Source organism: Streptomyces sp. NBC_01471 (genome assembly GCF_041438865.1).
GTDB lineage: Bacteria > Actinomycetota > Actinomycetes > Streptomycetales > Streptomycetaceae > Streptomyces.
The window spans coordinates 4,509,473-4,737,986 of record NZ_CP109450.1 but is presented as its reverse complement, the minus strand read 5'-3'; the positions used below and the strand labels follow the sequence as shown (position 1 = coordinate 4,737,986).

Genomic DNA, 228,514 nt, shown 5'->3' with positions numbered 1-228,514 from the left:
CGAGGACCGTCGCGACCGCGACGCGGCGGCGCTGGCCGTACGAGAGGTGGTGCGGGGGGCGGTCCGCGTAGGACTCCATGCCGACCTGGGTGAGCGCCGCGACGACCCGCGCCTCCAGCTCCGGGCCGCGCAGCCCGGACGCGGCCGGGCCGAACGCCACGTCCTCGCGGACCGTCGGCATGAAGAGCTGGTCGTCGGGGTCCTGGAAGACGATGCCGACGCGGCGGCGGATCTCCGCGAGGTTGGCCTTCGCGACCGGCAGCCCGGCCACCGAGACGGTGCCCGCGCCGCCGGTGAGGATGCCGTTGAGATGGAGGACGAGCGTGGTCTTGCCCGCGCCGTTGGGGCCGAGCAGGGCGACCCGCTCGCCGCGCTGGACGGCCAGGTCGACCCCGAAGAGCGCCTGATGGCCGTCGGGGTAGGCGTAGGCGAGGCCGGCGACCTCTAGGGAAGGAGGGGCGGTGGGGGTCGTAGTCACAGGGTCCATCCCAGCAGACAGACGCAGAGCGCGGCCACGGGGAGTGCCGCGGCGGACCGCCACTGCGCGCCCGACGCCGTCACTTCGTCGATGACCGGCATGGTCCCGGTGTATCCCCGGCTGACCATGGCCAGATGTACGCGTTCGCCCCGTTCGTAGGAGCGGATGAAGAGCGCCCCTGCCGACTTGCCGAGCACCCCCCACTGCCGTACGCCGCGCGCCTCGAAGCCGCGCGAGCGGCGGGCGATCGACATCCGGCGCATCTCGTCGGTGATCACGTCACCGTACCGGATCATGAAGGACGCGATCTGCACCAGCATCGGCGGGAGCTTCAGCCGCTGGAGCCCGAGGAGCAGCGAGCGCAGCTCGGTGGTGGACGCCAGGAGCACGGACGCGGCGACCCCGAGTGTGCCCTTGGCCAGCACGTTCCAGGCGCCCCAGAGTCCGGGCACGCTGAGCGAGAGGCCCAGGACGTGGACCTGGTCGCCGGGGACGACGAACGGCATGAGCACCGCGAAGGCCACGAACGGGATCTCGATGAGCAGCCGCTTGAGGAGGAACCCGGCCGGGATGCGGGCCACGGCGGTGACCCCGGCGAGCAGCACCGCGTACAGCGCGAACGCCCACATCGCCTCGCGCGGGGTGGAGACCACCACGATGACGAAGGTGAAGACGGCGGCGAGCTTGCAGTGCGGGGGCAGGTCGTGGACCGGCGAGTGGCCGTGCCGGTAGAGCTTGTGCGCGTGACCGGCGCCCATGTCAGACGGCTTCCGCGCGCGGACCGGCCGGGGCCTGCGTACGGCGGCGGCGGATCACCCAGAAGACACCGCTGCCCACGACGACCGTGGCGCCGACGCCGATCAGCCCGGCGAGACCGCCGGAGAGCCGGGCGTCGGAGATGTCCTTGACGCCGTACCCGGCGAGCGGGGAGTCCCCGGTGTGGTGCGGCTGCTCCTTGGCGTCGATGCCCTTGTCGTGGGCGACCTTCTCCAGGCCGTCGGGGCTGGCGGACGCGTAGAAGGAGACGAACCCGGCCAGTACGAGGGCGGTGATCAGCCCGATGCCCCAGATCTTGCGGGTGGAGCGGGCGGACCGGGCGGCGGCCGGGACCGGCTCGGCCGCGGGCGCGTCGACGAGTTCGCCGCCGACCCGGAGCTTGAGCGGGGCGGTCAGACCGCGGGCGCCGTAGACCAGGTCGGGGCGGACGGCGATCACGGCGCCGACGGTGAGTGCGGTGATCGCGGCCTCGCCGATGCCGATGAGGACGTGGACGCCGACCATCGCGGTGAGCACCTTGCCGACCGGGACATCGGTGGTGCCGCCCAGCGCGTACATCGCGGTGAAGGCGAGCGCGGCGCAGGGCACCGAGAGCAGCGCGGCGACGAAGGAGGCGGCGGTGACCGAGCTGCGGCGGCGGGGCAGCACCTTGACCAGGCCGCGGAAGACGGCGTACGCGACGACGGTCGTCACGATGGCCATGTCCGTGATGTTCACCCCGAGCGCGGTGAGCCCGCCGTCGGCGAAGAGGATGCCCTGCATCAGCAGGACGACGGAGACACAGAGCACCCCGGTGTACGGGCCGACCAGGATCGCGGCGAGCGCGCCGCCCAGCAGATGTCCGCTGGTGCCGGCGGCGACGGGGAAGTTCAGCATCTGCACGGAGAAGATGAAGGCGGCGACCAGACCGGCGAGCGGCGCGGTGCGCTCGTCCAGCTCACGGCGCGCGCCCCGGAGGCTGACGGCTATCGCGCCCGCGGCGATGACACCGGTCACCGCCGATACGGGGGCGTTGATGAATCCGTCGGGGACATGCATGTGGTGACTCTCTCCTCGCGATGGCGCACCGGCGGTGGTGAACCGTTCGATGATAGAGCCTTGTTGCGAACGGCTCGCAAGAGCGCCTGGCTCCCAGCTGCGGCGGCCGAGCGGTGGCCCAGCGGTGGCATCCCTGCCAAAATATGGGACATTGGAATACAAATAGCCTCAAAAGGCCTAATTGCGTATATCGCCAGATCAAGGGAGCGCACATGTCCCCCGCCGTCGAGGTGCCCGTACGAGGTCATGTCGTGACGGACGTCCCCGGCCAGTGGTCGGTGGTCTACGTCGCGCTCCAGTACGACCCCGAGGGTGACCCGGGCGCCGTGCGCTTCCTCTTCCCCGGCGGGCGGGAGTGGATCTTCGCCAGGGAGCTGCTCGAAGCCGGGCTGCGGACGCCCCGGCGCTCCGGCGACATCGGGATCTGGCCGTGCGGGCGGGCCCAGGTGGTGCTGGAGTTCTACTCGCCGGACGGGGTGGCGGTGGTGCAGTTCGACAACGCGCCGCTGATCCGGTTCCTGCGCAGCACCCATGCGAAGCCCCTCGACAAGACGCCCCGCGAGGAAGCCTCCCGCCACGAGGCGCCCCGGCAGGCAGAGGCCCCCCATGCCGTGGGGCATGGAGGGCCTCTGCGGAGCTAAGGCCTTTCGGAAGACCCGGGCCCGGTCAGGTCAGGCGTCGATCAGCTCCCGCTGCGTCTGGGCCTCGATGTGCTTGTTCAGGCCCTCGCCCTCGACGTCCACGTTCGGCAGCGCCCGGTCCAGCCAGCGCGGCAGCCACCACGCCCGCTTGCCGAGCAGCGCCAGGACGGCGGGCACGATGGCCATCCGTACGACGAAGGCGTCGAAGAAGACCGCGATGGCCAGGCCGAAGCCGATCATCTTGATCATCGAGTCGCTGGCTCCGATGAAGCCGGAGAAGACCGCGATCATGATGACGGCTGCGGCGGTGACCACGCGCGCACCGTGCTTGAAGCCGGTGACGACGGCCTGGCCCGGGGTCTCCCCGTGGACGTACGCCTCCCGCATCCGGGTGACCAGGAAGACCTCGTAGTCCATCGCGAGACCGAAGACCACACCCACCATGAAGATCGGCATCATCGACATGATCGGGCCGGTCTGCTGGACGCCGAACAGCGAGCCGAGCCAGCCCCACTGGAAGACCGCGACGACCGCGCCCAGAGCGGCGACCACCGAGAGCAGGAAGCCGAGCGCCGCCTTCAGCGGGACCAGCACCGAGCGGAAGACCAGCATCAGCAGCAGGAACGCGAGCCCGACGACGAGCGCCAGATACGGGACCAGCGCGTCGTTCATCTTCTGCGAGAAGTCGATGTTCATCGCCGTCGCGCCGGTGACCAGCACCGGGGCGCCGGTGTCGGACTTGACCTGCGCACCCGCGTCACGGATGGAGTGGACCAGGTCCTCGGTCTTGACCGAGGAGGGCCGGTCCTTCGGGATGACGCTGATCGTCGCGGTGTCGTGCGCCTTGTTGTAGAACGGCGGCGCCACCGAGACCACGCTGTCGAGCCTGGAGATCTTCTGGTGCACCTCGTCGACCGCGGCCTTGCCGTCGCTGACGCCCTTGACGTCGACGACCGTGGTCAGCGGTCCGTTGAACCCGGGGCCGAAGCCGTCCGAGAGCAGGTCGTATGCACGGCGCTGGGTGGTGTTGGTGGGCTGTGCCCCGTCGTCCGGCAGGCCCATCTCCAGGGATGCCGCCGGGATCGCGATGGCGCCCAGGCCGATCACACCGACGAGCAGCACCAGGACGGGGCGGCGCAGGACGACGCGCGCCCAGCGGGTGCCGTTGTTGGGCTTGACCTCGGCGCCCGGCACCGGCGGGTTCTTGCGGGCCTTGCGTCCCACCACGCGCTTTCCGGCGAAGCCGAGCAGCGCGGGGATGAGGGTGAGCGCGATGAGGACGGCGATCACGACCGTACCGGCCGCAGCGAAGCCCATCTTGGAGAGCATCGGGATGTTCACGACGGCCAGGCCGACCAGGGCGATGACCACGGTGAGCCCGGCGAAGACCACCGCCGAGCCGGCCGTGCCGACCGCCCGGCCCGCGGCCTCCTGCGGTTCCCTGCCCTCGGCGAGTTCCGCCCGGTAGCGGGAGACGATGAACAGCGCGTAGTCGATGCCGACCGCGAGACCGATCATCATCGCCAGCGTCGATGTGGTGTTGCCCAGGTCCAGCACGTTGGCCAGCGCCGTGATCGTGGAGACGCCGATGCCGACACCGATGAGCGCGGTCAGCAGCGGGAGCCCCGCGGCGATCAGTGAGCCGAACGTCACGATGAGCACGATCGCGGCGAGTACGACACCGATGATCTCGCCGGAGCCGGTCTCCGGCATGGCCTGGAGCGCGTCACCGCCGATCTCCACCGTGTATCCGTTGTGCTGCGCCTTGTCCGCGGTGTCCTGGAGCGCGTCCTTGGACTTGTCGGTCAGCTCCATCGAGCTGACCTTGTAGGAGACCTGGACGTAGACCGTGGTGCCGTCCTTGGAGACGGCCTTCGCCTGGTAGGGGTCCGTCACCGAGGCGATCTGGGAGGAGCCGGCGCTCAGCTCCTTCTCGACCGTCTTGATCTCGTCCTTGTTCGGCGCGGATGTCATCTTCTCGCCGGAGGGGGCCTTGAAGACGACCCGGGCGGTGGCGCCGTCGGCGCTCGCCCCCGGGAACCGCTGGCCCAGCAGGTCGAAGGCCTTCTGGGCCTCCGTGCCGGGTATCGAGAAGGAGCTTGCGGTCGCGGTGGCGGCGGAGGAGGCGCCGAAGCCGGCGAGCGCCAGCAGCGCCACCCACACCAGGGCGACATAACGGCGGCGCCGGAAGGCGAACCGTCCGAGCTTGTAGAGGTACGTGGCCACGAGGGCGTCTCCCGGTCAGGTCGGGTGGAAAGGGGCGTCATGAACCAGCCCGACGACGAGAGCGGCGTGTCAGGTGGAGAGATGTTCAGGTGTGTCAGGCGGTGGCTCAGGGGGTGGTCACGGTGGTGACCAGTCGTTGATCAGTGACCGATCACGGGTTGACCGGTGGCTGGGCGCCGAGAGCGGGGAGAACCACGGCGTCCAGATAACGGGAGAGGAAAGCCTGGTCGACAGGCTGCTCCTCCAGCAGCTGACGGGCGACGAAGGCGCCGACCATCATGTGCGGGACAAAGCTCAGCGCGGGATTGTCGGCACTGACCTCGCCGCGCCGCACCGCGCGTTGCAGCATGCGGTTGAGCCCGGTCACCTCGGGCTCGATCAGCAGCTCGCGCAGTGCCTGAAAGAGGTCCGGGTTCTCATGCACGGCGTGCATCAGCCCCCGCATCAGGGCGGAGTTCCGCTCCATCTCGCAGTCGTCCTCGCGCGCCACCATGGACTGGAAGTCCCCGTGCAGCGAGCCGGTGTCGACCTCGTCGATACGGACGGGCTTGTTGTACCGCAGGGCCCTGGCGACGAGCTCCGGCTTGCTCCCCCACTGGCGGTAGAGGGTGGCCTTGCTCGACCGCGTACGGGCGGCGACGGCATCCATGGTCAGGGCTTCGTAGCCGACTTCCCGCAGCAGATCGAGCGTGGCCGCGTACAGCTCACCCTCGCGCTCCGGCGTCAGTCTGCTAGCCATCCCCGGCCTTCCCGAGCGAAACGGATTCGTACACCACGACGGTACGCCGCGCCCGAGCGAAACGACAACGTTTCGCTTGTGGACTCGATCACGCTTGTCGGACCGGGATAAGAGCAGCGGGGCCGGCGCCACGAGTTGCCGGGCCCTCCCAGCGCGGAAAGCATTGGGGGGTGAGCCACGCCGATGCGGGAGACGCCGCGTACCTCCGCTTCCCGAACATCCGGGGCGACCTGCTGTGCTTCGTGACCGAGGACGACCTCTGGGTCGCTCCGCTGGACGACGGGGCCGGGCGGCCCGAGCGGGCCTGGCGGATCACCGCGGACCGGACCCGGGTGGGCCAGCCGCGGTTCTCCCCCGACGGCGGGCACCTCGCGTACACGTCCTGGCGCAGCCTCGACCCGGAGATCCATCTGGCCCCCGTGCAGGGCGGCCCGTCCCGGCGGCTGACGTACTGGGGCTCGCTCGACACCCGGGTCCGCGGCTGGACACCGGAGGGCGACATCCTGGCCGTGGCCTCGCACAGCCAGCCGTTCTCGCACTTCAGCTGGGCCTACACGGTGGCCACCGACGGGTCGCCGGGGGCCAAGCTGCCCTGGGGCCCGGTCCACGACATCGCCGTCGGCGACGTGGACGGCGAGCGCCGCACCCTGCTGCTCACCGGGAAGCCGCCGCACGAACCGGCCGCCTGGAAGCGCTACCGCGGCGGCGCGACCGGCCGCCTCTGGCTGCACGGCAAGCGGCTGCTCGCCGGGATCGACGGCCATCTGGCCTGTCCGATGCTGGTCGGCGGCCGGGTCGCCTTCCTCTCCGACCACGAGGGCATCGGCAACCTCTACTCCTGCCTCCCGGACGGCACCGATCTGCGCCGCCACACCGACCACGCCGAGTGGTACGCGCGGAACGCGTCCACCGACGGCCACCGGGTCGTCTACCAGTGCGCGGGCGACATCTGGCTGGCCGACGACCTGTCGCCCGGCGGGGTGCCGCGCAAACTGGACGTCCGCATCGGCAGCCCGCGCACCGGGCGGCGCGCCTACCAGGTCCCGGCGTCCACCAACGTCGACGGGCTGTCCGTGGACGAGACGGGCCGGGCCAGCGCGGTCGTCGTCCGCGGCAGTCTGTACTGGCTCACCCACCGCGACGGCCCGGCCCGCACCATCACGGACACCCCGGGGGTACGGGTCCGCCTCCCCGAGATGCTCGGCAGCGCCGGACGCATCGCGTACGTCACGGACGCGGAGGGCGAGGACGCGGTCGAGATCGCGTACATGCCGCGCGCCAGCGGTGACCTGCCGCCCCGGCGGTTCGCCGCGGGCGAGCTCGGCCGCGTCCAGGAGATGGTCTCGGACCCCGCGGGGGAGCGGCTGGCCATCGCCTCGCACGACGGGCGGCTCCTGCTGCTCACGGTGGACGACGACGTGACGGACGTACCGGACGAGGCCCCGGACACCGCGCCGGACGGCGCCCCGGGCACCCCACCGGGCGTCCGGGCGGCCGACGAGCCGGGCGCCGGTGAGGTCACCGAGCTGATCCGCTCCCTCAACGGGCCCGTGCGCGACCTGGCCTTCTCCCCCGACGGCACCTGGCTGACCTGGTCGCACCCGGGAATCGGCCGCTCCCTGCGCCAGATCAAGATGGCGAAGATCGCCGGACCGATGGCCCCCACCGTGGTCGACGTCACCAACGGCCGCTTCGAGGACGAGAACCCGGTCTTCACCAGCGACGGCCGCTATCTGGCGTTCCTGTCCTGGCGCGGTTTCGACCCGGTGTACGACGTCCACACCGGCGACCTGTCGTTCCCGCTGGGCTGTCGCCCCTACCTGGTGCCGCTCACCTCCACGACGCCCTCGCCCTTCGCGCTCTCCCCCGACGGCCGCCCGGCGGCGGGCGGCCTCGACCCCGCCGACGATCCGGGGGCCGACAGCGCGGACGGCAGCAAGGTGCTGGTCGAGATCGAGGGCCTGGAGAGCCGGGTCACGCCGTTCCCGGTCCCCGCGTCGAAGTACTCGTCGCTCTGCCCGGTCAGCGGCGGCGGCCTCGTCTGGCTGCGCTGGCCCATCTCGGGCGCGCTCGGCGAGACCTTCGTCAATCCGGCCGACCTCTCGGGCCGCCCCACCCTCGAACACTTCGCCATCGCCAGGGCCCGCAAGGCCGAACTGGTCGACCACCTGGACTGGTTCGCCATCAGCGGCGACGGCAGCAGGCTGGTGGTCATGGACCTGGGCGAGCTGCGCGCGGTCCCGGCCACCGAGCCCGGCGACAACGACACCACGGTCTATCTCGACCCGCGCCGCATCCTGCACGACGTCGATCCGCCGGCCGAGTGGCGCGGGGCGTACGACGAGGCGGGGCGCATCATCCGCGCCTACTTCTGGGAGCCGCGGATGTGCGGCATCGACTGGTCGGCGATCCTGGCGCAGTACCGCCCGCTGGTCGAACGGGTCGCGTCCCCGGACGAGTTCGCCGATCTGCTCCGCGAGGTCCTCGGCGAACTGGGCACCTCGCACGCGTACGTCACCGCCGCCCGCCGCAACGAGGGGCCGCCGCACTACCAGCGGGTGATGGGCCTGCTGGGCGCGAACCTGGTGTGCAGGGACGGCGCCTGGGTGGTCAAGCGCATCCTGCCCGGCGACTCGTCGGACTCCAAGGCACGCTCCCCGCTGGCCGGTACGGGCATCCGCGAGGGCGCCGTACTGACCCATGTCGACGGCCGCCCCGTGGACCCGCTCGCGGGGCCCTGCCCGCTGCTCGCGGCGGCGGGCGGCACCACGGTCGAGCTGACGTTCAGCCCGGCCGGCCGGGAGGGCGGCTCCCGCCGGGTCGCGGTGGTCCCGCTGATCGACGAACGCCCGCTGCGCTATCAGGACTGGGTGGCCAAACGGCGCGCTGTCGTAAGGGAGTTGAGCGACGGGCGGTGCGGCTATCTGCACATCCCCGACATGGGCGGCTCGGGCTGGGCCCAGTTCAACCGCGATCTGCGCCTGGAGGTGTCCCGCCCCGCGCTGATCGTGGACGTACGGGGCAACGCGGGCGGTCACATCAGCGAGCTGGTGGTCGAGAAGCTCACCCGCACGATCCTCGGCTGGGACCTCACCCGCGACGCCCAGCCGGTCTCGTACGCGTCGAACGCACCGCGCGGCCCGGTGGTCGCCCTCGCCGACGAGGCCACCTCGTCCGACGGCGACATGATCACGGCGGCGTTCCGGCTGCTCGGTCTTGGCCCCGTGGTCGGCCAGCGCACCTGGGGCGGGGTGGTCGGCATGACGGGCCGGCACCGCCTCGGCGACGGCACGGTGATCACGGTCCCGATGAACGCGGCCTGGTTCGACGAGTACGGCTGGTCGGTCGAGAACCACGGCGTGGCACCGGACATCGAGGCCCTGCGCACCCCGCTGAACTGGGCCGAGGGCCGCCACGGACAGCTCGACGACGCGGTCTGGACGGCACTCGACCTGCTGGCGGCGACGCCTGCGGCGGAGCCGCCCGACTACACGGATGTTCCGGACAAGAGGCGGCCGAAGCTGCCGCCGCGGTAAGGGCTGTCCCGTGATCCCTGGCGGGCGCACAGCGAGAGGGCGCGCCCCCCGAAGGGGACGCGCCCTCTCACGGCTCGCGTTCAGGAGTCGAACTGGTCCCGGACCCGGTCCGCCCGGTCCTGGCCCCGCTCCCGGTCCGCGACGTTCCCGCGCTCACTCACCTGGTCGTCGGGGCGCGCGAGTCGCTCCGAAGCCTCGTCCCTCGCACCGTCCGCCGGCTGCTTGCCCCGGTCGGCGAGCTGCTGCGCCTTGTCCTTGAACTGGTCCTTCATGCCCATGAGGTTCACTCCCAGTGACGTGTGAGGGATGGAGGGGCTCTGCCCTCCAGGCCTCGACCAGACTGACATGACGGAACATTCGCCGCATTTCGATCAGTAACGCTCCGTGCGCGCCTTCTCGTCCGCCGCCCCGCCCGCACCCACGAGCCCCCGGCCGACCCCGGCGAGCCGCGGCTCGAACCGCCGCATCTCGCGCTGGCCGACGGTGCCGATCAGCGTGGGCAGATAACCGCGTACGGACTGCATCCCGCGCAGCCACCACTGCGCGTACACGTGCGAGGAGCGGCGCTCGATCCCGGCCACGATCCGGTCGACGGCCGGGCCCAGCGGATAGGTGCGGTTCGCCGGCCACGGCAGCCGCTGCCGCAGCTCCCGCATCACCTCGTCCTCGTCCGCGCCGCGCACCATGTCCGTATCCGTCCAGGACAGATAGCCGACGCCCACCCGTACGCCCTTGTAACCGACCTCGGCCCGCAGACAGTGGGCGAACGCCTCGACGCCCGACTTGGACGCGCAGTACGCGGACATCATCGGCGCGGGCGTGATCGCGGCCAGCGACGCGATCTGGAGGAAGTACCCGCGGCTCTCCATCAGCACCGGCAGGAACGCCCGCGCCGTCACCGCCCCGCCCACCAGGTTGACTTCGATGACCCGCCGCCACGCCTCGGGGTCCGAGTCGGTGAAGGGCCCGCCGGACGCCACCCCGGCGTTGGCGACGACGATGTCGACCTTGCCGAAGTGCGCCTTGACCTCCTGCGCCACGGCCGCCATCGCCACGTGGTCGGTGACATCGGCGTGCCAGTGCGCGCTCTCGGTGTGCAGCCGCCCGGAGACCGCCTTCAGCTCGTCCGGCTCCAGGCCGACGAGTGCCACCTTCGCACCACGCGCCGAGAGCTTGCGGGCCAGCAGCTCGCCGACCCCGCGCGCCGCTCCCGTGACGACCGCGACCTGACCCTCCAGGCTGTTCCTGCTCATACGGCCTTCTCCTTGTCCACTCGCCGGCCTGCTGCCAGGTCCACCGGTACATGTGCGGCGGCCAGTTCACGCAGCAGCGCGCCGACCGCTTCTGGGGCCTCCACCGGGGTCATGTGCCCGACGCCCTCCAGTTCGGTGAGGCCGGTGCAGTGCGGCAGCGCGGCGGCCAGCGCCCGCGCGTGCACCACCGGGGTGAGCCGGTCGGCCGTCCCGGCGACCACCGCGGTGGGTACGGCCAACTCCCTTACTCCAGCGTCGAGATCGAGCCCGGCGAGCACCTCCGACCAGGCCACCCGTGCCGCCCGCGGGCAGGCGTGCACGATGCGCGCACACGCGACCACCCGGTCCGGGGCCGAACCGGGGCCCATCGTCGCGTACTTGAGGATCCGCTTCGACACGGGCGTGACCGGCCCGAGCGGGGCTCGCGCCCCGAGCACCGCGCCCGTCAGCCGGGTCCGCAGCCGTCCGGGCCGCAGCGGCAGCACGGTCGACTCGGCGATCAGCCGCGAGCTGCCCGTACTGCACAGCAGTACCGCCGCCGCGTGCTCCCGGAAGACCGGCCGCCCGGCGGCGGCCATCATGGTCATCCCGCCCATCGAGTGGCCGCCGAGCACGGCCCGCTCGCCCGGGGCGAGGGTGGCCGCGAGCACCGCCTCCAGGTCGTCGGCGAGGAGGTCCGTGGTGCAGCCGCGCAGACCGGCCGCGGGCGTACGCCCGTGCCCGCGCTGGTCGTACACCACCACCTTGTGGTCCGCAGCGAGTTCGCTGATCTGCGCGTCCCAGAAGCGGGTCGAGCAGGTCCAGCCGTGCGAGAGCACCACGGCGGGGGCACCCTCGGGCCCGTACACCTCGACATGGATCCGGGCGCCGTCCGCGGAGACGACCGCCGGCTCCCGTGTCCCGGCGCCGCTCACACCGACTCCCGGTCCGCGGGGCGGCCCTGGTCACCGGTGCGCCCGCGGTCCACGACGGGGTCGCGGTCGCCGGTGCGGTCGTGGTCGCCGGTGCGCTGGCGCACCAGGGGGAGGTCGGTCCCGGCCCGTACGACCTCGTACTCGCCGAGGTCCACCCCCCGCGTGGCCTTGCGGAACTCGGCTGTCGTGCCCGGCCAGATCGTGGTGTTGCGCCCGTTGGCGTCGAGGTACCAGCTGGTGCAGCCGCCGGTGTTCCACACGGTCCGCTTCATCCGCTCCTGGACGCGGACGTTCCAGGCGTCCACCGCCGCGGGCCGGGGGTCGAGGGCGACACGTCCGCCCAGTACGTTCAACTGCCGCATGTAGTCCGCGAGATAGCTCAGCTGGGACTCGATCATCAGGATCATCGAGGAGTTCCCGAGGCCGGTGTTCGGGCCGATGATCGTCATCCAGTTGGGGAACCCGGCGGCCGTCGCGCCGCGCAGCGACTGCATGCCGCCCTTCCAGGACTCGGCGAGCGTGGCACCGTCGGCGCCCACCACCCGCTCGGCGATCGGCATGTCCGTCACGTGGAACCCGGTACCGAAGATGATCACATCCGCCTCGGTCTCGGTTCCGTCGGAGGCGACCAGCGTATTTCCCCTGACCTCCTTGAGCCCGGACGCCACGACGTCCACATTGGGCTGCGCGAGCGCCGGGTAGTACGAGCTGGAGAGCAGGATGCGCTTGCACCCGATCCGGTACGAGGGCGTCAGCTTGGCGCGCAGCGCCGGGTCCTTGATCGACCGGCCGATGTTGGCCCTGCCTATCGACTCGATCAGGCCGAGTTCGTTGGGGTGCTTGGTGAAGGCGCTGACCTGGAGCTCTCGTATGCTCCACAGCAGCCGCCTGCGGGCGGCGGCGGTGAACGGCACCTTGCCGTGCAGCCACCGCTCGGCGCCGCTTATGGCACGGTCCATCCGGGGCATCACCCACGGCGGGGTGCGCTGGAAGAGGGTGAGCCGCCCGGCCTCGGGCTGGATCGCGGGCACGATCTGGATCGCGGACGCCCCGGTCCCGATCATCGCGACGCGCTTGCCGCGCAGGTCGGCCCCGTGGTCCCACTGCGCGGAGTGGAAGACCTGACCGGCGAACGAGTCGAGCCCCGGGATGTCCGGCAGCTTGGGGTCGGAGAGCGGCCCGGTCGCGGAGACGACCACGTCGGCGGTCAGCGTCCCCTGCGAGGTCTCGATCTCCCAGCGCAGTTCACCCGAGTCCCAGCGCATCATCCGCACCTCGTGGTCGAGGCGGATGTGCGGCCGCAGCCCGAAGGTGTCGGCGACGTTCTCCAGATAGGCCCGGATGTGCGGCTGGCCGGAGAACGTGCGGGGCCAGTCGGGGTTGGGGGCGAAGGAGAACGAGTAGAGGTGGGACGGCACGTCACAGGCGCACCCCGGATAGCTGTTGTCGCGCCAGGTCCCGCCGACCGAACCGGCCCGCTCCAGGACGACGAAGTCGGTTATCCCCTCGCGGCGCAGCCGGACGGCGGCCCCCAGGCCGCCGAATCCGGATCCGATCACCGCCACTCGTACATGCTCGTGCTGGGCCATGCTGCCGCCTCCCGCAGTACCCCGGACCCTGCCAGTAATCACTGGCACTGTTGGAGAGTAGAGCAGCTTCGTACTCATGGGTAGGGGGCGGACCGAGGAAAGTTCGCACCGGTACGACATAGGCTTCCGGCGTGGCAGAGGAAAGAACGGGGCGCGAGTACCGCATGGAGGAACTGGCCGAAGCGGCCGGGATCACCGTGCGCACCCTGCGCTTCTACCGCGAACGCAAACTGATCCCGCCACCGCGCCGCGAGGGCCGCATCGCCTGGTACGACGAACACCACCTGGCCCGGCTGCACACGATCTCGGCCCTCCTGGAGCGCGGCCACACGCTCAGCGGCATCGCGGATCTCGCCACGGCCTTCGAGAGCGGCCGGGACGTGGCACAGCTGCTCGGCCTGGCCACCACCGAGCCCCCCGCCTGGACCGAGGAGGAGCCGGTCCGGCTCACCCCGGAGCAGCTCGCGGACTACTTCGAGGGCGAGGTCACGGCGGAGAACCTCGCCGCCGCCCTGGACCTCGGCTATCTCGCCACCGACGGCGACGACATAGTCCACATCAGCCGCCGCCTGCTGGACGTGTCGGCGGCACTGGTCCGCCAGGGCGTGCCGCTGGCATCGGTCCTCGCGGCGGGCCACGAGGTCCGCAAGCACACCGAGGCACTCACGGAACTCTTCTCCGCCCTGGTCCACACCCATCTGCGGGACGACGACTTCACGAGCGCGATGGACCGGGTGCGGCCGCTGGCGAAGGACGTGGTGGAAGCGGAGCTCTCGATGTCGCTCGACCGCCGGATACGGGCGGAGAAGAGCGACCCGGAAGCGGAGTAGCACCCGCCGCCGCCCCACACCCCGTACCGGGCCTCACACCACACGCGCCCGGCGGACCGGGCCGATCCGTCGGGTCGGGTTGCGGCCGACCGGGCGGGTCGGGTTACGGGCGGGCCGGGCCGGGTCCTACAGGCCGTACACCGCCGTGACCGGCGCGTGGTCGCTCCACCGCTCGTCGTGCGTCGCGGCCCGCTCGACCCATGCCTTGACCGCCTTCGCGGCCAGCCCGGGCGTCGCCATCTGGTAGTCGATGCGCCAGCCCGCGTCGTTGTCGAAGGCCCGCCCCCGGTAGGACCACCACGAGTAGGGACCCTCCACATCCGGGTGCAGCCCGCGCACCACGTCGACGTAGTCGCCGCCGTCCCCGGCGAGGACGCGCGTCAGCCACTCCCGCTCCTCGGGCAGGAAGCCGGAGTTCTTCTTGTTGCCCTTCCAGTTCTTGAGGTCGGCCTCCTGGTGGGCGATGTTCCAGTCACCGCAGACCACGACCTCGCGGCCGTCGGCCGCCGCCCGCTCCCTGAGCCCCTTGAGGTACGGCAGGAACTCGGCCATGAACCGCAGCTTCTCGTCCTGCCGCTCCGTGCCGACCTCGCCCGACGGCAGATAGAGGCTCGCCACCGTCACACCGGGCAGGTCGATCTCGGCGTACCGCCCGCTGCCGTCGAACTCCGTACTGCCGAATCCGATCTGCACCCGCTCCGGCTCACGCCGGGCGTACAGCGAGACACCTGCGCGCCCCTTGGCGGCAGCCGGAGCGTGCACGGTGAACCAGTCCTCCGGCTCGCGGACCTCCTGGGTCAGCTGCTGGGGCTCGGCGCGCACCTCCTGGAGGCAGATCACATCGGCGTCGGTCTGCGCCAGCCACTCCACGAAGCCCTTCTTGGCGGCGGCGCGCAGCCCGTTCACGTTTACGGTTGTCACAGTGAGCATCAGGGCACCCTACCGACCACGGCCGGGAGCCCGCCCCCACCACGTGTCCCACCCCATCGTCGATTGCACAGATGCAACCATGCCCCGCATGAATATCCGGCCGGTCCGCTACGACCACCCCGACGCCGTCAAGCTCAACGACCAGGTCCAGCTCGAATACATCGAGCGCTACGGCGACGGCGGCGACATCACCCCGCTCGACGCGACGATGTTCGCCCCGCCCGCCGGGCTCTACCTCCTGGCGTACGACGAGAACGACAGCCCGGTGGCCACCGGCGGCTGGCGCAACCAGGACGAGGGCGGCGACCACGGGTACTCGACCGGCGACGCCGAGCTGAAGCGGATGTACGTGGTCCGCGAGGCGCGCGGCCTGGGCCTGGCCCGCCGGATCCTCGCCGCCCTGGAGGAGAGCGCCCGCGCGGCGGGCCGGACCCGCATGGTGCTGGAGACCGGCGACCAGCAGCCCGAGGCGATAGCGCTGTACACGTCGAGCGGTTACACCCCCTGCCCGAAGTTCGGCCACTACCGCGAGTACCAGAGCAGCCGCTGCTTCGCGAAGCCGCTCACCCCGCCCGCCGGATGACCGCCGGATGACCGCCGGCCCCGCACGGAGCCGGCCCGGCGGCGCTCAGCGCTTGCGGGCGACCCCCACGTAGAAGCCACTCCGCTCCTTCACCGGCGCGGGCCCGTCCTGGTACCACTCGGTCGCGGACACCAGGCCCGGCGGGACGAGATCGAGTCCGTCGAAGAACGGCTCGACCTCCGCCCGGGTGCGCATCCGCAGCGAGATGGCACCGTCGCGGTACGCCGTCCTGGTCTCGTCCTCCAGCTCCGGGTGCTGGTCCGCCGTACCGTGCGAGAGGACCAGACAGCTGCCGGACGGCAGGGCGTCGACCAGGGTGCGGGTGATGCCGTACGGGTCCTGGTCGTCGGGCAGGAAGTGCATCAGCGCGATGAGCGACAGGGCGACAGGCCGCTCGAAGTCCAGCAGTTCACGGGCGCGGCCGAGAATGAGCTCCGGCTCGCGCACATCGGCGTGGATGTAGTCGGTGGCGCCCTCCGGGTGGCTGATGAGCAGGGCCTCCGCGTGACGCAGCACGATCGGGTCGTTGTCCGCGTAGACGACACGAGCGGTGGGCGTGACGGCCTGGACCACCTGGTGCAGATTGGGCGCGGTCGGAATGCCCGTACCGACGTCGAGGAACTGGTCGACACCGTTCCGCGCCAGCCACCCGGCCGCACGGTGCATGAAGGCCCGGTTCCGCGCCGCGTTGGCACGCGCCTCCGGCGGCAGCTTCTCGCCGACCCGCTGATCGACCGGGTAGTTGTCCTTGCCGCCCAGGAGCCAGTCGTAGACGCGGGCCGGGTGGGGTCTGCTGGTGTCGATCAGAGGCTTGTCGCTGCGGGCCGTCACGGGATGCTCCTCGGGTGTTCGAATCGCGTGCGTACAAGGTAGTCCGCGCGACAAGGCCCTTCGCGCGCGGAGACCCCTGAGCGCGAGCGGAGCCCCCCTGAGCGTGTGCGGAGCCTCCCACCGGGAGCCTACGGAGAACCCCCCGGGGCCTCTTGACAAAGGGACCGGGGGCTACCGATCATTGAATTCAGGTCTGACAACGTTGTCAAGCGTGCATCGGGAGCGACGTGACCCAGTTGAATCGCAGGCGTTTCCTGTCCAGCGGGATCGCCGTCGCCGGTGGTGGTGTCCTCGGTGCGCTCGGGCCGTCAGGTGCCGCGAGGGCGGCGCCGGGCGGCGCCGGATCCCATCACCCCCTCCGCACCGGCGGCCACGAGATCACCAGCGGCTGGACCTTCACGGCGGCCGACTCCACGACGGTGCCCGGCGACGGGCTGGCCAGCGCGCGGCACATCGCCGGTATGAAGCCGGCCGTCGTGCCGGGGACACCGCTCACGAGCATGATCGCCAACGGCGAGTACCCCGATCCGCTGTACGGCCACATCGTGACCGACACGGTCCCGGACACCCTCAAGGACACCGGTTACTGGTACCGGGTCGCGTTCCCCGTACCGAGGCTGATCCCGGGCCAGCGGTTCTGGCTGCACTTCGAGGGCATCAACTACCTGGGGACCGTCTGGCTCGACGGCACCGAGGTGGGCACCGTCGAGGGCGCCTTCAAACGCGGGGTCTTCGACGTCACGGACATCGTCGCGAAGGCGGACGGCACAGCCCATCTCGCTGTGCTGGTAGGTAAGTTGGACTACGCCGACCCTCCGTCGCCGCCGAGCTACGCCAGCGGCGTGACCCGCGGCGGGAAGAACGGCGGCAAGACCGGGATCACCCTGAAGAACGGGCCGACGCTCTTCTGCACGGCGGGCTGGGACTGGCTGCCCACCATCCCCGACCGGGACCTCGGCATCTGGCAGCCGGTCACCTGGTACACCACCGGGCCGGTCCGCCTGGCCGACGTGCACGTCGATCCCACGCTCTCCGCCGATCTGCGCACGGCCGACGTCGCGATCGGCCTCAGCCTCGACAGCGCCTCCGGCAAGCCCAGAGCCGTACTGGTGAAGGGGTCCCTCGACGGTCACGAGTTCGAACACACCGTCACCGTGCCGGCCGGTTCGTCCTCGGTCACGCTGACGTCGAAAGACATCGGCTGCCTGCGGCTGCACCGGCCGAAGCTGTGGTGGCCCAACGGCTACGGCGACGCCCACCGCTATCGGCTGACGATCGGCGTCGAGTCCGGTGGCCAGGTCCACGACGAGCGGACGGTGGACTTCGGGGTCCGGCGGATCGAGTACACCAAGCCGGTCCAGTCACCGTCCGGCACTCCGGTCGACTGCCTGGCCATCACCGTCAACAACCAGCCGATCCTGGTGATGGGCGGCAACTGGGGCCTGGACGAGGCACTCAAGCGCATTCCGCGGGAACGGCTGCGTGAGCAGGTGCGGCTGCACCGCGACGCCAACCTCAACCTGATCCGGAACTGGAACGGCCAGAGCAGCACCGAGGACTTCTTCGAGGCGTGCGACGAGTACGGCATCCTCGTCTGGCAGGACTTCTTCTGCTCGACCGAAGGCCCCCCGCCGGCGAACGTCGCCCGCGACCTGGACAACATCCGCGACTGCATCGTGCGGTTCCGCAACCACCCGTCGGTCCTCCTCTGGTGCGGCGGCAACGAAGGCCCGCCGCCGCAGCCGCTCATCGACGGCCTGGACTCGCTGGTCGCCGAACTGGACCCCAAGCGCGCGGCGCTGACCAGCTCGGCCGGCGACACCGGCAAGGACCCGATCGGCGGGTACAGCTCCGGCGGGCCGTACCACTGGGTCACCCCGGCCACCCACTTCTCCCTCAACGACGGCACGCACTGGCCTCCGTTCCACAACGAGGTCGGCTCGTACTCGATCCCGACGCTCGAATTCATCAGGAAGATGCTCCCCGAGGCGTCGTGGGAGCACCCGGACGACTTCTGGGCCGACCGCGACGTCAACGGCAACGGGGGCAACGGCGGCGGCGCGGGCTATCTCAAGCTCACCGCGGAGCGCTACGGCGAACTGCAGAACCTCCCGGACTTCGCCCGCAAGTCCCAGCTGATGAACTACGAGTGCACCAGGGCGATCTACGAGGCGCACGCCGCGAACATGGAGAGCGCCGCGCAGGGCAAGCCGTATCCGCGCACCGGCGTCATCATGTGGATGACCAATCCCGCGCAGCCCAGTTTCGTCTGGCAGATGTACAGCCACGACCTTGAGGCGCACGCGTCGTTCTACGCGGTGCAGCACGCGTGCCGGCGGGTCAACGTGATCCTCAACAGCCAGACCCTCGACGTGGTGGTGGCCAACCACACCCGGGAGGCGGTGCGGGGCGCCGTCGCCGTCACGCTCCACGACCTGAACGGGGAGGCGTTCGCCAGTACTTCGCTGCGCGTCGGCGGAGCGGCGGCGTCCGACCACACCGTGATCGGCACCATCGCCCCCCAGCTGAAGGGCGCGCCCTCCGACGTCGCCTTCGTCCGGCTCGTGTTCAAGGACCCGCACGGCGCGGAAACGGTCCGCAACTTCTACTGGGTCGAGAATCCGGCCCGGGCCGCGGGGTTCGTGAGCCTGGACGACGCGCCCGCGGCCGCCGTCTCCGTCGTGGCCCGCGCGCAGCACCGGCGGGACGGCGTCGAACTGACGGTGGAGGCCGAGAACACCGGCACGGCCATGGCCCTGATGCTGCACCTTCAGGTGTACGACACCCGGACCGGCGAACGGGTCCTGCCGGCCACGTTCAGCGACAACTACCTGAACCTGGCAGGCGGCGAGTCCGGCACCGCCCGGGTACGGCTGGACAGTGAGCAGGCCCGGCGCCACCCGGAGATCGGCGTACGGATCGACGGCTGGAAGATCGACCAGCGCGCCTCCCGGCTGCGGGGGCACGGAGTGGCCGTGACCTTCAACCAGGCGGCCTTGTCGACCCACCCGCCGACGAAGACCTTCGGCGGGTGAGGGTGTGCGGCCCGCACCCCCGGGCCGCACACCCCCGGGCACCGGCACCCGCCGTCATCCTCCGGGCCGGTGCCCGAACCGCACCCCGTCCCACGGCGCTTCCGCCGGGAAGGACTCCGCCCGGCGCTGGCCGGCCGGGCGGGAAGGGGCCCGTTCGATGACGGGTTCCGTGTCCTCGATGCGCTCCAGCCACCCCAGCAGGGTGTCCCGGAGTCCGTCCGCGACCGCCCGGTGCGAGTCGCGGCCGACGAGGTTGTCCAGCTCGTACGGGTCGGCCGCCAGGTCGTACAGCTCGGTCTCCGTGTAGCGGTCGGCGTCCGGGTCGTTCCACGCGTCGGCCCCGGGTGCCTCCACCGCGTACTTCCAGCGCGAGGTACGCACCGCCCGGCCCACCCGGTCCTCGCTGATCTGCACGAACGCGGAGCCGGAGCGGCCGGGATCACGGCCGCCGCCGGTCAGCGGCAGCAGGGAGCGCCCCTGCACACCGTCCGGCACCGCGAGGCCCGCGGCGGCCAGCAGTGTGGGCATCAGGTCCACCGTGCCGACGGGTTCCCGGACGAGCCCGCCGCCGCTGAATCCGGGCCCGGTCAGCGCGAGCGGTACGCGGACCGACGCCTCGTGGGCCGAGCGCTTGTACTCGCTGTTGCGGGTGCGGAAGTGGGAGCCGTGGTCCGCGGTCCACGCCAGCACGGTGTTCTCCTCCGTCCCGAGACTGCGCAGGGCGTCGCGCAGCCGCCCCACCCCCTCGTCGACGCGCTTGATCTGGCCGAGATATCCGGCGAGGTGGCGGTGCGCGCCGCCCTGCGGGGCGCCGGGACCGAGCGCGGCCAGGTCGGGCGGCAGCCAGGCACTCTCGTAGCGCTCGCGGAAGCCGGTGGGGGCGGGGTAGTCGTCGGTGGGGTTCTGGTGGTGCGGTTCCAGCAGGGAGAGGAACAGCAGGTACGGGCGGTCGTGGTGGTCGGCCACGAACCGGATCGCCGCGTCGATCAGTGCGTCCGAGCGGTAGCCGGGCAGCCGGACCGGCTCGCCGTCCTCGTCGTACACCACCGTGCGGTAGGCGTCCGAGGTGAATTCGAGCCGGTCCGATGCGAGCCACCTCGCGTAGCCGCCGCGGCGCGCGGGCGGCACCGGGCCGTCCGGGCCGTCCTCGCCCGCCAGATGCCATTTGCCGATGTACCCGGTCGTGTACCCGGCCGCGGCGAACTCGCCGGCGAGTGTGGGCATGTCCTGCGGGAGCGGAAGCCCGTTGCGGAACACCCCTGTCGCGGTGGGGAAGCGGCCGGTCTGGAGGGCCGAACGGGCCGGTGCACACACGGGGTTGGGCGTGATCGCCTGCTCGAACAGGGTGCCTTCGCGGGCGAGGCGGTCGAATTCGGGGGTCACCCCGGCAGGGTTGCCGTGCACGCCCGTCGTGTCCCAGCGCTGCTGATCCGTGAGGACCACGATCACCTGCGGGGGCGCCCCGGCGGGCGGCGGGGATTCCCCGCCGCCCGCCGGACCGGTGACCTCACCGTACGAGGCGGAGCCGCTCATGCGCCGGTCTTCTCCGCTGCCCGGGTGCCCGGCGCGCCCGGGAGGTCCGATGTTCCGGAGGCTCCGGAGGCGATGCCGAAGGCGGGGTCGGGCACCTCCTCGGGGCTGAGGAGGGTGGACCGGCGGCCGTCGACACCGAACGGGATGTCGCCGTCGATGGTGACGCGCCGGAGCTTGCGCTCGTGGTCGTCGGAGTCGTCGACCCCGTAGTGCTGAGTGGCGCGGTTGTCCCAGATCGCGACGTCACCGGTCTGCCACTGCCAGCGCACGGTGTTCTCCGGGCGCTCGATGTGCGACTGGAACAGGTCGAGGAGGGCCCGGGAGTCCCGGCCGGTCAGTCCGCTGATGCGCTGCACGAAGTTGCCGAGGAGCAGGACGCGTTCGCCGGTCTCGGGGTGGACGCGCACCACCGGGTGCTCGGTGAGGAACTTCGTCGATGTGAACACCTTCTGGTACTGGGCGAGTGCCTCCGGGCGGGCGTTGGGGCGCAGGGCCACGTAGTCGTAGTCGTTGGAGTGGACGGCGCGCAGAGTGTCGGCGAGGGCCCGCAACGGCTCGGGAAGTCCGGCGTAGGCCGCCGCGGTGTTGGCCCACAGGGTGTTGCCGCCGTACGGCGGGATGACGACACCACGCAGGATCGAGAAGGCCGGGTAGGCGGGCACGAAGGTGACGTCGGTGTGCCACTGGTTGGCCCGGCCGCCGTGGTCCGAGTCGATGCCGAGCGAGTAACGGCCGTCGGCGGACGGGACGGTGGGGTGCGCGACCGGGGTACCGAGCAGCCGGCCGAACGCCTCGTGGCTGTCCTCGTCCAGGTGGTCCTGGCCGCGGAAGAAGACGACCTTGTTGGCGAGCAGCGTGTCCCTGACGGCGGTGACGGTGGCCGGGTCGAGGTCGCCGCCGAGGCGCACCCCGGAGATGACGGCACCGATACGGCCGCCGAGCTTCTGGACGGTGAGCGTGGTGGCAGGGGCGGTGGTTGCCGAGGACATGGCGGGATTCCCTTCGGAAGCCGGGATCATCGATTGATTAATCCCGGAGAGGAATTAATGAGACCGAGCGGTGGACCGGGACGGAACGGGGCGGTGAACCAGGAGATGCCGGCCGGAGGAGATGCCGACGCGAGGATGTGTCGGCCCGAGGAGGTGTCGGCCCGAGGAGGTGTCGGGCCCCGGAGGTGGAGTACGAAGAGGTAGCGGTACGGAGAGGTGGCGGCCTGAGGCGAGTCGCGGTCGCGGGGCTACGGGGCGACGCGGCCGGGGTGTCCGGTCAGGCGGCGGTACAGCGGCCCGGACACGCCACCCGCACAGCGGAGCGGGCGGCGTGGGCGGCGTGGGCGGGCCACGCGTCGGGGACGGCCGTCGCGAACATGCCCCGGAGGTTTCCAGCGCCCTCCCGTCCGCGTCAAGAGCCCGCCACCTGCCGGGTGGTGTGCGGAAGTGGTTGAATCGGCGTCTGCGCCGGGCCGGCGGCCACCGCGCCCGTCCACCGGGAAATCACCTCTGAGCAGCGGTTTTTCATCAGCTCGGGATCAGCTCGGGTGGGGTTCGCGCACCCTCTTCCGGACCCTGCCGGGGGCAGTGGCGCGATTTCATGCCGCCGTAATGTCGCGTCCGCCGCCCCGGCGGCGCCGGACCGAAGGAAGCCCCCATGACAGCCGCTCCCCGGACCTCCCCGGCGCCCGGTGACGGCCGCCGGGAGGCCAATGCCGCATCGGTGCTGCGCACCGTGCTGGACCACGGCCCGGTCGCCCGCCGGAAGATCACCGAACTCTCCGGACTCAGCCCGGCCGCCGTCTCACGTCAGTGCACCGACCTCGTCCGCCTCGGCCTGGTGCGGGAGTTGCCCGATCTCACGGAGAACAGCGGTGTCGGCCGACCGCAGGTCCCGGTCGACCTGCACACCGGCGAGCCCGGCGGCCCGGTGGCGGGCGGTGTCCACATCGGTGTGCCTTCGTCGACGTTCGGCCTGCTCGACCTGCGCGGACGGCTGCTGGCCCGCCGGGCGTTCCCGCACGACGCCATCGCCCCCGGGGAGCTGCCGTACCGGATCCGTCAGGGGCTGCGGGCGTTCCTCGACGACGCCGCCGACGGCCGCCGCCTGCTGGGGGTGGGCGCGGCCCTCGGCGGATGGGTGGACCCGGGCCCGGGGACGGCCGTCCGGCATGACGCGCTGGGCTGGCACCACCGGCCGCTCGCCGCTGAACTCGCCCGTGATCTGGGCGGACTTCAGGTGCGGATCGACAATCACGCCCGGGCCATCGCCCAGTCCGAGATCCTCTTCGGCCGGCCGGCGGCGCGCCGCAGCCTGGTCCATCTCTTCGTCGGCAATGTGGTCGACGCGGCTCTGGGCATCGCGGGAGTGGTCCACCAGGGCCCCGGGTCCGGTGCGGGCGACGTCGCGCATCTTCCCGTACCCGACTCCACCGTCGCCTGCCCCTGCGGGCGGTCCGGCTGCCTTGAGGCGACGGCCTCCAACACGGCCGTCGCGCTGACCGCCGTACGGCGCGGGATCGTTCCGGAGCCCGATGTGTTCCTGGTCGTGGACGCGGCCGCGGCCGGTGACCTGCGGGCCGACCGGCTGCTGCGGGAACGCGCCCGCGCGGTCGGCCGGGCGGCGGCCCTGCTGCTCGATGTGCTCAACCCCGATCTGGTCGTGGTCACCGAGAGTTCCAGCCTGGTCAACCCGGACTACCTGGAGGAGATCCGGGGCGCCGCGGTCGACCTGTCGCACGTCTGCGGTGACCCCGAACGGATCGTGGTTCCACATGCCGGTACGGCGGTGCTGCCCGTAGCGGCCGGCACGATTCTGCTGAACCCGCTGTTCAGAAGCCCTCTGACGGCCTTCGGCCAGGAGCCGCCCGGACGGAACGGGAGCAGGCCCGGGTATCAGGATCCGGACGCGGCATGTTGACCGCCCGGCGAAGCCACTGCCATATTGCTCCCGTGAACCCGGACATGCGCCTCATCTCCCGCAGGCACGTCGACCTCTGTCGACAGGCCAGCGCGGTCTGTGCCCCGCGCGGCTGACCCGGACGCCTTCCCGCGGGTCCGGCTGCCCGTGACCCACAGCTGACCCGGTCGTCCGGGCCCTGCGCCGCCGTGCTCCCGGCCGCCCCGAGCGGGGCCGTGGCTCCGTACCCGCTTTCCGCCGGTCCGCCGACCCAGTCACCTCGCGCCGGAGCGCACAACTCACGCCACCGCCCTGCCCGTTCGCGCTGACGCCGTACGGCTTCCGCGCTCTGCGGGCTCCATTCGTACCGCTGCGGAAGCAATGCCGCGGCACGCCCGCACCCGTACCCGCACCAGCGGCCCGTCCCGCTCAGCGCGCACCACCGTCCCCCGGTGCCCCTCGGCGCCCTCTCACCGTCCCTCACCGTCACAGGCAGGTTCCGATGACCGAGCTCCACCCCTCCACGCCCACCGGGCCGTCCCGCCGCACCGCCCTGCGTGCCGCAGGCGGCGGCACCCTGCTGATGGGGCTGGGGCTGGCGGGCTGCCGCTCCGCGGTCTCGGACGCCTCGTCCCCGGCACAGGGCGCCAGTTCCGCTCCCCGGCGCGGCGGCACCCTCGACGTCGCCGTCAACAGCGACTTCACCCCCGGCCTGCTCTTCTCGCAGAGCAACCAGTCGCTGCAGCACCGGCTGATCTACAACACCCTGACCCGGTACGACGACGACCTCACCCCCCAGCCGGAGCTGGCCACCTCCTGGACGTACGCCAAGGACGGGCGCAGCATCACGCTCCGGCTGCGTGAGGGCGTCACCTTCCACGACGGGCGGAAGTTCACCGCGGACGACGTCATCTTCGCGGTGAGGAACCTTCAGAACCCGGTGCGAGCGGCCCAGTTGCGCAGCACGGCGGCGACGATCACCGGTTTCGAGAAGCGCGGTGACCACGAACTCGTCCTCAAGCTCGCACACCGCGTGAACAACCTCTTCGACCTCTTCGAGTTCATGATCATCACCGATCCGGGGACGGTCGAGGACGCCGTCACCGGCAAGAGGCTGATCGGGACCGGCCCGTTCAAGCTGAGGAAGTGGAGCCCAGGTTCCGGTCTGAGCCTCACGCGTCACGACGGTTACTGGCTGCCGGACCGCCCCCACCTCGACGGGGTGCACATACGGGTGATACCCCAGGCCGACGCGCTGAGTTCGTCCCTGCGCTCCGGCCAGTCCCAGCTGTCCTTCGACGTCCCCGGCAAGAGCCTGAGCACCGTCAAGGCCGACCCGAAGCTCGGCATCACCAGCTACGCCACCGGCGCGGGCGCCGTCTACCTCGGCGTCAACACCACGGTCGAGCCGCTGCACGACCGGACCGTCCGGCAGGCCATCGCCTGGGCCGTCGACCGCGAACGGCTCCTCGCCCAGGCCCTCGGAGGGTACGGCCTCGCCTCCGCCGCGCCGTGGCCCAAGTCCTCCCCCGCCTTCACCGAGGCGCACCGCACCCACTACACCCACAACCCCGGCAGGGCCCGTGAACTGCTGAAGTCCGCCGGACACGGCAGGCTCGAACTGCCCCTGCTGCACCTGGCGCTGCCCAGCGACACGGCCATCGCCGAAGCCCTCCAGTACGACCTGAAACAGGTGGGCATCGACGTCACGCTCCAGCCCACCGACTCGGCGACCGCCCAGAAGAAGCTGATCTCCCAGGGCATGCCCGCCCTGTGGACGATGAGCCACGGCTTCGCCCAGGTCCAGCCCTCCACCCTCGCCGTGAGCGCCTATCCGTTCAACGAGGCCAAGAACACCTCCAAGTACCGCTCCGCCCACTACACACAGGTGGTGCGGGAGGCGTGGACGGAGCCCGAGTCGAGTGCGGCGCGGGCGAACACCCTGCACGACGAGATCTCCGGCATCCTGCTCGACGAGGCGTTCATCATCGACCTCGTCGTCCGCGGACAGGTCCAGGTCGCCGCCGGCCGCCTGCACGGCGTCGCCCTGAACAAGTTCTCGTACCTCGACCTCGACCACGCCTACCTGGTGTGACATGCGCAGCTACCTGCTCCGGCGGCTTCCGTCCGCTCTCCTCGTCCTGGTCGCCGCCTCGTTCCTGATCTTCACCATCCTGCGGCTCGTCCCCGGCGACCCCGCCACCACCCTCGCCGGGCCGGACGCGGACGCGGCGACCGTCGCCGCGATCCGGGAACACCTCGGCCTCGACGCGCCACTGCTCTCCCAGTACGCCCACTGGATCGGCTCCCTGCTCACGGGAGACCTCGGTCCCTCGTACGCGGTCGGCGGACGGACCGCCGACCTGATCGGCAACGGGCTCGGCGCCACCGCCGAACTCACTCTGGCCGCCCTGCTGTTCGTGATCGTGCTCGGTACGGCCTTCGGCATGCTCGGGGCCACATCGCGCAGCCGGTGGATCCGCAGCGCGGTGCGGGTGACGACGACCGCCGCCCTCGCGGTGCCGCCGTTCGTCAGCGGGGTGCTGCTCGTGTGGCTCTTCGCCGTGAGCCTCGGCGTGCTGCCCCCGGGCGGGCGGGTGGCCTTCCTCTCCGCCCCCGACCTCGCCGTGCAGTACCTGGTCCTGCCCGCGCTCTGCCTGGCACTGCCCAGCGCCGCCGTCCTCGGCCGCTACCTCAAGGACGGCATCGAGCGCGCGCTCGCCGAGGACTTCATCCGCACCGCCACCGCGGCCGGTGTCGCACCGCGCCGCCTGCTGTGGCGCCACGCCCTGCCGAACGCCCTGCCGCCCGTGGTCACCCTGCTCGGCATGCAGACCGGCCAACTGCTCGGCGGAGCCGTGCTCGTCGAGGCGATCTTCGCCTGGCCGGGCCTCGGCCAGCTCGCCGAACAGGGCCTCACCCTCCGCGACTACCCGGTCGTCCAGGACCTCCTGCTGCTCCTGGTCGCCGTCTTCGTCGTCGTCCAGCTGCTCACCGACCTCGTGTACGCCTGGGTCGACCCCCGGATCAGGTGGGAGTAACCGCCATGAGCTCAACCGCAGATCTCCACCCCACCGGCCCCGCCGGGGCGGAACCCGCCGCTTCCGATCCCACCGGCCCCGCCGGGGCAGATCAAGCCGCCCCCGCCCCCGCGGAGGCGGATCCCGCCACCACCGGCCTCACCGCGGTTCCCGGCCCGCAGCCTCCCACCGCGGCCGGCCGCCCGCGCCGCCCGGCCCGCAGCCGCCACCCCTACCGCAGCGCGCTGTCCACCGTCCGCGGCCGCGCCGGTCTCGTCCTCGTCGGCGCGGTGGTGCTCGCCGGGCTGCTCGCCCCGCTCATCGCAGGACACGGGCCCACCGACCAGAGCGGCCAGAGCCTCGCCGGCCTCGGCACCCCGGGTCACCCACTGGGCACCGACGACCTCGGCCGCGACCTGCTCAGCCGGGTCCTGTACGGCATCCGCGCCGACCTCGGCATCATCGCGCTCGCGGTCCCCGCAGGTGCCGTGCTCGGCTGCCTGTTCGCCCTCGTCGCCGCGGCGCACCCGGTCGCCGACACCGTCGTCCAGCGCGTCTTCGACCTCGTCCTCGCGTTCCCCGGCCTGATCCTGGCGCTCGCGATCACCGCGATCCTGGGCCCCGGGAGGCTCCCCGTGATCCTCGTCATCGCGCTCGCCGAGGTCCCGGCCTTCGGGCGGCTGCTGCGCGGCAGCATCCTCGTCCAGCGGGAGCAGGAGTACGTCACGGCCGCCCGGGTCGGCGGCAGTTCGGGCCGCCGGGTGCTGGTCCGGCACATCCTGCCCAACGCCGCCGACCCGCTCATCGTCCAGGTCGCCGTGTCGCTGAGCGTCGCCGTCTTCATCGAGGGGGCGATGAGCTTCCTCGGGGTGGGCGTGCGGCCGCCCGCACCCACGCTCGGAGCCGTACTGAGCCAGTCCATGCCCTATCTCGCCCAGGCCCCCGACTTCGCGGCCGGGCCCCTGATCACCGTGACCGCGCTCGTCCTCGGGCTCTCGCTGATCGCCGAGGCGCTCAACCGGGAGATACGCCGATGACATCGCAGGAACTGCTTCAGGTGCGTGACCTCGGCGTCGAGTTCACCTCACCGTACGGCCCGGCCCTGCGTGCCGTACGACGGGTCTCCTTCGACCTGCGCCGCGGCGAGACGCTCGCCGTCGTCGGTGAGTCCGGCTCGGGCAAGTCCACCACCGCACTCGCCCTGACCCGGATGCTGCCGGGCACCGGCCGCATCACCACCGGCTCGGTCCGCCTCGCCGGGCAGGACCTGGCCACCGCGACCCAGCAGGAGCTGCGCGCGGTGCGCGGCGCCCGGATCGGCATGATCTTCCAGGACCCGATGACGGCCCTGAACCCCGTCCTGACAGCGGGCCGCCACCTCGACGAGGTGCTCCGCGCCCACGGGAACCACGACCGGGCCGCCCGCCGGGCGCGTACCGTCGAACTCCTCGACCGGGTCGGCATCCCCGACCCGCACCGCCGCGCGGACGACCACCCGCACCAGTTCTCCGGCGGCCAGCGCCAGCGCATCCTGATCGCGATGGCCCTGGCGGGCGAGCCCGACATCCTGCTCGCCGACGAACCGACGACCGCGCTCGACGCCACCGTCCAGGACCAGATCCTGACCCTGCTGGACGACCTCAACCGGGAGACCGGCACCGCCCTGGTCCTCATCACGCACAACATGGGCGTCGTCGCCCGCGCCTGCGCACGCGTCCTCGTCATGTACGGCGGCACCGTCGTCGAGGACGGGCCCACCGCCGAAGTGCTCGCCCGCCCCCGCCACCCGTACACCGCCGGACTCCTCGCCGCGGTACCGCGTCTGTCCGCCCCCTCCGGCACCCGGCTCACCGGCATCCCCGGCAGCCCGCCCGACCTCACCCTGCTCGGCGACGGCTGCGCGTTCGCCGACCGCTGCGCCTTCGCCGAGGACCGCTGCCGTACGCAGACACCGGCGCTCACCCCGCTCGGGAACGGCGTACGGGCCGCCTGCCCGCCCGCCGCCCGCCGCGCCGAACCGCTGAGCGCACCCGCCGCGCCCGCCCGTATCGACCGCCCCGCACCGGGCGCGACCGTCCTGGCGGCCGAAGGGCTGCGCAAGACGTACAAGGGGCGCCGGGCCGGGGGACGCCGCTTCACCGCGCTCGACGGAGTGTCCCTGACGCTCGCCGCCGGGGAGACCCTCGGCATCGTCGGCGAGTCAGGCTCCGGGAAGTCCACCCTGGCCCGGGTCCTCGCCCACGCCCACCCCGCTGACGGCGGCACGCTGCGGCTGCGCGGTGCGGACGTCACCCGGCCCTCGCGCCGCGAGCTGCACGCGGTGCGCCGCCAGGTCCAGATGGTCTTCCAGGACCCGTACGCCTCGCTCAACCCCCGCATGACGGTGGGCCGGATCGTCGCCGAGCCGCTGCTCGCCTTCGGTATCGGTGACCGGGAAGAACGGGAGCGGCGGGTGGCCGAACTGCTGCGCAGGGCGGGCCTCGACCCGGCCGTGGCCGACCGCTACCCCCGCTCGTTCTCCGGCGGACAGCGCCAGCGCATCGGCATCGCCCGGGCGCTCGCCCCCGAACCGTCCGTCCTCATCTGCGACGAACCCGTCTCCGCGCTCGACGTCTCCGTCCAGGCCCAGATCGTCGGCCTCCTCACCGACCTCCAGCGCGACCTGGGCCTGGCCCTGGTCTTCATCGCGCACGACCTCGGGGTGGTGCGGCAGGTCAGCCACCGCATCGCGGTGATGCACCGGGGCCGGATCGTGGAGAGCGGCAGCGCCGACGAGATCTGCGAGCGCCCACGCGACCCGTACACCCGCGCCCTGCTCGCGGCAGCGCCCGAACCCGTACCCGCGGCGCCGCACCCGCAGCGCAAGGAGGTCCCCGCGTGAACGCGTGCTGCGCCCCCGGGCGGGGCGGCAGGGGCGAGGCGGGTACGGGCGGTACGGGTGCGGCCCTGCTTCCCGTACCGCCCGTACGCAGTGGGGTACCGGCGCCTCCCGGGCCCCGGCCCGCCGCACACCGGGCGATGGCCGAACTGCCCGGTGGTGTCTTCCGGATGGGCGACGCCTTCGGCGAGGGTTACCGCGCCGACCGGGAGGGGCCGGTGCGCGAGGTGACCGTGGCGCCCTTCGCCATCGCCACCACCGCCGTCAGCAACGCCGAGTGGGCGTACTTCGCCGACGCCACCGGCTACCGCACCGACGCCGAACGCCACGGCAGTTCCTACGTGTTCCACCTGCTGGTCCACCCGGCCGCCGAACGCCACATCCTCGGCCGGGTGCCCGGGGCCCCCTGGTGGCTGGGGGTCGCGGGGGCGACCTGGGCGGAACCGGAAGGGCCGGGCTCAGGACTGAGGGACCGGGCCGACCACCCCGTCGTGCACATCTCGCACCACGACGCCCGCGCCTACTGCGAGTGGGCCGGGGCCCGGCTGCCCACCGAGGCCGAATGGGAGTACGCGGCCCGCGGCGGCAAGGACGGCGCCCGCTACCCGTGGGGTGACGCCTTCGCCCCCGGCGGACGCGAGATGTGCAACACCTGGCACGGCCGCTTCCCGCACCGCTCCGACCGCCCCGGCGGCCGCACGGGCACGGTGCCCGTCACCGCCTACGAGCCCAACGGCCACGGCCTCCACAACACGTCCGGCAACGTCTGGGAGTGGTGCGCCGACGCCTTCGGGCCCGGCGAACGCGTCATCCGGGGCGGCTCCTACCTGTGCCACGCCTCGTACTGCAACCGCTACCGGGTCGCCGCCCGCTCCCACAACACCCCCGACTCCTCGACCGGCCACGGCGGCTTCCGCTGCGCCCGGGACCTGACGCCGCCCACGGCTCCGGAAGGACGTGCGCCCGGGGGCACCCCGGGCGGCGCGGACAACTGACCACCCGAGCCGACGCACCGGTACACCACCCGACCCACGGTTCGTCCGGCCCACGACGCTTCGCCGACCCACACCGCTCCCCCGACCCACGACGACGGAGTCCACACGCCCATGAGTACCCGCGCCCGCGCCCGACGCGACCCGTACGACGGCTTCCCCGGCCGGATCGGCCGTACCTTCGCCGCATCGGAGCCGGCCTGGCCCCCGCGCACCACCCCGCCGGAGAAGGCCCCGAACATCGTGATCGTCCTCGTCGACGACATGGGCTACAGCGACATCGGCCCGTTCGGCTCCGAGATCGCCACCCCCACCCTGGCGTCCCTGGCCGAGACGGGCGTACAGCTCACCAACTACCACACGATGCCGCTGTGTTCACCGGCCCGCGCCGCGCTGCTCACCGGCCTCAACCCGCACCGGGTCGGCTACGCCATGGTCGCCAACTCCGACCCCGGCTTCCCCGGCTACGGCATGGAGATCGCCGACGACATCCCCACCCTCGCCGAACTGCTCCACGACGCCGGCTACGCCACGTACGCCGTCGGCAAATGGCACCTGGTCCGCGACTCGGCGTCCAACGCGGCCGACGACCGCAACAACTGGCCGCTGCGCAAGGGATTCGACCAGTACTACGGCGTACTGGAGGGCCTCACCAGTCTCTTCCACCCGCACCAACTGGTGCGCGACAACAGCCCGCTGGACATCGACGAGTTCCCCGACGACTACTACTACACCGACGACATCACCGACCAGGCGATCTCCATGGTGAAGTCACTGCGCGCCCACGACCCCGACAAACCCTTTCTCCTCTACCTGGCGCACAACGCCGTCCACGGCCCCCTCCAGGCCAAGGAGGAGGACATCGCCCGCCACCGGGGACGCTACGACGAGGGCTGGGACGTGCTGCGCGAGCGGCGCTTCGCCGCCCAGCTCGCCGACGGCCTCTTCCCGCCCGGCACCGAACTGCCCGAGCGCAACAGCGAGGCCGGACTCGACGTCCCCGCCTGGGCCGACCTCACCGAGGAGCAACAGAGGCTGTACGCACGCTACATGGAGGTGTACGCCGCGCTCGTCGACAACATCGACCAGAACCTCGGCCGGCTCACCGAGACCCTCGAAGCCCTCGGGGAACTCGACAACACCATCATCGTCTTCACCTCCGACAACGGCGGCACCGGCGAGGGCGGCGCCGAGGGCACCCGCTCCTACTTCAGCCGCTTCGTCCACCACCCCGCACTGCCCGAGGACTGGACCCCGGACGTCGACCGCGACCCCGAACTGATCGGCGGCCCGCGCAGCCTGGTGCACTACCCGCGCGGCTGGGGCATGGCGTCCAACACCCCCTTCCGTCTCTACAAGGGACACACCTACGCGGGCGGGGTGCGCGTGCCGTTCGTGCTGTCGTGGCCGAGGGGCGCCCGCGAGGGACAGCTCGCCCCCGGGCTGCGCACCCAGCACCAGTACGTCACCGACATCGCCCCGACCCTGCTGCGGCTGGCCGGCATCGAGCGGCCGGTCGAGCGCCGCGGCGTCACGGTCCAGGAGGAGGACGGGGTCAGCTTCACGCCCGTACTCGCCGACAAGGAGCACCGGTCCACGCACCCCGAGCAGTACTGCGAGATGACCGGCAACCGCAGTTACTACCGCGACGGCCACAAACTCGTCACCCTCCACCGCCCCGGCACGCCCTATGACGACACCGAGTGGGCGCTGTACGACATCTGGACCGACCCGACCGAGATCCACGACCTGGCCGCCGACCGGCCCGCCCTCGTCAAGGAACTGTCGGCGGCCTGGGAGACGGCGGCCCAGCGCAACGGCGTCTTCCCGCTGCCCGACGGCAGCGGCGCACTGGCCCGCCGCAACCCGGCCGAACGCCGGCTGTCCCGCCCGCTGACCCTGCTGCCGGGCACCCCGGAACTGGAGCGCTACCGCTCCTCCCGCCTGATCACGCTGCGGTCCTTCGAGATCACCGTGGCGGTCGACGAGGGGGGCGACGGGGTACTGGTCTCCCACGGCGACCAGGGCGGCGGCTACAGCCTGTACGTGGAGGACGGCCGGCTCCGCTTCGCGTACAACGAGTACGGGGTGCTCCAGGAGACGGACGCCGGGCCGACGCCGCCGGGCGAGCAGGTGATCGTGCTGTCCGCGAGGGCGGAACGGGGCCTGCGCTGGGCGTTCACGGTAAGCGTCGACGGCGAACCACGGGCCGCCCCGCCCAGCGTCCACCAACTCATCGGGATGGCCCCGTTCCAGGGCATCAGCGTGGGGCTCGACCGCAAGTCCCCGGTCTCCTGGCCGCTGTACGAACGCCACGGCGCCTTCCGCCACCAGGGCCGCCTCCGCTCGGTGACCTACCACCCGGGAGAACCGGGCCCGGACTCCCCGGAAGCGGTGGCAGCGGCGCTGAAGAAGGCGGCGGCTGCGTTCGAGTAAATAGTGCCGCGGCGGCGCAGAAATCCCGGTCGGGACGGAAGACTTCCGACCGGGTTTCACTCTCCACTACCGCCACGACCTCGGCAGCACCGGGGCACCTATGAATGATCCAGGAGAGAGAGGATGGTTTCGATCACGTGATCCATTGATTGCACCTCCTCGTCCGCCACGCCGGAGTTGGTGAGTTCCACTCGATAACGCGTGCCAGGCAGAGGGGTGATCCAGATTTCTCCGGCGGACCTGTCGAGATGATCCATGGCGAGACGCAGCACACCATGACTGAAGAACGGGAAAAGTAGACACAGTCGATCGCTGGAACGAATCTCTCTCAACAGCGGGTGAGCGGAAGAGAAATCGCCATCCGAAAGAAGCCGATCCCATTGCGTTACAACGGGATCACCGCTTTCGTATGCGTGCGCCAGCTCACTGCAGCGCATGAACGGGAAACGCTTTCCCAGTTCATCCAGGCTTGCACCTCGGTGCCACGCACCCACCACCTCCACCGCAGCGCGGAGATCGCCGGTGCCACCGGCGGCCCACGGGTTGATCTCACCTTCAAGGCTGATGGAAAACCAACGCTCGTCCAGTCCGAGAAGAATCAGAATGACACCGTGAGCCGATTCCACCCGCGCAGTACTGAACTGCGCCCGCCCGGACACGGACTGTGGGCGAACCGGCGGCAGTTCTATCCCATTCTCCTCGGCGACATGGGACATGGCAGCCGCGAGGCCGCCCAGTTGAATCAAATCAGGATAGAGATCGATATTGAGGAATCTCGACAGTTCGCGAGTTGAATCCTTATTTTCAAATTCCATCACAGATGAATTTTCCGAGAGCCGGGGAGCGACCGCCGAGTTTCCGACGACCACGATCACGCCAGGCAGTCACATTACCGTCACAGCTCAATGGGCCGATAGGCCAGGGCCTGATCCACTACTTCTTCCGCGCTGAGCGGCGGATCAGAATAGAAAATCAGGTCGGTCACCCGGGGATGCCGCACGCTCTCCTTGAGCTCTTGCACCAGTGCATCCTCCTCGCTCTCCGGAAGAGTGGCACCGATGAGCTGCTGCACCATTGAGACCAATTCTGCACGAGACTTCGTGGGCATCTGAAATATCCTCCCGGATTGAGTGTTCAGCTTCCGAAATGGTAGCTGCCGTCGAGAATTTCCTTGTGGTAGCGCGGAGTTACCGTGACAAGGTTATCAAGATCATACACGCCGCCGCCACGCTGAATTGGTTGCACGTGATGCAGGACGTACCGGTACTGTCCAGGAACCGACTGCCCTTCAACAACGAATGGTGCTTTACCCCCCGTCATCGCTGTCTGTCCGGACGCACTAAACTGCTTGGCAATGGAAGGATGCTTGGAGACTTCTTCCCAGAACGCCGATCTGAAGTCATTGAAGCTACGAAACTCCCGCCCTTGCAGGCCTCGAGCCACTTGCCCCGGGATCCGTCCCGCGTTTCCCTGCGAACCCCTGAGCCACCTTCCATTGACATCGGGGAGCCTGTCACCTCCCGTAACCATGCCTGGCGAGTTCCGAAGTTCAGTCGCACTCTTCCTGGCCCCGATCGAGCAGGGACCGAGGCCTAGAGGATCGACTGTTGTGTGCGGATTCTCAACGTACGCGACAGGATTTGGTGCGGGCTCCAGACCGAGAGGGTCGGAGGTGAGGTACCGGGCAGTCTCGGGGTCGTAGTGGCGGAAGTAATTGTAATGCAGCCCCGTTTCGGGATCGAAATATTGACCGGGGAACCTAAGCGGCGTGTAAGCAGTGTTGTCCGATGCCCATGTCGTCGAGCCCCAGAGCGTGGCCCGCATACGCCAGGCGATGCCGCCGAATTCGTCCAAAAGCTCGACAGGAGCACCAGCGAGGTTCGTAACGATCGCGAAGAATCGGCAATCAATCTCCTCCTGCGGTGCATCGGCTGCGGCAACACGCTCCGTCTGGGTTATCGGACAGAGCCCTTGGTGGTCCCAGGTAAGCGTGACCGGGTCCGGCAACTCGGTTGCTGTCGTCGTCTCTTCGCAGAGGGTGGTGCCGTCCCAGACGAATTCGGTTTGCTCATCGACCGATTCGCCGTCCGTCATCAGCCGTTGCTTGACGGTGCGCCGACCGAGAGGGTCATAGCGATAGCGCCACCGGGTGCCGTTCGGGGTGATCACGGAGGTCAGACGGTCCTCCGGGTCCCACTCGTAGCGCCAAATATCCGGCCTGCGGGACAGCCTTGCCTTCCTTCGCAAGGTTATGCGGCCTCGTGCGTCATGTTCGTAGCGAACGTTTCCGGCATGAGTGATACGAGTACCGCTGTATATGCGTTGGCCGGTAGCTTCGTGGCCAGGGTGGGTAGGTGGCCAGTGCCCGTCGGTCTGGTTTCCTGCCGTGTCGTAGGCGTATCGCTCAGTCCACTGAAAACCCTGCACGACCGTCACACGGCCGGCTGCGTCCAGCTCGAATTGGCGCGCTCCATTCAGTTGGTCATCGAGACCCGTCAGGCTGCTATCGGCTCGGTACCTGTAGGACCGGCGCTGAATGCTACTGACGTTGTCGGTAACCGTCTGAGCAGTCAAGCGACCCATATTGTCGAACGAGTTCGCCATGGTGACAGAGCCACCGAAGAGTCGAGTCAACTCCCGGCCTGCCGGGTCATGGGTAAATGTGATCGCATGCCCGCTCGACGAGGTGAGGGCCGCGCAACGGCCTGCCGCGTCGTAACTCCACGTGCTGGTGACCCCGGTGGGAGTCGTGCGGCTGATGCGACGTCCGAGCGCGTCGTATGTATAGGTGGTGGTACGCCCATTAACCGTTTCCGACTTCAGGAGGCCGACTGCATCACGTTCCAGTGTCAGGCTCGCATCCGGGCCGGTCGCTCCGATCAGCTGTCCGGTGAGGTCATAGGCGTAGGTGGTGATGAGCCCGTCAGCATCCTTGAGGATGACCTGGCCGAGCGCATCACGTTCGTATCGGACGACCTGACGGAGAGCTTCGCTGGTGCGTGCCGCGAGGCGCCCCGCCGGGTCATAGCAGTAGGTGAGTGTCCGGTCATCGAAGTCTGTCTCTGATATCAGTGACCCGGCCTCGTCATACGCGTAATCCCATGTCAGCTGCTGGGGACCGGAAACACGCGTCATACGCTGTTCGGTGTCGTAATTGAAGGCATAACGGGCCCCGTCCGGCCCGGTACGGGCCGTGAGCAAGTCGAACTGGGAGTACTCGAAGCGGGACTTTGCACCCATGGGATCGGTATAAACCGTGCAGTTGCCTTCGCCGTCATACGCCCATGATTCAGCAGATTCGTCCGGGGCGATGCGACGAGCAAGCTTTCCCTCGACCGTCCATTCCAGATGGGTATCTGCGCCAAGAGGGTCTGTGGAAGCGACCGTACGGCCGAAGTTATCCCTACGATAGCGAGTAATGGCACCTAGCGGATCCGTGATGTGGATGGGGAGCCCGGCAGAATTGCAGCGCACCAGTGTCCTGTAACCCAGGCTGTCTGTAACCGATTCCAGGTAGCCCTTTGCGTCATAGGAGAAACGGGTGACGGCGCCCGCCGGATCGGTAATGACGGTGCGGTTGCCTCTTTTGTCGTACTGCTGGTACCAGACGGCTCCACCTGGGCCAGGCACTGTGGTGGGCAGTCCGAGTTCGTTGTACTCAGACCTTGCCTCGTGTCCATCCGGCCGCACGACCGCGACAACGCGACCGTGCACGTCGTATGCGAATCGGGTGGTGTGGCCGAGTGGGTCGGTGACTGAGACCAGGCGGTGGTCGGTGTCCCATTGTTGGTGGGTGGTGTGGCCGAGTGGGTTGGTTTCGCGGATGAGGCGGTAGGCGTCGTTGTGTTCGTAGTGGCTGGTGTGACCGAGGGAGTTGGTGACGCTGGTGGTGCGGGTGGTGTCGTTGTAGGCGAGGGTGCCGGAGAGGTATCCGCCGGTGCCGTGGGTGCGGACGACCCGGCCGTGCTGGTCGTAGGTGTAGGCGTAGGTGGTGTTGTTGCGGTCGGTCCAGGAGGTGATGCGGCTGTCGGTGTCGTAGGTGAAGCGCAGGGGGAGGCCGGAGGAGTTGGTGACGTCGGTGAGGTGGCCTTCGTCGTTGTAGCCGTAGGAGAGCAGTGTGGTGCCGGGCGAGTCCGTGGCGTGGGGGTCGATCAGGCGTAGGGCGGTGATGCGGGGTTGGGTGGGGTGGTGGTCGAGGGCGATGCGGTAGCCCCCGCTGTGGCTGACCTCGACTGGGGTGCCGTTGTCGGTGTAGTGGAGGGTGATGCGCTGGTTGTTGCGGTCGACGATGGCCTGCAGGGGCAGGTCGATGGCTTGGTTGTCGTCGGTGGGCTGGGGGGTGTGGAAGATGTGGGCGAGCCCGGTGTCGGGGTCGGTGATGCGCAGTCCGCCGTCGGTCTCGGTGTCCCAGGTCAGGGCGAGGCGTGACCCGGTTTCCGGGTGGACGGGTGTGTTGGTCTCGGGGTCGGGGCGGGGGTAGGTGAGGCGGGCGCCGTCGGGGGCGGTGTAGATGACGCCCTCGTCGTCGACCTGAATACGCTGGTCGAGGGTGGAGGCCCAGGAGGGCCCGAACCAGCCGCCCCACCGGTAGGACGAGATATGCGTCCGTTCCAGGATGAGAGGGAGCGTGCCGGGGAGGGTGACGTCGGTCTGGGGCAGGAGCATGTCGCCGGTGGCGACGTCGATCGGGTCGAGTTTGCATTCCTTGAACATCCCGCGGATCGAGGCGGGAAGCTTCTCCCACTCCGAGGGCCGCAGCTTCAGGCGGGACAACCCTGACCCGTTGAGGTTCAGCGCCTTCGCGAGGTCGGCCATCTCACCGGGCTTGAGAGCCTTCAGGCCCTTCCCGAGGGCTTTTCCGAGGAAGCCGAGACCGACCCCCGCGACAGCACCCTCGGTGAGGAGTTTCGCGAGTTTCCCGGGGTCCTTGAATGCGCCGGGGTCTTCGAGGGCGGTGGTGAACGCGGTGAACTTCATGCCCTCACCGGCGAGTTTCCCGACCTTCGCGACGGTCTTGATGTCCTTCAGCGCCTTCAGCGCCCGCTCGACGTTACGGACGGCCTCCATCACCGTGCGCACGGTGGCGCCCAGTGCGCTGCCTTCCTCCTCGATCCGCGTGACCAACGCGATGACCTTCAGCGCACGCTCACCCGCCACCAGGGTCGAGGCGACCTCGGACATCCCGGCGGTCAGCACGGACAGGGCCAGGCCGGCTATCTCGAACTCGGCGATCTCCGCGACCATCACCCCGATCTGGGTGATCAACTCATGCGCCTCATCGGCGAACTTGTCGAGGGCCGTGGCACCACCACGCAGGGAATGCGCCATGTCCGTGGCGTGCTTGCGCATCGTCCGCGCCCGCTTGGAGAACGCCTTCGCGGTCTCGCCCTCCCACGTCACACCCGACATCGCCACTTCAGCACCGTGAGCAGCGTCCTCCAACCCCTTCGCCAGAGACCGCCAGTGCTTCGCGATCTCCCGGACCCCATCAGGATCGACCGCCGGATCAGTGATCCCCAGGAACTCCAGACCACTGGCCATCGTGTCCCCGAAGGCATGGTTGGCCTTACTGATCCAGTGCAACGGATTCAGATCCACCACCGCGCTCAGCCCTTCTTACCGGAGGCAGCCGGCGCAACCGACATGGACAGGGCATGCGATGCGGCTTTGAAACCGTGCACCGGCTTCACCATGTGATGCGGCGCCCTCCACGGCCCCACAGGCCCCTCAGACGCAGCGTCCTTCGCCAGACCCGACACAACAACCCGCCCCCGATGCGACTGCACAGACGCCAACCGAACTAACTTACGTAAAAAGTTGGTGGGTTGACATGGAACCCAGCAGGACTGGCAGGAATCTGCGTCTCATGACAGGTGGAGGAGGCCGGGGGCGTGACCGGTCGACACCCTTCGCGAAGAATGTGAAGCGATCCGGGCCCCGAGCTTCGAGAGCCGAGCCGCGGCGGGGCAGAACCGCTTTCTTCCCTCCCGAGCGCCTCCGAGCGTTGCGCGTGACGCGAATGGCTGGCGGGCCGGCGGTACGGCAGTGCCCTCGGCGCCCTCGCAGCCCTCGCCACCCCTGCGCGCATGCAAAAAAGGCTCCTGCCGGGTAAACCCGGCAGGAGCCTTGAGCTGCATTGTGGACCTGTGGGGATTTGAACCCCAGACCCCCTCGATGCAAACTACGGGCAATGTGGTCGCTGGGGGTCACTGGGCTCGTCAGACAGCTCCCCAAGTGCACGGCCGATCGGCTGTGGTCGAACTGGTTGCTGTACTCCGCTGCGGTACAGCACAGGCCACTACTTTGTAAGCCCAGCAAGAGGCGGCTGAGCGCCATGGCAGGCCCCGGACGGCTGCCTCCCAGTGTTCTCCGAGGCTGCCTCCGTGCGCCAACGTTGGTGCCAGATCACCGGTTCGGCATCTGCTCGCCAGCCGCCCTGCGCGGTTGCGCCAAGACTTTCGCTGCACGCCAGTCAGCTGCATGCTTTTGCTCTATGGACGCCCGCAGCTCCCCAGGAGTCGACCATGGCGCGCGCCGGTGGATCATGCGGTGGCAGTTGGAACATATGAGGGCGAGATCTCCGAGCTTGGTCCGCCCCTCCCCCGCTACGTGGAGTGGAAGGACGTGATGGCACTCGATATACCCGGCGCCGCGGTCCCCATAGACCTCCTCGAAGTCGAAGCCGCACGCCTCGCAAGCGAGCCGTCCGTCGCGCTGAAGGACCGAAGCGATCTTCTTCTTACGCAGGCCCCTGTTACGTTCACGCGCCCTGTGTCGGCGCATCAGCAGTCGCCCTTCGGGCGCGCTGTAGTCGTCACCGAACTCCTCGTCCTCAGTCGGCGCGAGGGATTGCAGTTCGCCGGTCGCGATGCCCTGACGGATGAGCCGAGCGGCCTCGGCCATCTCCTCTGGGCGAGCAAGGAACTCGTGCAGCACCGCAACATCTAGCGTGCCGCCATTGGTGGGCTTCCCCTGGTACGCCGGGTGCCGGGTGGCGATGTCGAACGTCTTACGAGCGACGCCGTTGGGGTTCCGGAACTTTTCGTTGCGCTCGGCTTCCGCATGAATGGGAATCAGCTGGAGCAGGGCTGACAGCTCCACTACCCGGCTGTCCTGGGCATCCAACCCCTTCCAGTCGTTCTCCATCACCAGGCGGCAGGCGAGGATGATCTCATCGCGGGCCCAATCCGGGTTCTTGATGGCCTTGACCTGGAATCCCACCCGCTTGAGCCACGCTGCGGCTTGGTCCCTGCCCCCGCTGAACTCGGTCGGCATGAGGGCCTGTCCCTGTTCCCACTTGTGTGCCACCCCGGCGACCGCCTTGGAGTCGTACTCCCGGCCCTCGTGCACCAAGACATAGGACCGCGCTCCCTCGAAGCCGTACTTCGCCAGGAAGGCATCACGCCCCAAATCATCATGCTCAGCCAGGGCCTTGAGTACGGACTCTCGTGTGATCGCTCCTCTACGCATGGCGGAAGCGTACGGCCAAGTGCCGGCACCGCCGCACGAAAGTTGGACAGCAACCCCACCGAGGGAGCCCCTCGCTACTAAGGTTGCGCCATGACAGACAGCCAGAGCACAGCTGCAGCAGGCCCCGACTCCGACGAAGATCCACAAGAAAGTCTAGTCAAGGCCGATTCAGATGTACTGGATCTTGAATCCGACGAGATCGACAGCACACCAATCCGAGCCGATGACGCTCTGCGGTACTTCGGAGCGGACTTCGACGTTGACGGCCTAGTCAAGCGACTCAACAATGACACGTTCATAATCCCCACTTTTGAACCTCTCACCGGGGACGATATCGCAGGATTCGAAGGCTTCCAGAGGGGACTAGTCTGGAAGAAGAAACAAATGGACCGATTTATCGAGTCCCTCTTGCTCGGCTATCCGGTGCCAGGAATATTTCTTGTGGAGTTGGCCGACCGCCGTTACCTGGTCCTCGATGGCCAGCAGCGTCTCACAACTCTGCAGGCCTTCAAACGAGGCCAATATCGATCCGTCCGTGGTCCCAGCAGGTTCGCGCTGCGCTACGTCGGCGATGAATTCAAAGGACACACCTATGAAAACCTGGAGCCCACACAGCAACGCATCTTTGATAACACTTTCATTCAAGCCACGATCATTGTCCCGAAGGGTGCGGAGGGAAAGCGGGGAGTCTATTCGCTTTTTGAGCGAATCAATAGCGGAGGAACCAATCTAAAGCCGCAGCAAATCCGGGTCGCCTTGTACGCTGGCGAGACTGTAAATTTTGTACGAGATCTGAATCAAGACGCGAACTGGAGGGATCTATTCGGCCCACAGAACCGGGACCTTAAGGATCACGAACTGATCCTTCGGGCTATCTCGTTGATGCCAACAGCTCGTGGCATTCAGGTGTTCCGCCCCCCCATGGCCCGATTCCTGAACGACTACCTGGAAGTGAACCAGGACCAGCTTCCCGCAGACTCCGAAGGGATTCGCACTCGATTCACCAGGGCAGCTCGGCTCTTGAATGAAGCCCGAGGACGGGATGCGCTCAAGATTCGGGGCACGCAGGTGAATGCAGCTCACACAGACGCCGTGCTGGTGGGCTTGATGTCGGCATTCGAGCAGCGAAGTAATACTTCAGCGGAAGACGTTGAAACAGCACTTACTGCCCTTCTCGCAAATGAGAGGTACCAGTACGCTATCTCGGAGAGCACGTCGCACTCGGAGCAAGTAAGTGCCCGTATCAAGCTCGCAACGAAGGCATTCCGGGGAGAATCACTTGCCGACGAACAAGAGTAGCGCCCGGGTTGAGATACTGAAACTGAAATCCGACTTGGACTCCTCATACAAGAGGTACAGGGAGGGAATTCTTTCGATTGATATCCCACTACAGGAGGATATGCATAAATATATGTGCATACGCCTCTCGGGCTACATGGAGCAACTCATCTTCGAGGCGGTATGCGGGTATATCTCCAGCACTACTGCTGGCGCCGCGAAGAGTTTCGCACTGTCGACTTTCACTAAGGCTCCGAATCTCACCCCAGAGGCTTTAGAGAAACTAGTGGGCAGATTCGGAGATGCCTGGAAATCCGAGATCTCCGAATTTCTTAATGTGGACGAGCGCCGTAACTCCTTGGGGAATTTGCTAACAGTTCGCAATAAAACCGCCCATGGCCAGAACTACCGCGGTGGGCAATTGAACGTGGCTACATATAAGAAACTCGTCGACGATCTCCACTCATGGGTAATCGTGCGTATGTTGGCGTAGCGCTTCACCGCGGACTGCCCAGATCGCTCAACCCACCACTCACCCCGAGCTTCCATCCCGTCCGCCTTCGACCCGCATATCGTGGAGCGGGCGTGGTTCAGGGCGTCAAGGTGGAGCGCGCCACTGTACGGACGACCTTGACGCCCTGGGCCGCGGCTGTTCGGCTTTGCCTGGGTCGGAGGCGGACGGGATGGAAGCCCTCACCACGCTCACCACGACGTACCGGCAACCGCCAACGGTGCCCCCTCCCCGGAGGCATGTCCTTGCCCCACCTCTCCACCACCCTCTTCTTTGCCTCCCCTTCGCCTTACGGGTTCTGGGGTTGACCGTCGGAGCGGGCTTGGTGTCCGTGGTGCGTTGGGTTGCTGGCGTCTGTTGTGTCGGGGTGCGGTGGTTGGTGGGGTGTCCCCGCCAGGGCTCCTTGGGCGGGCCGGTGGTCGTCCTCGGTCCGGCGGAGCGGAGGGCGGGGCAAAGCGTGAAACGGAGCACCCTGCGGCAACTTCAGTGGCGCGGGGCCGTGGGCCGGGCGGAGCGGGCCGAAGGCAGGAGCGTCGCCCGAGCCCACGAGCCCGCGCCGACCTGCGTGGCAGGCCGGTGGGGTGTGATCCGTAGCGGCGGCTGGAAGCCGATTGCCCAACCGCGCCGGATGCCCGAAGGGCAATAACCGAGCCCGCCCAAGGGGGAAGCCTGTGGCTGTGGGAACCCTGCCGGGAACCGACTCCTCGCACGTGGGGACCGTCCTGCTTGGTATTTCCGCGCTGTCGTGGTCCTCAGCCTGAAATCCCCCGGGGAGGAGTCCTTCTTCATGCCCGACAGATTCCGGAAGCAGCGGCCCTTTCAGACGAGAGCTTCCCCTGGGCTCTCCTCCCCACCCGCAGGGTGGGGGCTGGGCTTGATGAGGTAGAGAAACCTGTAACAGCTCTCAGGCCTTCGGCGAGACGTAGCACACGGCGGGGATGCTCTCGCTAGGCCCGAAGTGGTGGATGGCTTCCCCGATCTTGCGCCAACCGAGCCGTTCGTAAAGCCGCATGGCCACGACGTCCTTCGCCACCACATCGAGCACGAGGCGTAGATTCTGGTCCTGACTGAAGCGAACTGACGTTCTTACCTGGGTGAACCGGCTGTTGGAGGAGTGCCAATGCTGCGCACAGGGGAAGGGCTCCCGGCGCGAAAGGCCTCGCTGCTGTGCCGCTGGGGACTGCTGCGGACAGGTCCCTTCCCGCCGTACGTTGCAGGACGCTCGCGCTGTGCTGCGGTCAGCGCTGACGAATGCCATGACCGAGGAAATGATCACGAAGAACGTCACCGGGCAGGTCAAGGTGTGGTCCGGACGGAAGGTCAAGCGCAATCCCTGGTCCGTGGAAGAGGCCCGGCAGTTCCTCGAAGCCGCACAGGCTGTCCACGATCCGCTCTACCCGGCGTACGTACTGATCCTCGTTTTTGGCTTCCGGTGTGGTGAGGTGCTGGGTCTCACGTGGGAGAACGTAGATCTGGATGCCGGGGAAGTCACGGTGCAACTTCAACTCCAGCGCATCCGCCGGCGCCTGGTCCACGACGAAACGAAGACCGAGGCATCATCGGCCACACTGCCGCTGCCGCAGATCTGTGTGACAGCGCTCCAGCTCCGCAGGAAAGAGCAGGAGACAGCCAAGGGGGCCGCCGGGCAGCTGTGGTCGAACTCAGACTTCGTCTTCACCACGCGGTACGGGACCCCGATCGAGCCGAGGAACTTCAACCGGTCGTTCACGGATCGGTCCGCGAAGGCCGGCGTCCGCAGGATTCGCCTGCATGACACCCGGCATACCTGCGGGTCGCTCCTCGCTGCCTTGGATGTGCACCCTCGGATCGCCAAGCAGATCCTTCGGCACAGCAAGATCGCCGTCACCATGGAGATCTATACGCACGTCCCGTCAGAGGCGCCCCGGAAGCCCTACGCAAGCTCGGCAAGCACCTGGGTCGGCAAGATCCGAAGTAGTTGCTGTACAACAGCTCAAAGCCCCTACCGGAATACCCGGTAGGGGCTTTGACGTGCGTGGACCTGTGGGGATTTGAACCCCAGACCCCCTCGATGCGAACGAGGTGCGCTACCAGACTGCGCCACAGGCCCTTGCAACGAGTGAAACTTTAGCACCCCTGCCGGGGTGCTCGGAAATCCGCTCCCCCGCTGGTCACGGATGCCCGTCCCAGCCGGTCATTCATTGGCCGCGCGCGGCCGGTCCTCGTCCTCGTACTGGTCGAAGAGCGGCGTGCGGCCGCGCTCGCGGGGACGGCGGGCCGACGGGTTCTGCCGGTCCTGGGCGGGGGCCGGATCCGGGGCCTCGTCCGATGCCGGTTCCGCCACGCTGGACGAGCGGGCCGAGCTCCAGGTGTCGGGGGCGCCGAGGTCGATACTGCCCGGCGCGCGGGGCGCGACCGGTGCGGTGACGTACGTCGGCAGCGGTACCGGGACGGGCTCCCAGCTGTCGCCCCGGTCCCGGCCGCGCTCGCGCTGCTGGTCGACCCACTCCGCGTGGTCCGTCTGCTCGACCAGCGCGCGTCGGCCGGCCTCCTGCGCGGAGACGGCCGGGGCGGGCTCAGGCTCGGGGTGGCGCGCCTCGGCGTCGGTGCGCTGCTCGGCCGCACCCGCACCGGGGCGGCGGGGGCGGGGACGGTTCTCGCGCAGCCGCTGCGCGGCGGCCTCGGCCCTGCGCCGGTCCATCGTGAAGGCGAAGCGGCGCCGCTCCTGGGTCCGCAGGTACACGATGTACGTACTCAGCAGCACCGCGGGCGCGGCAGGCGCCCAGAGGAGGCCGAGGCCGCCGACCGCGGCGACGATCGCGCCGAGGGTGAAGGCCACGAAGAGGAGCACGGTGGTGCGTCTGCGGCGCGCGAGCGCCTTCAGGCGCCGGGCACGCTCCGCCGCGGGGCCGGCAGCCGGGCCGGCCGGGCGCGCCTTCGGGGCAGTCCGCTTCCGGCGGGCCACCGGCTCGGCCGGGTCCGCGACGTCCGCCGGGGACACAGCGAAGGACCGGACGTCGACGGAACTCGGGGAGTCCATCGCACCGTCCGGCACCGCATCGTCGGGATCGCCCTCACCGGCTGCGCGCTCCTGGAGCTCCCTGGCGTACCGGCGCTCCATTCCCGCCCGTCCGGACAGCAGCCGGATGGCGGTGCTGAAGCGTTCCGTCGGACGGGCCTCGTTCAGCTCGTCCTGCCTGCGGAGCCACATCGGCACCAAGTAGGCGGCCCAGGCCCCGACGATGACTGCGTAGATGAGGCCACTGCTGCTCACCCTCACACCGTAGAGGGGTCCGCGTGGGGCCATCTGCCAATTGGCCCGGTGTGTCGCACGATCCGGCTGATATCTCGAACTTTTTTTGTGATTGTTCGGATGAACAGTCTCCGAATGTGGGCGTGTTCCCTGCGGATGGCATCCGATTGGCCGCCCATTTCGAACACTTATTTTATTTACGGGGTCTTCCGGCAGCCCCCGGGTCCTCCCGGCTCGCTCCCCGGTGTCCCGTCCCCGGGCGGGCCCGGCGCCACCTGTTGAGCAGCCCGTCAGGGACCTCTTCGGCGGTCAGAGCGAAGACCAGATGGTCACGCCAGCCCCCGTCGATGTGCAGATACCGCGGCCGCAGCCCCTCCTCGCGGAATCCGAGTTTCTCCACGACCCGCCGGCTCGGTTCGTTCTCCGGGCGAATGCAGACCTCGATGCGGTGCATACCGACGGTGCGGAAACAGTGGTCCACGGCGAGCGCCACCGCGGTCGGCATGACGCCCCGGCCGGCGACCTCCCGGTCGACCCAGTAACCGACATGGCCCGAGCACATCGAGCCCCAGGTGATTCCTGCGACGGTCAACTGCCCGACCAGCCGCCCCTGGTACTCGATCACGAAGGGCAGCATCCGCCCGGCGTGCGCCTCCGAGCGCAGGTGGCGGACCATCTGCCGGTACGTGGGGCGCTGCGCGACCGGGCCGCCCGGTGCGGGCGGCGGGACCGTCGCCTCCCAGGGGCGCAGCCAGTCACGGTTGCGCCGGTTCACCTCGCGCCAGACCTTCTGGTCCCGCAGTTTTATGGGGCGCAGGGCGATGGGGCCTTCTGCCAGTTCCACGGGCCACGGTGAGAGGTTCAGCTCATGCTCCCGGCGGGTCTGGGGTGGTCGCCGCCCCGGATCTGATCGACGGCGTGCACCAGCAGCCGTCCGAGTACGGCGAGTCCGTCGCGGACCCCGCCGGTGGAACCGGGGAGGTTGACGACGAGGGTCGTACCGGCCAGCCCGGCGACGCCCCGCGAGAGGGCTGCGGTCGGGACCTTGGCCAGGCCCTCGGCGCGGATCGCCTCGGGGATGCCCGGGATCTCGCGGTCGAGGACGCGCAGGGTCATGTCGGGGGTGCGGTCGGTGGGCGAGATGCCCGTACCGCCGGTGGTGACGATGACGTCGTACGCGGCGGCGACCCCGGCGCGCAGCGCCTGCTCGACCGGATCGCCGTCCGGGACGACCTGCGGCCCTTCGACGGTGAAGCCGAGTCCGGTGAGCGCCTCGGCGATGAGCGGGCCGCCCCGGTCCGCGTAGACCCCGGCCGACGCGCGGTTCGACGCCGTCACCACGAGCGCGGTGTACGCCTTCGGCGTGGGCGGGGTGGTCGGTGTCGTCATGCTCCGGTCCCCTCCGGGTCCGGTCGGCGGTACGTGCCGGACTTGCCGCCCGTCTTCTCCTCGACCCGGACGTCGGTGATGACCGCTCCCTTGTCGACCGCCTTCACCATGTCGATCACGGTGAGCGCGGCGACCGTGACGGCCGTCAGCGCCTCCATCTCGACGCCGGTGCGGTCCGTGGTCTTCACGGTGGCGAGGATCTCGACCGCGTCGTCCGTGACGGTCAGGTCGAGCTTCACCCCGGAGACCGCCAGGGGGTGGCAGAGCGGGATCAGATCGGGGGTGCGCTTGGCCCCCATGATGCCCGCGATCCGGGCGGTGGCGAGCGCGTCTCCCTTGGGGACGCCCTCGCCCCTGAGCAGTTCGATGACGCGCGGCGAGACGAGGACCCGTCCGCCGGCGCGTGCGGTGCGGGCGGTGACGTCCTTCTCCGAGACGTCGACCATGCGGGCCGCGCCCACCTCGTCGATGTGCGTGAGCCCTTGCTGCGTACTCATTGCTGTGGCGCTCCCGGTCGGGCCTGTGTGGTCAGACACGGTACCGCCACGGCGCGGGCCTCAGCCCAGGAGGACCACTTCGAGCTCCGTGCCGGATTCGGCCACCGTGGTCTCCTCGGGGATCACGATCAGGCAGTCGGCGTGGGCGAGGGCCGCGATGAGGTGCGAGCCGGAACCGCCGACGGTGGTGACGCTCCTCTTGTCGGCGTCGTATCTGCCGCGCAGGAACTGGCGCCGTCCGGCGGGCGAGCTGACCGGCCTGCCGGTCTCCAGGGTGGCGCGGACCACCGGACGGCGGACGTCCTTCATGCCCATCAGGGCACGGATCGCGGGGCGCACGAACAACTCGAACGAGACATAGCTGGAGACCGGGTTGCCGGGGAGCGCGAGCAGCGGGGTGTGGTCGGGCCCGATCGAGCCGAAGCCCTGCGGCTTGCCCGGCTGCATCGCCAGCTTGCGGAAGTCGATGCCGCTGCCGTGCTCGTCCTCGTCGCCGACGGACGACAGCGCCTCCTTGACCACGTCGTACGCCCCGACGCTGACGCCGCCCGTGGTGATCAGGAGGTCGGCCCTGATCAGCTGGTCCTCGATGGTGGCGCGCAGCGCGTCGGCGTCGTCGGTGACCGATCCGACGCGGTACGAGATGGCGCCCGCGTCCCGCGCGGCCGCGGCCAGGGCGAAGCTGTTGGAGTCGTAGATCTGGCCCTCGGCGAGCACCTCGCCTGGCTGGGTCAGCTCGCTGCCGGTGGACATGACGACGACGCGCGGGCGGGGGCGGACCCGCACCGAGCCACGGCCGATCGCGGCGAGCAGCCCGATCTGCGGCGGGCCGAGCACCGTGCCGGCTTCGAGCGCGAGGTCGCCGGAGCGGACGTCGCTGCCGCGCTCCCGGACGTGTGCGCCCGCCTCGGCCGACCGGTACACGCGGACTTCGCCGCTGGCGCCCTCGGGGGCGCCGCTCGCGGCCCGCATGGTGGTGGCCGCTCCCCCGCCGGTGCCGCCGTCGGTCCACTCGACCGGCACGACGGCCTGCGCGCCGGGCGGCAGCGGGGCGCCGGTCATGATGCGGGCGGCCTCGCCCGGCCCCACCGTGGGCAGCTCGGCCATCCCGGCCGCCACGTCCCCGATGACGGTGAGGACGGCGGGGAACTCCTCGCTCGCACCCTCGACATCGACCGTACGGACCGCGTACCCGTCCATCGAGCTGTTGTCGAAGGGCGGCAGCGAGACCTCGACCGTCACGTCCTCGACGAGGACGCAGCCCTGGGCGTCCGGCAGTTGCAGGTCGATCGGTTCGAGTGGGCGGACCGCCGCGAGGATGTCGTCCAGATGTTCGTCCACCGACCAGATCGGGGTGTTGCTCACGTGCTACATCTCCTCGGTGACATAACGGCGAAGCCAGGCCTTGAAGTCCGGCCCCAGGTCATCACGTTCGCACGCGAGTCTGACAATGGCACGCAGATAGTCGCCCCGGTCGCCGGTGTCATAGCGGCGGCCCTTGAAGACGACGCCGTGCACCGGGCCGCCGGCCTTCTCGTCGTCGGCGAGCTGCTGGAGGGCGTCGGTGAGCTGGATCTCGTTGCCGCGTCCCGGCTCGGTCTTGCGCAGTATGCCGAAGACCGCGGGGTCCAGGACGTAGCGGCCGATGATCGCGAGGTTGCTGGGGGCGTCGGCCACGGCGGGCTTCTCCACCAGGTCGGTGACCTTGACCACATCCGACTCGCCGGTGGGCTCCACGGCCGCGCAGCCGTACAGATGGATCTGGGCCGGCTCGACCTCCATGAGGGCGACCACGCTGCCGCCCTCGCGCTCCTGGATCTCCACCATGCGCGCCAGCAGCGGGTCACGCGGGTCGATCAGGTCGTCGCCGAGGAGGACCGCGAAGGGCTGGTCGCCGACGTGCGGAGCCGCGCACAGGACGGCGTGGCCCAGTCCCCTGGGGTCGCCCTGGCGGACGTAGTGCATGGTCGCGAGGTCGCTGGACTCCTGGACCCTGGCGAGCTTCTCGGCGTCGCCCTTGCGGGTGAGCGCCGATTCCAGCTCGTAGTTGCGGTCGAAGTGGTCCTCCAGCGGACGCTTGTTACGACCGGTGATCATGAGTACGTCGGAGAGACCGGCCGAGACGGCTTCCTCGACGACGTACTGGATGGCCGGCTTGTCGACCACAGGCAGCATCTCTTTGGGAGTGGCCTTGGTGGCCGGCAGGAACCGGGTGCCGAGGCCCGCTGCCGGAATGACAGCCTTGCTGATCCTGGGTGGCGACTGAGTCATACGTTGCACCATATCCGCTGGCTTCGGAGCGGAAGATGATGCTCCGGTTAATAGATCCTCATACCTGAGGTGACGAGAGGATTGCGAACTTCCCATGGCGCCCGCAAACTTCGACAAAACGTCCCTGCGGCGGCAACTCCTGGCCACGAGAGCCCTCCTGTCCGTCGAGGACGCGGAATCGGCCGCCGCGGTTCTCGCCGGGCACGCCGTCGCACTCCCGGAGCTCGCGCGGGCGCACACCGTCGCGGCGTATGTCTCGGTCGGCCGTGAACCGGGCACCCGCCCGCTCCTGGACGCGCTGCGCGCCCGCGGGGTACGGGTGCTGCTGCCGGTGCTGCTTCCCGACAACGACCTCGACTGGGGCGCGTACGAGGGCGCCGACTCGCTGGTGCCCGCCGGGCGCGGGCTCCGTGAGCCGGACGGCGCACGGCTCGGCGTGCACGCGGTGCTGGAGGCCGACGCCGTCCTGCTGCCCGGACTGGCCGTCGACGGGCGCGGGATGCGGCTGGGGCGCGGCGGCGGCAGTTACGACCGGGTGCTCGCCCGGCTCGTGCGAGCGGACGCGCACCCGGCCCTGGTGGTGCTGCTGTACGGCGACGAGGTGGTCGCACGGGTCCCGGAGGAACCGCACGACCACCCCGTACACACGGTGGTGACCCCGGAGGGGATCCGTCGCTTCAGCGCCTGAGTCCCCGGTCCGGACAGGGAGCGCCGGCAGCAGGACGGCGGGCGGCGCCGGGTACCGGCGGGCGGCTGCCCCGGCGCCGGGCGCCCCGCGTCACGGCTTCAGCACCAGGGTGTCGACCGTGCTCCTGTCCACGGCGCCCTTGCTGAACGACCAGCCGAGCAGTTCACCGTTGGCCCACTTGCTCTCCTGATCGGTGTAGTGCGCGCTGTACGCGTGCCCCGACTCCCCGGTCAGGTTGATCCACTGCGACTTGTCGAGGTCCTTGAGGTTCACGACCATCCGCATCGAGGGGACCCAGACCACGCCGTACCCGCCGGCCGCGTTCCAGCCGGTGGCGTCGACCGCCGCCTCGCCGCCGCCCAGGTTGAACGGGCCGCGGTTGAGCATCCACTGCAGGATCCCGGGGCCGTCGGTGCCCAGCGTCTGGTTCTTCAGCATCAGCTGGTGCAGCCGGCCCCAGTTCCAGGTGTCGACGTCCTTGCCCAGCTTGGCGGTCAGCTCCCAGCGGGCGTCCTTCATGGCCCGTGCGAGCAGCTGGTCGCGGTTGTGGGTGGCCTTGTCGAGACGGGTCTTCGGCGTCTTCCACCAGTCACTGTCCGGCTTGTCGAGCAGCTTGCGCACGACCTCGAACCAGCGGTCGCCGCCGTCCGGCTGCGCCGAGTCGGCCGAGCGCTCGCCGCACTCGCGCACCAGCTTGTCCTGCTGGTCGGCGGGGCCCGAAGCGCTGTCGGCGGGCGGCACGTTGAGGCACTGGCCCTCCACCCGCAGCTCCTTGGGCAGCTTGTCGCCGAAGGCCAGCTTGAGGATGTTGCGCCAGACGGCGTTGAAGTACGCGGCCGCCGACGAGTCGGACTCCTGGGTGTAGTCCCAGCCCTCCAGGAGCTGCTGCGCCTGGTGGACGTACGGGTCCTTGATGTTCAGCTTCAGCAGCAGCGGGGTCAGCAGCTTCGCGATCTCGCTGCTGTTGTCCAGCTGCATCTTCTGCATGTCCTCGGTCGAGATCTTCCCGCCGTCCTTGGTCTTCGACTCGATGAGGTCGGTGATCCGCCGGCTGCGGGTGCCGTAGCCCCAGTCCTCGGTCAGCAGGTACGGGTACTTCTTCGGGTCGATCACGGCCTGGTTGGCGGTGACGATGTAGCCGCGCTTCGGGTTGTACTCGTAGGGCAGCTGGTCGAAGGGGATCGTTCCCTTCCACTTGTACTTGGGGTCCCAGCCCGGAGCGGGCATCGTGCCGTCGTCGCCCTTGGAGCGGATCGGGATGGTGCCGGGTGCCTGGTAGCCGATGTTGCCCTTGGTGTCGGCGTAGATCAGGTTCTGCGAGGGGACGTCGAAGTTCTTGGCGGCGGCGCGGAAGCCGGTCCAGTCCTTGGCCTTGTCCAGGTCGAAGACCGCGTCCATGGAGTTGCCGGGCTGGAGCGCGGTCCACTTGAGGGCCACCGCGTAGCCGTCGGCGCGGTCCGGGGCGGCCGACGTCACGGGGGCCTTCTCGCCCACCTTCGCCAGTTCGGTGTCCCGGTCGGAGACCAGCGGGCCGTTGTTCGTCTCGCGGACGACGATCTGCCGTGACTTCCCGCCGGCGACCTTGATGGTCTCCCTGCGGGTCGTGAAGGGCTTCTCCTCGCCGTCGTACAGATAGCCGTTGCCGGTGACCTTCTCCAGGTAGAGGTCGGTGACATCGGCACCCAGATTGGTGAAGCCCCAGGAGATGTTCTGGTTGTGGCCGATGATCACTCCGGGCATGCCGGAGAAGGTGTAGCCCGCGACGTCGTAGTGGCAGCTGCTGGAGATGGTTCTGCAGTGCAGGCCCATCTGGTACCAGAGGGACGGCAGTTGCGGCGCGAGGTGCGGGTCGTTGGCCAGCAGCGGTTTCCCGGTGGTCGTCAGGTCGCCGGAGACCACCCAGGAGTTGGAGCCGATGCCGCTGCCGCTCGGGCCGAGCAGCGTCGGGATCTTGTCCAGGGTGTCGGAGAGCGAGGAGAGCTGCGTCTGCATACCCTGCACCGCGCCGCCCGCGGTGCTCGAACCGCCCACGGCTCCGCCCGGGTTCGCGGCCTGGTCGAACTTCCCGGTGACCGGGTCGATGCCGCCCTGCTGCACGATCGGCTTGTTCCGGCTGTACGGGTAGGACGGGTACAGGTCGCTGATCTGCTGGGCGTCGAGCCTCGATGTCATCAGCGACCGGTCGATCTCGTCCTGCATGTTGCCGCGCAGGTCCCAGGCCATCGCCTTGAGCCAGGCCACCGAGTCGACCGGCGTCCAGGCCTCGGGCTTGTAGTCGTTGGTGAGGTTCAGGGCCGCGTACTCGACGGAGATCTGCTTGCCGTCCTTGCCCTTCAGATACGCGTTGACCCCGGCCGAGTAGGCCTGGAGGTTCTTCTTCGTCTCCGGCGACAGCTTGGTGTCGTACTCCTGCTGCGCGACCCGGTGCCAGCCGAGCGTGCGCAGGAAGGAGTCGGTCTTGACCTGGCCCGATCCGAACATCTCGGAGAGCCGGCCGGACGTCATGTGGCGCCGGACGTCCATCTCGTAGAACCGGTCCTGGGCCTGGACGTAACCCTGTGCGCGGAAGAGGTCGGCGTCGGTGTCCGCGTAGATCTGCGGTACGCCGTAGCTGTCGCGCTTGACGTCGACGTTGCCCGAGAGGCCGGGGACCTTGATCTCACCGGTCGTCTGCGGAAGGGACGCCCGCACGGTGCTCACGCCCCAGTACGTCCCGTACCCGATACCCGCGACGAGCGCCAGCACCACGACGATCACGACCAGCCTGGCGCGACGCCCTTTCTTCTTGCGGGATTTCGGGCTGGATTTCGTGCCGGAAGGGGCGGCTGAGGTCGTGGCGGCGGGCATCGCTGTCCTTCGAGGGGCAGGGTGGTCTGTAGGTCCGACGGAGCGCTGGAGCAACCATAGGCGCAGCGCCTGTGCACTCCGGACGCGGTATCCCCGCCGGCATCGCACAAGTAAGCGAAGCGTCAAGGAAGCGTCAAGGATTAGGTAGGGTAACGAAGTACCTGCAGGCGTACGAGGGAAGGAACGGCCCCTGACTGTCCACCATCTCAACGAGCTCCTGCTGATCTGCTCGCTCGTCCTGCTGATCGCCGTGGCCGCCGTACGCATCTCCTCGCGCAGCGGCCTCCCCAGCCTGCTCCTCTATCTCGGCATCGGGATGGCGATAGGCCAGGACGGCATCTTCAACGTCAAGTTCGACAACGTCGAGATGACGCAGGTGATCGGCTACGCCGCACTGGTCGTGATCCTGACCGAGGGCGGCCTCGGCACCAAGTGGAAAGAGATCAAGCCGGTCCTGCCGATGGCCGTCGTGCTGTCGACGGCCGGCGTCGCGGTGAGCGTGGGGATCACCGCCGCCGGCGCGCACTACCTGGTCGGTCTCGAATGGCGCCAGGCCCTGATCATCGGCGCCGTGGTGTCGTCCACCGACGCCGCCGCGGTCTTCTCCGTGCTGCGCAAGGTGCCCCTGCCGTCCCGGATCACCGGGGTGCTGGAGGCCGAGTCCGGTTTCAACGACGCCCCGGTGGTGATCCTGGTCATCGCGTTCTCGACGGCCGGTCCGGTCGAGCACTGGTACGTGCTGATCGGCGAGATCGCCCTGGAGCTGGCGATCGGCGCCTCGATCGGCCTCGCCGTCGGCTGGCTCGGCTCGTGGGGTCTGCGCCATGTCGCGCTGCCCGCCTCCGGGCTCTACCCGATCGCCGTGATGGCCATCGCGATCACGGCGTACGCGGCCGGTGCCATCGCACACGGCAGTGGTTTCCTCGCCGTCTACCTCGCCGCGATGCTGCTGGGGAACGCCAAGCTGCCGCACTGGCCGGCCACCCGCGGGTTCGCCGAGGGGCTCGGCTGGATCGCCCAGATCGGCATGTTCGTGCTGCTCGGCCTGCTGGTGAGCCCGCATGAGCTGGGCAGTGACTTCTGGCCCGCGGTGATCGTGGGCCTGGTCCTGACGATGGTGGCGCGGCCGGTCTCCGTACTGCTGAGCCTGGCTCCGTTCCGGGTGCCCTGGCAGGAGCAGACCCTGATGTCGTGGGCCGGGCTGCGCGGAGCCGTACCCATCATCCTGGCGACGATCCCGATGGTGTCCGGCATCGACGGCAGTTCCCGGGTCTTCAACATCGTCTTCGTGCTCGTCGTCGTCTACACCCTGGTGCAGGGGCCGACGCTCCCCTGGCTGGCCAGGAAGCTCAGCCTCGGCGACGGCGCCGACGCCGCAGCGGACCTGGGCATCGAATCGGCGCCGCTGGAACGGCTGCGCGGGCATCTGCTGTCGGTGGCGATCCCGGAGAAATCCCGGATGCACGGCGTCGAGGTCGGCGAGCTGCGCCTGCCCAAGGGCGCCGCCGTGACCCTGGTCGTCCGGGACGGCACGAGCTTCGTACCGCTGCCTTCGACGGTGCTGCGGCGCGGGGACGAACTGCTGGTCGTGGCGACCGATCCAGTACGCGACGCGGCCGAGGCACGACTGCGCGCCATCGGCCAGGGCGGCAAACTGGCGGGATGGCTCGCCAATAGCGGTACCATGAACCGATCGGCTTGACCCGATCGACTTGATTGACCTGATCGACCAACTCTGCCTGATGCAGAGCTGGCGCGACCGTATGGCGGTCGAGGCACCCCCCGTCGCGGTGCGTGCGCGGTATCCGCGCAGGTGTTCCGCACGACGAAACGGCCCGACCTACCGCAGTTCCGCGCAAGAGGACAGCTCTCGGCAGCTCCCGTACGCATGCCTTCGCATGCCCGTACGTCAAGGGGAGTGCCACCAGGCGGCAGAAAGGCTAGGCCGTGGTGTCCACGGTCTCCGAGACCCGTCCGGGATACGGGAAGTTGTTGCGCACACCTGGCGCATGGACGTTCCTGCTGCCCGGTTTCGCCGCGCGGCAGCCCTTCGCGATGCTGACCATCGGCATCGTCCTGCTGGTGCAGCACACGACGGGTTCGTACGGCAGCGCCGGCGTCGTCGCCGCTGTGACAGGTGTCTCCATGGCGCTGTGCGCGCCGCAGAGCGGCAAGCTCGCCGACCGGCTCGGGCAGCGCGCGGTGCTGTTCCCCGGTGTTCTCGTGCACACCGCTTCGGTGGTCGCCCTGACGGTCCTGGCGCTGGCGGGCGCCCCGCTGTGGGCGCTGTTCATCGCCGCTGTGCCGACCGGTGCGTCGGTACCGCAGGTCGGCCCGATGGTCCGCGCGCGCTGGGCCGCGAAGCTGGAGGGCTCGCCCCTCATGTCGACGGCCGCCGCCTTCGAATCGGTGACGGACGAGTTCACCTTCGTCATCGGCCCGGTGCTGACGACCGCACTCTGCACCGGGATCCACCCGGCGGCCGGGCTGATCACCGAGGCCGCGCTGACCCTGCTCGGCGGTCTCGTCTTCGCCGCGCAGCGCGGCACCCAGCCCGCCGTGCGCGGGGGTGACAACGGCCACACTTCCGTGCGGCACGTCTCAGCGCTGTCGGTGCCGGGCGTACGGGTGCTCGCCGTGGCGTTCCTCGGGATCGGCGCGGTGTTCGGCGGCATGCAGGTCTCGCTGACCGCGTTCGCCGAGGAGATCGGGCAGCCCAGCGTGAACGGTCTGATGTACGGGGTCTTCGCCGCGGGCAACATGCTGGCCGGCATCATCTGCGGGGCCGTCGCCTGGAAGATCACGCCGAAGTCCCGGCTGCTCATCGCGTACACGGCGCTGGCCGTCACCGCTTCCGGACTCTGGACGCTGCACACGGCACCGCTCCTTGCGGGCCTCGGGCTGCTGGTCGGCCTCTGCATCGCACCCGCGCTGATCAGCGGATACACCCTGGTGGACACCCTGGTGCCGGCTTCGGCGCGCACCGAGGCCTTCACCTGGCTGACCGGTTCGGTGGCGCTGGGACAGGCCGCGGCCGTCTCGGTGGCCGGCGAACTGACCGATGCGTTCAGCTCCAGCGCCGGGTTCCTGGTGCCGATGGGCGGGACCGTACTGGCCCTGCTCACCCTGCTGTCCCTGCGGTCGCGGCTGACGCCGCGCGACGCGGGGCCCGTCTCGGACGCCGACTCGGACGCCGGCTCGGAACAGAGCACGCAGCTGAGCGCGGAACCGGACGCGGAATCGGGCACGGAAGCGGGCACGGAAGCGGCCGCCGGGACGGCGAACGCTGTCGGCCAGGACGGCCTGGAAGGCGCGGAATGCGACACTTCGCGGGACGCGGGTCGTGGCATACGGCGCGGCGGCAAGCGTGGCGCAGGGCGTGGGATGGATCACCGAGTGCCGGTCTCAGTGGACTGATCCAGCGGAATACGTCACTATAGAACGTCGTTAGCACTCACTGAGTGAGAGTGCCAGGAGGAGCAAGTGCCGACCTATCAGTACCAGTGCACCGAATGCGGCGAGGGCCTCGAGGCGGTGCAGAAGTTCACCGATGACGCCCTGACCGTATGCCCGAGCTGCGAAGGACGCCTGAAGAAGGTGTTCTCGGCGGTCGGCATTGTCTTCAAGGGCTCGGGTTTCTACCGGAACGACAGCCGCGGCTCCTCGTCGAGCAGCACGGCGGCGTCTTCCAAGGCCTCCGGTTCGTCGTCGTCCTCGTCGGACTCGTCGTCGGGCTCTTCAGGGTCGTCCGGCTCTTCGAGCTCGTCCGGTTCCTCCGGCTCGGACGCGAAGGCCGGTGCCTCGAAGCCGGCCGGCTCGGCGTCGTCCTCGTCGAGCAGCTCCTCCAGCGGATCGGCCGCCTGACACCGGTTTCCCGGAAACCCTGCCGTCGTCCGACGGTGGGGTTTCCGCTGTGTCCGGAGCACGTCCGGAAGCCCGGATAGTGTGACTGGCATGGTGAATGTGGCGAACTCGGCAGACCAGGCGACCTCAGCAGCCCCGGCGACCTCGGGAGACACCGCGGTCCCGACAGCGGACATCGGCGTCATCGGCGGCTCCGGCTTCTACTCCTTCCTGGAGGACGTGACCGAGGTCGCGGTGGACACCCCGTACGGGAAGCCGAGCGACTCCCTCTTCCTCGGTGAGATCGCCGGGCGCCGGGTGGCGTTCCTCCCCCGGCACGGGCGCGGTCATCACCTGCCCCCGCACCTCATCAACTACCGGGCGAATCTCTGGGCGTTGCGGTCCGTGGGCGTACGGCAGGTGCTCGGCCCGTGCGCGGTGGGCGGGCTGCGGCCGGAGTACGGGCCGGGGACGCTGCTCGTACCGGACCAGATGGTGGACCGTACGAAGGCACGCACGCAGACGTACTACGACGGTCAGCCGCTGCCGGACGGCACCGTCCCGAACGTGGTGCATGTGTCGCTCGCCGACCCCTACTGCCCGGCGGGCCGCAAGGCAGCCCTCGCCGCGGCGCGCGGGCAGGAGTGGGAACCGGTGGACGGCGGGACGCTGGTCGTCATCGAGGGGCCGCGTTTCTCGACCAGGGCCGAGTCGCGCTGGCATGCGGCCATGGGCTGGTCCGTGGTGGGCATGACCGGGCACCCCGAGGCGGTCCTCGCCCGCGAACTGGGGCTCTGCTACACGTCGATGACGCTGGTCACGGACCTGGACGCGGGGGCCGAGGCGGGAGAGGGCGTCTCCCACGACGAAGTACTGACGGTCTTCGCCGCCAATGTGGACCGACTGCGCACGGTGCTCTTCGACGCGGTGGCCGGGCTGCCGCCTGAGCAGTCGAAGGCGTGCCACTGTGCGCGGGCACTGGACGGAGTCGACCCGGGGATCAAGCTGCCCTGAGGTGCCGAGGGTGGGTGTGGTGTGCGTGGGGCTGGGGTTGTTGGGGCTAAGGGTGCTGGGGCTGAGGTGCTGAGGCTGACGTGTTGGGGCTGAGGTGCTGAGGCTGACGTGTTGGGGCTGACGTGTTGGGGCTGAGGCTGACGTGTTGGGGGCGGCGCGGGTGAGCGGGTTGTCCACAACTCGGGAGTAATCCACAGCTCTCAGCGGGATGCAGCGGGACGTTGGATCGTGGGAGGAGTTCGCCCCAGACTCCTCTCACCCGGCGGTGGTTGCCATGATCCCCATGCCCGTACCGGTCGTATCCGCGCCCGAGCCGCGCGGAGTGCCGCTGTTCGCCCCGCTCCGGGTGCGTCCGGGACGGTACCGCTTGCGGCGCGCTCTGGGCCGGTGGCGCCGGGCGGTGGTCGCGGGCCTGGTTCTCGCGGCTGCCGCACTGGCCGCCTGGGCACCACGCGATGCCGGGGGCGCAGAACCCCCGGGCGGAGTCAGAGCCGGCATGAGGACGGCGCCCCGGGCCGGTGCCACTTCGGACGGGGCGGCAGCCGCGCGGGCCCGCGCGCCGGGCACCCGTCCGGGCTCGGGCCCCGCCGCTCCGGTGTCCGCGCGGGTTTCCGCGCCGGTACGGATTGCTGACGCGGCCACCGTACGGCTGCTGGCCCCGGGGGACCACGTCGATGTCATCGCGGTCGGTGACGCCTCGGCGGATGCCGCATCAACCGATGGCTCTTCGACGTCGGCAGGGTCCGGTACGCCGACGGACGCCCGGGCGGCGCGGGTGGTTGCGGCGGGGGTCCGGGTGTCCGATGTGCCGGATCCGGGCGCCACGGGTGACGCCTCCCCCGACGCCGGAGCGCTCGTCGTCCTCGCCGTGACCCGCTCGACGGCGACCGCGTTGGCAGGCGCCGGGGCCACGTCGAAACTGGCGGTGACCCTGTGCTGAAACCGATGCCGAATACTGAGCCGGATCCTGAGCCGAAGACCGACCCGGAACCCGAACCGAATAGTACTGATGCGCAGTCATCTCCCCTGTGGGAGTGGGGGAATTGGACAGCTTCGTGGCGCAGCGCCTTAGGTGGCGGAGCGGAGTGTTCCGCCACCGGCGCCCACGGAGAAGGATCGCTTGATGAGCAAAGAGAACCCCACCCTGCTGGAAGGCTTCAAGGCCTTCCTGATGCGGGGGAACGTCATCGACCTCGCTGTCGCCGTCGTGATCGGCGCCGCGTTCACGGCCGTGGTGAATTCCGTCGTGAAGGGCGTGATCAGTCCACTGGTCGGCGCCTTCGGCACCTCGCAGCTGGACTCGTACAAGTCCTGCTTCAAGGCCCCCTGCGCCGTCAACGCCTCCGGCGACGTGACCAGCGGTATCTACATCCTGTGGGGATCGGTGCTCAACGCGGTCCTGACCTTCGTCATCACCGCGGCCGTCGTCTACTTCCTGATGGTGCTGCCGATGGCCAAGTACCTCGCCCGCAAGGCCGCCAAGGAGCAGACGATGGAGGAGGAGACCGTCGAGGCGGAGGTCGCCGAGGTGGCGCTGCTGCGGGAGATCAGGGACACCCTGGTCGCCCAGCGCGGATCCGGTCAGGGCTCCTGACGCCAGAGGCTGGCGCGGGGCCAGGGCCAGGGCCAGGGGCTGATCAGATGTGGTGCGGCGGCTTCTCGTCAAGGAAGCGGGCCAGGTCCGACGCGCTGCTCCCCGAGGAGGTCTGCTCACCCCAGCCGTGGTCCGTGTCGTCCGAGGACTGGTGGTCGAGCGGATCGTCGAAGACCAGCTTGGACACCGGCTTCGGCTTGGACACCGGCTTGGACGTGGGCTTCGGCCCGGACTCCGGCGGCGTCGCGCCGGAAGAGGTCGCGGGGTCGCGGTCCTCGTCGTCACGGGGGCCGGGGCCGGAAGCGGGCGCAGTGCTCATACGGCAAGGGTACGGCGCCCGGCCACCGTGCGGCTCCGTCCGCCCCCAGCCCCCGGCCAACGACACCCGGCCCCGTACAAGAGAGAGGGAGAGAGACAGGGACAGGGCACAAGAGGGCAAGGGCGCCGCATCGCGGGCAGCAGTGGTCCCATGGGGGGTATGACCGCAGCAGGCACCCCGTCAGAGCGCGATGTGGACGCGACCCACGCTCCCGGATCGCACAGCCCGGCCGCGCACGGCACACCCGCGCAGGCCCCCACCGACCCGGACTCGTCCACCGACCCGGCCTCGCCCACCGGCCGAACCCCCACCACCGGCATTGACCCGCCCACCGGCACCGCCTCACCCACGAACGTCGGCTCGCTCACGCACACGGACATGAACATGGACACGGACACGGACTCGCTCACCGACGTGGACGGGCTCCGGGTCGGACACGCACGGGTTCCCGGTGAGCGGGCGCTGAGTGGCACCACTGTCGTCCTGGCCCCGCCGGGCGGGGCGGTCGCCGCCGTGGATGTGCGCGGCGGTGGTCCCGGCACCCGGGAGACGGACGCCCTCGATCCGCGCAACCTGGTGCAGCGCGTGGACGCCGTCGTCCTGACCGGCGGCAGCGCGTACGGGCTGGACTCCGCATCCGGCGTGATGGCCTGGCTGGAGGAACAGGGCCGCGGCTTCCAGGTCGGGCCCGACCCCGCTCAGGTCGTCCCGGTCGTCCCCGCCGCCTGCATCTTCGATCTGGGCCGCGGCGGCGACTGGCGGGCCAGGCCGGACGCCTCGACCGGGGTCGCGGCCGTGGAAGCCGCGGCGGACTCGGCGCCGGGTACACCGGTCGAACAGGGCAGCGTCGGCGCCGGTACGGGCGCGGTGGCCGGCGGGCTCAAGGGCGGCGTCGGCTCGGCGAGCATCAGGCTCGCCTCCGGCGTCACCGTGGGCGCCCTCGCCGTGGTCAACGCGGTGGGCTCACCGGTCGATCCACTGACGGGCGTGCTCTACGGCGAGTACGGCCGGGGCAGGCCCGAGTACCCCGCCACCACCGTCCACGAGGAGGCACAGCGCCAGCTCGCTCTGGCGCGCGAGCGCAATGCGCGCCCCCCACTGAACACCACCATCGCCGTGGTGGCCACCGACGCCGAACTCACCCGCGCCCAGGCGCAGAAGCTGGCGGGCACGTCGCACGACGGCCTCGCGCGTGCCGTACGGCCCGTCCATCTCCTGCACGACGGCGACACCGTCTTCGCACTTGCCACCGGCACGGCACACCGCCCCGACCTGAGCGTCCTCAACGAGGTGCTGGCCGCGGGGGCCGATGCACTGAGCCGGGCCGTGGTGCGGGCCGTCCGGGCGGCGGAGTCGGTGGAGGGGCCCGGCGGTTGGTTCCCGGCCCACCGTGACCTGTACGGGACGGGGGCGGGAACCGATCCGGACTGACACAGCATCTACTGACTTGCCGGACAAGTGAGTTGGCGGGGCGCCCGGGAACTTTTCGCACGCCCCCATCGTTTTGCCGAACGAAGGCCACGTTGTCAGACCCAGGGACTACGTTGAGTTCCAACCTCATGACTTGCCGCGACGGCCTGGAGAGACCTTGAGCCATTCGCATGAGACGACCGAGGAGCACCTCGCGCGACTCCTCGGCCGCGCACTGAACGCTTTCGAGCTGTCCGACACCACCGTCGACCGACTCGGCTCCGCGCTGGCGCACAGCTCGGCGCTGCACTCCTCGCACCACAGCTCGGGCGCCGGGCTGCACCGCGAGACGTACCGGCACACGTTCCTCATCGCCGACGGCACCGACCTGACGCTGTGGGAGCTGGTGTACGAGACGGGTACGGGTACGGGCCCGCAGTACGAGCTGTATCCGGGCGAGGCGGAGGCCAGACTCGCCGTGACCCGGATCCGCGGGGCGGATGCCGCCGCGATGTTCCCGGACGACGACCCGGAGGACGATCTCGGGCTCCTCACCGCGCTTCAGTCGGCGCCCCCGCCCGCCGTGGCCAGGACGTATGCGGCCGACCGGTCGGCCGACCACGCCCGCCGGGTGCTGCGCCGCGCGGAGAACCCGGACTGCCCCGGTGAGGACGTCGCCCGGCTGCTGCGCTCCGCGTTCGCCCACCAGATCAGCCAGGCCCTCGGCAGCCAGTGCCGATTCGAGAGCGTCGGCCCCGCGGCCTTCACCCTCTACGAGCACGCCTTTCTGCTGCTCGACGGCCAGGAGATCAGCCTCTGGGAGGTCGAGCACACGGCGACGCCGGACGGGCGCCATATGTGCGAGGTGTACGCGTCACAGAGCGAGGCCCGCACAGCGATGGAGCTCCGCGCCCGCGTACGCTGAGCCGCGCCGCGCCGCGCCGCGCCGCAACAGCCCCTGCTCACCGCAGGGTTGGCGCCCCGCAGGGCTCAGCCCCCCCCAGCCATGCCACTGAAAAGGCCCGCCACGGAACAGGCCCCGCACAGCAAGGCCCATCACCACAGCACCGGCACCGCAACGGCCCCAGCCCTTCGGCCGTCCTCGGCAGCCCCAGGGCAGCCCCTCGGCGCCCCTCCCGCGCCTCCGCGCCTGCTTGCGCCCGGCAGCTCACTCCGCCCCGGCCCCCGGCCGGTTCCCCACTCCCGCCGCGCGGCCCAGTCGGGCCCCCAGCTCCGCCACGTACTCCACCAGCTCGGGCGGGTGGTGCACGGTGAACTCCGCGTCCACCACCGCGAGCCGCAGCCCCAGCCACTCCAGCGAGTCCGCCACCGGCGCCCGGAGTCGGCAGCGCCGCTCGCCCAGCACCTCGGGCGTGCCCATCCCGTTCGGCAGCCGGGCCGCCACGAACTCCGCCGGGGCCTCGAAGGTGACATCGAGATCCACCGAAGGCTGGCGCCGCGACAGGGACCGGCTGACGAACTCCGCCGCGTCACTCACAGGGAGTTCTCGCGGGACGAACCGCGCCCCGGTAGCGAAGGGTTCACTCACCCGGTCGACCCGGAACGTACGCCAGCCCTCGCGGTCGATGTCGTACGCCACGAGATACCAGCGGCGCCCGGTGGAGACCAGCCGGTACGGCTCGACCAGGCGCTTCGTCTCCGTACCGTTCCCGGCGCGGTAGCCGAAGCGCAGCCGCTCGGACCCGGTTGCGGCCCCCGCGATCACCGTCAGCGTGCCCGGGTCGACCGTCGCCCCGTCACCGCTGGTCAGCGGGATCGTCGCGGCCTGGAGCGTGGCGACCCGGTGGCGCAGCCTGGACGGCAGGACCTGTTCCAGCTTGGCCAGGGCCCGTACGGAGGCCTCCTCGATGCCCTCGACCGCGTGCCCGGCCCCGGCGCGCAGCCCGACCGCGATGGCCACCGCCTCTTCGTCGTCGAGGACCAGCGGGGGCATGGCCTTGCCCGCCACCAGCCGGTATCCGCCCTCGGCCCCCATCGTGGCCTGGACGGGATAGCCGAGGTCCCGCAGCCGGTCGATGTCGCGCCGGATCGTGCGCCTGCTGACGTCGAGGCGCTCGGCCAGCTCCCCACCGGGCCATTCGCGCGGAGTCTGGAGCAGCGAGAGAAGGTGCAGCAGCCGTACCGGAGTGTCCGTCATGGCAGTCAGGATGCCCGGGAAGTGGGACACAGGTTGTCCTATATGCCAGCTACCTTCCCCGCATGACCTCAACACCCCAGCCCACCGCGCGGGATGCGCAGAATGCGCCGGACGTGCGGGACGACCCGCAGACGGCACAGGCGGCTGCACAAGGAGCCGCGCAGGCCGCCGCGCAGGCCGCGCTCCGGGCGGACCGCCGCAGATGGTTCGCGCTGGCCATCGTGATGACCGCGGCCTTCATGGACCTTGTCGACGTCACGATCGTCAACATCGCGATCCCGTCCATCCAGAAGGACACCGGCGCCTCGTTCAGCCAGATCCAGTGGATCACCGCCGGTTACGCACTCGCCTTCGCCGCCGGGCTGATCACGGGTGGCCGGCTCGGCGACATCCACGGCCGCAAGAGGCTCTTCCTCATCGGGATAGGCGGCTTCACGCTGGCCTCCGCACTGTGCGGCTTCGCGGCCAGCCCCGAGATGCTGGTCGCCTCCCGCATCCTGCAGGGTGCGATGGCGGCGCTGATGGTGCCCCAGGTGCTCTCGATCGTGCACGCCACCTTCCCCGCCGAGGAGCGCGGCAAGGTCTTCGGGCTGTTCGGCGCGATCGTCGGCCTGGGCGCGGTCTCCGGCCCGCTGCTCGGCGCGCTGCTCACCGAGTGGAACATCGCCGGTCTGGAGTGGCGCCCGATCTTCCTGATCAACCTGCCGGTCGGGCTGATCGGGCTGTTGCTCGGCCACAGGTTCATCACCGAGTCCAAGGCTCCGAAGGCCCTACGGCTGGACATCGTCGGTGTGCTGCTCGTGGTGGCGGGTCTGCTGATGCTGCTCTACCCGCTGACGCGCGGCCGTGAGCTGGGCTGGCCGGTCTGGGGTTACGTCTCGATGGCGGGCAGCGTCGTCGTCTTCGGCGGGCTGGTCGCGTACGAGCGGCTGAAGGCGCGGAAGGACGGTTCGCCGCTGGTCGAGCTGGAGCTGTTCAAGGTGAAGAGCTTCGCGGCCGGCATCGCCGTGCAGGCCACGTTCGGTGTGGCGCTGGGCATCTTCTTCCTGGTCTGGACGCTGTACATGCAGATCGGCCTCGGCTGGAGCGCGCTGCGGGCCGGGACCACGGGGATCCCGTTCTCGGTCGCGGTCTCGGCGGCGGCCGGTATCTCCGTACAGAAACTGGTACCGCGCTTCGGCCGCAAGGTGCTCCAGACGGGAGCCCTGCTGATGACGGCCGGGCTGCTGCTCTACGTCTGGGAGGCGGACCGGTACGGGACGGCCATCGCGTCCTGGCAGATGGCGCTGCCGCTGGTGGTCATGGGGGTCGGTATGGGACTGATCGTCGCGCCGCTGACGGACGCGGTGCTCGCGGACGTTCCGAAGGAGCACGCCGGGTCGGCCTCCGGGCTGATCAACACCGTGCAGCAGATGGGCAATGCGCTGGGGCTCGGCCTGGTGTCCGTGGTGTTCTTCGGGTCGATCAGCGACCGGCCGGCACCGAGCGCGACCGGCCTCGCGTTCGTCCACGCGTTCATGGACTCGCTGTGGTGGGTCGCGGGGGTGCTCGGCGTGATCTTCCTGCTGATGTTCGCCCTGCCGAAGCGGGCACCCGGAGGCGGCGGGACGGATGCGTCCCCGACCGGCAGCGGGACGGACGCAGACGCGGACGGGTCACTCCGGGAACCGGCGCTCACCGTCTGAGCGGATATCACCGCCGACATCACCGGCGAGCCGACATCACGGATGCCCCGGCCCGACATCACCGCTGAGCAGGAGTGCCCAGCCGGGCAGAAGTCAGCGGAGCTGAGCCGCGATCGTCGGCTGAGCAGGAACCACCCCTCCGCTCAAGCAGTCGCCGGACGGCGCCGCGGTCGGCGCCGTCCGGCGGTCGGGGACGGAGGCGGCACGAGGGCCGCGAGGGGACGTCGGGCTTTCGCTCTGGCAGCTCACGCCGCCGCGTCGAAGCCCACGTCGTCGGCCATCTTCTTCAGTTCGAGCAGCGCGTGCTTCTCGATCTGGCGGATCCGCTCGCGCGTCAGACCGTGCTCCTTGCCGACCTCGGTCAGCGTCCGCTCCCGGCCGTCGTCGATACCGAAGCGCATCTTGATGATCGAGGCGGTGCGGTGATCGAGCCTGCCGATCAGCTCGTCGAGCTCCTCACTGCGCAGCAGCGTCATCACCGACTGCTCGGGCGACACCGCCGACGTGTCCTCCAGGAGGTCCCCGAACTGGGTCTCGCCCTGGTCGTCGACCGGCATGTTCAGGCTGACCGGGTCACGGGCCCAGTCCAGCACGTCGCTCACCCGGGCCGGCTTGGTGTCCAGCTCGGCGGCGATCTCCTCGTGCTCCGGGTCGCGGCCGTGCTCCCGGTTGAACTCACGCTGGACACGGCGGATCCGGCCCAGCTCCTCCACCAGGTGGACAGGGAGCCGGATGGTGCGCGACTGGTCCGCTATGGACCGGGTGATGGCCTGCCGGATCCACCAGGTCGCATACGTGGAGAACTTGAAGCCCTTGGCGTAGTCGAACTTCTCGACCGCGCGCACCAGACCCGCGTTGCCCTCCTGGATGAGGTCGAGCAGCGGCAGACCGGCTCGCGGATAGCGGCGGGCGACAGCGACGACCAGCCGGAGGTTGGACCGGATGAAGACGTCCTTGGCGCGCTCCCCGGCGGCGATCAGCGCATCCAGCTCTTCACGCGAGGCCCCGCCCGCCTCACTCTGCACGGAACCGTCGAGGATCTGCTGGGCGTACACCCCGGCCTCGATGGTCTGGGACAGCTCAACCTCCTTTTCGGCGTCGAGCAGCGGCGTACGTGCGATTTCGTCGAGGTACATGCCGACCAGGTCGCGGTCGGCGATCTCCCCGCCTACGGCGCGAACGCTGCTTGCCCGGTCGGATCGACGGGCGACGGCACGGGTTGCCATGCGTGCTCCCTAACGTGAGTAACGTGATGAGGTCGCGAATCAGTGGCTTGGTGTGGTGCGGAACACCCTCTCCGGTGTCCTGCATCTGATGGAAACAACGACTGGAATCCGGACAGAATTCCCATGACCCGCTCTGTTTTTAGTGATCATGCAGTACCCTGTCCGGCCACCAAGGGAGAGCAGATGTCTGCGCAGCGTACGGAAGTGCAGGTCAGGCCGGGCAAGGAGGCGGATCTCCAGGCCCTCACCGACCTCTACAACCACTACGTCCGTGAGACTGCGATCACATTCGACACGAATGTCTTCACCGCCGAGGAGCGCCGTCCGTGGCTGCTCTCCCACCCTGAAGACGGCCCGCACCGGCTGCTGGTTGCGCAGGAGGTACCGTCTGCCCGGATTCTGGGATATGCAACCAGCAGCTCGTTCCGGCCGAAGGCCGCGTACGCCACTTCCGTCGAGGTGACCGTCTACTGCGCCCCCGGTGTGGCGGGGCGCGGGATCGGCACGATGCTCTACAAGGCGCTGTTCGAGGCGCTGGGTGACGAGGACGTGCACCGGGCGTACGCCGGTATCACCCTGCCCAACGAGGCATCGGCCGCCCTGCACGCCCGCTTCGGCTTCACGCCGGTGGGCACGTACCGCGAGGTGGGCCGGAAGTTCGGCGCGTACCACGATGTCGCCTGGTACGAGAAGGAGCTCGGCGCGCAGGGCCTGAACGGACGGGGCCTTGACGGGGAGGCCGTCGGCGGGAAGCGCCTCACCGGGCAGGAGCCCGGCGGGAGGTAGCCCGGCAGTGCCCTACCGCCTACCCGAACTGCACCGATCGCTTCGCCAGCCCCATCCAGAAGCCGTCGATCACATCGCGCCGGTCCTCCAGCCCGTCCCCGGCCGCCCCCAGCGTCACGAACAGCGGCGCGAAGTGCTCGGTACGCGGGTGGGCGAGCCGCCCGGACGGGGACTTGTGCTCGAAGTCGAGCAGTGCGTCGATGTCCCGTGCCTCCAGCGCCTCCCGCCCCCAGGCGTCGAACTCCTCGGACCAGCCGGGGATGCCCCCGTGGCGCAGCGCGGCCAGATTGTGCGTGAAGAAACCGCTGCCGACGATCAGCACGCCTTCGTCCCGCAGCGGGGCGAGCCTGCGCCCGACGTCCATCAGCTTCCGTGGATCGAGGGTCGGCAGGGAGATCTGGAGTACCGGGATGTCGGCCTCCGGGAACATCTCGACCAGCGGGACGTACGCACCGTGGTCGAGCCCCCGGTCCGGGACGTCCTGGACCGGGTGACCGGCGCCGCGCAGCAGTTTCCGTACGCTCTCGGCCAGCAGGGGCGCACCGGGAGCTCCGTACCGCACCTGGTAGTAGTGCTCGGGGAAGCCCCAGAAGTCGTACACGAGGGGGATGGTCTCGGTCGCGCCGAGCGCCAGCGGGGCGTCCTCCCAGTGTGCGGAGACCATCAGGATGGCCTTGGGGCGCGGCAGACCGGCGGCCCAGGCGGCGAGCTGGCCCGGCCAGACCGGATCGTCGGCGAGCGGGGGCGCGCCATGGGAGAGATAGAGGGCGGGCATGCGTTCGGGGGCGATGGCGGGCATGGGCGACAACTCCATTACTTGAAGTCTCAAGCGCTACTCAGATCAGACCTTAGTCATATCTAGTTTAATATTCAAGAAAGAGTCGTACAGTGGAGCACATGACCTCGGCACCGCCCCCTGACGAACCGCGCTGGCTCAGCGACGATGAGCAGCGCATCTGGCGCGCATACCTCCACGCCACCACGCTCCTGGAGGACCATCTCGACCGCCAGCTGCAGCGGGACGCCGGGATGCCGCACATCTACTACGGGCTGCTCGTGAAGCTCTCGCAGGCGCCCCGGCGGCGGATGCGGATGACCCAGCTGGCGATGGACGCGAAGATCACCCGTTCCCGGCTCTCGCACGCGATAGCACGGCTGGAGCGGAACGGCTGGGTGCACCGTGAGGACTGCCCGTCCGACAAGCGCGGCCAGAACGCGGTCCTGACTCCCGCCGGTATGAAGGTGCTGGAGCGGACCGCGCCCGGTCATGTCGAGGCCGTACGGCAGGCGCTGTTCGACCGGCTCTCCCCCGAACAGGTCGGCCAGCTCGGCGAGATCATGCGTGTGATGGCCGAGGGGCTGCAACCCGAGGATCAGGACGCGGATCTGCCCTGGCTCCGCTGACGCCTCCACTGCTGGGACGTCCCTGCGGAACCAGGGCAGGCCTTCCGTACCGGGTCGCGTGCACGTACCCGTGAGCCGGCTCGGCTCAGTGCTTCGACACGTCAGCGCTTCGACACGTCAGTGCGTCAGCGCTTCGGTGCGTCAGCGCTTCGGTGCGTCAGTGCGCGATCACCGGGATCTGCACCTCGTCCTCGACCGCGTCGGAGTCCCTGGAACCGGAACCCCCCGACGCTGCCGGAGTGACCGAGGGACGACCGGCGTTGATGAGCGTCAGCGCGATCACCGAGGCGACGGCCAGGATGCCGACCGCCACCCAGATCGCGTTCGTGTAGCCGTGCACCAGCGCCTGGGCCTGCACCAGCTTCGGGTTGCCGCCGGCCGCCGCGTGTCCCACGAGGTACGCGGTGGTGGCGGAGGCGGCGATCGTGTTCAGCAGCGCCGTACCGATCGCGCCACCCACCTGCTGCGAGGTGTTCACCATCGCCGACGCGACACCCGCGTCACGCGGTGCGATGCCGTGCGTGGCGAGCGACATGGCGGGCATGAACGCCGTACCCATGCCGAGGCCCAGCAGGACCATGCCCGGCAGGATCACCGAGGCGTACGAGGAACCGACCTCGATGCGGGTCAGCAGCAGCATGCCGACGGCCGCGACGGCGAAGCCGGGACCCATCAGGAACCGGGCGGGCACCCGGGTCATCAGGCGGGCGCCGATCTGCGTGGAGCCCGTGATCATGGCGGCGACCATCGGCAGGAAGGCGAAGCCGGTCCTGACCGAGGAGTAGCCCTGCACGACCTGGAGGTAGTACGTCAGGAAGAGGAAGAGGCCGAACATCCCGATGATGGCCAGGCCGAGCGAGGCGTAGATGCCACCGCGGTTGCGGTCGGCGACCACGCGCAGCGGGAGCAGCGGGGCCTTGACCTTCGACTCGACGGCGACGAACGCTCCGAGCAGGACGACGGTGGCGACGAACATGCCGATCGTGACCGGGTCGGACCAGCCGTCGGACGCGGCGCGCGTGAAGCCGTACACGAGGGCCACCAGGCCCGTCGTGGAGAGCAGGACACCGGGGATGTCCAGCGGCGAACGGTTGCGGCCGCCCGCGGGCTCACGGATCACGAAGTACGCGCCGAGTGCGGCGACGGCAGCGAACGGGATGTTGACGAAGAACGTCCAGCGCCAGTCCAGGTACTCGGTGAGGAATCCGCCGAGCAGCAGGCCCACGGCGCCACCACCACCGGCGATGGCCCCGAAGATGCCGAACGCCTTGGCGCGCTCCTTGGCATCGGTGAAGGTCACGGCGAGCAGCGACAGCGCGGCCGGTGCGAGCAGCGCGCCGAAGACGCCCTGCGCGGCACGGGAGGTGAGCAGCATCGCCTCGTTGGCCGCGGCGCCGCCGACGGCGGACGCGGCGGCGAAGCCGAGCAGCCCGATGACGAAGGCGCGCTTGCGGCCCCACAGGTCGCCGATGCGGCCACCGAAGAGGAGGAGGCCGCCGAAGGCGAGGGCGTAGGCCGTGATGACCCACTGCTTGTTGGCGTCCGAGATGCCCAGGTCGACCTGGGCGTGCGGCAGCGCGATGTTCACGATCGTCGCGTCGAGCACCACCATCAGCTGCGCAAGGGCGATGAAGACGAGCGCTTTCCAGCGGTTGGGGTCAGGGACTGATATGTCGGGAGTTTTCAGCATGGCTGTTGACATGGCGAGAGCCACCTAAGGGTGCGGAGAGGTCAGAACGGAAGTCGAGAGGGTCCCGGGCAGGAGTGGAGAAGAGATCCTGAGCAGGAAGTTGAGACGTCGCACTCCGGAGCGCACTTCGGGTGTGCGTTTCACGGGTGTGCGTTTCACGGGTGAGCGTTTCGCGGGTGAGCGCTTCAGGCGCGTACGCGGGCGTGGGGCATCGAGGTCAGGCGTGCAATTCGGGCGTCCTGTTCAGGCGTCGTGATCAAACGTCGAGATCGAGCATCGAGTTCAAGCGGTGCGTTCAGGCTTTGCGGTGTTCAGGCTTTGCGGTGTTCAGGCTTCGGTGTGTTCAAGCGTGGGGCCCGTGCATTACGGCTGCGTCACGACGGCCGGCGCAGGTCTTCAAGAGTCGCCGGTGACCCAGGAAGTACCGTCCGCGCCGAGGCGTGAAGCCCGTCGAGGAACAGCTGTAGATGACGGTGGACGAAACGGTCGAGACCCAGGCAGCCCGTGCCGGGCAGTGGGCGGGTGAGCTGGGAGAGGGCGACGAAGAGATCCCCGACGGCGACGTCGGAGCGCAGTTGGCCTTCCTCGCGTGCACGGCCCATGAGGTCCTCCACGGACTCCTCGAGCCGGTCGCGCGCCGCCATGATCTCCGGGTCCGCGCGGTCGAAGCCGTCGGAGAGCATCGGGCACAGCGCACCGATCTTCTCGTCGGCCGCTGCGTGCACAAAACGTCGGAGAGCGGCGAAACTGTCGGGCTCTTCGGCGATGGCCGCCTCCACCTGGTCCGCGACGCGGGCCATGACGGAGAGAACCACATGCCGGAAGAGTTCGACCCGGTCGGGGAAGTGGCGGTAGAGCGTGGCGTTGCCGACGCCGGCCCGGCGGGCGATCTCGTCGAGCGGCACATCCGGCCCGTACTCCACGAAGATCTCACGCGCGGCCGATACGATCCGCTCCCGGTTGCGCAGGGCGTCGGCCCTGGTGCGCGGCCGGACGGCGGTGGCGGTTTCCACGGCGCTTCCCTTCCCTTTCCCGATTCCGGTTCCGGTTCCCCGGACAGTTCCGGTTCCCGGACAGTTCTGATTCTCGTAACCGGGGAGCATCTCCCCGCTTCGCTGTGACACCGGTTCAAACGGGGAAACGGTCCCCGGTTATTTCCCCCACTCCGCGTGACCTGCATCACGTCTGAAGTGCCCCGGAATGTCCACGAACGGCCCACCCAGCGCGCGCCTCCGCCGCACCCGACACAGGGTGATCGAACGAGTGCAGCTCGGAACCGTCGGCTGCCGCGGCCCGAAGGCGAAGGCATGCATCAGACCCGCCCCAGGTCGAGCGGCAGCCCCTCCGGCCGTTCACGGGCCCCCCGCTCCCGGATACGTTCCCCCCGCCGCCCGCTGGCCGTCGTCACCCTGGCCGCGCTCGCACTGGCCGCGCTGACGTCGGGCAGCACCACCCTGATACAGAAGACCCCGCCGGGCGGTCCTGCTTCCACCACCGGCCGGCTCTCCGTACGCGCCGACCACGCCGGGTCCGCCGTATCGCTCGGCCCGTGCCGGATCGGCGGCGCACTGGGCGTCCAGATGTCCGAGGGGCTGCCGACCGCCCCGGGCTACACCCGCTCGACCGGCTCGATCCACGCCCTCACCCTCATGATCGACTTCCCGGACGCGCAGGGGTCCGAGCCCGCGATGAAGCGGTACGGCGAGTTCTTCCCGCAGACCTCCACCTGGTACCGCACCAGCTCCTACGGCCGGCTCGCCTACCACCCCGAGGCCCCCGTCAGGCGCTGGCTGCGGATGCCGTCACCGTTCAGCTCGTACGGAATACAGCGGGGCTCCCCCTACCAGCCGGGCTACCGGCGGCTCGCCCAGGACATCGTGAAGGCCGCCGACCGCCAGGTGGATTTCCGCAAGTACGACCTGATCAATGTGCTGGCCACCCCGAACGCCGGCCCCTCGGCCCTGAACACCGTGCTCTCGGTGACGTTCTCCGGCAATGACGAGGCGCCCGTCGCGGACGGCGTGAAGCTCTCCAACATGTCGTTCATCTACAGCCGCCAGGACGACGGGTCAGGTTCGTACAGCCACACCGGCTACCGCGTCCTGCCGCACGAGAACGGCCACACCTTCGGCCTCCCCGACCTCTACACCTCCAGCGGCGGCGGCTCGGTCGGGCACTGGGACATCATGTCCGAGGACTGGGGGGCCAACAACGACATGCTGGGCTGGCACAAGTGGAAGCTCGGCTGGCTGGACGACAACCAGGTCAGCTGCGCGTCGACTCCCGGCACCCACGAGGCGACGCTCTCCCCGCTGGCCACCCGCGGCGGCCCCAAACTGGCGGTCATCCCGATGTCCGAGTCCGCCGCCTACGTGGTCGAGGTCAGGACCCGGGCGGGCAACGACGACGCGGTGTGCCGCCCCGGTGTGCTCGTCTACCGCGTCGACGGCGACGTCGACACCGGCCAGGGCCCGATCTCCGTCAGGGACAGCACCCCGGACAGCGGCGGCTGCACCCTGCACGCCAATGTGCAGGCCGAACTGTCCGACGCCCCGTACGCGGTGGGCCAGACCTTCACCGACGCGGCCCACGGGATCATCATCAACATCACCGGCAAGGACAAGTCCGGCGACTACCGGGTGCGCATCACCCGCTCCTGACGTCCCGGCCGGCCGGCCCCGTACCTGCCGGCGGATCACCTGTCCGGCCGCCCCCGTACCCGCCGGCGGATCACCTGTCCCGCGACACCTGCTCCTGGACCGGCCCGCGCAGCTCGCGCTTGAGCACCTTGCCCGTCGCGTTGCGGGGCAGCGGCTCCGCCCGTACGAAGACGTGAGCGGGGACCTTGAAGGCGGCCAGCGACTTGCCGACGTGCGCCCGGAGCGCGTCAGGCGTGGCCTCGCTGCTGTCCCGCAGCTGCACCACGGCGGCGACCTCCTCGCCGAGGACCGGGTGCGCGACCCCGAGCACAGCCGCGTCGAGTACATCGGGATGCGCGTACAGAGCGGCCTCCACCTCGACGCAGTACACGTTCTCGCCGCCCCGGACGACCATGTCCTTGATCCGGTCCACCACGCTGACCCGCCCCTCGTGGACGGTCGCCAGATCCCCGGTCCTGAACCAGCCGTCCTGGAAGGCGGCCGCGGTGGCCTCGGGGGCGTTCCAGTACCCGCGGACGAGCGCCTGCCCGCGCAGCCACAGCTCACCGACGTCCCCGTCGGCCAGCGCCCGGCCGGACCGGTCCGCGATCCGCACCTCGGTGGCGGGCGTCGGGCGGCCGACGCTCTCGGGGTGGGCGCGGTACTCCGCGCCGAAGTTCGCCAGTACGCCGCCGCTCGTCTCGGTCAGCCCGTATCCGTTCCGGGGCTCGATCCGCCCGCTGTGCCGGGTCACGACCGTGCGGACGAGCTCGGGCGGGGCGGCCGCGCCCCCGGTGCTGAGCATGGCCAGACTCTCCAGGCCGTCGCCGCCGCGCTCCGCCGCGTCGAGCAGCTGCAGAGCGGTGGCGGGCACGCCCGCGTAGTGCGTGACGCCGTGCGTACGGATGGCGGCCAGCGCCTTGTCCGCGTCCCACTTCCGCATCAGGACGAGGGTGCCGCCCGCGGACATCGCCGAATAGACGCTGGTGAAGGCGGCCACATGGAAGAAGGGGAAGGTCATCAGCGCCACGGGCGCGGGCCCCTGGCCGGGGACCACGCCACGCGCCAGGGCGGAGGCGGCATCGTGGTAGAGGGGGTTCATCATGGCGCCGACCTGCGCGAGGTGCGTGGCCACCGCGCCCTTGGGACGGCCCGTGGTGCCCGAGGTGTAGATGATCGTGGCGTCGTCCTCGGGACGGATCTCCACGTCGGGCGGTCCGAGTGCGGGATCGGCGGCGGGCAGCTCGTCGTAGCGCTCGAAACGCTCGTACGCGATCCCGGCACCGGACGGGTCGGCGGAGCCGTCGTGGTGAAAGCCGGCGGAGCCGTCGTGATGAAAGGCGACGGTCCAGGGCCGCTCGTCGCCGTCCGGCCCGCCCTGCCGCCCGGCCCACGGCAGGACCCGCCCCAGCCGCTCACCGTCGACCAGGAGCACGCGGGGCCGGCAGTCGTCCAGGGCATACGTGAACTCGTCCTCGGTCCACCAGGCATTGAGCGGTACGGCGACGAGCCCGGCCAACTGAGCGGCCCAGAAGGCGATCTGCCACTCGGGGTGGTTCCGCATCGCGACCACCGCGCGGTCGCCCGGCACAAGCCCGTACACGTCGACGAACCGCCGGGCGAGCGCCGAGGCCGCGGCGAAGAACTCGCCATAGGTGTACGTGCCGCTCTCGGCGACGAGGAACGGCTGCTCCCCGAAGGCCCAGACGGCTTCGACGAACTCCCGCAGGGTGCGCGGCCCGCTCGCGTACACCGGAGAACCGTCCTCCGCAGCGACCACGGCGAAGGGGGCGCCGGGAGCACGCAGTGCGGCCTCGACGGCGGCGGGGTCGACAGCGGCGGGGCCGGGGGAAGCGGGGGGTGGCTCGGCGGGGGGCTCGGTCTGCGGCACTGAAGACCCTTTCTAAGCGCTTGCTCAGTCCCCTGGGACGCTATGCCCGCATCTGCACCGGGTCAAGAACACGCGCTCCGCCAACTTCAACACCGCGGCACGCCACGGAAAACGCCACGGGAAACGCCACACATCGCCGCACCACCGGATCACCGGATCACCGGACGGCCGGATCACCGGACCGCTGCGCCACCGGATCACTGCCTCACGGATAACCGGAGGGCTGCGTCACCGCGTCATCACATCACCGCGCCAGGGTCGCGCAGACGACCTTCCCGCCGCCGGCCTCGTTGCGTACGGCGACCGTACGGGCGAGCCGCTGCACCATCGGCCAGCCGAATCCACCGGTACTCCCGGTCAGGTCGGGAGTACGGTCCTGCGGATGCGCCGGACTGGAATCCGCGACGGCAACCTCAAGACTGCGCCGGTCGGCGCTGAGCCGCATGGCGGTCACGCCTCCGGCATGACGCAGAGCATTGGTGACGAGTTCGGAGACCAGGAGAACCAGGTTCTGCGACGTGTGCGCGGGCGGGGCCGGATGCAGCTCGGCGAGAAACCTGGAGACAGCCTCCCGGGCCTCGGCGGCGAGACGTGGACAACAGGTCCAGTCGGCGAACTGGCGGCCGTCGACGCGGGACTCGCGGCCGAGGTCAGCACCCGGCTCACCATCGGAGTGCACGTCGGACTCGGCGCCGACGCGCCGCTCATCAAACTCCTGAAGCATGTGACTCACCCCGCCGATAGAAACGTCCTTCTTGGCACGCCCGTTGATTTCCTTGTGGTTGCGCGCATACCCCCGGCCCGAGGATCCATCGGAAATATTCCTCAATTCACTCGCGTGCCTGAGCACGCATGAACCAGAAAAGGCCGGGCACCAGGAATCCCAGCAGGCCACAGACGGAACAGCGGCGGAGCGGCGCGCCCCGCGGCACCCCTGACAGCGGCGGTACAGCGGCGGTACAGCGGCGGTGGCGACCCTGACAGCGACCGAGGCACCCCCGACAGCAACTCCGGCGACGGCGACCCCGGCGAGCAGTACCCGGAGGACGGACACACGGCGGAATGGAGGCCAATCCGAGACCGAACACAAGGACATATACGGACGAACTATCCCATCAGTCTCCTCATCTGATCTGAGGGGATTGAAGTCTCGACCTCCGGGCAGGAGCGGACATTGAACGGGGTCCGCTACTTGGGGAGGCTGAAAAAACATGACGCAGACAACATCCGCGCATGCCGCCACGACTGAGTCGGCACCTGCTGAGTCGGTATCCGCCGATTCGGCACTGGCGGCGCTCACCGCTACCGCTCCGGCACCGCCCGAGGTGGGAGATCTCCCCTGGATCGAAGATGCGGGGAAGGTCGCACCGAAGGACGCGCGAGCGCTTTCTAAAATCTTTTTCGACCAGCTCCAGGTCCTCGAAGAGGGCACGCACGAATATCAGTACGCCCGCAATACCCTTATCGAAATGAACCTTTCGCTGGTGAGGTTCGCTGCGAGCCGCTTCCGTCACCGCGGCAGCGGCGAGATGGAAGACATCAACCAGGTCGGCACCATCGGTCTCATCAAGGCCATCGACCGGTTCGACCTGTCTCGCGAGGTTGAATTCACCACATTTGCCGTTCCTTACATCGTCGGCGAGATCAAGCGCTTCTTCCGCGACACCAGCTGGGCCGTCCATGTCCCGCGCAGGCTCCAGGAGTTGCGGGTCGAGATCGCCAAGGGGAAGGAACACCTGGCGGTCCTGCTCGACCGCGACCCGACCGTCGCCGAACTCGCCGAGCACCTCCAGCTCACCGAGGACGAAATCGTCGAGGGCATCGTCGCGAGCAACGGCTACACCGCCGGCTCCCTGGACATGCCCAACGAGTCGAACGGCGACGGCCAGGCCACCAAGAGCGGCCGCACCTTCGCCGACGTCCTGGGCGAGGCCGACCCCGCGATGGAGACGGTCGAGGACCTGCACGCCCTGGCACCGCTGCTGAGCAAGCTGGACAGCCGCGAACGCCGCATCGTGGAGATGCGCTTCGGCCAGGAGCTGACCCAGTCCCAGATCGGCGAGCAGCTGGGCATCTCCCAGATGCATGTCTCCCGCCTCCTGTCGCGCATCCTGAAGGGCCTGCGCAGCGGAATGCTGGTCGAGGAGTAACCCCGCACCCACGCGGTGGGCGCGCCGGTCACCACAAGCCCCGGGTGCCCGGCGCGCCCACCGCAGGTCGCAGACAGGAACAGGACGCAGAAGACCCACCGAGTCCGCATCCGGTACCCTGTCGGGGTCGGTCAGTGGCCGACGGCTCGCCTTCGTAGCTCAGGGGATAGAGCACCGCTCTCCTAAAGCGGGTGTCGCAGGTTCGAATCCTGCCGGGGGCACAACGCGTTACCGCTCTGACCTGGGGTTTCTCCCCAGGGAGGGGTCTTACTCGGCCTCGGACTCTTCGTCCGGGGCCGTTTGCGTGAGCGATGCGTGAGCGGACGGGGAGTTGATCTCCGGAATTTTCCCCCAAGGATCAGCACCATCCGGCACGGATTCCGCTTCGGCGGACTCCGCGTCGTCGGGCTCGGTGTCCGCTTCGGGAGCGGTGTTCGCGGGGGTTGTGCGCGCTCGCGGCACTAGCCGGGCCGCAGCCTCCGCGATCGCCAGGTCCGCCTCGGGGAGCAGGCTCGTGTACGTGTCCGACGTGATGGTGATCGAGGAGTGGCCGAGCATCTCCTGGATGTCCTTCAGGCCGGCACCTGCTGCGTGAGCCAGAGTCGCGGCACCGTGACGGAGGTCGTGGAGCCGGACCGGCGGGAGGCCGATCTCCTCGTACAGCTCGATGAATCGTCGTGTGACGTTGGCGGGGTGGAGCAGTTCTCCGTTCTCGCGGGTGGAGACCCTTCCGGTCTCCGCCCAGGCGCTCCCCCACTTCTCGCGGTCCTTGTCCTGCTGGGCTCGGTGCCGCTTGAGTGCCTGGACGGTGTCGGCATCGAGGGCGATGATGCGCGCTCCGGCGTCCGTCTTCGGATCGTCCTCGTACACCTCCCAGCCATTCACGACGAGTTGCTTGGCGACCGTGAGAAGCCCGGCCTCCAGGTTCGTGTCGGTCCACCTCTGACCGCACGCCTCGCCTCGCCGAAGTCCGCGGAAGGCGACCAGGTGAAACAACGCGTACGGCCGGTCCTCGGCTACATGGTCGAGAAAGAGGCCGGTGTGTTCCGGCGTCCAGACCATCACCGGCGGGGCTTCTCGCCGGTGCGCTTCCAATGGAGGATGCGCTCCTCGGTCCACGCGAGCGCCTTGGGGCGCCTGCCGGCCTCCAGCTCGACGTGGGCGGCCGGGTTGAAGGTGATCAGCTGCTGGGCGATCGCCGCGTTCAGCGCTGCCCGCAGTGTGGAGCGAACGCGTTGCCGCGTCGCTGGACCGACAATGCGGCGGTAGGGATCCATCTCGGCGATGGCCGCTTTCATCGCCTTACGGCGGGCGCGGGGCTCGCGCCCCTTCCAGGCAATCTGCGCGAGATCCTCGAACGCCTTGCGTCGTGCGGCGTTCCCCTCGGCGATCTCGACGTTGGCCTCGGCTATGGCCTCGAACATCTCCGAGAGGTGAGTGACCCGAAGGCGGTCGAGCCGAACGTGCCCGATGCGCGGCTGAAGGTGGACGCGAAAGTTGCTCTCGTCGCGGCTGATTGCACTCTGCCGCCCCTTCTTGCCCGCCAGCCAGATGTCCAGCCACTCACCGACCGTGAGGCGACTGGTGAGGTCCAGGCCGTGGCTCAGGCGCCGACGGGTCGCCTCGATGTCCGGTAGCGGAGCCTTCTCGTCTGCCACCTTCTCCAACAACTCGGCGATCTGATCGAGACCTTCGAGGTCATCGGTGTCGGCAAGGCCGAGAAGGGTGCGTATGTGGTCGAGGTCGGCTTGGGCGGCTTTGAGGCTCTCGTAGCCGGCACGGCTGAACGAGCGGCGGGTTCCGTCGGCTCGGGGTGGGAGCTCCTGGCGTACGGAATAGGAGCCGTGCTTGCGGCCGGTGAGCTTGGGGCACTTCTTGCCGAGCGGCTTGCCGGTCTTGGAGTCGCGGCAGTAGCAGCGGCGGTGCGTGGAGCCCTTCAAGAGCGTTCCTCCTGGGTGGCGTTGGCTTCGGCTTCAGGTGGGTCGACGTCATCGAGTGCGGGTGGCAGGTCGGGTGGTGTGGCTCCGTCCTCACGGAGGTCTCGGCGGAGGTAGCGGAGGTTGTACTTGGCGGAGATGGCCTGGTCGGCGTAGGTGGTGCGCTTACGTTCGGCTTCTTCCTGCTGGGCGCGGCTGGTTGCCGTCCTGGCTGCGAACCGGGCCTGTTCTTCTTCTGCGAGTGCCGCCAGGGCCGTGCTGACGAGGCTGGCGTGGGCCTCGAAATCGGGCACCAGGCCCGCGTCGTGCAGGGGTACTTCCTCTTCGCCGGTGAATCGCCGCAGGGCGTCCCAGGTGGGCACAAGGTGCTGAAACGGGAGTTCCTGGGTCTGCTCGACGTACCCGACCGGGAAGATCAGGCAGACCGGGTAGGTCTCCAGCGCGGCCGCCAGGACCATGACGTCCACCAGCGGGAGGCTGGCCCGCCGTCCGGACTCCATGTTGGCGATCACGTTGCGCGGAATGGGATGCCCGAGCTGCTCGCATTGCTCCGCCAAGTCCTGGGCGCTCCATCCCATCTCTTTCCTTCTCCGGCGGACTTCGGCGGCCACGTTGGCCTTGATCCTGTCCACCCACTCCGGGAAGTCGTCCTCTTCATCATCGAAATCGCGTTGTGTCATGCAGACACATTAGCTTGAGGACTCTGATTGGTAGACGCCTGGAGCCGGACGTGATGGACACGTTCGCCGAAGGCTGTACCGAAAGGGTCGCCGTATGCGCGCAGGTATGACCGGCGGAGAGTCGCGGGGTATGAGTCGGGAGGAGCTGCTGACCCTGCCAGTCGCCGTTGACCTGGAGACGAGTAATCGCGCCTTGGGTCTCGGGCGGAGCAAGGGCTATGAGCTGGCGAAGCGGGGCACTTACCCGTGCAAGGTCCTGCGGCTCGGGAACGCCTACCGGGTCGTGACTGCGGATCTGCTGGATCTGCTCGGGCTGGCGGCGTGAGCGGACGGCAAGCTAACAAACGCTTCTGCGCTGAGCTGACACAGGATCGCTGGACTGTTGGGGGGTGGGGACGTACGGTCCGTGTTCCGTCGCGGTGGCCTCATGCCCGCGAGACGGGAACGGGCCCCCGGCGGTGCAACGCCGGAGGCCCCAGCAACCCCACACGGCCCGTGAAGAACCAACCCGGCGGCAAGGGCGTGCAAGCCCGCCATCGCCAGACGAGGAGCTGCCCCGTGGAACATGCCGGAGCCGAGCCCTATTCCACACCCGACGAGCCTTCCTGGCCGCCAGTCGCCATCCCCGGACAGCCGTCCGGCCGCCCTTCCCTGCCGTCACTGGAAGAGCTGTCCGCCGCCATCTCCGATACCGCCCCGGTATCCGAAGGCGAGCAGGTACTGACGGAGCTGCGGGAGCAGATACGCCGGTATGTCGTGCTGCCGAGCGAGGAAGCCTTCACGGCAGTAACGCTGTGGGTCGCGGCGACGCACCTGCAGACCGCATGGCAGCACGCTCCACGTCTGGCCGTCGTCGGACCGGCCAAGCGGTGCGGCAAGTCACGGCTGCTGGACGTGATCACCGAGAGCGTCCACGATCCGCTCATCACGGTCAACGCCTCGGCCGCCGCAGTGTTCCGGTCGATCACCGACACCCCGCCCACCCTGCTGGTCGACGAGGCCGACACTCTCTTCGGCTCCGCGAAAGTCGCGGAGAAGAACGAAGAGATGCGCGGCCTGCTCAACGCGGGCCACCAGCGCAACCGCCCTACCCTGCGGGTCTCCGGCCCCAACCACGAGGTGGCGAAGTTCCCCACCTTCGCCATGGCGGCCCTCGCGGGCATCGGAGACCTGCCCGACACGATCATGGACCGGTCGATCGTCATCCGGATGCGCCGTCGCAGGACCGGCGAGGAAGTGCAGGAGTTCCGCACCTACCGTGACACCCCGCCGCTCCATGCCCTGCGCGACCGGCTCGTCGCCTGGTTGGCACCGCTCCACGCCGATGCGATGGAGCTGACACCGGCCATGCCGGTCCATGACCGCGCGGCCGACACCTGGCAGCCGCTGGTATCCGTCGCGGACCTCGCGGGCGGCCCGTGGCCCGAGCTCGCGCGCACCGCCTGCCGGGTCATGGCAAAGCACGAGGCCGATCATGACCAGGACCGCAGCAGCCTGAGCATCCGCCTCCTGGCCGACATCCGCCGCGCCTTCGCCACCGAAGGCAACCCGCCGGCGCTCCGCACCAGCCGTCTCCTCGACATCCTCAACGAGGACGTCGAGACACCGTGGCCGGAGTACACCAAAAAGGGCCTGACCCCTCGGGGCCTTCAGATCCTGCTCAAGGAGTACGACATCAGCTCCGCCCCCCGCCGCTTCCACGGCAACGTCCAGGCCCGCGGCTACGCCCGCCTGCATTTCGCGGACTCGTGGGCGCGCTACTGCCCCGAACCCGTGCCGCCAGACACGACCGGGGCCTGACCCGGCACGACCCGTCACGACCCGTCGCCGCGCAGGTCAGCGCGGTGACGAGTCGAGGTCCGGTGACGAGTCCACTCGACATCGCCGGGCCACCCGTATCTGCCTTGACCAGGCATGCGACGAGTCGCGACGGGTCGTCCCAGTCCCCGGGGCCAGATGAGCCCTGTCTTATCGCACTCCTGGAGCACTTCCCCTTGTCTCACCCCACCACCAGCGCACCGTCCGCTGCACCGGTGGCGCTGGCCGCCGCGATTCGTACGGGCGTAGCGCTGCTGGCCGTGGCAGCCTTCGCGCTCTCCTACGATGCTCTGCGTCAGATGGCCGCAGCCAGCCACATCCACCGCGCGCTCACTTACGCCTTCCCGCTCGTCATCGACGGGTTCATCGCCATCGGGATCGGTGCTCTGCTCGTCCTGCGGACGGCGCCTCTGTCCGCCCGGCTCTACGTCTCGGTGCTGGTCGGCATCGCCACCGCGACAAGCATCTGGGCCAACGTCCTGCATGCCATCCGCCTCAACCAGCAAGCCCGCCACACAGGACTCGCCCTCGATGACGTCACCGTCGGAGCCATCTCCGCTATCGCCCCACTCGCCCTGGCCGGAGCCGTCCACTTCTACCTCCTCGTCGCCCGACGCCCGGCCACCGACCGCCACAACAACGGCCACAACACCGACGGCCGCCACAAACACGCCGAGGAAGGCGAGACGGCACCGACACCCAACCAGAGCGGCCACGACGTGGCGCGACCGGTGGAGGAGCACGTGGCGAAGCCCCCACACCAGCCCGCTGAGCTGGGAGGCGTGTCGCCGAGCATTTCCGTAGAACGGGCCGTCGACATCGGTCGCGCAGCACCCCTCGGACGAGGCGACCGCGTCTCACGCCGCAACGTCGAGCAAGCAATCCGAGACCAAGGATTCGGCATGGCCCGCAGCCGCCTGGACGAGGTCAAGAACCTGCTGCAGGCCGAACGCGACAAGGCCACGCCGGGCACCGGCTGAACCTCACGTCCCACGACATTCCCAGCCCCCTCCTCCCTCGATCAGTCGAGGGAGGGGCGGGCCCCTTCCCCCACCACCACTTGCAGGAGCCCCATGCGTGACCCCGACCTCGACCCCGCTGCGCCCCAGGAGTCGATGACCACAGACTCACACTCAACGCGAGCAAGTTGTCGGGTAAGGAGTCCTTACCCGGCTTCCGCCCCAGGGGAGGCGGAAGCTTCCGGCGCCGAGGGGGCGTCGGAGTCGGCCGGCCCGGGGGAGCCGACCGAGGGAGGGACCAGTGAGCAGTCCACGAGCGCGTTGCAGACGAGTGTGCCCCGCCGCCGTCTGCGTGACGACAAACTGCGCGAGCGCCGTGTCCATCCGCGCTACAACGACTGCGAGTACGCCCTCGTCAAACGCGCTGCCGAACTGAGTCGCATGCCGGTGGGCGGCTACGTCGCCGAGACGTCACTCGCGGGCGCTCGGTCCGACGATCCCACGGCCGCGGTTGCCGACTACCGAGCCATGGTCAAGGCCCTGATGGCCGCTAACGGGCAGCTTGGCAAGATCGGCAGCAACCTCAACCAGCTCACCTGGCACCTCAACAGGGACGGCTCCTGGCCTGACCAGGAGGTCGTGAAGAGGCTGCTGGGCCAGGTCGAGGCATCGGTCGCCGAAGTGGACGCCGCCGTGGCTCAAGTGACCAGGGGACGATGAGCCGGTGATACCGAAGATCATCCTTGGCGCAGGTGGCACCCGCGGCCTGATCAAGTACCTCTTTGGGAGGGGGGATGCCAACGAGCACATCGACCCGCACTTGGTGGCCTCGTGGAACGACTTCGCGCCCGACCCCGGTCGCAGCCCGCGCCGCGATCAGAAAGAGGTCGAGGGCCAGCTCGCCGCACAGCTCGACCAGCCGGTGAAGATGCTGGGAGAGAAGGCGCCGGAGACCACCTTCTGGCACTGCCCTGTCCGGGCCGCGCCCGAGGACCCGATTCTGACCGATGCCCAGTGGGGCGGGATCGCCCGGCGGATTGTGGCGGCCGCCGGCATCGCCTCCGAGGGGGACGAGGAAGCATGCCGCTGGGTGGCGGTGCGCCACGCTGACGACCACGTCCACATCGCCGCCACCCTTGTGCGCCAGGACGGACGCCGCCCCAAGCGGGACCACGACATCCGCTCCGTGCAGAAGGAAGCCCGCCAAGTCGAAGTCGACTACGGACTGCGGCGGCTACGGGCGGGCGACGGCACGGCTGCCAAGCGCCCCAGCAGCAAAGAGCACTTCAAGGCCAAGCGCCTGGGCCAGGACGCCCCTGCGCGCGAGGTTCTGCGGAGGCGCGTGCGCCGCGCGGTCGCCGCAGCATCCACTGAGGCGGAGTTCGTTGCCCTGCTGGAGGCGACCGGCGTATCCGTACGTCTCAAGCTCGCTCCCTCCGGCGACGCGCTCGGCTGCAACTTCGCCCTGCCCGGCAACGTAAACGAGGTTGGTGAGCCCGTCTGGTTCGCAGGGTCCACCCTCGCGCCCGACCTTTCTCTGCCAAAGATCCGAGAACGCCTTGCCACCACGGACCGGGAGCCGGTCACGGCCCGGCCGGGCAACCCATGGCATGAGGCCACTGCCGCCGCAGAACGAATCCCCGGACGCCTGACCACCGACGACGACTCTTTCGCCCAGGGGCAGCTGGTCGCGCTCGGCGCGACGCTGGACCTGCTGCCCATCACCGCACCGGCCGCAGTCAGGATGGAACTCGAACAAGCCGCCGTTGCCTTCGAGCGCGCCTCCCGCTCCCGCATCACCGCCGACCTCGGCAGCACCCGTGTCCTACGCCGCAGCGTTCAGGCAATCTTGCGCGACCGGCCCCATGACGATGATGGGTCAGGGTTTGCGATGCTCCTGGATGCAGCGCTCATAGCAGTGGCCTTCGCAGCGCATTGGCACCGCACCCGCCAGCACGCCCAACAGGAGGCGGCTGCCGAGCAGGCTCTCCTCCATCTGCAGACCGCTTACGCGCAGGCTGCCGGGCCGGTCCTGGCCAGCATCGCGCAGCGCGCTCCCGTTCTCGAGACGAAGCACCGTTTCGCCTACTACCTCCAGCAGGAGGTACCGGAGTACGCCGAGCGCATCCTCAGCGATCCGGCCTGGGATGCGCTGACCACAGTGCTTGCCGAGGCAGAGGCCGCAGGGCAGAACGCGGCCACCGTCCTCGACCATGCGCTCGGCCAGCGCACGCTGGAAGACGCCGACAGCCCAGCCCGCGCACTGACGTGGCGCATCCGCCGCCTCGGTCAGCGGCACGCCCCCAGCCCTCGGGCCGAAGCAGCCAGGGCTCGTAGCACCACACAGCGCACTGCGGCTCACATCCACCCCGCACCGGCGGCCCAGTGGCCACAGGGACCACGATCACGTCGGCGCTGATCCGCGCGGCGGCCGCCTTGGAAAGCTGGCAAGTTCTGGCAAGTAGCTCGCTTGAGGCCGGGGTTAGGGGCAAGCTCTGGCACATCGATCGTTACCTTCAGCGGAGGTGGACATCATGGCCCTGATCAAGCTCGGTAAAGACCCGGAGAGTCCGAGTGGGGGCTCCCCCACGATCTATCTGGACGACGAGACAAACGAGTACCTCGTCCAGGGCATCACCGTTCTCGACAAGGAACGCCTTGACCAGATGGACATTCCAAGTCACGAGTCGGTAGTGGAGATTCCCCGGCGCATGGTGCAGTTCTTTTTGGAGGTGAAGGGTGCAGAAGACCCCGACGTTTGAGGATCTGTTCCGCGACTGCCGACGGACCGCCGTCCATCTGGAGACGCGCGACGCCTACATGAAGTCGGACCCAGCCTTCATCGACTGGGCCGCCGGCAAGCCTCTCGACCCCGTGGAACGCTGGGCCGGCTGGCACGCGCTGGTCACGGAGGCGACTTCGCGAGGCGTCGAGGTCCGACGGGCACGGATCGTCTCCACGCCCATCGGCGAGTACATCCGCTTCGAGCACGAGGTGACCGAAGCGCTGAATATCGCTGCCGGTGAGCAGGTGCGCTGGCTGACCCGGCGGGCGGCAACCGACATTGCGCTGCCCGGCAACGACTTCTGGCTGTTTGACTCCCGCCTCGTCCTCGTCAACCACTTCGACGGTGAGGGCGAGAACTTGGAGCTGGAGCTCAGTGAAGCACCGGACTTGGCGAAGCTCTGCGAAACGGCCTTCGAGGCCGTGTGGCAACGCGCAACGCCACACGCCGAGTTCCGGCCGCTCTGACGCAGCGATCAGAGCCGTCTCAGCGACATGACCTCACCATCTTCGAGTGTCCAGGAAGCGCGCAAGGCCCTCGGTCAACGCCTGCGTGAGATCCGGAGCGAAGCCGGACTCAGCAAGCGGGCGTTGGCCGCGCTTCTGGGCTGGCACGAGTCGAAATGCTCTCGCTTCGAGAGCGGCACACGTGCGCCCTCCGAGCCCGACCTTCGCTCCTGGGCGTCGGCCTGCGGCGCGGCCGGCGCGGCGGAGGATCTCGTCTCGACGGCCCGCGGAATCGACGGCATGTACGTCGACTGGCGCCGGATGGAGCGCTCTGGCCTCAAGCGGGCTCAGGAGTCCGTGCTGCCCCTGTGGGAGCGAACGCAGCGCTTCCGTATCTACTCGCACGCCCTGATCCCGGGCCCCGTACAGACCTCCTCGTACATCAACGCCCTCCTGACTTCTATCCAGAACCGCCGCGGTCTCATCAACGATGTGCCGGAGGCCGTCAAGATCCGGGTCGACAAGCAGGAGATCGTGTACGGGAACCACCGATTCGCCATACTTCTGGAAGAGTCAGCGCTCCGAAAGCGCATCGGTGGAACTGACGTACTGGCGGGACAGCTCGGCTATCTTCTGAGCGCTGCGGCCCTTCCTTCGGTAAGCATCGGAATCATCCCCGAGGACGCCGACCGCTCGGGTCTGTGGCCCGTTGAGAACTTCTTCCTGTTCGACGACCACACCGTCAACGTCGAGCTCGTCTCGGCTCACCTCACCATTACGCAGCGGCATGAAATTGCCCTGTACGCCCAGGCATTCACGGACCTGACCGATCTGGCTGTCTACGGTGTCCCGGCGCGCGAGCTGATCACGGCAGCCATCGATTCGCTCGGGTGATTCCTGGCAAGTTCCGGCACATTCGTAGAGTCCTTGCCACCGCCTTTCCTAGCGTTACCGGCACAGCTGGAATACGCGCACAGGAGAGGCAAAGCGGTGATGACAGTGGCAAGTACGGGCAAGGCACCAAGGACAACCGGCAGCGCTGAGAACGAGGTTCTGCCACTCGACGTCGAGACGATCTCCTACAGCGCAGAAGCGGCCCTCTCCATGAAAATGGCCACCTCCACCCGCGAGGAGATCGACGGGGCTGCGCCGGCGATCATCGGGCACCTCAACCTGCTGCTCGGGGAGGACCTGGGCGCAGACGAGGATGAAAGCGTCCGGGAGCTGCTCCGCAAGGGATACGGACTCCTCGACTACAGGAATCGGCCGACCCCGGAGACTCCGGCCTTCGGCGCCTTCGACTACCTCAAGGACGCAGCCGGCCTCACGCAGAGACTTCTGGAGATCTACACCCACCGGAACACGCTCGATGCCCCGTGAGCGTCGGAGACGACCAGATCGTCAAGGAACTTTCCCACTACATCCACGGGCGTCCCGCGGAGACCATGGCGCTCATGCCCCTGTATGACGCGGCGCGCGATCACGCGCAACGCGGGGCTTGCCTGCACGGCCACCGCTGTCCTCTAGTGATGACGGGTGCGATCGTTATGGACCAGCACCACCGCGTGCTGGCCCTGAGGCACGAGGGCAGCTTCTCCCTCGCCGAGGCCGTTCCCGAGGCCCAGGACGACTCACTCAGCGGCGCAGCCCTTCGTCTGCTTGCCGAAGAGACCGGCATCCGCGACGTGTGGACCGAACCCGGCAGCGAGGGCCCCTTCCTGGTCGACATGGCGAGAGCTGAGCCCGAATACGGCCCTCGCATCAGGGTGGGCTTTCGATATCTCTTCCGCGCCCACTCGGGTGCCGTGTTCCCCGCCATGATCGAAACCGGCGCAGCCGCCTGGGTACCACTCGCTGGGATCGGTATCCCGTCCGTCCGAAACCGCCTGCAAGGCCACTTGGTCAGCGTCGTATGAGTCCGCGTCGAGAGCAATTCGCCTACGTGGCAAGCCTCATAGCGGTGGGTGGCGCACTCCTCCTGGCCATGTGGAGGGGCTGATGCACAGACGCCACTTCACCAACCCGGCTCTTCCGCCCACCCCGCTCGCACAAGAGCTGTCACTTCATCCGACCGAGGAGCTTGGCCATGCACTTTCGCAAGATTCACGGAGCCGGTAACGATTTCGTCTTCCTCTCCGAACCCGCGCCGGAAAGCGGCGACGACTGGGCGAGGGCGGCCCAACAGCTCTGTGCCAGACGGACTGGCGTGGGCGCTGACGGCCTGATCATCAGCAGGCTGATCAGCACAGACCCGGCCTTAATCGAAGTTGCGTGCTTCAACGCGGACGGTTCGACCGCGACCATGTGCGGGAACGCCCTGCGCTGCACCGCCTGGGCGGCGAGCAAAGACCACGGTCTCAAGGAGATGGGCCTCCTCATGGCCGGGGTGACGCACGAGGCCGTCGTGAGCGATGACGCTGTGTGGGTCACAGCCCAAGTCGGAGCCATCCACGCTCATCGTGTCCAGGCAGTCATCAACGGCAAACCAACCTGGTTCGACAGCGTGCACACCGGTACCGAACACGTCGTAGCGGTCGTGAATGAGGTAAACGCCGTCGACGCCGTCATGGTCGGCCGTCTCATCCGCCACCACGCCGACCTCGCCCCGCTCGGCACGAACGTCAACTTCGTCCAAGCCACCAGTGGGCAAGAGCTGCGCATCCGCACCTACGAGCGCGGCGTAGAGGCCGAGACCCTGTCCTGCGGCAGCGGAGCGGTGGCGGCCGTCGTCATCGCGACCATGCGCGGGCTGGTCGCCCGCCGGCCCGTCACTGTCCACAACCAGTCTGGACAACCGCTGACGGTACGTCCGCATCTGGACGGTCCGGCACGTACCCAGTGGGTCGGCGGCCCCGTCACTCACACCTTCGAAGGAGTACTCGCATGACGCTCTTCCTCGACGCCGGCTCCGGCAGTTTCGTACAGCAGGCCACCCAAGCACTTCGCGACTGGGGGCAGGAGCAGCAGAGGCTCGGCGTGGCTCTGATCTACGGACCGGTCAGCCTTGAGGACCGCCTCTACCACTCGAAGTGCCCCGTGGAGCAGCGCTCCGTGACTGCGCTGGCAGGCGCTTTGGAAATGATCGGCGCCCGTTGGAAGGTGCTGGACCCTTGCAAGCCAACCTTCATCCCCGAACTGGCCGGATACGACGTGGCCCTCTCGAACCTTCACGGCCCGTTCGGCGAGGACGGACGCTTGCAAGGGCTCCTGGACTACATCCGTATGCCGTACTGCGGAAGCGGCGTCGCCGCATCGGCGATGGCCGCCGACAAGATCCTCTGCAAGCGAGTCATGGAGAGCTTAGGCGTCCCCACACCCGGCTGGTGGGTGTGGACGGGCGGTCCTGCGGACTGGACCGGGAGACCGGTGATGGTCAAGCCGCCCTTCGGCGGCTCCAGCGTCGGGATGAGCCTGGTCCGAGATCAAGGGGCTCTTCCGATGGCCCTGGCGAACGCGGCTCGTGATGAGGGAGATCCCGTACTGGTCGAGGACTACATCCCCGGCACGCCGCTCACCGTAGGACTGCTGGAGATGCCCGGAGGCGCAGTACTCAGCTTCCCGCCGCTGGCTACCGAGGTCACCGAGGCCGACTTCTACGACGCCGACACCAAGCTCGACGCGGACTCCAGCGGCGCGGTGACAGTCAGGGCCGCGGACCTGACGCTCGCGCTGCTGGCTGAGATCACCGGCTACGCCAGAACCCTGTGGGATGGAATGGGCCTGCGCGGCTCCGCCCGGGTCGACTTCATGCTCACCGAAAGCGGCCAGGTGAACGCGCTGGAGGTCAACACAACACCGGGCATGTCCCGCGACAGCAACTTCGCCGTGGGTGGGGCCATGGTCGGGCTCAGACATACAGACCTCGTGCTGGCGATGCTTCACGAGGCCCTGACTCGTCCGCCATACGATGTCCCCCTGCCCACTCCCGCGTTCGCCGTCTCCACACCGACACGGGAGGCTGTCGTCTCACCGTAGGAGCAAGCCGCTGTGCCGCGCGTCCACGATGTCCCCATGTGCCGGCAGCTCATCGCCCCCGCGGAATGGGACCTCCACGGAGGGTGGGCCCTGGGAGAGCGGACCGAGTGGTCCAACCGGGCGTGCGGCCTGGCATCACTGCGAATGATCCTGCTCGCCTACGGTTGTGCAGCGCCATCGGTCACCGAGCTGCTGAAGCTCGCGGTCAAGCAGGAGGTTCTGACCTCACGTGGAGCGCTGCATGCCGGCATCGCCAACCTGGCCTCTGAGCTCGGCGTAGCGTCCCGCGCCGAGCCAGTCCCGGCGGAATCCCTGCTCACCCGCCTCGAAGAAGCCCCACTGATCATGTCGGTAACCGAGCAGTTCCCCGATGACGGCCGCAAAGGCGGACACCTGGTCATCGCCCGCGGCTACGAGGACGGCACCGACCCCGACGTCCTCCTCCGCGACCCGTCCGCCTGGGGACAGACACACGACCGCGTACCGCTGAGCCGTCTGACCGCCTCCTACACCGGCCGCGCCATCACGTTCGCCCCCCTTACCCAGAATGGAGAGTCCCGATGACCGAGGCAGAAGGCGGCGGCCGAAAGATCGCCGTGCTCGGAGAAATGCTGGAACTGGGCGCCGAAGCCCTGGAGGCCCACAGATCGGTCGGGCGCATGGCCGCCGAAAACGGCATCGATCTCGTTGTGGCCGTCGGAGGAGACCTCGCAAAACAACTCGCACTCGCCGCGGGCGCAGCAGGCGTGCCGGACGTGGCGATGGTCGCCGACAACGCGACCGCCGCGGCCTACGTCAACTCGCTCCTCCGCCCCGGAGACGTTGTGCTGACGAAGGCTTCGCGCGGCGGCATGTTGTGGCAGGTCGCCCAGGCCCTCACCGGACAGCCTGTCACCGGAATCTGACGAGTGCCCCGCCCAGAACCCTGATCACCGTCGGCTCGTCGGCAACTACGCGCCGCCGGATGCTCTGGATCACTTCGAGGCAGCGCTCTCCAGCAGACCGGACTTGCCCCAGGCAACCTCCTGATCACCTGCCTCTCGCACGGCCCATTGTCTTGGGTCGGCCTACACAAGAGGCAGCCTGGATCCCCCTGCGCCTCTTTCTCCCGCTCATGGACGCCGGGCATTTTCCTGGAGGAGGCGCTCGCCGTCACAGGTCGGTTCCCCATCCCGGTGCAGCGCAAAGGCCGAGGCGCTCACCGCGCTCAGGTCAACCAGGCAGAGATCGTCGGCGTGCACCACGACAGCATGAAAAATGGCGATGGCCGAGCGGACGGCGACGTTCTCGGGGCAGGAACCGATGGACGACGCCAAGGTGCTGATAACGGGGCGCATTCGCGCGGGCTTGCCCGGCTCCCGGCCGTGCTCGCGTCGGCGTCGCTTGGGGCTGGCCACGGCGTGATGTCAGTGGTGACTCATAAGCTGGATTAGAAACCTGCGCTGTGCCGTCAGTTCCCTTCCTGTGACGTGGGCCTGAGGCAGTCGTCCGATTCGAACCTGAGGAGAACTATGCAGCTCGCCGACCATTTCAACGAGTTCCTGCGCACCACCGTGAATCTGGGCCAGGTGAAGCTCGACCTTCTCGATACTAGGGTGGAGGCGATCTACCGCGCCCTAAAAGCGGACGAGGAGATCGGCTCGCTGGTCCTGGGCAAGACCCCCCAGGGTTCCTGGGCGCATCGCACGATCATCGACCCTGTCGGCGGGTCGGAGTTCGATGCCGACGTGATGCTGCTGATGGCCGAGAATCCCGACTGGTCGAAGAACCCCAAGACATATGTCGAGGAGGTGTACGCGGCTCTGCACCGGCACAGCATCTACAAGAACATGCCACACTCGCGCAAGTGCCGGTGCGTGCGGTTGGTCTACAGCAACTCCATGCACGTGGACATCGTTCCCTACGTGGTTCTGACCGACGGCCGAGAGGTCATCGTCAACCGAGACGAGGACACCTGGGAGAACACCAATTCGCAGGGTTTCACCACTTGGATGCGCACTCAGGACCAAAGCGCGCAGGGGAATCTGCGCAAGGTCATCCGGTTGATGAAATTTCTGCGCGATCACAAGGGATCGTTCACCGGGACGCGGTCGGTGATCCTGACCACGCTGCTCGGCAATCAAGTATGCGAGTCCAAGAAGTTCGCCGATCCGGGCTACTACCGGGACGTGCCCACCGCGCTGTTGCACATCGTCAGCGACTTGGATACCTATCTCCAAGCTAATGTGATCAAGCCCTTGGTCGCTGACCCCTCCGGGTCAGGAGTCACCTTCGACCACCGTTGGGAACAGAGCACATACTCCTACTTCCGCGAACGCATCCACAAGCATGCCGCCGAGATACGTAACGCTTACGATGCCGAGGACAAGGACACAAGCCTGCGGCTGTGGCAGGACCTCTTCGGCCCTGCGTTCAAAGCCCCGGTGACAGCCACCAGCAGCGCCAAGTTCCCCGCGGCTGCCGCCGCCGTCACGGCTGTCTCGCGGCCCGGTCGTGCCGGGTGAGCGCCAAGAGGGGCCGGCCCACACCGACGGACTGGCAGAAACAAGCCCTGGCTGACCTGCGCGGGGCGGCGTCCGAGCAGCCGGACGTGCTGCGTGTGGTCGGTAATCCGACCCACGGTCAGAACCGTACGCTCCGAGTGACGCTGCGGCTTCATACCGGGACCCTGGCCACCGCTCACGGCGGCTTGGTTCTGCAGGAGCACGAAGAGTTCGTCCTGACCTTGCCTGCCTCACCGCTGTCCGCAACCACCGTCGATGTTGAGCACTGGAGATTCGCCGGCTACCCGCATGTCCTCCAAGGCCGCCAGTTGTGCATCTTCCTGGACCCCGCCCGCGAGTGGGATCCGGTGCGCGGGGGCATGCGGGCGTATCTGAGCCGACTGTGGTCCTGGCTGACGGACGCGGCAGCGGGCCAGTTCGATGCCTCGACGGCGATGTATCACGCCGTCGGCGGAGTGCTCCATCGCACGCCCGGCACCCCGACTCTGGTCATACGCACTCCCGTCCCCGACCAGCGGATCCAGACTGGCTACCTGATCGCGCGCACCGAGCACCGCCTGGATCTGGCCTACAGTCCGCCCCGGGAGGGCGAGGCAGTACGGGTACCAGTAGTCACCATTGCGGGGCCGCTGCCGCTCGGCGGCGGTACCACCTTCGCCCAAATGCTGACTTACATGGACAATCCTCCGTTTGACCACCTGCGGAGGGTCTCACCGCAGACAGTCGCCCAGTCTCCGGCGGTGTTGACGACGCTCGCGGCCAGCGCGGCCCGTAACCCCGGCGGCTCCCCGCAGTACCTGATCCTGGCCGTCCCGCACCCTGCGGGCGGCCCGTCCCATCTGTTGGGCGCGCGTCTTCCTGGGCCGACCGCGGACGCGCTGCGGCGCATGGTCCATGAGCAGGGTTCCGCGCTGAACATCGACGCATCCCGCGTCCGCTCGGACCTGCTGATCGAATGGTGTCCTGTGTCCGATGAACGGCCCGCCGTGACCACACGTCGCGACGACGGGGCCCCCATCGGGGGCTTCTTCGGCAAACACGTGCACGTCTGGGGCTGCGGCGGTCTTGGCTCCTGGATCGCCGAGTTCGTCGTTCGTGCCAGCGCCTCCCACGTAACTGTGTGCGACCCCGGAACCGTCACTGGCGGTTTACTGGCCCGGCAGAACTATGTTGAGACTGATGTCGGGGCCCTCAAAGCGCAGGCCCTGGCTCGTCGGCTACGACTAATCGACGACGCCGTCTCGATCCACGTCCACGACGGCGCACTGCCCGATGCTGCAGATTTGGCAGCTGCCGAAGTCATTATCGACGCTACCGTCAGCATTGCTGTGGGGCATACCTTGGAGCACATCGCAGCCAGCGAGGGCCCCCGTCCGGTCCTGGCTCAGGTAGCCACAGACACCCGCACCGGCACACTGGGGCTGCTGAACGTCTCCGCACCCGCCACCCTTCAGGGGCCTAACAGCATCGACGCTGCCGCCGGGAAGATCGTACTGGCCGACCCCTGCCTGGAGCTGTATCACCCACTGTGGCAGGAAACTCCGCATGGTGACGAACTTGTACCGACACGCGGCTGTTCGGTACCAACCTTCCACGGGTCATCGGCCGACCTTGCCGCTGTCGCCGGAACACTGACGTCCTTCCTGGGCATGCACCTGACCGCTCCCACCTCGGGCACTCATCTGGTCGCGCTACCCCACGCCGCCGGATCGCCCCATCACCGCTTCCTGCCCTTTAACAACACACCGCCCGTGCCCTGACCCGCCCACGTCTGCCAGAGCGGTTGCGCCGCCACCTAGGCGATCGCAGCAATTGGCTATCGGCGCGGCAGCGTATGCCAGCGCCTCAGGGAATCTCTAAGGCCCGTTGGTATCCGCTCGGCGTGCGCTCGTAGAGCACCAATGCCGGGTGCACCTGCCTGTCGCGCACCCGTCCCAGGCTGACTCCGGCCGAGAGCGGCACCGCAGACAGCACGTGTAGGCGCCGCACGTGCTTCGCGCTCGTCTCCAGATCCGCGAAAAGTGACCGCACCGCCTCCTGGAAATGTGTCAAGGAAGCACGATTGCGCAGCACGTCTGGCGCGGCGGCAACGCCGACAGGGCTGATGCGGTACCGCCGCAGTCCGGTGAGCTGGTGCGGGACTTCCTCGGGCTGGATCGTGCCTGAGAGGTTCAGCATGAGCACCGCGTCACGTGCGGGCCATTGGTCTACGTCGAGGTGGACCGTGAAGTCAGCCACCGGAGCCGTGGAAGACCAGGACCAAGACTCGTCCTGGCGGTGGCGCTGATAGACGTCTGTGGGCACGGTGTCGTCCAGACGGGATCCGAGATAGACAAGCAGTGGTAGCCGGGCGAAGCCGAAGACGCTTAAGTGCGCGACTTTGTCCCGGGCGATGCCGCGGTTGAGCTGATTATCGATGACTTCATCGATGACGGCGGTAGCTGCCCGATAGTAAGGCGAGCCTCCAGCCTCCTCGTCGGAGATGTCACGTAGGTCGATCGTCATCTCGCCGGCCACGTGGCGCAGGTCTATCTCGATGCCGTGCCGCTCATAGGACTCCAGAAATAGCGGGAACCGGTTCCCAGAGGTGATCACCGCGGTAGCAGCTGTCTGCCGGGTCAGCTCGACTTCCTGGCCACGCACCCGGCCCACCATCCGCAGCACTGTGGTCGCCCGGTCGTCGGCCAGCCCGGTGACATGCTCTATGCGGTCCTGGTGGGCGCGTTTGAGTGCGCGCAGCCGTTCCACGGTAAATATATCTAGGCTACCGGAAGCGTCGATCTCGTCGTGCTCGTCGGCGCATACCAGCATCAAGTTGTCAGCAGTTTCGCGCTCCACTAGGTCGTGTTCACCCCGCGGGGAGCCTGCGGTCTGTTGCTGGCCCACGATGTGCGCAAGTTCTCCCTGCCGCATGGCGCGCCCCGTCATCCCACCGCCGAGCAGGTACTTGTTGCAGATCGCGCATCTTCCACCACTACGCACCCATACCTCCAAGCGCACAGGCACCGGAATGGCTCGCCTCCCGCCACCCCACACAGCAGCCTTCCTCGCCATACTCTGATTCCCGTCTCGGAGACCCCCCGCCGGAACCATTGTGCGTTTCCATCCCCCCTTCCGTGGCTGAACCGCTTCGGAGCACGGTGCACGCCCTCCGCGAGGCTCTGCCCAACCGATACACCGAGGCGGCAGGAGTGCCGCTCGCCGCCAGCAGTGGCGGGCGGGATGTCAGTGCTCCGTGCGATGGTGATCGCACTTGGGCCACGGGGCGGTCACGGCTCAATGAGCACCGTCCCATTCGCTGGCATAACGCCGACAGCTAAGGGAAAACCGTGGCAATACTCTTCGGAACGCTACTCATCCGTCGTCTCACATCGTCGAGCGATGCACGGAGAACTGGGCCGGGAGTGCGGGTGTCCGGTCCACGCAGGGTGATGAACGATCCCCAGTCTTGCCCACCTCAGGCTCATGCAACTGTCAGCGAGCTCGAGGCCCCCTTGCCAAGCACTGAGTTTGACGAGCGAGTGGATCTGATTTTTCGGACTCCGAAGCGCGTGCGCGATCAGTTGCTCGCCAAGGGGTTGTGCGAACAGCAAGGTTGGGCGATCCGACCGGCTGGTGAGCAGGAGGATATCGGGCTGCCGGAGAGCCAGGCCGCGTACGTCGTAGAAGTGCGACTTCCGGGCTCGCGCCGGGGCGCCGAAACCGGCGCCCGCAAGCGGTTGTTGAAGGTTGTAGGCAAGCACGTACCCGTAACCATCGTGGGCGGATCTCTTGTCCGTGCCCAGGCATCCGAGCCGTTGGTGACCTGGCGTGTCATTCGAGAGTCCAGCTGGCAAAGCAGGCAGGGCCTCGCCTGGTTGGCTTCGTTGCGTTCCCAGTCAGGGCTTGCCGACGAGCAGCGCACCATCGGTGTCGCTCCATCCGTCGAAGAGGCAGAAGTCCTCGAGCGACTCGAGCTACAACGGCTCGGAGGCTTCGAGTTCGACAGGTCACGCCATGGAGTCCGAAAGAGCGTGGGGCCCATGGCCAACGAGACGGACGATGACAGGAACCCCTGGTGGAACGGCCGTCGAGGAGTAGGACTCCGCCTTGCCCTGGCATCCCTGCTCATGTTTTACGGCTGGCTTGCGTACGATCGCTCCGTGCTCGGCCGACTGGCCATGTTCGCGCCACTCACCGTCGCCGCTTGGTTCGTCGGTAACTGGTACATGAGCAATCAGCGTCGCCATTGGCTCCTGCGCTGGGCGGCCGGCACCCTGATCGTCATTGGCAGCGCGATGCCCGGATACACATGGCACCAACAGAACCCTTACGGTGTTGTCGCACAGAGCAGAAGCGTTCTACTCACACTCGCCTGTCTGGCACTGCTGTGGTACGTACCCCGGGGATGCTGGTTCGCCGTGCGCCAGACCTGGATTAGCAGGCACGCCGTCGGCCTGCTCACGGTGCTCGTCCTACCCCTGCCGTGGGTTCTGCCATTCGTCGGCTCGTTCTTGAAATTCCTTTACGTTGAGGATACTTTCGGAATCCCCGCAGACTCCGTCTCCACCCCCATCTATTGGACCGGCGCATCCGCACTTCTCCCCACGCTCGGCTGTTTCGGACTACTGCTGCCGCCTCTGGCCCTCTATGGCTGGGCTCGCCGCTTCCACTGGGCCTGGGAGAAGAGCATTGTGAGCGTCCTGTCCGCGGGTGCCGCCGTCATGCTCTTCGTCGCTGGAGGAGTTGAGTTTATGAGCCGGACCTCCGAAGCGGCTCATCGCGCCGCCCATGATGTAGTGCACGCGACCGCACCGGAATCCTATTTCGGAATCAAGGGCGAGCGGATGTGTGTACAGCCGCTCAAGGGCGAGCTCTCCGTGCACAATGGGCCGCTCCCCACCGATCATCCGCTGCTCGCTTTCAGCACGGATGGCGAGGTCCTCTACCTGTGGGACCCAATTCGCTCCTCTGAGCGTAGCGGACCTGATTCCGTGACGTCGGTGCAGTCGACGGAGGTCTCGACATACGCAGTGAGCGACGGCGAGCGCCGCTGCCCGGAGCGGACTTGAGGCATAACAAGCAGAACACGAGACACTCCAGGCGCTGATCTTGCCTCGACCCGATTCGACACAAAGCGGTCTGCCGTTTAGGGCGCATGAACCTTCATGTGGGCTGGAGTCCGGACGAAGCTTCACTGCTACAACGGAAAATGCGCTGGTCAGAGGACCGAAATTGCGTGCGCGATGCGTGAGCGGACGGCAGAGCACCAACCGTCACGAGCAGAATCAAACGACATACCGGATGGTGCTGACCAGCAAGGACAGCAGCATCCGGCACGTACGAGCACCCTCGATCAGGGATTCCGCCCCACTCCTAAAGCGGGTGTCGCAGGTTCGAATCCTGCCGGGGGCACAAGCGAAAAGACCCTCAGCCGATCACGGCTGAGGGTCTTTGACATCTACGGCCGACATCAACGGGGCAGGGCCGCTCAGGCTCGGGCACGCTTCTTGAGCAGCAACCGGCAACCGACGCGATGAGTCCGGTGGCGTGGACTCGGACTCATCGCATCCCGGACTGGATCAGTACCGGCAGGCCCGGCGCTGCGGGCACCCCCCGGTACCTCACCCGGTGGTCATCGGTGGGCTCCCACACCTGTCGGCACCCTGCGCAGTACCAGCGCCATCGGTCCGGCAGCTTCGGAGCGGTCGTGCTGGTGTCCTTCCACAGGGGGCGGTGTTCGCGGCAGTGCGGGCATTGCGGGGGGTTCAGCAGCATGGGAGTCTCTCCTCGGCCATCCCCCTCAGCCTCGCCGTTCGGCCGTGGTGCGTCCTGCGGACCCGCTGCCGCCACCCGTATGGGCTACGGGGGACGCGCCCGCCCCCACCATCCGCCGGCTGTGCCGCAGGAACGAGTACGTCTTGGTCCCGGCCTGCAGGAGGTTCGCACACGCAAGCGCCGCCCACAGGCCGGTCAAGCCGTACGTGTCGGCCACCGGAACCGCCAGCACGGCAAGTACCCCGAACCACAGCACCGTTGACACCAGGCTCGGGCCCGTCCGTCTGAGGCCGACCAGGGCGAAGCCCGCCACCGCCTGCAGTGCGTCCGCGACCACCACCGCGAGGACCAGGGGCAGCAGTTCCCTCACCTGGTGGCCGAGGGAGGGATCCGTCGTGAACAGGCCCACCACGGGAACACGCAGTGCCAGCAGCGCCGCTCCCAGCACCGTGACCGCACTCAGGGCCACCCGGGCCCCCGCCCCCACACTGCGGCGGATCCTCCTGAGATCCTGCCTCGACGCGTAGTCGGCGATCAGCGGGACCGTGGACTGGCCGACCGCGACCGCCGCGGTGAAGATGACGTTCACCAGCGACTCCGAGACGCCGTGCACGGCCGCCGCATCCGTACTGATCCGGGCCGCGGCGAACGTCAGCACCCCCAGGACCGAGAACTTCACCAGGACCGTGCCGCCCAGCGGGATACCCACCGCGGCCAGCCGCAGCACCCGCCGGGGGTCCGGACGGCCGGGCCGCAGCGGGCGCCCCGCGAGTACCGTCCTCCGGCGCAGGGCCAGTTGGTTGAGGCCGGTGCTGATCAGGCTGGAGGCGAGCATGGCCACGCCCGCTCCGGTCAGCCCCCGGCTCGGCAGCGGGCCCGGGCCGCCGACCAGCAGGATCGACAGCGTGACGGATACGGCGGTGCCCACCAGGCCGGAGCGCATCACCTGAGCGGAGTGGCCCAGTGCGACCAGGACCGAGGTCGCGGATCCGCCGACGGCGATCAGCAGCACACTTGCCGCCAGCAGCCAGGGCAGCGGGCCCAGTTGGTGGAGCACGGTCGGCTGTACGCCCCAGAGTCCGCCGATGAGCGGTACCGCGGCGACCACGGCCGCGCACACCCCGCCCACCGCGAACGCCAGCCACATCCCGCTCCGGACCAGGGGCAGCGGTTCGTCCGGGTCCTCACGGTGGGGCGTGATGAACGGCATCACCCCGCGCAGAGCGCCCGCCACGGTGGCGGTGGCGGGCCCGAAGACCGCCACCGCCACCGCGAACGCGGCCAGCGAGGCGGTCGCGTGCCGGCCCAGCAGTACCGTGTCGACGAGCGAACCCGCCGACGCGGCAAGGGTCGTCACATAGAGCGGGGCTGCGGTCCTCGCGATGGTCATGAACACGCTGCGGTCGTGGCTCACGTACGGGGATCCTGCCACTCAACGCGGCGGCAGGCAGCGGAACATCACCTCTGACCGGCCAACCAACCCGCCCACCAGTCGCGTCAACAATTCTGCGGGGGTCAAGACACCAATTCTGCGGGGTCAAGACATCTGGGCCGCCCCTGCCGTCGCGCCCCCGACCGCGTCAGTTCCGGCATCAGTTCCGGAGCCCGGGTGCGCACCCGCATCGTCGCTCAGACGCGCACCGGCCCCCGGCCGGTCAGTGCCGCCCGCGAGCCCCGCCGCCTCCCTGATCGCCTTCACCGCGCGCGCGATCCGCGCCGGCGACTCCCGGATCGAGCGGCTGAACTCCACATGCAGGAAAGGCAGTCCGGCGTCGGCGGCGGCCCTCCCCTGGACGTTCGTACGGCCTTCGAGCGAGCAGCGGCGCACCCAGACCCGGCAGACGTCGAAGCCCTGCCGGGACAGCGCTGCCGCCAGGCCTTCGCCCCAGGTGCGGCCGTGGTCGCCCCGGCCGGTGGAGACGATCACGTCGTAGTCGGGCTCCGTGGAGTTGGCGAAGCCGTGCACCTGGATGCCCGGCAGCCGGTGGGCGATCAGTTCGGCGCAGACCGCGTGGAAGACGGTGTCGCGGCGGTGGGCCACATCCGCCGCGCCGCCCTCGCCCGCCCTGCGGTTGGCGCCCGCCAGCACCAGCACCCCACCGGGCGTGGCACGCCAGGCCCCCACCCCCAATTTCTCGCTGTCGGCATCCGCGACCGGGTGCGGAACCTGCACGGACCACGTCGCCGCCGGCCGCAGCCGGTCGCCGGAAGCCCCGCCCACCCCGTCTGTCCGGTCCTGCGGCAGGTCCACGTACACCCGGCCCCACCCCCGGGTGGCCTCCCTGGCCCGGTCCGCGATCTCGGCGAAGGGGCGGCCGGTGGCCGTGTCGGTGAAGACGGAGAGGCCGAAGTCGACCTCGGCCAGGCGCCTCGCGGCCTCCGTACGGCGTCCGTCCAGATACAGGCCGACGCCGTCGGCGACCGCGTGGCGCTCCTGGGCGGTGGGCGGGCGGTAGGCGCTGCGGCGGATCGTCTGCCGGGTGAAGTCGTCGATCCGCGCGGCGAGGTCGACCCGCTCGCGGGGCCGGGCACGCTGCGGTCCGCCCTTTACGGAATCCCCTTCCCCGCTGGACGTGACGAGCACCACAGCCACCACTACCAACGCCGTGACCAGCGATATCGCGAAGATCACCGTTTTACCGGCCCAAGGACTCGTCATATTGAAGTAAAAATACACGGGTGACCCGACGCACTAACGTTCCCTTCACAACCCGCGCCGCAGCGACGGCCCTCCTCGCACTGACCGCCGTGGGGTGCTCGCTCCTGAACGGGGGCGGCGGTCCGGGCCAGTCGGGTACGGACGAATCGGGCAAGGGCGACGGGCCGTCGTTCACGGTGGCGGCGGCCGGGGACATTCTCATCCATCCGCCCCTGATCGAGCAGGCCCGCAAGGACGCCAGGGCCGAGGGCAAGCAGGGGCTCGACTTCTACCGGCTGATGGCCGGGGTGCAGCCCGTCATCTCCCGGGCCGATCTGGCGATCTGCCACTTCGAGCCGGTGGTGGGCAAGCCCAACGGCCCCTTCCGCAGCTTCCCGGACTTCCTGGTGCCCCCGCAGATCACCACCGCGGTCAAGAAGATCGGGTACGACACCTGCTCCACCGCCTCGAACCACACGCTCGACCACGGCGCTTCCGGTGTGAAGCGCACCCTCGACGCGCTCGACAAGGCCGGGCTGAAGCACACCGGTTCGGCACGCAGCAGCGCGGAGGCCGACAAGCCGCTGATCATGGACGTGAAGGGCGTCAAGGTCGCGCAGATCTCGTACGCCTTCGGGTTCAACGGGCGCGAGGTCCCGGCGGACAAGCCCTGGCTCGCCAACCAGACGGCCTTCGACAAGATCAAGAAGGCCGAGCAGCGCGCCCGTGCAGCCGGCGCCGATGTGGTGATCCTCAGCATCCACTGGGGCCGCGAGCACCACCCCGAGCCGAGTTCGGGGCAGATCGGGCTGGCCCGCCGGATCGCCCGTGAGACCGGTATCGATCTGGTCATCGGCCACCACGCCCATGCCGTCCAGCCGATGGAGAAGGTCGACGGGACCTGGATCGCGTACGGACTCGGCAATCAGGTCGCACGGCACGAGGTGCCGTCCGGGCTGACCGAGGAGGGCGTCATCGGCTGGTTCGAGTTCCAGAAGCGGGGCGGTGCGTGGAAGGTCCGGGCACGCTACGTACCGACGCTCGTCTCCATTCCGCCCGAGTCCGACGCCGCGAACCCGCCGGCCGCCGACGCGGTGCAGGACCACCGGCTCATCGACGTGGCGGCGGCACTGCGCGACGGCGGGAAGCTGACCGCCGAGGAAAAGGCCCGCTACCGGCTGGCGTTCGAGCGCACGGAGGGCACGATGCTCAACCGCGGTGCGGCTCAGGACGGGCTCAAGCCACTGGAGAGTCTGCCCGGCTGACCTGCGGTGCGGCCGATGAGGCCGGGGTCGTCGGATGAACGGGCGGGGGCGTCCGGGAGGCGTCCCGGTTACCGGAGTGACACCTCCGTACGACGGCCGGGTGGGCCGCCCCCGCGGTCGGCCCGGACCGGTTGCGTGGGCTGGGTCACACCTGACACTTTCCCTACAACCGTTCTTTATTCGAACGGGTCATGCATTTCCGCGACGGCGTTCCGATCACACACTGTCGCGATCACCTGCTGTCGCGATCAACGCCGTCCCGATCACCCTGCTGGCTCAAATTACCCGCCGCCTCGACCACACACGCCGGCTCACTCACCCGCTGTCCCGATCACACATGCCCGCCCACTCACCCGCTGTCCCGACCACCCGCTGTCTCGATCAGTGAAGTCCCAGAAAGGGAACGCTCATGGCCGCCACGCCCGTGAAGCGGCGACACAAGGTCCGCCGCCGGGCCGACATGTCGCTGCTGGGTGGCATACGACCGCCCATCGCGGTCCTCTCGGTCCTGCTGCTCTCCCTGGCCGGGATCACCGCCCTCAACCTCGGGCGTACGGTGCAGGATCCCGTCGCCAAGGCCGTGCTGACCTCGCAGCAGCAGTTCGCCGAGGACGGCGCCATCGCCCTGCGCGCGTCGATCGACGAGAGCTTCACCGACCTGGGCCGGACCGCGAGCCTCTTCAACGCCGGGGCGCCCGCGTCGCCCGACGCCGTGCTCGACAAGGTCAGCAGCGTCTACCAGAAGTGGACCGGCACGGCCGTCGTCCAGATCTCCTCCGGCAAACTGCTGGCCGCCCGCGGCGAGAACGTCCCCCTCACCGCCGTCGACACCGCCAAGCTCAGCGCCAAGGACGGGCTCAGTCCGCGCATGGTGCGGCTCGCCAACGGCGAGACCCGGCTGCTCTCCTTCGCCGTGCTGTCGTGGCCCGGCACCCCGCAGCAACTCCTCGTCGCATCGAGCAACTTGCGCTTCCCCGGTATCAGCCTGGGCCAGTTCCGCTCCATCGCCGTCATCGACACCGCCGCGGAGATCCTCTCCAGCGACGGCATCCCCGAGCCCGAGCAGGTCCGCACCGCCACCCAGCGCGCCGACGCCAAACGCGCCGGCAAGCAGCTCAGGAGCTTCGCGAAGACCGCATCGGTCAAGGTCCGCAGGAATCCCATCTCGGCCAGGGAGCCCGGCTCGGGCGGGTTCCCCGGTGTCAGCGGCAGTCTGGTGGGCGACGTCCACTCGGGCGACCGGAGCGTCGCCGGGTACGCCTCGCTCGCCGGGCCGCAGCCCGGTGAACCGACCGTCGCCACCGGTCTCGGCCTCAGCGTCGTGGCCATGGTCCCGGTCTCCGAGAACCCCACCGCCGTCGCCGGACCCCTCTTCGGCCTGATCGCGGCCGGCGCACTGGTCGTCATCGGGGCCCTCGCCGTCGCCCTGCTGCTCGGCACCGTCCAACGGCCGCTGATCCGGCTCTTCCTGGAGAGCCGCAGGCTGACCCGCGGCGACCTGACCCGCCCGGTCAACTCCCCCTCGTACGGGGAGGCCGCGAGGATCGGACACGCGCTGGAGCGGCTGCGCCGCCAACTGCTCGGCGAGCCGGCGGGGGCCACCGCTCCCCCCGAGCGCGGCCGGTTCGCCCGCATCGGCGGGTTCGGCAGCCGCGGGCTCATCCTGGTCTGCGGCGCACTGCTGCTCGTCTGGTGCGTGCCGATGCTGCTGCTCCTCAACCGCGCCGACGACACCGCCGTCGTACCGCAGCAGCTCGTCAACGACCAGCGCGAGCGCACCGACACCCTCACCGACCGGGTGCGCCGCGCCCTCAACGAGGGCCAGGCCGACCTGCTGTCGGTGGCCACGCTGATCGGCAGCGACACCTCACCCGCCGACATGCGCACCGTCCTGGAGCGCACCCGCCTGGAGCACGACCGCTACCAGTCGCTGTACGTCGTCGACCCGTCGGGGAAGGTCGTCGCCCACGCGGGCGACACCCCCCGCCGGCCGGTGAGCCGCGTCAAGGCGGGCCATCTCATCCGGGTGCTCAACCACTCGGGCAAGAAGCCGGTCATCGCCGGATACGCCGGTATCCCCAGCCGCAGCGGCGCCACCGTGATCGGCGAGTTCCGGATCGAGTTCCTGAACGCGCTGCTCAAGCGGCCCGGTCTCGGCGAGGTCCGGGTGGTCGACGCCGACCAGCGGATCATCGCGGGCAACACCGGATACCAGGCCTTCCACCGGCTCGCGGGCGAACGCCTCAGCACCCTCGTCGCGGGCACCAACCAGAAGACCGGTGTGAGCCCGCACCCCAGCGGCATCCTCTACCGGGACGGCGGCTCCGTGCAGATCGCGGCGGCCGCGCCCTTCGTCGGAGGCGGAGCGGCGAAGACCCTCGGCTGGACCGTGGTCAGCCAGCAGCCCGCCCGCTCCCTGGCCATCCCCGAGTACCGCAGGCAGAACCTGACCGTGCTCGGCGGGCTGCTCGGGATGGCCGCCGTCGCCGCCTGCCTCGGCTGGCTGCACATCATCGTCGTACGCCCGCTGCGGGCGCTCGCCGACCAGGCGGAGGCGCTCGCCGGCGGAGACCGCCGCACCGTCCTGTACCCGCGCCACCACGACGAGGTCGGCGCCGTCACCCGCTCCCTGGAGCTCGTACGCCAGCAGCTCCCGGCGCAGCCGAAGCGCGACGCCGTGCCCACGGCGCCGAGCGCACCCGCGGCGCCCGCGACCCACGCCGAAAGGACCTGACCGGCCGTGCTGTTCCTCTACACCGTGCTGGTGGTCTGCTGCGCGATCCTGCTGGTTGCGGGCATCGTCGAGCAGCGCCGCCACTTCGTCAACCTGGAGCGGATCCCCTCCCGGGTCCTGGTCAACGGCATCCGCGGCAAGTCCTCCATCACCCGGCTCTGCGCGGGCGCGCTGCGCGGCGGGGATCTGGTGACCGTCGCCAAGACCACCGGCACCGCCGCCCGGTTCATCCACCCCGACGCCACCGAGGAGCCGGTCTACCGGAAGTTCGGCCTGGCCAATGTGGTGGAGCAGATCGGCATCGTGCGCCGCGCCGCGTCCTACGATCCGCAGGCTCTGGTCATCGAGTGCATGGCGGTGATGCCCGCGCTCCAGGAGATCAACCAGTCCAAGCTGATCCGCTCCACGATCGGCGTGCTCTGCAACGTCCGCGAGGACCATCTGGCCGAGATGGGCCCGACCCTGGACGACGTGGCGCGCTCGCTCTGCCGCTCCATGCCGGAGGGCGGGATCTGTGTCACCGCCGAGGTCGACCGGTTCGCGATCCTCCAGGAGGAGGCCGACGCCCGGGACTGCGAGCTGGTCTACGCCGACCCGGAGACGGTCAGCGACGAGGAGCTGCGCGGCTTCAGCTGGTTCACGTTCAAGGAGAACGTGGCCATCGCGCTGAAGGTCGCCGAACTCCTCGGCGTGGAGCGGGAGACGGCGCTCAAGGGGATGTACGACGCCCCGCCGGACCCGGGTGTCCTCTCCGTCGAGCGCTATCTGACGCCCGACGGCAAGAAGCTCAGGTTCGCCAACGTCTTCGCGGCCAACGACCCCGAGTCGACGCTGATGAACGTCAACCAGCTGCTCGACCTGGGCGCCGTGCACCGCCCGCTGCACGTCGTCATCAACTGCCGCCCCGACCGCGTCGAGCGCAACGGCCAGATGGGCGAGATCATCCCCGATCTCCAGCCCGACAAGGTCTTCGTCATCGGCCACCCGGCGAAGAGCGCCATCGACGCGATACCGGCCGAGTGGCGCGACCGCGCGGTCGACCTCGGCGGCGACCGGCGTGACCCGGACGAGTTCATGGCGGCGCTGCTCGGGCAGCTCGGCCCCGACTCCTCGCTCATCGCCATCGGGAACATCCACGGCCAGGGCGAACTGCTCCTGGAGCACCTCGCCGAACTCCCGCCCGACGAGACCCCGGACGCGGAGCCGGCCGTACCGGAACAGCACGGTCCGCAGGACCCGGACCACCCCCGGCACGACGAGACTGCGGCGCTCCAGCAGTACCGGCCGCATCTGGACCCGTACGCGCCCTACCCGGAGGCGTACGAGAACCGGTATCAGCCGCACCACCAGTCGTACCAGCAGGACGAGCAACAGCCCCAGCCACGCGGCATGTTCGAACCGGCCGTGCACCCGGGCCGGGCGTACCCGGAGGGGTCCCATCCGGACCAGGCGTACCCGGACCAGGCGTACCCGGACCAGACGTACCCGGTCCCGTACCAGCCGCAGCACCCGCACCAGACGCACGACCCGTACCAGCAGAACCGGCAGAACAGCGCAGGAGACCCCCGTTGATCCCCACCGTCCTGACGCCCGAGATCGCCGCCATCGGTATCGCGCTCGGCCTGATGTTCTCCCTGGTCTGCTATCTGACGACCAACCTCTCCCCCGGCGGCATGATCACGCCCGGCTGGCTCGCGCTGACGCTCGTGGAGGATCTCCAGCGCGCCGCGATGGTCGTCGGGGTCACCGTCCTCACCTACGTCTCCGTGCTGCTGCTCCAGAAGGTCGTCATCCTCTACGGCAAGCGGCTCTTCTCCGCCGTGGTGCTGACCGGGGTGATCCTCCAGGCGACGGTGATGATCGTGCTCCAGGTGGAGTTCCCGCTGATGTACGCGAACCAGACGCTGGGCTTCATCGTTCCCGGCCTCATCGCCTACCAGCTGGTCCGCCAGCCCAAGGGGGCGACGCTGCTGGCCACCGGCTCGGTCTCGCTCCTCGCCTACGTCGTCCTGACCGCCGGCATCCTGCTCGGCGCCCTTCCGTCTGCCTGAGGTGATCCCATGACCGCTCCGCGTACCAAGCAGTCGAAGCGCGGCCGCAAGGTCCTGCACGCCACCGCCGTCGTCGCGCTGCTCGCGGGCAGCGCGTACTGCACAGTGGAGCTGCGCAAGGACGAGCAGGCCAAGGCGCCCGCCGTCCAGGCCGTCACCGACAAACCGGGGCTGCACACGGCGGGCGACTCGCTGAAGGCCGGGAAGACCTGGGAACGGCTCAACTCGCCCGCCCGCACGGTCCTGCGCGACACCGACGGCAAGGTGCTCGCCACCTTCACCGACGCGGCCCGCACCGCGACGCTCACCGGCCCTTCCCGCACGTTCGCCGAGCCCGCCAACACCAAGTCCCGGGTCGTCACCGAGAGCTGGGTGCGGCTGATGCCCGAGAAGTGGAAGAAGGGCGCCGAGAAGCAGCAGTGGTTCCAGGACTGGTTCAAGAAGTACTACGGCAGCGAGGAGGACGACCTCTTCGCGTTCGCCTTCCAGTACGTGGAAGGGGCGCCGGTCAAGAAGGACGACGAGGGCGTCCCGTACGCGGGGGACGCGAACTTCGGGCCGATCAACCCCGACGGCAGCGAGGGCAACGACCTGCGCCTCGAACAGTCTGACTTCTTCGACTACCTCGGCATCCCCTACACCTTCCGCAACGGTGTCACCCGCCAGCCGGAGAAACCGCGGTACCGGGCGATGGACTGCTCCGGGTTCATGCGGACGATCTTCGGCTACCGCGCGCGCTACCCGCTCGCCCCGCTGGACGGCCAGGGTGACGGCCTGCCCCGTACCGCGAACGGCATCGCCCGCTCCAAGCTGGGCGCCGACGTCATCCCGCTCAAGGGCATCACACCGGCCGACCGGCCGACCTCGATCGATGTCCTGCAACCCGGCGACCTGGTCTTCTTCAAGCTCGACCAGCGGACCGGGCAGCGGCTCGACCACGTCGGCATGTACATGGGCCACGACGCGGACGGCCACCTGATCTTCGTCTCCAGCCGGGAAGAGGTGAACGGCCCGACCATCGGCGACAAGGGCGGCACCTCCCGCCTCGACGGCAACGGGTACTACGCGGCGACGCTGCGCAGCGCGAAGCGGATCTGAGACCTGGTCCGGGGCGCCTGCCGGCGCCCCGGGTCACAGGGGTGGCCGGCCGGGTCAGGGATGCCCCGAGTCCGGGGTGCCCGGTGTCAGGTGCTGGCCCGGGCCGCCCGCGGGCAGGGTGTCCTGCAGTTCGTCCGGGCACGGTGTCCCGCGCGGCAGCCGGTAGGGCGAAGCCAGGTGGTAGACACCGGCCTTCGGGGCGAGCAGTTCCGTCCACTCGTCGCCGTCCGCGTCCTTCTCCGTCTTCACCAGGCAGCCGTGCGTGTTGGTGAAGACCTTCGGCTCACCCTCGGCACGCCCCTTGGACGCCTCCGTCTCCTGCGGCGGCTCGACGCTCTTGCCCTCGGCGTCGACCAGGCCCAGCCACGGCGAGTACGGGATCCGGATCAGCACCCGGCCCCGCTTCCGCACCCGGACGGTCAGCTCGCCCTCCTCCGCGCGCTGCACCGTGCCCGGCGGATCGGCCATCGGCGTCGGCCGGTCGACCGCGAACAGCTGCCAGTTCTGGTCGCCCCAGAGCCGCTTCAGATACGGCAGGCCGTCCTGGACGAGCTTCTCCTCCTGGCCGGCCCCGGTGTCCGGCGTGCCCGTGGGCAGGACGACGTACCGCACCGCCCAGCGGGACAGCCAGGCCCGGTAATTGACGGAGTCGAGCGTGTCGTCGTAGAAGAGCGGGTTGCGCTCCATGTCGGCCTGGCGGTTCCAGCCGCGGGCGAGATTGACGTACGGGGAGAGCGCGGACGCCTCCCGGTGGCTCTTGGCCGGGACGACCTCGACCCGGCCCTTGTCCGCGCCGTGCTTCTGGAGTTCGTTGACCAGCGGGGCGAGTTCGCGGGTCCAGGAGGCGGCGGGGGCGGTGCGCACCACGTCGTCGACGCCCTTGAAGCCGATCCACACATTGAGCCCGACGAACGCGATCACCACCGCGTACCACTTGCGTGACTTCGGCACCGTGTACGGCAGCGCCGCGAGCAGCACCACCCCGGCGAAGACCATCGGCAGGCGGGAGACGTTCGAGCCGATCTGCGAGTTGATCAGCCATGTCAGGATGACGCCCAGCGCGTAGACGGCCGCGCCCGTCCGGACCGTCCGCCACTCCTTGGGGACCAGGAAGAGGATGAACACGCCGTACAGGAAGGGCAGCGAAGCCGTGCCCACCGACATCGGCTGGGTGCCGGAGAACGGGAACAGCCAGGCGGACAGCGCGACGACGGCGACCGGGGCGAGCCCCAGCGCATAGGCTCCGGGCCGCCGCTTGTTGAGGAACAGCGCTGCGGCGATCACGCCCAGGAAGAGCCCGGCCACCGGGCTGCTCGCGGTCGCGATCCCGGCGAGCGGGGCGGCGACCCAGGCTTTCGCCCAGCGGCGCTCGCGCCACCGGCGCGGCCAGCAGAAGACAGCGGCCACCGCGCCCACCGCGAACATCGTGCCGAGGCCGAACGTGACCCGCCCGGACAGCGCGTTGCAGAGGAACGCGAAGTCGGCGGCGAGCGCACACAGCAGCGGATTGCGGACGGCACGCAGCCGGACGAGGATCAGCGCGGTCAGCGCGGCCGAGACCGTCCCGGCGATCATCATCGTCGTACGGACCCCGAGCACGGACATCAGATACGGCGAGACCACGCTGTACGAGACGGGGTGCATCCCGCCGTACCAGGCGAGGTTGTACGCGGACGCCGGGTGGCGGCCGACGAACTCGGCCCAGGCGTCCTGCGCCGCGAGGTCGCCGCCACTGTTGGCGAAGAAGAAGAACCAGAGGATGTGCGCGACGGCGGCCACGGCGGTCGCGGTGACGACGGGGTGGGCGGCCAGCCACGACCACGGCATCCGGTCCGAGGGGCGCTGCCCCGGCCCGTCACCCCGTGAGAGCAGGCCGGTACGGCCCCCGTCACGGGGGCTTTCTCTGCCTTCTTCACGTATCGGGTCTGCAGTGGTCACCAAGGCTCGCTCTCCTGCGAAGGAGGACGCAGTCCCCGCGCCCAGAGTTGCCCAGCGACGCTAACACGTACGAAACGGGCTGCCCCCGCCGGTCGTGAAGGCCGGCGGGGGCAGCCCTGGGTGCTCACTCGGGCGCCCGGCCGGGCGCCCCGGCCGGAGGCTCAGCCGACGCGGGTCAGCTTCGCGCCGAAGCCGGGCTCGGGGAGGTCCTTCTGGAGCGCGACCGGTGCGGTCACCTTGCCGGGACCTGAGCCGACTGTCAGCTGGCCGACGACCGTTCCGGCCTTCGCCGTGTGCGGGATCGTGCTGCTGCCGGAGCCGATCTTGATGTCGACCTTCAGACCGGCCCAGCCGGCCGCCTCGAAGTCCTTGGTGGCGACGACCGGGGTCTGTCCGCCGAGCCCGTCGTCCACGTACCCGACGACCTGTCCCTTCTTGACCACGTTCCGCGACGTCAGCGCGGACTGCGTGGCCAGGAGCGCCGTCTTGCTCACCGCGTTCACCGTGTCGATGATCGGCGTCTTGTGCTGCGAGAGGATGGCTCCGACGATGTACTGCGTCGTGCCGCCGACCTGCTGCTTCGCGGCGAAGAGCAGGCTGGCGCCGGCGTTGGTGGTGGAACCGGTCTTGATGCCGAGCGTGTTGTTGTAGGGGACCAGCCGGTTGAAGTTGTTCCAGGTCTTGCCCGACGGGTCGGTCCAGCTCGGCAGCTTGGTGATGTCCATCAGCGCCGTCATCTTCACGAGCTCCTGGCCCAGCTTCACCTGGTCGGCGGCTGTGCTGACCGTGGAGGCGGTCAGCCCCGAGGGGTCGGTGTACTTCGTCTGCGTCATCCCGAGCTTCTTGGCGGTGTCGTTCATCTTCTTCACGAACGCCGCTTCCGAGCCCGCGTCCCAGCGGGCGAGCAGCCGCGCGACGTTGTTCGCCGACGGGATCATGATCGCGCTGAGCGCGTCCTTCTCGGAGAGGACGTCGCCCTTCTTGATGGTGTTGAGGGTCGACTCGTTGTCGCTCTTGTCGTAGTGGCCTTCCTTCTCCGCTGTGGCGTCGACGGGAATGGAGGCACCCTTCGCACCGGGCTTCATGGGGTGGGCCTGCATGATCAGGTACGCGGTCATCGACTTGGCCATGCTCGCGATCGGCACGGGCTTCTCGGCCCCGAAGCTGTCCACGGCGCCGAGCCCGGCCACCGAGATCTGCCCCTGGCCCTCGTTCGGCCAGGGCAGCGAGACCTTGGACCCGCCGAAGGAGTAGGACGGTGCTGCGGTCAGGGTCAGGCTCGGGTCAGGGAGCGGCCGGAAAGCCTGTACGGCTGCAAAGATGATCACCAGCAGGGCGACCAGCGGCGTCCAGATCTTCAAGCGCCTGACGACCGTGCGCGTCGGTGTCTCCGCCGGAGTCGGCCTGTTGGTCAGCTCGGCGAGGAGGTCGAGCGGCGGCTTGGGAGGCAGTGGCACCTGCCGGGTCGGCTCGACGATGGGCGGCTGCGCGGCGCCGACCGCGCCGGTCGCGGCCGGAACCTCGGCCGGAGGCCTGGCGGGCGACGGGACCGGCGCGGGCTTCGGCTTCCTCCGCTCACCGGGTACGTCGTCGGGCCGCAGCGGCACGAAGGTGCTGCGCTTCAGCGTGGTGGTGGGCTGGTCGACCACCGGGCGGGACGGGACGCGGAAGATACCGGTGGGCTGATCGACCGGCTCGTCGTCGGCCTCCGGGTCGCCCTTCGGCGCGTTCTTCTTCTCGGACTTCCCGTCGGCCTCCGGGGCGTCCTTCTCACCGGCCTCCGGGGCGTCCTTCTTGCCTGACTTCTCCTCGGCCTTCGGCTCGCCCTTGTGGGCGACCTTTGCGTCTGCGACGTCTTCCTTGGGTTCCGCCTTGGGTTCCGCCTTCGCGTCCGGCTTCGCGTCCGGCTTCGCGTCCGGCAGGCCCGCTTCGTCGGCGCCGGAGTCCGCCCCGGCCTTGGGCTCGGCCTTGAGCCCCGCCTTGGGCTCGGCCTTGAGCCCCGCCTTGGGCTCGGTCTTGGCGGCGTCACCCTCCGGTGCGTCGCCAGAGGCCGCGTCGGCGCCCGCCTCAGCAGGGCCGTCCGCACCGCCCGAAGCGTCCGTGTGCGCCTCCGAGCCCTCCGGAGCGCTCTTGGATGCGCCGGGGGCGGATGCGGCGTCGGCAGCGCCCTGAGCGCCCTCGCCCGCAGTCAGCGTGCCCGGCTCCGCGCCGTCCTTGCCCGTCTCGCCGTCCTCGTCGCCCGCTTCGGGCGTGTCGGCAGGAGTTCCGGGCATCACGCGGGTCTCGGAGGCGTCCGGAGTGCCGTCCTCGCCGGAGGCACCCGACTCCCCCGAGGACCCAGGCGTACCGGAGGCATCAGCCGCACCAGCCGTGTCCGGATCTCCCGGCCCTCCGGACGGGTCGTCCGCGCCCGCGACCCAGGCCGCCACCGCCTCACGCAGCCGGGCGTCGCCCGACTGCGAGCCGGACACCGCACCTGCTTCCGGATCCGGCACCGAGCGGAAGACCGCAAGCCTCGGATCGCCCGTACCGGGAGTCGTCCCCTCTGACGACTTCCGCTGCTCCGACCTGTCGGGGGACTCGCCCGCCACCGATGCCTCCTGGATACGCCGCGCGGGTTTTCCCGCCTGTCCGAACCATCTACCAGTGTCCTGTGTGGGCGCTTAACCGCTGCACCGCGCAAGAACGACATACATCTAGATTCCAGTACAAAACACCCAGGCACTCTCGACAGACCAATGTGAGAGGGGTCACCCTGTCACTCATCCACGCGGGGAGGCATGGATGGGCAGGAGCCGCAGAACGATTCCGGAAGAGCTTCTACTGCTCGCTCTGGACCCGACCACGGGTACCACAGCGCAGCCGCAGTCGCTCGACCTCGGCCTGGCCGGAGCCCAGCTAGTGGAGCTGGCTCTGGCAGGACGGATAGCCCCGGACGGGGATCGTATCGCCGTGGTGATGGCACGGCCGACAGGAGATCCGACACTGGACTCCGCACTGGAACTGCTGCGCAGGCGCGGCAGCCCGGTCCGGGCAGTCCACTGGATCGGCGGGCCCCGGCTGGGGCTCCGCCAGATTTACCTCGCTCATCTGGAGCGGTGCGGCATGGTTCATGCCGTGGCGGGCCAGATGTGCGGAGTGCTGCCGACGACTCGCTACCAGGCGACGGAGACAGCGATCAGCCGGGACATCAGAGCCCGGCTGGACAGTGCGATCCGCACCGGCGTACCGCCGGACCCGCGGACCGCGGCGCTCGCCGCGCTCGCTCACGCAGTGGGGCTCGGCAAGCACCTCTACCCCGGCAACGAGGGGCGTTCATCACGCTCCCGCCTCCGGGACCTGATCAGACACGACCCCATGGGCGGTCTCGTGGCCCACGCGGTCATGGACGTCCAGAACGGTGCGGCGGCACAGCCGCGCCGTGCCGCACCGGCACCGGGCAACGCCGCGCCGATGCAGTCGCACCACGGGTCCATGGCCCGCGTGGCGGCGCACTGAGCCCAGCCGCACCGGGTGAGCTCGACCGCAGTACGAGCACCAGAGCCACCGCGCCGATGTCCCCCAAGACCCGGTTCGGGAGCCGCAACACGAGCGCGCGGGGCCGGCACGTCGCCGGCCCCGCGCGCTCACTCTCTGGCCATTTCCCAGCGCAGCGCGTCGCATTGATGGCAATCTGCTGAGAAGTAAGACCTACCGGCACGTCGCGGTGGGGCTCAGTACGTCAAGCCGGAGGTGCAGTTCCGTGGCGTCCAACGTCAATCCCACTGTCAGGCGGCGCCGACTCGGCCAGGAGCTGCGCAGGCTCCGTGAAGTCAAGGGCATGACGGCCGAGGAGGTCGCCGAGCGCCTGCTCGTGTCCCAGTCGAAGATCAGTCGCCTGGAGAACGGCCGCCGTTCCATCAGCCAGCGCGATGTCCGCGACCTCTGCGGTGTGTACGAGGTCGAGGACGTCCGGATCGTCGACTCGCTGATGCAGATGGCCAAGGACTCCCGCCAGCAGGGCTGGTGGCACGCCTTCGGCGACATCCCGTACAGCGTCTACATCGGCCTGGAGACCGACGCGGCCAGCCTGCGCGTGTACGACCCGCAGGTCGTCCCGGGCCTGCTCCAGACCCGGCAGTACGCGGAGGCCCTGATCGCGGGTGCGCTGCCGGAGACCGCGGTGTCCGACATCGAGAAGCGGGTCCAGGTCCGGCTGCGCCGCCAGGAGCGGGTCAGCGCCGACGAGTCCCCGCTGCGGCTCTGGGTCGTGATCGACGAATCGGCCCTGCGCCGGGTCATCGGCGACGAGCAGCTGATGATCGCCCAGCTGGAACACCTCGTCGAGCTGTCCCAGCTCCCCCATGTCACCGTGCAGGTGCTGCCGTTCGCCGTCGGCGCGCATCCCGGCATCAACGGGCAGTACGCCATTCTGGAATTCCCGGACGCGGCGGACTCCAGCGTGGTCTACATCGAGGGCGTCACCAGTGACCTCTATCTGGAGAAGGCGCACGATGTGCAGAAGTACAGCGTGATGTACGAGCACCTGCGCGCACAGGCTCTCAACGTGGACCAGACGCGGCAGTTCATCATGGATATCGCAAAGGGTTACGCGCGCTGAATCGCCGAGTATGTCCGATTCCCGGAGTCAGGGTCGGCACGGTACACCCCAGCCGCACAGGAGCGGAAGGCTGAGGCGTCATAAGCATCCGGTCGAGTGAACGGCCGTCTCGGACGGCGGAGTTCGCTAGTAGCGTCGATCACGCCACCGAGAACGTTGGCGCAACGACCACTGCTTACCGGAGCAAACATGGCAATTCAGCAGGGCGCGACCGAGACCTGGACCAAGTCCTCTTATTCCACGGGAAACGGTGCATGTGTCGAGGTCAAGTCACCGCTTACGCAGGCCATCGCCGTACGGGACTCAAAAGTCGCCGACGGCCCGTCGATCACCTTTGTTCCCGCTTCCTGGAACAGCTTCGTGAACGAAGTGGGCCAGAGCGCGTCCACTCTCGACTGACCCCGACCCCGATGACCAACCCGACCGTGGACAAGAGCCCTCTCGACTGGATCGCCGTCCCGGCCGAGGGGGCTCACCCTTGAACAGCCGCCGCACACATCCCGGTCAGCGCAGCTGGTCGACGTAGCGGTCAGTGCCCGGCACGGTCGGGATGAAGGGTGCCACCAGCTCCACCCGCCCCAAGCCGCGCTCGACCAGGTCCCCGTCGAGCCCGGTGAAGCAGCGTTCCCAGACCTCCCTCGGGTCGGTCTCCAGGAACCAGAGCAGTGTGAGCCGGGTATCCACCCCCTCCACCTGCTTCACGTACGCCATCCGGTCGCTCGGCAGCGGCGTCGGCCGGAAGACCGTCACCATCGCCGCCGGGCCGCCCGCGAGCCGTTTCGGCAGCCGCTTGCCCCGCAGCCACTCCAGCAACTCGGCCCGCTGCTCGGGCCCTTCGGTGTCGATGACCTCGACGACCAGACCGGCGTACGGATGGTCGAGCGCGTGGAAGTCGCGCGGTCCGGCGGCGCCGTCCCGGTAGACCGTCGCCTCGTGGTCCTGGAACGCGGTGAAGACGTGCGTACGGTCCTGATAGACCCGGCCGTCCCGGTTCAGCCGCTTGTTGATGCCCACGGTCCACTTCATGTGCTCGTCGTAGCGGCCCTCGGTCACCCAGTACGTCGTGAGGTAGCAACCGGCCGTCACCGGCTGGGCGACCGCCGACTTCTCCGGGTAGCGAAGCTGCTGGAGTTCACGGGTGGCGACCCAGCGGCGGCCCGAGTAGATCCAGGGCATGGCCATGGCGCCGGCGTAGAAGTGGTCGTCCTCGTACCACCGGTTGTACGCGAACTCGTGGCCCGGATGGGGCTCCACCATGGTGATCAGGGCATGGCCGGGCCGCACCCCGTACGGCCCGGCCGACGCCAGCTCGCCGTACAGCTCGGCCCGCGTACCGCCGTCCGCACTCCCACGGCCGGCCGCCCCGCCGTCCGCCTTCCCGCTGCCCGTACCCCCGGCGCCCGTACCCCCGCTGCGTGGTTCCTCGCTCATCCGCACCCCATCCTTCCTCTTCCCTACACCGCCGGACGGAACTACTCTGACGCTCCGTCAGACAATCTGCCAGAGCCCGGAGGGCCCCACCATGGAAAGCCGCCCCGCGGAGTCCCGGTCCACCGCAGCGCCGGACGCGCCCCTCACGGGAAAGACCGTCGTCGTGTCCGGCGTCGGGGCCGGGCTGGGCCACCAGGTGGCCGCCGCCGTCGTGCGGGACGGGGGGAACGCCGTACTCGGCGCGCGCACCGGGGCGAACCTCGTGGAGTCCGCCGCCGAGATCGACCCCGCGGGCAGCCGGACCGCGCACCTGCCCACGGACATCGGCGACGAGTCGCAGTGCGACGCGCTCGCCGCGCTGGCGGTCGAGCGGTTCGGCGGGATCGACGCGGTGGTCCATGTCGCCGCCTGGGACAGCTACTTCGGCGGGCTCCAGGACGCCGACTTCGCCACCTGGCAGAGCGTGATCGACGTCAACCTGCTCGGTACCCTGCGGATGACGCGGGCCTGCCTGCCCGGACTCAAACAGCGGGGCGGGGCGGTCGTCATCGTCGGGACACAGTCGTCGGTGGCCGCCCCGTCAGAAGTGCACCAGGCGGCATACGCGGCGTCGAAGGGCGCACTCACCTCGGCCATGTACTCCATGGCGCGCGAGCTGGGGCCGCACCGGATCCGGGTGAACACCGTGCTGCCCGGCTGGATGTGGGGGCCGCCGGTACAGGCGTTCGTCCAGTTCACCGCGCACACCGAGGGCGTCCCCAAGGCGGAGGTGCTCAGCCGGCTGACCGGCCGGATGGCGCTGCCCGAACTGGCGACGGACGGCGACGTGGCGGACGCCGCGATCTTCCTCGCATCCGACCGCGCGCGGGCCATCACCGGCCAGTCCCTGCTGGTCAACGCCGGTGAACTGATGCGCTGAACACGTCAGTCGAGCCTCCTCTTCTCGACCGCACGGGACCCGCATCCCGTGCGGTCCTGCCGTTCTGCCTCCGGTTGGCTGCCGCTGGCGAAGTGCCCGCTCATGGTGTGGCCCCCGTCACTCCGAGAGCAACGGGTCCGAAGGTCAAGAGGACGTAAAATCGTTCTGCTTACTGATCTGCGTTCATATCTGTGATCGCTGAAACCCTTGACCGGCCCTTGGCACAGAGGGTTCAATCCGTGAAGCCCCCGGTCCCGCACGGGGGCGCCGCCCGATCGACGTACTGGCGAAGCGTTTCCCGTTCATCGAGGTTCCATCGCGGTTCATCGAGATGAACTCAGTACAGGCGGACCCCTGGAGGGGGCACATGAACAGTCTCGACTGGACCGTGCTCATCGGTTACTTCGGCGTGATGATCGCGATCGGCTTCTGGTCCCACAAGCGGGTCGACGACGTGAGCGACTTCTTCACCGCCGGCGGCAGAATGCCGTGGTGGCTGTCGGGCATCTCCCACCACATGTCCGGCTACAGCGCGGTGATGTTCACCGGGTACGCCGGAATCTCGTACCAGTACGGACTCACGTCCATGGTCACCTGGTCGCTCCCGATCGCCATCGGTATCGGGATCGGCGCGAAGCTCTTCGCACCCCGGCTGAACCGGCTGCGCTCCCGGCTGCACGTGGCCTCACCGCTCGAATACCTCAAGGACCGCTACAACCTCCCGACCCAGCAGGCGCTGGCCTGGTCCGGGCTGCTGCTGAAGATCGTGGACGTCGGTGCCAAGTGGGCGGCCATCTCCACCCTGCTCTCCGTCTTCACCGGCATCACCATCACCCAGGGCATCTTCATCACCGGCGTGATCACCGCCGTCTACTGCACCGTCGGCGGCCTGTGGGCCGACGCGCTCACCGAACTGGGGCAGTTCATCATCCAGTTGATCGCCGGTGTCGCGATGCTGGTCGCCGCCATGGGCAAGCTCGGCGGCTTCAGCGCCCTGTGGACGATCTGGGACAAGCTCCCGAGCGGCCACGCGGACCCGACGGCCGGCCCGTACACGATGACCTTCCTGCTGGCGTACCTCTTCATCAAGACCTTCGAGTACAACGGCGGCATGTGGAACCAGGCCCAGCGCTACATGGCCACCGACTCCCCACGCTCCGCGACCCGTTCGGCCACGCTCTCCTCACTCCTCTGGCTGGTCTGGCCCGCCGTCCTCTTCTTCCCCATGTGGTGCGCGCCGCTGCTGGTGCACGCGCAGAAGCCGGACGCGTCGGACGCGTACGCCCTGATGACCGAGTCGCTGCTGCCGCACGGGCTGCTCGGCCTGGTCGTCGTCGGCTTCTTCTCGCACACGATGGCCATGTGCTCGTCGGACGCGAACGCCATCTCCGCCGTCTTCACCCGGGACATCGCCCCGGCGATGTCCCGGTCCGCGCGCGAGTGGAGCAGCCGTACGGGGCTGCTGGCCGCGCGGATCTCGACGCTCGGCTTCCTCGCCCTGTCCATGGCGCTGGCGACCCAGATCAACTCGCCGACGTTCAAGGACATCATCTCGGTGGTCATCAAGTGGGTGGCCGGTCTGATGGGGCCGATCGCGATCCCGTTCATGCTCGGCCTGCTGCGCTCGTTCCGTAAGTCCGGGCCGACGGCGGCGCTGGTCAGCTGGGCCGCCGGGCTGCTCGCGTTCTACTTCACGAACTACCACCTGGACGGCTCGGCCAACGCGGATGTCGCCCTGGAGTGGCAGGTGTCGCTGCCGCTGGCGGTGTCGCTGGTGCTCTACATCCTCATCGGCTTCGTCAAGCCGGAGGACACACCCGAGCGGGACGCGATCATCGCGAAGGTCAACCTGGACGGCGACGGACCCGGCGGGGCGGCTGCGGCGACCGTACCGGCGCAGGGCGGCGCGGACGGGGCGAAGGTGCCGGGGCGCGAGGGCGCGGACGGCTGACACGTACGGGGGCCCGTCCCGGGGGGGGGCGTGCGCAGCCGTGGGGTCCGTCCCGGAGGGGGCGGGCCCCGCCGCGCTCTCCGGCCGGTCAGCCCCTCGGGTAGCGGGTCAGCCAGGCCGGGGTGGTGAGCGCCGGGCTGTGCAGCGCCGGGCCCTGGGTCATCTCCATGGAGAAGTCGTCGGCGAGCTGGAGCATGGTCGGGCGCCCCTCCAGCTCCGCCAGCCAGCCCGGCGGCAGTGCGGTCTCGCCGTGCAGGGCGCCCAGCAGGCCGCCGCAGATGGCGCCGGTGGCCTGGGACGGTCCGCTGTGGTTCACGGCGAGGCGCAGCCCGTGGCGTACGTCCTCGCCGACCAGGGCGCAGTACACCCCGATCGCGAGTGCGTCCTCGGCCAGTTCGCCGTCGCCCAGCGACTCGACCCGGGTCGGGCTGGGCATCCCCTGGCGTACGGCGCCGAGCGCGTGCTGAAGGGCGTCGGTGACCGGCTGGTGGCCGGGGCGCGGAGTCAGCTGCCCCAGCGCGTGCTGCACCGCCGCGTCCAGGCTCTCGCCGCGCGCGAGCCCGTGCACGATGACGGCGTGCGCCCCGGCGCTGAGGTAGCCGGTGGGGTGGCCGTGGGTCTGCGCGGCGCATTCGACGGCCAGTTGGAAGACAAGAGCCGGCTCCCAGCCGACGAGCAGCCCGAAGGGCGCGGAACGGCTGACGGCCGACGCGTCGCGCGCCTCCGGGTTCCGGGGCTTGTCCAGAGTGCCCATCACCTCGTCGCCGAACCCCGCGAGACAGCTCCGCGCGGGGTCGCGGCGCGTGTACAGCCACTCCTCGCAGGCCAGCCATCCGTTGTCCTTGCGGCGCTCGTCCGGGCCCCAGTCGCGCTGGGTCGCCGCCCACCGCAGATGGGCCCGGTACACGTCGGTCGGCGGATGCCAGGCGCCCGTGTCCCGCCGGACCTGGGCGCGTATCAGACCGTCGACGGTGAAGAGCGAGAGCTGGGTCGCGGCCGTGACCGCCCCGCGCCTGCCGTACACGGCGACGAAGTCGGTGAGGCCCCCGGCGCCATGGGTCTCGCGTATCGCGTCGAGCCCGTGCCCCGCGACACCCGCCCCGAGCGCATCGCCGAGCGCACCTCCCAGCAGGCATCCGCGCACCCGGCTGCGGAAGTCCTGCTGCTCGGTGCGGCCCCAGAGGGGAGTGGTTGATGCGCTCATGGCGAAGCACTCTAATCGACCGCGATCGACCGTTTAAGAGCGCGATCCGGGCGGCGTTGACCGGCTGTCCGCGAGCCGGTGCGGGACGCCGTAACCAGGCGTCATCGGTGGGCCGACCGCCCGATCGCGTACTGCGTGCCGACCGCCGTGAGCACCGCGTCGGCCAGCTCGCCGGCGGTCCGGCCGCTGCCCGCGTCGATACGGTCGAGACCCAGCCTGTCGGCGTCCTCCAGCATGAGCGCCTGGTAGCGGACCCCGCGGGCCAGGAACCGGTCCATCAGGAGCCGTTCGTGGTCCGCCGCTTCCCGGTAGCGGCCGGCCTTCCGCACCCGGCCGCGGATGACGGCTTCACTCGCGGTCAGCCACACGGCGGCCGTACGGGGAACGGTCAGGCCGGCGACCCGCGCGGGCCGCAGCGCCGACCCCTCCAGCACCAGACCCCCTCCCGCGCGGTGCCCGGCCGCGTGCTCCGTGATCAGCTCCCGGATCCGGGGCCAGAGCCGTTCATAGTGCTCGGTGACGGACGAGATCAACTGGTCGACGGTGTGCGACGCGTAATGCTCGGCGACATGTTCCGGCACCTCCCGCTCCGGCGTCCGCCAGGGCCGCCCGGGATGCCGTGCCAGCCCATCGGTCGACAGGTATCCGAACCCGAGCCTGTCCGCGACCACTTGGGCGACGGTCGACTTCCCGACGTTCGACGTCCCGCCGATCAACACCACCCGTACATCTCGCATGGCAGCGACCCTAGGGGCTTTCATCCGGACAGCAGGCGAGGCGGGTTGAGGAGGGCATGCCACCGGTTGCGGTCAAGATCCGCCGGGTTACGGGTCTGTCCCAGCGGCCGGTGGCCGCTCACAGATGCGGAACGGTGGTGGGAACCGCCCTGCTGACGAGGCGACGGCGAGTCCGGGCACGGTGCCGCCCGGTGGTGGTGGGCGTGGTGCCTGGCTGTGCGTGTAACGGGAATGTCCTAGGAGGCGGCTGTGCGGAACGATTCGCCGGGCCGGGGCAATCCCAGTGTGCAGAAACGCCCGCTCGTACCGACCCGTACCGAGCAGCCGGCACTGCCCACCGATACTGAGGAAGAAACGATGCGCGTTCACAAGCTCACCTTCGCGGCCCTGGCCATAGCCGCGGGTCTCTCGCTCACGGCCTGCCAGAACGACGACGGCGGCGCGGCAGCGAGCGACTCGTCGTCCGGGTCCGCCGCGTCCACCGAGTCCGCCGCGTCCTCGTCGGGTACCGGTTCGGGCTCGGGCAGTTCGGATCAGGCGGGCGGGAAGGACTCCACCGGTACGAAGTCCGGCGGGTCGGGCTCCAGCGGGACGGGTACGGCTGCCGGGTCCGGCTCCAGCGCGGGCGGCAAGGGCGGCAAGTGCCGCACCGACGACCTGAAGATCACGGCGACGGACAACACCATCGGGGGCGACGCCGACGCCACCGTCGTGGTGGAGCTGACGAACACCAGCGGCCGGGACTGCGCGATTTCCGGGTACGCGGGCGTCGACCTGAAGACCACCTACGGGCCGCTGTCCGCGAAGCGCACCGGCCAGGAGACCATCTCGACCGTCCTCAAGAACGGGAAGGCGATCGACTTCCCCATCAACTACCCGTTCAACAAGACGGGCGGCTCCGGCATCCGCATCACGGGACTGGTGGTGACCCCGCCGGACGAGACGAAGTCGGTCACGCTCAACTGGCCGGGCGAGCGCACGCTGCCCGTCACGGACGGCAGCGGCTCCCCCGTGAAGATCGGCCCGCTCGGAAGCGCGGGTCAGGGCGGCGCGTCCTGAGGACTACGTGCTGAGAACGTGAGTGCAGTTCGCCCGCTGACCTGGTGCGACCACGGGGGACAGCGGGCGGCAGCGGCCCGGGGCCACACGATGCGACCACCTCGCGGTCCGCCTCCACACCACTGTCCTGGCGGAGCCTTCCGGGGGGGCAGGCGGGCGCCGGGACCGTGCTACTCCTCATCCCCGTCCCCGCAGCCGCCGCCCTCGATCCGTTCACCCCTGCTGTACGCGACACGGAGCACGTCCCCGAGCGACTCGGTGGCCCGGGTGAGCGCGAACCGTACGGCCCGCTCCCCCGCCGCCTGATCGGCCAGCACCGCACGCGAACCAGCCAGCACCGCTTCCGCCGAGTCCATCTGCTGATCCTCCACATCGTCGGCCAGCCGGGACAGCAGGCTGCGCGGGTTGTCCGTGCTGAGGTAGCAGGGCTTGCCTTCGGGACTGGTCCAGGGCAGCAGCCGGAGCAGGGAATCGGGCATGTTCGGCGCCTCACAGGGGGGATCGGAAGTTCGGGTCTTCACTGACGAGCGGTGATTACCGTTCGTGTCCCGATGATTACGTCCTGGCCCTACGCTCGGAAAGAGACGCGCGATTGCCGTCGCGCACGGCAACAGGAGGGGACCGATGTCCGAACTCGCCGAGCCGGAAGAGGAGTCGGGGCGCGCGGCCCTGGGACGCGCGTTGCGGTACCTGCGCGAGAAGGCAGGCAAATCACTCAGCGAGCTGGCGGCCGAGACACGGTACGACAAGAGCTACCTGTACCGGCTGGAGGTGAGCCAGCGGCTCTCGAAGCGTGCGGTGATGGAGGACCTCGACCGTTATTACGGGACCGGGGGGCTGCTGGTGCAGCTGTGGAAGGTGGCGCGGAGGGAGGTCTTCAAGGACAGATACAAGGAGTTCATGCGGCTGGAGAATTCGGCGTGCGTGATGTGGATGTTCCAGCTGGCCGTACCGGGGCTTCTCCAGACCGAGGACTACGCTCGCGAGGTGTTGTCGGCAGCCCAGACCAATGAGGGCGGCACCGAGTTGGTCGAGGAGCAGGTCGCCGCGCGGATGAGCCGTCAGGACATACTCCACCGCTCCCCAACGCCTCACGTGCGCGTGATCCTGGATGAGGTGGCACTTCGGCGTCAGTCGAGCGACCCGAAGGTGTGGGGGGAACAGCTGGAGCACCTGATCGAGGTCGCGCAACTCCCTTCCGTCGTCGTGCAAGTACTGCCCTTCAGTTCAGGCGTGCACGGGCTCATGGGAAGCCATCTCTCCGTCCTGTGGCAGCCGGACGGCAGTTCTGTTGCCTACGTTGAGGGCAATGGATTCGGCGAGTTGATCGATGATCCTGACAAGGTCACCAGCTACCGACTGGCTTACGATCGGATCCGAGATCTGGCGCTGTCCCCGTCGGACTCGCTGGCGTTTATCCGGGGCGTCTTGGAGGAGCACAGATCATGAACCGAACGCCCGACCTCTCCACCGCTCACTGGCGCAAGTCGAGCTACAGCGACGGAGGCCAGACGAACTGCGTCGAGGTCGCAGACGACTTCCCTGGGCTCATCCCCGTACGCGACAGCAAGGCCGCCCCGAACGGCCCCGCGCTCGTCTTCCCGGTTTCTGCCTGGACCGCCTTCATCCACAACGTCCGGAGGCAGAGCTCGTGACCGACCTGTCCGTCGCAACCTGGCGCAAGTCGAGTCACAGCGACGGGGGCGACACTAACTGCGTCGAGGTCGCACACGACTACCCCGGCCTCGTCCCCGTACGCGACAGCAAGACCGCCCCCACCGGCCCCGCGCTCGTCTTCCCCGACACCGCCTGGACCGCCTTCGTGGAGTTCACCGCCGGGCGCTGAACTCCACGTCCATACGGCCGCGTTGACGGCTCCCCGTGGTCCTCAACGCGGCCGTGGCCGGGAGCGCGCGCTCAGCCGGTGGCAGCGCCGAACCACGTCGGGAGCTGGTCGCGCAGCTCCTGCTGGTCCTCGCCGACCCATGCCACGTGGCCGTCCGGCCGCAGCAGTACCGCGGGGGCGTCCAGTTCCTCGCTGACGTCGATGATGTGGTCGACCCGGTCCTCCCAGCCCTCCACCGAGAGGCGGCCGGTCTGGTCGAGCAGCAGGCCGCGGCCCGCGTGCATCAGCCCGTACAGATGGCCGCGCTTCAGCTCCACGTCGCGCAGCCGCCTGCCGAGCAGTTCGTGGCCCTCGCCGAAGTCGTAGCGGATCGTGATCGCGGTGATCTTCTCGATCAGGTGCCGGTTCACGTTCTCGAAGTCCGCCAGTTCCGACACCAGCCGGCGCACGGCCTGCGCACCCGGCTCGGTGGACATCAGCTCCATCTGCGCCCGGGTGCTGTCCAGTACGGCGGCGGCCACCGGGTGCCGTTCGGTGTGGTAGCTGTCCAGCAGGCCGTCCGGTGCCCAGCCGCCGATCTCGGCGGCCAGTTTCCAGCCAAGGTTGAACGCGTCCTGGATGCCGAGGTTGAGGCCCTGCCCTCCGGTCGGCGGGTGGATGTGCGCCGCGTCACCGGCCAGAAACACCCGTCCGGACCGGTAGCGCTCGGCCAGCCGGGTGGCATCGCCGAAGCGGGAGAGCCAGCGCGGGGAGTGCACGCCGAAGTCGGTACCGGCGAATGCCCGCAACTGCTCCTTGAACTCGTCGAGCGTGGGCGGGACCGTGCGGTCATCGGACACCCCCTCGGCGGGCACGACGACGCGGTACGTCCCGTCCCCGGAGGGCCCGAGGCCGAACCGCAGCTGGGTCTTGCGGACCTCGCCCACCACGGCGGCCACCGTCTCCGGCGCAGCGGTCACCTCCATCTGGCCCAGCAGCGTCTCGACCCTGCTGGGCTCACCCGGGAAACCGACGCCGAGCAGTTTGCGCACCGTGCTGCGGCCGCCGTCGCAGCCCACCAGGTAGCGCGAGCGCAGCAGCTCACCACCGGCCAGCTCGACGGTCACACCGCCCCCGTCCGCACCCCCGTCACCGTCCTCGGACTGGCTCAGCCCGACCACTGCGCAGCCGCGCCGGATCTCGACGCCGAGCTCGGTGGCGTGCTCGGCCAGCAGGCGGTCGGTGAGGGGCTGCGGGATGCCGAGGACATAGCCGTGTGCGGTGTCCAGCCGGTCGGGTGCCGGTTTGCTGATGGCGGCGAAGAAGCCGCCGAGCGGATACTTCTTGCCTTCCGCGAGGAACCGCTCCAGCAGGCCGCGCTGGTCCATCACCTCGATGCTGCGCGCGTGCAGGCCGAGCGAGCGGACATACGCGGCAGGCGCCGGTTCCTTCTCCAGCACGAGCACCTGTACCCCGTGCAACCGCAGCTCGGCGGCCAGCATCATGCCGGTCGGTCCGCCGCCGGCAATGATCACGTCGATCATCACAACCCCCAATTTCGCCCACGTTGAATTCCTGGAAGCCGACTCCCCGGGGTCCGGCTTCGAGGGGCGATTCTGCGCCATGACGGGGGCCTTGCCGCAAGCCCCCCAGTGCGCTATAAGTTAAGAGTGGCAAGGAGTGCGTATTCCTCCGGCCCCTTCCTCCCTCCCCTTCGCGGCATCACAGGCAAGCCCTGGTGAGAGGCGACCGCATCACCACCATGGGACGCCTATAGTCTCCCTATGGCAACAACGACGATCCAAGTGCCGAAAGAGACTCGCGACCACCTCGCCGAGCTGGCCAAGGAACGAGGTCTGAGCCTGGGCCAGCTCGTTGATCAACTAGCTGCCCAGCAGCCCACCGCAGCCCAGGTCGCCGAGCGCGTCGCGGCCACCCGCAAGGTGCTGCGTGAGCGCATGGGCTGCACCCTGACCGACGAGGAGTTCGACCAGGGCCCTGACGTCCTGGCCAATGTGTACGCGCTCGCGGCCGAGAAGGTGCACGCACAGCGGGGCAAGGCTGCGTGATCATCCTCGACACCAGTGCGGTGACGGCGCTCGCTCAAGGTCATCGTGCGCTGCACCTCCTGGCCGGCAACGTGGCCGGGACACCGGGCGACTGGCTGCACGTCCCCGCGCTGTGTCTGATGCAGGCGGAGACGTCCGACGCGGGCCTCGCACGCAATGTGCTGGCGCTTCCGGGTGTTCTGGTCGATCCCCTCGACCAGACAGCAGCAGCGACGGTCGGCGGAATGGTCCGGGACGGCTGGGGCGGCTCCGACACCTGTCACGCGCTCTACGTAGCGACACCCCATCAGGAGAGTGGTGGAATGTCGATCATCCTGACCGGCCGCGAGAGCGACTACCCGCCGGGCAGCCTGACCGTCGACATCGACTCACCCGGAATGCTGGGCTTCCACTGAGCGCACCCCCGGGGCGCCGCCCGGGTCACTGCCGGGGCGGCGCCCCCATCACGTAACACCGCCCGCTCTCCGCCCTCCGCTACGGGCGGAGGACGGAGAGCGGGATACGGCCGCCTCAGTCCAGTACCGGCAGCAGCTCCGGCAGGTGTCCGTCCGATGACCGGGCCGCCTGCATCCGCTCCTCCGGGACCGGTCCGTACAGCGTGTTCCGGGCGCGGGCCGGGCGGCCCGCCAGGTCCGCGATGGCGATGAGGTCCTGGACCGAGCGGTACGAACCGTAACTGGAGCCCGCCATACGGGAGATGGTCTCCTCCATCAGCGTGCCGCCCAGGTCGTTCGCCCCGGAGCGCAGCATCTCCGCCGCGCCCTCCGCGCCCAGCTTCACCCAGCTGGTCTGGATGTTGGGGATGTACGGGTGGAGCAGCAGCCGGGCCATCGCGGTGACCGCGCGGTTGTCGCGGGCCGTCGGGCCGGGGCGGGCGATCCCGGCCAGGTACACCGGGGCGTTGGTGTGGATGAAGGGCAGCGTCACGAACTCCGTGAAGCCCTCCACCCCCTTGGCCAGCGCGGTCCGCTGGATCTCCGCCAGGGTGCGGAAGTGGCCGAGCCAGTGCCGGGGCTGGTCGACATGGCCGTACATCATCGTGGACGAGGAGCGGATGCCCAGTTCGTGGGCGGTCGTGATGACCTCGATCCAGGTTGCCGTCGGCAGCTTGCCCTTGGTGAGGACCCAGCGGACCTCGTCGTCCAGGATCTCGGCCGCCGTGCCGGGGATCGAGCCGAGGCCGGCCTCCTTCGCCGCGGTGAGCCACTCGCGGATGGACAGGCCGGTGCGGGTCGCGCCGTTCACCACCTCCATCGGGGAGAACGCGTGGACGTGCATCCCGGGGACGCGGTCCTTCACTGCCTTCGCGATGTCGAAGTACGCCGTGCCGGGCAGGTCCGGGTGGATGCCGCCCTGCATGCAGACCTCGGTCGCGCCGACGTCCCACGCCTGGGCGGCCCGGTCGGCGACCTGGTCCAGCGAGAGCGTGTACGCGTCGGCGTCCGTGCGCCGCTGGGCGAAGGCGCAGAAGCGGCACCCGGTGTAGCAGACGTTGGTGAAGTTGATGTTCCTGGTGACGATGTACGTGACGTCGTCACCGACCACGTCACGGCGCAGTCCGTCGGCGATCCGGGTGAGTGCGTCCAGCGCCGGGCCGTCCGCGTGCAGCAGGGCGAGCGCCTCGTCGTCGGTGAGCTGGGTCGGGTCCGCGGCCGCCTGGTCCAGGGCCTGCTTGACGTCGGTGTCGATACGGGACGGGACCATGCCGGGGGCCGCCTGTTCGCGCAGGGCGTCCCAGTCCCCGTACACCTCGTCGAAGTCGTCCCGGCGGTCGGACGTGCGGCCCTCGGTGTCGATGGTGGTGTGCAGATCGGTGCGGCCGGTGGCGGTGAAGCCCTCGTCGGGCTCCTGCCAGGGCAGCCCGGACGGCTTGACGCCGTCGCGGGCCAGGCCGGTCTCCGGATCGGCCAGCGCGCGGACGTGCGGCACGAGCCGGGGGTCGAGCCAGGGCTCGCCGCGCTGGATGAACTCCGGGTAGATGGTGAGCCGTTCACGGAGCTGGAAGCCCGCTGCGGCGGTCCGTTCGGCCAGCTCGTCGATGTGCGGCCAGGGGCGCTCGGGGTTGACGTGGTCGGGCGTCAGCGGGGACACGCCGCCCCAGTCGTCGATCCCGGCGCCGATGAGCAGCGCGTACTCCGCGTCGACCAGGTTCGGCGGGGCCTGGAGTCGGGCCGACGGGCCGAGGACGTGCCGGGCCACCGCGATGGCGGCGGCCAGCTCCTCCAGCTCGGCGTCGGGCATCGCGCGCATCGCCGTGTCGGGCTTGGCCCGGAAGTTCTGGACGATGACTTCCTGGACGCCGTGGTAGGAGCGCGCGACCCTGCGCAGCTCGAAGAAGGCGTCGGCGCGCTCCTCGTACGACTCACCGATCCCGATCAGCACACCGGTGGTGAAGGGGACGTTGGAACGTCCGGCGTCCTCCAGGACGCGCAGCCGTACAGCGGGCTCCTTGTCGGGCGAGCCGTGGTGCGGGCCGCCCGGCTCGCTCCACAGCCGGGTCGCCGTGGTCTCCAGCATCATGCCCATCGAGGGGGCGACCGGCTTGAGCCGCTGGAGGTCGGTCCAGGACATGACGCCCGGGTTGAGGTGCGGCAGCAGGCCGGTCTCCTCCAGGACCCGGACGGCCATGGCGCGTACGTAGGACAGGGTGTCGTCGTACCCTTCGGCCTCCAGCCACTCGCGCGCCTCGGGCCAGCGCTCCTCGGGGCGGTCACCGAGCGTGAACAGCGCTTCCTTGCAGCCGAGTTCGGCGCCCTGGCGGGCGATCTCCAGCACCTCGTCGGGCGAGAGGTACATGCCGTGGCCGCCCCGCTTGAGCTTGCCGGGCACGGTGACGAACGTGCAGTAGTGGCACTTGTCCCGGCAGAGGCGGGTCAGCGGGATGAACACCTTGCGGGAGTACGTGATGACTCCGGGCCGCCCGACCGCTTCCAGACCGGCGTCCCGGACGCGCGCCGCCGACGCGGCGAGGTCACGCAGGTCGTCACCGCGTGCCTGGAGAAGCACGGCAGCCTCGGCAGTGTCGAGGGCCACCCCGTCCCTGGCCCGCCGGAGCGCGCGGCGCATGGCATTTGCGGTGGGTACTGCGGGCTGCGGATCAGTCATGGTTCGAGCATACGAGCGTGATTTCGCACTGTCTGCGGCGCCGTGCCCGGCGTGACCTCGCGTTACGCCCGGTGACACGCGGCGGCCCCGGCAGACGTGACGGGCCCCGTGACGGGCCCCCGCACCCGTGCCTCGCACCCGGCCCGCGACGGAGGCGGGTACGGCGGGTGAGCAACTCCCCGGCGGCGTCGCGTAATTCACGTGATCGACCGCTGCCGAACAGGTCGCCGCGAAGCTCGCCCGTCCCGGGCAGGCCGCCCGTTCCCGGCAGCTGACGCCGGCGGCCTCTCCGACCAGGCGTTCCGCACGATCCCGCTCATCGAGTCGGGCCGCGGCGCGAAGTGGCCCTGGGAGCAGGCGCGGGAAACCTCAGGGTGAGGCCGCCTCATTCCCCGGCGATCCCCCGCAGCCCCTTCCACGAAGGCTGCCGGAGAATCCCGTCGCGGGTCAGCTCCGCGTAGTGGACCTCGCCCTCCAGGAGAGGCAGGACCCAGTGGACTCCGGCCGGTGGCCCGGGGGCGGGGATCTCGAAGGGCGGGGTGCCGGCGGCGGCTGCCGTGAGGAGCGGGAGCAGAAGGCGTCGTTGTCCGGCGGACAGGCCGGAGCCGACCGCGCCGCCGTAGCGCAGTCCGTCGGGTCCTGGCAGGCCGACGAGCAGGGAGCGGGGCTCGCCGTGGGTGTCGGCCAGCCAGCCGGCGATCACGATGTCCGCCGAGGGGCGGTACTTCACCTTGATCCAGTCCGGGGACCGGCGGCCGGGCTGGTAGCGGGATGTCAGGCGCTTGAGGATGACGCCCTCCAGCCGCCGGTCACGGGTCCACCGGATTCCCGCCGCCGGGTCGTCCGTCCACACGGGCGGTACGGCGACCGTGCCGTCGCCCGGGAGGTCGAGCCGCTCCAGCAGGCGGCGCCGCTCCCGGTACGGGCGGCCGGTCACCGTCGTGCCCCGGTGCACCAGGATGTCGAAGAGCATGAGGGTGACGGGGGTCCGTACGCGTGCGGTCCTGATCCGTGCCGGTCCTGCGAGCATCATCCGCTGCTGGAGCCGGCTGAAGGACGGCAGGCCCGCCGCGTCCAGGGCGACGACTTCCCCGTCGAGGACAAGGGGTGCGTCGGCCACCAGCCCGGCCAGCGAGGCGAGCTCCGGGTACCGGACGGTGGCGTCCACGCCTGAGCGGCCGTGCACCGCCACCGCACCACCCGCGTCGACGGACGTGACGAGGCGCATTCCGTCCCACTTGACCTCCGCCGCCCAGCCCGTGAGGTCTGCCGGGGCCGGGACCTCGCTCGCCAGCATCGGGGCGTACCGGCCCGGGTGATCAGCCACGGCTGCTGCTCCCCGGGGTGCGGCTCCTGCCGGCCGGATCGCGGGTCACCCGGGCGTCGGCCACACGTCGGGGCCGCCACCGTGCCATTCGATGAGCGACGTGGTCGAGAGCTCTTTCTCGTCGATGCCCTCAAGACCGGCCCCGCGCAGCAGCTCGACGACATCCCGGCGACTGTGGGCGACGCCGAGGGTGTCCGTACCGGCGCGCACGCGCCGGCCGCCGGACGGGTCCGGCGGGTGGATGATGACCGGCATCTTCATGGTTCCAGCGTGCTCCCGCTCCGCCGTTCCGGCACCCCGGGAGACGGGTGCCCGGAACGGCCCGGCCCCGTTCGCCCGGCCGCCACCGCCCACGCGGGACGGGGGCGGCGGCGACGTGGAGCCGGATCAGACGCCGGTGAACTTCATCGACACAGCGCCCTCGGGCGTCCGGCGGCAGACCGAGACGGTGCCCCAGACCTCGCCCTTCGGCTCCTGGAGGAGCGTGAGCGGCACAGGATCCGCCGGGAACTCCAGGTCGGCGTCCGAGACGATCTGGGTGCGCAGGACGCCCGAGCAGCCGTGCGCGGAGAAGGCGAGCGTGGCCGCCACCGGCAGGACGTGGCTGTCGATGACCAGCACCGCCCGGCCGCTGTACTTCGGTTCCTGGAGCACACGCACCAGCTTCCGCCCGGTCGCCGGTCGCCGCACGTCGGAGACCGTACGTCCCGTCCTGCCGCGTCGCTGAGCACGCGCCCCGCCCCCACACATCACTCAGGCCAGGTACGGCGCGTACTCGTCGAGCACCCTGAGGACCGTCCCCTCGTCCGCGGACGGCAGCTGGAGCACCACCTCATCAATGCCCAGCTCCGCGTAGTGCCCCAGCTTCCCCTGGCTCGGCAGTACGGCGTACGGGACCACCTGGAGCTCCTCCGGGTCGCGGCCCGCGTCCTGCCAGACCCGGCGCAGTACCGGCAGCGACTCCCCGAGCCCGCCGCCCCCGATCGGCAGCCAGCCGTCCGCGTACTCCGCGATGTGGTCGAAGAGCTTCGGCCCGGCAGCCCCGCCGATCAGGGTCCGCACGCTGCCGCCGCGCGGTTTCGGATGGGCCTCACTCGCCCGTACGGAGCCGAACTCCCCCTCGTACGCGGTCGGTTCCGCTGCCCACAGGGCGCGCATCAGTGCCATCCGGTCCCGGCCCAGCGCGCGGCGGCGCGTCCACTCCACGCCGTGGTCGGCGGCCTCCTCCTTGTTCCAGCCGAAGCCGAGACCGAGCGTGAAGCGGCTGCCCGAGAGGTGGTCGAGGGTCGCGATCTGCTTGGCCAGGTCGATCGGGTCGTGCTGGGCGATGAGCGTGATGCCCGTGCCGAGGGTCAGGCTGTCCGTCACCGCGGCGGCCTGCCCCAGCGCGACGAACGGGTCCAGCGTCCTGCCGTACTCGGCGGGCAGTTCGCCCCCCATCGGGTACGGAGTGGTCCGCTCGACCGGGATGTGCGTGTGCTCGGGCAGATACAGCCCGGCGAACCCGCGCTGTTCCAGCTCCCGTGCCAGCCGCACCGGGGTGACGGTCCGGTCGGTCAGAAAGATCGTGGTGCTCAGCCGCATGACATCCGCCCTCGTTCGCCTCGTGATCCGTGCCCGTGGCCGCAGAGGTTATGACGTACAGGGCGAAAATCCGAGCGCCGTGTCACGGTCTCCGTCCCGCCCCCTTCCCTTCTCGCCCGGTTCACGGCTGAATACCAGGGTTCAGCTGCACCCCTCGTGTCCCCGCAGACCCCTGGAGCCGTTGGCATGAACCCTGGAGACCCGACCGACCCGACCCACGGCGAGCTGGGCAGGCGCGGCCTGCTGGTGACGGGTGCCGCCGCCGCGCTTACGTTGGGAAGCGTGAGCTTCGCGAACGCGGCGGACGGCGGCGGTGGTCACGGCGGCGGTGCACCGCACGACAGCACCCCGGACCGGACGCGGACCGTGCGCGGCACGCTGCCGCCCGGTTCGCCGGACTACGTCTACCTGCCGGTGGACGTTCCCGAGGGGGTACGCGAGCTGGCGGTCTCCTACACGTACGAGAAGCCGGCCGTGCCCGCGGGCACCCAGGGCAACGCCCTGGACATCGGCATCTTCGACGAGCGCGGTACCGGCCTCGGCGGGGCGGGCTTCCGCGGCTGGTCGGGCGGCGCGCGCAGCGAGTTCTTCATCCGCGGCGACGAGGCGACCCCCGGCTATCTGCCGGGCCCGGTCCGCGCGGGCCGGTGGAACATCGCGCTCGGCCCGTACACCACGGCCCCCGAAGGCCTTCCGTACACGGTCACCGTCACCCTGCGCTTCGGCCCGACCCCCGCGACGCCGAAGCCGGTGTATCCGCCGGTCCGCGCGAAGGGGCGCGGGCGCGCCTGGTACCGGGGGGACTGCCACATCCACTCCGTGCACTCGGACGGCGGGCGCACCCCGGCCGAGATCGCCGCGCTGGCCCGGTCGGCGGGGCTCGACTTCATCAACACCAGTGAGCACAACACGAGTTCAGGGCACCGCGCGTGGGACGGGCTGTGGGGTGACGACCTCCTCATCCTCACCGGCGAGGAGATCACCACGCGCAACGGCCATGTGCTGGGCATCTCCACCGACCACGGCACCTGGGTCGACTGGCGCTACCGCGCCCGGGACAACCGCTTCGGCCACTACGCCCGCGAGATCCGCCGTGCGGGCGGCCTGGTCGTCCCGGCCCACCCGCACGCGACCTGCATCGGCTGCAACTGGAAGTTCGGCTTCGGCGAGGCGGACGCGGTGGAGGTGTGGAACGGGCCGTACACCCTGGACGACGAGGTGTCCGTCGCGGACTGGGACAACACCCTGGTCAGCGGCGCGAACTGGACCCCGGCGATGGGTAACAGCGACGCCCACAAGGATCCCGACCGGATCGGCACCCCGCAGACGGTCGTGCTGGCCGACGACCTCAGCAGGGACGCCGTCCTGGCGGGCATCCGCGCGGGCCACTCGTACATCACGGAGTCCTCGGCGATCTCCCTCACCTTCGGCGCCACGGGCGGCCGCGCCGCCCACGCGGGCATCGGCGACCGCCTCCGGGTGGCCGCGGACGCCCCGGTGACGGTCCGGCTCGATGTCACCGGCGCCCCCGGCTGCACGGCGAACTTCGTCACGGACCAGGGCACGCTGTACACGACGCCGCTGCCGAAGTCCGGTGCGGGCACGGTGGAGTGGCACACGACCCCCGCGTACGCGAGCTACGTCCGCGCGGAGGTCCGGCACGCCCCGGCGGCGGCCGGGCTGCCGGGGGCGCTGGCGGCGCTGACGAATCCGGTGTTCCTGGGGAGGTGACGACGGGCGGAGCGGGTCGTGCGGGGAGCCGGCCCGTGACCGGGAAGCCGGTCGGGGCGGCGCGCTCAGCCGCTCGCCGCCGCGCTCGCGGCCACGACGCGCCTGCGCCGCCAGCGCAGCAGCATCACGACGACCGCGAAGACCTGTATCTCGGCGTCCAGGCCGGGCAGGTCGGCGGAGGCACCGAACCCGGCCCGGCCGGTCCTGGTGATCGAACCGGCGGGCTCGCCGTCCGGTCCGATCAGCGACTGGTTCCGGATGCCGATCGAGTCCGACTCGAAGCGGAACACCTGCCCGGAGGCGTGCACGCTCCAGCGGCGCGGGCCCTGCCGGTCCGTGGTCGCCACGACCGAACCGTCCGCGGTGAGCAACTCGTAGGTCCCGGCGAGCCGGTGCGACCGGACGCGGTAGCCGGTCCCGCCGAGCTCGAACTCCCCGGACCGCCACTTCCCGGCCGTGAACACCGTCAGCGTCCGGCCTCCCTCGCTGATCTCGTACCGGCGGGGCCACAGGCTTGTCCTCTTCGCGTGCAACATGGCTCCAGCACACCACCTGGGCGCCGCACGCACCCCTGCCAGATGTCATGGGCGGGCGGTGACATACGAGCGAGGCCGCCACTCCGCGCGGACCGGACACTCAGGGGTGTGAAGACCGCCGGACCGCACCCGTCATACGCCCCGGGCGAGGCAGCTCGGGTGCCCTGCCGACAGCGCCGGGACCTAACATGGCCGGCGTGAGCAAGCGCCGGCCCGACAGGTTCTCCGCACGGCAGTGGCCGGACTGGAGCTTCTGGGCGACCGGGGAGGACGGCGGCCGGAGCCGGAAGATCATCGTCGTCGCCAACAGCGTCTCCCTGCTCCTCCTGATCCCCCGGGCCACCGAGATCGCGGACAGCGGCAGGAACACCTGGCTCATCGGTGCCGCCCTCGCCGCCCTCGCCTGCTACGGCGTGGGCTACTCGGCCGCCCTGTGGCGCGGTCCTGTGGCGTCCCGGCTCTCGCGCGGCGTAGCCGTCGCCGTGATGTTCGCGCTCGGGGCCGCCCCGGCGCTGCTGCTGGGCACGCCCGATTACCTGACCGACATGACGTACGCCGTCGTGATCGGGCTGATGCTGCTGCCGTTGCGCTGCTCCTGGCTGCTCGGCTTCGCCGTGGCCCTCCTCCAGGTCGTCTGGATGCGGCTGGGCGACGGGCGCGTGCACTGGGGGGAGGTGGCGCTGCTCGTCGGCGTCACCGCCGTCCTCGGCACCGTCTTCGCGCTGACCTTCACGATCGGCCACCTGAGGGCCGCCCGCGAGCAGGTCAGGAGTCTGGCCGTGGCCCGGGAGCGGGAGCGGGTCGCCCGGGACCTGCACGACGTCCTCGGGCACAGCCTCTCGACGATGACCGTCAAGCTGGGACTGGCCCGGCGCGTCCTGGAGCACTCCGGCGACGTCGACCGGGCCGTCGCCGAGATCCGCGAACTCGAAAGCCTGTCGCGGCAGGCCCTCTCCGATGTACGGGCCACGGTCTCCGACTACCGGACGGTGTCGCTGGCCGCCGAGATCGCCGGCGCACGCGTGGCACTCCGCGCCGCGGGCGTAAGGGCCGAGCTGCCGACCGCTGCCGACAACGTGACGCCCGAGTTGCAGGCGGTCTTCGGCTACGTGGTGCGGGAGGCGGTGACCAATGTGCTGCGCCACTCCGCCGCCGAACAGTGCGGCATCCGGCTGGGCCGCGACTGGGTGGAGATCACCGACGACGGCACGGGCCCGTCCGGGACGGTGGCCGGACACGGACTGACCGGCCTCACCGAGCGGCTGGCCGCGGTCTCGGGCACGCTGACGCACGGCGAACGCCCCGGCGGTGGTTTCCGCGTGCTCGCGCGCGGTCCGGCACCGGCAGCGCGGCCCGCGACCGCGCCGGCGCCCTCCGCCGGGGAGGAACCGGCATGATCCGTGTCCTGCTCGCCGACGACCAGGCGCTCGTGCGCGGGGCGCTGGCCTCGATGCTGCGGCTCGAAGCCGACATCGACGTGGTCGCCGAGGCCGCCTCGGGCGCCGAGGCACTCGAAGCCGCGGCGCGCACCACCCCGGACATCGCGCTCCTGGACGTGCAGATGCCCGGCCCGGACGGGCTCACGGTCGCCGCCGAACTCCACCGCGTACTGCCTGCCTGCCGCGTGGTCATCTGCACCACCTTCGGCCGGCCCGGCTACCTCGCGCGGGCGATGTCGGCGGGCGCGGCCGGTTTCGTCGTCAAGGACTCCCCGCCCGAACAGCTCGTCGAGGCGATCCGCCGCGTGCACGCCGGGCTGCGCGTGGTCGACCCCGCTCTCGCGGCCGAATCCCTCGCCAGCGGTGTCAGCCCCCTCACCGACCGGGAGAGCGACGTGCTCCGCGCCGCGGCCGACGGCGGCACGGTCACCGACATCGCCCGGTCCCTGCACCTGTCCAAGGGCACCGTGCGCAACCACCTGTCATCGGCCATCGGAAAGACCCGGGCACGCACCCGCGCCGAGGCGGTCCGGCTCGCGGAGGGCAACGGCTGGCTGTGACCCGGAGCCGCTCACCCCGGCCAGACGATCGACTGCGTCTCGCTGTAGGCGTGCAGGGCGTACGAGCCGACGTCCCGGCCCACGCCGCTCTGTTTGAACCCGCCGAACGGGGCCTCCATGTTCCGCCCGACGGTGTTCACCCCGACCCCTCCGGCCCGCAGCCGGGCAGCCACCCGGAAGGCGCGGGCCACGTCACCGGACCAGACGTAGTCGAGCAGGCCGTAGTCGCTGTCGTTGGCCAGGGCGATGCCCTCCTCCTCGTCGTCGAAGGGGACGACCACGACGACCGGGCCGAAGATCTCCTCGCGGACGACCCGCATGTCGTTGGTGCAGTCGGCCAGCAGGGTGGGCGCGGTGTAGAAGCCCTTCTCGAACGAGGGCCGTTCACCGCCCGCGACGACCGTCGCGCCCTCCTTCCGGCCGAGGTCGACGTACGACTCGATCCGGTCCCGGTGGGCCGCCGAGATGACCGGCCCGACCACGGTGCCCCGCTCGCCCGGGTCACCGACCTTCAAGTGGCCCATGTACGCGGCAAGTTGCTCCACCAGCTGGTCGTGGATGCCGCGCTGGGCCAGGACCCGGGTGGGCGCCGTGCAGATCTGACCGCTGTAGAAGGAGAAGGTCGTGCCGATCCCGGACACCGCCGATGCCAAGTCCGCGTCGTCGAAGACCAGCGCCGCGCCCTTGCCGCCCAGCTCCATCAGCTGCCGCTTCATGCCACGGCCGCAGACCTCGGCAATGCGCCTGCCGACCTCCGTGGAGCCGGTGAAGCTGACCATGTCGACGTCCGGTGAGTCGACGGCCGCCTCGCCCACCTCCGTACCCGTCCCGCTCACCACGTTCACCACCCCGCGCGGCACCCCCGCCTCGGCCAGCGCCTCCGCCATCCGGAAGACCGAGAGGGGGTCCTGCGGCGCGGGCTTGACGACCACCGTGTTGCCCATGGCGAGCGCGGGCGCGACCTTGCCCGCGGGATTGGCCCAGGGGTTGTTGTACGAGGTGATGCAGGTGACGACACCCACCGGCCGGCGGGCGGCGAGCGCCCCGAAGACGCCTGCCCGGCCCATCGGGCCCGCCTCGTTGATCTGCGGCGGCAGCCCCTGCTCGACCGGTTCGAGCGCGCCCTTCGCATAGCGCCGGAAGCGTGCCACCCCCACGCCGACCTGCATACCGCGTGCCGTCGCCGTGGTGGCGCCGCTCTCCGCCCGGGCGAGCGCCGCGTACGGCAGGAACTCCCGCTGCATGATGTCGGCGGCCCGGCCGAGGATCGCGGAGCGCTCCTCCGGCGCCGTCCGTGACCAGCCCGCGAAGGCGGCACGAGCGGCGGCAGCCGCCGCGTACACCTGCTCGCGGCTCGCTTCGGGCGCGGGACCGACGCTCTCCTCGGTGGCCGGGTTGATCACGTCGTAGTGCCCGCCGTCCGGCGCGACCCACTCGCCGTCGATGAACAGCCCCTGGTCCCGGACCGCGTTCACCCGCTGTTCCTGGCCCTCGCTCAACGGGTCGCCACCGTCCTGGTGTCGCGGCCCGACCGCAGTACCGTGCCCGGCACGGCGCCGGTGATCTCGTCGTCCCTGATGGTCTCGACGCCATTGACCCGTACCGACACGATGCCGATCGCCCGGGAGTCGAGCCGGGGGCTGTCGCCCGGCAGGTCGTGCACGAGCGTCGCCGGGCCCGCCGCGATCCGCTCCGGGTCGAACAGCACCAGATCGGCGTGGAAGCCCTCCTCGATCCGGCCGCGCTCACGCAGCCCGAAGAGCTGGGCCGGGTCGTCCGTCAGCATCTTCACCGCCGCTTCGAGGCCGACCAGCTTGCGGCCGCGCAGGCAGTCCCCGATGAAGCGCGTCGTGTACGGGGCACCGCACATCCGGTCCAGGTGCGCGCCCGCGTCGGAGCCGCCCAGCATCACGTCCTCGTGCTCCCAGGTCTTGCGCCGCAGCTCCCAGGAGTCCGGGTCGTTGTCGGTGGGCATCGGCCAGAGCACGGTGCGCAGGTCGTCGTTGGCGCAGATCTCCACCAGGCAGTGGAACGGCTCCTGACCGCGCTCGGCCGCGATGTCCTTCACCACCCGGCCGCTGAGCCCTTCGTTGGCCTCGGAGTAGGTGTCGCCGATGACGTACCGCCCGAAGTTGACGAGCCGCCGGAAGACGCCCGCCTCCTTGCTGTTGGCGCGCCGCAGCATCTCCGCCCGTACGCCGGGGTCGCGCAGCTCCGTGATCCGCTCGGGCACCGGAAGCCCCAGGACGTCGCCCCAGCCGGGGATCAGGTTCAGCGCGCAGAACGTGCCGAGCGACATGTTCATCGGGGTCAGGATGGGCATCGTGAGGGCGACGATCCGGCCGCCCTCCTCGCGCGCGCGGTCGCTGGCGCTGATCTGGCGCGGTACGCGTTCGGGCACGGCGGCGTCGATGGTCAGGACGTTCCAGTTGAGCGGGCGGCCCGCTGCCGCGCTCATCCCGACGAAGAGGTCGACCTCCTCGTCGCTGAACTGGTCGAGGCAGCCCGCGACGATGGCTTCGATCTGGGTGCCCTCGTGCTCGCCGACCGCCTTGGACAGGGCGAGCAGTTCGGCGGGGCCCGCGTGCCGGGACGCGACGGGCTCGCCGTCACCGTCGGAGTGGGTGGACGACTGGGTGGTGGAGAACCCCCAGGCACCCGCGTCCATCGCCTCGTGGAAGAGCCGCAGCATCTCGGCGAGCTGTTCCCCGGTGGGCTGCCCGCCGATGGCGTCGGCCCCCATCACGTGGCGGCGCAGGGCGCAGTGGCCCACCATGAACCCCGCGTTGACGGCGGTACGGCCGTCCAGGGCGTCCAGGTACTCCGCGAAGGTCGACCAGTTCCAGGGGGCGCCCTCTTCGAGCGCGACCAGCGACATGCCCTCGACCTTGGACATCATGCGGCGCGTGTAGTCGGCGTCGGCGGGGCGGTCCGGGTTGAGCGGGGCGAGGGTGAAGCCGCAGTTGCCGCCCGCGACGGTGGTCACGCCGTGGTTCATGGACGGGGTGGCGTACGGGTCCCAGAAGAGCTGTGCGTCGTAGTGGGTGTGCGGGTCGACGAAGCCGGGGGCGAGCACGAGTCCGGTGGCGTCCTCGGTGCTCGCGGCGGGCTCGGTGACGGTGCCGGGCTTCGCGATGACGGCTATGCGGCCGTCCCGGATGCCGAGGTCCGCGACGTACGAGGGGGCACCGGTGCCGTCCACGACGGTCGCTCCGCGGATGAGGTGGTCGAGCATGTGGTCTGGTCCCTTCTCTTCAGTGTTCGGGCGAGGGGGCGGGCTGGAGACGCCGCGGGCCCGGCCGGGCGCATGGCTCCGGCCGGCGGGTACGGGAAGGCCGCTCCCCGTACGCGCCGGCCGGAACCGGACGGCAGCCGTCCGGGATGGAGCCGCCGTCCGCCCCGAGGTGGAGGACCCCTTACGCCCCGGTCTGCCGGAAGCGGGTCGTCCGGTGGACCGGGTCCGTGTCGATCTGCGGGATGACGTGCTCACCGATGAGCTTGATGGTGTTGAGCGTGTCCTCGGACGAGATCCCGATCGGCAGCCCGAACGACAGCTGGTCCGCCCCCGCCTGCTCCCACCGCTTGCACTGCTGGAGCACCTCGCCGGGGTCACCGCAGATCATCAGCTCCTCCGCGATGAGCAGCTCGATGATCTCCGTGCTGTACTCGGGCAGCAGCTCGGGCCACTCCGGGATGCCGTCGGGCCGCGGGAACGTGTCGTGATAGCGGAACAGCAGCGACTGCAGGTAGTTCAGCCCGCCGCTGACGGCGATCTCGACCGCCTTGTCGTGGGTCTCGGCGCAGATCGCGGTCGAGGTCACCATGACGTTGTCGTTGACGAAGGCGCCGATCGGCTCGGCCTCCTTCACCGCGTTCTTGTACGACTCGACGACCCACTCCATGTCCGAGACCTTCTGGACGCTGAACCCCAGCACCCCGAGGCCCTTCTTGCCGGCCATCGCGTACGAGGCGGGTGACCCGGCGGCGTACCACATGGCCGGGTGCGCCTTCCCGTACGGCTTGGGCAGGATCTTGCGCGGCGGCAGCGACCAGTGCTTGCCCTGGAAGCCGACGTACTCGTCCTGGAGCCACATCTTGGGAAACTCGCCGATCGTCTCTTCCCAGATCTCCTTGGTGTGGTTCATGTCCGTGATGCCCGGCATGAACCCGAGGATCTCGTGACTGCCCGCACCGCGCCCCGAGCCGAACTCGAAGCGGCCCTCCGAGAGGTGGTCCATCATGGCCACCTTCTCGGCGACCTTGACGGGGTGGTTGACCGGCGCCAGCGGGTTGAAGATGCCGGACCCGAGGTGGATGCGGTCCGTCGCGTGCGCGAGGTACCCGAGGAACACGTCGTTGGCGGAGAGGTGCGAGTACTCCTCCAGGAAGTGGTGCTCGGAGGCCCAGGCGTACTTGAAGTTGGACTTGTCCGCCTGGATGACGTACTCGGTCTCCTCCATCAGCGCCTTGTGCTCGGCCTCGGGATCGGCCTGGAGGCGCTGCTTCGGTACGTATCCCTGTACAAAGAGCCCGAATTCCAAAGGGGTTCACCGTCCCTAGGTCTCTGACCGCTTTTCTGACACACCGTCAGATTGCGGTGAAGTCGACTGTGGCACCGCACGCGGGGAGCGTCAATAGCTGACGGGCAGTCAGCTCTGTGGCTCCGCGGGTCAGAAGATGCTGACCCCGGCCAGCCAGCCGCCGTCGATGACGAAGGGCTGCCCGGTGATGTACGAGGAGTCCTCGCCCGAGAGGAAGAGCGCCAGCCTGGCGACCTCCTCGGGCCTGCCCACCCGCCCCAGCGGCACCAGTTTCCGGTAGAGCTCGTCCAGCGCCGCCGACGACTCGGCCGGGTCCGCGTCCGGGTCGAGCTGGGCGGGGTTGCTCATGGGGGTGTCGATGGCGCCCGGGCACATCGCGTTGACCCGGATGCCCTTCGCCGCCAGTTCCATCGCGGCGACCCGGGTCAGCCCGACGATCGCGGCCTTGGTCGCCGCGTACGAGCCGACGAACGCCATCCCGGTGAGCGCGGTGTACGAGGCGGTGTTGACGATGGTCCCGCCGCCCGCCGCCTCGATCTCCGGGGCGATGGTCCGGATGCCGAGGAAGGCACCGACCTGGTTGACCTGCACGACCTGCTGGAACTCGTCCAGCGGGGTCGTCACCAGCTCGTTGAAGCGCAGGATGCCGGCGTTGTTGACCAGTCCGTCGATCTTCCCGAAGGTCTCCTTGGCCACCGCGGCGGCGGCGCTCCAGTCCGCCTCCCGGGTCACGTCCAGACGGACATACGCGGCGGACTCCCCCAGTTCCTTGGCGAGCGCCGCGCCCTGCTCGTCCAGCACGTCCCCGAGCAGGACCTTCGCCCCCTCGGCGACGAAGAGCCGCGCCTCCTGTTCGCCCTGTCCGCGCGCCGCGCCGGTGATGACGACGACCCGCCCGTCGAGCTTGCCCATACCGCTCTCCCTGTTGATTGAGGTGCGGAGCCTGATTGAGGTGCGGAACAGAGTCCTGCTGATGTGAGGTGCGGAGCGAGGTCCTACTGGCCGAGGTGACGTCTACTGGTTGAGGTGCGGGGCGACGTCGGCGGCGAAGGCCGCCATCTGGTCGGTGAGTTCGGTACGGCTCCGGCTGCGGAACCGCACCTGGATCTGGTCGACACCCATCGCCGCGTACTCCCGCAGCGACTCGGCGATGGCCCCGGGCTTGCCGGTGAGGGTCCGGCGGCCGACGGGCCGGCCGGGCTCCCCCACGTACAGCGGCTCGGTGATCGCACCGATCTCGATCGGATCCGTCACCCCGGCCGCCTCTCTGAGCGTGCGCAGCCGGGCGATCTGTCCGGGCAGCCGGTCGCGCGGGTCACCCTGCGGCAGCCACCCGTCGGCCCGTTCGGCGGCCCGGCGCACGGCTGCGGGCGACGACCCGCCGACCCAGAGGGGCACCCGGCTCTGGGCCGGTCTGGGCAGCTGGGCGAGTCCGCCGAAGTCGTAGAGCGTGCCGTGGTGTTCGGGGTACTCGTCGGGGCCGAGCGCGGCCCGGAGCGCGTCGATGGACTCGTTCAGTACGGTCCCGCGCCCCGGGAAGTCGGCCCCGACTGCCTCGAACTCCTCCGGCACATGCCCCGCCCCGACCCCGAGGATCAGCCGGCCGCCGCTGAGGTGGTCCAGGGTCGCGTACTGCTTGGCGGTGAGCAGCGGATGCCGCAGCCCGAGGACCGCGACGTGGCTCATCAGCCGTACCCGCTGGGTGATCCCGGCCAGGAAGCCGAGGGTGGCGACCGGGTCGTACCAGACCGTGCCCATGGCCTCGGCGAGCCGCCGCGGGATGGCCACGTGGTCGCAGCCCGCGATGTACGCGAAGCCGGTGCGGTCGGCGGTGCGGGCGATCTCCGCCAGGTCGTGCGGGGTGGCGGCGGCCTCCCACGCCTCCGCGTAGATGGTGCTCTGGGACTGGATGGGCAGCTGCATCCCGTAGACGAGCCGCCCTTCGGGAAAGACCCGTGCCATGGGTACGTACCCCCCGGGTGTGAGTTCGCGTGTGGGTGTCTGCGGTGCTCGCCTGGCGGGCCGGGTCACCCCGCCCAGAGGCCGTCCTCGGTCAGGCCGAGCAGCTCGATCGCGTTGCCGCGCACGATGCGGTCGACCACGTCCGGGGCGAGGTGCCCCATCTGTGTCTCACCGACCTCGCGGGACTTGGGCCAGGTGGAGTCCGAGTGCGGGTAGTCCGTCTCGTACAGCACGTTCCCCACCCCGATCGAGTCGAGGTTCTTCAGTCCGAAGGCGTCGTCGAAGAAGCAGCCGTACACATGCTCCGCGAACAGCTCGGACGGCGGCCGGTGGACCTTCTCCGCCACCCCGCCCCAGCCGCGGTTCTCCTCCCAGACCACGTCGGCGCGTTCCAGGATGTACGGGATCCAGCCGATCTGGCCCTCCGCGTACATGATCTTCAGGTTCGGGAAGCGCTCGAACTTGCCGCTCATCAGCCAGTCGACCATCGAGTAGCAGCAGTTGGCGAAGGTGATCGTGGACCCGACCGCCGGGGGTGCGTCGGCCGAGGTGGACGGCATCTTCGAGGACGAGCCGATGTGCATCCCGATCACCGTGCCGGTCTCGTCGCACGCGGCGAGGAACGGGTCCCACTCGTCGGAGTGGATGGACGGCAGCCCCAGGTGCGGGGGTATCTCGGAGAACGCGACCGCGCGCACCCCGCGTGCGGCGTTGCGCCTGACCTCCTCCGCCGCGAGCCGCGCGTCCCACAGCGGGACGATGGGCAGTGGGATGAGGCGGCCGTGCGCCTCGGGCCCGCACCATTCCTCCACCATCCAGTCGTTGTACGCGCGGACGCCGAGCAGCCCGAGTTCGCGGTCGGACGCCTCCGTGAAGGTCTGGCCGCAGAACCGCGGGAAGGTCGGGAAGCAGAGCGCGGACTGGACGTGGTTGACGTCCATGTCGGCGAGGCGGTCGGGCACCGAGAAGGAGCCGGGCCGCATCTGTTCGTAGGTGATGACTTCGAGTTTGATGTCGTCCCTGTCGTAGCCGACCGCCGTGTCCAGGCGGGTCAGCGGCCGGTGCAGGTCCTCGTAGATCCACCAGTCGCCGATCGGCCCGTCGTCGCCCTTGGCGCCCATCACCGGGGCGAACTTCCCGCCCAGGAAGGACATGGACTTGAGGGGCGCACGGACGATGCGCGGACCGATGTCCCGGTATTTGGACGGGAGCCGGTCCTGCCAGACATGGGGAGGTTCCACGGTGTGGTCGTCCACCGAGATGATCTTCGGGAAAGTCTCCATGTTCTCCACCGTAGCGCTGATCTGACGAACCGTCAGCTATCAGTGCGGCTCTGCCCGGGGAAAGATGCGCCGCCGGTCCGGCGCGCCGGTTGGCGGAGAGCTTGTGGAGAGGTACCCCCAGAGCTGACGTACTCGCCATGAACAAGGCAAACTGGCCTGTGCGATACGCGCGGAGGGGCGTCGACCGGGCACCACCCCTGAAGCGGCAGACACGGCAGCAGGCACGGGCAGGAGGCAGGGGCAGCTATGGACCGTGACAGCGGGCCGCGCGTACCGGGGCAGCGGACTCCGCAGCAGAGCGGGGACAGCAGGCTCACGTTCAGCGTGCTCGGACCCGTACGCGCCTGGCGTGGCGGAGAGGCGCTGCCGCCCGGATCGCCGCAGCAGCGCGCACTGCTGGCCGCGCTGCTGACCCGCGACGGCCGCACGGCCACCGCGGGCGAGCTGATCGACGCGATCTGGGGCGAGGACCCGCCCTCCCAGGCACTGGCCGCGGTACGCACCTACGCCTCCAGACTGCGCAAGGTCCTGGACCCCGGGGTCCTGGTCAGCGAGTCGGGCGGTTACGCGATCCGGATACGGGCCGAGTCCGTCGACCTCCACCGCGCGCAGCAGCTGGCCGCGAACGCCGAGAAGGCCGCCGGTACGGGCGACCGCGCCAGGGCGCGCGCCCTGATCGACGAGGCGCTGGAGCTGTGGGACGGCGAGCCCCTGGCGAACGTGCCGGGCCCGTACGCCGAGACCCAGCGGGCCGCCCTGGAGGAGTGGCGGCTCCAGCTGACCGAGTCGCGGCTCGACATGGACCTGGAGGTCGGCTGCCACGCCGAGGCGGTCTCCGAGCTGACCTCGCTGACCGCCGCCCATCCGCTGCGGGAGCGGCTGCGCGAGCTGCTGATGCTGGCGCTGTACCGCAGCGGGCGGCAGGCGGAGGCGCTGGCCGTGTACGCCGACACGCGCAAGCTGCTCGCCGACGAGCTGGGGGTGGACCCCCGGCCCGAACTGGCCAGGCTCCAGCAGCGGATCCTCCAGGCGGACGCGGAACTGGCCCGGCCGGCCGAGGAGTCGGCGCCGCCCGCACCCAGCGCCGCCCGCCCGGCGCAACTGCCCGCCACCGTGCCGGACTTCACCGGGCGGGCCGCCTTCGTACGGGAGCTGGGCGACCGGCTGGTCACCGCCGAGGGGTCGGTGATGGCCGTCTCGGCGCTGGCCGGTATCGGCGGGGTGGGCAAGACGACGCTCGCCGTACACGTGGCGCACGCGGCCCGGCCGCACTTTCCCGACGGGCAGCTGTATGTCGATCTCCAGGGCGCGGGGTCGCGGGCCGCGGAGCCCGAGACCGTGCTCGGCGCGTTCCTGCGCGCCCTCGGCACGGCCGACACGGCCATCCCCGACTCGCTCGACGAGCGCGCCGCGCTCTACCGGACGGCGCTCGACGGACGCCGGGTGCTGGTCCTGCTGGACAACGCGCGGGATGCCGCGCAGATCCGCCCGCTGCTGCCCGGCACGGCCGGATCGGCGGCCCTGGTCACCAGCCGCGCCCGGATGGTCGACCTGGCGGGAGCGCATCTGGTGGACCTGGACGTGATGTCGCCCGAGGAGGCGCTCCAGCTCTTCACGAAGATCGTCGGCCAGGAGCGGGTCGGCAGCGAGCGCCAGGCGTCCCTGGACGTGGTGGCGGCCTGCGGCTTCCTGCCGCTGGCGATCCGGATCGCGGCCTCACGGCTTTCGGCCCGCCGCACCTGGACGGTCTCGGTGCTGGCGGCGAAGCTCGCCGACGAGCGGCGCCGCCTGGACGAACTCCAGGCGGGCGACCTGGCGGTGAAGGCCACGTTCGAGCTGGGGTACGGGCAGCTGGAGCCGCAGCAGGCGCGGGCGTTCCGCCTGCTGGGCCTGGCGGAGGGCCCGGACCTCTCGCTGGCCGCGGCTGCCGCCGTCCTGAACATGCCGGCCCGGGAGGCGGAGGACCTGCTGGAGTCGCTCGTCGACACCTCGCTCCTGGAGTCGGCCGCGCCGGGCCGGTACCGCTACCACGACCTGGTCCGGCTCTACGCGCGTTCCTGCGCCGAGCGCGACGAACAGCCGCCGGTGGAAAGGGAGCTGGCCCTGTCCAGGCTGCTGGACTTCTATCTGGCGACGGCGGCCCGGGTGTACGCGATCGAGCGCCCGGGCGACCGGCTGGTCGACCACCTGGAGCCGACGACGTACGAGGGCCTGACCTTCACGGACCGGCACGACGCCCAGGACTGGCTGTACGCGGAGGCGATGTCCCTGCTGGCCTGCGTCCGCCAGTCGGCCGCCGGGACCGGCACCCTGCGGCGGGCGGTCGACCTGCTGTGGGCGGCGCTGGACCTGGCGGAGTCGGGGGCGAACTCGAAGGAGTACACGTACGCGGCCGGGCTCCTGCGGGACGCCGCGCGCGCCGCGCGGGACGAGCACGCCCAGGGGCGGGCCGCCCTCACCCTGACCTATGTGCACCACGTGGCGGGCCGCTTCGACCTGGCCGGGCAGGACGCCGAGGAGGCGGACCGGCTCGCCGTACGGACCGGGGACCGGCTGTCCGCGTGCTGGGCGGCCAACCTCCTCGGGATCATGGAGTTCTACCGGGGCCACTTCGACGTCGGGAAGGCGCAGGCCCATCTCACCCGGGCCGTCGAGGGGTTCCGGGACTGCGAGGACATGGCGGGCGAGGCGAGCGCGCTGTGCAACCTGTCACGGCTCCACCTCGTCGACGGTGACGTCACCAAGGCGGTGGCGCTCTCCCGGCAGGGCACGGAGATGTACGACCGCATGGGCCATGCCCTCAAGGGGGCCAACGGCCGCTACGCGCTGGGACTGGCGCTGACCCAGGACGGACAGCTCACCGCCGCGGCGGAGCGGCTGAACGAGGCCCTGGAGGTGTTCCGCGACAGCCGTCAGCGGCTCTGGGAGGGGATGGCGCTCTTCCGGCTGGCCGAGGTCGACATCACGGCGGGCCACAGCGCCCAGGCGGCGACCCGGGCGGAGATGGCACTGACCGTCCTGCGCGGTATCGGCGGCGAGTGGCGGCGCGGCAACGTCCTCACCCTGCTGGGCCGCGCCCTCAACGGCATAGGGCAGCCCGGCCGCGCACGGGTCTGCTGGCTGGAGGCACTGGCCGTCTACGAGGAGCTCAAGTCACCGGAGGCGGACGGGGTGCGCGAGCTGCTGGCACCACTGAAAGCGGCCTGAAACCGGGCCGCGAGCGACCAGGTCCGGGCCCCGCGGCGGGCGTTCATCGTTTGTTTATCGCGACCCGGCATTCTCATTCCACGACGACCCGTCGCGTCGGGGGGCAGGCGGTCGTCAGGGGGCCCGCACCGATGAATTGAGAGCGTCCGGCGATTGCCGAGCGGTCTATGGTGAACGGCCTGCGGAACGTCCGTCCGGCCGCGCTCGGGGGAGCAGCCGGACGGACTTCAGCACGACAGACCTTCATGAACAGCCATGAACAGGGGAGTTGACACCATGGCCGCAGATCCGAAGAACGACACCACCGTCGACCCGGACAACGCTCACGTCACGGAGAAGCCCACCGTCGCGAAGCCCGCCAACGCACACGTCACCGACAAGCCGACCGCGGTGAAGCCCGCCAACGCACACGTGACCGACAAGCCCGCGTGATCTGAGACCTTCACGACGGGGCACGGGGGAACCGGGGGAACAGTGGCCGTGGTGGCCCGGAGGGGGTGCCACCACGGCCTCTGCCGCATGTCCGCACCCATCCGACCGAACCGACCCACCCGTAACGAAAGAGCTGCCATGACACTGACGAAGAAGCTGGTCGCCACTGCCGCCCTGGTGATAGCCGCGGCGGCGGCCTCCGCCGCGCCGGCCCTGGCGAACGGCCATGTGACGGACGCCCCGGGCACCGTCCACACCGCCGCCGCCGTGAGCCCGGACAACGGCCACGTCACCTCGGCCCCGCTGTAGTACCCCGGCACCGCGCCGGGTGACAGCAGCGCGGTGACGGACCCGTCCGCCGTGGGGCCGGCACCTGATGCCTCGTCCCACGGCGTCAGGCGGCCCGCACCAGCACCCGCGGCCCGCAGAGCCTCTTCATGTCGTCCTCGTCCGAGGTGAACACCGCGACATGGCCCGGCTGTCGCCCCGCGATCACCGCGAGTGCCGCGTCAATGGCGTACTTGCGCCCATGCAGCCCCGTCACTTCGAGCAGCTCGACCGCCTCCTTCGCCACGTCCCGCGTGACCGGCTCCACGACCACCCGCGACATCGCCCAGCCCCAGGCAGCTCGCCGCACCTGGCCGTGGCAGGCCTCGATCAGCGTCATGGAACTGGTCACCACACGAGTTCCCGACCGGTGCGCCTCCGTGATGCGGGCCGCCATCGTCCGGCCGGGCCCACACCTCGATCGGCCCGCTACCGCCCCCGCCCCCGCAGCTCGCCCTTCAGCACCTTTCCGCTCGCGTTCCGCGGCAGTTCCGGTACGAAGTCCACCTCGCGCGGGACCTTGTAGTTGGCCATCTCGCGGCGTGACCACGCGATCAGGTCGTCCGCCGTCAGCGTCGCCCCCGGGCGCCGGACCGCGTACGCCTTGCCGACCTCGCCCAGGCGGCCGTCCGGTACGCCGACGACCGCCACGTCCGCGACGTCCGGGTGCAGGCCGAGCAGTTGCTCTATCTCCGCCGGGTACGCGTTGAAGCCGCCGACGATGAACATGTCCTTGATCCGGTCGGTGATCCGCAGATGGCCCCCCGTGTCCAGGACGCCCACGTCGCCGGTGCGCAGCCAGCCGTCCGGGGTGAACGCCTCCGCCGTCGCCTCCGGGGCCTCGAAGTACTCCCGCATGACGTTGAAGCCGCGCACCAGCACCTCCCCCGGCTCGCCGGGTGGCGCCGCCACCCGTACCTCGGTGTCGGGGATCGCGCGGCCCGATGTCGTGGCGATGACCTCCGTGCTGTCGCCCTCGCGGCACATCGTGACGATGCCGCTCGCCTCCGAGAGGCCGTACGCCGTGATCACCGTCGCGATGCGCAGCTCCGAGCGCAGCCGCTCGACCAGCTGGAGCGGGACGACCGCGGCGCCCGTCACCACCAGCCGCAGCGCGCTCAGGTCGTGCTGGTCACGGGCCGGGTGGTCGAGCAGGGACTGGTGGAGGGTGGGCGGGCCCGGCAGCACCGAGATGCGTTCGGCGGTGACGTTGGCGAGGACGGTGTCGATGTTGAAGACCGGCTGCGGCACCATCGTCGCGCCCCGCATCAGACAGGCGATGATGCCCGCCTTGTAGCCGAAGGTGTGGAAGAACGGGTTCACGATGAGGTAGCGGTCGCCCTCGCGCAGCCCGGCCAGCTCGCACCAGATGCCGTAGCAGCGCAGGGTCTGCGCATGGGTGATGACCGCGCCCTTGGGGCGGCCCGTGGTGCCCGAGGTGAAGATGATGTCCGAAGGCGCCGAGGAGTCGACGGCGTCCGCGCGGGCCCGTACGGCGGCGCCGGAGACGTGCTCGCCGGCCGCCAGGAAGTCCTTCCAGGTGCGGAAGGACTCCGGGGCGTCCTCCGACAGCACGACCACCTGCTCCAGCTCCGGCAGCGCGGGCAGCGGGCCGGAACCGCTCCCCCGGCCGGCCGCGCGCCGCAGCGACGCCACGTACGAGGTGCCGAGGAAGGTGCCGGTCACGAAGAGCAGCGTGGCCCGGCTGCGCTCCAGTACGTACGCCGCCTCCGCGCCCTTGAAGCGGGTGTTCAGCGGGACCAGGACCGCGCCCGCCGTCACCGCGCCCAGCGCGGAGACGATCCAGTCGACGGTGTTGGGCGCCCAGACGGCGACCCGGTCGCCGGCGTTCACCCCGGACGCGATGCAGGCGGCGGCCGCCCGCTCGATCCGCTCGCCCAACTCCGTGTAGGAGATCCGGGTACGGCCGTCGACGACCGCCTCCCGCTCGCCGTACCGTTCGGCAGCGGACCGCACCAGCGCCGGAATACTGCCCCACTCCACGTCCCCGCGCATCGTATGCCTCCCGCGACCAGTAGCTGACTATCCGTCAGATTAGCTGTAGCCTTCCCCGCTGTCAGCAGTCATGACGTCCCCGGAGGTGGCGATGGCAGTGGCGACGCTCAAAGACGCAACGGCGATAGTCGGGATAGGCCAGACCGCGTTCGCCAAGCAACTCCCGGAATCCGAGAAGGCGTTGGCCTGCCGGGCGATTCTCGCCGCCCTGGACGACGCCGGGATCGCACCCTCCGAGGTGGACGCGTTCTCCTCGTACACGATGGAGGAGACCGACGAGGTCGAGGTCGCCAAGGCGGTGGGGGCGGGCGACGTCACCTTCTTCTCGAAGATCGGCTACGGCGGCGGCGGTTCCTGCGCGACCGTCGCGCACCTCGCTGCGGCCGTCGCGACCGGACAGGCGAACGTCGGGGTCGCCTGGCGCTCGCGCAAACGCGGCAGCGGCCCGCGCCCCTGGAAGAACACGGCGGTCCAGCTGCCGACCCCCGCCCAGTGGACCCGCCCCTTCGGCCTGCTGCGGCCCGCCGACGAGATCGGCATGCTGGCCCGCCGGTACATGCACGAGTACGGCGCCACCCGCGACCACCTCTTCAACGTCGCGCTGGCCTGCCGCAACCGCGCCAACCAGAACCCGGCCGCGATCATGTACGACCGCCCGCTGACCCGCGACATGTATATGACCTCGCGGTGGATCAGCGAACCGCTCTGCCTCTTCGACAACTGTCTGGAGACGGACGGCGCGCTGGCCTGCGTCATCGTCTCCGCCGACCGCGCCCGCGACTGCCGGCAGAAGCCCGTGTACGTCCACGCGGCGGCCCAGGGCCTGCCCGCCCAGCACCACGGCATGGTCAACTACTGGAACGACGACCCGCTGACCGGACCCTCCTGGACCGCGGCCCGGCACCTGTGGAAGCACGCGGACTTCGGCCCGGACGACGTCGACGTGGCGCAGATCTACGACGCCTTCACCCCGCTCGTCCCGCTCTCCCTGGAGGGATACGGCTTCTGCGGACGCGGCGAGGGCGCCGGGTTCACCGAGGGCGGCGCCCTGGAGATCGGCGGCAGGCTGCCGGTCAACACCGGCGGCGGCGGGCTCAGCGAAGGGTACGTGCACGGCTTCAACCTCATCACCGAAGGCGTGAAGCAGCTGCGCGGCAGCTCCACCGCCCAGGTTCCCGACGCCGGTACCTGCCTGGTCACGGCGGGCGAGTGCGTCCCCACATCCGCGATCCTGCTGAGGAGTTGAGTCCCCATGCTCCAGCCAGTCACCGACGAGGACGGCGCGCCCTTCTGGGAGTACACCGCCCGGCACGAACTGCGCGTCCAGTCCTGCGCGGAGTGCTCCACGCTGCGCTTCCCGCCCCGCCCCTGCTGCCCGCGGTGCCAGTCCTTCGACAGCGAGTGGCGGCGGATGTCCGGGCGCGGCCGCATCTGGTCGTACGTCCTCCCGCACCCGCCGCTGCTGCCCGACTACGCGGCCCAGGCCCCGTACAACGCGGTCGTGGTGGAGCTGGCCGACGCCCCGCACATCCGGCTCGTCGGCAATGTGGTCGCCGGGCCCGACGCGCCGCTGAACTCGGTGGACCCGCAGCGGCTGCGCATCGGCGCCCGGGTGCAGGTCACCTTCGCCGAGGCCGACGGGACGACCCTGCCGCGCTGGCTCCTGGAGCGGCCATGAGCCTGCGTGTGGAGCGGGACCGGGAGACGGGCGTCGCGGTCGTCACCCTCGACCGGCCCGACCGGCTCAACGCCGTCGATCTGGCCACTGCCGGTGAACTGGCATCTGTCTGGCGGGAGTTCCGCTTCGACACCTCGGTACGGGCAGTCGTCGTCACCGGCGCCGGGACGCGGGCCTTCTGCACCGGCATGGACCGCTCGGCCGAGGTGCCGCAGCCGCCGTCCCCGTACTCCCTCGACGACCCGTTGATCGCGATCGGCCCGAAGGCCAACGATCTCTGGAAGCCGGTGATCGCCGCGGTGCGCGGGATGGCCTGCGGCGGTGCGTTCTATCTGCTGGGCGAGGCGGAGTTCGTGATCGCGGCCGAGGACGCGACCTTCTTCGACCCGCACACGTCGTACGGCATGGTCAGCGCCTACGAGACCATCTACCTCGCCCAGCGGATGCCTTTCGGCGAGGTCGCCCGGATGGCGCTGATGGGGGCGGCCGAGCGGATCTCGGCACGGCGGGCGTACGAGACCGGGCTGGTCAGCGAGGTGACGGCGCCCGGCGACGAGCTGGCCGCGGCGGTCGGCTGCGCCGGGACGATCGCCTCGTATCCGACGGAGGCGGTGCAGGGGACGGTACGGGCGGTGTGGGCCGCGAAAGAGGGGGCCCGCGCCCAGGCGCTGGCGCAGGCCCCCCATCTGGTGGCGCTCGGCAATCTGCCGCCGGACCGGCAGTCGGCGCTGTTCGGCGCCAGGAAGGGTGAGTTCCGGGTGCGGTAGCCGGTAAGGCGGGCCGGTACAGCGGGTCAGTGCCGGTGCAGCGGGTCAGTACTGGGACAGCACCGAGTCCACCCGGCACCTCGCGACCGAACCGGCCTCGGAGGGGACCGACATGGGCACCTTCACCGTCGCGCTGGAGTTGCCGTACACCTGGACGGCCGCGGTGCCCGTGTCGACGGCGGAACCGCCCGCGTCGAGGAAGCTCATGGTGACCCGGTAGCTGTGGCTGCCGCTCGCCGCCCTGGCCGACACCCGTACGGTGGCAGCGGTCGCGCCCTTCTTCGCGCAGGTCACCACGGTGCCGGTGGCCGACGGCGCGGGTGCGGCCGTGCTGCTGCTCGAACCGCTCGTGGAACCCGTCGTGGAGCCGCTCGTGGAACCGGTCGACGACCCGTAGGTGTTGTCGTTGTAGTGGTGGTGCGTGGTGGAACTGCTGTGGCTCTGGCTGCTGGAGCAGCCGCCGCCGGAGCTGTGGCTGTGCCCGTGGCTGCCGTGGCGCGAGAAGCCCGTCAGAGCGAGGACCACCCCCACCAGGACGGCACCGAACCTCAAACGTCGCATGATCATGTCATCTCCCCCGTTTCGGCCGACACCGTAACAGGACGCGCCGCGCTGTGGTGGCGGGGTCAGGACCCCCGGCGTAGCGTCGAAGACGAGATCCGTCGGAGGAGACCGATGATTTTCCGCAATGTCCTTGGCTCCCTCGTCGCTCTCGTCGGGGCAGCGGCCGCCGTATACAGCCCCTTCCGTAACTGGTACGACGGCCGCCACGGCAGCGAGTACCGCATCCAGGACCTGTTCAACGGCATCACGGCGACCAAGCCCGACGCGGGCGGCTCCATCCTGATCCCGTTCGCCTTCGCGGCGCTTCTCACCCTGATCGGCATTCTGCTGCGCTCCCGCATGCTGGTGACGCTGGCGGGCCTGATCACCATCGGCTTCACCGTGCTGTGGATGGTCCGCGTCGGTATCGCGGCGCACACCCTGGCGATCAGCTCCAACGGCAGGGGGCTGGGGCTGGGCGTCGGGGACGCGCTGATCGGCGGGGTGCTGATGCTGCTGGGCGCGGGCCTGATGAGGGGACGGCGGGCGCATGCGGTCGCGCCTCGGACCGAGCCCGAGCCCGGACCGGGGGGCGCGACAGCGTACGAGCCCGCGTCGCCGTACGAGCCCGCGCCGCCTTACGCGCCCGCCCCGCCGTACGGGGCCGCCGGTCCGGCGCCCGGGTACGAGCCCGACGCGACTCCTCCTGCGGTGGCCCGGCCGTACGAACCGGGGGACGAGCACGACACGCTGTCGTTCAGTTCGGCCGATCTGCCGGCGGAGCTGACGGCCCCTGAGGAGCCGGGTGAGCGGGGCGAGCCGGGTGGTGGGGCCACGCGGGCGCGTCCGCCCGGTGAGTGACCGCGTTCGGGTGCTCCGCCCCTCAGACCCCGGACGGGATCGAGTTCTCCGGGAGGAGCGGGATCCTCAGCTCGACCGGCCCGTGCCCGTGCCCTTGACGGCGTCCAGGGCGTAGACGCAGCGGTCCTTGCTGCACGCGTAGACGACCCCTGAGCGCACCACCGGGGATCCGGTGATCTCGCCGCCCGTGGCCAGCTTCCAGCGGAGCTGGCCGCCGACCGCGTCCAGCGTGTACAGGCAGTGGTCCGCCGAGCCGAAGTGGATCCGGCCGTCCGCCACCACCGGCGCCCCGACCACCTCGCCGCCCGCCGCGAACCGCCACTTGGGGGTGCCGGTCACCGCGTCCAGCGTGTAGAGCGCGCTTCCGCTGCCCACGTGGACGTTGCCCTGTGCGACAAGGAGCGGGTGGAGGGACTGGCGGGACTCGGTGGCGATGCGCCAGCGGTCGTTGCCGGTCGTGGAGTCGATGGCGTACACGGTGCCGAGGTAGTCGGCCAGGTAGACACCGCCCCCGGCCACCGCGGGGCCGGGGGCGAAGGCCGGGGCGGAGAGGAAGACCGCGGGGGCCTCGAAGTGCCAGTGGACCCGGCCGGACGTGCGGTCGATGGACAGGACGCGGGTCCCGGCCGCGATGTACACACAGCCGTCGTCGGCGGACGTCACCCGGACGGGCACGCCCCCGCACGCGGCAGCGTCGCCCACCGGGTACGACCAGCGCTCGGCGCCGGTACGGGCGTCGAGCGCGAAGAGGCGGGCGTCCTTCCAGACGTACACCGTGTCCCCGTGGAGCGCGGGCCCGGACTCCGGGGTCTCGAAGTCCGTCTGGGCCCCGCTCAGCTCCCACAGCTTCTCGCCGTTGGACGCCTCCCACGCCTGGACGCCGCCGCCCCGCGTGCCGGTGAGGACGGTGCCGTGCTCGGCCTGGAGCGAGTAGACCCACGCCTCGGTCGACAGCCGCCAGCGGTCGGTGCCGTCCGTGCCGTCGAGTGCGTACAGCGTCGGTCCGTCGGACGCGTGGATCCGGCCGCCCGAGACGGCCATCGCCCACGCCACGTCCCTGGTCTTGAACTGGCGCCGCCCGCTGCCCACATCGAGGGCGTGCACCTCGAAGGAGGTGACGTACAGCAGATCGCCGTCGACGGCCGGGGTACCCCAGACGTCGTTCGACATACGGAAACGCCAGGGCCGCCAGCGGACGGCCTCCTCGGGCACCCGGGGCGCGGGTGGCGCGGCCGCCTGGTGCGCAGCCTCCGCGCCGTGCTGCCCCGGGGGGCGCACCCACCCGGTCGCGGGTCCGGCGGTCTCGGCGGGGTGGGCGCGGGCCTCCGCGACGCGCGGCCCGGGACCGATCGGCACCTGGGCGCCGGGCAGCCGTACGGCCCCGTCCCGCCATCCGGTCTGCGACTGCTGGTGCTGCTGCGGCTGGTGTTGCTGCTGCGACTGCTGATGCTGCTGCGGCTGGGGATGGGGCTGTGCCTGCTGTTGCTGAGCGGGAGCCTGCTGCGGCTGCTGGTGACGGGGCTGCGGCTGGGGCGGCGGCTGCGGCGGCTCGTACGCCGGTCTCGGCGGCAGCGAGGGGTTCGCCGGCCTCGGCACCGCGGGCGGACGGCCGCCGCGCCGGGTCTCGATCATCGCGGTGGCCCGGGCGGGCAGCCAGGCGGACGCGGTACCGCTGTCGTCGCCGCCCGACGCGAAGAGATGCGGTGCCAGCTGGGCCTGGAGGTCCTCCGGACTGGGCCGCTGGGTGAACTCCTGCTGCATGCACGCCTCGATCAGCGGCCGCAGCTCGTCGGGCAGGCCCGTCAGATTGGGACCCTCGCGCAGCAGCATGAAGACCGTCTCGACCGGGTTCGCACCGTGGAACGGCGCATGGCCGGTCGCCGCGAACACCAGCGTCGACCCGAGCGAGAAGACATCGCTCGCGCCCTTCACGTTGCGGGAGTCCTTGGCCTGTTCGGGTGACATGTACGCGGGGGTGCCCACCGCGACGTTCGTCATGGTCAGCCGGGTGTTGGAGACGCCGGACGCGATCCCGAAGTCGATGACGCGCGGCCCGTCCTCCACCACCAGCACATTGGACGGCTTGAGATCCCGGTGGACGAGACCGGCGCCGTGGATCGACTGCAGGGCCTCGGCGATACCGGCGGCCAGCCAGCGCACCGCCTGGGCCGGCATCGGCCCGCACTCATTCACTATTTCTTCGAGGGAGGGCGCGGGGACGTACGCGGTGGCCAGCCACGGCACGGCGGCACGGGCGTCGGCGTCGACCACGGCGGCCGTGTAGAAACCGCTGACGGCCCGGGCGGCCTCCACCTCGCGGGAGAAGCGGACACGGAACAGCTGGTCCTCGGCGAGCTCGGTCCGTACGGTCTTGATCGCCACGCGCCTGCCCGAGGCCGAGCGCGCCAGATACACAAGCCCCATACCGCCGGCCCCGAGCCGCCCGAGCACCTCGAACGGGCCGATCCGCCTCGGATCGTGCTGCGTCAGCTGCTCCACCACGCGCCTCCCACCTCCCCGTACGGGCCCCGGGGAAGGGGGACCGCGAAATACAGCTGAGTTCAGCGTCTCACCACTGGGCACCACCCGGTGGTGCGCACCCCGATTGTTCCTGGCTGACGTGCTCGTTGCGAAACCGGGGGCGGATCGGGGTGTCTCACCGCGATACGGACATGGCGCCCGCACAGGAGCGCGGCAGGGCCTGTGACAGGAGGCGCGGCAGGTGGCAGGAGCCGCCACAGCCCCCTGCGGGCCGGACCGGCCGCACTCGGCCCCTCTCGGCCCCTCTTGGCCGCCCTCGGCCGCTCTTGTACGGTGAAGCCCGCCCAGGAGTGATGCCCGTCACAGCCCGAAATTGTTTACGGGAGTTGTCCACGGAAGTTATCCACAGCCTGTTGATAACAATATCAATCCTGTTCCCCTCGGCGAGCCGCCCCATGACCAGCCCGGACCCCATTTGCAGTCGGCCGAATCGCGCTCCGATCACCCCTCGGTAAGCTGACGGCATGACAGGACAAGTACGCACCGTCGACGGCCGCGTGGCCGGCCGACGAGGTCAGGCGACGCGGCAGAAGCTGCTCGACTGCCTCAGCGAGATGCTCAGCTCCTCGCCGTACCGGGACGTCAAGGTCATCGACGTGGCCCGGAAGGCGGGGACTTCGCCCGCGACCTTCTACCAGTACTTCCCCGACGTCGAGGGCGCGGTCCTCGAAATCGCCGAGGAAATGGCCAAGGAGGGTGCGGGGCTGACCGAGTTGGTCTCCGGACGCTCCTGGAGCGGAAAGGCCGGCTGGCAGACGGCCGAAGAACTCGTCGAGGGATTCCTCGACTTCTGGCGCCGCCACGACGCGATCCTCCGCGTCGTCGACCTCGGCGCGGCGGAGGGCGACAAGCGGTTCTACAAGATCCGCATGAAGATCCTGAACTCCGTCACCAACTCCCTGACCGAATCGGTCAAGGAGCTCCAGGCCAAGGGCAGGGTCGACAAGGACGTCAGCCCCGCGGCCATGGCCGGCTCCCTCGTCGCCATGCTGGCCGCCGTGGCCGCGCACCAGAAGGGGTTCCAGACCTGGGGCGTCAAACAGGCCGAACTCCGCCCGAACCTCGCCCTCCTGGTCCACCTGGGCATCACGGGCAAGAAGCCGACAAAGTAACCGCGGGGCGCCACCACGTCCTTCGTCCTGTCGCGCAGACGGCGGACCACCGAGGTGGGTGGTCCGCCGTCCGCGTACCCGCAGCACGGGGCACGCAGTCGGCGCAGGACACAGCACCACGCACCACTCAGCACACCGCACCGCACCGCAGACCGCACAGCGCCACGCCTCAGCGGCGCTCCAGCCGGAACAGCCGGATCTCCCGGTCCACCCGTGCCTGGTACGCGGCGTACGGCGGCCAGAACGCCAGCGCCGTGGTCCACACTCCCGCCCGCTCCGCACCCTCCAGGAGCCGCGCCCTGACCTGGATGTCCCGCCCCCTCCAGTTCACCTCGGCGTCCGGGTGCGCCAGCAGGTTGGCCGTCCACGCGGGATGGCCGGGCCGCCCGAAGTTCGATCCGACGAGAATCCAGGTACGCGGCCACGGCTCCTGCTCCCGCCCCGGCGCCCCGCCGTCCCCCGCCTCCCGCTCCTCCGGCATGCACGCCAATGGCGTAACCCGCGGCAGACCGCTTCTCGCACCCGTCGCCGTGAGGATCACCCCGGGCAGCATCCGGGCGCTGAGCAGCACCTTTCCCCGGGTCAGCCGGTGCACCGTACGGTCCATCGCCGGTACGACGTGCGGCGCGATCCTGGCGAACGCACGGGTGGACGAGACCCTCTGCACCAGTCGGGTTCCCGGCAGCATCAGACCGCGACCGCCGCTGGGCCGGTGAAGAGCCCCGCGCGCTCCGCCGCGTGCGCGCGCAGTCCGTGCACCGGCCCGAACAGCAGCTCGTCCGACGCCGCCCGCTTGAAGTACAGCTGGATGTCGTGCTCCCAGGTGAAGCCGATCCCGCCGTGCAGCTGGACCGCCTCGGACGCCGCGCCCCGCAGCGCTTCCAGGCCCTGCGCCAGCGCGAGCCCGCCCGCCGCCGGGTCCCACGCCGCGTAATAGGCGGCGGACCTGGCCGCCTGCACCTGCACATAGAGCCCGGCCAGCCGGTGCTTCACGGCCTGGAACGAGCCGATGGGGCGCCCGAACTGCTCACGCTGCCTGACGTGTTCGACCGTCCGCTCCAGCGCCCGGTCCGCCGCACCGACCGCCTCAGCGGCCAGTACGGCGGCCGCCGCGCACCCGGTACGGGCCAGCGCGCCCGGCACACCGGACGCGGCATCTCCCCCGTCGTCATCCGCATCGCCGAGCAACTCGGCCGCGGTGTCGCGCAGTTCGATACGGGCCTGCGGCCGGGTCGCGTCCAGCGCGGTCTGCCGCACCCGGGACATCCCGGCGGCGTCGGCCCGTACCAGGAAGAGCAGCGTGCGGCTCCGGGCGAACCCCCCGGTGTGCGCGGCGACCAGCAGCACCCCGGCGCTGTGGCCGTCGAGCACCTGGTCGGCCTGCCCGTACAGCCGCCACCCCTCTGCGGTGGGCCGCGCCTGGACGCCGCCGGCCCGGCCGCCGCCCGCCCAGTCGCCCGCGTTGTCGCCGAGCAGGCCGAGCGCGGGCCCGAGGGGCGCCGCCAGGGTGGCGGTCAGCTCGCCGCGGGCGACGGCCGGGAGCAGTTCCGCGCGCTGGGCCTCGGTGCCGAGCGCGGTGATCAGCGGCGCGGCCAGCGCGGCCGTCGCGAACAGCGGGGACGGCAGCAGTGCCCGCCCCGTCTCCTCGCAGGCGAGCACCAGCTCGGCGGTGCCGCATCCCACGCCCCCGTACTCCGCGGGGATCGCGAGGCCGGGCAGCCCGAGCTGCTCGGCGAGGGTGCGCCAGAGCTCCTGGTCGTACCCGGCCGGGGTGGCCGCTGCGGCTCTGACCCCGTCCGGGCCGCAGCGTTTGGTCAGCAGTTCGCGCAGGGTGCGGCGGATCTCGTCCTGCTCCGCGGTGAAGGCGGCATCCATGGGCGGGCCCCTCTCCTGATCTGACGGCGCGTCATAGTAGAGCGCGCCGATCCAGATGCCCAGAGGCGGTACGGGAGACGTCCGACGCCATTGCCCCGCACTCGATCTGATGTACCGTCAGATACATGTCATCCTCCGTCATATCTGCCCGGCCGCGGCGGCGGGTCGCCGTCGCCGGTGTCGCCCTGTCGGACTGCGGCAAGGTCGACGACGCCACCCCGTACGCCCTGCACGCCCAGGCCGCGCGCCGCGCGCTCGCCGACTCGGGCCTCGGCCGCGAGGTGATCGACGGCTTCGGCTCGGCGGGCCTGGGCACCCTCGCCCCGGTGGAGGTCGCCGAGTACCTGGGTCTGAAACCCAGCTGGGTCGACTCCACCTCCGTCGGCGGCTCCACCTGGGAGGTCATGGCCGCCCACGCGGCCGACGCCATCGCCGCGGGCCACGCCAACGCGGTGCTGCTGGTGTACGGCTCCACGGCCCGCGCCGACATCAAGGCGCGGCGCCGTACGTCGAACCTCTCCTTCGGCGCGCGCGGTCCCCTCCAGTTCGAGGTGCCGTACGGCCACTCGCTGATCGCCAAGTACGCGATGGCCGCCCGCCGCCACATGCACGAGTACGGCACGACGCTTGAGCAGCTGGCCTCGGTGGCGGTCCAGGCGAGGGCGAACGCGGCCCACAACCCGGACGCCCTGTACCGCGATCCGATCACGGTGGACGAGGTGCTGGGTGGACCGATGATCGCGGACCCGTTCACCAAGCTGCACTGCTGCATCCGCAGCGACGGCGGCTGCGCGGTGCTGCTGGTGGCCGAGGAGTACGTCACGGACTGCGCGAAGGCGCCCGTGTGGGTCCTGGGCGCCGGGGAGCACGTCTCGCACACCACGATGTCGGAGTGGGACGACTTCACGGTCTCCCCGGCGGCGGTCAGCGGCCGGCTGGCCTTCGAGCGGGCGGGGGTCCGCCCGGCGGAGATCGACCTCGCCGAGATCTACGACGCCTTCACCTACATGACGCTGGTGACGCTGGAGGATCTGGGGTTCTGCGCGAAGGGCGAGGGCGGCGCGTTCGTGGAGAAGGGCCGACTGCTGCGCGACGGCGACTTCCCCGTCAACACGGACGGCGGCGGCCTCTCCGCCTGCCATCCCGGGATGCGCGGCCTGTTCCTGCTGGTCGAGGCGGTCCGGCAGCTGCGGGGCGAGGCGGGCGAGGGCCGCCAGGTCCACAAGGCGGGCGGCCGGCTGCCGGAACTGGCGGTCGCGTCGGGGACGGGCGGCTGGTTCTGCTCCTCGGGGACGGTGGTGCTGGGGCGGGGGTGAGCGCCGCATGGTCGTCCGGTCCGGGGGCGGGCGCTTGCGTAAGGTGCAAGCTACCCTTCAGGTCATGCAAACTCCGGCGCCACTGCTCCTGCCGATGTTGCGCTCACGGACACAGGGTGAACTGCTCGCCATGCTCTACCTCCACCCCGAGCAGGAGTACTCCCTCTCCGAGCTGGCCGCCCAGCTGAACGTGTCCGTGGCCACGATCAGCCGCGAGGCCGACCGACTGGGCGCAGCCGGGCTGACCGTCGAGCGCCGGTACGGCAACATGCGGCTGGTACGGGCCGCCACCGACACGGTGGTCTCCCGGCCGCTGACGGATCTGATGGCTGCCACCTTCGGCCCCCTGCCCGTACTGAGCGAACTGCTGTCGGAGGTCGGCGGGGTGGGCAGGGCATACATCTACGGCTCGTGGGCCGCGCGCTACGAGGGCGAGCCAGGGCAGGTGCCGCGCGACATCGATGTCCTCGTGATCGGCCCTGCCGACGAGGACGAGCTGGATGACGCCGCGCGGGCCGCCGAGGCCCGGCTCGGCCGCGAGGTCAACATCCACCGTGTTTCACACCGCAGTTGGGATGGCACGGACGCTGGTCCCTTCCTGGCGACTGTGCGTGCCCAGCCCATGGTTCCGCTCGTTCTCCACGAGACGTGATACCGGGGAGGAGCCTGTATGCGGTGGGAACAAGGGCGTTCGAGCATCGATGCCATGCTGGTGAACGGCGAACTGCAGAAGGTCGCGGCCAGTCGCGAGCAGGCGGACCGCTTACTCGCACAGGCGAGGGGACACGTCGAAACAGCCCGTGCGGCAGCAGCCAACGACGCCGTGGGCGCGTACCAACTTGATCTACGACGCCGCTCGCAAGGCGCTGGCCGCCGCCCTGGAGAACCAGGGGCTCAGAGCCACGAGCCGGGGCGGACACCGCGATTCGTGACGCGGCACTGGCGCAGTTCGAACCGCCGCTGGGCAAGATCCTGCGCCCCTACGACCGGATGCGCCCCTACTGATGGATGAGGGAGTAACACGGCCCTCCGAGCGGGCACCCGGCTGGCGGGAACGCGGGCCGGGCGGCCTGTCTGCCGGAGCGGCCCGTTCAGCCCCCGCATACGCCGCCCGCACCCGGTAGCAGTCGCGCCCGCTCAGCCCTTCATCCCCGAGAAGGCGATCCCCTGGATGAACTGCCGCTGCATCGCCACGAACACCACGATCACCGGCAGCGTCGCGAGCAGGGACCCCGCCATCAGCACCGGGTACTCCGTCAGATGCGCGCCCTGGAGGGACGCGAGCCCCGCCGACAGGGGCATCTTGGCCGGGTCCGTGTTCACGATCAGGGGCCACATCAGGTCGTTCCAGGACCACAGGAACGTGAGCACGCCCAGCGCCAGCAGGCCGGGCTTGGCCAGCGGCAGTGCCACCCGCCAGAAGACCGTGAAGGGGTTGGCGCCGTCCAGTCGCGCCGCCTCCTCCAGTTCCTCGGGCAGCCCCATGAAGAACTGCCGCAGCAGGAACGTGCCGAAGGCGGAGAACATCCCGGGAATCACCAGCGCCTGCATGGAGTCCAGCCAGCCCAGGTCCTGCATGATCTGGTACTGCGGCAGCAGGAAGAGCTGTCCGGGCACCATCAGTACGGCGAGGAATCCGAGGAAGATCGCCCCGCGCCCGGGGAAGCGGATCCGCGCGAAGGCGTACGCCGCCATCGAGCACAGCAGCAGCTGGGCCCCGGTCCGCAGCAGCGCCATCACCGCCGTGTTCACGAGCTGCCGCCCGAACGGGACCGCGTCGAAGACCTTCCCGTAGTTCGACCAGTCCCAGTGCGCGGGCAGGATCGTCGGCGGCACCTGTACGGACTCACCGAAGCTCTTGAAGGAGGTCAGCACCTCCCACACCAGCGGAAAGACGGTGACCACCGCGCCCAGCGCGAGCAGGACGTGAGCGGGCCACAGCCTGCCCTGACGGCTTCTGTTCTGGGCACGGGAACTCCGGGTGCCCCGTGTCGCCTCACGCATAGTGGACCCACCTCTTCTGCAACCGGAACTGGATGGCGGTCATCGCCATGATCAGGACGAACAGGACACAGACGATCGCCGCGCCGTATCCGCGCTGGTTGTCGAAGAACGCCTTCTGGAAGAAGAGCATCACGACGGTCTGGCCCTCGCTGTAGGCCGGGTTCTGAAGCGCGCCGGTCGTGTTCGCGCCGAGGATCAGATACACCAGGTCGAAGACCTGAAGGGACTGGATCACCGACAGCACGGTGGTGAAGAACAGCGTGGGGCTCAGCAGCGGCAGGGTGACGGAGAAGAACTGCCGGATGCGTCCAGCGCCGTCGAGCGACGCCGCTTCGTAGTAGTCGCCTGGGATGCTCTGGAGACCGGCCAGCAGCAGGATCATGTTGTAGCCGACGGTCATCCACACACCGACGACGGCGACCGCGAAGCGGATGGTGTGCGGGTCGGACACCCAGTAGGTGCCGTTGATGCCGATCGAGGACAGCGCGTGGTTGAGGATGCCGGCGTCGCCGTTGTAGAGCCAGCGCCAGACCACCGCGACCGCGGCGGGCATCGTGACCACCGGCAGGAAGTAGAACGTGCGGTAGATCCCGGTGCCGGTCAGGCCCTTCAGGTTGAGCAGCACCGCCAGCACCATCGACAGCGGGATCCCCAGCAGCACGAGGCCGGTGTAGATGCCGGTGTTGCCCAGTGACTGCCAGAACTCGGGGTCACTCACCAGGGTGCGGTAGTTGGACAGACCGATCCAGCTGGTCCCGCCGAAGGCGCCCCACTCGGTGAAGCTGTAGTACACCGTCTGCACCACGGGCCACAGGTAGAAGACCGCGAGGCCAAGACCGGCCGGGGCGATCAGCGCGTAACCCCACCACTTGTCCCGGTGCTGGAAGCGGCGCTCGCGGCGGCGCAGTTCCCGCTGGTCCAAGCGGTCCTGGCTGGTGCGCTGCGCCGGTACGGCGGTTTTCGCACGCACATCGAGGCTCATCAGGACCGGCCCTTTCTCTCCTGTGCGAGCAGCTGGTTCATCGCGTCGGTCAGGGAGCGGGTGGCGCCCTTGAGGCTCTCGTCCCCGCTCCACGCCCTGGAGAGCCACATCTGTTCCTTGTGCGACCAGGCGGCGCTGTTGGCTGAGCTGGGGAAGGGCACCGAGTAGTCGAGCGCGTCCAGGTGCACCTGGAGGTCGAACTTCGGCATCCCTTCGGCCCACGGTTTCGCGGTGCCGTTACGGGCCGGGATGGCCGTGCCGTACTTGCCCTGGAGCAGCGATGCCTGCTCAGTGCCGAGGAACCGGACGAACTCCCGGGCCAGCTCGGCGTGGGGTGTGCGGGCGTAGATCACGTTGGCCAGGCCGTGCAGGACGGTGGCGCGGTGGCGGCCCTTGGGCATCGGTGCGACATCGACCTTGGCCCGCAGCTCGGGGTCGCCGTAGAACGTCGCCGCGTTGTACGACGCCTCGTACGTCATGGCCAGCGTCCCGGACTGGAACATCTGGGTGGGGTCCGTGTCGGTCATCTGCTGGAGCGACGGCGCGGCACGGTAGCGGTGGATCAGGTCGATCCACAGTTGCAGGCCCTCCAGGGTGTGCTCGTCCGAGTAGCCGGAGCGCGTCTTGTCCTTGGAGATGACCCAGCCGCCGGCCTGCGGTATCGAGTTGTAGTAGTTCTCCTGCGCGCGGGCCGGGGCCCCGACACCGTAGATCCCGCGCTTGCGGTCGGTGAGCCGCTGGGCGTTGGAGATCAGGTCCTGCCAGGTCCAGGAGGAGTCCGGATAGTCGACCTTGGCCCGGTCGAAGATCTCCTTGTTGAACCAGAGCGCGACCGTGTCGAAGTCCTTCGGGGCGCCGTACTGGGTGCCCTTCCAGCGGTAGAGGGAGACCAGGTCGGACGGGAAGTCGGACGGGTGCAGTATGGCGTCGGAGCCGCTGGTCTCCAGCGGGAGCAGCTGCCCGGCGTCCGCGTAGAGGCCGAAGTTGGGCCCGTTCATCCAGAAGACGTCGGGGGCCGAACCACCGGTGCACGCGGTGCGCAGTTTGGTCCAGTACGTCCCGTTTGGGGTGAGTTGTACATCGACTTTCACCCCCGGCCGGGTGCGCTCGAACTCCCGGGCCGCCCGGTTCATGGCGGGCATCTGGTAGATGTCCCAGACGCCGTAGGTGATGCGTCCACGCCGGGAGCCGCCGCCCGAGGATGCCGATGACGAGCTGGAACTACAGCCGGTCGCGAGCGGGGCCGCCGCGAGCGTGGCGGCGGCCGCCGTGAGGAGGGAACGTCTGCGCACGCGGAACCTTCCTGGGGGATAGGGCTTCGGCCTCGCCGCGCGGGAGGGGCCATGAAGTCGACGGAGGTCATCCCGTGGGGGACACCTCTCCACAACCGGATGGTTGGACGTTATTTGTTCAAAGTTGATGGGTCAATGCCTCTTCCGATCATCTTTACGCATCTGAGGCCATTGGATTCAGCCCCGAGCACGCCGAAGGGCGCCGCCAAAGATGGCGGCGCCCTACACGATGCGCGTGTGACGAGGGTCAGACCGGGAGCTGCTCCACGAAGGTCGTCCAGGCGGCCGGGGCGACCGCGAAGGTCGGGCCGTCCGGGACCTTGGAGTCACGGAGGTGGACGGCGCGGGGGTGGGCTGCCACCTCGACGCAGGCCCCACCCTCGTTGTTGCTGTAGCTCGACTTGCGCCAGTCGCACGCGACTTCGAGGCAGTCACCGCCCTCGTTGTTGCTGTAGCTGCTCTTGAACCACGTGAGTTCGGTGCTCATAGCCGATCTGCCATCCTCTCGATCAGTTCTGCGGACTCCCAGGGGGTGAGCGCCTGCGCCCGCAGCTTTCCGAAGCGGTCGATGTGCTGGTTGACCTGCTGCGGATTCGAGATCAACGTACCTCCGCTATGACCCTCTTCGTAGGCCCAATTGCGGCCGTCCGGCGTACTGATCAACTTGATCGGACCGTTCAACCCCGCATGCGCAGTTCTAGCCGTCGGCATCACCTGCACCATCAGATGATTCATCGTCTGCATGCACTTCAGGACGTGCAGCATCTGGTTGCGCAGCACCGACTTCCCGCCGATGGGCCGTTGCAGCACCGACTCCTCGATGACGTACGCCACGATCGGCAGCGGGTCCCGGCTCAGCACCGCCTGCCGCTCCAGGCGGGCCTCGACATGCTTCTCGATCTCCGCTTCGGAGAACTGCGGGACGCGTTCCTCGTACAGCGCCTGGATGTACTCCTCGGTCTGGAGCAGACCGGGAAAGAACATGTTCTCGTACGCGCTGATACTGGACGCGATCTTCTCCAGCCGCACCCACCCCACGAACGTGCGCGGGTACTTCTCGTCCTCCATCAGCGGGATGCAGGACTTGAGCGCGCCCCGCGCGTCCAGCACCCCGTCGGAGTCCGTGAGGAAGCTCGTCGTCGGGATGCGCTCACCCCGTTCGTACGCCCCGGCCAGCGACTCCGAGATGAGCAGCCGGTCCCCCATCTCCTGTCTCGTCATGCCCGCCCGGGAACGGAAGTTCCTGATCAGGTCCCCTACATGCCTGCGTGCCGGGGACGGCTGCGCCGCGTTCGCGTCACTCGACTTGTTGGCTGCCACAAGATCACCCCGCCTTTCCACATCGTCCCGATGTGCACCACATTCCTCTGGTCACGCTACGCAATCGTGCCGATGCCTGGAGGCATGACCAGTGAAAATCTCCCCGATTGGGTACCGGCTTCGGGCCACCAACTCCGGCTGACCGGCGTCCACTTCGACGCCATCCGGGTCCGCGGGGTGCGCGGCGAGGCCGTGCTGCACCATCTCGCCACGCTCACGGACGGGGAGCCGGGGCCCGTCGTACGGGAAGTCGCCGGGGGCCGGTGGACGTACTTCCTGATTCCGCCGGGGTCCTCGTACGACTTCGACTGGCCGCCGGGGGCCACCTGTTTCGGGCCCGCGGCGCGGGATCAGTACGTCGGGATCCCCGCGCCGCACGGCAACACGTATCCGCTGCACTGGCGCTGCGGTCCGCCGGTGGAGGGGAAGTTCGTCGACCCCGAGCTGCTGCACGTGGTGGTCACGGCGCAGCTCTGCCGGGACCCGGAGTAGCGCGAGCACGCGTCGGCGCGCACGCGAAGGCCCCGCCCGGAGACGATCCGGACGGGGCGCTGCGGTGTGCTGTGCAGCTCCGATGTGTCGCGCGTACGTGGCCGATGCGCCGGTATGAGTCGGTTCGCTGTGGGGTCTCCGACGGGAGCCCGGACGTGGATGTGCGGGCGGTGCCAAGGGCCCCCGTGACGTGTACGGCGCCGCCGAAGGCCAGACACTAGCCCGCTCCGGGCACGGGAGTCGCACGGTTTCCCGGGCGGCGCCGTTGCGCTCAACTCCCTTTGTCCACAGGATCGTTACAACGAGAATGACCGACGCTCGTCCGCTCCCGGTTCGCCACCTGGCAGGAGGCCGACGGAGCCCGCGACTCCACGCTGCTGCGGGTGGCGTCCTGGTACCTCGGGGAGGTCCAGGTGCGGCACGCCGGTGCGCGGTGGCGCTGCGACCCGGACGAGCCCGGCCGCCCGCCGGTCGCGGGCGGGTATCCGCTGGTGACGGTCCCCCGTACGGCGTTGACCGACGACGAGCGGGAGCTGCTCGCCCGCGAGGAGGAAGAGGACGGCAACCCGACCCCGGTGGTGGACCCCGCCGCCACGATCCGCGGCCTCTTCAAGGCGCCGGACAACCACCTGCGCGAGGTGACCGGCTGGTTCGAGGGCTTCCGGGAGTGGTTGCGGGAGGCGTGACGGGGTGCGTTCATGAAGCCTGCCGCCGGGTCCACAATGCACCCATGAACCCCACCGCCGAGGACGACGCCGCCTTCACGGATTTCCTGCACACCCTGCGGGTCTGGGACCTGCCCGAGCTGCCCGGGTTCGACCCGGACACCGCCCCCGCGACGCCCCTCCCGCTCTTCCGGGAGTGGCTGCGTTCCGCGGCGGCCGCAGGCCAGCCCGAGCCGCACGCCATGACGCTCGCCACCGCCGACGCCGACGGCCGCCCCGACGTACGGACCCTGATGCTGCACGGCGCGGACACGCGCGGCTGGCACTTCGCCTCGCACTCCGGGAGCGCCAAGGGCCGCCAGCTGGCGGTGCGCCCGCAGGCCGCTCTCGGCTTCTACTGGGCGGCGCAGGCCAGGCAGGTCCGGGTGCGGGGGCCGGTGACGGCCGCACCCGCCGCCGAGAGCCAGGCGGATCTGCACGGCCGCTCGACCGGGGCGCTGGCCGCCGCGCTCACCGGGCGGATGAGTGACGTACTCGGGTCACCGGCCGAGCTGGAGCGGGCGTCGGCCGATGCCTGGGAGCGGGCACAGGCGGATCCGGAGGCTCCCGTACCGAGCTGGACGCGGTACGTACTGGATCCGGTCGAGGTCGAGTTCTTCCAGGGCGACGCGCGCCGGCGCCATGTCCGGTTGCGCTACCGGCGCATGGAGAGCCGCGACTGGGCGCGCGAACTGCTCTGGCCGTAGGGCGTCAGCGCGGCCAGCCTGCGGCGGCGCACGATCCGGCCCGCCAGCCCGAACCCGGCGCCCGCCAGGGCGAGCAGGGTGCCGGCGAGGACGCTCACGGCGAGCAGCAGGGGCATCGCCGGGTAGTCGATGATCCGGCCCCGGACCGCCTTCACCGGCAGCGTGCCCGCCTGGTCGGCCAGGAAGCGCCTGGAGTCCAGCGCGTCGGCCCGGTTGTCGCCGAGGGTGAACATCCGGCCTTGCGGCACGAAGACGTCGTACGCGTCCGCCGTGCCCTCGTCGCCGTCGTTGAGGTACGGCTCGTCGAGCGGTTCACCGTTGAGCAGCAGCTGCTTCCCGTCGAAGACGAGATGGTCACCGCCGAGTGCGATGACGCGTTGCAGGATGTCGGCGCCGTCGTAACGGTCCGGCGTGCGGTAGAGCACCACTTCGCCGTGGTGCAGCCCGCCGCCGTCGCTCTTCTCGATGGCCACCCGGTCGCCCCTGGCGAACGCCGGAACCATCGAGTCGTCTTTCACGCTGACCGACTCGTACCCACGGAACCCCCAGAGGGCGCCGGCGGCCAGGAGCACGACGCCCAGAACGCCCAATACCCACCCAGTGACCGTCAGTCCACGCCCAGCACGCATACCGGACCCCCTTCCTCCATCTGTTCCTGCGTACGGACCCCCGGGATCGTTACCCGGCCGGTACGGGCTGCCGCCGCCCGGTCACTGTGAGGTGAACCCCGGCGCGGTGGCCGTACCGGGGCCTGCGGGCGGGTCACGGTCCGGGTCGGCACCCGCGTGCGAGTCGGGGCCGGGGGCGGCGTCCGCTCGCAGGTCGCCGTCCGGGTCGGCACCCGCGTACGGGCCGGGGTCCGGGTACGGATCCGTGGCCAGCCGGGCGTGCAGATGCGCGTCGCGGTAGGTGCCGGGCCGCTGGGCCTGGTGCATCCCGTCGCGCCGGGTGCCCTCGTACGCGTAACCGCAGCGCTCCGCGATCCGGCAGGAGGCGATGTGGTCCACGGCGTGGCCGAGTTCGATGCGGTGGAGGCCCTCCTGCTCGAACGCCCAGCGGGTGCAGAGCTCCAGCGCCCGGGTGGCGATGCCCCGGCCACGCAGGCCGGGGAGCACCCAGTAGCCCACCGACGCCTTGCACATGTGGCGGTCGATGCCGGAGATCCCGACACCGCCGACGACCACGCCGCCCTCGGTGACGGCGTACTGCGCGAGATCTCCGCGCAGCCGGCCCTCGGTGCGGTACCTGATCGTGGCGTGGGCGTCCGCCAGGTCGGTGATGGGGCCGAGGGGGGTGTTCCAGCGCAGGTATTCGGGGTCGGTGACACCACGCAGCAGCACATCGGCATCGGCGGCGTCCCAGGCCCGCAGGCCGAGTCCGAAGCCGTGCACTTCCGGCTGGGTCCGTATGTCGGTCATGCGGCTATTCAACACGCGGGGGGTGAGGGGGCGGGGGGTGGGGGCGCGAGGGGGTCGGTGGGCGGTCCCGGAGCAAGGGGGCGTTCCCGTGCGCCGGGAGGACGCTCTGTCGCTATCCGCACTGCGAGCGCTACGGTGCGCGACAGATATTCCATCACCCATCAAAGAGGATCCATGGCTCGACGACTGAACAAGGTCGGCACCAATTCCGGGAACGATGGTTGCCCAACGCTGTATCAACTGCCCGGCTACGAGCAGACCGACCGGTAGCTTCTCCGAATGTGAGCACCGACTTTCAGCAGGCCAGGGCAGCTCTCGGCGCGCGACTGCGCGAACTGCGCGCCGAGACCACCGGTCGCGACCTGGCCGTCCGACTCGGCTGGACGCAGTCCAAGGTGTCCAAGCTGGAAACTGGGCGGCAGACGGCGAGTGTGTCCTGCACCGGACGGTGGCCGGCTGCAAGTTGGCGGCGCCACGAGCGAGAGCGTGACTCAACTCCCTGCAAGCGTGCCTGGAGTTCGGCGGTATCCTCCGGGTGCCCAGTCGTCCGCGCCCACGCGGCCAAGTCCGCGGCAGTGGGACCGGCTCCATTCGGCAGCTGTGTACGAAGCGCACGCACATCGTCTCATCGCACGGGTGCGCGCGCAGATCGACCGTATCTGAGCATCACGGAGAATCAGATACAGCCTCCGGAGAATATTCGAGAATCAGCGACCTCGCTGATCCGAGAAGCCTTCTAACGGCTGTTCGTAGCCACACGGTCCGGGCAACGGCCCGCTCCTTCTGCGGAGGCTTTCGGATGAAAACTGTTGAGCACGCACATGTTCTGCCGGCGATCGATTCCCTGTCCCAGCGCCAGCGGCGCGGCACGGACTGTGTGTGGTGCGGCATCACTCTGACCCCACAGACCGCCGTGGACCTCGGCCCGCGCGACGTGCGGATACCCGACCAGACAACCCAGTGGTACCCCCGCGCGTGCAAGCACCACGACGGGGCCGCCGTCTACCGGGCCGTACTCGCCCACGCGGAGAAGTGCTTGGACTGCCTGCACGGCTGTCTGGTCGGCGCCCAACTCCGCAGCAGACTGAGGGAGTCGAGGAAAGAACCAACCGGATCCCAAGTCGGCGAACCCCCAACCCGTGGAGACAACGTGTCCGCCATCGAGTACGAAGCAAAGCACCTGGATATCGACCCGCAAGCCATGACTGCCCACATCGCCGAGGCCGGCGGTAAGCACGTCGGCGACCAACTGATGCGCCGATACGTCTACGACACGCTGCCCGCTGTCGCCGGGCGGTGGATCCGCCTTCGGGACACCGGTCGTGCCGTGACCCTGTGCGTCAAGGAGATCACCTCGGACGAGATCGACGGGACCAGCGAGACCGAGACCACCGTCGGCGACTTCGAGACGGCACACGCGCTGCTCGGCCGGATGGGCATCGCCCCCCGCTCCTACCAGGAGAACCACCGCAGTTCCTGGCTGCTGGACGGGGTTCGGCTGGAGATCGACTCGTGGCCCCTGATCCCGCCCTACCTGGAGATCGAGGGCGACGACGCAGAACACGTGCGGTCGACCGCGAGGCGCCTGTCCATTCCGGCCGATTCCCTGACCAGCGAGAACACCACAAAGATCTACGCCCGGTATGGCATCGACCTTGAAACCGTCGCGGACCTGCGATTTCCCGCGGAGTTGAGATGCGGGGAGCAGAACACGTACCTGTGACAGTGATGCCCGACAGGACGCTCCGCGTGAAGATCATCGAGGCGTGCGGGCTGGCTTGCACCTTCTGCCACAACGAAGGCACCCCCGTCGCGACCGACAACCTTGGCCGCAGCGAGAGGCAGTTCACCGGTACGCCGGGCCGCTCGGGCCGGGTGTCCATCTATCTGCGGACGATGCGTGCCGACTTCCTGCCCGAACGGATCAAGGCAGACGCTGACTTCGCCCTCGCCCTGGCCGGGCCGCCGTCCGTGGCAGCCTCCCCACCAATGAAGTCCACTTCACAGGCGGAGAACCAACCCTCCACCCCGAGTTGCCAGAACTGATCCGCATCGCCCGGCGCCTCGGGCTCACCGTCGGGCTCACCGTCGGCCTCACCTCCAACGGAGAGAACGGAGCGGCCGTTCTCCCGGAGTGCGCGGCGGCCGGTCTGGACCGCATCAATCTCAGCGTGTTCGGCACGACCCCCGAGGAGCTGGCAGCGGTCCAGGCTCCGCGCCTCGCCTCTTCCAAACTCGCGGAACGGAAGCTCGCCGCACTCGACGCCACCATCGAGGCCGCGGCCGGCCACGGTTTGAAAGCCTCGGCGAACATCGTGGTCCCCGACGTCTCGCATGTGGACCGCGTACTCCGCACCATGGAGCGGCACGGCCGCAGCGTCGTTGTACGGATGCTCGTCTCGCTGGAGGATGACGGATCCTCGCTCACCGCCATGCAGGCCGTGGTCGACCACCTCGGCGCCGTCCCCGTACAGCGGATCGTCACCGCCGGAGGATCCGATCAGCGCACCCGGTACCGGCTGCCCGACGGCCGCAGCCTCTATGCCGAGAGCATCGGACCAGTGCGGCTGCCCGTGACGTGTGCGGGGTGCCGTTTCAACAACCCCGAGGACTGCCAGGAGGGCTACTACGGCCTCACGGCGCTCCACCGCACCCGGCCCGGAACACCGGCACGCACACCCCGGGCGCCCGTTCGCGGAACGTGACGTCGAGGGCCATCCCGATACGGAGCCCGTCCACCGGGCAGTCGACCATCTCCGTCATCAGGCGCGGGCCCTCGGCCAGGTCGACCACCGCGGCGACGTACGGGACACGCTCCCCGAAGGGCGGCAGGTCGTTCCGGTGCACCACCGACCAGGTGTAGAGCGTGGCCCGGCCGCTCGCCTGTTCCCAGGTCACGTCGTCGCTCCAGCAGTGCGGGCAGAACTCGCGGGGATAGTGGTGCGGCCTGCCGCACCCTCCGCAGCGCCTGATGAGCAGGCGGCCCTCCGCGGCGGCGGCCCAGTAGGGCGCGGTGAAAGTGTCCGGTTCCGGCAGATCGAACCGCGCGGCGACGGCAACAGCGGTAGCTGGTGCGGGCGTAACAGCACGTGCGGCTGCGGATGCTGCTGCGGGTGCTGCTGCGGGTTCTGGCATGAGAAGAGTCCCCTCGCTCGTTCCCCATCGGCGTCGGTGCACTCCGCCGGTGAGTTCTGACGGTGAGTCCTGAGGTGAGTCCTGACGACACACGCGACCTGACGGTACGTCAGTTCAACGGATGGAAGCCACTGTGCGCAAGAGGCCCGCATGCGTGATCAATTCGCAATCGCTTCTGCCTTTGACCGAGACCTATCAAGCGGACAAGTCATTACGCTCTGTTCCATGGACGACACGAAGGACGATCGCCCCGTCTACGTCATCGGCGCGGGGCCGGGCGGACTGGCCGCTGCCGCCGCGCTGGGCGAGCGGGGCGTACGGGCCGTCGTCCTGGAGAAGTCCAACGACGTCGGCGCCTCCTGGCGACGCCACTACGACCGGCTGCATCTGCACACCACCCGGCGGCTCTCGTCGCTCCCCGGGCTGCCGATGCCGCGCTCCTTCGGGCGCTGGGTGTCGCGGGACAACGTCGTGCGGTACCTGGACAAGTACGCCGAGTACCACGGCCTGGAGATCGTCACCGGCGTCGAGGTCACCCGGATCACCCGCGCCGACGGCTCCGGCTGGCTGCTGCACGCGACCGGCGGGCGGGAGCTGACCGGTCGCGCGGTGGTCGTCGCCACGGGGTACAACCACACGCCCCGGCAGCCCGAATGGGCCGGTGCGGACACCTTCTCCGGGGACCTGGTCCACGCGGGCGAGTACCGCGACGCCGCGCCGTACGCGGGCCGGGACGTCCTCGTCGTCGGGGTCGGCAACACCGGCGCCGAGATCGCCGTCGACCTGGTCGAGGGCGGCGCGGGCCGGGTACGCCTCGCCGTCCGCACCGTCCCGCACATCATCCGGCGCTCCACGGCGGGCTGGCCCGCCCAGCGCACCGGCATCCTGGTCCGCAGGCTCCCGACGCGGCTGGTGGACCGGGCGGGCGCGCTGATGTGCCGGATCTCGGTGCCGGACCTGGCCGAACTGGGCCTGCCGCGCCCGGACACCGGCCTCTACTCACGGGTGCGCGAGGGCGCGATCCCCGTGCAGGACGTCGGGCTGATCAACGCGGTACGGACGGGCCGGGTCGAACCCGTCGCGGCCGTGGACTCCTTCGAGGACGGCAAGGTCGTACTGGCCGACGGCACCCGGATCCAGCCGGACGCGGTGATCGCGGCGACGGGCTACCGCCGGGCGCTGGAACCGCTGGTGGGACACCTGGGCGTGCTGGACGGGCGCGGACGGCCGGTGACGCACGGACGCCGCACCCCGAAGCAGGCGCCGGGACTGTACTTCACCGGGTTCACCAATCCGATCAGCGGTATGTTCCGCGAACTGGCCATCGACGCACGCAAGATCGCGGCTGCCATCGCCCGGCGGTGAACGAGGCGCGGTGAACGAGGCACGGTGAACGAGGCGCGGTGACGGAGGCGGCGCCACCGACGGCGCTCCGCCCTGTCAGCCCAGGCGGCGCAGGAATGAGTGGACGAGCCGGCCCGTGAACTCCGGGCCGACGGGCTCGCCCGTCACCAGGACCCGGTAGTAGAGCGGCCCCACGATCTGGTCGGTCTCGGCAGCCACATCGAAATCCGCGGGCAGTTCTCCTCTTGCCACGGCACGCTCCAGCGGCGCACGGTCGCGGCGGCGCTGCTCGTCCAGATACCTGGCCCGGAAGTCCGCGGCGAATACCGGATCGTGCTGGGTCTGGGCCATGAGCGCCTTGAAGACGGCTCCGGGATCGGAATCGCCGAGGAAGCTCCCCAGTCGGCTCAGGTGGTCCCTCAGGTCGCGCGCGACGTCGCCGTGATCGGGTGAGGGCGGCTCCTTGGCCACGTCCTCCAGGAAGGCGTCCATCAGGACGTCGGTCTTGGTGCTCCACCAGCGGTAGATGGTCTGCTTGGCGACACCGGCCCGCGCCGCGATGCCTTCCATCGTGACGCCCGCGAAGCCCTTCTCGGCGAGCAGGTCGTCGGCGGCCTCCAGCACGGCCTGCCGGGCGATCTCGCTGCGCCCGTGCCGGTTGCCGTGGTGGCGCCGACCCGGTGCCCCGACGGCCCCTTCCCCAGCGGTTCCTGCCCGAGCGGTTCCTGCCTCAGCTCCCATGGTGCCTCCTCACGCACAAGAATAGTCGGACGCTCTCGACTAAACGCAACGTTGCGTCTACTCTACTGTCATGACCTGGCGCCCGGCACGCTCGTGGTGGCCGACGACGCGAACCTGGGCAGCCTTCTCCCGCACCTGGAGTACGCACGTACCCCGGCAGACGGCTGTCAGAGCGTGGCCTTCCCCGTCGAGGACGGCATGGAGATCAGCTGCCGCCCCTGAACGCCACCAGAGCAACCGAGCGAACACCGAGTGAGCACCGAGCGAGCACCGAGAAGGAGAAGACCGAGGATGTGTGCTGCCTGCGGCGTACCCACCCATCTGGCCGACCTGGACGCGGCCCTGCCCACCGGGGCCGGGGCGCAGCCCGTGGACCCGGCGGCCGGCATACCCGCCGGCCCGGCCGGGAACCCGTCCACCGCCCTGTCCGCCAGTACGCCGGGCGGCGGCTCCGGCGGCCCGCCGCCCCCGAGGTTCGCCGCGCTGCGCAACCGCGACTGCCGCCCGTACCTGTTCGGGGCGGCCCTGGCGATGATGGCCGACAACATCGAACACGTCATCACCTACTGGGTGCTGTGGCAGACCTTCCACTCCCCGGCCCTGACCGGATTCCAGGTCATCAGCCACTGGGTGCCGTTCCTGCTGCTCTCGATGTGGTTCGGCTCCCTGGCCGACCGCTACGACTGCCGCCGCATCATCCAGGCCGCGCAGGTCCTGTTCATGGCCGTCTCGGCGACCTGGGGCGTCCTGTTCCTCACCGACTCGCTGCACATGTGGGAGGCGTGCGTCCTGCTCGTCCTGCACGGCATGGCCGGGTCGCTGTGGAGCCCCGGCGAGCAGCTGATGCTGCACGACTTCGTCGGCCCGGCCGAACTGCCCAGCGCCGTACGGCTGAACGCCACCTTCCGCAGCCTGGGCGTCCTCTTCGGCCCCGTGGTCGGGTCCGCGCTGCTGCTGGGGCTCGGCCCCACGGCAGGCATTTTCGCCAACGTCGCCTTCTATCTGCCGCTGACGGTCTTCCTCTTCCGCACCCGGTTCACCGGCCACACCCGCGACCGTCACAGCAGGCCGCGGGTGGGCGTGCTGGAATCCCTGCGCGTGCTGCGGGAGATCGGCGCCAACCGCACCCTCGTCAGCATGATCATCCTGGGTGGCCTCGGCTCCTTCTTCGTCGGCTCCTCGCTCCAGTCCTCGATGCCGATCTTCGCCCATGACCTCGGCGCGGGCGGCGCCGGAACCGCGTACGGGGTGCTGCTGTTCGCCAACGGCGCGGGCGGGGTCGTCGGCGGCATCGTGCTGGAGGCCACCGGGTGGGTCAAACCCCATGTGCCGGCCGCCGTCATCAGTACGGCCGTCTACGGCCTGACCAGCCTGTTCTTCGCCCTCACCACGAGCTATCCACTAGCGCTCGGGCTGCTGCTCATCGGGGGCGTCGCCAACCTCGCCTCGATGTCGATCGGCCAGACCGTCGTGCAGCTGATCGCCCCTGCCGCCGACCGCGGCCGGGTCCTCGGCGTCTACGGAATGTCCGCCAACGGCCTGCGCGCGGGCAGCGGTTTCACCGTCGGCCTCCTGGGCGCCGCCATCGGGGTCCACGCGTCACTGGGCTTCAGCGCCACCGCCCTGTGCGTCGGCACCGCCGCGGCCGGGCTGCACGCCCTGCGCGGCCACCGGCGGGCGGCCCCGGCCGACGCCGGGTAGACGAGAACCGGCCGACGGCGCCGCGCGGCGGTATCGGGCGGCGCCGCACGGGGAAGTGTCGTACCGGAGTGACAGGGCGCCGCACCCGGCCCCTCCCCTCCGCGAGTCTTTGCTTGCAGCAGTGTTCCTGACGGGCCGTCAGTTCAGTAATCTGACTAAGTGTCAGGCACTTCGGCCATCGAGCAGGAGCGGGCGGAAACGATGCTTGGATCGACTCACGGCACCCTCACCACCGACTTCCATGCGCGCGTGGTGGCCTGCGGGGAGCAGCCACCCGTCGCCGTCCACGGCACGGCGGCGGCGGAAGGCGACCTGGACGTCAGCGGACGCCCGGTGTACTCCTCCGTACCGGACCTCGACCGGTTCTTCCGGCCCGGCTCGGTGGCCGTCATCGGCGCGTCCGACGCCGAGGGCCGGCCGAACACCGGGATCACCCGCCAGCTGATCGCCTGGTCGGAGCGGGTCGGAGCGACACTGCACCCGGTGCATCCGACCCGTACGGCCGTCTTCGGCCTCCCCTGCTCCCCCTCCGTGGCCGACCTGCCGGAACCAGTCGACCTCGCCGTACTCCTGGTCGCCGATCCCCTGCCGCTCATCCCCCAACTGGCAGACGCGAAAGTGAAGTTCGCGGTCGCCTTCGCCTCCGGCTTCGCCGAGACGGGCGAGCAGGGCGCCGACGCCCAGACCCGGCTGACGGCGGCGGTCGAACGCTCCGGACTGCGCATGCTCGGCCCCAACACGAACCTCAACGCCTTCGAGAAGTTCCGCGACGACCTCGACGGCCCGGCGGTCGCCCTCATCACCCAGTCCGGCCACCAGGGCCGCCCGGTCTTCGCCATGCAGGAACTGGGCATCCGGCTCTCGCACTGGGCCCCCACGGGCAACGAGGCCGACCTGGAGACCTCCGACTTCATCTCGTACTTCGCCGAGCGCCCCGAGGTCGGCGCCATCGCCTGCTATGTCGAGGGCCTCAAGGACGGCCGGTCCTTCCTGCTGGCGGCGGACCGCGCGGCACGGGCCGGGGTGCCGGTCGTCGCGGTGAAGGTGGGGCGTACGGAGACGGGGGCCAGGTCCGCCGCCTCGCACACCGGGAAGCTCACCGGCGCGGACCAGGTGGTCGACGCGGCGATGCGGCAGTACGGGGTGATCCGGGTGAACGGGCTGGACGAACTCCAGGACACCTCGGCCCTGTTGGCCCGCGCACGCAAGCCGCAGGCCGAGGGGGTGGTGGTGTACTCGATCTCCGGCGGCACCGGGGCCCACTTCGCCGATCTGGCGACGGCGGCCGGGATCGGGCTTCCGGTCCTCTCGGCGGCGAAACAGGCCGAGCTGCACACCTGGATTCCCGAGTACCTGAACGTCACGAACCCCGTCGACAACGGCGGCCACCCGGTGGGCGACTGGCGCGGACGCAAGATCATCGACGCGATTCTGGCGGACCCCGACGTGGGGGTGCTGATCTGTCCGATCACCGGCCCCTTCCCCCCGATGAGCGACAAGCTGGCCCAGGACCTGGTGGACGCGGCGGAGGCCACGGACAAGCTGGTGTGCGTGGTGTGGGGCTCACCGGTGGGCACCGAGGAGGCGTACCGCACGACGCTGCTCGGCTCGTCGCGGGTGGCCACCTTCCGTACGTTCGGCAACTGCGTGACAGCGGTCAAGGCGTACCTGGACCACCACCGCTTCACCACCGGCTACCGCTCCCCCTTCGACGAGGCCCCCCGCACCCCGTCACCGTCCTACCGCAAGGCCCAGGCCCTGATGCGCCCGCACCAGCAGCTGAGCGAGCACGCGGCGAAGCAGCTGCTGCGGGCCTACGGCATCCGCGTCCCGCGCGAACAGCTGGTGACCAGCGCGGCAGCGGCGGTCCGGGCGGCGGGGCAGGTCGGCTACCCGGTCGTCATGAAGGCGTCCGGCGCGCAGCTCGGGCACAAGACCGAACTCGGCCTGGTGAAGGTCGGCCTGACCTCGGCGAGCCAGGTGCGGGACGCGTACCGGGAGCTGACCGACATCGCCCGGTACGAGTCGGTCGACCTGGACGGCATCCTGGTCTGCCAGATGGTGGATCGGGGGGTGGAGATGGTCGTCGGCGTCACCACCGACGCGCTGTTCGGCCCGACGGTGACGGTGGGGCTCGGCGGGGTGCTGGTGGAGCTGCTGGACGACACGGCCGTACGCGTACCGCCCTTCGGCGAGGACCAGGCCCGGGCGATGCTGGCCGAACTGCGCGGCCACGCCCTGCTGGAGGGCGGCGTCCGGGGCGCGCCTCCGGCGGATGTGGACGCACTGGTGGAGGTGGTCCTGCGGATCCAGCGCATGGCCCTGGAACTGGGCGACCAACTGGCGGAGCTGGACGTGAACCCCCTGATGGTCCTGGGCCGCGGGCAGGGCGCGGTGGCGCTGGACGCGCTGGCGGTCTGCCGCTGAGTGTGCGGGGCTTGCGAGCCCCTCTCCCCAACACCCCACCCCCGAAGGCCCCGAAAGCCCCGAAAGCCCCGAAAGGCGACCCCATGCCCCCTCCCCCCGAGGAAGAAGCGATCCTCCACACCACGGCCGACGGCGTCTCCACGATCACCCTCAACCGCCCGGCCGCGATGAACGCCCTCACCTGGGACCAGCGCGAGCGCGTCATCGGCCTCCTGGCCACCGCGTCCGCCGACCCCGGCACCCGCGCGGTCGTCCTCACCGCCACCGGCCGGGGCTTCTGCGCGGGCGCCGACCTCCGGGGCGGCGGCCCGCAGGCGCCGGCCGAACGCGTCACCGGCGATGTGGCCCGCACGATCCGGCTCGGCGCGCAGCGCCTCGTCGCGGCCGTCCTCGACTGCGAGAAGCCCGTGATCGCGGCGGTCAACGGCACCGCGGCCGGCCTGGGCGCACAGCTCGCCCTCGCCTGCGATCTCGTGCTGGCCGCCGAGTCGGCCAGGTTCATCGAGGTCTTCGCCCGCCGCGGACTGGTCCCCGACGGCGGCGGCGCGTATCTGCTTCCCCGCCTGATCGGCCCGCACCGGGCCAAGGAGCTGATGTTCTTCGGCGACGCGCTCCCCGCGGCGGACGCCGAACGCATCGGCCTGGTCAACCGGGTGGTCCCGGACGCGGACCTGCTGAAGACGGCGAACGACTGGGCGGCCCGCCTGGCCCAGGGCCCCACCCGGGCCCTGGCCCTCACCAAGCAACTGGTGAACGCCTCACTGGAATCGGACCGCAGCACGGCCTTCGCGGCCGAGGCGGCGGCCCAGGAAATCAACATGACGACGGCCGACGCGAACGAGGGCGTAGCGGCCTTCGTCGAACGCCGGACACCGCGGTACCGGGGGCGGTAGCGCTTGCGGGGACAGGACCTGCCGGGCGGCGCTCACCGCCTGGGCCGGGTCCCGGCCACCAGCCTCGCGGTGATGGGTTCGAGCTCGGCGGTAAGTTCGTCGAGCTCGGCAGGGGACAGCGCCTCGTACGGCGGGGCGGCGAGCTCGTCGGTAAGGGCCTCGATGCGTTGCTTGGTCTCGCGGCCGGCGTCGGTGAACCGGCCGTCGGCGTCGACGAGCCCGCGCTCGCGCAAGCCGGCCATGACCGCGGCCAGCCGCTCCTTCGGCAGGTGATGGAGGCGCCCGAACGACTCCGGCGGGTGGATGCCCCGCGCCAGCGCGTCGAGCACATGGGCCTCCGTGCCGCCGATGCGCGCGCCGACAAGAGCGGCGACGTGCCCGTCACCGCGGTGCTCGCGCAGCATGGTCGCGGAATGCCACAGCCGGGCGACCGGGTCGCCCGGCACCGGAAGGGCGCGCATCCCCGCGTACATCACCCGGCCTTCCGTGGGCGCGTTCGTCGCAGCCCTGGTGGTCAGGTCGGCGGCGCGCAGCAGGCCCGGGGAGCCAGCCATCCCGTCGCCGAGGATCCGCCGCACGGAGGCCGCGCTGCCCCGCTCCCGCGCGGCGACGGACGCCTCGGGCGGGATCGTCTCCCACGCGCTCGGGATGTGCCGCGCGGCCTCCCCGTCGGCGAAGCTGTAGAAGGCCGCGTGCACGACCTGCGCGGGCACCCGCCCCAGCGGCGCGGCGCGGCTGGCGAAGTAGCCCTCCCAGTAGGTGCGGTGGCCGAGCGCGGCCAGCTCCTCGTTGCACTCGTCGGCGAAGTAGGTGACCAGGCAGATCGGCTCCAGGAGCTCGAACATGCGGCGGGCAGTGTGTGTCATGGCTCACATCATGCCTGCGGTCACGCCCTGTGAAGCGGTACGGGCCGCCGGGTCGGCTCCCGGGCGCACCGGAGGCCGTGAACCCGCGGCCCGGCCGCGCAGGTATCCCGGCCCCGCAGCCGAGCAACCCCACCACGTCACGCACAGCCCTTAACAGTCACGCACAGCCCTTAACATCTGACGAGCCGTCAGGTTCAATGGGGAGATGATGGGACACGCAGGGATGGCGGTTGCCGCCGTCCGATACCTCAGGTCTGTAGGCGCCCCGACGGCCACCGGGCCGGTCGACCCACTCCCGCGCCCGGACCTGCGGGCGGTGGCCGACGATGAGCGGATGCCCGTCGATCCGGGTGAATTCCGCCGCGTGCTGGGCCACTTCGCCAGCGGCGTCACCGTCATCACCGCGCACGACGACGAGGGCCCGGCCGGCTTCGCCTGCCAGTCCTTCGCGTCACTCTCGCTGGACCCGCCGCTGGTCGCGTTCATGGTGGCCCGTACGTCGACGACCTGGCCGCGCATCGCCCGCGCCGGGGCCTTCTGCGTCAACATCCTCGGCGCGGACCAGGGCGCACTGTGCCGCGCCTTCGCGGTCAGCGGCGCGGACAAGTTCGCGGGGGTGGCCCACGAACCGGCCCCCGCGACGGGCGCGCCGCTGCTCACCGGCGTACCGGCGTGGATCGACTGCCGCATCCATGCCGTGCACACCGGAGGCGATCACCTGATCGTGGTGGGGCGGGTCGAGACCCTGGGCGGTGCGGCCGAGGGTGAACCGCTGCTCTTCCACCGGGGAGCGTTCGGCCGTTTCACGACCTGAACACCCCCGGCGCACTCCCGGGCACACCCCGCCCCCGGCAGGCGCCACGGCCGGACGGTCTGCCCCCTCGGCCCGGTCAGCCCGGTCAGCCCGATCAGCCCGGTCAGCCCGGTCAGCCCGGTCAGCCCGCCGTGCCCTACGCCGCCGGTGTGTCCGCCGGACTCGCCGTGCCCGTCGCCCGGGGGCTGAGGACCAGGGCCATCAGGGCCGCCGCCGCGCACATCGCGCCCGACGCGTACCAGATCACGTCGTACGAGCCGAAGACGTCCCGCACCACGCCGCCCACGTACGCGACCACCGCCGCCCCCACCTGGTGGGAGGCGAGGACCCAGCCGAAGACGATCGCGCTGTCCTCGCCGTAGTGCTCGCGGCACAGGGCGATCGTCGGGGGGACCGTGGCGACCCAGTCCAGGCCGTAGAAGACGATGAACAGGACCATCGGCGGGTGGACGGACGGCGCGAGCAGCATCGGCAGGAAGAGCAGGGAGATGCCGCGCAGCGCGTAGTAGACCGCCAGCAGGCGGCGGGGCTCGAAGCGGTCGGTGAACCAGCCGGACGCGATCGTGCCCACGACATCGAAGACGCCGATCACCGCGAGCAGCGACGCGGCGGCCGTCACCGGCATGCCGTGGTCGTGCGCCGCCGGCACGAAGTGGGTCTTCACCAGGCCGTTGGTGGACGCCCCGCAGATCGCGAAGGTCCCGGCGAGCAGCCAGAACGGTCCGGTCCTGGCCGCCCTGGCGAGCACGCCGACCGTCCGCCGGGCCGCACCCGTCAGCGGGGGCGGCTTCGGTACGAACTCCGGTGCCCCGTAGGCCGACTGGCCCACGTCCGCCGGATGGTCCCGCAGCAGGAGCCACACCAGTGGCACCACCGCCAGCGCCGCGAGCGCCACGGTGACCGCCGCCGGGCGCCAGCCGTGGTGCACGACCAGCCAGGACAGGACCGGCAGGAAGACCAGCTGGCCCGAGGCGCTCGCCGCCGTGAGAACGCCGGTGACCAGCCCGCGCCTGGCGACGAACCAGCGGTTGGTCACCGTCGCAGCGAAGGCCAGGGCCATCGACCCGCTGCCCATGCCGACCAGGACGCCCCAGTAGAGGACCAGTTGCCATGCGGTGGTCATCCACACCGTGAGCACCGAGCCCACCGAGATGACGGTGAGCGCGACGGCCACCACGCGGCGGATTCCGAAGCGGTCCATCAGTGCCGCTGCGAACGGCGCCGTGAGCCCGTACAGCGCGAGGTTCACCGAGACCGCGAGGCCGATCATGCCGCGCGACCAGTGGAACTCGTCGTGCAGCGGGTCGATCAGCAGGCCCGGCAGCGAGGCGAAGGCCGCGGCGCCGATGATCGTCACAAAGGTCACCGCGGCCACGAACCAGGCGCGGTGCAGGCGTGGCCGGCCGGGCGTCGGTTGCTCCCGGAAGCGCTGTGCGGCGAAGGGTTCGGATGTCTGGGTCACGCGCTCAGCATCGCCGGGCGGGAACCTCGGTACGAGTGGCCCGGAGGACAGCCTCCGATACGATCGGGCCACGCCGGCCGCCGCTACTCCGTCAGCTCCCCCGTGCGTCGCAGCCCCCTGATCGCCGGTACCGCGAACAGCACCGCGCACACCAGTACGTTGATCACCATCCCGGTCACCAGCACCCGCTTCATCCCGACCGCGTCGGCGACCGGGCCGGCCAGCGCCCGCCCCACCGCGAGCATGATCAGCGAACCGGCCACGTCGTACGCGTGCAGCCGGTTGAGCGCCTCGGTCGGTACGTGCGTCTGGACCGTCGTCGACCACATGACCAGCCAGAACGCGAACGCCACCCCGCCGACGAAGAAGCCTGCCGACAGCAGCGCGAGCGGTACGTCGTACGCCAGCACCAGCAGGTTGGCGATCACCCCGAACAGCGCGAAGGTGCCCGCGAAGAGCGGGCGGCGGGGCCGGGCGCGCATGGCGATCAGGCCGCCGACCGCGTTGCCCGCGCCGTTGACCGTCATCATCAGGCCGTACACCGCCGAGCTGTGCCGCTCGGTGACCACGACCGCTTCCAGCGGCGTCAGCGGCCCGAGGACCGTCACCCCGTACACGGTCCAGACCGCGATGACACCCCAGAGCCAGTTGCGCGCCTTGAACTCCCGCCAGCCGCCTACGATTTCCGCGACAAGCGTCTCGCCGTGCGTGCGGGCCATCGGCGCCATCCGGATGAGGAAGAGACAGGCGCCGCTGACCGCGAAGGTCGCCGCGTTCACACCGAAGACGGTGCCGGGACCGCCCACTCCGGCCAGGGCGCCGGCCGCCGCCGGGCCCGCCATCGTCGTCAGCGACTCGGCGACCCGCAGCAGCGCGTTGCCGCGCTGCACGTCGGGCACCACTTTGGGCAGCATGCTCGCGACGCCCGGCTGGAAGAGCGCGGCGCCCAGGCCGTTGACCGCGCTCAGCCCGTACACCAGCCAGAGCGGCGGCGCGCCCGCCACGAAGACGACGGCCAGCACGGTGGTCGCCACCAGCCGCATCGCGTCGGCGAGCACCATCATCCGGCGCGGCGTGAACCGGTCGGCCAGCACGCCGCCCACGATCACGAAGCCCGCGAAGCACACCATCCAGGCACCGAGGGCGAAGCTGACCGACGAGGCGCCATGGCCGGTGTCGAGGAGGCCGGCGGCCAGGGCGACCGGGACCATGCCGTCACCGAAGCGGGCGACGGTGCGAGCGGTGAAGAAGAAGCGGAAGTTACGGTTCCAGAGGGCGAGCGGCTCACTCACCGAAGCCACCGGGGCAGCCGGGACGAGTGGGACGGTCGGGGTGGCCGCAGTGGGCGGGGCGGTGATCGCGCGGGGAATGACCTGGTCGGTCGGGTGCTTGTCAGTCACAGTGTCTGATGCATATCAAGGACAGGTCTGGACCACCAGGCCCGTCTCGCCGGACACACCCACGGTCCCGGTCCCGGCCCCACGAACCGCGCCGGCTGCGGGACATGGCCGGGCAGGAGCCGATGTCCGTACGCGACCGTCTACCGGCGTACGTTCCGGACGAGGGCCACGGTGTGACGTGCCGGCCGGGCCGGGCGCCCCCCGGCGCCCCGCCCGGCCGGCGCGCGGGGCGCCTCACACCACCTGCACGCCCGGCCGGTCCGACCGCACCTGGAGCCGGGCGAGCGTGCTGGCCTTCGCCTTCTTGCTGAGGACCGTGTCCACCACCCGCACCTGGGCGTCCACCGACGACTCCCCGATGTCGAAGAGGTGGTAGCCGCGGTGGGCGTCGATGACCTTCCAGTGCGGGTTGTCCGCCTTCAGCGGGTCCCACTGCTGGTGGAACACGGTCTGGTCCTGGTCGCCGCTGCTGGAGATCGACGTCCCCACGAACTCCGCCCCGACCACGGCGGACTTCGGGTCGGCGAAGTCCTTCTTCAGGTCACTGATCATCGTCAGATGGCGGTCGCCGGAGAGCACCAGCGGGTTGCGCACCGACTGGAACTGCCGCATCAGCGCGTTCCGTTCGACCTGGTAGCCGTCCCACGCGTCGTAGTACCAGAGCTTGCCCTTGCCGGGCATCAGATCGGTTTCGGCCATCATGATCTGGGAGGCGATGACGTTCCAGCGGGCCGGTGACCGGGTCAGCCCCTTCAGCAGCCAGTCCTTCTGGACCGCGCCCAGCATGGTGCGGGACGGGTCCTCGGCGCCCGCCTGGGTCGCGGCCTGGTCGGTGCGGAACTGGCGGGTGTCCAGGACGTTCAGCCGGACGAGCCTGCCGTAGTCGAAGCGCCGGTACATCTGGATGTGCGGGCCGTTCGGCACCGCCGTGGCCCGGACCGGCATGTGCTCGTAGTACGCCTGGTACGCGGCGGTGAGCCGGGCGACGAACGCGTCGTGCGACTGCTTCGCCGGGTCCTGCGGCACCTCGCCCGCGAAGTCGTTGTCGACCTCGTGGTCGTCGAAGGTCACCACCCAGGGCGCGTACGCCTGCATGGCCTGGAGGTCGGGGTCGGTGCGGTACTGGGCGTAGCGGTTCCGGTACTCGTCCAGGGTGTAGGGCTCGCCCTTGCCGGTGTGGAGCCGTACGGAGCCGGCCGCCGGGGCGGACTCGTAGATGTAGTCGCCGACGAAGAGGACCAGGTCCGGGTCCTGCGCGCGCATGTCGGCGTACGGCGTGAAGTAGCCGTGCTGCCAGTTCTGGCAGGAGGCGAGCGCGATACGGAGGCTGCCGCCGGCCGAGAGCGGGGACGGCGCGGTGTGGGTGCGGCCGACGGCCGAGATCTGGCCGTCGCAGCGGAAGCGGTACCAGTACTGGCGGCCGGGCCGGAGACCCTTGGCGTCGGCGTGCACGCTGTGGGCCAGCCCGGGCACGGCCTGTTCGGTGCCGCTCCGGACGATCTTGGTGAACTTCGCGTCGTCGGCGACCTGCCACTCGACGGTGACGGGGACGGCGGGCATGCCGCCGCCGTTCATCGGGTCGGGCGCGAGCCGGGTCCACAGCACGACCGCGTCCGGCAGCGGATCGCCCGATCCGACACCGAGTCTGAACAACCCGTCAGGAAGTTTCGGGGCCGCGGCGGATCCGGTGGCGGGGGCGGCACCGGGCGTTGCGGCGGAAGCGCTGCCGGAGAACGGCAGCTGCGCGGTCGCGGCGGCGCCGAGCGCGGCGGCCGATCCTGCGAGGAACCTGCGGCGGCCGGTGAGAGCGGAGCGTGCTGCGTCGTCTGCGGACATACGGATTGACTCCCTGGCTCCTGTGGGGTCTCTTGTCGCGCTTGAGATTCACAGGACGAGGTGGCCGAGGGGCTGAACGCCACGCATCGTGCGCATGACAGTTCCCGGAAGCGTCGGACCGCCGGCGCCGGATCACGCGAAAGCCCTTGGGGCGCCTGGCTTATACGAGACCCGGGCGGCGGCGGCAAGCGGAATTCCGGCTGGATCACGACTGCTCCGTACGAGCCGGAAAGTTGGCCCGAATGGGGGGCCGGAAGAGGCGGCCCGGCCGCCCCGCTCTCATAAGGTGACCGCCCATGGCACTCCCTCCCGACGCTTCGAAAACGACCGCGGCCGCAGCTGCGGGCCCGACGACCGGCATCTCCGCGGACCCCCCTGTGACCCCCCCTGCGGACATCCGGACGAACGCACCCGTGGACGCCCCTGTGGACGTCCCCATGGGCACTCCGGCCGGCCCTCCTGCGGACGTCCCGGCGGGCTCGGCTCCTGGTGGCGGGCTCGCGGGGGCCGGGGCGGCCGGGGCCGGCGCCGGCGGGTCAGGGGCTGCCGACTCCGGGGCTGCCGACTCCGGGGCTCTCGGGGCCGGGGCGGCCGTCGCCCCGGCGCTGCCGTCGGTCTGGCGGGACAGGCGGTTCGTGCTGCTCGCGTCCGCGCGGACCATCTCCGTCCTGGGTAGCGCCTTCGCCCGGGTGGCGCTGGCGTTCGCGGTGCTCGCGCTGCCGGGGGCCACCCCCGGACGGCTGTCACTGGTGCTGGCCTGCCAGGCGCTGCCGCAGCTGGCCCTCATCCTGGTCGGCGGGGTGATCGCGGACCGGATGTCCCGCTCCCGGCTGATGATGATCTCGGACTGCCTGGGGGCCGCCGCCTACGCCGGACTCGCCGCGATGACGCTCACCGGGCACGCCCCGCTGACCGCGATGTGCCTGCTGGCGGTGGTGGCGGGCACGGCAAGCGCGCTGTTCGCCCCGGCGATGTCCGGGGTCGTCCCGCAGATCGTCCCCACCGCACAGCTCCAGCAGGCCAACGCCCTGCTGCGGGTCGGCATGAACGGTTCGATGGTGCTCGGGCTGGCCCTGTCCGGCGTGACCGTCGCACAGTTCGGCGCCGGCTGGGCGCTCGCCCTGAACGCCGCGTCCTTCGTGGTGAGCGCCGGGCTGGTCCGGGGGCTGCGGCTGACGACGGCCGTGCGGGCCGCGTCCTCCGGCTGGGCCGATCTCCGGGACGGCTGGAAGGAGTTCGTCTCCCGGCAGTGGCTGTGGGTCGTGGTCTGCCAGGCCGCCGTCATGGTGGCAGCGACCTCCTCGACAGCCGGGGTCCTCGGGCCGTTGGAGGCGGAGGCGCACCTCGGCGGTGCGGGTGCCTGGTCCGCGATCGTCGCCGCACAGGCGGTGGGCACGGTCGCGGGGGCGTCCTTCGCCGTACGGCTCCGGGTGCGCCGCCCCATCCTGGTCGCGGTCCTCGCGGTCTTCCCGATGGCGGTGCCGATGGCGCTGCTCGCCGCGCACGTGCCGGTCTGGGTGATCTGTCTGGCCATGTTCTGCTCGGGCCTGTCCAGCGACGTGTTCGGCGCGCTGTGGGAGACCACGATGCAGCGGGAGATCCCCGAGGCGGTGCTGTCCCGGGTCAGCTCCTACGACTGGTTCGGCTCCCTCGCGCTGGCGCCGCTGGGACTGCTGGTGGCGGGGCCGATCGCGGCGGTCGTGGGAACCAGGGCCGCGCTGACCGGGTGCGCGGTGCTCACGGTCCTGGCCACGTGCGGGGCGCTGCTGTCACCCCAGGTACGGTCGCTGCGCGCCGCGCCCGCGCCCGGCCCCTCCGGCGATTGAGGAGCGGGGCCGGGGGCTGGGCCCCGTGGAGGGGTGCGGCGGGGCCCCGTGGAACGGCGCGGGACCGCTCAGAACGTCAGCACCCCCCGCGCCACCTTCCCCCCTTCCGCGTCGGCCACCGCCCCGGCGAAGTCCTCCACCGGATACGTCCGCGTCACCAGTTCGTCCAGCAGCAGCGCCCCCCGCGCGTACAGCCCCGCGTACAGCGGAATGTCCCGCTGGGGGCGCGAAGCCCCGTACCGGCAGCCCAGGATGGACTTGTCCAGGAACAGCGACGACACCAGGAACGACGCCTCCGCCGTCGCGGGCGGGGTACCGAGGAGGATCGCCTGGCCGTGGCGGTCCAGGAGGTCGACGGCCTGGCGGATCAGCTCCACCCGGCCCACGCACTCGAAGGCGTGGTCGGCCCCCTTCGGCAGGACGTCCCGGACGCCCTCGGCCGACGTGAGGAAGTGCGTCGCCCCGAACTGCCGTGCCACGGCCTCCTTCGCCGGGTTCGCGTCCACCGCCACGATCATCGCGGCCCCCGCGATCCGGGCCCCCTGAAGGACGTTGAGGCCGATGCCGCCGGTGCCGATGACGACCACCGAGTCGCCGCGGTCGACCTTGGCCCGGTTCAGTACCGCTCCGACCCCTGTCAGCACCCCGCACCCGATCAGGGCCGCCGAGGTGAGCGGGATCTCGGCGGGGATCTTCACGGCCTGGACCGCCTTGACGACGGTGCGTTCGGCGAAGGCCGAGTTGGACGCGAACTGGTACAGCGGATCGCCGCCGCGCGAGAAGGGCCGGCCAGGCCTCCCGATCGCCTTGCGGCACATCGTCGGCCTGCCCCGGTCGCAGTCCGCGCACGCCCCGCAGTTGGCGAGCGTGGAGAGCGCCACATGGTCCCCGGCGGCCACGTGCTTCACCCCCGCCCCCACCGCCTCGACCACACCTGCGCCCTCGTGACCGAGCACCACCGGCACGGGGAACGGGATCGTCCCGTCGATCACCGACAGGTCGCTGTGGCAGAGACCGGCCGCCGCGACGTCCACCAGGACCTCGCCGGGCCCCGGATCACGTATCTCCAGGTCGTCGACCACCTGGGCCTGCTTGCCGTCGAAGACGACACCCCTCATCTCGGCTCCCTCGGTAGGCCGAGCACCCGCTCGGCGATGATGGTGCGCTGGATCTCGTCGGAGCCGCCGTAGATCGTGTCGGCCCGGCTGAAGAGGAACTGCCGCTGCTGTGCGTCGAGTTCGTACGGACTCACCGGCGCCCAGTCGGACGGGCCGACGGCGCCGCCCGCCCCGCGCACCTGCACCGCCAGCTCCCCGAGCCGCTGGTGCCAGCCGCCCCAGAGCAGCTTGGCGACGCTCGGGGCGCCCGTGTCGTCCGTACGCCCCAGGGTGCGCAGCGCGTTCCACCGCATGGTGCGCAGCTCGGCCCACTGGCGTACCAGCCGGTCGCGCAGCACCGGGTCGGCGGTGGCGCCCGACGCGACCGCCGCGCCGACGACCTCCCTCAACTCGCGTGCGAAGCCGATCTGCTGGACCAGGGTCGACACCCCGCGCTCCAGGGCGAGCAGGCCCATGGCGACCTGCCAGCCGTTGCCCTCGCCGCCGACGGCGCACGCGGCCCGCGCGCCGTCGAAGAAGACCTCGTTGAACTCGCTGGTGCCCGACATCTGCCGGATCGGCCGTACGTCGATCCGGCCCGGCTGGTCCATCGGCACCAGCAGGAAGGACAGCCCGCGGTGGCCGCGCGTGCCCGGCTCCGTACGGGCCAGCACGAAGCACCAGTCGGCCTCCCGGGCCAGTGAGGTCCAGATCTTCTGGCCGGTGACGTGGTACACGCCGTCGCTGTCGCGCTCGGCGGCGGTACGCACCGCCGCCAGGTCGGACCCGGCGCCCGGCTCGCTGTACCCCTGGCACCAGAGCGCCTCGCCGCGCGCGATCGGCGGCAGGAAGCGGGCCTTCTGCTCGTCGTCGCCGAAGGCGATGAGGGTGGGCGCGAGGAGGTTCTCGCCGATGTGGCCGACCCGGCCGGGGGCGCGGGCCGCCGCGTACTCCTCGGCCCAGACGACCTGCTGGGTCAGGGTGGCCCGGCGGTTGCCGAAGTCGCCCTGCCAGCCGATGCCGATCCACCCGCCGCCGCCCAGCTCCCGCTCCCAGGCCCGGCGCGGTTCGGCGCCCTCGTGCTCGCTGCCGGGGCCGCCGGCGGCTTCGGCGGTGGTGAACTCGCCGGTGAAGTGGTCCGCCAGCCAGTCCCGCGCCTCGGCCCGGAACGCGGCGTCGTCAGGACCGGGAGAGAAATCCACGCCGCGCCTCCTCCCGGCGGCCGACGCCCCGGCCGCCCCCGCCCCCACCGGCCGCGCTGCCACCACGACCCGGCGCCCGGCCGTCATCCATTGGGCCGCTCCTTGGCCGCCGCCGCCCGCGCCATCGCCTCCAACTGCGCCAGCATCGGCATCGGGTCCACCCCCACCGTCCCCGGCAGGAAGTCGGCGATCCGCTCGGGTGTCCACGCCGCGCCCTCCGCGTACCCGGCGCGCAGCTCCCTCGGCTGGGCCCAGACCGCGATCTTCGGGCCGGCGATCGTGTACACCTGGCCGGTGATCTTCTCCTGACGGGCCCGGTCGGAGAGGAGGTACGTGACGAGAGCCGCCACGTCCTCCGGCTCGCCGATCTCCTTCAGCTCCATGGGAACGTTCGCGGACATCCGGGTCCTGGCCACCGGGGCCACCGCATTGGCCGTCACGCCGTACTTGTTGAGGCCGAGCGCGGCGCTGCGCACCAGCGAGATGATGCCGCCCTTGGCCGCGCTGTAGTTGGCCTGCGCGACGCTGCCCTGGTGGTTGCCGCTGGTGAAGCCGATCAGCGTGCCGCTGCCCTGTTTGCGCATCACCGCCGACGCCGCCCGGAAGACGGTGAAGGTGCCCTTCAGATGGGTGGCGACCACCGGGTCCCACTCCTCCTCGGACATGTTGAAGAGCATCCGTTCCCGGAGGATCCCGGCGACGCAGACGACGCCGTCGATCCGCCCGTACTGCGCCAGGGCGACATCGACGATCCGCTGCCCGCCCGCCATCGTCGAGATGTCGTCGGCGACCGCGACCGCCTGGCCGCCCGCCGCCACGATCTCCTTGACGACGGCCGCCGCGACGTCGCTCTCCGGTTCACCGCCCTCGACGGGGACGCCGTAGTCGTTGACGACGACCCGGGCGCCCTCGGCGGCGGCGGCGAGGGCGACCGCCCGGCCGATGCCACGCCCGGCGCCTGTCACAGCGATGACTTTGCCTGCCAAGAAGTTCCCCATGCCCGGCCCCTTCCCGCGGTTTCTGACGGACCGTTAGATTTTACGGGTAGTCAGACAGCCGAGCACAAGACCCCCGGAGGCCCGATGTCCCTGCCGGCCGCATTCCACGCCATCGCCACCCGCGTGAACAACTGGGGCCGCTGGGGCGCCGACGACGAGATCGGCACCCTGAACCTGATCACCGACGAGGTCGCGAGGGAGGCCGCGGCGACCGTGCGGACGGGCCGCCGCGTCCCACTGGCGATAGCCCTGGAGCAGGACGGCGTACAGACCGGCATGATCCCGGGACGGGTGAATCCGCTGCACGCGATGGTCCAGATCAACCAGGAGCTGTTCGGCACGGGCACGGTGGCCACCAGCGACGACTTCGTGACCATGAGCCTGCAGACAGGCACCCACTGGGACGCGCTCACCCACGCGTCGCACTCCGGGAAGCTCTACAACGGCCGCCCGGCGGAATCGATCACGGCCCACGGCGGAGCCGAGTTCAGCGGGATCGGCACCGTGCGGCACGTCATGTCGCGCGGGGTCCTGCTCGACGTGGCGCGCGCCAGGGGCGTGGACCGGCTGGAGGGCGGCCGGGCGGTGACACCGGAGGACCTGGAGGCGGCCGAGGCACTGGCGGGGACGGAGGTACGCGCCGGGGACATCGTGCTCGTACGGACCGGGCAGATCCAGCTGTATCTCAGCGGCGACCGGAACGGCTACACCTATCCGTCACCCGGGCTCTCGATCCGCACCCCGGAGTGGTTCCACGCCAGGGACGTGGCGGCGGTCGCCAACGACACGGTCACCTTCGAGATCTTCCCGCCCGAGAGCGAGGATCTGTGGCTGCCCGTGCACGCCCTGCATCTGGTCGAGATGGGGATGCCGCAGGGGCAGAACTGGAATCTCGAAGAGTTGTCCACAGCCTGTGCAGAAATGGACCGTTACAGCTTCCTGCTCTCCGCGACACCGGAGCCCTTCACGGGTGGCACGGGGGCACCGGTCGCACCGGTGGCTCTCTTCTGAGCGGTACGGGAAGGCGCCTGGTTCCGGGCGGCGGCGTCACGACAGCCGCCACCCGGAACGGCGGTGGCACCCGCCCCTCCCTGCCCGGGAGGAGCCGGCGCCGAACGCGATCCATATCCACCGAGATCCGAGCCCCCACACCCCCCGGCATCCTCGGCGTCCCCCCACGGGAGGACCGCTCCTGCAAGAGTGATCAGGTCACCACTCCGCGTCAACACCAGGGCAGAGCTTTGCGAGTTACACCCGATATGTGACGGCGCACGCAGGGTCATATGACCCGGTCTCGCGGATAACCTCCATACACTCCGGCGCACTTCCCGCGATCTCGCGCACGCCCCTGTCCACCTCGCACACCCCCGGAGCGACCTCACATCCGCCCCGGTCGACCTCGCACCAGATGGACTTGCCGCGCCCCTCGGGCTGCCAGCCCCAGCGGTCGGCCAGCCCGTCGACCAGTTCGAGACCGCGGCCATTGGTGTCCTCACCCTCCGCGTGCCGGGGCCGGGGCGGGCAGGCGCTGATGTCGGCCACCTCCACCCGGACCGTACCGGCCTCGTCGGGCGGGCCGAACAGCATCCGCAGCACCGCCGGACACCCCGTGTGCACCACGGCGTTGGTCACCAGTTCCGAGATCAGCAGAATCAGCGTCTCGGCGAGTGGTTCGTCGGCCCTTATCCCGCATCCAACGAGCCTGGAACGCGCCCATCTACGGGCCCGCCCCACCTCTGCGGGATCGGGTCCGACCTCCAGCTGTACCTGAAGCACCTGCACCGCTCACACCATCCGAACCGGCCGGGGGTACCCCCCAGGGCTTTTCAGCACCGGGGGAACATCGCCTAGCGCCTCTCGGGGATCACGGAACGTGATTCCCCTGGGAGACAGCATGGTTGACGTACAGTCACCGCAACAAGCGCTTCAGGCATATTCCAGCGCGAAGGAGTAGGCGTGGTGCATACTGTGCGACGCCTGTCACGGTCAGTCGAACGAAGGCACTTCTCGCACCCACGTACGGCACGAACGGCGCGCATTCCCCGGCCCGCTGCCACCTCGGAGGCGCCAACGGAGCATCCGCGCAACACGGTCGCTCGCATCTCACGGAGCGTACCGGAGCGCGGCACCGACTCCGGCCCGTGACGGCCCCGCCGGAGGACACAACCCGGTATCAACGCTCGGTGACAGACCGGTGACCCGCCCCGCCGTCCCACGGGCCGCCCTGCACGGGTACCCCTCACAGCGCTGCGGCGACCAGCTCCGCGGCCTCGGCCTCGGTGATCCACTGACCGGCCCTCACCCAGGCCCGTTTCAGATGAAGATGAACATCTGACTCCCAGGTGAATCCCATGCCCCCGTGGACCTGGAGACAGTCCCGGGCGTTACGGACGGCCGCGTCGTCGGCGAGCAGCTTGGCCCCGGCCACATCGGTTTCCGGGACACCGATTTCCGGGACACGGGTGTCCGGGACGTCCTCACGCTCCCCCGTACCGGCCCCGTGCGCCTCGGAGGTCACGGCCGCCGCGTAGACCGCAGCCCTGGCCACCTCGGTCCGTACGAGCATCCCGGCGCAGAGATGCTTGACGGCCTGGAAGGCGCCGATCGGGCGGCCGAACTGCTCCCGCTCCTTCGCGTACCCGACGGCCAGTTCGGTGGTGCGCGCCGCGCTGCCGAGCTGAAGGGCGGCGGTGAGCAGGGCTGCCGCGGGCCGGCCGGTGCGCTCGCCGGACACCCGGTGCAGCGGTGTCAGCGGGTCCACCGACCGGACGGGGCGGGCACCGGCGGCAGGGCCCACCACCGCGTCGGCCTCCGCGAGCCACTCCACCAGGGCGCCGTCCGACGCCGCGACGACGGTCCGCCCGGTGTCGGCGCCGGGCACCGTGCCCGCCGCGAGATGCGTGGCGACCAGCGGCCCCGGCAGCAGCGCCCGCCCCGCCTCCTCGAAGACGAGGACGGCCTCGGGCATTCCGAGCCCGACCCCGCCGCCCGCCTCGGGCAGCCGGAGCGAGAAGAGCCCGGCGTCGCCCAGCTCCCGCCACAGGGCGCGGTCGAGGACCGGCCGCTCCACGGCGGCCCGCAGCTCCTCCCGGCCGAAGCGGCCTGCCAGCAGTGCGCGGAAGCCGGTGCGCAGGGCCAGTTGGTCGTCGGTGAGCCGGAACTCCATCAGCGCTCCTTGGGGAGGCCGAGGATCCGCTCGGCGACGATGTTCTGCTGGATCTGCGAGGTGCCCGCGGCGATCGTGTACGAGAGCGAGGACAGCCGGTCCTGGTTCCAGGGGTGTGCGAGGTCGAGGGCGTCGGGGCCCAGGACCTCACCGGCCGCCTCGTACAGCTCCTGGCGGGCCTGCGAGTAGCGGAGCTTGAAGACCGAGCCGCCGATACCGGGCACCCCGAAACCGCCCCCGCTCCCGTCCGCCCCGCTTCCCCCGCCCTGCGACTCGCTGACGTTCCACTGGGTGAGGCGCCAGAGCGCGGCGAACTCGGCGCCGAGCCGGCCCAGCCTGCGGCGCAGCGCCGGGTCGGCGTCCCAGCGGCCGTTGTCCCGTGCCGTGCGGGCCAGTTCGCCCAGGGTGCGGCGGCAGGCGACGACCTCGCCGACGAAGGCCGTGCCGCGCTCGAAGGAGAGGGTGACCATGGTGACGCGCCAGCCGTCGTTCTCGGCGCCGACCCGGTCGGTGACCGGGATCCGTACGTCGTCGAGGAACATCTCGGCGAACTCGGTGGACCCGGCGAGCGTCCGCAGCGGCCGTACGGTCACACCGGGGGCGTCCATCCGCATCGCGAGCCAGGTGATCCCGCGGTGCTTGGGCACGGCGTCACTGACCGGTTCCGTACGGACCAGCAGCTCGCACCAGTCGGCGACCTCGGCGTGCGAGGTCCAGATCTTGGAACCGCTGACCACATAGTGATCGCCGTCCCGTACCGCCCTGGTCCGCAGCGACGCCAGGTCCGAACCGGCGCCCGGCTCGCTGAACCCCTGGCACCAGACCTCGTCCCCGCGCAGCACCGGCGGCAGCCAGCGGGCCCGCTGCTCCGCCGTCCCCTCGGCGGCGATCGTCGGGCCCGCGTGCAGCAGCCCGACGAAGTTCGCCCCGACGTACGGGGCCCCGGCCCGCTCCGTCTCCTCCAGGAAGATCAGGTGCTGGGTGGGGGTGGCGCCGCCCCCGCCCGCGTCGGCCGGCCAGTGCAGCCCCGCGTACCCGGCCTCGTACAGCATCCGCTGCCACGCGGTGTCGTACGCGCGCCGCCCCGGCCAGTCCAGCGGGTCCGGCGCGGGCGGCAGCGCCGGGAGGACCTTCGCGAGCCACGCCTTCAGCTGCCCGCGGAAGACCTCTTCGTCCTCCGTGTACGTGAGGTCCATCAGCGCCCCGGCCCGCCCTGCTCACGTGCGCGTTCGGTCATGGTGCCCCTTCCGGCGTGTCCGGTGGCCCGATATCCGGCCGACAGATAACTGATGGGTCGTCAGAAATCAGGCTAGCCCCGACCCTCTGGACCGACAAGGCGCAGAGCCCTACGCTCTCGACACGATCTGACGACCCGTCAGCCAACTCGCCGGAGCATGAGGGAGTTCGGGGATGGACGAGACCGCACACGCACTGGGCGCATCCCGCACACTGTGGGAACTGGTCGACCGCCGCGCCGGGCTGACCCCGGACCGGCCCGTCCTGCTCCAGGGCGACCGCACCCTGACCTTCGGAGAACTGCGGGACGGCGCCGAGCGCGTCGCCGCCGGCCTGTACGGGATGGGGGTGCGGCCGGGCAGCGTGGTCGCCTGGCAGCTGCCGACCCGGATCGGGACCGTACTGCTCTCGTTCGCGCTGGCCCGGCTCGGCGCGGTCCAGTCACCGGTGATCCCGTTCTACCGGGACCGCGAGGTCGGCTTCGCGCTCCGCGAGTCCCGGGCGGACTTCTTCGCCGTACCGGGCACCTGGCGCGGCCACGACCACACGGCCATGGCCGAACGGCTCGGCGCGCGGGGCGTGTTCGAGGCGTACGGCGCGCTACCGGACGGCGACCCCGCCGTGCTCCCGCCGCCGCCCGCCGACGGCACCGCGGTCCGCTGGATCTACTGGACGTCCGGGACCACGTCCGACCCCAAGGGCGTGCTGCACACCGACCGCTCACTGATCGCGGGCGGCTCCTGCCTGGCCCACGCCCTGCACCTCACGGCGGACGACGTCGGCTCGATGGCCTTCCCCTTCGCGCACATCGGGGGCCCGGACTACGCCGTGATGCTGCTCCTGTACGGCTTCCCCGCCGTGCTGTTCGAGCACTTCGCGATGGACACGGCGCTGCCCGAATACCGCAGGCACGGCGTGACGGTCGCGGGCGGCTCCACCGCGTTCTACTCGATGTTCCTCACCGAGCAGCGCAAGCTCCCGGGACAGCGGCTGGTCCCCACGCTGCGGCTGCTGGCAGGCGGCGGGGCACCGAAGCCGCCGGAGATCTACCACGCGGTGGTACGGGAGATGGGCGTCCAGCTCACCCACGGCTACGGCATGACCGAGGTCCCCATGATCACCATGGGCGCCCCCGACGACACGGCCGAGAACCTCGCCACCACGGAGGGCCGTCCACCGGCCGGGATGGAGATCCGCATCGTGGACGCGGCGGGCAGGCCGGTGCCCGCCGGGGTCGACGGCGAGGTGCGGCTGCGCGGCGAGGCGGTCTGCCAGGGGTACGCGGACCCGGCCCAGGCCGCCGGCGTCTTCGACTCCGACGGCTTCCTGGTCACCGGCGACGTGGGCCACCTCAGGGAGAGCGGCCATCTGGTGCTGACCGGCCGGATGAAGGACATCATCATCCGCAAGGGCGAGAACATCTCGGCCAAGGAGATCGAGGACCTGCTGCACCAGCACCCGGCCGTGGCCGACGCGGCGGTCGTCGGACTCCCGGACCAGGAGCGCGGCGAGCGGGTCTGCGCGGTGATCGAGCGGCGGCCGGGCACCGGAGATCTGACCCTGGCCACCATGGCGGCGTTCCTGCGCGGCGAAGGTCTCTCCGTACACAAACTTCCGGAACAGCTGGAGGTGGTGGACGCGCTGCCGCGCAATGCCGCGCTGCGGAAGGTACTCAAATACAAGTTGCGGGAGTTGTACGGCTGAGGGGGCCGACGACGAGGGGCCCCTTCCCGCCGACCGCTTACCGCTTTTCGCTTGCCTCTTACGCCGAGATCGGCTGCGCGTCGTCCGCCGTGGCGTCGTACACGTCCGCGTACACCTCGAAGAGCCGCCGCACCCCCAGCGCACCCAGCACCTTGTTCACATGTGCGGCGCCGCCCTGACCCGACATGCCGCCCACCTCGCCGCCGCCCGGCAGGATCAGCCGCAGCCGGCCCTGGCAGGAGCGCATCAGTCTGCGGGCCGCGATCAGTACCCCGACACCGCTGGAGTCGCAGAACACCACGTCCGAGAGGTCGAGCACCACGTCGTGGCAGCCGGCGGCCACCGCGTCATGGACCCGCTGCCGGACCTCGGGGGAACTCACCAGGTCCATTTCGCCCGATATGCGCAAGACGAGCCATGCACCGCGTTCGGCTTCGATCACGTTCAGCATCACGGGACTGGACCTCTCCGCTGTCGGTCTGCCGGTTCCGGAAAATCCGGAAGTTTGCGTTCCACCCGGGCGGCTGCCCCACCGATCCCCCATGAAACACCGTCCCCACCATAAACACCCGGACGATTTCCGACAGAAAGATCCAGGCCCCCTCTATCACCCCGTACCGGTCCGGGACCGCACTTGGTACAAACAGGCGCACTCGGCAGGCCCTGCGGTTAGTGTCGAACGGAACGAGGGGCAGATGCTTGGGGGGCCGAATGCCGAAGGACGCACCACCCCGGTGGGACCGCAGGATGCAGCAGCGGCTCGCGCGCGGTGAGGCAGCCGCGCTGGGCGAGCTGTACGACCGGCTCGCCTCCCTCGTGCACAGCCTGGCCCACCGCGTGCTGGACGACGACGACGCGGCCGACCGCATCACCCGTGAGGTCTTCGTGCACGTCTGGGAGAACCCCGAGGAGTACGAGCCGAAGCACGGTTCCATGCGCTCCTGGGTGGCCACACTCGCCCACCGCCAGGCCGTCAAGCAGCTGCGCCAGGCCGAGACGGCGTCCCTCGCCGCCCGTGGCGAGTCCACCACGGAGGAGACGGAAGAGCTGGAGCAGAAGGTGCGCAAGGCGTCGGCGGCGGCCCGCGCCGACTACATCGTGACCTCCATGCCCGCACCGCTGCGCGCCGCGCTGGAGCTCGCGTACTTCCAGCGCAGGGACTACCGGCAGACCGCGGCCGACCTCGGAGTCACCGAGGACGAGGCCCGGCGCCGGCTCCGGCTGGGGCTCCAGCTGCTCTCCACGGCCAACACCCGGCCCACCGAAGGGGCCTCCCCGCCCGGATACGGCCGTGCGCTGTGACGGGGCCCGCCGAGGAGCCGGCCGGATGCCCCGACGAGGACATTCCGGTGCGGATACCGGGACCGCGTGAGGCCGCCGACGACCTGGCCTCCCTCCCGGCGCCGCCGCCCCCGGTGAAGCTCTCGCACAAGGTCCTGAAGTCGCTGCTCGGCGCCTGGGCGCTGTCGGCCTGCTCCCCCGAGGAGACCGAGGCGGTCGAGGACCACCTCACGGACTGCGCGCCCTGCGCGGACGAGGCGCTACGGCTGCGCGACGCCGTGGCGCTGCTGCACACCGAGCGGAGCCTGGACCTCGACCCGCTGCTGCGGTCCCGGGTCCTCCAGGGCTGCCTCGGCCGCAGGCCGGCCCGGATCCCGGTCCCGGCGTGGGCGGCGCCGTACGACGCGGAGACCGCCAGGCTGGACGCCCTGCTGAACGACTTCGGCAAGGCCGAGTGGCACGCCCCGGTCCGGCTGAAGTGGTACGAGGACGAGCACGCCACCTCCCAGCGGACGACCGTCGCCGGTGTCATCGGCCACTTGATGACCGTCGACGGCCTGGTCTCGGCCGCTCTCGGTCTCGACGACGGGCTGGACGGTGTCCTGGGCGACGAGCCACCGCACTCCCCCACGGAGCGCACCAGACGGTACTGGCGGGCTCTCGCCGCACCCCCGACCCGTACGATCCGCGAGCCGTGGCGCGAGCAGAGCCACACCCTGATCCGCACGGTGTCCTTCGCGGGCCAGGACACACCGGAAATCTCCGTACCGTACGGCGAGTTCAGCCTGCCGCTGCGGGACTCGCTCCTGGACCGGGCCTTCGAGTGCTGGGTGCACGCGGGCGACATCGCGGACGCCGTGGACTATCCGTACGACCCGCCGACCTCGGCCCACCTCAACCTGATGATCGACCTCGCGGCCCGGATGCTGCCCGCGACGCTGGCGGGCCGCCGCCGCTCGGGACGGGCGAGCGCGCCGCGCCTGCCGGTGCCGGAAGGGCGGCCGGGCCGTTCGCTGCGGCTGGAGATCGAGGGCGCGGGCGGCGGCGACTGGTACATCCCGCTGGACTCCCCGGCCACGGGTTCGCCGGACCGGGCGGTGGCGCACGTCGCCCTGGACGGCGTGGAGTTCTGCCGGCTGGCGGCGGGACATGTGGAGCCGGAGGAGGCGGTCGCCGGGCAGGAGGGCGACCGCGAGGCGATCCGGGACGTACTGTTCGCGGCCGCGTCGCTCAGCCGGATGTGACCGGTCCGGACCTTCCGGACGCGAGGCTCCAGGACCGGACAGGGCTGCCCAGGTCCGGACAGGGCCTAGGTGAACACCACGGTGCGGCGGCCGTTCAGCAGGATCCGGTGCTCCGCGTGCCACTTGACCGCCCGCGCGAGCGCCTGGCACTCCACGTCGCGCCCGATCGCGACGAGCTGGTCGGGGGTGACCTCATGGCCCACCCGCTCGACCTCCTGCTCGATGATCGGCCCCTCGTCGAGGTCGGCCGTCACGTAGTGCGCCGTCGCCCCGATCACCTTCACGCCCCGCGCGTGCGCCTGGTGGTACGGCTTCGCGCCCTTGAAGCTCGGCAGGAAGGAGTGGTGGATGTTGATGATCCGGCCGTTCAGCGCCTTGCAGAGGTCGTCGGAGATGACCTGCATGTAGCGGGCGAGCACCACCAGCTCGACGTTTTCCCGGCGGACCAGGTCAAGCAGTTCGGCCTCGGCCGCCGCCTTGTTGTCCTTGGTCACCGGGATGTGGTGGAAGGGGATGCCGTACGAGCCGGCCAGCTCGGCGAAGTCCGGGTGGTTGGAGACCACGGCCGCGATCTCGACGGGCAGCGCGCCCGTACGGGACCGGAACAGCAGGTCGTTCAGGCAGTGGCCGAACTTGCTGACCATCAGGACGATCCGCATCCGGTCCTCGGCGCGGTGCAGCTGCCAGTCCATGCCGAAGGCGTCACCGACGGCGGTGAAGCTGGCGCGCAGCTTCTCCAGGGACACCGGCTGCTCGGCCGCGAAGTGCACCCGCATGAAGAAGAGGCCGGTGTCCCGGTCCCCGAACTGCTGGCTGTCCTCGATGTTGCAGCCCGTGATGAACAGATAGCTCGACACGGCATGCACGATGCCCTGTTTGTCCGGGCAGGAGAGCGTGAGGACGTACTGGTCGGTCATGACAGCAGGGTGCCACAACCGTCCGCCGTCAGGCGGCCCTGGTCACGATGCGGAGCACTTCCAGGGTGCGCGGCGCCACATCCGGGTCGTCGCCGTCGGCGGCGGCCAGCCGTACATGGGCCTCGCGGGCGGCCCGTACCGCCTCCGGCCAGCCGTGGTGTTCCATATAGACCGATACGGGGGCGTCCGCCCCGACCTGGTGCATGATGCGCAGCACACGCAGCACGGCCACGTCCACGAGTGCGGCTTCCCCGGAGTCCCGGAAGACCGTCCCGACGTACTTCTCGGCGGACCAGTTGTCGAGCCAGGTGTCCTCGACCAGCCGGTACACGGCATCGGTGATGTCCCCGTACTCCGCACGGCCCGCCAGCCAGCACTCCTGGTGGAAGGCCGGATCGGAGAGCATATGCAGCGCGGAGCGCACATTGGCGCGCCAGCGCCACCACGGCATGTCAGTCAACGGCATGCCGTCCATGGTGGTGGAGCGACGGCCGCGGCGGGAAGCGTTCGGGGAACCTTGCACGATTTCGATCGTACGTTCCCGGCGGGCGGAGTCTGCCGGGCCCCCGTACTTCACCCCGCCGTCACCGAGCGTCGACGCGGGGCCACCGCCGGGTGACCTGCCAAGTGGTGTGCGCGGGGCGGCTGGTGGCACTGCGGAGGGGCGCGGTGGATGTGGGACCGACGCTGGAGAGGGCGTCGCTGTCGGAGTGAGCCGCGGGCGCCCGGTGGTCCGGGGGGGCGGCCTTGCCCACGGCCGGCGGAGGCCGGCCGGGCCGCCTCCGCCTTCCGGGCGTCAGAGCTGGTCGCCCCTGCGCTGCATCAGGCTCCACTTGTCCGCGATGACGTTCCACAGGGGCGACGCCTGCTTCTTCGCCGCGGTGGCCTGACCACTCGCCGCGTCCCCGCGGCCGGCCGCCGGAGTCCGCTTGGCGTGGCCGTGCTTGCATTCCTTCTTGTTGTTGGCCGCGACCGCGTGGGCCCAGGCCGCGTACTGCTCGTCGGCGGTCGCCGAGGCGTTCCACGCCGTGGTCAGCGCGCTGGTCAGCTTCTCGTGGTCCGGCAGCTTGTCGACCGAGAGCGTGCCGAGCTTGGTCACCAGCGCGTGGCGCTGCTTCGCCGCGTCGCGCAGGTCGGCCGCCGCCTGCGGCAGGCTCTGGCAGGACCGGATGTGGCCGACCGCGGCGATCACCGACGAGCGGCTGTTGTTGCTGTCGGCGAGCAGCTTGTCGAGCGCGACGGCCTGCGGCTGCGCAGGGTCCTTCGCCGCCTCGGGCGCCGCCTTCGAACCGGTGGTCGCGGTGGCGCCCGCGGGCTCCTTGTCGTCCTTCTTGTCGGAGTCGCCCCCGCTGAGCAGCGCACCCGCCCCCAGGCCGATGACGGCGCAGCCGACGACGACAGCGGCGATGAGCGGCGTGCGGGACGACTTGCGCCGGGCTGTTCCGGCGGCGGCCCGGGAGGCCGGCTCCGGGGCGTACTGCGGGGCCTGTGCGCCGGGTTGCTGCTGCGGCAGCCGTCCGTACGGGTCACCGCCGGGCGGGGTGCTGCGCGGGGCGCCGTTGCCGTACGGGTCGCCGCCGTAGGGGTCCTGGGGGTCGAAGCGCGGCAACTGCTGCGTCTCGCCCGCCGGTTGCGGGCCTGCCGCGTTGTCCGTACGGAAGAGGCTGTCGAACTCGGCGGGCGGCTGCCGGTCCTCGGGGGCGCCCGGCCTGATGTCGTAAGGAGCACGGGAAGGGCCGGCCGGAGCGGCCGGGACCGGCGGCAGGAACTGCGTGGGGTCCGCGTCGGAACCGGCGGCGGCCGGGGCGGGCCCGGACTGCTGGTGGTAGCCCAGGTACTGGGTGGACTCCGCCGCGTTATCGGGCGGCGCGGGGACGGGGGCGATGAACTGCGTCGCATCGCTGTCGCCCGCGCCCGGTACGGCCTCGGGGGGCAACGGCTGGGCGAACGACGGGTTCTGCGGCTGACCGTGCGACGGATACGGCTGCGCCTGCGGGGCGGGCGCGCCGTGCTGCGGGAGCCGGTGGTCCGGTCCGGACGGCCGCGCTGCCGGGGGCAGCGGCTGCGACGCGGGCTGGTACTGCTGGTACGTCGGCTCCGGCGGCGGCATGTGCTGCGGTGGCTGCGACTGCGGCGCCATGTGCTGCGGGAACTGCGGCTGCTGCTGGTGCGGTTGGTGAGGCTGCGGCTGCTGGTTCGCCTGCTGCTGGTACGGCGGCGGGAGCTGCTGGTACTGGTGCGACGGCGGGAGCTGCTGGTGCTGCTGCGGTATGTGCGGCGGCTGCTGCTGGGGCGGCTGGGGTCCGCCGTCCTGCGGCCCCCAGGGCTGGCCCCACGGCTGGCCACCGGCGGGAACCGCGTGCTCGCCCGCGACTTCCGGGATCCACGGGCCACTCCCGTCGGACGGCAGTACGACACCTTCGTGCGCGCGCCGCACAGCGGGAAGCTGCGGCTCGTCGCCCTGTCCGTTCTGCGTCACCGGGACTCCTACTACACGTGGACCTACGGAATCGTCGGCTCACGCTACCGGGTGAATCGACGCGTCTGCCACGGGGCGGCGGATGGGGGTGTGCGATGTAACACATGCAGGGCGCCCGGCGCTGTACTTGGGGCGTTGGACACATGCGTACGGGCCGGGGTGGCTTGTTCTCGCCGCTGCCGTACTTGGCGTACTTGGGTGCCACAGCCCGCACTCAGAGCAGGGCAGGGCGGTGCACAGCTTCCTGCGCACGGCCCCGCCCTCTCCTCCCCCGCCGCACTCCATTCCCCCCGTTCACCCGCGCCCCTATGCCCCTATGCCGCCAGGAGGTCCATCCGCGCCCCCAGCTCCTGGACCACCGGCTGCGCGCCGAACGGCTCCAACCGCCCCCGCAGGTCGTCCAGATAGTCCGCCCCCCGGCCGGACCGCACCGTGCCCAGCAGCTCCACCGCCCGGGTCCCCGTCCGGCAGGCCTGTTCCACCTCACGCTGCTGGAGCTGTGCGGTGGCCAGCAGGACCAGACCGATCCCGCGGCGGCGGGCCTTCGTCTCCGGAAGGCCCGCCAGGGCCTGCTCGGCACAGCTCGCCCCCGCCGCACCCTGGCCCAGGTCGCGGTGGCAGTGGGCCAGCTCATCGGCCAGATACGCGCCGTCGAAGTGCGCGATCCACTCCGGGTCGTCGCCCGCGTCCGTACCGGACTCCGCGCGGTCCATCGCCGCCAGGGCCCGTCCCGCCACCGCCTCGGTGGCCCGCGCGTCACCCATCAGCGCGTGGCCGCGCGCCTCCGCCGCGTAGAACATCGACTCGGCGCGTGGCGTGACCCGCCCGCGCGCGCCCTCCTGGGCGGCCCGCGCCAGCTGCGCGATCTCGCGGGGGGTGCCGAGCTCAGCGGCGAGGTGGCTCATCGAGGCGGCCAGCACATAGCCCCCGTAACCGCGGTCGCCCGCCGCCTGGGCCAGCCGGAGTGCCTGGATGTAGTAGCGCTGGGCGAGTCCGGGCTGTCCGGTGTCGACCGCCATGTAACCGGCGAGTTCGGTCAGCCTGGCGACCGCGGCGAACAGCTCGCGGCCCACCCCGTCGCGGTACGAACCGGCCAGCAGCCCGGACACCACACTGTTCAGGTAGTGGACGACGATCGGCCGCACATGTCCGCTGCCGAACCGGTGGTCGAGCTCGGTGAGCGCGGCGGTCGTCGCCCGCACCGCCTGCACGTCGGACAGCCCCACCCGCGCCCCCGCGGCCCGCGCCACCTGCGGGTCCGCACCGGTGATCAGCCAGTCCCGGCTCGGTTCGACGAGCGCGGACGCGGCGACCGTGGAACCGGACAGGAAGTCACGGCGCCCCACGTCGCTGCGCCACAGCTCACAGACCTGCTCGATCGCGCCGAGCACGGTCGGCGAGAACTGCAGCCCGACCCCGGAGGCCAGGTTCTTCCCGTCGGCCATCCCGATCTCGTCGATCGTGACCGTACGGCTGAGTTTGCGGCCCAGCGCCTCGGCGATGATGCCCGGCGCCCGGCCACGCGGCTGCTGCCCGCGCAGCCATCGCGCGACGGACGTCTTGTCGTAGCGGAGATCGACGCCCCGCTCCGCCCCCACCATGTTCACGCGGCGGGCGAGACCGGCATTGGAACAGCCGGCTTCCTGGATGAGTGCCTGCAGCCGTTCATTGGGCTGACGGGCGACGAGCGGCCTGACGGCCATGAATACCCCCTGGTACGTGCGGCGATCACTGATCCGGTCGGGTTGATCACTGCCCGGGAAATGTCCGGAGAATGCGGTAAAAGAGAGGAGTAATCCCGGCATTCTCCTTGCATCCCGCTGAGGGATACCCGCTCCAGGGGGTGCATTCGCCTGCGCGCCCCCGCCCATGCCTCCATGCGCCCCATATGCCGTCAAGCCGCCTCTCTCCCCGGCCTGTTGACCCCGTAACCCCAGGTGACGGCGGGAGTTGAGCTGTTCGTGAAAGAGACCACCACGGGCACGCAAGCCGCACAGATCCCCAAGCAGCGCACAGAACTGCTGCTGGACAGCGCCGTACGGTACGCGGAGGAACGGCACTGGGACGTGCTCCCCGGCACCTGGCTGGAGGCGGTGGACGGCGTCGAGCGCTGCTCCTGCGGGGACATGGCGTGCTCCGCGCCCGGCGCACACCCCACGCGCCCCGGCTGGGCGGCCGAGGCCACCGGCAGCGCCACAGCCGCCCGCGCCCTGTGGACCGGGCAGCCGCGGGCCTCGATCCTGCTGCCGACCGGGCGGACCTTCGACGCCATCGACGTACCCGAGACCGCGGGCTTCCTCGCGCTGGCCAGGATGGAGCGGATGGAGGTCACACTCGGCCCGGTGACCCGCACCCCCGACCGCCGCATGCTCTTCTTCGTCCTGCCGGGCGCCGGGGCCAAAGTGCCCGACCTGGTACGGCGGCTGGGGTGGACGCCGTCCACGATCGACCTGGCGGTCCATGGCGAGGGCGACTACGTCGCGGCGCCGCCCACCCGGGTCGGGGCCGCCGGGGCCGTGCAGTGGGCGCGGCGGCCGACGGCCGTCAACCGCTGGCTGCCCGACGCGGACGAGCTGACCGGCCCCCTCGCGTACGCCTGCGGCCAGGAGACGCGGGTCGGCCGCCGGTAGGCAGCGGTTCAGACCTCTCCGGCCCGGCCCCGGGTCCTGCCGCGGAGCCCGGCCCGGCGGCCACCGACCGTAGGGTGGGCGCAAGAGCTGGGACTCCGAAAGGCGCTGCACCATGCCGGACCAGGCAGCCGTAAGGGTAAAGGGACTGTGGAAGCGGTTCGGGGAGCAGATCGCGGTCGCCGGGATCGACCTCGACCTGCCCGCGGGCCAGTTCATCGGTCTCGTCGGCCCCAACGGCGCGGGCAAGACCACCACCCTCTCCATGGTGACGGGCCTCCTCAGGCCCGACCAGGGCACCGTCGAAGTGGCGGGCCACGACGTCTGGCAGGACCCCGTCGCGGTCAAGTCCCGGATCGGCGTACTCCCCGAGGGGCTGCGGCTGTTCGAACGTCTTTCGGGGCGTGAACTCCTCGCGTACAGCGGACGGCTGCGCGGGCTGCCCGGCGCCGAGGTCGACAAACGGGCCACCCAGCTCCTGGACGTACTCGACCTGGCGGGCGCTCAGCACAAGCTCGTGGTCGACTACTCGACCGGGATGCGCAAGAAGATCGGGCTGGCCGCCGCACTGCTGCACAACCCCGAAGTGCTCTTCCTGGACGAGCCGTTCGAGGGCGTCGACCCGGTGTCCGCGCAGACGATCCGCGGTGTGCTGGAGCGCTACACCCGCTCCGGCGCGACGGTCGTCTTCTCCAGCCATGTGATGGAGCTGGTCGAGTCGCTCTGCGACTGGGTGGCGGTGATGGCGGGCGGCCGGATCCGCGCGCAGGGCCCGCTCGCCGAGGTACGCGGGACCGCGCCCTCCCTCCAGGAGGCCTTCCTCGAACTGGTCGGAGCGCACGACCGGAACGCCGGGGACAGCCTCGAATGGCTCGGCGGGGGCCCGCGATGACCGCCGACACCGCCCCGGACACCCGGCTGCCCGCCCCCTCCCTCACCGCCGTCTTCATCCGGCTGAAGCTCTCCCTGCTGCGCAACGGCCTGCGCCAGTCGTCGGGCCGCAGGGCCGCGTACATCGCGTCGGTCGCCGGCGCCCTGTTCTTCGCGGCGCTGCTGCTCCTCGGCCTGGTGCTGCTGCACGGCCACGCGCACGCGGGCACCCTGACCGTCATCCTCACGCTCGTCCTCGCGGTGGGGTGGGCGGCGATGCCGCTGTTCTTCCCCAGCGGGGACGAGACGCTGGACCCGAGCCGTCTGGTGATGCTGCCGCTGCGCCCCGAACCGCTCGTACGGGCCCTGCTCGCCGCCTCGCTGGTGGGCATCGGACCGCTGTTCACCCTCTGTCTGGCGGTCGGCTCGGCCTTCGCGGTGGCGACGAACGCGGCGGCCGCGGTGGCCGCCGTCATCGCCGTTCCGCTCACCGTGCTGATCTGTGTGGCGCTGGCGCGGGCGGTGGCCGCCGCCAACGTCCGGCTGCTCACCTCGCGCAAGGGCCGCGATCTCGCCGTACTGAGCGGTCTGGTGATCGCGATCGGCATCCAGGCGGTCAACTTCGGCGCCCAGCGGCTCGGCAGGGCGGGCGGTCTCTCCGCGCTCGACCCGGCCGGGGACGTGGTGCGGTGGCTGCCGCCGGGCTCCGCGATCGGCGCGGTCGACTCGGCGAGCAGCGGCTCGTACGGCGAGGCCGCGGCCCAACTCGCCATCGCCGCGGCCTTCCTGGTGATCATGCTCCGCGCCTGGCGGCGCACCCTGGTCCGGCTGATGACCTCGCCGGACGGCTCGACGCTCGCGGCGGCCGGGCCGAGCCGCAAGGAGTCGGCGGGGGGCCTCTCGCGGCTGCTGCCCGAGGGGCGTACGGGCACGGTGATGCTCCGCACCCTGCGCTACATCTGGCGTGACCCGAAGACCAAGGCCGCATGGATCGCCTCGCTCGCGATCGGGCTGATCGTGCCGCTGCTCAACGCGGTGCAGGGCAGCGGTTCCATCTACTTCTCGTGCTTCGCCGCGGGGATGCTCGGCATCCAGATGTACAACCAGTTCGGCCAGGACACCTCGGCGTTCTGGATGGTCGCGCAGACCATCTCGTCGCCCCGGGACGCCTTCGCCGAACTGCGGTCGCGCGCCCTGGCACTCGCCCTGGTCACCGTCCCGTACACCGCGCTGGTCACGGTGGTCACGGCCGGGCTGCTCGGCGACTGGGGCGCGCTGCCCGAGGCGATGGGGCTGGCGTTCGCCCTGCTCGGCGCGATGCTGGGGACGGGCGCCGTGACCTCGGCCCGCTTCCCGTACTCGATCCCGCAGGACAACGCCCACAAGAACGTCGCCCCGGGTCAGGCGGGACTCGCCTGGATCTCCATCTTCGGCGGCATGGTCTCGGCGGCCCTGCTCTGCTCACCGGTGATCGCCCTGCTGATCGCGCTGCACGTCACGGGCCATGAGCCGTATCTGTGGATCCTGCTGCCGCTGGGCGCGGTGTACGGGACGGCGACGGCCTGGGCCGGCCTGCGGGCGGCCGCACCGCAGGCGGCAGGCCGGCTGCCGGAGATCCTCCTGGCGGTCAGCAAGGGGTGAACGGGCGCGAGGGACCGCCGGACGGGCCGGGTGCCTGCCCGGCCCGCCCGGCGGTCCCCGCTGCCCGACCCGCGCCGCCCGACCTCCGCTGCCCGACCCCGGCTGCGGCCTACTGCGCGACCACGGCGTCGAGGAACGGCTCTATCGCCGCGCGCCACGCCTCGGGCTGGTCGTAGTGGACCAGGTGGGCCGCGTCGGACACTTCCGCGTACTCACCGCGGGGCAGCACCCGGACCATCTCCTGGGACTCCGCCCGGCCCAGCTCGCCGTCCAGACCGCGGACCACCAGCGCCGGGCACTGCACCTGGGCCAGCTCCTCCCAGTGCGCGTCGAAGACCCAGGTCTCGCGGGACTTCAGCATCTGGCGGCGGGAGAAGACCGGCCGCCAGCCGTCGGCGCTCTCCGCCATCACCTCGGCGAAGAACTCACCGCGGGACGGATTGGGGCGCTCCACCCACGGGTCGTCCTCGCCGAACCACTTCCGTACGTCGGCGAGCGTCGCGAAGGGGACGGGCCAGGACGTGAACCAGTCCTCCCACTCGCGCTGCGAGGCGATCCCCAGGGCGGAGGCCCGCATGTCGCAGATGATCACGGCCCGGACCAGGTCCGGCCGTTTGGCCGCGAGCTGCCAGGCGGTGAGGGCGCCCATCGAGTGGCCGATCAGGGTGACGGGAGCGAGCCCCAGCTGGACGATCGCGGCCTCCGCGTCGGCCACATAGGCGTCCCGGGTGTACGGGCCGTCGGCAGGCTTGTCGCTGCGGCCGTGGCCCCGCTGGTCGAGGGCGACCGCGCGGTGGCGCTCGGAGAGCCAGCGGGCGGTGGAGGCCCAGTGCGAGGCCCGGCCCATCAGCCCGTGCAGCAGTAAGACCCCGGGAGTGCGCTCGGCGTCCCCGTCGGCCTCCTTGGGCGGGTCGGCGAACTCCCAGGCAGCAAGGCGTATGCCGTCGGGCCCGGTCACGTCGATGCGCTGCACCATGTGTTCTGGCACCCCCTTCATTCCCCGGGTGGTCGGTCCCTCACCTGCGGCTGGGCCGCTCAGGCTGGTTCCGAGCTGGTTCGGTAACTGCTCGATGGTTCAGTGGCTGCTTCGGTGATGGAGCCGGTGTCGCGTCACAGGCTATCGAACTCGCATTCGAAAATGCGGTTCCCTTCCTCTACACCCCACCTTCGAGTGACAACCACCAAGGATTGAGGGTTGCTGCCCGGGGGAGATTTCGTGCGGGGGGCGGACCACTCGGGGATGAGGGTCCGGCCAGACCGACCTTGAGAGCTCGGGGCTCCAGGTCGGTGCGGGGGAGGTCAGGCCCCGGCGCTCCTGAGCGCCGGGGCCCTCTCCGTCCGGGGACCGGCTGGTCCGGGACAGCCGGTCCCCTGACAAGTGAGCCCATGACAGCCGATCCCATGGCAGGCGAGCCCGGGCAGGACGAGGCCGCGACGGATGGCACCACGAGAGTCGAGGCCGCGACAGATGAGACCGCGACAGATGGGACAACGGCGGACGAGACCGCGACGGACGCATGCACCTGCTCCCTCCCTGCCGGACGAGCCGCATCGGGCCGCATCGAGTGACATCGCGATCCGGACCGGCGCCGTCGTCAGGTCATAGGCGCCCAGCCTCGCACGGCTTGCGGGCGGCCGGGGCGGTTCCCGCACCATTGCGCGGGCCGACCACCACCGCCCGCCCGGCACCGGACGGACCCTGCTCTACTGCTATCGCTCCTGCTGCCGCTCTGGCTACTGCTTGGCGACAAAGACGTGTGAAGCCACCTCGGGGTTGAGCTCGGCGGCCTCGCCGCCGCTGCCCACCAGGACCCCTCCGGCCGACTCCGTCACACTCACCACCGAGCCGGGCTGTACGCCCGCACGACGCAGCGTGTACATCAGCTGGGCGTCGGTCTGGATGGGCTCGCCGATCCGGCGCACCACCACGTTCTTCCCGTCGGCGCCCGGATCCAGGTCCGCCAGGCTCAGCATGCCCGCGTCGAGGAAGGGATCCGCCTCGGCCTTCTCGCCCAGCTCCTCCAGGCCCGGGATCGGATTGCCGTACGGCGACTCCGTGGGGTGACGCAGCAGTTCGAGCACCCGCTTCTCCACCGCCTCGCTCATCACGTGCTCCCAGCGGCACGCCTCGGCATGCACCTGCTCCCACTCCAGGCCGATCACGTCAACGAGGAGGCACTCGGCAAGCCGGTGCTTGCGCATGACGCGCGTCGCCAGCCTGCGGCCCTCCTCCGTCAGCTCCAGATGCCGGTCGCTCGCGACGGCCACCAGGCCGTCACGCTCCATGCGCGCCACGGTCTGGCTGACCGTCGGGCCGCTCTGGTCGAGCCGCTCCGCGATGCGGGCGCGCATCGGAACCACACCTTCCTCCTCCAGCTCAAGGATGGTGCGGAGGTACATCTCCGTAGTGTCGATCAGCCCACTCATACGTGCCCCTATGTTCCGCTACCGCTATGGCCCTCACCCAATTCTGACGCATACCTCCGACAACCGGCCCGCGCAGGACGTGGGCGGTATTGACACTGCCCTGGTACGGACCGCACCGTGAGGCGCATGAGCAGCGAGAACAGCGGGAGCAGCGGCCTTGCCGGCGAGTTCTTCGACGCCGCGATCGGCCTGCTGCGCCGGATACGGGACGAGGAGTCACAGAACGTGACGGCGGCCGGTTCGGCGATGGCCGACACCGTGCAGGCCGGCGGCCGTCTCTTCGCCTTCGGCGCGGGCCACTCCTCGCTCGCCGCCCAGGACGTGGTCTACCGCGCGGGCGGCCTCGCGCTGATGAACCTGCTCGGCGTCCCCGGCACGCTCGGCGTCGACGTCAGACCGGCCACACTCGGCTCGGCCCTGGAGCGGGTCGACGGTCTCGCGAGCGCCGTGCTCGACTCCAGTCCGGCAGCGGCCGGCGACGTCCTGGTGATCATCTCGCTCTCCGGGCGCAACGCGCTCCCCGTGGAGATGGCGATGAGCGCCCGCGCCCTGGGCCTGAAGGTCATCGGTGTGACGTCGGTCGCGTACACGAAGGAGACGACCTCGCGGCACTCCTCCGGTACGTACCTCAAGGATCACTGCGACATCGTGCTGGACAGCCGGATCGCGGTGGGCGACGCGGAGCTGACCGCCGAGGGCGTCGAGGCCCCCTTCGCCCCCGCGTCGACCGTCGTCACCAGCGCGCTGATGCAGGCGATGATGGCGTCGGCGGCAGGCGAGCTGGCCCGCCGCGGCATCGAGCCCCCGCTGCTGCGCTCGGGCAACGTCGACGGCGGGCACGAGTGGAACCGACGCGTGATGACGGAGTACGGCGACCGGATCTTCTACCAGCACTGAGGGCGACGGCCCGCACACCACGGCGCGAGATCACGACGGGCCACACCTGTGCTTTCGTCCAGCCGGGCTGAGCACATATCAACAGGAACTCTCATTGAGTGCGCGGCGGTCCGGCCCTAGGTTCTTGCCGGGACCGGCGACGGGCCAGGCCGACTGACGATGGAGCAGACCGGCGAAGGGCAGACCGGCGCAGGGCAGGCCACCGCACTGGGGGACAGCAGCATGCTCGACGGCTTCACCCCCTGGCCCGACGAGGAAGCGGCACACTACCGGCGGGCCGGGTACTGGCAGGGCCGCACTCTCAGCGATCTGCTGCGGCAATGGGCGCGTGAACACAGCACACGGACCGCCCTGGTGCACGGCGGCACCCGCATGACGTACGCGAACCTGAACCGGCGGGCGGACCGCATGGCCGCCGGTCTCCGGCTGCGCGGCATCCGGCCGGGCGACCGGGTGGTGGTGCAACTGCCGAACGTGCCCGAGTTCGTCGTCACGGTGTTCGCGCTCTTGCGCACCGGGGCGATTCCGGTGTTCGCCCCCGTCGCTCACCGTGCTGCCGAGATCGGCCGTCTCGTCCGGACGACCGGGGCCGCCGGCTATGTCGGCCCCGTGTCCTACCGCGGTTTCGACCACACCGGGATGGCTTCCCGGATCTCGGTCGAATTCCCCTTCCTGCGGCGCGTCTTCACCTGGTCCGGGGCCGGTGCGCAGGCCGGCGGATTCTCCGTGACGTCGGAAGGCTGCCTGTTCTTCCCGCTGAGCTCCCTCGACTCCCCGCCCGAGCCCGACCCGCCGCTCGACGCCGGTTCGGTGGCCTTCTTCCTGGTGTCCGGCGGGACAGCCGCGCTGCCCGAGCTGATCCCGCGTACCCATGACGACTACGCGTACCAGGCCCGCGCCGGCGGCGAAGTCCTCGGGCTCACCCAGGAGGACGTGTATCTGGCGGCCCTGCCTGCGGAGTCCAACTTCGCCTTCGGCTGCCCCGGAATCGTCGGCACGCTCGCTGCCGGAGGGACCGTGGTCCTGATCGAGAGCCCGGAGCCCGCTGAGGTCTTCCGTGCCATCGGGAGCGAACGCGTGACGTTCACCTCCGTGGTACCGGACATCGCGGCACAGTGGCTGGACGCCCTGCCCGCCGCCACGGAGGATCTGTCGAGTCTGCGGGTGATGCAGATCGGAGGAGGCGCACCTCCGCACCGGGCGACGGCGGAACGCCTGGCCGCCGCGTTCGGCTGCCGGATGCAGCAGGTGTTCGGCAGAGCAGAGGGGTTCCTGTCCGCCACCCGGCTCGACGACGCGGCGGAGACCGTCCTGGGTACACAGGGCAGGCCCGTGTCACCCGCCGACGAGATCCGTATCGACGCGCCCGCCGGACAGACCGGGGAGCTGCTGGCCCGCGGCCCCAGCACCGTGCGCGGCTACTACAAGGCTGACGCCCGCAACGCCCGCGCCTTCACTTCCGACGGTTTCCACCGCACCGGCGACCTGGCCCGGCTGGACGCGCACGGCAACCTCGTCGTCCAGGGGCGCACCGCTTAGACCGCCGCCACCGGCGCCCATGGATCGACCGGTCCCTGAGCCGGAGCTGCGGCAACCGCGGCGGTCCGGCGCCGGCCGCGTCCAATGTGCTGCGGGTGACCGTATGCGGCGAGGTGGCGGGCTAAGCCCTGTCCGGCCGATCTTCGTCGGCCCGCGTCCGGTCCTCGCCGGGCCGGGGCAGTTGTCCCGGGTCCCCTCCCGGACCCGCGAGCGTCCGCGCCAGGTCGATGGCGGAGGCCACCCGTACGGCGACGCTCTCCGCGTACACCGCGTCGGGCCGTTCGAAGGCGAGGCGGCTCGCCCCGCGCAGGAAGGTCACGACCCCCAGCGTCCTCCCCCTGCTCCGCAGCACCGTGCACAGCGCGTGCACGGTGCCCGGCGGCCACTGGCGCCCGGCCGCCCACGCCTCCGCCGCGTCCCTGGCCGTTCCCGCCGTCGCCGCGGGCGCCGACCGGGGCGCGGCCGCCGCGCTGGTCCGTACCGCACCGGCCCTGGCCACCGCCTGGAGCGCCGGATGGCCGGCCCGGTAGCGCACCGGCAGGGCGGCGCCCGCCACCGGCAGGCACGGTCCGGACGCGCCGCCGGACGGTGTCTCGGCCACCCGGACGAGCCGGACGGGTGCCTCCTCCGCGGAGTGGGGGGCGGAGGGCAGGGCGGGCGCGTCGGCGGACATGTCGATCAGCGCATGGTCGGCGAACCCGGCCAGCGCGAAGTCCAGATACGACGTCGCCGCCTCCATCGGGTCCTCGCACTCGGCGGCCGCCCGCGACGCACGGTGCAGCTGGTTGCCGCGGAAGCGGAGCCGGCTCGCCTCCTGCTCGGCCTCCCGGGCGGCGGTGATGTCACGGAACAGCCAGCCGACCCCGAGCGGAACAGGCTCCTCCGCGAGCGGCGAGGCCAGCCGCACGAACCCGCTGCGCCAGCAGCGCCGCCGCTCGCCCTCGGCGGTCCGCAGCGTCACCCACATCTCGGCCGGAGCGGGGAGCGCCCCCTCGGCGAGTACGTGCTGGAGCGCGCCCTCCAGTTCCTCGACGCCCTGCACGATCAGGTCGCCCAGCGGGCGCCCGAGCATCGTCGTGCGCCCCGTCGAGAGCGCCCGCGCGGCATGGGCGTTGACGACGGTCGGCCGCAGATCGACGTCGACCAGGACGACCCCCCAGGAGGCGTCGTCGAACATGGCCTCGCTGAGCGCGATCGCCCGTTCCAGATCGATCTGCGCGTGGACCTCGCTGAAGGCGCAGTACACCCCGGCCGGTGTGCCGTCCGGGCCGCGCACCCCGGAGGACTGCGTCCGTACGAGCACCCGCCCGCCGTCCTTGCGCAGCAGCGCGAACTCGTGGACCTGACGGCCGGGGGCGCGCATCGCCGCCATCAGCCGGGCCTGCACCTCGTCGGCGTCGGCGGACCGCACCGCCCAGCCCGCGAAGCCGGTACGGCCGACGGCCTCGGCGGCGGACCAGCCGAGGATGCGCTCCGCCTCGCGGTTCCAGTGCGTGATCACCGCGTCGGCGTCGAACGCGCAGAGCGCGGCATCCATCCCGTCCAGCAGCGCCGCCAGCAGATCGGAGCCCGGACCGTCCGGGGCACCGGAACCGCCCGCGCCACCGGGAACGGGCGGAACACCGGGACCGGGACTCCCTCCCGCCCCCGACTTCCCGCCGGGCTCGGGCTCATCGGGGCCCAGCGCACTGGCTGCCTCGATCCGGGAACCACTCATCCGGCACCCCCAACAGGACGCGTCCGCCGCATGTACTGCATGTACCGCACGTCGGATCATTCAACGCGAACGTGATGGAGCCCACACTCCGTTCGCCGAAAAATGTGCGCACTCAATAAATCGGTTGAGAGCGGCCGACGCCGTGCCTAACGTAGGCCGCACGCTAGAAGGGAGGTGTTCCGGAAGTGATTTCTTCTCGGACTTGCGAGGTGGCTGCGGGCTGACGGCCCGTCGTCGCACTCTGTGCAGTGCCGGCAGACCGCCGGCCGAAATCCCAAGCAGTCACCGACCCGCGGGCTCGCCGGTAAGTCCGGCCGGCTCCTCCGCAAGGAGGGACCAGAGCCCGCGGGTTTCTGCGTTCACGTGCGGGGACCGCCGGGCGCGCACCCCTCCCTCACACGCCTCACACGCCTCGCTGGCCTCACGGGCAGAGCCGCTCCACACGCCACCCGGAATCCGTCTCCGCATCCGTCTCCGCGCGTACGTACCGCAGCCGGTCGTGCAGCCGGTTCGCGTGGCCCTGCCAGAATTCCACCGTGCCGGGGGTCACCCGGAAACCGCCCCAGTCCTCCGGTACCGGGACCTCGGTGCCCTCCGGGTAACGGGCCGCCACCTCTTCGTAATGGCTGGTGAGTTCCTCGCGTGAGGCGATCACCGACGACTGGGCGCTCGCCCACGCGCCGAGCTGCGAGCCGTGCGGGCGGGTGCGGAAGTACGCCACCGTCTCCTCGCGGGCGACACGGGCCGCCGTGCCCGTGACGATGATCTGGCGGGAGATCCGGTGCCACGGGAAGAGCAGCGAGACCTGCGGGTTGGCGGCCATTTCACGGCCCTTGCGGGAGCCGTGGTTGGTGAAGAAGACGAATCCGTCCGCGTCGAAGTGCTTGAGCAGCACCGTACGGACGGAGGGGCTGCCCTGGGGGGTCGCGGTCGAGACGACCATCGCGTTCGGTTCGTGCAGGCCGCCCGCGACGGCTTCGGCGAACCAGCGGGCGAACTGGTCCATCGGGGCGGCGGCGAGGTCTGCGTCCGCGAGGACGGAGGAGCGGTACTGCTCGCGCATCACGGCTGGATTCAGATCAGGGTTCGGCACGGGCCCATCTTGCCGCAACGGCACGTGTGCTGGATGTCACGCTTCCCCGCACCGGCGGGAGCCGTCAGACTCGTCCCCCCGCACGCGGACGGATCAGCCGGCGTGTGAACCGAGCCGGAAGCCGGACCCCGCCCGCCGAACCCGTAGCCCGAACGCATCACGAGGAGCCGCCTGATGTCCGACGCCGCTGCCGCTTTCGTACCCGGACTCGAAGGAGTCGTCGCATTCGAGACCGAGATCGCCGAACCGGACAAGGAGGGCGGCGCGCTGCGGTACCGCGGCGTCGACATCGAGGATCTGGTCGGTCAGGTGTCCTTCGGGAACGTCTGGGGTCTGCTGGTCGACGGGGCGTTCAATCCCGGGCTGCCGCCCGCCGAGCCGTTCCCCATCCCGGTGCACTCCGGTGACGTCCGGGTCGACGTGCAGTCCGCGCTGGCGATGCTCGCGCCCGTCTGGGGTCTGAAACCGCTGCTGGACATCGATGAGCGCACCGCCCGCGACGATCTGGCGCGCGCCGCGGTGATGGCACTCTCGTACGTCGCCCAGTCGGCGCGCGGCCAGGGCAGCCCGATGGTTCCGCAGAGCGAGATCGACAAGGCGGATTCGGTCGTCGAGCGCTTCATGGTCCGCTGGCGCGGTGAGCCGGACCCCAAGCACGTCAAGGCGGTTGACGCGTACTGGACGTCGGCGGCCGAACACGGCATGAACGCCTCCACGTTCACCGCCCGCGTCATCGCGTCGACCGGCGCGGACGTCGCGGCCGCGCTCTCGGGCGCGGTGGGTGCGATGTCCGGCCCGCTGCACGGCGGTGCGCCGTCGCGGGTCCTCGGCATGATCGAGGAGATCGAGCGGACGGGCGACGCGACGGCGTACGTGAAGCGGGCGCTGGACCAGGGCGAGCGGCTGATGGGCTTCGGCCACCGCGTCTACCGTGCCGAGGATCCGCGGGCCCGGGTCCTGCGCCGTACGGCCAGGGAGCTGGCCGCACCGCGCTTCGAGGTGGCCGAGGCGCTGGAGAAGGCGGCCCTGGAAGAGCTGCACGCCAGGCGCCCCGACCGGGTGCTGGCCACGAACGTGGAGTTCTGGGCGGCGATCGTGCTGGACTTCGCGGAGGTTCCGGCGCACATGTTCACGTCGATGTTCACGTGCGCCCGCACGGCGGGCTGGAGCGCGCACATCCTGGAGCAGAAGCGCACGGGGCGGCTGGTGCGTCCGTCGGCGACCTACGTGGGGCCGGGGACGCGCGATCCCCGCCAGATCGAGGGGTTCGACAGCATCAGGGGCTGATCACGGGTTGGACGTGACGGCGCCCTCGCGCTCGGGGTGGACCCGCTCGTCGAGCCACTCGTGAATGCGGGCGACGGCGTGTCGCTGGGCGCCGGCGTGGCAGTGCGCGTCGGCGCCCTCCGCTTCGGTGAACACCATCAGGGTCTTGTCCCCGGTGGTCAGGTGCGCGAGGACCTGCTCGGGCTGTCCGGCGAAGAAGAGGTCGTTCTCGGCCTCGCAGACCAGCACCGGGCAGGTGATGGCCTCGGCGATGCCGTCGCGCAGGTGGTAGTCGAGGGTGCGGGCGAGGAACTCGCGGGGGGTGGCGCCGCCCATGACGTACCGGCCGTGGGCGAGCGCCCAGCGTGCGGTGTCGCTGTCCTCGGCGGCCTGCTCCAGTGCGGCGTCGATGTGCGGGGCGGAGTCCGCCCGCAGCCCGGCTTCGGCGATGTCCGGTCCGTCTCCGCCGTCCTCGCCGAGCGGTGCGGTGATCGCGGCGCCGAAGTCGTAGATGCCGTCGACCGCGATCACGGCGGCCAGACGCGGCTCGAACGCGGCGGCGCGCAGGCACAGTTGTCCGCCGAGGCTCACTCCGAGCAGCGCGATGCGGTGCGGGTCGACGTCCGCGAGGGTCAGCGCCCAGTCGATGACCGCGCCCACGACCACCTCCCAGTCGGGCCGGAACAGCAGGCCGTGGCGGTGGCGGGTGCCGGGCTGGCCCGGACCGTCGAAGGTCAGCACGTGGTAGCCGCGTTCCTGTGCGGCGAGCGCGCCCTGGACGTGCAGTTCCTCGGCGCTGCCGTCGAAGCCGCTGTGCATCAGCAGGAGCGGGCGGCGGCCGGGCAGCGGGCTGGGGTAGAAGTAGCCGGGCAGTTCGGCCCGGTCGAACGGGATCCGCACCGGGCGCAGCACGTCCGGGCCGACCAGGGCCGTGTACTGGCCGAACGCCCCTGTCGCACGGTCGTAGTTGTCGAGGATGCGCGGGTCGTGGGGATCGCCGTGCAGGAAGAACTCGGCGTTCCGGTAGTAGTTCCACGCCCGCAGGAAGCCGTCGCGGGCGCTGACCCGGTGGCTGCCCGCCAGGGCCCGTTCGGCGTCGCGGGAGATCCGGTCGGCGGTGGCCCGCCAGGCGTCGTGCCAGCTGTCGGGGTCGCCGGGGGTGATCTGTCCGGCGGTGGCGAGCACCTCGCCGAAGTCGGCTCCTCCGTAGGCGATGTGGCTCATCGAACGGACCGTCTCGAACCAGTAGGTCGGGTGGTCGGGGAACATCAGCTGCTTCATGGAGAGCTCCTCGCTGCTCAAAACGCTTCAACAGAACGCTTCACCGTGTCCGCGCACTCCTTAATGCGTGTCCACTCGCTATAGCGACACTAGAGGGGGCCCTATCCTTAACGCAAGTGGCCACGCATTTGCTGCGGTACGGTGGTGTCATGGCTCAGAACCCAGCCCCCCGCAAACGGCCCGGCGGGCGCACGGCCCGCACCGGACGGGCGGTGCACGAGGCCGTCCGCGGCCTGATCGCCGAACACGGCAGGGACGGCTTCACCGGCCGCGACGTGGCCGAACGCGCAGGGGTGCACGAAGCGACGCTCTACCGGCGGTGGGGAACCCTCGACAACCTCGTGCTCGATGTCGCCGCCTCCGTCGCGCAGCTCAACGAAGAGTCCCCGATCCCCGACACCGGGTCCCTCCGCGAGGACCTGCGGGCCTGGGCGACCGCCCTCGTGGACGACCTCTCGCGGCCGGGCGGGCTGGCACTCCTGCGCACGGTCCTCGCGGTGCGCACCGATGAGTCCGCCGGGCAGGACCCGGACGGCGGCCGGGGCCGGGACCGCCAGCTCACCGACTTCCTCGCGGCCCGCGGCGTGGTCATTCAGCAGGTGCTCGACCGCGCGACCGCCCGCGGAGAAGCCACTCCCGAACTCGCCACCGTGCTCGACCGCTTCCTCGCCCCCCTGTACCTGCGGGCGATGTTCGGCTACCGCGAGGTGGACCACGATCTCGACGGCCTGGTGGACCACACCCTCGGCGGCCCGCGGTAGGAGTACGGGCGTCGGTCCGAGGGGTTGGGGGTGGGGCGCCCGGGGCCCGCACGGTGGCGTGCGGACCGTGGCCGGCGGTCCATCCCCCGTGGGGGCCGCCCGCTACCCGTGCCGCGGAACCTGGCCGACAGCCCTCATGCGGGCGCGGGCCCGGTCGACGAGCGCCTCGGGTGTCAGCTCGGCCAGTGCCGACCGGGCGTCGGCGAGCATCCGGTCGGCGGCGGCCAGCAGCTCGGGCTCGCCGACCGGGCGCAGCGGACCGCTCCGGGTGGCCAGCAGATCGGCCAGGGCGGCCTGCAAATGGGGCCCGCCCGCCTCACGCACCGTGAACGACAGGTGGGCGGAGGTGCTGCCACCGGCGGCGACGGCGCGGTGCGCGTGGCCGCGCGGAACGTAGAGGACCTCGCCGGCGTCGAGGCGGGTGGTGAACTCGGCTTCGTGGACCACGTCGGCGGTGCCGGGCGCCCACCGGTCGCTGTCCGGGCCCCCGTACAGGTGCCAGTCCTTGGCCCCGCTGGTCTGGACGATGAGGACGTCGGCGTCGTCGCGGTGCACCGGCCGGCCCTGGGTGCCGGGCGGCGTGACGAAGTAGAACGCCTCCACCTGGCGGCCGAGCTGCTCGCGCATCGACGCGCAGAACGCGCGGATGCCGGGATGCCACTGATCCACGTAGCGCAGCAGCAGGGTCGCCTCGGTCCGCAGTTCCCGCACCGCGGCACCGTCGACGTAACCGTGCTCGATCCGGTTGAGGATCGTGCGTGGCGGACAGAACCGGGGCAGCTCGATCTCGCCGTCCTCGGTCACCAGTTGCAGGTACGGCACCCGCAGCAGCCCCGTGTCGAGCCAGCGGTCCAGCTCGTCGAGCGGGAACAGCTCGGTCGGCGGGTCCGCCGGGCGGAACACCGTCGGCTTCCGTCGCGCGAGAGTGGCGTGGAAGGTGCCGGTGTCGTCGGTGAAGCGGTGCAGCACGTCCATGTCGTCAGGTCCTCGGTGCGAGCTTGATCAGCGGGTAGTACGGGCGGGCCGCTTCGATCGCGGCCGCGAACGAGCCGAACCCGCGGTCGAGCGCGTGGAATTCGGCATCGGCACGGGTACCGCCCCACTGCTGGACGAGGAGTTCGGCGATCCGCTCGGGCGAGATCCGGTCCACCGTGAATTCCGGCCTGCTCCTGGACAGTTCGTCGGTGAAGCGGTGGCAGGAGGCGGCTGTGCGCGCCGCCCGGGCGAATTCGGCGGTGGGTTCCAGGTCGTCGAGGAACACCGCGTCCCCACCGGTCCCGGGTTCGGTCTCGAAGCTGCGGGACAGGAACAGGCGCAGCTGGCGCTGCCGGTCGCCGCAGACCGCCTCGTCCTCGGTGAGCCACGCGCGCAGGAAGTCGAAGCCGTCCGGGTGCTCGTCCGGATCCGGGTACACCCCGCGATGCACCCCGTGGGCGATCGCGGTGTCGCCCCCGGCCGGTGGCAGACCACAGGATTCGGCGCATTCACGGGCCAGCAGCGCCAGGACCCGGTCGCGGCGGAGTGCCGGAAATCCGGGCGAGAACAGTTGCAGCACCCGTAACGCCGACAGACTGCCGGGATGGTCGGCGTGCTCGCCGGGCGGCCGCCGGGCCCGGTCCTCCCAGTCGGCCAGGAACACGGTGCGCGGCACCGGCTCGCCGGAACGGCCGCCACCCGGGCCTTCGGCACGCAGCGCCTCGACCAGGGCGAGCGCGTCGGCGCGTTTCACGTCGCGGCGGTTGCGCGCGCAATGGCGGCCGAGTGCGGCCAGTTCCCCGGCGTCGAGGCCGGTCGCCCCGGCCAGTTCGGGAAACCGCTGACAGGAGCGCAGCGCATACGGGACCGACCGCAGCGCGGCGATGACCCGGTCGGCCGTCTCCTGCGCGCACGCGCCCTCCCGCACCGCCGCCGCCAGACCGGCGCGGATGTTGACGAGGGGCTCGGACATCGCGCGGTAGCCGCTTTCCGGCGGGCCGTGCAGCAGGGCGACCTCGTCGTCGGCGTCGAGTCGCCCGCAGCGGTAGTCCTGATAGATCTGCCCGACTCCGCGCATCCCGAAGGTGTCGAGTTCGGCGGCGCGCAGGGCACCTGTGCTGGCTGCGCCGAGCACCGCGACGCCGCGGTCGAGCACGGCGAGGATCTCCTTGTGCGGCACCGCACGGACCTGATGGAAGTAGCCGTCGACGATACCGACGGTGTCGCCGGCGGCGAGCGGGAGGGCGAGCAGGTCACCGGCGGCGACCGGCGGCCGGAGAACGATTCCGGGCGGTGGCACGAACCCGGGCGCCGAAGGTCCGAGGAACAGGTAGCGCGTGGTCACGGGCGGCCTCACAGAGTGGCGGGCATCCTCAGCCCGGGGCAGATCACGTGGACGACCGGGACGCCGAGTTCGGGGCGGGTGTGGTCGACCACCAGCGGGCTGCGGCCGGTGACGGCGACGATCCGGTCGGTGAGCAGGGCGGCCTCGGCCCGGTGGCCGGGCACCCGCACCGACTCGACGGTGTCGAACCCGAGCGTCGGCCGGGCGTCGGGCGGCACCGGCGCCGCCGCACCGGCCATGGTCCGGCGCAACCGCGCGTAGAGGCGGTCGTCCAGGTCGTCGCGGGCACCGGCGATCACCGACACCCGGACCTGGGCGGCTTCGGTGAGCGCCCGGCACAGGGCGACCTGTGCGTCGAGGTGGCACCCGTAGCCGTAGACCGGCAGCGGGAAACCGTCGCTCACGATGGCCACACTGAAGCACGGCAGGTTCAGCGGTGTGGTCAGCACGCCGATCCCGACCCGCACCCCGGCCGCCCGGTACTTTTCGAGCAGCCCGGCCGCCGGTTCCGCGACAGTGGCGGGGTCGATGACGGACGTGGGCCCGGCGGGGGTGTTGCGGTGGACCGCATCGCGTTCGATCACCTCGTACAGGCCGTGCGCGATCGCCTCGTAACGGGTGTTTCCGCTGGCCAAGCCATTACTGGTGGCGGCGAACAGCGGCGGCCGCCAGCGCGGGCGCACCCGGCGGTCCAGGCTCAGACACTCCAGCGGCACCAGCGACGGGCCGCCGTCGTCGAGACGTACCGCGGCACGCCAGTCGAGCCGGGTGGCCGGGTTGAGGCAGTGCCGCGGGCGCAGCGTGAGTTCGTCGAGCAGATAGCCCAGCCCGGGCTCCACCTCCCCGGCGGTACCGGTGTGGTCGGGCCGGGTGTCGAGGTGCGCGCCGTGGTGGCGTTCGATCGCCTCCATGGCAGCCGACACCTTCGCGGAAATGTGGTCCAGGCCCTTGCCCTGATACACCGACAGGTAACGACTGGCCGGGCTGATGGCCTGGTATACCGGGATGCCGATGTCGTCCAGCCAGGTCACGTCGGCGATCCGGGTGACACCGGCGGCCGGCAGCAGCGGGGCGATGCGGGCCCAGGTCTGCGCGGGCGGGCACGCTCGATGCGTGCCCGTGAAGTACGCCTTGGTCCCGTGTGGGTCACTGCCGTGTGCGTCACTGCCGTGTGCATCACTGCCGTAGTCGTCGTCGGGAGCGGTCGCGTCGGGAGCGGTCGCGTCGAGCACACCGGCGGTCGCGTCGGCGGCCGTGGCCGCCCGGACGGCCGCGGCGTCGGTTCCGCTCATCGTGTGGCCGGCCCGGGCTCCGCGGACGGTTGCGGGCCGGGTGGGACCTGCTCGGGCGCGGGGTGGCCGAGGGTCAGGCTGAGCAGGTGCCGGCGGCCCGGATGTCCGGCGGCGAACGCCGCGGTGGACGAGTGCTGCGCGCGGCCGCGCAGACAGCCGCCGAACCCACGACTGATCGCCAGCAGCCAGCAGTTGTGGGCCAGTGCCCCGGCCCGCACCAGCAGATCGGAGTATCCGGCGACACCCGCGCGGCGCACCGCGGCCCGCACATCGCCGCCGAACGACAGAACCACGGGGGCGTCGTCGAAGTGCGCCATCGGGTCGGGCAGCTCCGGCGCGCCGATCACGCCGGTGTGGCCGCCGTCCGGGGCGATCTCGTACCACCCGGCGGCCAGCCCGCGCACGCGGTGGGCCTGCATCAGCACGGTCAGGTCGTCCGGCTGCCGGGCGGGCCACCGGTCGCGCTCGGTGGCCAGAGCGGTGGCCAGCAGCTCGGACAGGTCGGTGGCGGCGACCGGCCCATCGGCGAAGGACCGTACCGACTGCCGGGCCGACAGCACCTCCCACAGCGAACCGGCCGGCAGCGGTACCGCCCGGCCGGTCGAACCGGTCACCGGCACCGGCCGGGCCGCGGCGAGTCGCGTGGCGTACTCGTCCATCACCTCACGCTGGTCCAGCAGCGGCATCGCCGGTGTCCTTTCCGTAGAGTCCGATGATTCCCATCGCCAGCTGATCGCCCGGGTTGAGGTCCAGCTGTCCGGCGAGGTCACCGGTGTCGCCGGTCACCAGCTCGGCCTCCAGACCCAGTTCGGCGGCGACCAGCGCGCACTGCGCCAGGGCGCAGCCGGCGTCGAGGTGGGTCAGCCGGAAGGCGAAGTCGCCGTACTTGCCACGCAGCCGGTACACGGCACCGGTGACGACGATCGCCGCCCGCAGCGGCCGTCCGGCCAGGCCGGTGCCCGCCAGCAGTTCGGGCAGGGACGGTTCGTCGGCGCGGACCGCTATCAGGGTGCCGGCGTCACCGTCGTAGGCGAAGACAGTGCCGGGCAGCCCCGGCCAGCCCGCCTCGGTGAGCAGGAAGAGCTGGACCGAGGCGCGGTTGCCGCCGCTGGGGCACCAGCGCGAGGGGAAGCTGCCGGGCGCCCCGGTGGTTCCGCGTGCGCCCGCGGTGCGGGACAGCAGCAGGCCGACCGCCTGTTCGTCCAGCAGCCCCGGCGTGCAGGCGGCACTGTCCGGGGTGGCCAGCCGGCGTCGCGGGCTGGTCGCGAGGTCGAGGATGTCGAGCGGGTCGGGCCAGACCACGGCTGCGCTGTCGCCCTGGAAGACTTCGTCCGGCGGGCTCTGCAACAGCCATTCGACGGTGTCGAGCTCCTGCTCCGCGCCCGTGGCGATGGGCCCGCACGCATGGCAGCCGGGCTCCGGGGCGACCGTCCAGCGCCTGCTGGTGTGATCCGGCAGCGTCAGGCGCCACAGGTCCCGGCGCGGCACCGGCTGGCCGGTACCGGCCAGCACAGCGGTGACCTGGGCGCCGACCAGCCCGGCGAGCAGATCCGCCACCGGCCCCGGCGGCTCACCGGGTACGTGGTCGCGGGGTGCTCCGGCTTCCGGTGGTTCCTCCTCCGGGAAGGCGCGTTCGTGGCTGATCCGGAGGCAGTCCGGGCACGCTGTGTGGCCGGGGTGGAAGCGGGGTCCGATCTCGATCGCCGCGACCCGGCTGGCCGTCCGCCGCACGCTGTACCGCAGGACCTCGAAGCCCTCCGCGACACCGGCCCGGCACGCCTCGCCGACCCGGTGCGCCCCGTCGTCGCAGACCACGAGCAGGTTCGCGGGGCCGGCCGGTACCGGGTCGCCGTGCGGCACGACCGTGATCCCACCCACGCCGCAGGCCCGCAGGTCGTCGGCGATGCGCCGGGTCACCGAGGCCGGTCCGGTCAGCACGACACGGCTCATCGCCAACCGGGCCAGCGCGTTCGCCGATCCGCCGTCGGCGGCGGCAACCGGTCCGGTGCGGGACAGGTAGTCGGCGACCGCCCCCTCCGCTGTCACGGCCCCGGCCGGGACGGGTTCGAGCAACCCGCGGTCGGCCAGCATGTCCAGGACCGTGGTGATCTGGGCGATGTCGAGACGGAGTTCGGCGGCCACAGCCGCGAGGTCGCGGGAACCGTCGAGCAGGGTGAACAGCCGCGGCAGGATGTCCGTGGCCGCCGCGCCGCCGAACAAGTGCCGTCGGCCCACCCCCTCGACGACCAGCCCGCGCTCGGTCGGGACGACCGTGAGCCCGCGACGCAGCCGCGAGGTGCCGGCGCCGTCGGGATCACGGGCGGTGGACGGTGCGCTCATGCCGGAACTCCGTACGGTGCAGTGCCGTTGACCGAACCGAGCAGTCCCGCCAGTCCTCCGGTGCGGTCCGGGCCGGGTACGGATTCGGGGGCGCAGCGGGGGCAGCCGTGGCAGCGCAGCACCCGCTGGGAGTCGAGGTTTCCGCTGCGCACACTGAGCGCGACCACCGTTCCGGGGTCGGGTGGCTGTCCGAGCAGGCCATGGGCCACGCCTGCCGCCGCCCGGGCGTGCTGCGGCAGGAAACCGCGCGGTCCGCACTCGGGGTCGGCCTCGTAGGCCGCCCGGACGGCGGCGGTGAGCGCGGACTGGTCGTCGTGCTGGACCCGCCGCGCCAGGTAGCAGTCGAAGCAGGGACCGGAACCGGGCACCACCCACGGGCCGAGCCGGACGGTCGCGTCCTCGTCGACGACCGGCAGCCACGGCACTCCGTGCTGCCAGGCCGCACGGTCGGCGCTGCGGCACAGCTCCGGCACCGGATGCTGAGCGGCCACGACGACCGCGTCCGGCCGTCGGGCGAACGCGTCGGCCAGATCGTCCGGTTCGATCCGGTACGCGCCGGCGATGCCGTCGCACAGCAGCTCCGCCACCCGGAAGCCGAAGGCGCCGAGGCCGAGGACCGGCACGGTGCCGGTCAGGCGAACGGTTGCGGCCATGGATTGAGCTCCTCCTCGGAGTGGACGGGGAAGCCCATCGCGGCCGGTGCCCGGTAGAGCCGGGGGTGGGCGCGGAACTGGGCCAGCGGCAGCAACGACATCGGCTGCAGGTCGGGGATGACGACATTGACCGCGGTCAGGCGGACCGAGCGGAGTTCGAGATGGCTGCGGTCGACTGCCAGCACCGGCATGCCGAGCGCCGACAAGCGTTCCAGCAGGGTGTCCAGTGCGTCCTGCGACGGCGTCGGCAGATCGGCGGGCGGACGGCGCGGCCCGGCGGCGGCCCCCAGGCGCAGGAAGGCGAATGCTTCGGACCGTTCCGGCACGGCCATGTAGCGGGCGCCGTCGGCGATGTCGGAGAACTCCTCGTAGGTCTTCGGCACCGGGCCTGAGTGGACCAGGCCGCGGATGCTGAGCGTCTCGGCCAGTGCCTTCTCCGCGGCTGCGGACAGGGTGCGGTCGGAGGCGCAGCCCACCACGTGCCGCACCCTCGGGTCGTGCTCGGCGATCTGCAGGCAGTACACGGTCGGCACACCGAGGTCGGTGGTCGCGTCGAACAGCAGGGTGTGCAGGAAGTGCCGCTGTGCGGCGGCCAGCAGTTGGCCGAGTTTCGGCGAGCGCGCCTCGTCCGGGATCGGCCGCAGCGGCATCCGTTGCAGCCAGGTGAGCGCGATGGCGTCGCGTTCGATCACCTCAAGGATGGCGCGGACCAGTGCCTCCGCCGGATCGGTGTGGACGGCGAAACCGGTGGACAGCTGGTACCAGAACCGTTCAGCCGGTCGCGCGGGGTGCAGGCGGTAGGTCGACATCACCGCCGGCAGCCACGTCCGTTCCCGGGACACCAGATCCAGGCCCTGCACCCAGCGCACCGGTGCGTCGGCGTCGAACGGAGTGATCGGGCAGCCGGGACGGGCCAGTTCGGCCGCCGAACACCGGGGCAGGCGTGTGGTGTCGAGGACCGGCCCGTCGAGTTCGGCGGCCGTCGCCCACCGGTGTTCCGCGGTGGGCGGCTCGTACGCCGCATAGCGTTCGGCGGCTTCGGCGATGGCGATCATGCGGGCGTGCGCCGGGTCGCCGAAAGCACGGCCGCAGCCGGTGCTGGAGGAACGGCCGATGCCCAGGCCGGGACATCCGCTGCCGCCGTCGGCCACGGAGACGGTCATGTCGGCCAGCCAGCCCTCGGGGCGGTTCACACCGGTGGCCTGAACAACGCCGTAGGGCGAGACCAGTTCGTCGAAGCTGTCTGCGGCGCTTACGGCGGGACCTCACTTGTCTGTTGCGGGGTGGTAGAGGCAGAGGCGGCTCTGCCCCTACCGTTCCGGCCCCGTTGCGCGGCACCGGGTCAGCCGTCGGGACGAACGTCAGATGCAGCAGCCGGCGCAGCCGCCGCAACAGCCGCACCCACCGGAACACTGACAGTCGGCTGCGTACACGTTGTCCGAGACCAGATCCGCGGACAGCTCGTCCCAGGTCTTGGGCGTGACATCGATGACATCCAAGTCCAACGGCACAACAGAATTCATGGCGTTCTCCCTTTGCTTCGAAGTGCGGCGGGCCTAACTCCACCGCGGGAAGGCTAGTACTCCGCCGGGTCCTCGTGAAGGGGCAGTCGGTACTGGATGCGTGAACTGACGCACATAAGCGTGTACTTGACGATTCGTGGCATTGGTGTTGCGGTGGCGGACCGGACCGGCGCAGCGGAAGAGCCGCCCGCGACGTCCGGCGCGCCGCGCCTTCTTGTCGAGCGGGCGGCCCGTGCCGTCGTGCGGCTACTTCGGGTCGCTGTTGAACTTCGACGCCGACCAGAAGTAGCCGAGCACCGCGAGACCCAGGCACCAACCGACCGCGAGCCAGCCGTTGTTGCCGATCTCGCCGCCGAGCAGCAGACCCCGCAGCGTCTCGATGGCCGGGGTGAACGGCTGGTACTCGGCGATCGGCCGGAACCAGCCCGGCATCGCGTCGACCGGTACGAAGGCGCTGGAGAGGAGCGGGAGCAGGATCATCGGCGTCGCGTTGTTGCTGGCGGCCTCGGCGTTCGGGCTGATCAGGCCCATGCCGACCGCGATCCAGGTGAGCGCCATGGCGAAGAGCACGAGCAGCCCGAACGCCGCCAGCCACTCCAGGACTCCGGCGTCCTTGGACCGGAAGCCGATGGCCACGGCGACGGCGCCCACCAGGACCACGCTCATGACCGCCTGCAGCACGCTGCCGACGACGTGCCCGACGAGCACCGCACCACGGTGGACCGCCATCGTGCGGAAGCGGGCGACGATGCCCTCGCTCATGTCGTTGGAGACGGACACCGCGGTCCCGACCACGGTGGCGCCGATGGTCATCAGCAGGATGCCCGGGACGATGTACGCGATGTACGCGGAGCGGTCCGCACCGCCGCCGCCGATGCCCGCGCTCATCACGTCGCCGAAGACGTAGACGAAGAGCAGCAGCAGCATGATCGGGGTGAGCAGCAGGTTCAGGGTGAGGGACGGGTAGCGCCGCGCGTGCAGCAGGTTGCGGCGCAGCATGGTGTTCGAGTCACGTACGGCGAGGGAGAGCGCGCTCATCGGACTTCCGCACCTTTCTTGTCGGGTCGGCCGGTCACGTCGGTCACGTCGGCGCCTCCGGTCAGGGCGAAGAACACGTCGTCGAGGTCGGGGGTGTGCACGGTCAGCTCGTCCGCCTCGACGCCCTCCGAGTCGAGCCAGTCGAGGAGGGAGCGCAGCTCGCGCTGGCTGCCGTCGCTGGGGATCTGAAGGGACAGGGCCTCGTCGCCGGGGGTACGGACAGCCACCTCGTTCAGGGCTGCGGCGGCCGACCGGTACGCCGCCGGGTCGGAGAACCG

Annotated in this window: 199 protein-coding genes, 2 tRNA genes and 4 pseudogenes (2 of these 205 cut by a window edge); 102 read left to right on the top strand and 103 right to left on the bottom strand. The window is 70.4% G+C overall.

Features of this window, described 5'->3' with window-relative positions:
- The 3 genes in view from OG285_RS21150 to OG285_RS21140 are tightly spaced (at most 1 nt apart) and all read right to left on the bottom strand, a layout consistent with a single transcriptional unit that may run on beyond the window.
- On the bottom strand, nt 1-487 hold the 5' portion of the coding sequence (locus tag OG285_RS21150) for an ABC transporter ATP-binding protein (protein ID WP_356833994.1). Its footprint begins 299 nt before the window's first position; the window shows 487 of its 786 coding nt (coding positions 1-487); it begins with the start codon at nt 485-487; the stop codon falls past the left edge of the window.
- On the bottom strand, nt 475-1,236 hold the full coding sequence (gene cbiQ / locus OG285_RS21145; protein WP_356833992.1) for a cobalt ECF transporter T component CbiQ: 762 nt from the start codon (nt 1,234-1,236) through the stop codon (nt 475-477). Before cbiQ ends, OG285_RS21150 begins: the two co-directional genes overlap by 13 nt.
- A 1-nt stretch (nt 1,237) precedes the next feature.
- Nucleotides 1,238-2,293, bottom strand: coding sequence for an energy-coupling factor ABC transporter permease (locus OG285_RS21140; RefSeq protein ID WP_371791889.1), 1,056 nt, complete (start codon nt 2,291-2,293; stop codon nt 1,238-1,240).
- A 212-nt stretch (nt 2,294-2,505) separates the two neighbouring features.
- On the opposite strand from OG285_RS21140, the gene OG285_RS21135 reads away from it, so the two are divergent.
- Nucleotides 2,506-2,934: an SsgA family sporulation/cell division regulator gene (locus tag OG285_RS21135; protein WP_371791888.1), complete on the top strand. Its 429-nt coding sequence runs from the start codon at nt 2,506-2,508 to the stop codon at nt 2,932-2,934.
- Nucleotides 2,935-2,964: 30 nt separating this feature from the next.
- On the opposite strand, the gene OG285_RS21130 is transcribed toward OG285_RS21135, so the two are convergent.
- On the bottom strand, nt 2,965-5,160 hold the full coding sequence (locus OG285_RS21130; RefSeq protein WP_371791887.1) for an MMPL family transporter: 2,196 nt from the start codon (nt 5,158-5,160) through the stop codon (nt 2,965-2,967).
- A gap of 151 nt (nt 5,161-5,311) precedes the next feature.
- Nucleotides 5,312-5,899, bottom strand: a complete 588-nt coding sequence (locus OG285_RS21125) for a TetR/AcrR family transcriptional regulator (protein ID WP_356833984.1) — start codon at nt 5,897-5,899, stop codon at nt 5,312-5,314.
- Between the two features lie 170 nt (nt 5,900-6,069).
- Between OG285_RS21125 and OG285_RS21120 the strand changes: the two genes are divergently transcribed.
- On the top strand, nt 6,070-9,435 hold the full coding sequence (locus tag OG285_RS21120; protein ID WP_371791886.1) for a S41 family peptidase: 3,366 nt from the start codon (nt 6,070-6,072) through the stop codon (nt 9,433-9,435).
- Nucleotides 9,436-9,515: 80 nt separating this feature from the next.
- Here the strand turns inward: OG285_RS21120 and OG285_RS21115 are convergent, their stop codons facing one another.
- The 4 genes from OG285_RS21115 to OG285_RS21100 all read right to left on the bottom strand — a co-directional run bounded on the left by OG285_RS21115 (nt 9,516) and on the right by OG285_RS21100 (nt 13,191).
- Nucleotides 9,516-9,707, bottom strand: coding sequence for a hypothetical protein (locus OG285_RS21115; RefSeq protein WP_356833980.1), 192 nt, complete (start codon nt 9,705-9,707; stop codon nt 9,516-9,518).
- Nucleotides 9,708-9,806: 99 nt separating this feature from the next.
- A complete protein-coding gene (locus tag OG285_RS21110) occupies nt 9,807-10,688 on the bottom strand; it encodes an SDR family oxidoreductase (protein ID WP_371791885.1) in 882 nt (293 codons plus the stop codon).
- On the bottom strand, nt 10,685-11,602 hold the full coding sequence (locus OG285_RS21105) for an alpha/beta fold hydrolase (protein ID WP_371791884.1): 918 nt from the start codon (nt 11,600-11,602) through the stop codon (nt 10,685-10,687). The genes OG285_RS21110 and OG285_RS21105 overlap by 4 nt, the downstream gene beginning before the upstream one ends.
- Nucleotides 11,599-13,191, bottom strand: coding sequence for a flavin-containing monooxygenase (locus OG285_RS21100; protein WP_371791883.1), 1,593 nt, complete (start codon nt 13,189-13,191; stop codon nt 11,599-11,601). The genes OG285_RS21105 and OG285_RS21100 overlap by 4 nt, the downstream gene beginning before the upstream one ends.
- 131 nt (nt 13,192-13,322) lie before the next feature.
- On the opposite strand from OG285_RS21100, the gene OG285_RS21095 reads away from it, so the two are divergent.
- Nucleotides 13,323-14,021, top strand: coding sequence for a MerR family transcriptional regulator (locus OG285_RS21095; protein WP_371791882.1), 699 nt, complete (start codon nt 13,323-13,325; stop codon nt 14,019-14,021).
- Nucleotides 14,022-14,147: 126 nt separating this feature from the next.
- Here the strand turns inward: OG285_RS21095 and OG285_RS21090 are convergent, their stop codons facing one another.
- The gene (locus OG285_RS21090) at nt 14,148-14,951 is read right to left on the bottom strand and encodes an exodeoxyribonuclease III (RefSeq protein ID WP_371791881.1); all 804 of its coding nucleotides are present in this window, start codon (nt 14,949-14,951) and stop codon (nt 14,148-14,150) included.
- Nucleotides 14,952-15,039: 88 nt separating this feature from the next.
- Here OG285_RS21090 and OG285_RS21085 point away from each other — a divergent pair, with 88 nt between their 5' ends.
- Nucleotides 15,040-15,534: a GNAT family N-acetyltransferase gene (locus OG285_RS21085; protein ID WP_356833970.1), complete on the top strand. Its 495-nt coding sequence runs from the start codon at nt 15,040-15,042 to the stop codon at nt 15,532-15,534.
- Between the two features lie 45 nt (nt 15,535-15,579).
- On the opposite strand, the gene OG285_RS21080 is transcribed toward OG285_RS21085, so the two are convergent.
- The gene (locus tag OG285_RS21080) at nt 15,580-16,365 is read right to left on the bottom strand and encodes an SAM-dependent methyltransferase (protein WP_356833967.1); all 786 of its coding nucleotides are present in this window, start codon (nt 16,363-16,365) and stop codon (nt 15,580-15,582) included.
- A 227-nt stretch (nt 16,366-16,592) separates the two neighbouring features.
- Here OG285_RS21080 and OG285_RS21075 point away from each other — a divergent pair, with 227 nt between their 5' ends.
- The gene (locus tag OG285_RS21075) at nt 16,593-19,400 is read left to right on the top strand and encodes a glycoside hydrolase family 2 TIM barrel-domain containing protein (RefSeq protein WP_371791880.1); all 2,808 of its coding nucleotides are present in this window, start codon (nt 16,593-16,595) and stop codon (nt 19,398-19,400) included.
- Nucleotides 19,401-19,454: 54 nt separating this feature from the next.
- On the opposite strand, the gene OG285_RS21070 is transcribed toward OG285_RS21075, so the two are convergent.
- Nucleotides 19,455-20,933: a sulfatase-like hydrolase/transferase gene (locus OG285_RS21070; protein WP_371791879.1), complete on the bottom strand. Its 1,479-nt coding sequence runs from the start codon at nt 20,931-20,933 to the stop codon at nt 19,455-19,457.
- Complete coding sequence (locus tag OG285_RS21065; RefSeq protein ID WP_371791878.1) at nt 20,930-21,922, bottom strand: TauD/TfdA dioxygenase family protein; 993 nt, start codon at nt 21,920-21,922, stop codon at nt 20,930-20,932. Before OG285_RS21065 ends, OG285_RS21070 begins: the two co-directional genes overlap by 4 nt.
- 658 nt (nt 21,923-22,580) lie before the next feature.
- On the opposite strand from OG285_RS21065, the gene OG285_RS21060 reads away from it, so the two are divergent.
- The 8 genes from OG285_RS21060 (at nt 22,581) to OG285_RS21025 (ending at nt 33,148) form a co-directional block, all read left to right on the top strand.
- Nucleotides 22,581-23,843 carry an ROK family protein gene (locus OG285_RS21060; RefSeq protein WP_371791877.1) on the top strand — a complete coding sequence of 421 codons (1,263 nt, stop codon included), beginning with the start codon at nt 22,581-22,583 and terminating at the stop codon, nt 23,841-23,843.
- On the top strand, nt 23,837-23,959 hold the full coding sequence (locus tag OG285_RS21055; RefSeq protein WP_356833956.1) for a putative leader peptide: 123 nt from the start codon (nt 23,837-23,839) through the stop codon (nt 23,957-23,959). The genes OG285_RS21060 and OG285_RS21055 overlap by 7 nt, the downstream gene beginning before the upstream one ends.
- 365 nt (nt 23,960-24,324) lie before the next feature.
- Entirely contained in the window at nt 24,325-25,917 is a 1,593-nt protein-coding gene (locus OG285_RS21050; protein ID WP_371791876.1) for an ABC transporter substrate-binding protein, read from the top strand.
- A gap of 1 nt (nt 25,918) precedes the next feature.
- Entirely contained in the window at nt 25,919-26,863 is a 945-nt protein-coding gene (locus OG285_RS21045) for an ABC transporter permease (RefSeq protein ID WP_371791875.1), read from the top strand.
- Nucleotides 26,864-26,868: 5 nt separating this feature from the next.
- The gene (locus OG285_RS21040) at nt 26,869-27,879 is read left to right on the top strand and encodes an ABC transporter permease (RefSeq protein ID WP_371791874.1); all 1,011 of its coding nucleotides are present in this window, start codon (nt 26,869-26,871) and stop codon (nt 27,877-27,879) included.
- A complete protein-coding gene (locus tag OG285_RS21035; RefSeq protein ID WP_371791873.1) occupies nt 27,876-29,723 on the top strand; it encodes a dipeptide ABC transporter ATP-binding protein in 1,848 nt (615 codons plus the stop codon). The genes OG285_RS21040 and OG285_RS21035 overlap by 4 nt, the downstream gene beginning before the upstream one ends.
- A gap of 137 nt (nt 29,724-29,860) precedes the next feature.
- Nucleotides 29,861-30,715 (top strand): formylglycine-generating enzyme family protein, encoded by an 855-nt coding sequence (locus OG285_RS21030; RefSeq protein ID WP_371793577.1) that lies wholly within the window; start codon nt 29,861-29,863, stop codon nt 30,713-30,715.
- Between the two features lie 111 nt (nt 30,716-30,826).
- The gene (locus OG285_RS21025) at nt 30,827-33,148 is read left to right on the top strand and encodes an arylsulfatase (RefSeq protein ID WP_371791872.1); all 2,322 of its coding nucleotides are present in this window, start codon (nt 30,827-30,829) and stop codon (nt 33,146-33,148) included.
- Between the two features lie 98 nt (nt 33,149-33,246).
- Here the strand turns inward: OG285_RS21025 and OG285_RS21020 are convergent, their stop codons facing one another.
- The 4 genes from OG285_RS21020 to OG285_RS21005 all read right to left on the bottom strand — a co-directional run bounded on the left by OG285_RS21020 (nt 33,247) and on the right by OG285_RS21005 (nt 40,618).
- Nucleotides 33,247-34,023: a hypothetical protein gene (locus OG285_RS21020; protein ID WP_371791871.1), complete on the bottom strand. Its 777-nt coding sequence runs from the start codon at nt 34,021-34,023 to the stop codon at nt 33,247-33,249.
- Nucleotides 34,024-34,043: 20 nt separating this feature from the next.
- A complete protein-coding gene (locus OG285_RS21015) occupies nt 34,044-34,223 on the bottom strand; it encodes a hypothetical protein (protein WP_371791870.1) in 180 nt (59 codons plus the stop codon).
- A gap of 59 nt (nt 34,224-34,282) precedes the next feature.
- Nucleotides 34,283-38,749, bottom strand: a complete 4,467-nt coding sequence (locus tag OG285_RS21010) for a DUF6531 domain-containing protein (RefSeq protein WP_371791869.1) — start codon at nt 38,747-38,749, stop codon at nt 34,283-34,285.
- 804 nt (nt 38,750-39,553) lie between these two features.
- Nucleotides 39,554-40,618: an HNH endonuclease gene (locus tag OG285_RS21005; RefSeq protein ID WP_356828290.1), complete on the bottom strand. Its 1,065-nt coding sequence runs from the start codon at nt 40,616-40,618 to the stop codon at nt 39,554-39,556.
- Between the two features lie 90 nt (nt 40,619-40,708).
- Between OG285_RS21005 and OG285_RS21000 the strand changes: the two genes are divergently transcribed.
- Together OG285_RS21000 and OG285_RS20995 are read left to right on the top strand one after the other, a co-directional pair.
- Complete coding sequence (locus OG285_RS21000) at nt 40,709-41,917, top strand: DUF262 domain-containing protein (RefSeq protein WP_371791868.1); 1,209 nt, start codon at nt 40,709-40,711, stop codon at nt 41,915-41,917.
- Nucleotides 41,898-42,389, top strand: a complete 492-nt coding sequence (locus OG285_RS20995; protein ID WP_371791867.1) for a HEPN domain-containing protein — start codon at nt 41,898-41,900, stop codon at nt 42,387-42,389. Before OG285_RS21000 ends, OG285_RS20995 begins: the two co-directional genes overlap by 20 nt.
- A gap of 922 nt (nt 42,390-43,311) precedes the next feature.
- On the opposite strand, the gene OG285_RS20990 is transcribed toward OG285_RS20995, so the two are convergent.
- Nucleotides 43,312-43,452: an acetyltransferase gene (locus OG285_RS20990; RefSeq protein WP_371791866.1), complete on the bottom strand. Its 141-nt coding sequence runs from the start codon at nt 43,450-43,452 to the stop codon at nt 43,312-43,314.
- 211 nt (nt 43,453-43,663) lie between these two features.
- Here OG285_RS20990 and OG285_RS20985 point away from each other — a divergent pair, with 211 nt between their 5' ends.
- Nucleotides 43,664-44,407, top strand: a complete 744-nt coding sequence (locus tag OG285_RS20985) for a site-specific integrase (protein ID WP_371791865.1) — start codon at nt 43,664-43,666, stop codon at nt 44,405-44,407.
- A gap of 15 nt (nt 44,408-44,422) precedes the next feature.
- Here the strand turns inward: OG285_RS20985 and OG285_RS20980 are convergent.
- The 7 genes from OG285_RS20980 to galU form a co-directional block, all read right to left on the bottom strand.
- Nucleotides 44,423-44,496, bottom strand: a tRNA-Ala gene (locus OG285_RS20980).
- 84 nt (nt 44,497-44,580) lie between these two features.
- Nucleotides 44,581-45,660, bottom strand: a complete 1,080-nt coding sequence (gene glpR, locus OG285_RS20975; protein ID WP_371791864.1) for a gephyrin-like molybdotransferase receptor GlpR — start codon at nt 45,658-45,660, stop codon at nt 44,581-44,583.
- Between the two features lie 172 nt (nt 45,661-45,832).
- On the bottom strand, nt 45,833-46,483 hold the full coding sequence (locus tag OG285_RS20970; RefSeq protein WP_356828280.1) for a GNAT family protein: 651 nt from the start codon (nt 46,481-46,483) through the stop codon (nt 45,833-45,835).
- Nucleotides 46,484-46,500: 17 nt separating this feature from the next.
- The gene (locus OG285_RS20965) at nt 46,501-47,028 is read right to left on the bottom strand and encodes a MogA/MoaB family molybdenum cofactor biosynthesis protein (protein ID WP_356828278.1); all 528 of its coding nucleotides are present in this window, start codon (nt 47,026-47,028) and stop codon (nt 46,501-46,503) included.
- Nucleotides 47,025-47,525 (bottom strand): cyclic pyranopterin monophosphate synthase MoaC, encoded by a 501-nt coding sequence (gene moaC, locus OG285_RS20960; protein ID WP_371791863.1) that lies wholly within the window; start codon nt 47,523-47,525, stop codon nt 47,025-47,027. Before moaC ends, OG285_RS20965 begins: the two co-directional genes overlap by 4 nt.
- A 60-nt stretch (nt 47,526-47,585) precedes the next feature.
- Nucleotides 47,586-48,890: a gephyrin-like molybdotransferase Glp gene (gene glp, locus OG285_RS20955; RefSeq protein WP_356828274.1), complete on the bottom strand. Its 1,305-nt coding sequence runs from the start codon at nt 48,888-48,890 to the stop codon at nt 47,586-47,588.
- 3 nt (nt 48,891-48,893) lie between these two features.
- Nucleotides 48,894-49,796 (bottom strand): UTP--glucose-1-phosphate uridylyltransferase GalU, encoded by a 903-nt coding sequence (galU, locus tag OG285_RS20950; RefSeq protein WP_356828272.1) that lies wholly within the window; start codon nt 49,794-49,796, stop codon nt 48,894-48,896.
- Between the two features lie 94 nt (nt 49,797-49,890).
- On the opposite strand from galU, the gene OG285_RS20945 reads away from it, so the two are divergent.
- The gene (locus tag OG285_RS20945; protein WP_371791862.1) at nt 49,891-50,484 is read left to right on the top strand and encodes a 5-formyltetrahydrofolate cyclo-ligase; all 594 of its coding nucleotides are present in this window, start codon (nt 49,891-49,893) and stop codon (nt 50,482-50,484) included.
- A 90-nt stretch (nt 50,485-50,574) separates the two neighbouring features.
- Here the strand turns inward: OG285_RS20945 and OG285_RS20940 are convergent, their stop codons facing one another.
- The gene (locus tag OG285_RS20940) at nt 50,575-53,331 is read right to left on the bottom strand and encodes a penicillin acylase family protein (protein ID WP_356828268.1); all 2,757 of its coding nucleotides are present in this window, start codon (nt 53,329-53,331) and stop codon (nt 50,575-50,577) included.
- Between the two features lie 190 nt (nt 53,332-53,521).
- Here OG285_RS20940 and OG285_RS20935 point away from each other — a divergent pair, with 190 nt between their 5' ends.
- The 6 genes and pseudogenes from OG285_RS20935 to mscL all read left to right on the top strand — a co-directional run bounded on the left by OG285_RS20935 (nt 53,522) and on the right by mscL (nt 59,782).
- Nucleotides 53,522-55,033 carry a potassium/proton antiporter gene (locus OG285_RS20935; protein ID WP_356828352.1) on the top strand — a complete coding sequence of 504 codons (1,512 nt, stop codon included), beginning with the start codon at nt 53,522-53,524 and terminating at the stop codon, nt 55,031-55,033.
- Between the two features lie 245 nt (nt 55,034-55,278).
- A pseudogene (locus tag OG285_RS20930) lies at nt 55,279-56,499 on the top strand (MFS transporter); the annotation flags it as partial.
- A 315-nt stretch (nt 56,500-56,814) separates the two neighbouring features.
- Entirely contained in the window at nt 56,815-57,195 is a 381-nt protein-coding gene (locus OG285_RS20925) for an FmdB family zinc ribbon protein (RefSeq protein WP_356828266.1), read from the top strand.
- A gap of 90 nt (nt 57,196-57,285) precedes the next feature.
- Nucleotides 57,286-58,188 carry an S-methyl-5'-thioadenosine phosphorylase gene (locus OG285_RS20920; RefSeq protein ID WP_371791861.1) on the top strand — a complete coding sequence of 301 codons (903 nt, stop codon included), beginning with the start codon at nt 57,286-57,288 and terminating at the stop codon, nt 58,186-58,188.
- A gap of 274 nt (nt 58,189-58,462) precedes the next feature.
- Entirely contained in the window at nt 58,463-59,128 is a 666-nt protein-coding gene (locus OG285_RS20915; protein ID WP_371791860.1) for an RcpC/CpaB family pilus assembly protein, read from the top strand.
- 183 nt (nt 59,129-59,311) lie between these two features.
- Nucleotides 59,312-59,782, top strand: coding sequence for a large conductance mechanosensitive channel protein MscL (gene mscL / locus OG285_RS20910; protein ID WP_371791859.1), 471 nt, complete (start codon nt 59,312-59,314; stop codon nt 59,780-59,782).
- 43 nt (nt 59,783-59,825) lie between these two features.
- On the opposite strand, the gene OG285_RS20905 is transcribed toward mscL, so the two are convergent.
- A complete protein-coding gene (locus tag OG285_RS20905) occupies nt 59,826-60,101 on the bottom strand; it encodes a hypothetical protein (protein ID WP_371791858.1) in 276 nt (91 codons plus the stop codon).
- A gap of 384 nt (nt 60,102-60,485) precedes the next feature.
- Between OG285_RS20905 and OG285_RS20900 the strand changes: the two genes are divergently transcribed.
- Entirely contained in the window at nt 60,486-61,532 is a 1,047-nt protein-coding gene (locus OG285_RS20900) for a P1 family peptidase (RefSeq protein WP_371793576.1), read from the top strand.
- A gap of 157 nt (nt 61,533-61,689) precedes the next feature.
- Entirely contained in the window at nt 61,690-62,436 is a 747-nt protein-coding gene (locus OG285_RS20895) for a DUF6227 family protein (protein ID WP_371791857.1), read from the top strand.
- 243 nt (nt 62,437-62,679) lie between these two features.
- Here OG285_RS20895 and OG285_RS20890 read toward each other — a convergent pair whose 3' ends face one another.
- Entirely contained in the window at nt 62,680-63,669 is a 990-nt protein-coding gene (locus tag OG285_RS20890; protein ID WP_371791856.1) for a helix-turn-helix transcriptional regulator, read from the bottom strand.
- Between the two features lie 62 nt (nt 63,670-63,731).
- Here OG285_RS20890 and OG285_RS20885 point away from each other — a divergent pair, with 62 nt between their 5' ends.
- The gene (locus tag OG285_RS20885; protein WP_371791855.1) at nt 63,732-65,354 is read left to right on the top strand and encodes an MFS transporter; all 1,623 of its coding nucleotides are present in this window, start codon (nt 63,732-63,734) and stop codon (nt 65,352-65,354) included.
- 245 nt (nt 65,355-65,599) lie between these two features.
- Here OG285_RS20885 and OG285_RS20880 read toward each other — a convergent pair whose 3' ends face one another.
- Nucleotides 65,600-66,580, bottom strand: a complete 981-nt coding sequence (locus tag OG285_RS20880; protein WP_356828254.1) for a sigma-70 family RNA polymerase sigma factor — start codon at nt 66,578-66,580, stop codon at nt 65,600-65,602.
- 183 nt (nt 66,581-66,763) lie between these two features.
- Here OG285_RS20880 and OG285_RS20875 point away from each other — a divergent pair, with 183 nt between their 5' ends.
- The gene (locus tag OG285_RS20875; protein WP_371791854.1) at nt 66,764-67,366 is read left to right on the top strand and encodes an N-acetyltransferase family protein; all 603 of its coding nucleotides are present in this window, start codon (nt 66,764-66,766) and stop codon (nt 67,364-67,366) included.
- 19 nt (nt 67,367-67,385) lie between these two features.
- Here the strand turns inward: OG285_RS20875 and OG285_RS20870 are convergent, their stop codons facing one another.
- The gene (locus tag OG285_RS20870) at nt 67,386-68,165 is read right to left on the bottom strand and encodes a class III extradiol ring-cleavage dioxygenase (protein ID WP_356828250.1); all 780 of its coding nucleotides are present in this window, start codon (nt 68,163-68,165) and stop codon (nt 67,386-67,388) included.
- Between the two features lie 89 nt (nt 68,166-68,254).
- Between OG285_RS20870 and OG285_RS20865 the strand changes: the two genes are divergently transcribed.
- A complete protein-coding gene (locus tag OG285_RS20865) occupies nt 68,255-68,770 on the top strand; it encodes a MarR family transcriptional regulator (protein WP_356828248.1) in 516 nt (171 codons plus the stop codon).
- Nucleotides 68,771-68,927: 157 nt separating this feature from the next.
- Here OG285_RS20865 and OG285_RS20860 read toward each other — a convergent pair whose 3' ends face one another.
- Together OG285_RS20860 and OG285_RS20855 are read right to left on the bottom strand one after the other, a co-directional pair.
- A complete protein-coding gene (locus tag OG285_RS20860; RefSeq protein ID WP_371791853.1) occupies nt 68,928-70,472 on the bottom strand; it encodes an MFS transporter in 1,545 nt (514 codons plus the stop codon).
- A 362-nt stretch (nt 70,473-70,834) separates the two neighbouring features.
- On the bottom strand, nt 70,835-71,473 hold the full coding sequence (locus tag OG285_RS20855) for a TetR/AcrR family transcriptional regulator (protein WP_356828244.1): 639 nt from the start codon (nt 71,471-71,473) through the stop codon (nt 70,835-70,837).
- Nucleotides 71,474-71,767: 294 nt separating this feature from the next.
- Between OG285_RS20855 and OG285_RS20850 the strand changes: the two genes are divergently transcribed.
- The gene (locus OG285_RS20850; RefSeq protein ID WP_371791852.1) at nt 71,768-73,120 is read left to right on the top strand and encodes a M6 family metalloprotease domain-containing protein; all 1,353 of its coding nucleotides are present in this window, start codon (nt 71,768-71,770) and stop codon (nt 73,118-73,120) included.
- A gap of 70 nt (nt 73,121-73,190) precedes the next feature.
- On the opposite strand, the gene OG285_RS20845 is transcribed toward OG285_RS20850, so the two are convergent.
- Together OG285_RS20845 and OG285_RS20840 are read right to left on the bottom strand one after the other, a co-directional pair.
- On the bottom strand, nt 73,191-74,990 hold the full coding sequence (locus OG285_RS20845; protein ID WP_371791851.1) for a class I adenylate-forming enzyme family protein: 1,800 nt from the start codon (nt 74,988-74,990) through the stop codon (nt 73,191-73,193).
- 244 nt (nt 74,991-75,234) lie between these two features.
- Nucleotides 75,235-75,723 carry an ATP-binding protein gene (locus OG285_RS20840; protein WP_371791850.1) on the bottom strand — a complete coding sequence of 163 codons (489 nt, stop codon included), beginning with the start codon at nt 75,721-75,723 and terminating at the stop codon, nt 75,235-75,237.
- Nucleotides 75,724-76,201: 478 nt separating this feature from the next.
- Here OG285_RS20840 and OG285_RS20835 point away from each other — a divergent pair, with 478 nt between their 5' ends.
- On the top strand, nt 76,202-77,140 hold the full coding sequence (locus OG285_RS20835; protein WP_356828238.1) for an RNA polymerase sigma factor SigF: 939 nt from the start codon (nt 76,202-76,204) through the stop codon (nt 77,138-77,140).
- 148 nt (nt 77,141-77,288) lie between these two features.
- Nucleotides 77,289-77,361: transfer RNA gene (locus tag OG285_RS20830), tRNA-Arg, on the top strand.
- 46 nt (nt 77,362-77,407) lie between these two features.
- Here OG285_RS20830 and xerC read toward each other — a convergent pair.
- Nucleotides 77,408-79,080: pseudogene (xerC, locus tag OG285_RS20825) on the bottom strand (tyrosine recombinase XerC).
- On the bottom strand, nt 79,077-79,757 hold the full coding sequence (locus OG285_RS20820; protein ID WP_371791849.1) for a helix-turn-helix domain-containing protein: 681 nt from the start codon (nt 79,755-79,757) through the stop codon (nt 79,077-79,079). Before OG285_RS20820 ends, xerC begins: the two are co-directional and overlap by 4 nt.
- A 130-nt stretch (nt 79,758-79,887) precedes the next feature.
- Here OG285_RS20820 and OG285_RS20815 point away from each other — a divergent pair, with 130 nt between their 5' ends.
- From OG285_RS20815 to OG285_RS20750, 14 genes are all read left to right on the top strand, one after another.
- Nucleotides 79,888-80,082, top strand: coding sequence for a hypothetical protein (locus OG285_RS20815; RefSeq protein ID WP_371791848.1), 195 nt, complete (start codon nt 79,888-79,890; stop codon nt 80,080-80,082).
- A 233-nt stretch (nt 80,083-80,315) separates the two neighbouring features.
- Entirely contained in the window at nt 80,316-81,557 is a 1,242-nt protein-coding gene (locus OG285_RS20810) for a DUF3631 domain-containing protein (protein WP_371791847.1), read from the top strand.
- Between the two features lie 194 nt (nt 81,558-81,751).
- Entirely contained in the window at nt 81,752-82,555 is an 804-nt protein-coding gene (locus OG285_RS20805; RefSeq protein WP_371791846.1) for a DUF2637 domain-containing protein, read from the top strand.
- A 312-nt stretch (nt 82,556-82,867) separates the two neighbouring features.
- Nucleotides 82,868-83,254, top strand: coding sequence for a plasmid mobilization relaxosome protein MobC (locus tag OG285_RS20800; RefSeq protein WP_371791845.1), 387 nt, complete (start codon nt 82,868-82,870; stop codon nt 83,252-83,254).
- A gap of 4 nt (nt 83,255-83,258) precedes the next feature.
- Complete coding sequence (locus OG285_RS20795; RefSeq protein WP_371791844.1) at nt 83,259-84,953, top strand: mobilization protein; 1,695 nt, start codon at nt 83,259-83,261, stop codon at nt 84,951-84,953.
- A 115-nt stretch (nt 84,954-85,068) separates the two neighbouring features.
- Nucleotides 85,069-85,296 carry a hypothetical protein gene (locus tag OG285_RS20790; protein ID WP_371791843.1) on the top strand — a complete coding sequence of 76 codons (228 nt, stop codon included), beginning with the start codon at nt 85,069-85,071 and terminating at the stop codon, nt 85,294-85,296.
- A complete protein-coding gene (locus OG285_RS20785; protein ID WP_371791842.1) occupies nt 85,274-85,786 on the top strand; it encodes a DUF6879 family protein in 513 nt (170 codons plus the stop codon). Before OG285_RS20790 ends, OG285_RS20785 begins: the two co-directional genes overlap by 23 nt.
- 27 nt (nt 85,787-85,813) lie before the next feature.
- Entirely contained in the window at nt 85,814-86,659 is an 846-nt protein-coding gene (locus tag OG285_RS20780) for a helix-turn-helix domain-containing protein (RefSeq protein ID WP_371791841.1), read from the top strand.
- A 99-nt stretch (nt 86,660-86,758) separates the two neighbouring features.
- Complete coding sequence (locus tag OG285_RS20775) at nt 86,759-87,145, top strand: hypothetical protein (protein WP_371791840.1); 387 nt, start codon at nt 86,759-86,761, stop codon at nt 87,143-87,145.
- Nucleotides 87,142-87,681, top strand: a complete 540-nt coding sequence (locus OG285_RS20770) for an NUDIX domain-containing protein (protein WP_371791839.1) — start codon at nt 87,142-87,144, stop codon at nt 87,679-87,681. The genes OG285_RS20775 and OG285_RS20770 overlap by 4 nt, the downstream gene beginning before the upstream one ends.
- 170 nt (nt 87,682-87,851) lie before the next feature.
- Nucleotides 87,852-88,652 (top strand): diaminopimelate epimerase, encoded by an 801-nt coding sequence (dapF, locus tag OG285_RS20765; RefSeq protein ID WP_371791838.1) that lies wholly within the window; start codon nt 87,852-87,854, stop codon nt 88,650-88,652.
- Nucleotides 88,649-89,740, top strand: a complete 1,092-nt coding sequence (locus tag OG285_RS20760; protein ID WP_371791837.1) for an ATP-grasp domain-containing protein — start codon at nt 88,649-88,651, stop codon at nt 89,738-89,740. The genes dapF and OG285_RS20760 overlap by 4 nt, the downstream gene beginning before the upstream one ends.
- Nucleotides 89,741-89,776: 36 nt before the next feature.
- A complete protein-coding gene (locus tag OG285_RS20755) occupies nt 89,777-90,304 on the top strand; it encodes a C39 family peptidase (RefSeq protein ID WP_371791836.1) in 528 nt (175 codons plus the stop codon).
- Nucleotides 90,301-90,645, top strand: a complete 345-nt coding sequence (locus tag OG285_RS20750; protein ID WP_371791835.1) for a glutamate ligase domain-containing protein — start codon at nt 90,301-90,303, stop codon at nt 90,643-90,645. The genes OG285_RS20755 and OG285_RS20750 overlap by 4 nt, the downstream gene beginning before the upstream one ends.
- Before the next feature lie 207 nt (nt 90,646-90,852).
- Here OG285_RS20750 and OG285_RS20745 read toward each other — a convergent pair whose 3' ends face one another.
- Entirely contained in the window at nt 90,853-91,137 is a 285-nt protein-coding gene (locus OG285_RS20745) for a hypothetical protein (RefSeq protein ID WP_371791834.1), read from the bottom strand.
- A gap of 114 nt (nt 91,138-91,251) precedes the next feature.
- On the opposite strand from OG285_RS20745, the gene OG285_RS20740 reads away from it, so the two are divergent.
- Both OG285_RS20740 and OG285_RS20735 read left to right on the top strand, forming a co-directional pair.
- Nucleotides 91,252-92,244, top strand: a complete 993-nt coding sequence (locus tag OG285_RS20740; RefSeq protein ID WP_371791833.1) for a cyclic GMP-AMP synthase DncV-like nucleotidyltransferase — start codon at nt 91,252-91,254, stop codon at nt 92,242-92,244.
- Nucleotides 92,241-94,004, top strand: a complete 1,764-nt coding sequence (locus tag OG285_RS20735; protein ID WP_371791832.1) for a ThiF family adenylyltransferase — start codon at nt 92,241-92,243, stop codon at nt 94,002-94,004. The genes OG285_RS20740 and OG285_RS20735 overlap by 4 nt, the downstream gene beginning before the upstream one ends.
- Nucleotides 94,005-94,089: 85 nt before the next feature.
- Here OG285_RS20735 and OG285_RS20730 read toward each other — a convergent pair whose 3' ends face one another.
- Nucleotides 94,090-95,226 (bottom strand): SAVED domain-containing protein, encoded by a 1,137-nt coding sequence (locus tag OG285_RS20730; protein WP_371791831.1) that lies wholly within the window; start codon nt 95,224-95,226, stop codon nt 94,090-94,092.
- Between the two features lie 539 nt (nt 95,227-95,765).
- Here OG285_RS20730 and OG285_RS20725 point away from each other — a divergent pair.
- Nucleotides 95,766-97,295, top strand: a complete 1,530-nt coding sequence (locus tag OG285_RS20725) for a hypothetical protein (protein WP_371791830.1) — start codon at nt 95,766-95,768, stop codon at nt 97,293-97,295.
- Between the two features lie 731 nt (nt 97,296-98,026).
- Here OG285_RS20725 and OG285_RS20720 read toward each other — a convergent pair.
- Together OG285_RS20720 and OG285_RS20715 are read right to left on the bottom strand one after the other, a co-directional pair.
- Nucleotides 98,027-99,415: an MATE family efflux transporter gene (locus OG285_RS20720; protein ID WP_371791829.1), complete on the bottom strand. Its 1,389-nt coding sequence runs from the start codon at nt 99,413-99,415 to the stop codon at nt 98,027-98,029.
- A gap of 123 nt (nt 99,416-99,538) precedes the next feature.
- Complete coding sequence (locus OG285_RS20715; RefSeq protein WP_371791828.1) at nt 99,539-100,660, bottom strand: hypothetical protein; 1,122 nt, start codon at nt 100,658-100,660, stop codon at nt 99,539-99,541.
- Nucleotides 100,661-100,680: 20 nt separating this feature from the next.
- Here OG285_RS20715 and OG285_RS20710 point away from each other — a divergent pair, with 20 nt between their 5' ends.
- The 5 genes from OG285_RS20710 (at nt 100,681) to OG285_RS20690 (ending at nt 107,787) form a co-directional block, all read left to right on the top strand.
- Nucleotides 100,681-101,904, top strand: a complete 1,224-nt coding sequence (locus OG285_RS20710) for a CapA family protein (protein ID WP_371791827.1) — start codon at nt 100,681-100,683, stop codon at nt 101,902-101,904.
- A gap of 409 nt (nt 101,905-102,313) precedes the next feature.
- Complete coding sequence (locus tag OG285_RS20705) at nt 102,314-104,638, top strand: HAMP domain-containing protein (protein WP_371791826.1); 2,325 nt, start codon at nt 102,314-102,316, stop codon at nt 104,636-104,638.
- A 6-nt stretch (nt 104,639-104,644) separates the two neighbouring features.
- On the top strand, nt 104,645-106,210 hold the full coding sequence (pgsB, locus tag OG285_RS20700; protein WP_371791825.1) for a poly-gamma-glutamate synthase PgsB: 1,566 nt from the start codon (nt 104,645-104,647) through the stop codon (nt 106,208-106,210).
- Nucleotides 106,207-106,689, top strand: coding sequence for a poly-gamma-glutamate biosynthesis protein PgsC/CapC (locus OG285_RS20695; protein WP_073738471.1), 483 nt, complete (start codon nt 106,207-106,209; stop codon nt 106,687-106,689). Before pgsB ends, OG285_RS20695 begins: the two co-directional genes overlap by 4 nt.
- A gap of 9 nt (nt 106,690-106,698) precedes the next feature.
- Nucleotides 106,699-107,787 carry an NlpC/P60 family protein gene (locus OG285_RS20690; protein WP_356828226.1) on the top strand — a complete coding sequence of 363 codons (1,089 nt, stop codon included), beginning with the start codon at nt 106,699-106,701 and terminating at the stop codon, nt 107,785-107,787.
- A 54-nt stretch (nt 107,788-107,841) separates the two neighbouring features.
- On the opposite strand, the gene OG285_RS20685 is transcribed toward OG285_RS20690, so the two are convergent.
- Nucleotides 107,842-109,614 carry an MFS transporter gene (locus OG285_RS20685; protein ID WP_356828342.1) on the bottom strand — a complete coding sequence of 591 codons (1,773 nt, stop codon included), beginning with the start codon at nt 109,612-109,614 and terminating at the stop codon, nt 107,842-107,844.
- Between the two features lie 272 nt (nt 109,615-109,886).
- On the bottom strand, nt 109,887-112,316 hold the full coding sequence (locus tag OG285_RS20680) for a D-alanyl-D-alanine carboxypeptidase (RefSeq protein ID WP_371791824.1): 2,430 nt from the start codon (nt 112,314-112,316) through the stop codon (nt 109,887-109,889).
- 193 nt (nt 112,317-112,509) lie between these two features.
- On the opposite strand from OG285_RS20680, the gene OG285_RS20675 reads away from it, so the two are divergent.
- From OG285_RS20675 to OG285_RS20665, 3 genes are all read left to right on the top strand, one after another.
- Complete coding sequence (locus OG285_RS20675) at nt 112,510-113,223, top strand: GPP34 family phosphoprotein (RefSeq protein WP_356828222.1); 714 nt, start codon at nt 112,510-112,512, stop codon at nt 113,221-113,223.
- 244 nt (nt 113,224-113,467) lie between these two features.
- On the top strand, nt 113,468-114,325 hold the full coding sequence (locus OG285_RS20670) for a helix-turn-helix transcriptional regulator (protein WP_356828220.1): 858 nt from the start codon (nt 113,468-113,470) through the stop codon (nt 114,323-114,325).
- Nucleotides 114,326-114,514: 189 nt separating this feature from the next.
- On the top strand, nt 114,515-114,724 hold the full coding sequence (locus tag OG285_RS20665; protein WP_356828218.1) for a DUF397 domain-containing protein: 210 nt from the start codon (nt 114,515-114,517) through the stop codon (nt 114,722-114,724).
- A gap of 105 nt (nt 114,725-114,829) precedes the next feature.
- On the opposite strand, the gene OG285_RS20660 is transcribed toward OG285_RS20665, so the two are convergent.
- Complete coding sequence (locus OG285_RS20660) at nt 114,830-115,756, bottom strand: hypothetical protein (protein WP_371791823.1); 927 nt, start codon at nt 115,754-115,756, stop codon at nt 114,830-114,832.
- A gap of 91 nt (nt 115,757-115,847) precedes the next feature.
- Between OG285_RS20660 and OG285_RS20655 the strand changes: the two genes are divergently transcribed.
- Nucleotides 115,848-116,675 carry an SDR family oxidoreductase gene (locus OG285_RS20655; RefSeq protein WP_371791822.1) on the top strand — a complete coding sequence of 276 codons (828 nt, stop codon included), beginning with the start codon at nt 115,848-115,850 and terminating at the stop codon, nt 116,673-116,675.
- Nucleotides 116,676-117,042: 367 nt separating this feature from the next.
- Nucleotides 117,043-118,626, top strand: a complete 1,584-nt coding sequence (locus OG285_RS20650) for a sodium:solute symporter family protein (RefSeq protein ID WP_356828212.1) — start codon at nt 117,043-117,045, stop codon at nt 118,624-118,626.
- 88 nt (nt 118,627-118,714) lie between these two features.
- Here OG285_RS20650 and OG285_RS20645 read toward each other — a convergent pair whose 3' ends face one another.
- Both OG285_RS20645 and OG285_RS20640 read right to left on the bottom strand, forming a co-directional pair.
- On the bottom strand, nt 118,715-119,830 hold the full coding sequence (locus OG285_RS20645; RefSeq protein ID WP_356828210.1) for an ADP-ribosylglycohydrolase family protein: 1,116 nt from the start codon (nt 119,828-119,830) through the stop codon (nt 118,715-118,717).
- Nucleotides 119,831-119,931: 101 nt separating this feature from the next.
- On the bottom strand, nt 119,932-120,567 hold the full coding sequence (locus OG285_RS20640; RefSeq protein WP_371791821.1) for an AAA family ATPase: 636 nt from the start codon (nt 120,565-120,567) through the stop codon (nt 119,932-119,934).
- A 357-nt stretch (nt 120,568-120,924) separates the two neighbouring features.
- On the opposite strand from OG285_RS20640, the gene OG285_RS20635 reads away from it, so the two are divergent.
- The gene (locus OG285_RS20635; RefSeq protein ID WP_356828206.1) at nt 120,925-121,626 is read left to right on the top strand and encodes a DUF4232 domain-containing protein; all 702 of its coding nucleotides are present in this window, start codon (nt 120,925-120,927) and stop codon (nt 121,624-121,626) included.
- 170 nt (nt 121,627-121,796) lie between these two features.
- On the opposite strand, the gene OG285_RS20630 is transcribed toward OG285_RS20635, so the two are convergent.
- Nucleotides 121,797-122,105, bottom strand: a complete 309-nt coding sequence (locus OG285_RS20630) for a hypothetical protein (RefSeq protein WP_371791820.1) — start codon at nt 122,103-122,105, stop codon at nt 121,797-121,799.
- 145 nt (nt 122,106-122,250) lie between these two features.
- Here OG285_RS20630 and OG285_RS20625 point away from each other — a divergent pair, with 145 nt between their 5' ends.
- The 3 genes from OG285_RS20625 to OG285_RS20615 are packed head-to-tail and all read left to right on the top strand — an operon-like array spanning nt 122,251 to nt 123,472.
- The gene (locus OG285_RS20625) at nt 122,251-123,075 is read left to right on the top strand and encodes a helix-turn-helix domain-containing protein (RefSeq protein ID WP_371791819.1); all 825 of its coding nucleotides are present in this window, start codon (nt 122,251-122,253) and stop codon (nt 123,073-123,075) included.
- Complete coding sequence (locus OG285_RS20620) at nt 123,072-123,281, top strand: DUF397 domain-containing protein (RefSeq protein ID WP_371791818.1); 210 nt, start codon at nt 123,072-123,074, stop codon at nt 123,279-123,281. Before OG285_RS20625 ends, OG285_RS20620 begins: the two co-directional genes overlap by 4 nt.
- Entirely contained in the window at nt 123,278-123,472 is a 195-nt protein-coding gene (locus OG285_RS20615) for a DUF397 domain-containing protein (protein WP_371791817.1), read from the top strand. The genes OG285_RS20620 and OG285_RS20615 overlap by 4 nt, the downstream gene beginning before the upstream one ends.
- 71 nt (nt 123,473-123,543) lie before the next feature.
- Here OG285_RS20615 and rox read toward each other — a convergent pair whose 3' ends face one another.
- Entirely contained in the window at nt 123,544-124,995 is a 1,452-nt protein-coding gene (gene rox, locus OG285_RS20610; protein ID WP_371793575.1) for a rifampin monooxygenase, read from the bottom strand.
- Between the two features lie 240 nt (nt 124,996-125,235).
- Here rox and OG285_RS20605 point away from each other — a divergent pair, with 240 nt between their 5' ends.
- Complete coding sequence (locus tag OG285_RS20605) at nt 125,236-125,520, top strand: hypothetical protein (protein ID WP_371791816.1); 285 nt, start codon at nt 125,236-125,238, stop codon at nt 125,518-125,520.
- The gene (locus OG285_RS20600) at nt 125,517-125,915 is read left to right on the top strand and encodes a hypothetical protein (protein WP_371791815.1); all 399 of its coding nucleotides are present in this window, start codon (nt 125,517-125,519) and stop codon (nt 125,913-125,915) included. Before OG285_RS20605 ends, OG285_RS20600 begins: the two co-directional genes overlap by 4 nt.
- Before the next feature lie 115 nt (nt 125,916-126,030).
- Here OG285_RS20600 and OG285_RS20595 read toward each other — a convergent pair whose 3' ends face one another.
- From OG285_RS20595 to OG285_RS20575, 5 genes are all read right to left on the bottom strand, one after another.
- Nucleotides 126,031-128,625 (bottom strand): bifunctional FO biosynthesis protein CofGH, encoded by a 2,595-nt coding sequence (locus OG285_RS20595; protein ID WP_371791814.1) that lies wholly within the window; start codon nt 128,623-128,625, stop codon nt 126,031-126,033.
- A 385-nt stretch (nt 128,626-129,010) separates the two neighbouring features.
- Entirely contained in the window at nt 129,011-129,952 is a 942-nt protein-coding gene (locus tag OG285_RS20590) for an ATP-dependent DNA ligase (protein WP_371791813.1), read from the bottom strand.
- 45 nt (nt 129,953-129,997) lie between these two features.
- Entirely contained in the window at nt 129,998-130,213 is a 216-nt protein-coding gene (locus OG285_RS20585; RefSeq protein WP_356828194.1) for a hypothetical protein, read from the bottom strand.
- Nucleotides 130,214-130,339: 126 nt separating this feature from the next.
- Nucleotides 130,340-130,642: a hypothetical protein gene (locus tag OG285_RS20580; RefSeq protein ID WP_371791812.1), complete on the bottom strand. Its 303-nt coding sequence runs from the start codon at nt 130,640-130,642 to the stop codon at nt 130,340-130,342.
- Nucleotides 130,643-130,705: 63 nt separating this feature from the next.
- Entirely contained in the window at nt 130,706-131,536 is an 831-nt protein-coding gene (locus OG285_RS20575; RefSeq protein ID WP_371791811.1) for an LLM class F420-dependent oxidoreductase, read from the bottom strand.
- A 186-nt stretch (nt 131,537-131,722) separates the two neighbouring features.
- Between OG285_RS20575 and OG285_RS20570 the strand changes: the two genes are divergently transcribed.
- Nucleotides 131,723-133,267, top strand: a complete 1,545-nt coding sequence (locus OG285_RS20570; protein WP_371791810.1) for a CehA/McbA family metallohydrolase — start codon at nt 131,723-131,725, stop codon at nt 133,265-133,267.
- A 65-nt stretch (nt 133,268-133,332) separates the two neighbouring features.
- Here OG285_RS20570 and OG285_RS20565 read toward each other — a convergent pair whose 3' ends face one another.
- Nucleotides 133,333-133,803: a hypothetical protein gene (locus OG285_RS20565; protein ID WP_371791809.1), complete on the bottom strand. Its 471-nt coding sequence runs from the start codon at nt 133,801-133,803 to the stop codon at nt 133,333-133,335.
- A gap of 188 nt (nt 133,804-133,991) precedes the next feature.
- Here OG285_RS20565 and OG285_RS20560 point away from each other — a divergent pair, with 188 nt between their 5' ends.
- Both OG285_RS20560 and OG285_RS20555 read left to right on the top strand, forming a co-directional pair.
- A complete protein-coding gene (locus OG285_RS20560; protein WP_371791808.1) occupies nt 133,992-135,200 on the top strand; it encodes a sensor histidine kinase in 1,209 nt (402 codons plus the stop codon).
- Nucleotides 135,197-135,802 carry a response regulator transcription factor gene (locus tag OG285_RS20555; RefSeq protein WP_356828182.1) on the top strand — a complete coding sequence of 202 codons (606 nt, stop codon included), beginning with the start codon at nt 135,197-135,199 and terminating at the stop codon, nt 135,800-135,802. Before OG285_RS20560 ends, OG285_RS20555 begins: the two co-directional genes overlap by 4 nt.
- Nucleotides 135,803-135,813: 11 nt before the next feature.
- Here OG285_RS20555 and OG285_RS20550 read toward each other — a convergent pair whose 3' ends face one another.
- The 6 genes from OG285_RS20550 to OG285_RS20525 form a co-directional block, all read right to left on the bottom strand.
- Nucleotides 135,814-137,301, bottom strand: a complete 1,488-nt coding sequence (locus OG285_RS20550; protein ID WP_371791807.1) for an aldehyde dehydrogenase family protein — start codon at nt 137,299-137,301, stop codon at nt 135,814-135,816.
- A complete protein-coding gene (locus OG285_RS20545; RefSeq protein WP_371791806.1) occupies nt 137,298-139,037 on the bottom strand; it encodes an amidohydrolase family protein in 1,740 nt (579 codons plus the stop codon). The genes OG285_RS20550 and OG285_RS20545 overlap by 4 nt, the downstream gene beginning before the upstream one ends.
- Before the next feature lie 181 nt (nt 139,038-139,218).
- Nucleotides 139,219-140,343, bottom strand: a complete 1,125-nt coding sequence (locus OG285_RS20540) for an LLM class flavin-dependent oxidoreductase (protein ID WP_356828176.1) — start codon at nt 140,341-140,343, stop codon at nt 139,219-139,221.
- Nucleotides 140,344-140,472: 129 nt separating this feature from the next.
- Nucleotides 140,473-141,255: a glucose 1-dehydrogenase gene (locus OG285_RS20535; protein WP_356828173.1), complete on the bottom strand. Its 783-nt coding sequence runs from the start codon at nt 141,253-141,255 to the stop codon at nt 140,473-140,475.
- A 102-nt stretch (nt 141,256-141,357) separates the two neighbouring features.
- Entirely contained in the window at nt 141,358-142,305 is a 948-nt protein-coding gene (locus tag OG285_RS20530; protein ID WP_356828171.1) for a TIGR03619 family F420-dependent LLM class oxidoreductase, read from the bottom strand.
- Nucleotides 142,306-142,370: 65 nt separating this feature from the next.
- Nucleotides 142,371-143,588, bottom strand: a complete 1,218-nt coding sequence (locus tag OG285_RS20525; RefSeq protein WP_356828169.1) for an amidohydrolase family protein — start codon at nt 143,586-143,588, stop codon at nt 142,371-142,373.
- A 246-nt stretch (nt 143,589-143,834) separates the two neighbouring features.
- On the opposite strand from OG285_RS20525, the gene OG285_RS20520 reads away from it, so the two are divergent.
- The 3 genes from OG285_RS20520 (at nt 143,835) to OG285_RS20510 (ending at nt 147,536) form a co-directional block, all read left to right on the top strand.
- Nucleotides 143,835-146,795 (top strand): BTAD domain-containing putative transcriptional regulator, encoded by a 2,961-nt coding sequence (locus tag OG285_RS20520; protein ID WP_371791805.1) that lies wholly within the window; start codon nt 143,835-143,837, stop codon nt 146,793-146,795.
- Nucleotides 146,796-147,071: 276 nt separating this feature from the next.
- On the top strand, nt 147,072-147,227 hold the full coding sequence (locus OG285_RS20515) for a hypothetical protein (protein WP_356828165.1): 156 nt from the start codon (nt 147,072-147,074) through the stop codon (nt 147,225-147,227).
- 138 nt (nt 147,228-147,365) lie between these two features.
- Entirely contained in the window at nt 147,366-147,536 is a 171-nt protein-coding gene (locus OG285_RS20510) for a hypothetical protein (protein ID WP_371791804.1), read from the top strand.
- 85 nt (nt 147,537-147,621) lie between these two features.
- Here OG285_RS20510 and OG285_RS20505 read toward each other — a convergent pair whose 3' ends face one another.
- The gene (locus tag OG285_RS20505) at nt 147,622-147,894 is read right to left on the bottom strand and encodes a hypothetical protein (RefSeq protein ID WP_371791803.1); all 273 of its coding nucleotides are present in this window, start codon (nt 147,892-147,894) and stop codon (nt 147,622-147,624) included.
- Between the two features lie 89 nt (nt 147,895-147,983).
- On the bottom strand, nt 147,984-149,570 hold the full coding sequence (locus OG285_RS20500) for a FadD3 family acyl-CoA ligase (protein ID WP_371791802.1): 1,587 nt from the start codon (nt 149,568-149,570) through the stop codon (nt 147,984-147,986).
- A gap of 97 nt (nt 149,571-149,667) precedes the next feature.
- Between OG285_RS20500 and OG285_RS20495 the strand changes: the two genes are divergently transcribed.
- From OG285_RS20495 to OG285_RS20485, 3 genes are read left to right on the top strand one after another with little or no spacing between them, the layout of a single operon-like run.
- Nucleotides 149,668-150,816: a lipid-transfer protein gene (locus OG285_RS20495; protein ID WP_356828338.1), complete on the top strand. Its 1,149-nt coding sequence runs from the start codon at nt 149,668-149,670 to the stop codon at nt 150,814-150,816.
- 6 nt (nt 150,817-150,822) lie between these two features.
- Nucleotides 150,823-151,248, top strand: coding sequence for an OB-fold domain-containing protein (locus tag OG285_RS20490; protein ID WP_356828157.1), 426 nt, complete (start codon nt 150,823-150,825; stop codon nt 151,246-151,248).
- Nucleotides 151,245-152,015 carry an enoyl-CoA hydratase/isomerase family protein gene (locus OG285_RS20485; protein WP_371791801.1) on the top strand — a complete coding sequence of 257 codons (771 nt, stop codon included), beginning with the start codon at nt 151,245-151,247 and terminating at the stop codon, nt 152,013-152,015. The genes OG285_RS20490 and OG285_RS20485 overlap by 4 nt, the downstream gene beginning before the upstream one ends.
- A gap of 45 nt (nt 152,016-152,060) precedes the next feature.
- Here OG285_RS20485 and OG285_RS20480 read toward each other — a convergent pair whose 3' ends face one another.
- Nucleotides 152,061-152,576, bottom strand: a complete 516-nt coding sequence (locus tag OG285_RS20480; RefSeq protein ID WP_371791800.1) for a hypothetical protein — start codon at nt 152,574-152,576, stop codon at nt 152,061-152,063.
- A gap of 114 nt (nt 152,577-152,690) precedes the next feature.
- Between OG285_RS20480 and OG285_RS20475 the strand changes: the two genes are divergently transcribed.
- Nucleotides 152,691-153,419 (top strand): hypothetical protein, encoded by a 729-nt coding sequence (locus OG285_RS20475; protein ID WP_371791799.1) that lies wholly within the window; start codon nt 152,691-152,693, stop codon nt 153,417-153,419.
- Nucleotides 153,420-153,485: 66 nt separating this feature from the next.
- Here OG285_RS20475 and OG285_RS20470 read toward each other — a convergent pair whose 3' ends face one another.
- Nucleotides 153,486-155,918, bottom strand: coding sequence for a PQQ-binding-like beta-propeller repeat protein (locus OG285_RS20470; RefSeq protein WP_371793574.1), 2,433 nt, complete (start codon nt 155,916-155,918; stop codon nt 153,486-153,488).
- Between the two features lie 506 nt (nt 155,919-156,424).
- On the opposite strand from OG285_RS20470, the gene OG285_RS20465 reads away from it, so the two are divergent.
- Nucleotides 156,425-157,072 carry a TetR family transcriptional regulator gene (locus tag OG285_RS20465; RefSeq protein ID WP_356828149.1) on the top strand — a complete coding sequence of 216 codons (648 nt, stop codon included), beginning with the start codon at nt 156,425-156,427 and terminating at the stop codon, nt 157,070-157,072.
- A 169-nt stretch (nt 157,073-157,241) separates the two neighbouring features.
- On the opposite strand, the gene OG285_RS20460 is transcribed toward OG285_RS20465, so the two are convergent.
- Nucleotides 157,242-157,760, bottom strand: a complete 519-nt coding sequence (locus tag OG285_RS20460) for a nitroreductase/quinone reductase family protein (protein WP_356828147.1) — start codon at nt 157,758-157,760, stop codon at nt 157,242-157,244.
- Nucleotides 157,760-158,947 carry an acyl-CoA dehydrogenase family protein gene (locus tag OG285_RS20455; RefSeq protein WP_371791798.1) on the bottom strand — a complete coding sequence of 396 codons (1,188 nt, stop codon included), beginning with the start codon at nt 158,945-158,947 and terminating at the stop codon, nt 157,760-157,762. Before OG285_RS20455 ends, OG285_RS20460 begins: the two co-directional genes overlap by 1 nt.
- Nucleotides 158,948-159,072: 125 nt before the next feature.
- On the opposite strand from OG285_RS20455, the gene OG285_RS20450 reads away from it, so the two are divergent.
- From OG285_RS20450 to OG285_RS20440, 3 genes are all read left to right on the top strand, one after another.
- Nucleotides 159,073-160,263 carry an acetyl-CoA acetyltransferase gene (locus tag OG285_RS20450; protein ID WP_356828142.1) on the top strand — a complete coding sequence of 397 codons (1,191 nt, stop codon included), beginning with the start codon at nt 159,073-159,075 and terminating at the stop codon, nt 160,261-160,263.
- A gap of 64 nt (nt 160,264-160,327) precedes the next feature.
- The gene (locus OG285_RS20445; RefSeq protein ID WP_356828140.1) at nt 160,328-160,915 is read left to right on the top strand and encodes an HTH domain-containing protein; all 588 of its coding nucleotides are present in this window, start codon (nt 160,328-160,330) and stop codon (nt 160,913-160,915) included.
- Nucleotides 160,916-161,063: 148 nt separating this feature from the next.
- A complete protein-coding gene (locus OG285_RS20440) occupies nt 161,064-161,195 on the top strand; it encodes a hypothetical protein (protein ID WP_371791797.1) in 132 nt (43 codons plus the stop codon).
- A 205-nt stretch (nt 161,196-161,400) separates the two neighbouring features.
- Here OG285_RS20440 and OG285_RS20435 read toward each other — a convergent pair whose 3' ends face one another.
- From OG285_RS20435 to OG285_RS20415, 5 genes are all read right to left on the bottom strand, one after another.
- Entirely contained in the window at nt 161,401-162,267 is an 867-nt protein-coding gene (locus OG285_RS20435) for a carbohydrate ABC transporter permease (protein ID WP_356828136.1), read from the bottom strand.
- Complete coding sequence (locus tag OG285_RS20430) at nt 162,260-163,249, bottom strand: sugar ABC transporter permease (protein WP_356828134.1); 990 nt, start codon at nt 163,247-163,249, stop codon at nt 162,260-162,262. Before OG285_RS20430 ends, OG285_RS20435 begins: the two co-directional genes overlap by 8 nt.
- Nucleotides 163,249-164,541 carry a sugar ABC transporter substrate-binding protein gene (locus OG285_RS20425; protein WP_356828132.1) on the bottom strand — a complete coding sequence of 431 codons (1,293 nt, stop codon included), beginning with the start codon at nt 164,539-164,541 and terminating at the stop codon, nt 163,249-163,251. Before OG285_RS20425 ends, OG285_RS20430 begins: the two co-directional genes overlap by 1 nt.
- Nucleotides 164,542-164,788: 247 nt before the next feature.
- Complete coding sequence (locus tag OG285_RS20420; protein WP_356828130.1) at nt 164,789-165,028, bottom strand: DUF397 domain-containing protein; 240 nt, start codon at nt 165,026-165,028, stop codon at nt 164,789-164,791.
- Entirely contained in the window at nt 165,025-165,861 is an 837-nt protein-coding gene (locus OG285_RS20415) for a Scr1 family TA system antitoxin-like transcriptional regulator (RefSeq protein ID WP_371791796.1), read from the bottom strand. The genes OG285_RS20420 and OG285_RS20415 overlap by 4 nt, the downstream gene beginning before the upstream one ends.
- 84 nt (nt 165,862-165,945) lie before the next feature.
- Here OG285_RS20415 and OG285_RS20410 point away from each other — a divergent pair, with 84 nt between their 5' ends.
- The 3 genes from OG285_RS20410 to OG285_RS20400 all read left to right on the top strand — a co-directional run bounded on the left by OG285_RS20410 (nt 165,946) and on the right by OG285_RS20400 (nt 167,764).
- A complete protein-coding gene (locus tag OG285_RS20410; protein WP_356828126.1) occupies nt 165,946-166,353 on the top strand; it encodes a hypothetical protein in 408 nt (135 codons plus the stop codon).
- Nucleotides 166,354-166,736: 383 nt separating this feature from the next.
- Nucleotides 166,737-167,039, top strand: a complete 303-nt coding sequence (locus OG285_RS20405; RefSeq protein WP_371791795.1) for a hypothetical protein — start codon at nt 166,737-166,739, stop codon at nt 167,037-167,039.
- Between the two features lie 44 nt (nt 167,040-167,083).
- Nucleotides 167,084-167,764 carry a pyridoxal 5'-phosphate synthase gene (locus tag OG285_RS20400; protein ID WP_356828122.1) on the top strand — a complete coding sequence of 227 codons (681 nt, stop codon included), beginning with the start codon at nt 167,084-167,086 and terminating at the stop codon, nt 167,762-167,764.
- Here the strand turns inward: OG285_RS20400 and lepB are convergent.
- Complete coding sequence (lepB, locus tag OG285_RS20395; RefSeq protein WP_356828120.1) at nt 167,713-168,393, bottom strand: signal peptidase I; 681 nt, start codon at nt 168,391-168,393, stop codon at nt 167,713-167,715. The two genes, OG285_RS20400 and lepB, sit on opposite strands and share 52 nt — an antisense overlap.
- A gap of 81 nt (nt 168,394-168,474) precedes the next feature.
- Nucleotides 168,475-169,182, bottom strand: coding sequence for a GNAT family N-acetyltransferase (locus OG285_RS20390; protein ID WP_371791794.1), 708 nt, complete (start codon nt 169,180-169,182; stop codon nt 168,475-168,477).
- Nucleotides 169,183-169,463: 281 nt separating this feature from the next.
- Between OG285_RS20390 and OG285_RS20385 the strand changes: the two are divergent.
- The 3 genes and pseudogenes from OG285_RS20385 to OG285_RS20375 form a co-directional block, all read left to right on the top strand.
- Nucleotides 169,464-169,617 (top strand): annotated as a pseudogene (locus OG285_RS20385) (helix-turn-helix domain-containing protein); the annotation flags it as partial.
- A gap of 715 nt (nt 169,618-170,332) precedes the next feature.
- Nucleotides 170,333-170,905 carry a class IV adenylate cyclase gene (locus OG285_RS20380; RefSeq protein WP_371793573.1) on the top strand — a complete coding sequence of 191 codons (573 nt, stop codon included), beginning with the start codon at nt 170,333-170,335 and terminating at the stop codon, nt 170,903-170,905.
- Nucleotides 170,878-171,836, top strand: a pseudogene (locus OG285_RS20375) (radical SAM protein); the annotation flags it as partial. The gene OG285_RS20380 and the pseudogene OG285_RS20375, both read left to right, overlap by 28 nt.
- Here the strand turns inward: OG285_RS20375 and OG285_RS20370 are convergent.
- Nucleotides 171,817-172,317, bottom strand: coding sequence for a Zn-ribbon domain-containing OB-fold protein (locus tag OG285_RS20370; RefSeq protein WP_371791793.1), 501 nt, complete (start codon nt 172,315-172,317; stop codon nt 171,817-171,819). The pseudogene OG285_RS20375 and the gene OG285_RS20370 sit on opposite strands and share 20 nt — an antisense overlap.
- Before the next feature lie 225 nt (nt 172,318-172,542).
- Between OG285_RS20370 and OG285_RS20365 the strand changes: the two genes are divergently transcribed.
- Nucleotides 172,543-173,682, top strand: a complete 1,140-nt coding sequence (locus OG285_RS20365) for a flavin-containing monooxygenase (RefSeq protein WP_371791792.1) — start codon at nt 172,543-172,545, stop codon at nt 173,680-173,682.
- 75 nt (nt 173,683-173,757) lie between these two features.
- Here OG285_RS20365 and OG285_RS20360 read toward each other — a convergent pair whose 3' ends face one another.
- Nucleotides 173,758-174,402 (bottom strand): TetR/AcrR family transcriptional regulator, encoded by a 645-nt coding sequence (locus OG285_RS20360; RefSeq protein WP_371791791.1) that lies wholly within the window; start codon nt 174,400-174,402, stop codon nt 173,758-173,760.
- Nucleotides 174,403-174,453: 51 nt separating this feature from the next.
- Here OG285_RS20360 and OG285_RS20355 point away from each other — a divergent pair, with 51 nt between their 5' ends.
- The 4 genes from OG285_RS20355 (at nt 174,454) to OG285_RS20340 (ending at nt 179,423) form a co-directional block, all read left to right on the top strand.
- Nucleotides 174,454-174,624 carry a methyltransferase gene (locus tag OG285_RS20355; RefSeq protein ID WP_371791790.1) on the top strand — a complete coding sequence of 57 codons (171 nt, stop codon included), beginning with the start codon at nt 174,454-174,456 and terminating at the stop codon, nt 174,622-174,624.
- Between the two features lie 69 nt (nt 174,625-174,693).
- Nucleotides 174,694-176,103 carry an MFS transporter gene (locus tag OG285_RS20350; protein WP_371791789.1) on the top strand — a complete coding sequence of 470 codons (1,410 nt, stop codon included), beginning with the start codon at nt 174,694-174,696 and terminating at the stop codon, nt 176,101-176,103.
- Nucleotides 176,104-176,304: 201 nt separating this feature from the next.
- On the top strand, nt 176,305-178,530 hold the full coding sequence (locus OG285_RS20345; RefSeq protein ID WP_356828334.1) for an acetate--CoA ligase family protein: 2,226 nt from the start codon (nt 176,305-176,307) through the stop codon (nt 178,528-178,530).
- An 83-nt stretch (nt 178,531-178,613) separates the two neighbouring features.
- Nucleotides 178,614-179,423 (top strand): enoyl-CoA hydratase-related protein, encoded by an 810-nt coding sequence (locus tag OG285_RS20340; RefSeq protein WP_356828106.1) that lies wholly within the window; start codon nt 178,614-178,616, stop codon nt 179,421-179,423.
- Nucleotides 179,424-179,455: 32 nt separating this feature from the next.
- Here the strand turns inward: OG285_RS20340 and OG285_RS20335 are convergent, their stop codons facing one another.
- Nucleotides 179,456-180,289, bottom strand: coding sequence for a MarR family transcriptional regulator (locus OG285_RS20335; RefSeq protein WP_371791788.1), 834 nt, complete (start codon nt 180,287-180,289; stop codon nt 179,456-179,458).
- 223 nt (nt 180,290-180,512) lie between these two features.
- Between OG285_RS20335 and OG285_RS20330 the strand changes: the two genes are divergently transcribed.
- Complete coding sequence (locus OG285_RS20330) at nt 180,513-181,103, top strand: flavin reductase family protein (protein ID WP_371793572.1); 591 nt, start codon at nt 180,513-180,515, stop codon at nt 181,101-181,103.
- Nucleotides 181,104-181,239: 136 nt separating this feature from the next.
- On the opposite strand, the gene OG285_RS20325 is transcribed toward OG285_RS20330, so the two are convergent.
- The 3 genes from OG285_RS20325 to OG285_RS20315 form a co-directional block, all read right to left on the bottom strand.
- A complete protein-coding gene (locus OG285_RS20325; RefSeq protein WP_371791787.1) occupies nt 181,240-182,565 on the bottom strand; it encodes an MFS transporter in 1,326 nt (441 codons plus the stop codon).
- An 83-nt stretch (nt 182,566-182,648) separates the two neighbouring features.
- On the bottom strand, nt 182,649-183,965 hold the full coding sequence (locus OG285_RS20320; protein ID WP_371791786.1) for an MFS transporter: 1,317 nt from the start codon (nt 183,963-183,965) through the stop codon (nt 182,649-182,651).
- Between the two features lie 234 nt (nt 183,966-184,199).
- Nucleotides 184,200-185,801 (bottom strand): alkaline phosphatase, encoded by a 1,602-nt coding sequence (locus tag OG285_RS20315; RefSeq protein WP_371791785.1) that lies wholly within the window; start codon nt 185,799-185,801, stop codon nt 184,200-184,202.
- A 413-nt stretch (nt 185,802-186,214) separates the two neighbouring features.
- Between OG285_RS20315 and OG285_RS20310 the strand changes: the two genes are divergently transcribed.
- Nucleotides 186,215-187,627, top strand: a complete 1,413-nt coding sequence (locus OG285_RS20310) for an MFS transporter (RefSeq protein ID WP_371791784.1) — start codon at nt 186,215-186,217, stop codon at nt 187,625-187,627.
- A 68-nt stretch (nt 187,628-187,695) separates the two neighbouring features.
- Here the strand turns inward: OG285_RS20310 and OG285_RS20305 are convergent, their stop codons facing one another.
- From OG285_RS20305 to OG285_RS20295, 3 genes are all read right to left on the bottom strand, one after another.
- The gene (locus OG285_RS20305; RefSeq protein ID WP_356828088.1) at nt 187,696-188,745 is read right to left on the bottom strand and encodes a Zn-dependent alcohol dehydrogenase; all 1,050 of its coding nucleotides are present in this window, start codon (nt 188,743-188,745) and stop codon (nt 187,696-187,698) included.
- Nucleotides 188,742-189,926 carry an acyl-CoA dehydrogenase family protein gene (locus OG285_RS20300; protein WP_356828086.1) on the bottom strand — a complete coding sequence of 395 codons (1,185 nt, stop codon included), beginning with the start codon at nt 189,924-189,926 and terminating at the stop codon, nt 188,742-188,744. The genes OG285_RS20305 and OG285_RS20300 overlap by 4 nt, the downstream gene beginning before the upstream one ends.
- 83 nt (nt 189,927-190,009) lie before the next feature.
- Entirely contained in the window at nt 190,010-190,924 is a 915-nt protein-coding gene (locus OG285_RS20295) for an SDR family oxidoreductase (protein WP_371791783.1), read from the bottom strand.
- Between the two features lie 84 nt (nt 190,925-191,008).
- Between OG285_RS20295 and OG285_RS20290 the strand changes: the two genes are divergently transcribed.
- Nucleotides 191,009-191,935, top strand: coding sequence for a cyclase family protein (locus OG285_RS20290; protein WP_356828082.1), 927 nt, complete (start codon nt 191,009-191,011; stop codon nt 191,933-191,935).
- A gap of 237 nt (nt 191,936-192,172) precedes the next feature.
- Here the strand turns inward: OG285_RS20290 and OG285_RS20285 are convergent, their stop codons facing one another.
- From OG285_RS20285 to OG285_RS20275, 3 genes are all read right to left on the bottom strand, one after another.
- Complete coding sequence (locus OG285_RS20285; RefSeq protein ID WP_356828080.1) at nt 192,173-192,706, bottom strand: ATP-binding protein; 534 nt, start codon at nt 192,704-192,706, stop codon at nt 192,173-192,175.
- A 457-nt stretch (nt 192,707-193,163) separates the two neighbouring features.
- A complete protein-coding gene (locus OG285_RS20280) occupies nt 193,164-194,090 on the bottom strand; it encodes an acyl-CoA dehydrogenase family protein (protein WP_371791782.1) in 927 nt (308 codons plus the stop codon).
- Nucleotides 194,090-195,286 (bottom strand): acyl-CoA dehydrogenase family protein, encoded by a 1,197-nt coding sequence (locus OG285_RS20275; RefSeq protein WP_371791781.1) that lies wholly within the window; start codon nt 195,284-195,286, stop codon nt 194,090-194,092. The genes OG285_RS20280 and OG285_RS20275 overlap by 1 nt, the downstream gene beginning before the upstream one ends.
- A 214-nt stretch (nt 195,287-195,500) precedes the next feature.
- Between OG285_RS20275 and OG285_RS20270 the strand changes: the two genes are divergently transcribed.
- Nucleotides 195,501-197,030: a class I adenylate-forming enzyme family protein gene (locus OG285_RS20270; protein ID WP_371791780.1), complete on the top strand. Its 1,530-nt coding sequence runs from the start codon at nt 195,501-195,503 to the stop codon at nt 197,028-197,030.
- 58 nt (nt 197,031-197,088) lie between these two features.
- Here OG285_RS20270 and OG285_RS20265 read toward each other — a convergent pair whose 3' ends face one another.
- The gene (locus tag OG285_RS20265) at nt 197,089-197,484 is read right to left on the bottom strand and encodes an STAS domain-containing protein (RefSeq protein ID WP_356828072.1); all 396 of its coding nucleotides are present in this window, start codon (nt 197,482-197,484) and stop codon (nt 197,089-197,091) included.
- Nucleotides 197,485-197,741: 257 nt separating this feature from the next.
- Here OG285_RS20265 and OG285_RS20260 point away from each other — a divergent pair, with 257 nt between their 5' ends.
- Both OG285_RS20260 and OG285_RS20255 read left to right on the top strand, forming a co-directional pair.
- The gene (locus OG285_RS20260; protein ID WP_356828070.1) at nt 197,742-198,332 is read left to right on the top strand and encodes a sigma-70 family RNA polymerase sigma factor; all 591 of its coding nucleotides are present in this window, start codon (nt 197,742-197,744) and stop codon (nt 198,330-198,332) included.
- Entirely contained in the window at nt 198,329-199,555 is a 1,227-nt protein-coding gene (locus tag OG285_RS20255) for a maleylpyruvate isomerase N-terminal domain-containing protein (protein WP_371791779.1), read from the top strand. The genes OG285_RS20260 and OG285_RS20255 overlap by 4 nt, the downstream gene beginning before the upstream one ends.
- Nucleotides 199,556-199,620: 65 nt before the next feature.
- Here the strand turns inward: OG285_RS20255 and purU are convergent, their stop codons facing one another.
- The 4 genes from purU to OG285_RS20235 form a co-directional block, all read right to left on the bottom strand.
- Nucleotides 199,621-200,472 (bottom strand): formyltetrahydrofolate deformylase, encoded by an 852-nt coding sequence (purU, locus tag OG285_RS20250; protein ID WP_371791778.1) that lies wholly within the window; start codon nt 200,470-200,472, stop codon nt 199,621-199,623.
- A 28-nt stretch (nt 200,473-200,500) separates the two neighbouring features.
- Complete coding sequence (locus OG285_RS20245; protein ID WP_266860982.1) at nt 200,501-200,947, bottom strand: hypothetical protein; 447 nt, start codon at nt 200,945-200,947, stop codon at nt 200,501-200,503.
- Nucleotides 200,948-201,268: 321 nt separating this feature from the next.
- Entirely contained in the window at nt 201,269-202,951 is a 1,683-nt protein-coding gene (locus OG285_RS20240) for a hypothetical protein (protein WP_371791777.1), read from the bottom strand.
- A 314-nt stretch (nt 202,952-203,265) separates the two neighbouring features.
- Nucleotides 203,266-204,654, bottom strand: coding sequence for a transcriptional regulator (locus OG285_RS20235; protein WP_356828065.1), 1,389 nt, complete (start codon nt 204,652-204,654; stop codon nt 203,266-203,268).
- A 258-nt stretch (nt 204,655-204,912) separates the two neighbouring features.
- Here OG285_RS20235 and OG285_RS20230 point away from each other — a divergent pair, with 258 nt between their 5' ends.
- The 3 genes from OG285_RS20230 (at nt 204,913) to OG285_RS20220 (ending at nt 208,089) form a co-directional block, all read left to right on the top strand.
- Nucleotides 204,913-205,581 carry a bifunctional DNA primase/polymerase gene (locus OG285_RS20230; protein WP_356828063.1) on the top strand — a complete coding sequence of 223 codons (669 nt, stop codon included), beginning with the start codon at nt 204,913-204,915 and terminating at the stop codon, nt 205,579-205,581.
- A gap of 112 nt (nt 205,582-205,693) precedes the next feature.
- A complete protein-coding gene (locus tag OG285_RS20225) occupies nt 205,694-206,470 on the top strand; it encodes an ABC transporter ATP-binding protein (protein WP_356828061.1) in 777 nt (258 codons plus the stop codon).
- On the top strand, nt 206,467-208,089 hold the full coding sequence (locus OG285_RS20220) for a transporter (protein WP_371791776.1): 1,623 nt from the start codon (nt 206,467-206,469) through the stop codon (nt 208,087-208,089). Before OG285_RS20225 ends, OG285_RS20220 begins: the two co-directional genes overlap by 4 nt.
- Before the next feature lie 109 nt (nt 208,090-208,198).
- Here OG285_RS20220 and OG285_RS20215 read toward each other — a convergent pair whose 3' ends face one another.
- Both OG285_RS20215 and OG285_RS20210 read right to left on the bottom strand, forming a co-directional pair.
- Entirely contained in the window at nt 208,199-209,065 is an 867-nt protein-coding gene (locus OG285_RS20215; RefSeq protein WP_356828057.1) for an alpha/beta hydrolase, read from the bottom strand.
- Nucleotides 209,066-209,823: 758 nt separating this feature from the next.
- Nucleotides 209,824-210,516 (bottom strand): metal-dependent transcriptional regulator, encoded by a 693-nt coding sequence (locus OG285_RS20210; protein ID WP_356828055.1) that lies wholly within the window; start codon nt 210,514-210,516, stop codon nt 209,824-209,826.
- Between the two features lie 126 nt (nt 210,517-210,642).
- Here OG285_RS20210 and OG285_RS20205 point away from each other — a divergent pair, with 126 nt between their 5' ends.
- Together OG285_RS20205 and OG285_RS20200 are read left to right on the top strand one after the other, a co-directional pair.
- Nucleotides 210,643-211,413, top strand: a complete 771-nt coding sequence (locus OG285_RS20205; protein WP_356828053.1) for an SIS domain-containing protein — start codon at nt 210,643-210,645, stop codon at nt 211,411-211,413.
- Between the two features lie 159 nt (nt 211,414-211,572).
- A complete protein-coding gene (locus tag OG285_RS20200) occupies nt 211,573-212,952 on the top strand; it encodes a (2,3-dihydroxybenzoyl)adenylate synthase (protein WP_371791775.1) in 1,380 nt (459 codons plus the stop codon).
- A 121-nt stretch (nt 212,953-213,073) separates the two neighbouring features.
- Here the strand turns inward: OG285_RS20200 and OG285_RS20195 are convergent, their stop codons facing one another.
- Together OG285_RS20195 and pdxH are read right to left on the bottom strand one after the other, a co-directional pair.
- Entirely contained in the window at nt 213,074-214,669 is a 1,596-nt protein-coding gene (locus OG285_RS20195) for a PAS domain-containing protein (RefSeq protein ID WP_356828049.1), read from the bottom strand.
- A gap of 421 nt (nt 214,670-215,090) precedes the next feature.
- Nucleotides 215,091-215,732, bottom strand: a complete 642-nt coding sequence (pdxH, locus tag OG285_RS20190) for a pyridoxamine 5'-phosphate oxidase (RefSeq protein WP_371793571.1) — start codon at nt 215,730-215,732, stop codon at nt 215,091-215,093.
- 204 nt (nt 215,733-215,936) lie between these two features.
- On the opposite strand from pdxH, the gene OG285_RS20185 reads away from it, so the two are divergent.
- Complete coding sequence (locus OG285_RS20185) at nt 215,937-217,049, top strand: citrate synthase 2 (RefSeq protein ID WP_356828047.1); 1,113 nt, start codon at nt 215,937-215,939, stop codon at nt 217,047-217,049.
- Here the strand turns inward: OG285_RS20185 and OG285_RS20180 are convergent, their stop codons facing one another.
- On the bottom strand, nt 217,050-218,309 hold the full coding sequence (locus OG285_RS20180) for an alpha/beta hydrolase family protein (protein WP_371791774.1): 1,260 nt from the start codon (nt 218,307-218,309) through the stop codon (nt 217,050-217,052). It abuts the gene before it with no gap.
- A 149-nt stretch (nt 218,310-218,458) separates the two neighbouring features.
- Here OG285_RS20180 and OG285_RS20175 point away from each other — a divergent pair, with 149 nt between their 5' ends.
- Nucleotides 218,459-219,070 (top strand): TetR/AcrR family transcriptional regulator, encoded by a 612-nt coding sequence (locus OG285_RS20175; RefSeq protein ID WP_371791773.1) that lies wholly within the window; start codon nt 218,459-218,461, stop codon nt 219,068-219,070.
- A 102-nt stretch (nt 219,071-219,172) separates the two neighbouring features.
- On the opposite strand, the gene OG285_RS20170 is transcribed toward OG285_RS20175, so the two are convergent.
- The 9 genes from OG285_RS20170 to OG285_RS20130 all read right to left on the bottom strand — a co-directional run.
- On the bottom strand, nt 219,173-220,045 hold the full coding sequence (locus tag OG285_RS20170; protein WP_371791772.1) for a JmjC domain-containing protein: 873 nt from the start codon (nt 220,043-220,045) through the stop codon (nt 219,173-219,175).
- A gap of 4 nt (nt 220,046-220,049) precedes the next feature.
- On the bottom strand, nt 220,050-221,390 hold the full coding sequence (locus OG285_RS20165; RefSeq protein ID WP_371791771.1) for a TfuA-like protein: 1,341 nt from the start codon (nt 221,388-221,390) through the stop codon (nt 220,050-220,052).
- Nucleotides 221,391-221,398: 8 nt separating this feature from the next.
- Nucleotides 221,399-222,682: a YcaO-like family protein gene (locus OG285_RS20160; protein WP_371791770.1), complete on the bottom strand. Its 1,284-nt coding sequence runs from the start codon at nt 222,680-222,682 to the stop codon at nt 221,399-221,401.
- Complete coding sequence (locus tag OG285_RS20155) at nt 222,679-223,368, bottom strand: nitroreductase family protein (RefSeq protein WP_371791769.1); 690 nt, start codon at nt 223,366-223,368, stop codon at nt 222,679-222,681. The genes OG285_RS20160 and OG285_RS20155 overlap by 4 nt, the downstream gene beginning before the upstream one ends.
- Nucleotides 223,346-225,022, bottom strand: coding sequence for a TOMM precursor leader peptide-binding protein (locus tag OG285_RS20150; protein ID WP_371791768.1), 1,677 nt, complete (start codon nt 225,020-225,022; stop codon nt 223,346-223,348). Before OG285_RS20150 ends, OG285_RS20155 begins: the two co-directional genes overlap by 23 nt.
- Entirely contained in the window at nt 225,019-225,675 is a 657-nt protein-coding gene (locus OG285_RS20145) for a TOMM precursor leader peptide-binding protein (RefSeq protein WP_356828031.1), read from the bottom strand. Before OG285_RS20145 ends, OG285_RS20150 begins: the two co-directional genes overlap by 4 nt.
- Nucleotides 225,654-226,868: a YcaO-like family protein gene (locus tag OG285_RS20140; protein ID WP_371791767.1), complete on the bottom strand. Its 1,215-nt coding sequence runs from the start codon at nt 226,866-226,868 to the stop codon at nt 225,654-225,656. The genes OG285_RS20145 and OG285_RS20140 overlap by 22 nt, the downstream gene beginning before the upstream one ends.
- Before the next feature lie 576 nt (nt 226,869-227,444).
- Nucleotides 227,445-228,236, bottom strand: a complete 792-nt coding sequence (locus OG285_RS20135) for an ABC transporter permease (RefSeq protein WP_356828027.1) — start codon at nt 228,234-228,236, stop codon at nt 227,445-227,447.
- Nucleotides 228,233-228,514, bottom strand: the end of a protein-coding gene (locus OG285_RS20130; protein WP_371791766.1) for an ATP-binding cassette domain-containing protein. 738 nt of this gene lie beyond the right edge of the window; the window shows 282 of its 1,020 coding nt (coding positions 739-1,020); its start codon lies beyond the right edge, outside the window; it ends in the stop codon at nt 228,233-228,235. The genes OG285_RS20135 and OG285_RS20130 overlap by 4 nt, the downstream gene beginning before the upstream one ends.

What these genes read in the sequence shown, in the direction of transcription:
- OG285_RS20455 (WP_371791798.1), bottom strand. Translation starts at nt 158,947, where the DNA reads ATGGATGCCGCCTTCACCGCGGAGCAGGACGAGATCCGCCGCACCCTG.
- OG285_RS20665 (WP_356828218.1), top strand. Translation starts at nt 114,515, where the DNA reads ATGGCAATTCAGCAGGGCGCGACCGAGACCTGGACCAAGTCCTCTTAT.
- OG285_RS20850 (WP_371791852.1), top strand. Translation starts at nt 71,768, where the DNA reads ATGCATCAGACCCGCCCCAGGTCGAGCGGCAGCCCCTCCGGCCGTTCA.
- OG285_RS20260 (WP_356828070.1), top strand. Translation starts at nt 197,742, where the DNA reads ATGCCGAAGGACGCACCACCCCGGTGGGACCGCAGGATGCAGCAGCGG.
- OG285_RS20295 (WP_371791783.1), bottom strand. Translation starts at nt 190,924, where the DNA reads ATGGGGAACTTCTTGGCAGGCAAAGTCATCGCTGTGACAGGCGCCGGG.
- OG285_RS20420 (WP_356828130.1), bottom strand. Translation starts at nt 165,028, where the DNA reads ATGAGCACCGAACTCACGTGGTTCAAGAGCAGCTACAGCAACAACGAG.
- OG285_RS20575 (WP_371791811.1), bottom strand. Translation starts at nt 131,536, where the DNA reads ATGCGGCTGAGCACCACGATCTTTCTGACCGACCGGACCGTCACCCCG.
- OG285_RS20915 (WP_371791860.1), top strand. Translation starts at nt 58,463, where the DNA reads ATGATCCCCATGCCCGTACCGGTCGTATCCGCGCCCGAGCCGCGCGGA.
- pdxH (WP_371793571.1), bottom strand. Translation starts at nt 215,732, where the DNA reads ATGCGCGAGCAGTACCGCTCCTCCGTCCTCGCGGACGCAGACCTCGCC.
- OG285_RS20545 (WP_371791806.1), bottom strand. Translation starts at nt 139,037, where the DNA reads ATGCTCGACCACCTCATCCGCGGAGCGACCGTCGTGGACGGCACCGGT.
- OG285_RS20780 (WP_371791841.1), top strand. Translation starts at nt 85,814, where the DNA reads ATGACCTCACCATCTTCGAGTGTCCAGGAAGCGCGCAAGGCCCTCGGT.
- OG285_RS21035 (WP_371791873.1), top strand. Translation starts at nt 27,876, where the DNA reads ATGACATCGCAGGAACTGCTTCAGGTGCGTGACCTCGGCGTCGAGTTC.
- OG285_RS20410 (WP_356828126.1), top strand. Translation starts at nt 165,946, where the DNA reads ATGACCAGTGAAAATCTCCCCGATTGGGTACCGGCTTCGGGCCACCAA.
- OG285_RS21100 (WP_371791883.1), bottom strand. Translation starts at nt 13,191, where the DNA reads ATGGCCCAGCACGAGCATGTACGAGTGGCGGTGATCGGATCCGGATTC.
- OG285_RS20305 (WP_356828088.1), bottom strand. Translation starts at nt 188,745, where the DNA reads ATGAGGGGTGTCGTCTTCGACGGCAAGCAGGCCCAGGTGGTCGACGAC.
- OG285_RS20605 (WP_371791816.1), top strand. Translation starts at nt 125,236, where the DNA reads ATGGCAACAACGACGATCCAAGTGCCGAAAGAGACTCGCGACCACCTC.
- OG285_RS20940 (WP_356828268.1), bottom strand. Translation starts at nt 53,331, where the DNA reads ATGCCCGCCGCCACGACCTCAGCCGCCCCTTCCGGCACGAAATCCAGC.
- OG285_RS20520 (WP_371791805.1), top strand. Translation starts at nt 143,835, where the DNA reads ATGGACCGTGACAGCGGGCCGCGCGTACCGGGGCAGCGGACTCCGCAG.
- mscL (WP_371791859.1), top strand. Translation starts at nt 59,312, where the DNA reads ATGAGCAAAGAGAACCCCACCCTGCTGGAAGGCTTCAAGGCCTTCCTG.
- OG285_RS21125 (WP_356833984.1), bottom strand. Translation starts at nt 5,899, where the DNA reads ATGGCTAGCAGACTGACGCCGGAGCGCGAGGGTGAGCTGTACGCGGCC.
- OG285_RS20280 (WP_371791782.1), bottom strand. Translation starts at nt 194,090, where the DNA reads ATGGAGTTCCGGCTCACCGACGACCAACTGGCCCTGCGCACCGGCTTC.
- OG285_RS20685 (WP_356828342.1), bottom strand. Translation starts at nt 109,614, where the DNA reads ATGCCGTGGTCGTGGCTGGCCGCCCACCCCGTCGTCACCGCGACCGCC.
- OG285_RS20965 (WP_356828278.1), bottom strand. Translation starts at nt 47,028, where the DNA reads ATGACGACACCGACCACCCCGCCCACGCCGAAGGCGTACACCGCGCTC.
- OG285_RS20750 (WP_371791835.1), top strand. Translation starts at nt 90,301, where the DNA reads ATGACCGAGGCAGAAGGCGGCGGCCGAAAGATCGCCGTGCTCGGAGAA.
- OG285_RS20650 (WP_356828212.1), top strand. Translation starts at nt 117,043, where the DNA reads ATGAACAGTCTCGACTGGACCGTGCTCATCGGTTACTTCGGCGTGATG.
- OG285_RS20210 (WP_356828055.1), bottom strand. Translation starts at nt 210,516, where the DNA reads ATGAGTGGGCTGATCGACACTACGGAGATGTACCTCCGCACCATCCTT.
- OG285_RS20890 (WP_371791856.1), bottom strand. Translation starts at nt 63,669, where the DNA reads ATGACGGACACTCCGGTACGGCTGCTGCACCTTCTCTCGCTGCTCCAG.
- OG285_RS20905 (WP_371791858.1), bottom strand. Translation starts at nt 60,101, where the DNA reads ATGAGCACTGCGCCCGCTTCCGGCCCCGGCCCCCGTGACGACGAGGAC.
- OG285_RS20185 (WP_356828047.1), top strand. Translation starts at nt 215,937, where the DNA reads ATGTCCGACGCCGCTGCCGCTTTCGTACCCGGACTCGAAGGAGTCGTC.
- OG285_RS20150 (WP_371791768.1), bottom strand. Translation starts at nt 225,022, where the DNA reads ATGAGCGCACCGTCCACCGCCCGTGATCCCGACGGCGCCGGCACCTCG.
- OG285_RS21030 (WP_371793577.1), top strand. Translation starts at nt 29,861, where the DNA reads ATGGCCGAACTGCCCGGTGGTGTCTTCCGGATGGGCGACGCCTTCGGC.
- OG285_RS20755 (WP_371791836.1), top strand. Translation starts at nt 89,777, where the DNA reads ATGTGCCGGCAGCTCATCGCCCCCGCGGAATGGGACCTCCACGGAGGG.
- OG285_RS20585 (WP_356828194.1), bottom strand. Translation starts at nt 130,213, where the DNA reads ATGAAGATGCCGGTCATCATCCACCCGCCGGACCCGTCCGGCGGCCGG.
- OG285_RS20225 (WP_356828061.1), top strand. Translation starts at nt 205,694, where the DNA reads ATGCCGGACCAGGCAGCCGTAAGGGTAAAGGGACTGTGGAAGCGGTTC.
- OG285_RS20335 (WP_371791788.1), bottom strand. Translation starts at nt 180,289, where the DNA reads ATGACACACACTGCCCGCCGCATGTTCGAGCTCCTGGAGCCGATCTGC.
- OG285_RS21070 (WP_371791879.1), bottom strand. Translation starts at nt 20,933, where the DNA reads ATGAGCGGCTCCGCCTCGTACGGTGAGGTCACCGGTCCGGCGGGCGGC.
- OG285_RS20370 (WP_371791793.1), bottom strand. Translation starts at nt 172,317, where the DNA reads ATGCCAGAACCCGCAGCAGCACCCGCAGCAGCATCCGCAGCCGCACGT.
- OG285_RS20595 (WP_371791814.1), bottom strand. Translation starts at nt 128,625, where the DNA reads ATGACTGATCCGCAGCCCGCAGTACCCACCGCAAATGCCATGCGCCGC.
- OG285_RS21065 (WP_371791878.1), bottom strand. Translation starts at nt 21,922, where the DNA reads ATGTCCTCGGCAACCACCGCCCCTGCCACCACGCTCACCGTCCAGAAG.
- OG285_RS20645 (WP_356828210.1), bottom strand. Translation starts at nt 119,830, where the DNA reads ATGAGCGCATCAACCACTCCCCTCTGGGGCCGCACCGAGCAGCAGGAC.
- OG285_RS20625 (WP_371791819.1), top strand. Translation starts at nt 122,251, where the DNA reads ATGTCCGAACTCGCCGAGCCGGAAGAGGAGTCGGGGCGCGCGGCCCTG.
- OG285_RS20195 (WP_356828049.1), bottom strand. Translation starts at nt 214,669, where the DNA reads ATGAGTGGTTCCCGGATCGAGGCAGCCAGTGCGCTGGGCCCCGATGAG.
- OG285_RS20400 (WP_356828122.1), top strand. Translation starts at nt 167,084, where the DNA reads ATGAACCCCACCGCCGAGGACGACGCCGCCTTCACGGATTTCCTGCAC.
- OG285_RS20860 (WP_371791853.1), bottom strand. Translation starts at nt 70,472, where the DNA reads ATGTCAACAGCCATGCTGAAAACTCCCGACATATCAGTCCCTGACCCC.
- purU (WP_371791778.1), bottom strand. Translation starts at nt 200,472, where the DNA reads ATGACCGACCAGTACGTCCTCACGCTCTCCTGCCCGGACAAACAGGGC.
- OG285_RS21060 (WP_371791877.1), top strand. Translation starts at nt 22,581, where the DNA reads ATGACAGCCGCTCCCCGGACCTCCCCGGCGCCCGGTGACGGCCGCCGG.
- cbiQ (WP_356833992.1), bottom strand. Translation starts at nt 1,236, where the DNA reads ATGGGCGCCGGTCACGCGCACAAGCTCTACCGGCACGGCCACTCGCCG.
- OG285_RS21090 (WP_371791881.1), bottom strand. Translation starts at nt 14,951, where the DNA reads ATGCTCACTGTGACAACCGTAAACGTGAACGGGCTGCGCGCCGCCGCC.
- moaC (WP_371791863.1), bottom strand. Translation starts at nt 47,525, where the DNA reads ATGAGTACGCAGCAAGGGCTCACGCACATCGACGAGGTGGGCGCGGCC.
- OG285_RS20275 (WP_371791781.1), bottom strand. Translation starts at nt 195,286, where the DNA reads ATGGACCTCACGTACACGGAGGACGAAGAGGTCTTCCGCGGGCAGCTG.
- OG285_RS20555 (WP_356828182.1), top strand. Translation starts at nt 135,197, where the DNA reads ATGATCCGTGTCCTGCTCGCCGACGACCAGGCGCTCGTGCGCGGGGCG.
- OG285_RS21040 (WP_371791874.1), top strand. Translation starts at nt 26,869, where the DNA reads ATGAGCTCAACCGCAGATCTCCACCCCACCGGCCCCGCCGGGGCGGAA.
- OG285_RS20525 (WP_356828169.1), bottom strand. Translation starts at nt 143,588, where the DNA reads ATGGAGACTTTCCCGAAGATCATCTCGGTGGACGACCACACCGTGGAA.
- OG285_RS20620 (WP_371791818.1), top strand. Translation starts at nt 123,072, where the DNA reads ATGAACCGAACGCCCGACCTCTCCACCGCTCACTGGCGCAAGTCGAGC.
- OG285_RS21135 (WP_371791888.1), top strand. Translation starts at nt 2,506, where the DNA reads ATGTCCCCCGCCGTCGAGGTGCCCGTACGAGGTCATGTCGTGACGGAC.
- OG285_RS20365 (WP_371791792.1), top strand. Translation starts at nt 172,543, where the DNA reads ATGGACGACACGAAGGACGATCGCCCCGTCTACGTCATCGGCGCGGGG.
- OG285_RS20205 (WP_356828053.1), top strand. Translation starts at nt 210,643, where the DNA reads ATGAGCAGCGAGAACAGCGGGAGCAGCGGCCTTGCCGGCGAGTTCTTC.
- OG285_RS20740 (WP_371791833.1), top strand. Translation starts at nt 91,252, where the DNA reads ATGCAGCTCGCCGACCATTTCAACGAGTTCCTGCGCACCACCGTGAAT.
- OG285_RS20445 (WP_356828140.1), top strand. Translation starts at nt 160,328, where the DNA reads ATGCAAACTCCGGCGCCACTGCTCCTGCCGATGTTGCGCTCACGGACA.
- OG285_RS20180 (WP_371791774.1), bottom strand. Translation starts at nt 218,309, where the DNA reads ATGAAGCAGCTGATGTTCCCCGACCACCCGACCTACTGGTTCGAGACG.
- OG285_RS20815 (WP_371791848.1), top strand. Translation starts at nt 79,888, where the DNA reads ATGAGTCGGGAGGAGCTGCTGACCCTGCCAGTCGCCGTTGACCTGGAG.
- OG285_RS20875 (WP_371791854.1), top strand. Translation starts at nt 66,764, where the DNA reads ATGTCTGCGCAGCGTACGGAAGTGCAGGTCAGGCCGGGCAAGGAGGCG.
- OG285_RS21115 (WP_356833980.1), bottom strand. Translation starts at nt 9,707, where the DNA reads ATGAAGGACCAGTTCAAGGACAAGGCGCAGCAGCTCGCCGACCGGGGC.
- OG285_RS20705 (WP_371791826.1), top strand. Translation starts at nt 102,314, where the DNA reads ATGGCCGCCACGCCCGTGAAGCGGCGACACAAGGTCCGCCGCCGGGCC.
- OG285_RS20175 (WP_371791773.1), top strand. Translation starts at nt 218,459, where the DNA reads ATGGCTCAGAACCCAGCCCCCCGCAAACGGCCCGGCGGGCGCACGGCC.
- OG285_RS20145 (WP_356828031.1), bottom strand. Translation starts at nt 225,675, where the DNA reads ATGGCCGCAACCGTTCGCCTGACCGGCACCGTGCCGGTCCTCGGCCTC.
- OG285_RS20245 (WP_266860982.1), bottom strand. Translation starts at nt 200,947, where the DNA reads ATGGACGGCATGCCGTTGACTGACATGCCGTGGTGGCGCTGGCGCGCC.
- OG285_RS20330 (WP_371793572.1), top strand. Translation starts at nt 180,513, where the DNA reads ATGGCGGTTGCCGCCGTCCGATACCTCAGGTCTGTAGGCGCCCCGACG.
- OG285_RS20985 (WP_371791865.1), top strand. Translation starts at nt 43,664, where the DNA reads ATGACCGAGGAAATGATCACGAAGAACGTCACCGGGCAGGTCAAGGTG.
- OG285_RS20350 (WP_371791789.1), top strand. Translation starts at nt 174,694, where the DNA reads ATGTGTGCTGCCTGCGGCGTACCCACCCATCTGGCCGACCTGGACGCG.
- dapF (WP_371791838.1), top strand. Translation starts at nt 87,852, where the DNA reads ATGCACTTTCGCAAGATTCACGGAGCCGGTAACGATTTCGTCTTCCTC.
- OG285_RS20430 (WP_356828134.1), bottom strand. Translation starts at nt 163,249, where the DNA reads ATGAGCCTCGATGTGCGTGCGAAAACCGCCGTACCGGCGCAGCGCACC.
- OG285_RS20500 (WP_371791802.1), bottom strand. Translation starts at nt 149,570, where the DNA reads ATGCGCGGGGACGTGGAGTGGGGCAGTATTCCGGCGCTGGTGCGGTCC.
- OG285_RS20515 (WP_356828165.1), top strand. Translation starts at nt 147,072, where the DNA reads ATGGCCGCAGATCCGAAGAACGACACCACCGTCGACCCGGACAACGCT.
- OG285_RS20715 (WP_371791828.1), bottom strand. Translation starts at nt 100,660, where the DNA reads ATGACGAGTCCTTGGGCCGGTAAAACGGTGATCTTCGCGATATCGCTG.
- OG285_RS20270 (WP_371791780.1), top strand. Translation starts at nt 195,501, where the DNA reads ATGGACGAGACCGCACACGCACTGGGCGCATCCCGCACACTGTGGGAA.
- OG285_RS20315 (WP_371791785.1), bottom strand. Translation starts at nt 185,801, where the DNA reads ATGTCCGCAGACGACGCAGCACGCTCCGCTCTCACCGGCCGCCGCAGG.
- OG285_RS20835 (WP_356828238.1), top strand. Translation starts at nt 76,202, where the DNA reads ATGACGCAGACAACATCCGCGCATGCCGCCACGACTGAGTCGGCACCT.
- OG285_RS21050 (WP_371791876.1), top strand. Translation starts at nt 24,325, where the DNA reads ATGACCGAGCTCCACCCCTCCACGCCCACCGGGCCGTCCCGCCGCACC.
- rox (WP_371793575.1), bottom strand. Translation starts at nt 124,995, where the DNA reads ATGATCGACGTGATCATTGCCGGCGGCGGACCGACCGGCATGATGCTG.
- OG285_RS20570 (WP_371791810.1), top strand. Translation starts at nt 131,723, where the DNA reads ATGAACCCTGGAGACCCGACCGACCCGACCCACGGCGAGCTGGGCAGG.
- OG285_RS20155 (WP_371791769.1), bottom strand. Translation starts at nt 223,368, where the DNA reads ATGCCGCTGCTGGACCAGCGTGAGGTGATGGACGAGTACGCCACGCGA.
- OG285_RS20635 (WP_356828206.1), top strand. Translation starts at nt 120,925, where the DNA reads ATGCGCGTTCACAAGCTCACCTTCGCGGCCCTGGCCATAGCCGCGGGT.
- OG285_RS20900 (WP_371793576.1), top strand. Translation starts at nt 60,486, where the DNA reads ATGGACACGGACACGGACTCGCTCACCGACGTGGACGGGCTCCGGGTC.
- OG285_RS20505 (WP_371791803.1), bottom strand. Translation starts at nt 147,894, where the DNA reads ATGACGCTGATCGAGGCCTGCCACGGCCAGGTGCGGCGAGCTGCCTGG.
- OG285_RS21055 (WP_356833956.1), top strand. Translation starts at nt 23,837, where the DNA reads ATGTTGACCGCCCGGCGAAGCCACTGCCATATTGCTCCCGTGAACCCG.
- OG285_RS20465 (WP_356828149.1), top strand. Translation starts at nt 156,425, where the DNA reads ATGACAGGACAAGTACGCACCGTCGACGGCCGCGTGGCCGGCCGACGA.
- OG285_RS20760 (WP_371791837.1), top strand. Translation starts at nt 88,649, where the DNA reads ATGACGCTCTTCCTCGACGCCGGCTCCGGCAGTTTCGTACAGCAGGCC.
- OG285_RS20530 (WP_356828171.1), bottom strand. Translation starts at nt 142,305, where the DNA reads ATGGCACGGGTCTTTCCCGAAGGGCGGCTCGTCTACGGGATGCAGCTG.
- OG285_RS20640 (WP_371791821.1), bottom strand. Translation starts at nt 120,567, where the DNA reads ATGCGAGATGTACGGGTGGTGTTGATCGGCGGGACGTCGAACGTCGGG.
- OG285_RS20170 (WP_371791772.1), bottom strand. Translation starts at nt 220,045, where the DNA reads ATGGACGTGCTGCACCGCTTCACCGACGACACCGGCACCTTCCACGCC.
- OG285_RS20690 (WP_356828226.1), top strand. Translation starts at nt 106,699, where the DNA reads ATGACCGCTCCGCGTACCAAGCAGTCGAAGCGCGGCCGCAAGGTCCTG.
- OG285_RS20675 (WP_356828222.1), top strand. Translation starts at nt 112,510, where the DNA reads ATGGGCAGGAGCCGCAGAACGATTCCGGAAGAGCTTCTACTGCTCGCT.
- OG285_RS20630 (WP_371791820.1), bottom strand. Translation starts at nt 122,105, where the DNA reads ATGCCCGATTCCCTGCTCCGGCTGCTGCCCTGGACCAGTCCCGAAGGC.
- OG285_RS20450 (WP_356828142.1), top strand. Translation starts at nt 159,073, where the DNA reads ATGTCATCCTCCGTCATATCTGCCCGGCCGCGGCGGCGGGTCGCCGTC.
- OG285_RS20460 (WP_356828147.1), bottom strand. Translation starts at nt 157,760, where the DNA reads ATGCTGCCGGGAACCCGACTGGTGCAGAGGGTCTCGTCCACCCGTGCG.
- OG285_RS21140 (WP_371791889.1), bottom strand. Translation starts at nt 2,293, where the DNA reads ATGCATGTCCCCGACGGATTCATCAACGCCCCCGTATCGGCGGTGACC.
- OG285_RS20870 (WP_356828250.1), bottom strand. Translation starts at nt 68,165, where the DNA reads ATGCCCGCCATCGCCCCCGAACGCATGCCCGCCCTCTATCTCTCCCAT.
- OG285_RS20390 (WP_371791794.1), bottom strand. Translation starts at nt 169,182, where the DNA reads ATGACCGACATACGGACCCAGCCGGAAGTGCACGGCTTCGGACTCGGC.
- OG285_RS20560 (WP_371791808.1), top strand. Translation starts at nt 133,992, where the DNA reads ATGGCCGGCGTGAGCAAGCGCCGGCCCGACAGGTTCTCCGCACGGCAG.
- galU (WP_356828272.1), bottom strand. Translation starts at nt 49,796, where the DNA reads ATGACTCAGTCGCCACCCAGGATCAGCAAGGCTGTCATTCCGGCAGCG.
- OG285_RS20660 (WP_371791823.1), bottom strand. Translation starts at nt 115,756, where the DNA reads ATGAGCGAGGAACCACGCAGCGGGGGTACGGGCGCCGGGGGTACGGGC.
- OG285_RS21000 (WP_371791868.1), top strand. Translation starts at nt 40,709, where the DNA reads ATGACAGACAGCCAGAGCACAGCTGCAGCAGGCCCCGACTCCGACGAA.
- OG285_RS20135 (WP_356828027.1), bottom strand. Translation starts at nt 228,236, where the DNA reads ATGAGCGCGCTCTCCCTCGCCGTACGTGACTCGAACACCATGCTGCGC.
- OG285_RS20435 (WP_356828136.1), bottom strand. Translation starts at nt 162,267, where the DNA reads ATGCGTGAGGCGACACGGGGCACCCGGAGTTCCCGTGCCCAGAACAGA.
- OG285_RS21045 (WP_371791875.1), top strand. Translation starts at nt 25,919, where the DNA reads ATGCGCAGCTACCTGCTCCGGCGGCTTCCGTCCGCTCTCCTCGTCCTG.
- OG285_RS20340 (WP_356828106.1), top strand. Translation starts at nt 178,614, where the DNA reads ATGCCCCCTCCCCCCGAGGAAGAAGCGATCCTCCACACCACGGCCGAC.
- OG285_RS20235 (WP_356828065.1), bottom strand. Translation starts at nt 204,654, where the DNA reads ATGGCCGTCAGGCCGCTCGTCGCCCGTCAGCCCAATGAACGGCTGCAG.
- OG285_RS20475 (WP_371791799.1), top strand. Translation starts at nt 152,691, where the DNA reads ATGATTTTCCGCAATGTCCTTGGCTCCCTCGTCGCTCTCGTCGGGGCA.
- OG285_RS20655 (WP_371791822.1), top strand. Translation starts at nt 115,848, where the DNA reads ATGGAAAGCCGCCCCGCGGAGTCCCGGTCCACCGCAGCGCCGGACGCG.
- OG285_RS20220 (WP_371791776.1), top strand. Translation starts at nt 206,467, where the DNA reads ATGACCGCCGACACCGCCCCGGACACCCGGCTGCCCGCCCCCTCCCTC.
- OG285_RS20480 (WP_371791800.1), bottom strand. Translation starts at nt 152,576, where the DNA reads ATGCGACGTTTGAGGTTCGGTGCCGTCCTGGTGGGGGTGGTCCTCGCT.
- OG285_RS20290 (WP_356828082.1), top strand. Translation starts at nt 191,009, where the DNA reads ATGTCCCTGCCGGCCGCATTCCACGCCATCGCCACCCGCGTGAACAAC.
- OG285_RS20510 (WP_371791804.1), top strand. Translation starts at nt 147,366, where the DNA reads ATGACACTGACGAAGAAGCTGGTCGCCACTGCCGCCCTGGTGATAGCC.
- OG285_RS20945 (WP_371791862.1), top strand. Translation starts at nt 49,891, where the DNA reads ATGGCGCCCGCAAACTTCGACAAAACGTCCCTGCGGCGGCAACTCCTG.
- OG285_RS20920 (WP_371791861.1), top strand. Translation starts at nt 57,286, where the DNA reads ATGGTGAATGTGGCGAACTCGGCAGACCAGGCGACCTCAGCAGCCCCG.
- OG285_RS20880 (WP_356828254.1), bottom strand. Translation starts at nt 66,580, where the DNA reads ATGGCAACCCGTGCCGTCGCCCGTCGATCCGACCGGGCAAGCAGCGTT.
- OG285_RS20820 (WP_371791849.1), bottom strand. Translation starts at nt 79,757, where the DNA reads ATGACACAACGCGATTTCGATGATGAAGAGGACGACTTCCCGGAGTGG.
- OG285_RS21110 (WP_371791885.1), bottom strand. Translation starts at nt 10,688, where the DNA reads ATGAGCAGGAACAGCCTGGAGGGTCAGGTCGCGGTCGTCACGGGAGCG.
- OG285_RS21025 (WP_371791872.1), top strand. Translation starts at nt 30,827, where the DNA reads ATGAGTACCCGCGCCCGCGCCCGACGCGACCCGTACGACGGCTTCCCC.
- OG285_RS20200 (WP_371791775.1), top strand. Translation starts at nt 211,573, where the DNA reads ATGGAGCAGACCGGCGAAGGGCAGACCGGCGCAGGGCAGGCCACCGCA.
- OG285_RS20485 (WP_371791801.1), top strand. Translation starts at nt 151,245, where the DNA reads ATGAGCCTGCGTGTGGAGCGGGACCGGGAGACGGGCGTCGCGGTCGTC.
- OG285_RS20490 (WP_356828157.1), top strand. Translation starts at nt 150,823, where the DNA reads ATGCTCCAGCCAGTCACCGACGAGGACGGCGCGCCCTTCTGGGAGTAC.
- OG285_RS21085 (WP_356833970.1), top strand. Translation starts at nt 15,040, where the DNA reads ATGAATATCCGGCCGGTCCGCTACGACCACCCCGACGCCGTCAAGCTC.
- OG285_RS21005 (WP_356828290.1), bottom strand. Translation starts at nt 40,618, where the DNA reads ATGCGTAGAGGAGCGATCACACGAGAGTCCGTACTCAAGGCCCTGGCT.
- OG285_RS20345 (WP_356828334.1), top strand. Translation starts at nt 176,305, where the DNA reads ATGCTTGGATCGACTCACGGCACCCTCACCACCGACTTCCATGCGCGC.
- OG285_RS20535 (WP_356828173.1), bottom strand. Translation starts at nt 141,255, where the DNA reads ATGGGCAAGCTCGACGGGCGGGTCGTCGTCATCACCGGCGCGGCGCGC.
- OG285_RS20565 (WP_371791809.1), bottom strand. Translation starts at nt 133,803, where the DNA reads ATGTTGCACGCGAAGAGGACAAGCCTGTGGCCCCGCCGGTACGAGATC.
- OG285_RS20885 (WP_371791855.1), top strand. Translation starts at nt 63,732, where the DNA reads ATGACCTCAACACCCCAGCCCACCGCGCGGGATGCGCAGAATGCGCCG.
- OG285_RS20790 (WP_371791843.1), top strand. Translation starts at nt 85,069, where the DNA reads ATGGCCCTGATCAAGCTCGGTAAAGACCCGGAGAGTCCGAGTGGGGGC.
- OG285_RS20160 (WP_371791770.1), bottom strand. Translation starts at nt 222,682, where the DNA reads ATGAGCGGAACCGACGCCGCGGCCGTCCGGGCGGCCACGGCCGCCGAC.
- lepB (WP_356828120.1), bottom strand. Translation starts at nt 168,393, where the DNA reads ATGCGTGCTGGGCGTGGACTGACGGTCACTGGGTGGGTATTGGGCGTT.
- OG285_RS20360 (WP_371791791.1), bottom strand. Translation starts at nt 174,402, where the DNA reads ATGGGAGCTGAGGCAGGAACCGCTCGGGCAGGAACCGCTGGGGAAGGG.
- OG285_RS20215 (WP_356828057.1), bottom strand. Translation starts at nt 209,065, where the DNA reads ATGGTGCAGCGCATCGACGTGACCGGGCCCGACGGCATACGCCTTGCT.
- OG285_RS21015 (WP_371791870.1), bottom strand. Translation starts at nt 34,223, where the DNA reads ATGGTGCAGCAGCTCATCGGTGCCACTCTTCCGGAGAGCGAGGAGGAT.
- OG285_RS20775 (WP_371791840.1), top strand. Translation starts at nt 86,759, where the DNA reads ATGACAGTGGCAAGTACGGGCAAGGCACCAAGGACAACCGGCAGCGCT.